This is a genomic window from Diaminobutyricibacter sp. McL0608 (assembly GCF_039613825.1).
In the GTDB taxonomy this organism is placed as follows: Bacteria; Actinomycetota; Actinomycetes; order Actinomycetales; family Microbacteriaceae; genus Diaminobutyricibacter.
Genome location: NZ_CP154826.1, coordinates 2,952,185 through 3,178,087 on the forward strand (window position 1 = coordinate 2,952,185; position 225,903 = coordinate 3,178,087).

At 67.1% G+C, this 225,903-nt stretch carries 224 protein-coding genes, 2 pseudogenes and 1 riboswitch (2 of these 227 only partly in view); of the genes and pseudogenes, 64 read left to right on the forward strand and 162 right to left on the reverse strand.

Annotation, left to right across the window (positions count from 1 at the left end):
- Nucleotides 1–801, reverse strand: partial view of a CDP-alcohol phosphatidyltransferase family protein gene (locus tag AAYO93_RS14105; RefSeq protein ID WP_345761806.1) — the 5' portion only. Its footprint begins 27 nt before the window's first position; the window shows 801 of its 828 coding nt (coding positions 1–801); the start codon lies at nucleotides 799–801; its stop codon lies beyond the left edge, outside the window.
- 81 nt (nucleotides 802–882) lie between these two features.
- Here AAYO93_RS14105 and AAYO93_RS14110 point away from each other — a divergent pair, with 81 nt between their 5' ends.
- Genes AAYO93_RS14110 through AAYO93_RS14140 form a run of 7 tightly spaced genes read left to right on the forward strand, consistent with a single transcriptional unit; the run spans nucleotide 883 to nucleotide 7,450 of the window.
- Nucleotides 883–1,860 (forward strand): zinc-dependent alcohol dehydrogenase, encoded by a 978-nt coding sequence (locus tag AAYO93_RS14110; RefSeq protein ID WP_345761807.1) that lies wholly within the window; start codon nucleotides 883–885, stop codon nucleotides 1,858–1,860.
- Nucleotides 1,860–2,258, forward strand: coding sequence for a 6-pyruvoyl trahydropterin synthase family protein (locus tag AAYO93_RS14115; protein ID WP_345761808.1), 399 nt, complete (start codon nucleotides 1,860–1,862; stop codon nucleotides 2,256–2,258). Before AAYO93_RS14110 ends, AAYO93_RS14115 begins: the two co-directional genes overlap by 1 nt.
- A complete protein-coding gene (locus AAYO93_RS14120) occupies nucleotides 2,255–3,313 on the forward strand; it encodes a glycosyltransferase family 4 protein (protein ID WP_345761809.1) in 1,059 nt (352 codons plus the stop codon). The genes AAYO93_RS14115 and AAYO93_RS14120 overlap by 4 nt, the downstream gene beginning before the upstream one ends.
- A gap of 3 nt (nucleotides 3,314–3,316) precedes the next feature.
- Nucleotides 3,317–4,135: an SAM-dependent methyltransferase gene (locus AAYO93_RS14125; RefSeq protein WP_345761810.1), complete on the forward strand. Its 819-nt coding sequence runs from the start codon at nucleotides 3,317–3,319 to the stop codon at nucleotides 4,133–4,135.
- Nucleotides 4,132–5,085, forward strand: a complete 954-nt coding sequence (locus tag AAYO93_RS14130; protein WP_345761811.1) for a lysylphosphatidylglycerol synthase transmembrane domain-containing protein — start codon at nucleotides 4,132–4,134, stop codon at nucleotides 5,083–5,085. Before AAYO93_RS14125 ends, AAYO93_RS14130 begins: the two co-directional genes overlap by 4 nt.
- Nucleotides 5,082–5,828 (forward strand): RibD family protein, encoded by a 747-nt coding sequence (locus tag AAYO93_RS14135; protein ID WP_345761812.1) that lies wholly within the window; start codon nucleotides 5,082–5,084, stop codon nucleotides 5,826–5,828. The genes AAYO93_RS14130 and AAYO93_RS14135 overlap by 4 nt, the downstream gene beginning before the upstream one ends.
- Nucleotides 5,825–7,450 carry a CDP-alcohol phosphatidyltransferase gene (locus AAYO93_RS14140; RefSeq protein ID WP_345761813.1) on the forward strand — a complete coding sequence of 542 codons (1,626 nt, stop codon included), beginning with the start codon at nucleotides 5,825–5,827 and terminating at the stop codon, nucleotides 7,448–7,450. The genes AAYO93_RS14135 and AAYO93_RS14140 overlap by 4 nt, the downstream gene beginning before the upstream one ends.
- Before the next feature lie 134 nt (nucleotides 7,451–7,584).
- On the opposite strand, the gene AAYO93_RS14145 is transcribed toward AAYO93_RS14140, so the two are convergent.
- Nucleotides 7,585–8,514 (reverse strand): hypothetical protein, encoded by a 930-nt coding sequence (locus AAYO93_RS14145; RefSeq protein WP_345761814.1) that lies wholly within the window; start codon nucleotides 8,512–8,514, stop codon nucleotides 7,585–7,587.
- Nucleotides 8,514–9,164: a M23 family metallopeptidase gene (locus AAYO93_RS14150; RefSeq protein ID WP_345761815.1), complete on the reverse strand. Its 651-nt coding sequence runs from the start codon at nucleotides 9,162–9,164 to the stop codon at nucleotides 8,514–8,516. Before AAYO93_RS14150 ends, AAYO93_RS14145 begins: the two co-directional genes overlap by 1 nt.
- A 269-nt stretch (nucleotides 9,165–9,433) precedes the next feature.
- Here AAYO93_RS14150 and AAYO93_RS14155 point away from each other — a divergent pair, with 269 nt between their 5' ends.
- Complete coding sequence (locus AAYO93_RS14155; protein ID WP_345761816.1) at nucleotides 9,434–10,465, forward strand: SDR family oxidoreductase; 1,032 nt, start codon at nucleotides 9,434–9,436, stop codon at nucleotides 10,463–10,465.
- Here AAYO93_RS14155 and AAYO93_RS14160 read toward each other — a convergent pair.
- Entirely contained in the window at nucleotides 10,462–11,364 is a 903-nt protein-coding gene (locus tag AAYO93_RS14160) for an arginase family protein (RefSeq protein WP_345761817.1), read from the reverse strand. The two genes, AAYO93_RS14155 and AAYO93_RS14160, sit on opposite strands and share 4 nt — an antisense overlap.
- Nucleotides 11,365–11,486: 122 nt before the next feature.
- Here AAYO93_RS14160 and AAYO93_RS14165 point away from each other — a divergent pair, with 122 nt between their 5' ends.
- Nucleotides 11,487–11,633, forward strand: coding sequence for a hypothetical protein (locus AAYO93_RS14165; RefSeq protein WP_345761818.1), 147 nt, complete (start codon nucleotides 11,487–11,489; stop codon nucleotides 11,631–11,633).
- Between the two features lie 103 nt (nucleotides 11,634–11,736).
- Here AAYO93_RS14165 and AAYO93_RS14170 read toward each other — a convergent pair whose 3' ends face one another.
- The 6 genes from AAYO93_RS14170 to AAYO93_RS14195 all read right to left on the reverse strand — a co-directional run bounded on the left by AAYO93_RS14170 (nucleotide 11,737) and on the right by AAYO93_RS14195 (nucleotide 21,288).
- Nucleotides 11,737–12,480 carry an ABC transporter ATP-binding protein gene (locus tag AAYO93_RS14170; RefSeq protein WP_345761819.1) on the reverse strand — a complete coding sequence of 248 codons (744 nt, stop codon included), beginning with the start codon at nucleotides 12,478–12,480 and terminating at the stop codon, nucleotides 11,737–11,739.
- Nucleotides 12,477–13,484: an ABC transporter ATP-binding protein gene (locus tag AAYO93_RS14175; RefSeq protein ID WP_345761820.1), complete on the reverse strand. Its 1,008-nt coding sequence runs from the start codon at nucleotides 13,482–13,484 to the stop codon at nucleotides 12,477–12,479. Before AAYO93_RS14175 ends, AAYO93_RS14170 begins: the two co-directional genes overlap by 4 nt.
- Nucleotides 13,484–16,183, reverse strand: a complete 2,700-nt coding sequence (locus AAYO93_RS14180; protein WP_345761821.1) for an ABC transporter permease — start codon at nucleotides 16,181–16,183, stop codon at nucleotides 13,484–13,486. The genes AAYO93_RS14175 and AAYO93_RS14180 overlap by 1 nt, the downstream gene beginning before the upstream one ends.
- Nucleotides 16,180–19,350, reverse strand: coding sequence for an FtsX-like permease family protein (locus AAYO93_RS14185; RefSeq protein WP_345761822.1), 3,171 nt, complete (start codon nucleotides 19,348–19,350; stop codon nucleotides 16,180–16,182). The genes AAYO93_RS14180 and AAYO93_RS14185 overlap by 4 nt, the downstream gene beginning before the upstream one ends.
- A gap of 202 nt (nucleotides 19,351–19,552) precedes the next feature.
- Nucleotides 19,553–20,479, reverse strand: coding sequence for an aldose 1-epimerase family protein (locus AAYO93_RS14190; protein WP_345761823.1), 927 nt, complete (start codon nucleotides 20,477–20,479; stop codon nucleotides 19,553–19,555).
- A gap of 5 nt (nucleotides 20,480–20,484) precedes the next feature.
- Nucleotides 20,485–21,288, reverse strand: coding sequence for a DeoR/GlpR family DNA-binding transcription regulator (locus tag AAYO93_RS14195; RefSeq protein WP_345761824.1), 804 nt, complete (start codon nucleotides 21,286–21,288; stop codon nucleotides 20,485–20,487).
- Between the two features lie 113 nt (nucleotides 21,289–21,401).
- On the opposite strand from AAYO93_RS14195, the gene galT reads away from it, so the two are divergent.
- The 4 genes from galT to AAYO93_RS14215 are packed head-to-tail and all read left to right on the forward strand — an operon-like array spanning nucleotide 21,402 to nucleotide 25,057.
- Nucleotides 21,402–22,550 carry a galactose-1-phosphate uridylyltransferase gene (gene galT, locus AAYO93_RS14200; protein WP_345761825.1) on the forward strand — a complete coding sequence of 383 codons (1,149 nt, stop codon included), beginning with the start codon at nucleotides 21,402–21,404 and terminating at the stop codon, nucleotides 22,548–22,550.
- Nucleotides 22,547–23,707 (forward strand): galactokinase, encoded by a 1,161-nt coding sequence (gene galK / locus AAYO93_RS14205; protein WP_345761826.1) that lies wholly within the window; start codon nucleotides 22,547–22,549, stop codon nucleotides 23,705–23,707. The genes galT and galK overlap by 4 nt, the downstream gene beginning before the upstream one ends.
- A gap of 19 nt (nucleotides 23,708–23,726) precedes the next feature.
- Nucleotides 23,727–24,509 carry an MBL fold metallo-hydrolase gene (locus AAYO93_RS14210; protein ID WP_345764891.1) on the forward strand — a complete coding sequence of 261 codons (783 nt, stop codon included), beginning with the start codon at nucleotides 23,727–23,729 and terminating at the stop codon, nucleotides 24,507–24,509.
- A 20-nt stretch (nucleotides 24,510–24,529) separates the two neighbouring features.
- Nucleotides 24,530–25,057 (forward strand): gamma carbonic anhydrase family protein, encoded by a 528-nt coding sequence (locus AAYO93_RS14215; protein WP_345761827.1) that lies wholly within the window; start codon nucleotides 24,530–24,532, stop codon nucleotides 25,055–25,057.
- A gap of 107 nt (nucleotides 25,058–25,164) precedes the next feature.
- On the opposite strand, the gene AAYO93_RS14220 is transcribed toward AAYO93_RS14215, so the two are convergent.
- The 4 genes from AAYO93_RS14220 to glyA form a co-directional block, all read right to left on the reverse strand.
- Nucleotides 25,165–25,662, reverse strand: coding sequence for a GNAT family N-acetyltransferase (locus tag AAYO93_RS14220; RefSeq protein WP_345761828.1), 498 nt, complete (start codon nucleotides 25,660–25,662; stop codon nucleotides 25,165–25,167).
- An 89-nt stretch (nucleotides 25,663–25,751) separates the two neighbouring features.
- Nucleotides 25,752–26,231 carry a YbaK/EbsC family protein gene (locus AAYO93_RS14225; protein ID WP_434056642.1) on the reverse strand — a complete coding sequence of 160 codons (480 nt, stop codon included), beginning with the start codon at nucleotides 26,229–26,231 and terminating at the stop codon, nucleotides 25,752–25,754.
- Nucleotides 26,228–27,118 carry a bifunctional methylenetetrahydrofolate dehydrogenase/methenyltetrahydrofolate cyclohydrolase gene (locus AAYO93_RS14230; RefSeq protein WP_345761829.1) on the reverse strand — a complete coding sequence of 297 codons (891 nt, stop codon included), beginning with the start codon at nucleotides 27,116–27,118 and terminating at the stop codon, nucleotides 26,228–26,230. The genes AAYO93_RS14225 and AAYO93_RS14230 overlap by 4 nt, the downstream gene beginning before the upstream one ends.
- A gap of 99 nt (nucleotides 27,119–27,217) precedes the next feature.
- A complete protein-coding gene (gene glyA, locus AAYO93_RS14235; RefSeq protein WP_345761830.1) occupies nucleotides 27,218–28,558 on the reverse strand; it encodes a serine hydroxymethyltransferase in 1,341 nt (446 codons plus the stop codon).
- 24 nt (nucleotides 28,559–28,582) lie between these two features.
- Nucleotides 28,583–28,679: riboswitch (ZMP/ZTP riboswitch) on the reverse strand.
- 106 nt (nucleotides 28,680–28,785) lie between these two features.
- On the opposite strand from glyA, the pseudogene AAYO93_RS14240 reads away from it, so the two are divergent.
- Nucleotides 28,786–30,123 (forward strand): annotated as a pseudogene (locus tag AAYO93_RS14240) (family 20 glycosylhydrolase); the annotation flags it as partial.
- Nucleotides 30,124–30,315: 192 nt separating this feature from the next.
- Here the strand turns inward: AAYO93_RS14240 and AAYO93_RS20215 are convergent.
- The 4 genes from AAYO93_RS20215 to AAYO93_RS14255 all read right to left on the reverse strand — a co-directional run bounded on the left by AAYO93_RS20215 (nucleotide 30,316) and on the right by AAYO93_RS14255 (nucleotide 34,802).
- Entirely contained in the window at nucleotides 30,316–31,554 is a 1,239-nt protein-coding gene (locus tag AAYO93_RS20215) for a hypothetical protein (protein WP_434056643.1), read from the reverse strand.
- A gap of 110 nt (nucleotides 31,555–31,664) precedes the next feature.
- The gene (locus AAYO93_RS14245) at nucleotides 31,665–32,567 is read right to left on the reverse strand and encodes a carbohydrate ABC transporter permease (RefSeq protein WP_345761832.1); all 903 of its coding nucleotides are present in this window, start codon (nucleotides 32,565–32,567) and stop codon (nucleotides 31,665–31,667) included.
- Entirely contained in the window at nucleotides 32,564–33,550 is a 987-nt protein-coding gene (locus tag AAYO93_RS14250) for a carbohydrate ABC transporter permease (RefSeq protein WP_345761833.1), read from the reverse strand. Before AAYO93_RS14250 ends, AAYO93_RS14245 begins: the two co-directional genes overlap by 4 nt.
- Nucleotides 33,551–33,560: 10 nt before the next feature.
- A complete protein-coding gene (locus AAYO93_RS14255) occupies nucleotides 33,561–34,802 on the reverse strand; it encodes an extracellular solute-binding protein (RefSeq protein ID WP_345761834.1) in 1,242 nt (413 codons plus the stop codon).
- A gap of 331 nt (nucleotides 34,803–35,133) precedes the next feature.
- Between AAYO93_RS14255 and AAYO93_RS14260 the strand changes: the two genes are divergently transcribed.
- From AAYO93_RS14260 to nagA (AAYO93_RS14285), 6 genes are all read left to right on the forward strand, one after another.
- Nucleotides 35,134–36,051 (forward strand): SIS domain-containing protein, encoded by a 918-nt coding sequence (locus AAYO93_RS14260; protein ID WP_345761835.1) that lies wholly within the window; start codon nucleotides 35,134–35,136, stop codon nucleotides 36,049–36,051.
- A gap of 89 nt (nucleotides 36,052–36,140) precedes the next feature.
- Nucleotides 36,141–37,025 (forward strand): ROK family protein, encoded by an 885-nt coding sequence (locus AAYO93_RS14265; RefSeq protein ID WP_345764893.1) that lies wholly within the window; start codon nucleotides 36,141–36,143, stop codon nucleotides 37,023–37,025.
- Complete coding sequence (locus AAYO93_RS14270; protein WP_345761836.1) at nucleotides 37,022–37,945, forward strand: 1-phosphofructokinase family hexose kinase; 924 nt, start codon at nucleotides 37,022–37,024, stop codon at nucleotides 37,943–37,945. Before AAYO93_RS14265 ends, AAYO93_RS14270 begins: the two co-directional genes overlap by 4 nt.
- A gap of 23 nt (nucleotides 37,946–37,968) precedes the next feature.
- Nucleotides 37,969–38,838, forward strand: a complete 870-nt coding sequence (locus AAYO93_RS14275; protein ID WP_345761837.1) for a class II fructose-bisphosphate aldolase — start codon at nucleotides 37,969–37,971, stop codon at nucleotides 38,836–38,838.
- On the forward strand, nucleotides 38,835–39,620 hold the full coding sequence (locus AAYO93_RS14280) for a DeoR/GlpR family DNA-binding transcription regulator (RefSeq protein WP_345761838.1): 786 nt from the start codon (nucleotides 38,835–38,837) through the stop codon (nucleotides 39,618–39,620). The genes AAYO93_RS14275 and AAYO93_RS14280 overlap by 4 nt, the downstream gene beginning before the upstream one ends.
- The gene (nagA, locus tag AAYO93_RS14285; protein WP_345761839.1) at nucleotides 39,620–40,822 is read left to right on the forward strand and encodes an N-acetylglucosamine-6-phosphate deacetylase; all 1,203 of its coding nucleotides are present in this window, start codon (nucleotides 39,620–39,622) and stop codon (nucleotides 40,820–40,822) included. Before AAYO93_RS14280 ends, nagA (AAYO93_RS14285) begins: the two co-directional genes overlap by 1 nt.
- On the opposite strand, the pseudogene AAYO93_RS14290 reads toward nagA (AAYO93_RS14285), so the two are convergent.
- From AAYO93_RS14290 to AAYO93_RS14310, 5 genes and pseudogenes are all read right to left on the reverse strand, one after another.
- A pseudogene (locus AAYO93_RS14290) lies at nucleotides 40,798–41,958 on the reverse strand (MFS transporter); the annotation flags it as partial. The gene nagA (AAYO93_RS14285) and the pseudogene AAYO93_RS14290 overlap by 25 nt on opposite strands.
- 124 nt (nucleotides 41,959–42,082) lie before the next feature.
- Nucleotides 42,083–43,036, reverse strand: a complete 954-nt coding sequence (locus tag AAYO93_RS14295) for a PfkB family carbohydrate kinase (RefSeq protein WP_345761840.1) — start codon at nucleotides 43,034–43,036, stop codon at nucleotides 42,083–42,085.
- 5 nt (nucleotides 43,037–43,041) lie between these two features.
- A complete protein-coding gene (locus tag AAYO93_RS14300) occupies nucleotides 43,042–44,043 on the reverse strand; it encodes an ADP-ribosylglycohydrolase family protein (RefSeq protein ID WP_345761841.1) in 1,002 nt (333 codons plus the stop codon).
- Nucleotides 44,040–44,618: a cysteine hydrolase family protein gene (locus tag AAYO93_RS14305; protein ID WP_345761842.1), complete on the reverse strand. Its 579-nt coding sequence runs from the start codon at nucleotides 44,616–44,618 to the stop codon at nucleotides 44,040–44,042. Before AAYO93_RS14305 ends, AAYO93_RS14300 begins: the two co-directional genes overlap by 4 nt.
- Nucleotides 44,615–46,156, reverse strand: coding sequence for a purine-cytosine permease family protein (locus AAYO93_RS14310; RefSeq protein WP_345761843.1), 1,542 nt, complete (start codon nucleotides 46,154–46,156; stop codon nucleotides 44,615–44,617). Before AAYO93_RS14310 ends, AAYO93_RS14305 begins: the two co-directional genes overlap by 4 nt.
- Before the next feature lie 114 nt (nucleotides 46,157–46,270).
- On the opposite strand from AAYO93_RS14310, the gene purU reads away from it, so the two are divergent.
- The 3 genes from purU to nagA (AAYO93_RS14325) are packed head-to-tail and all read left to right on the forward strand — an operon-like array spanning nucleotide 46,271 to nucleotide 48,688.
- Nucleotides 46,271–47,143: a formyltetrahydrofolate deformylase gene (gene purU / locus AAYO93_RS14315; protein ID WP_345761844.1), complete on the forward strand. Its 873-nt coding sequence runs from the start codon at nucleotides 46,271–46,273 to the stop codon at nucleotides 47,141–47,143.
- 34 nt (nucleotides 47,144–47,177) lie between these two features.
- Nucleotides 47,178–47,531, forward strand: a complete 354-nt coding sequence (locus AAYO93_RS14320) for a YrdB family protein (protein WP_345761845.1) — start codon at nucleotides 47,178–47,180, stop codon at nucleotides 47,529–47,531.
- Nucleotides 47,528–48,688, forward strand: coding sequence for an N-acetylglucosamine-6-phosphate deacetylase (gene nagA / locus AAYO93_RS14325; protein ID WP_345761846.1), 1,161 nt, complete (start codon nucleotides 47,528–47,530; stop codon nucleotides 48,686–48,688). The genes AAYO93_RS14320 and nagA (AAYO93_RS14325) overlap by 4 nt, the downstream gene beginning before the upstream one ends.
- Nucleotides 48,689–48,774: 86 nt before the next feature.
- On the opposite strand, the gene AAYO93_RS14330 is transcribed toward nagA (AAYO93_RS14325), so the two are convergent.
- The 7 genes from AAYO93_RS14330 to AAYO93_RS14360 all read right to left on the reverse strand — a co-directional run bounded on the left by AAYO93_RS14330 (nucleotide 48,775) and on the right by AAYO93_RS14360 (nucleotide 56,596).
- Complete coding sequence (locus AAYO93_RS14330) at nucleotides 48,775–49,560, reverse strand: glucosamine-6-phosphate deaminase (protein WP_345761847.1); 786 nt, start codon at nucleotides 49,558–49,560, stop codon at nucleotides 48,775–48,777.
- Nucleotides 49,561–50,457, reverse strand: a complete 897-nt coding sequence (locus AAYO93_RS14335) for an ROK family protein (RefSeq protein ID WP_345761848.1) — start codon at nucleotides 50,455–50,457, stop codon at nucleotides 49,561–49,563. It abuts the gene before it with no gap.
- Nucleotides 50,454–52,010 (reverse strand): beta-N-acetylhexosaminidase, encoded by a 1,557-nt coding sequence (gene nagZ / locus AAYO93_RS14340; RefSeq protein ID WP_345761849.1) that lies wholly within the window; start codon nucleotides 52,008–52,010, stop codon nucleotides 50,454–50,456. The genes AAYO93_RS14335 and nagZ overlap by 4 nt, the downstream gene beginning before the upstream one ends.
- Entirely contained in the window at nucleotides 52,007–52,927 is a 921-nt protein-coding gene (locus tag AAYO93_RS14345; protein WP_345761850.1) for a carbohydrate ABC transporter permease, read from the reverse strand. Before AAYO93_RS14345 ends, nagZ begins: the two co-directional genes overlap by 4 nt.
- Nucleotides 52,924–53,871, reverse strand: a complete 948-nt coding sequence (locus tag AAYO93_RS14350) for a carbohydrate ABC transporter permease (protein ID WP_345761851.1) — start codon at nucleotides 53,869–53,871, stop codon at nucleotides 52,924–52,926. Before AAYO93_RS14350 ends, AAYO93_RS14345 begins: the two co-directional genes overlap by 4 nt.
- Before the next feature lie 95 nt (nucleotides 53,872–53,966).
- Nucleotides 53,967–55,307, reverse strand: a complete 1,341-nt coding sequence (locus tag AAYO93_RS14355) for an extracellular solute-binding protein (protein ID WP_345761852.1) — start codon at nucleotides 55,305–55,307, stop codon at nucleotides 53,967–53,969.
- Between the two features lie 95 nt (nucleotides 55,308–55,402).
- Nucleotides 55,403–56,596: an ROK family transcriptional regulator gene (locus AAYO93_RS14360; protein ID WP_434056644.1), complete on the reverse strand. Its 1,194-nt coding sequence runs from the start codon at nucleotides 56,594–56,596 to the stop codon at nucleotides 55,403–55,405.
- A gap of 165 nt (nucleotides 56,597–56,761) precedes the next feature.
- Here AAYO93_RS14360 and AAYO93_RS14365 point away from each other — a divergent pair, with 165 nt between their 5' ends.
- The gene (locus AAYO93_RS14365) at nucleotides 56,762–57,235 is read left to right on the forward strand and encodes a hypothetical protein (protein ID WP_345761853.1); all 474 of its coding nucleotides are present in this window, start codon (nucleotides 56,762–56,764) and stop codon (nucleotides 57,233–57,235) included.
- Between the two features lie 98 nt (nucleotides 57,236–57,333).
- Here the strand turns inward: AAYO93_RS14365 and AAYO93_RS14370 are convergent, their stop codons facing one another.
- Nucleotides 57,334–58,548: an NADP-dependent isocitrate dehydrogenase gene (locus tag AAYO93_RS14370; RefSeq protein WP_345761854.1), complete on the reverse strand. Its 1,215-nt coding sequence runs from the start codon at nucleotides 58,546–58,548 to the stop codon at nucleotides 57,334–57,336.
- Nucleotides 58,549–58,728: 180 nt separating this feature from the next.
- Between AAYO93_RS14370 and AAYO93_RS14375 the strand changes: the two genes are divergently transcribed.
- The 3 genes from AAYO93_RS14375 to AAYO93_RS14385 all read left to right on the forward strand — a co-directional run bounded on the left by AAYO93_RS14375 (nucleotide 58,729) and on the right by AAYO93_RS14385 (nucleotide 60,037).
- On the forward strand, nucleotides 58,729–59,181 hold the full coding sequence (locus tag AAYO93_RS14375) for a GNAT family N-acetyltransferase (RefSeq protein ID WP_345761855.1): 453 nt from the start codon (nucleotides 58,729–58,731) through the stop codon (nucleotides 59,179–59,181).
- 23 nt (nucleotides 59,182–59,204) lie between these two features.
- A complete protein-coding gene (locus tag AAYO93_RS14380) occupies nucleotides 59,205–59,516 on the forward strand; it encodes an MGMT family protein (protein ID WP_345761856.1) in 312 nt (103 codons plus the stop codon).
- A 98-nt stretch (nucleotides 59,517–59,614) separates the two neighbouring features.
- Nucleotides 59,615–60,037, forward strand: coding sequence for a hypothetical protein (locus AAYO93_RS14385; protein ID WP_345761857.1), 423 nt, complete (start codon nucleotides 59,615–59,617; stop codon nucleotides 60,035–60,037).
- Between the two features lie 12 nt (nucleotides 60,038–60,049).
- Here the strand turns inward: AAYO93_RS14385 and AAYO93_RS14390 are convergent, their stop codons facing one another.
- Genes AAYO93_RS14390 through AAYO93_RS14400 form a run of 3 tightly spaced genes read right to left on the reverse strand, consistent with a single transcriptional unit; the run spans nucleotide 60,050 to nucleotide 62,887 of the window.
- Entirely contained in the window at nucleotides 60,050–61,837 is a 1,788-nt protein-coding gene (locus AAYO93_RS14390) for a sensor histidine kinase (RefSeq protein ID WP_345761858.1), read from the reverse strand.
- A 10-nt stretch (nucleotides 61,838–61,847) separates the two neighbouring features.
- Nucleotides 61,848–62,510 carry a response regulator transcription factor gene (locus AAYO93_RS14395; protein WP_345761859.1) on the reverse strand — a complete coding sequence of 221 codons (663 nt, stop codon included), beginning with the start codon at nucleotides 62,508–62,510 and terminating at the stop codon, nucleotides 61,848–61,850.
- A gap of 29 nt (nucleotides 62,511–62,539) precedes the next feature.
- Entirely contained in the window at nucleotides 62,540–62,887 is a 348-nt protein-coding gene (locus AAYO93_RS14400; protein ID WP_345761860.1) for a response regulator, read from the reverse strand.
- Between the two features lie 192 nt (nucleotides 62,888–63,079).
- Here AAYO93_RS14400 and AAYO93_RS14405 point away from each other — a divergent pair, with 192 nt between their 5' ends.
- The 3 genes from AAYO93_RS14405 to AAYO93_RS14415 all read left to right on the forward strand — a co-directional run bounded on the left by AAYO93_RS14405 (nucleotide 63,080) and on the right by AAYO93_RS14415 (nucleotide 66,080).
- The gene (locus AAYO93_RS14405; RefSeq protein WP_345761861.1) at nucleotides 63,080–64,102 is read left to right on the forward strand and encodes a hypothetical protein; all 1,023 of its coding nucleotides are present in this window, start codon (nucleotides 63,080–63,082) and stop codon (nucleotides 64,100–64,102) included.
- Between the two features lie 403 nt (nucleotides 64,103–64,505).
- Nucleotides 64,506–64,820 (forward strand): hypothetical protein, encoded by a 315-nt coding sequence (locus AAYO93_RS14410; protein ID WP_345761862.1) that lies wholly within the window; start codon nucleotides 64,506–64,508, stop codon nucleotides 64,818–64,820.
- Between the two features lie 33 nt (nucleotides 64,821–64,853).
- On the forward strand, nucleotides 64,854–66,080 hold the full coding sequence (locus tag AAYO93_RS14415) for a lipid II flippase MurJ (RefSeq protein ID WP_345764895.1): 1,227 nt from the start codon (nucleotides 64,854–64,856) through the stop codon (nucleotides 66,078–66,080).
- A gap of 56 nt (nucleotides 66,081–66,136) precedes the next feature.
- Here AAYO93_RS14415 and AAYO93_RS14420 read toward each other — a convergent pair whose 3' ends face one another.
- The 10 genes from AAYO93_RS14420 to sucC form a co-directional block, all read right to left on the reverse strand.
- Nucleotides 66,137–67,945 carry an ABC transporter ATP-binding protein gene (locus AAYO93_RS14420; RefSeq protein WP_345761863.1) on the reverse strand — a complete coding sequence of 603 codons (1,809 nt, stop codon included), beginning with the start codon at nucleotides 67,943–67,945 and terminating at the stop codon, nucleotides 66,137–66,139.
- The gene (locus AAYO93_RS14425) at nucleotides 67,942–69,732 is read right to left on the reverse strand and encodes an ABC transporter ATP-binding protein (protein WP_345761864.1); all 1,791 of its coding nucleotides are present in this window, start codon (nucleotides 69,730–69,732) and stop codon (nucleotides 67,942–67,944) included. Before AAYO93_RS14425 ends, AAYO93_RS14420 begins: the two co-directional genes overlap by 4 nt.
- 470 nt (nucleotides 69,733–70,202) lie before the next feature.
- Entirely contained in the window at nucleotides 70,203–71,429 is a 1,227-nt protein-coding gene (ddaH, locus tag AAYO93_RS14430; RefSeq protein WP_345761865.1) for a dimethylargininase, read from the reverse strand.
- Between the two features lie 25 nt (nucleotides 71,430–71,454).
- Entirely contained in the window at nucleotides 71,455–72,534 is a 1,080-nt protein-coding gene (locus AAYO93_RS14435; protein WP_345761866.1) for a Glu/Leu/Phe/Val dehydrogenase family protein, read from the reverse strand.
- Nucleotides 72,535–72,626: 92 nt separating this feature from the next.
- Nucleotides 72,627–74,207 carry a bifunctional phosphoribosylaminoimidazolecarboxamide formyltransferase/IMP cyclohydrolase gene (gene purH, locus AAYO93_RS14440; RefSeq protein ID WP_345761867.1) on the reverse strand — a complete coding sequence of 527 codons (1,581 nt, stop codon included), beginning with the start codon at nucleotides 74,205–74,207 and terminating at the stop codon, nucleotides 72,627–72,629.
- Nucleotides 74,204–74,797, reverse strand: coding sequence for a phosphoribosylglycinamide formyltransferase (gene purN / locus AAYO93_RS14445; protein ID WP_345761868.1), 594 nt, complete (start codon nucleotides 74,795–74,797; stop codon nucleotides 74,204–74,206). Before purN ends, purH begins: the two co-directional genes overlap by 4 nt.
- Nucleotides 74,798–74,886: 89 nt before the next feature.
- Complete coding sequence (locus tag AAYO93_RS14450) at nucleotides 74,887–76,140, reverse strand: cell division protein PerM (RefSeq protein WP_345761869.1); 1,254 nt, start codon at nucleotides 76,138–76,140, stop codon at nucleotides 74,887–74,889.
- A gap of 94 nt (nucleotides 76,141–76,234) precedes the next feature.
- Complete coding sequence (locus AAYO93_RS14455) at nucleotides 76,235–77,617, reverse strand: hypothetical protein (protein WP_345761870.1); 1,383 nt, start codon at nucleotides 77,615–77,617, stop codon at nucleotides 76,235–76,237.
- Nucleotides 77,618–77,723: 106 nt separating this feature from the next.
- Nucleotides 77,724–78,611 (reverse strand): succinate--CoA ligase subunit alpha, encoded by an 888-nt coding sequence (gene sucD / locus AAYO93_RS14460; protein WP_345761871.1) that lies wholly within the window; start codon nucleotides 78,609–78,611, stop codon nucleotides 77,724–77,726.
- Between the two features lie 11 nt (nucleotides 78,612–78,622).
- Nucleotides 78,623–79,786, reverse strand: a complete 1,164-nt coding sequence (sucC, locus tag AAYO93_RS14465; RefSeq protein WP_345761872.1) for an ADP-forming succinate--CoA ligase subunit beta — start codon at nucleotides 79,784–79,786, stop codon at nucleotides 78,623–78,625.
- Between the two features lie 247 nt (nucleotides 79,787–80,033).
- On the opposite strand from sucC, the gene AAYO93_RS14470 reads away from it, so the two are divergent.
- Nucleotides 80,034–81,479, forward strand: coding sequence for a hypothetical protein (locus tag AAYO93_RS14470; RefSeq protein WP_345761873.1), 1,446 nt, complete (start codon nucleotides 80,034–80,036; stop codon nucleotides 81,477–81,479).
- A 43-nt stretch (nucleotides 81,480–81,522) separates the two neighbouring features.
- Complete coding sequence (locus AAYO93_RS14475; RefSeq protein ID WP_345761874.1) at nucleotides 81,523–82,320, forward strand: oxygenase MpaB family protein; 798 nt, start codon at nucleotides 81,523–81,525, stop codon at nucleotides 82,318–82,320.
- A gap of 27 nt (nucleotides 82,321–82,347) precedes the next feature.
- Here AAYO93_RS14475 and AAYO93_RS14480 read toward each other — a convergent pair whose 3' ends face one another.
- Nucleotides 82,348–84,792, reverse strand: a complete 2,445-nt coding sequence (locus tag AAYO93_RS14480; protein WP_345761875.1) for an ATP-dependent helicase — start codon at nucleotides 84,790–84,792, stop codon at nucleotides 82,348–82,350.
- A 66-nt stretch (nucleotides 84,793–84,858) separates the two neighbouring features.
- Nucleotides 84,859–85,890, reverse strand: a complete 1,032-nt coding sequence (locus AAYO93_RS14485; RefSeq protein ID WP_345761876.1) for a glycerophosphodiester phosphodiesterase family protein — start codon at nucleotides 85,888–85,890, stop codon at nucleotides 84,859–84,861.
- A gap of 62 nt (nucleotides 85,891–85,952) precedes the next feature.
- On the opposite strand from AAYO93_RS14485, the gene AAYO93_RS14490 reads away from it, so the two are divergent.
- Together AAYO93_RS14490 and AAYO93_RS14495 are read left to right on the forward strand one after the other, a co-directional pair.
- The gene (locus tag AAYO93_RS14490) at nucleotides 85,953–86,513 is read left to right on the forward strand and encodes a hypothetical protein (RefSeq protein ID WP_345761877.1); all 561 of its coding nucleotides are present in this window, start codon (nucleotides 85,953–85,955) and stop codon (nucleotides 86,511–86,513) included.
- A 57-nt stretch (nucleotides 86,514–86,570) separates the two neighbouring features.
- A complete protein-coding gene (locus AAYO93_RS14495; protein WP_345761878.1) occupies nucleotides 86,571–87,371 on the forward strand; it encodes a Bax inhibitor-1/YccA family protein in 801 nt (266 codons plus the stop codon).
- A 58-nt stretch (nucleotides 87,372–87,429) separates the two neighbouring features.
- On the opposite strand, the gene guaA is transcribed toward AAYO93_RS14495, so the two are convergent.
- The 7 genes from guaA to AAYO93_RS14530 form a co-directional block, all read right to left on the reverse strand.
- Nucleotides 87,430–89,016 (reverse strand): glutamine-hydrolyzing GMP synthase, encoded by a 1,587-nt coding sequence (gene guaA / locus AAYO93_RS14500; protein ID WP_345761879.1) that lies wholly within the window; start codon nucleotides 89,014–89,016, stop codon nucleotides 87,430–87,432.
- A gap of 22 nt (nucleotides 89,017–89,038) precedes the next feature.
- Nucleotides 89,039–89,497 carry a DUF3817 domain-containing protein gene (locus tag AAYO93_RS14505; protein ID WP_345761880.1) on the reverse strand — a complete coding sequence of 153 codons (459 nt, stop codon included), beginning with the start codon at nucleotides 89,495–89,497 and terminating at the stop codon, nucleotides 89,039–89,041.
- A gap of 4 nt (nucleotides 89,498–89,501) precedes the next feature.
- A complete protein-coding gene (locus AAYO93_RS14510; protein ID WP_345761881.1) occupies nucleotides 89,502–90,362 on the reverse strand; it encodes an SURF1 family cytochrome oxidase biogenesis protein in 861 nt (286 codons plus the stop codon).
- Entirely contained in the window at nucleotides 90,359–91,711 is a 1,353-nt protein-coding gene (locus tag AAYO93_RS14515; protein WP_345761882.1) for a cation:proton antiporter, read from the reverse strand. The genes AAYO93_RS14510 and AAYO93_RS14515 overlap by 4 nt, the downstream gene beginning before the upstream one ends.
- A gap of 3 nt (nucleotides 91,712–91,714) precedes the next feature.
- Nucleotides 91,715–92,251 (reverse strand): cation:proton antiporter regulatory subunit, encoded by a 537-nt coding sequence (locus AAYO93_RS14520; protein ID WP_345761883.1) that lies wholly within the window; start codon nucleotides 92,249–92,251, stop codon nucleotides 91,715–91,717.
- Nucleotides 92,252–92,374: 123 nt separating this feature from the next.
- Nucleotides 92,375–94,114 carry a glycerol-3-phosphate dehydrogenase/oxidase gene (locus AAYO93_RS14525; RefSeq protein WP_345761884.1) on the reverse strand — a complete coding sequence of 580 codons (1,740 nt, stop codon included), beginning with the start codon at nucleotides 94,112–94,114 and terminating at the stop codon, nucleotides 92,375–92,377.
- Nucleotides 94,115–94,147: 33 nt separating this feature from the next.
- Entirely contained in the window at nucleotides 94,148–95,266 is a 1,119-nt protein-coding gene (locus AAYO93_RS14530; RefSeq protein WP_345764896.1) for a GuaB3 family IMP dehydrogenase-related protein, read from the reverse strand.
- 121 nt (nucleotides 95,267–95,387) lie between these two features.
- On the opposite strand from AAYO93_RS14530, the gene AAYO93_RS14535 reads away from it, so the two are divergent.
- Nucleotides 95,388–96,539: a MalY/PatB family protein gene (locus tag AAYO93_RS14535; protein WP_345761885.1), complete on the forward strand. Its 1,152-nt coding sequence runs from the start codon at nucleotides 95,388–95,390 to the stop codon at nucleotides 96,537–96,539.
- Between the two features lie 13 nt (nucleotides 96,540–96,552).
- Here AAYO93_RS14535 and AAYO93_RS14540 read toward each other — a convergent pair whose 3' ends face one another.
- From AAYO93_RS14540 to groES, 4 genes are all read right to left on the reverse strand, one after another.
- Nucleotides 96,553–98,241, reverse strand: a complete 1,689-nt coding sequence (locus AAYO93_RS14540) for an ABC-F family ATP-binding cassette domain-containing protein (protein WP_345761886.1) — start codon at nucleotides 98,239–98,241, stop codon at nucleotides 96,553–96,555.
- A gap of 85 nt (nucleotides 98,242–98,326) precedes the next feature.
- Nucleotides 98,327–99,829 (reverse strand): IMP dehydrogenase, encoded by a 1,503-nt coding sequence (gene guaB / locus AAYO93_RS14545; protein ID WP_345761887.1) that lies wholly within the window; start codon nucleotides 99,827–99,829, stop codon nucleotides 98,327–98,329.
- A 62-nt stretch (nucleotides 99,830–99,891) separates the two neighbouring features.
- Nucleotides 99,892–100,800 (reverse strand): EamA family transporter RarD, encoded by a 909-nt coding sequence (gene rarD, locus AAYO93_RS14550; RefSeq protein ID WP_345764897.1) that lies wholly within the window; start codon nucleotides 100,798–100,800, stop codon nucleotides 99,892–99,894.
- 137 nt (nucleotides 100,801–100,937) lie between these two features.
- On the reverse strand, nucleotides 100,938–101,234 hold the full coding sequence (gene groES / locus AAYO93_RS14555; RefSeq protein WP_345761888.1) for a co-chaperone GroES: 297 nt from the start codon (nucleotides 101,232–101,234) through the stop codon (nucleotides 100,938–100,940).
- A gap of 130 nt (nucleotides 101,235–101,364) precedes the next feature.
- Between groES and AAYO93_RS14560 the strand changes: the two genes are divergently transcribed.
- Nucleotides 101,365–102,555 (forward strand): class I SAM-dependent methyltransferase, encoded by a 1,191-nt coding sequence (locus tag AAYO93_RS14560; RefSeq protein ID WP_345761889.1) that lies wholly within the window; start codon nucleotides 101,365–101,367, stop codon nucleotides 102,553–102,555.
- Between the two features lie 74 nt (nucleotides 102,556–102,629).
- Here the strand turns inward: AAYO93_RS14560 and AAYO93_RS14565 are convergent, their stop codons facing one another.
- The 9 genes from AAYO93_RS14565 to glmS all read right to left on the reverse strand — a co-directional run bounded on the left by AAYO93_RS14565 (nucleotide 102,630) and on the right by glmS (nucleotide 109,838).
- Nucleotides 102,630–103,211 carry a DUF4190 domain-containing protein gene (locus AAYO93_RS14565; RefSeq protein ID WP_345761890.1) on the reverse strand — a complete coding sequence of 194 codons (582 nt, stop codon included), beginning with the start codon at nucleotides 103,209–103,211 and terminating at the stop codon, nucleotides 102,630–102,632.
- Nucleotides 103,212–103,262: 51 nt separating this feature from the next.
- Nucleotides 103,263–103,610, reverse strand: coding sequence for a DUF4190 domain-containing protein (locus AAYO93_RS14570; RefSeq protein WP_345761891.1), 348 nt, complete (start codon nucleotides 103,608–103,610; stop codon nucleotides 103,263–103,265).
- Nucleotides 103,611–103,690: 80 nt separating this feature from the next.
- Entirely contained in the window at nucleotides 103,691–104,761 is a 1,071-nt protein-coding gene (gene tsaD / locus AAYO93_RS14575) for a tRNA (adenosine(37)-N6)-threonylcarbamoyltransferase complex transferase subunit TsaD (RefSeq protein ID WP_345761892.1), read from the reverse strand.
- Complete coding sequence (gene rimI, locus AAYO93_RS14580) at nucleotides 104,758–105,276, reverse strand: ribosomal protein S18-alanine N-acetyltransferase (RefSeq protein ID WP_345761893.1); 519 nt, start codon at nucleotides 105,274–105,276, stop codon at nucleotides 104,758–104,760. The genes tsaD and rimI overlap by 4 nt, the downstream gene beginning before the upstream one ends.
- Nucleotides 105,276–105,896 carry a tRNA (adenosine(37)-N6)-threonylcarbamoyltransferase complex dimerization subunit type 1 TsaB gene (gene tsaB / locus AAYO93_RS14585; RefSeq protein WP_345761894.1) on the reverse strand — a complete coding sequence of 207 codons (621 nt, stop codon included), beginning with the start codon at nucleotides 105,894–105,896 and terminating at the stop codon, nucleotides 105,276–105,278. Before tsaB ends, rimI begins: the two co-directional genes overlap by 1 nt.
- Before the next feature lie 9 nt (nucleotides 105,897–105,905).
- Entirely contained in the window at nucleotides 105,906–106,421 is a 516-nt protein-coding gene (tsaE, locus tag AAYO93_RS14590; RefSeq protein WP_345764898.1) for a tRNA (adenosine(37)-N6)-threonylcarbamoyltransferase complex ATPase subunit type 1 TsaE, read from the reverse strand.
- Between the two features lie 37 nt (nucleotides 106,422–106,458).
- The gene (gene alr, locus AAYO93_RS14595) at nucleotides 106,459–107,601 is read right to left on the reverse strand and encodes an alanine racemase (protein ID WP_345761895.1); all 1,143 of its coding nucleotides are present in this window, start codon (nucleotides 107,599–107,601) and stop codon (nucleotides 106,459–106,461) included.
- Entirely contained in the window at nucleotides 107,598–107,954 is a 357-nt protein-coding gene (locus AAYO93_RS14600; RefSeq protein ID WP_345761896.1) for a holo-ACP synthase, read from the reverse strand. The genes alr and AAYO93_RS14600 overlap by 4 nt, the downstream gene beginning before the upstream one ends.
- A 33-nt stretch (nucleotides 107,955–107,987) precedes the next feature.
- Nucleotides 107,988–109,838: a glutamine--fructose-6-phosphate transaminase (isomerizing) gene (glmS, locus tag AAYO93_RS14605; protein ID WP_345761897.1), complete on the reverse strand. Its 1,851-nt coding sequence runs from the start codon at nucleotides 109,836–109,838 to the stop codon at nucleotides 107,988–107,990.
- A gap of 43 nt (nucleotides 109,839–109,881) precedes the next feature.
- Between glmS and coaA the strand changes: the two genes are divergently transcribed.
- On the forward strand, nucleotides 109,882–110,835 hold the full coding sequence (gene coaA, locus AAYO93_RS14610) for a type I pantothenate kinase (RefSeq protein WP_345761898.1): 954 nt from the start codon (nucleotides 109,882–109,884) through the stop codon (nucleotides 110,833–110,835).
- An 8-nt stretch (nucleotides 110,836–110,843) separates the two neighbouring features.
- Here the strand turns inward: coaA and AAYO93_RS14615 are convergent, their stop codons facing one another.
- From AAYO93_RS14615 to truA, 9 genes are all read right to left on the reverse strand, one after another.
- The gene (locus AAYO93_RS14615; protein WP_345761899.1) at nucleotides 110,844–111,476 is read right to left on the reverse strand and encodes a hypothetical protein; all 633 of its coding nucleotides are present in this window, start codon (nucleotides 111,474–111,476) and stop codon (nucleotides 110,844–110,846) included.
- 24 nt (nucleotides 111,477–111,500) lie between these two features.
- A complete protein-coding gene (locus AAYO93_RS14620) occupies nucleotides 111,501–111,872 on the reverse strand; it encodes a hypothetical protein (protein ID WP_345761900.1) in 372 nt (123 codons plus the stop codon).
- Nucleotides 111,873–111,944: 72 nt separating this feature from the next.
- Complete coding sequence (locus AAYO93_RS14625; protein WP_345761901.1) at nucleotides 111,945–112,982, reverse strand: peptidoglycan-binding domain-containing protein; 1,038 nt, start codon at nucleotides 112,980–112,982, stop codon at nucleotides 111,945–111,947.
- Between the two features lie 64 nt (nucleotides 112,983–113,046).
- Entirely contained in the window at nucleotides 113,047–113,589 is a 543-nt protein-coding gene (locus AAYO93_RS14630) for a hypothetical protein (RefSeq protein WP_345761902.1), read from the reverse strand.
- A 29-nt stretch (nucleotides 113,590–113,618) separates the two neighbouring features.
- Nucleotides 113,619–113,933, reverse strand: a complete 315-nt coding sequence (locus AAYO93_RS14635) for a lactococcin 972 family bacteriocin (RefSeq protein ID WP_345761903.1) — start codon at nucleotides 113,931–113,933, stop codon at nucleotides 113,619–113,621.
- Between the two features lie 616 nt (nucleotides 113,934–114,549).
- On the reverse strand, nucleotides 114,550–115,914 hold the full coding sequence (gene glmM, locus AAYO93_RS14640) for a phosphoglucosamine mutase (RefSeq protein ID WP_345761904.1): 1,365 nt from the start codon (nucleotides 115,912–115,914) through the stop codon (nucleotides 114,550–114,552).
- A 27-nt stretch (nucleotides 115,915–115,941) separates the two neighbouring features.
- Entirely contained in the window at nucleotides 115,942–116,439 is a 498-nt protein-coding gene (gene rpsI, locus AAYO93_RS14645; protein WP_345761905.1) for a 30S ribosomal protein S9, read from the reverse strand.
- Nucleotides 116,440–116,489: 50 nt separating this feature from the next.
- Entirely contained in the window at nucleotides 116,490–116,936 is a 447-nt protein-coding gene (rplM, locus tag AAYO93_RS14650; RefSeq protein WP_345761906.1) for a 50S ribosomal protein L13, read from the reverse strand.
- A 264-nt stretch (nucleotides 116,937–117,200) separates the two neighbouring features.
- Complete coding sequence (truA, locus tag AAYO93_RS14655) at nucleotides 117,201–118,106, reverse strand: tRNA pseudouridine(38-40) synthase TruA (RefSeq protein WP_345761907.1); 906 nt, start codon at nucleotides 118,104–118,106, stop codon at nucleotides 117,201–117,203.
- A 66-nt stretch (nucleotides 118,107–118,172) separates the two neighbouring features.
- On the opposite strand from truA, the gene AAYO93_RS14660 reads away from it, so the two are divergent.
- Nucleotides 118,173–120,122, forward strand: a complete 1,950-nt coding sequence (locus tag AAYO93_RS14660) for an acyltransferase family protein (protein WP_345761908.1) — start codon at nucleotides 118,173–118,175, stop codon at nucleotides 120,120–120,122.
- Between the two features lie 13 nt (nucleotides 120,123–120,135).
- On the opposite strand, the gene AAYO93_RS14665 is transcribed toward AAYO93_RS14660, so the two are convergent.
- The 32 genes from AAYO93_RS14665 to AAYO93_RS14820 form a co-directional block, all read right to left on the reverse strand.
- On the reverse strand, nucleotides 120,136–121,209 hold the full coding sequence (locus AAYO93_RS14665) for a GNAT family N-acetyltransferase (protein WP_345761909.1): 1,074 nt from the start codon (nucleotides 121,207–121,209) through the stop codon (nucleotides 120,136–120,138).
- A 101-nt stretch (nucleotides 121,210–121,310) separates the two neighbouring features.
- Entirely contained in the window at nucleotides 121,311–121,880 is a 570-nt protein-coding gene (rplQ, locus tag AAYO93_RS14670; RefSeq protein ID WP_345761910.1) for a 50S ribosomal protein L17, read from the reverse strand.
- A 53-nt stretch (nucleotides 121,881–121,933) separates the two neighbouring features.
- On the reverse strand, nucleotides 121,934–122,926 hold the full coding sequence (locus AAYO93_RS14675) for a DNA-directed RNA polymerase subunit alpha (RefSeq protein WP_163287584.1): 993 nt from the start codon (nucleotides 122,924–122,926) through the stop codon (nucleotides 121,934–121,936).
- 108 nt (nucleotides 122,927–123,034) lie between these two features.
- Nucleotides 123,035–123,433 (reverse strand): 30S ribosomal protein S11, encoded by a 399-nt coding sequence (rpsK, locus tag AAYO93_RS14680; protein ID WP_055821293.1) that lies wholly within the window; start codon nucleotides 123,431–123,433, stop codon nucleotides 123,035–123,037.
- Nucleotides 123,434–123,477: 44 nt separating this feature from the next.
- Nucleotides 123,478–123,852 carry a 30S ribosomal protein S13 gene (rpsM, locus tag AAYO93_RS14685; protein WP_163287586.1) on the reverse strand — a complete coding sequence of 125 codons (375 nt, stop codon included), beginning with the start codon at nucleotides 123,850–123,852 and terminating at the stop codon, nucleotides 123,478–123,480.
- A 143-nt stretch (nucleotides 123,853–123,995) separates the two neighbouring features.
- The gene (rpmJ, locus tag AAYO93_RS14690) at nucleotides 123,996–124,109 is read right to left on the reverse strand and encodes a 50S ribosomal protein L36 (protein ID WP_021759549.1); all 114 of its coding nucleotides are present in this window, start codon (nucleotides 124,107–124,109) and stop codon (nucleotides 123,996–123,998) included.
- A gap of 81 nt (nucleotides 124,110–124,190) precedes the next feature.
- Nucleotides 124,191–124,412: a translation initiation factor IF-1 gene (gene infA / locus AAYO93_RS14695; protein ID WP_021759551.1), complete on the reverse strand. Its 222-nt coding sequence runs from the start codon at nucleotides 124,410–124,412 to the stop codon at nucleotides 124,191–124,193.
- A gap of 183 nt (nucleotides 124,413–124,595) precedes the next feature.
- Nucleotides 124,596–125,426, reverse strand: a complete 831-nt coding sequence (map, locus tag AAYO93_RS14700; protein WP_345761911.1) for a type I methionyl aminopeptidase — start codon at nucleotides 125,424–125,426, stop codon at nucleotides 124,596–124,598.
- Nucleotides 125,427–125,438: 12 nt separating this feature from the next.
- Nucleotides 125,439–126,086, reverse strand: a complete 648-nt coding sequence (locus tag AAYO93_RS14705; protein ID WP_345761912.1) for an adenylate kinase — start codon at nucleotides 126,084–126,086, stop codon at nucleotides 125,439–125,441.
- On the reverse strand, nucleotides 126,083–127,405 hold the full coding sequence (gene secY / locus AAYO93_RS14710) for a preprotein translocase subunit SecY (protein ID WP_345761913.1): 1,323 nt from the start codon (nucleotides 127,403–127,405) through the stop codon (nucleotides 126,083–126,085). Before secY ends, AAYO93_RS14705 begins: the two co-directional genes overlap by 4 nt.
- Before the next feature lie 113 nt (nucleotides 127,406–127,518).
- Nucleotides 127,519–128,238 (reverse strand): 50S ribosomal protein L15, encoded by a 720-nt coding sequence (gene rplO, locus AAYO93_RS14715; protein ID WP_345761914.1) that lies wholly within the window; start codon nucleotides 128,236–128,238, stop codon nucleotides 127,519–127,521.
- Entirely contained in the window at nucleotides 128,238–128,423 is a 186-nt protein-coding gene (gene rpmD, locus AAYO93_RS14720) for a 50S ribosomal protein L30 (RefSeq protein ID WP_345764899.1), read from the reverse strand. The genes rplO and rpmD overlap by 1 nt, the downstream gene beginning before the upstream one ends.
- Nucleotides 128,423–129,091: a 30S ribosomal protein S5 gene (gene rpsE, locus AAYO93_RS14725; protein ID WP_345764900.1), complete on the reverse strand. Its 669-nt coding sequence runs from the start codon at nucleotides 129,089–129,091 to the stop codon at nucleotides 128,423–128,425. Before rpsE ends, rpmD begins: the two co-directional genes overlap by 1 nt.
- Before the next feature lie 29 nt (nucleotides 129,092–129,120).
- Nucleotides 129,121–129,492, reverse strand: coding sequence for a 50S ribosomal protein L18 (rplR, locus tag AAYO93_RS14730; RefSeq protein WP_345761915.1), 372 nt, complete (start codon nucleotides 129,490–129,492; stop codon nucleotides 129,121–129,123).
- 2 nt (nucleotides 129,493–129,494) lie between these two features.
- Nucleotides 129,495–130,031, reverse strand: coding sequence for a 50S ribosomal protein L6 (rplF, locus tag AAYO93_RS14735; RefSeq protein ID WP_345761916.1), 537 nt, complete (start codon nucleotides 130,029–130,031; stop codon nucleotides 129,495–129,497).
- A gap of 6 nt (nucleotides 130,032–130,037) precedes the next feature.
- Nucleotides 130,038–130,436, reverse strand: coding sequence for a 30S ribosomal protein S8 (gene rpsH / locus AAYO93_RS14740; RefSeq protein WP_345761917.1), 399 nt, complete (start codon nucleotides 130,434–130,436; stop codon nucleotides 130,038–130,040).
- 101 nt (nucleotides 130,437–130,537) lie between these two features.
- Nucleotides 130,538–131,125: a 50S ribosomal protein L5 gene (rplE, locus tag AAYO93_RS14745; protein ID WP_345761918.1), complete on the reverse strand. Its 588-nt coding sequence runs from the start codon at nucleotides 131,123–131,125 to the stop codon at nucleotides 130,538–130,540.
- Nucleotides 131,125–131,487 carry a 50S ribosomal protein L24 gene (rplX, locus tag AAYO93_RS14750; protein WP_345761919.1) on the reverse strand — a complete coding sequence of 121 codons (363 nt, stop codon included), beginning with the start codon at nucleotides 131,485–131,487 and terminating at the stop codon, nucleotides 131,125–131,127. Before rplX ends, rplE begins: the two co-directional genes overlap by 1 nt.
- A 3-nt stretch (nucleotides 131,488–131,490) precedes the next feature.
- Nucleotides 131,491–131,859, reverse strand: coding sequence for a 50S ribosomal protein L14 (gene rplN / locus AAYO93_RS14755; RefSeq protein ID WP_163287596.1), 369 nt, complete (start codon nucleotides 131,857–131,859; stop codon nucleotides 131,491–131,493).
- Complete coding sequence (rpsQ, locus tag AAYO93_RS14760; protein ID WP_345761920.1) at nucleotides 131,856–132,161, reverse strand: 30S ribosomal protein S17; 306 nt, start codon at nucleotides 132,159–132,161, stop codon at nucleotides 131,856–131,858. The genes rplN and rpsQ overlap by 4 nt, the downstream gene beginning before the upstream one ends.
- Nucleotides 132,161–132,487, reverse strand: coding sequence for a 50S ribosomal protein L29 (rpmC, locus tag AAYO93_RS14765; RefSeq protein WP_345761921.1), 327 nt, complete (start codon nucleotides 132,485–132,487; stop codon nucleotides 132,161–132,163). Before rpmC ends, rpsQ begins: the two co-directional genes overlap by 1 nt.
- On the reverse strand, nucleotides 132,487–132,906 hold the full coding sequence (gene rplP / locus AAYO93_RS14770) for a 50S ribosomal protein L16 (protein ID WP_163287599.1): 420 nt from the start codon (nucleotides 132,904–132,906) through the stop codon (nucleotides 132,487–132,489). The genes rpmC and rplP overlap by 1 nt, the downstream gene beginning before the upstream one ends.
- Nucleotides 132,907–132,908: 2 nt before the next feature.
- Nucleotides 132,909–133,676, reverse strand: a complete 768-nt coding sequence (rpsC, locus tag AAYO93_RS14775) for a 30S ribosomal protein S3 (protein ID WP_345761922.1) — start codon at nucleotides 133,674–133,676, stop codon at nucleotides 132,909–132,911.
- Complete coding sequence (gene rplV / locus AAYO93_RS14780; RefSeq protein WP_345761923.1) at nucleotides 133,676–134,086, reverse strand: 50S ribosomal protein L22; 411 nt, start codon at nucleotides 134,084–134,086, stop codon at nucleotides 133,676–133,678. Before rplV ends, rpsC begins: the two co-directional genes overlap by 1 nt.
- 24 nt (nucleotides 134,087–134,110) lie before the next feature.
- On the reverse strand, nucleotides 134,111–134,392 hold the full coding sequence (gene rpsS, locus AAYO93_RS14785) for a 30S ribosomal protein S19 (RefSeq protein ID WP_163287602.1): 282 nt from the start codon (nucleotides 134,390–134,392) through the stop codon (nucleotides 134,111–134,113).
- Nucleotides 134,393–134,404: 12 nt separating this feature from the next.
- Nucleotides 134,405–135,244: a 50S ribosomal protein L2 gene (gene rplB, locus AAYO93_RS14790; RefSeq protein WP_345761924.1), complete on the reverse strand. Its 840-nt coding sequence runs from the start codon at nucleotides 135,242–135,244 to the stop codon at nucleotides 134,405–134,407.
- Nucleotides 135,245–135,270: 26 nt separating this feature from the next.
- Complete coding sequence (gene rplW, locus AAYO93_RS14795) at nucleotides 135,271–135,570, reverse strand: 50S ribosomal protein L23 (protein ID WP_163287604.1); 300 nt, start codon at nucleotides 135,568–135,570, stop codon at nucleotides 135,271–135,273.
- Entirely contained in the window at nucleotides 135,567–136,253 is a 687-nt protein-coding gene (rplD, locus tag AAYO93_RS14800; protein ID WP_345761925.1) for a 50S ribosomal protein L4, read from the reverse strand. Before rplD ends, rplW begins: the two co-directional genes overlap by 4 nt.
- A 4-nt stretch (nucleotides 136,254–136,257) precedes the next feature.
- Nucleotides 136,258–136,917 carry a 50S ribosomal protein L3 gene (rplC, locus tag AAYO93_RS14805; RefSeq protein WP_345761926.1) on the reverse strand — a complete coding sequence of 220 codons (660 nt, stop codon included), beginning with the start codon at nucleotides 136,915–136,917 and terminating at the stop codon, nucleotides 136,258–136,260.
- Between the two features lie 23 nt (nucleotides 136,918–136,940).
- On the reverse strand, nucleotides 136,941–137,249 hold the full coding sequence (rpsJ, locus tag AAYO93_RS14810) for a 30S ribosomal protein S10 (protein WP_005050520.1): 309 nt from the start codon (nucleotides 137,247–137,249) through the stop codon (nucleotides 136,941–136,943).
- Between the two features lie 495 nt (nucleotides 137,250–137,744).
- Nucleotides 137,745–138,740, reverse strand: coding sequence for a hypothetical protein (locus AAYO93_RS14815; RefSeq protein ID WP_345761927.1), 996 nt, complete (start codon nucleotides 138,738–138,740; stop codon nucleotides 137,745–137,747).
- Between the two features lie 560 nt (nucleotides 138,741–139,300).
- Nucleotides 139,301–141,469 (reverse strand): DUF11 domain-containing protein, encoded by a 2,169-nt coding sequence (locus AAYO93_RS14820; RefSeq protein ID WP_345761928.1) that lies wholly within the window; start codon nucleotides 141,467–141,469, stop codon nucleotides 139,301–139,303.
- On the opposite strand from AAYO93_RS14820, the gene AAYO93_RS14825 reads away from it, so the two are divergent.
- Entirely contained in the window at nucleotides 141,450–142,010 is a 561-nt protein-coding gene (locus AAYO93_RS14825) for a hypothetical protein (protein WP_345761929.1), read from the forward strand. The two genes, AAYO93_RS14820 and AAYO93_RS14825, sit on opposite strands and share 20 nt — an antisense overlap.
- A gap of 220 nt (nucleotides 142,011–142,230) precedes the next feature.
- On the opposite strand, the gene tuf is transcribed toward AAYO93_RS14825, so the two are convergent.
- From tuf to AAYO93_RS14970, 29 genes are all read right to left on the reverse strand, one after another.
- A complete protein-coding gene (gene tuf, locus AAYO93_RS14830; protein WP_345761930.1) occupies nucleotides 142,231–143,424 on the reverse strand; it encodes an elongation factor Tu in 1,194 nt (397 codons plus the stop codon).
- A 146-nt stretch (nucleotides 143,425–143,570) separates the two neighbouring features.
- Complete coding sequence (gene fusA, locus AAYO93_RS14835; protein WP_345761931.1) at nucleotides 143,571–145,685, reverse strand: elongation factor G; 2,115 nt, start codon at nucleotides 145,683–145,685, stop codon at nucleotides 143,571–143,573.
- 87 nt (nucleotides 145,686–145,772) lie between these two features.
- Entirely contained in the window at nucleotides 145,773–146,243 is a 471-nt protein-coding gene (gene rpsG, locus AAYO93_RS14840; protein WP_163287610.1) for a 30S ribosomal protein S7, read from the reverse strand.
- On the reverse strand, nucleotides 146,243–146,617 hold the full coding sequence (rpsL, locus tag AAYO93_RS14845) for a 30S ribosomal protein S12 (RefSeq protein WP_055811472.1): 375 nt from the start codon (nucleotides 146,615–146,617) through the stop codon (nucleotides 146,243–146,245). The genes rpsG and rpsL overlap by 1 nt, the downstream gene beginning before the upstream one ends.
- A 385-nt stretch (nucleotides 146,618–147,002) precedes the next feature.
- The gene (locus tag AAYO93_RS14850; RefSeq protein ID WP_345761932.1) at nucleotides 147,003–147,494 is read right to left on the reverse strand and encodes a DUF6121 family protein; all 492 of its coding nucleotides are present in this window, start codon (nucleotides 147,492–147,494) and stop codon (nucleotides 147,003–147,005) included.
- Between the two features lie 21 nt (nucleotides 147,495–147,515).
- On the reverse strand, nucleotides 147,516–148,604 hold the full coding sequence (locus AAYO93_RS14855) for a hypothetical protein (protein WP_345761933.1): 1,089 nt from the start codon (nucleotides 148,602–148,604) through the stop codon (nucleotides 147,516–147,518).
- Nucleotides 148,605–148,706: 102 nt separating this feature from the next.
- The gene (locus tag AAYO93_RS14860) at nucleotides 148,707–149,417 is read right to left on the reverse strand and encodes a hypothetical protein (protein WP_345761934.1); all 711 of its coding nucleotides are present in this window, start codon (nucleotides 149,415–149,417) and stop codon (nucleotides 148,707–148,709) included.
- A gap of 2 nt (nucleotides 149,418–149,419) precedes the next feature.
- On the reverse strand, nucleotides 149,420–150,217 hold the full coding sequence (locus tag AAYO93_RS14865) for a hypothetical protein (RefSeq protein ID WP_345761935.1): 798 nt from the start codon (nucleotides 150,215–150,217) through the stop codon (nucleotides 149,420–149,422).
- 130 nt (nucleotides 150,218–150,347) lie between these two features.
- Nucleotides 150,348–151,262 carry a type IV pilus assembly protein PilM gene (gene pilM / locus AAYO93_RS14870; protein WP_345761936.1) on the reverse strand — a complete coding sequence of 305 codons (915 nt, stop codon included), beginning with the start codon at nucleotides 151,260–151,262 and terminating at the stop codon, nucleotides 150,348–150,350.
- A gap of 32 nt (nucleotides 151,263–151,294) precedes the next feature.
- A complete protein-coding gene (locus tag AAYO93_RS14875) occupies nucleotides 151,295–152,143 on the reverse strand; it encodes a prepilin peptidase (RefSeq protein ID WP_345761937.1) in 849 nt (282 codons plus the stop codon).
- On the reverse strand, nucleotides 152,140–154,032 hold the full coding sequence (locus AAYO93_RS14880) for a hypothetical protein (protein WP_345761938.1): 1,893 nt from the start codon (nucleotides 154,030–154,032) through the stop codon (nucleotides 152,140–152,142). The genes AAYO93_RS14875 and AAYO93_RS14880 overlap by 4 nt, the downstream gene beginning before the upstream one ends.
- Nucleotides 154,029–154,697, reverse strand: coding sequence for a PulJ/GspJ family protein (locus tag AAYO93_RS14885; RefSeq protein ID WP_345761939.1), 669 nt, complete (start codon nucleotides 154,695–154,697; stop codon nucleotides 154,029–154,031). Before AAYO93_RS14885 ends, AAYO93_RS14880 begins: the two co-directional genes overlap by 4 nt.
- Entirely contained in the window at nucleotides 154,694–156,115 is a 1,422-nt protein-coding gene (locus AAYO93_RS14890; protein WP_345761940.1) for a prepilin-type N-terminal cleavage/methylation domain-containing protein, read from the reverse strand. Before AAYO93_RS14890 ends, AAYO93_RS14885 begins: the two co-directional genes overlap by 4 nt.
- A 144-nt stretch (nucleotides 156,116–156,259) precedes the next feature.
- Entirely contained in the window at nucleotides 156,260–156,709 is a 450-nt protein-coding gene (locus AAYO93_RS14895) for a type IV pilin protein (protein WP_345761941.1), read from the reverse strand.
- Nucleotides 156,710–156,891: 182 nt separating this feature from the next.
- On the reverse strand, nucleotides 156,892–158,118 hold the full coding sequence (locus AAYO93_RS14900; RefSeq protein ID WP_345761942.1) for a type II secretion system F family protein: 1,227 nt from the start codon (nucleotides 158,116–158,118) through the stop codon (nucleotides 156,892–156,894).
- Nucleotides 158,118–160,106, reverse strand: coding sequence for a PilT/PilU family type 4a pilus ATPase (locus tag AAYO93_RS14905; protein WP_345761943.1), 1,989 nt, complete (start codon nucleotides 160,104–160,106; stop codon nucleotides 158,118–158,120). The genes AAYO93_RS14900 and AAYO93_RS14905 overlap by 1 nt, the downstream gene beginning before the upstream one ends.
- Nucleotides 160,107–160,155: 49 nt before the next feature.
- Nucleotides 160,156–161,826, reverse strand: coding sequence for a GspE/PulE family protein (locus AAYO93_RS14910; protein WP_345761944.1), 1,671 nt, complete (start codon nucleotides 161,824–161,826; stop codon nucleotides 160,156–160,158).
- A 220-nt stretch (nucleotides 161,827–162,046) separates the two neighbouring features.
- Nucleotides 162,047–162,277: a hypothetical protein gene (locus AAYO93_RS14915; protein ID WP_345761945.1), complete on the reverse strand. Its 231-nt coding sequence runs from the start codon at nucleotides 162,275–162,277 to the stop codon at nucleotides 162,047–162,049.
- A gap of 44 nt (nucleotides 162,278–162,321) precedes the next feature.
- Complete coding sequence (locus AAYO93_RS14920; RefSeq protein WP_345761946.1) at nucleotides 162,322–164,226, reverse strand: ABC transporter ATP-binding protein/permease; 1,905 nt, start codon at nucleotides 164,224–164,226, stop codon at nucleotides 162,322–162,324.
- 2 nt (nucleotides 164,227–164,228) lie between these two features.
- Nucleotides 164,229–165,440 (reverse strand): peptidoglycan-binding domain-containing protein, encoded by a 1,212-nt coding sequence (locus tag AAYO93_RS14925; protein WP_345761947.1) that lies wholly within the window; start codon nucleotides 165,438–165,440, stop codon nucleotides 164,229–164,231.
- Between the two features lie 6 nt (nucleotides 165,441–165,446).
- On the reverse strand, nucleotides 165,447–166,244 hold the full coding sequence (locus tag AAYO93_RS14930) for a hypothetical protein (protein WP_345761948.1): 798 nt from the start codon (nucleotides 166,242–166,244) through the stop codon (nucleotides 165,447–165,449).
- Between the two features lie 101 nt (nucleotides 166,245–166,345).
- Nucleotides 166,346–166,792, reverse strand: a complete 447-nt coding sequence (locus AAYO93_RS14935) for a peptidase inhibitor family I36 protein (RefSeq protein WP_345761949.1) — start codon at nucleotides 166,790–166,792, stop codon at nucleotides 166,346–166,348.
- A 165-nt stretch (nucleotides 166,793–166,957) separates the two neighbouring features.
- A complete protein-coding gene (locus tag AAYO93_RS14940) occupies nucleotides 166,958–167,821 on the reverse strand; it encodes a hypothetical protein (RefSeq protein ID WP_345761950.1) in 864 nt (287 codons plus the stop codon).
- A 23-nt stretch (nucleotides 167,822–167,844) separates the two neighbouring features.
- Entirely contained in the window at nucleotides 167,845–168,291 is a 447-nt protein-coding gene (locus AAYO93_RS14945; RefSeq protein WP_345761951.1) for a peptidase inhibitor family I36 protein, read from the reverse strand.
- Nucleotides 168,292–168,436: 145 nt separating this feature from the next.
- The gene (locus AAYO93_RS14950) at nucleotides 168,437–172,312 is read right to left on the reverse strand and encodes a DNA-directed RNA polymerase subunit beta' (protein ID WP_345761952.1); all 3,876 of its coding nucleotides are present in this window, start codon (nucleotides 172,310–172,312) and stop codon (nucleotides 168,437–168,439) included.
- A gap of 52 nt (nucleotides 172,313–172,364) precedes the next feature.
- Nucleotides 172,365–175,862, reverse strand: coding sequence for a DNA-directed RNA polymerase subunit beta (gene rpoB / locus AAYO93_RS14955; RefSeq protein ID WP_345761953.1), 3,498 nt, complete (start codon nucleotides 175,860–175,862; stop codon nucleotides 172,365–172,367).
- A gap of 324 nt (nucleotides 175,863–176,186) precedes the next feature.
- Complete coding sequence (locus AAYO93_RS14960) at nucleotides 176,187–176,882, reverse strand: response regulator transcription factor (protein WP_345761954.1); 696 nt, start codon at nucleotides 176,880–176,882, stop codon at nucleotides 176,187–176,189.
- Nucleotides 176,879–178,087: a sensor histidine kinase gene (locus AAYO93_RS14965; RefSeq protein WP_345761955.1), complete on the reverse strand. Its 1,209-nt coding sequence runs from the start codon at nucleotides 178,085–178,087 to the stop codon at nucleotides 176,879–176,881. The genes AAYO93_RS14960 and AAYO93_RS14965 overlap by 4 nt, the downstream gene beginning before the upstream one ends.
- Before the next feature lie 7 nt (nucleotides 178,088–178,094).
- A complete protein-coding gene (locus AAYO93_RS14970) occupies nucleotides 178,095–178,604 on the reverse strand; it encodes a hypothetical protein (protein WP_345761956.1) in 510 nt (169 codons plus the stop codon).
- A gap of 89 nt (nucleotides 178,605–178,693) precedes the next feature.
- Between AAYO93_RS14970 and AAYO93_RS14975 the strand changes: the two genes are divergently transcribed.
- Nucleotides 178,694–179,560 (forward strand): spermidine synthase, encoded by an 867-nt coding sequence (locus tag AAYO93_RS14975; RefSeq protein ID WP_345761957.1) that lies wholly within the window; start codon nucleotides 178,694–178,696, stop codon nucleotides 179,558–179,560.
- Nucleotides 179,561–179,644: 84 nt separating this feature from the next.
- On the opposite strand, the gene AAYO93_RS14980 is transcribed toward AAYO93_RS14975, so the two are convergent.
- From AAYO93_RS14980 to AAYO93_RS14990, 3 genes are read right to left on the reverse strand one after another with little or no spacing between them, the layout of a single operon-like run.
- Complete coding sequence (locus tag AAYO93_RS14980) at nucleotides 179,645–180,553, reverse strand: biotin-dependent carboxyltransferase family protein (protein ID WP_345761958.1); 909 nt, start codon at nucleotides 180,551–180,553, stop codon at nucleotides 179,645–179,647.
- Nucleotides 180,550–181,164, reverse strand: coding sequence for a 5-oxoprolinase subunit PxpB (gene pxpB, locus AAYO93_RS14985; RefSeq protein ID WP_345761959.1), 615 nt, complete (start codon nucleotides 181,162–181,164; stop codon nucleotides 180,550–180,552). The genes AAYO93_RS14980 and pxpB overlap by 4 nt, the downstream gene beginning before the upstream one ends.
- Complete coding sequence (locus AAYO93_RS14990; RefSeq protein WP_345764901.1) at nucleotides 181,161–181,961, reverse strand: LamB/YcsF family protein; 801 nt, start codon at nucleotides 181,959–181,961, stop codon at nucleotides 181,161–181,163. The genes pxpB and AAYO93_RS14990 overlap by 4 nt, the downstream gene beginning before the upstream one ends.
- Before the next feature lie 292 nt (nucleotides 181,962–182,253).
- Here AAYO93_RS14990 and AAYO93_RS14995 point away from each other — a divergent pair, with 292 nt between their 5' ends.
- The 4 genes from AAYO93_RS14995 to AAYO93_RS15010 all read left to right on the forward strand — a co-directional run bounded on the left by AAYO93_RS14995 (nucleotide 182,254) and on the right by AAYO93_RS15010 (nucleotide 185,253).
- Nucleotides 182,254–183,243 carry a PQQ-dependent sugar dehydrogenase gene (locus tag AAYO93_RS14995; protein ID WP_345761960.1) on the forward strand — a complete coding sequence of 330 codons (990 nt, stop codon included), beginning with the start codon at nucleotides 182,254–182,256 and terminating at the stop codon, nucleotides 183,241–183,243.
- A 155-nt stretch (nucleotides 183,244–183,398) separates the two neighbouring features.
- Complete coding sequence (locus tag AAYO93_RS15000) at nucleotides 183,399–183,818, forward strand: hypothetical protein (RefSeq protein ID WP_345761961.1); 420 nt, start codon at nucleotides 183,399–183,401, stop codon at nucleotides 183,816–183,818.
- A gap of 143 nt (nucleotides 183,819–183,961) precedes the next feature.
- Nucleotides 183,962–184,468 (forward strand): SprT-like domain-containing protein, encoded by a 507-nt coding sequence (locus tag AAYO93_RS15005; RefSeq protein ID WP_345761962.1) that lies wholly within the window; start codon nucleotides 183,962–183,964, stop codon nucleotides 184,466–184,468.
- 149 nt (nucleotides 184,469–184,617) lie between these two features.
- Nucleotides 184,618–185,253, forward strand: coding sequence for a CGNR zinc finger domain-containing protein (locus AAYO93_RS15010; RefSeq protein WP_345761963.1), 636 nt, complete (start codon nucleotides 184,618–184,620; stop codon nucleotides 185,251–185,253).
- Nucleotides 185,254–185,309: 56 nt separating this feature from the next.
- Here the strand turns inward: AAYO93_RS15010 and AAYO93_RS15015 are convergent, their stop codons facing one another.
- The 4 genes from AAYO93_RS15015 to AAYO93_RS15030 are packed head-to-tail and all read right to left on the reverse strand — an operon-like array spanning nucleotide 185,310 to nucleotide 187,366.
- The gene (locus AAYO93_RS15015; RefSeq protein WP_345761964.1) at nucleotides 185,310–185,780 is read right to left on the reverse strand and encodes a hypothetical protein; all 471 of its coding nucleotides are present in this window, start codon (nucleotides 185,778–185,780) and stop codon (nucleotides 185,310–185,312) included.
- Nucleotides 185,781–185,840: 60 nt separating this feature from the next.
- On the reverse strand, nucleotides 185,841–186,146 hold the full coding sequence (locus AAYO93_RS15020) for a DUF427 domain-containing protein (RefSeq protein WP_345761965.1): 306 nt from the start codon (nucleotides 186,144–186,146) through the stop codon (nucleotides 185,841–185,843).
- Between the two features lie 42 nt (nucleotides 186,147–186,188).
- Entirely contained in the window at nucleotides 186,189–186,815 is a 627-nt protein-coding gene (locus AAYO93_RS15025; RefSeq protein WP_345761966.1) for a 2-phosphosulfolactate phosphatase, read from the reverse strand.
- The gene (locus AAYO93_RS15030; protein WP_345761967.1) at nucleotides 186,812–187,366 is read right to left on the reverse strand and encodes an EVE domain-containing protein; all 555 of its coding nucleotides are present in this window, start codon (nucleotides 187,364–187,366) and stop codon (nucleotides 186,812–186,814) included. The genes AAYO93_RS15025 and AAYO93_RS15030 overlap by 4 nt, the downstream gene beginning before the upstream one ends.
- Nucleotides 187,367–187,443: 77 nt before the next feature.
- Between AAYO93_RS15030 and AAYO93_RS15035 the strand changes: the two genes are divergently transcribed.
- The 4 genes from AAYO93_RS15035 to AAYO93_RS15050 all read left to right on the forward strand — a co-directional run bounded on the left by AAYO93_RS15035 (nucleotide 187,444) and on the right by AAYO93_RS15050 (nucleotide 190,430).
- Nucleotides 187,444–187,860, forward strand: coding sequence for a YciI family protein (locus tag AAYO93_RS15035; protein WP_345761968.1), 417 nt, complete (start codon nucleotides 187,444–187,446; stop codon nucleotides 187,858–187,860).
- A 10-nt stretch (nucleotides 187,861–187,870) separates the two neighbouring features.
- Entirely contained in the window at nucleotides 187,871–189,139 is a 1,269-nt protein-coding gene (locus AAYO93_RS15040) for an RNA polymerase sigma factor (RefSeq protein ID WP_345761969.1), read from the forward strand.
- A 98-nt stretch (nucleotides 189,140–189,237) separates the two neighbouring features.
- Entirely contained in the window at nucleotides 189,238–189,747 is a 510-nt protein-coding gene (locus AAYO93_RS15045) for a hypothetical protein (RefSeq protein ID WP_345761970.1), read from the forward strand.
- Entirely contained in the window at nucleotides 189,744–190,430 is a 687-nt protein-coding gene (locus AAYO93_RS15050; protein ID WP_345761971.1) for a DUF1684 domain-containing protein, read from the forward strand. The genes AAYO93_RS15045 and AAYO93_RS15050 overlap by 4 nt, the downstream gene beginning before the upstream one ends.
- A 17-nt stretch (nucleotides 190,431–190,447) precedes the next feature.
- On the opposite strand, the gene AAYO93_RS15055 is transcribed toward AAYO93_RS15050, so the two are convergent.
- Nucleotides 190,448–192,727 carry a HelD family protein gene (locus AAYO93_RS15055; protein WP_434056645.1) on the reverse strand — a complete coding sequence of 760 codons (2,280 nt, stop codon included), beginning with the start codon at nucleotides 192,725–192,727 and terminating at the stop codon, nucleotides 190,448–190,450.
- Between the two features lie 121 nt (nucleotides 192,728–192,848).
- Here AAYO93_RS15055 and AAYO93_RS15060 point away from each other — a divergent pair, with 121 nt between their 5' ends.
- Together AAYO93_RS15060 and AAYO93_RS15065 are read left to right on the forward strand one after the other, a co-directional pair.
- A complete protein-coding gene (locus tag AAYO93_RS15060; protein ID WP_345761972.1) occupies nucleotides 192,849–193,691 on the forward strand; it encodes an SDR family oxidoreductase in 843 nt (280 codons plus the stop codon).
- 232 nt (nucleotides 193,692–193,923) lie between these two features.
- Nucleotides 193,924–195,621 carry a DEAD/DEAH box helicase gene (locus AAYO93_RS15065; RefSeq protein ID WP_345761973.1) on the forward strand — a complete coding sequence of 566 codons (1,698 nt, stop codon included), beginning with the start codon at nucleotides 193,924–193,926 and terminating at the stop codon, nucleotides 195,619–195,621.
- 7 nt (nucleotides 195,622–195,628) lie between these two features.
- On the opposite strand, the gene AAYO93_RS15070 is transcribed toward AAYO93_RS15065, so the two are convergent.
- A complete protein-coding gene (locus AAYO93_RS15070; protein ID WP_345761974.1) occupies nucleotides 195,629–196,288 on the reverse strand; it encodes a TetR/AcrR family transcriptional regulator in 660 nt (219 codons plus the stop codon).
- The gene (locus tag AAYO93_RS15075) at nucleotides 196,281–197,216 is read right to left on the reverse strand and encodes an alpha/beta fold hydrolase (protein ID WP_345761975.1); all 936 of its coding nucleotides are present in this window, start codon (nucleotides 197,214–197,216) and stop codon (nucleotides 196,281–196,283) included. Before AAYO93_RS15075 ends, AAYO93_RS15070 begins: the two co-directional genes overlap by 8 nt.
- Before the next feature lie 101 nt (nucleotides 197,217–197,317).
- Between AAYO93_RS15075 and AAYO93_RS15080 the strand changes: the two genes are divergently transcribed.
- Nucleotides 197,318–198,109 (forward strand): virulence RhuM family protein, encoded by a 792-nt coding sequence (locus AAYO93_RS15080; RefSeq protein ID WP_345761976.1) that lies wholly within the window; start codon nucleotides 197,318–197,320, stop codon nucleotides 198,107–198,109.
- 49 nt (nucleotides 198,110–198,158) lie between these two features.
- Here the strand turns inward: AAYO93_RS15080 and AAYO93_RS15085 are convergent, their stop codons facing one another.
- Together AAYO93_RS15085 and AAYO93_RS15090 are read right to left on the reverse strand one after the other, a co-directional pair.
- Nucleotides 198,159–198,773: a dihydrofolate reductase family protein gene (locus AAYO93_RS15085; protein ID WP_345761977.1), complete on the reverse strand. Its 615-nt coding sequence runs from the start codon at nucleotides 198,771–198,773 to the stop codon at nucleotides 198,159–198,161.
- Nucleotides 198,774–198,783: 10 nt separating this feature from the next.
- Nucleotides 198,784–199,608 carry an alpha/beta fold hydrolase gene (locus tag AAYO93_RS15090; protein WP_345761978.1) on the reverse strand — a complete coding sequence of 275 codons (825 nt, stop codon included), beginning with the start codon at nucleotides 199,606–199,608 and terminating at the stop codon, nucleotides 198,784–198,786.
- Between the two features lie 213 nt (nucleotides 199,609–199,821).
- Between AAYO93_RS15090 and AAYO93_RS15095 the strand changes: the two genes are divergently transcribed.
- Entirely contained in the window at nucleotides 199,822–200,823 is a 1,002-nt protein-coding gene (locus AAYO93_RS15095) for an acyl-CoA thioesterase (RefSeq protein ID WP_345761979.1), read from the forward strand.
- Between the two features lie 48 nt (nucleotides 200,824–200,871).
- Here AAYO93_RS15095 and AAYO93_RS15100 read toward each other — a convergent pair whose 3' ends face one another.
- Together AAYO93_RS15100 and AAYO93_RS15105 are read right to left on the reverse strand one after the other, a co-directional pair.
- A complete protein-coding gene (locus AAYO93_RS15100) occupies nucleotides 200,872–201,363 on the reverse strand; it encodes a hypothetical protein (RefSeq protein ID WP_345761980.1) in 492 nt (163 codons plus the stop codon).
- A gap of 56 nt (nucleotides 201,364–201,419) precedes the next feature.
- Nucleotides 201,420–201,992: an NUDIX hydrolase family protein gene (locus AAYO93_RS15105; protein WP_345761981.1), complete on the reverse strand. Its 573-nt coding sequence runs from the start codon at nucleotides 201,990–201,992 to the stop codon at nucleotides 201,420–201,422.
- Between the two features lie 138 nt (nucleotides 201,993–202,130).
- Here AAYO93_RS15105 and AAYO93_RS15110 point away from each other — a divergent pair, with 138 nt between their 5' ends.
- From AAYO93_RS15110 to AAYO93_RS15120, 3 genes are all read left to right on the forward strand, one after another.
- Nucleotides 202,131–202,778: an alpha/beta hydrolase gene (locus tag AAYO93_RS15110; protein ID WP_345761982.1), complete on the forward strand. Its 648-nt coding sequence runs from the start codon at nucleotides 202,131–202,133 to the stop codon at nucleotides 202,776–202,778.
- 65 nt (nucleotides 202,779–202,843) lie between these two features.
- Nucleotides 202,844–207,553 carry an ATP-dependent helicase gene (locus AAYO93_RS15115; RefSeq protein WP_345761983.1) on the forward strand — a complete coding sequence of 1,570 codons (4,710 nt, stop codon included), beginning with the start codon at nucleotides 202,844–202,846 and terminating at the stop codon, nucleotides 207,551–207,553.
- A gap of 57 nt (nucleotides 207,554–207,610) precedes the next feature.
- Nucleotides 207,611–208,387 (forward strand): DNA-formamidopyrimidine glycosylase family protein, encoded by a 777-nt coding sequence (locus AAYO93_RS15120; protein WP_345761984.1) that lies wholly within the window; start codon nucleotides 207,611–207,613, stop codon nucleotides 208,385–208,387.
- A 44-nt stretch (nucleotides 208,388–208,431) separates the two neighbouring features.
- On the opposite strand, the gene AAYO93_RS15125 is transcribed toward AAYO93_RS15120, so the two are convergent.
- The 10 genes from AAYO93_RS15125 to AAYO93_RS15170 all read right to left on the reverse strand — a co-directional run bounded on the left by AAYO93_RS15125 (nucleotide 208,432) and on the right by AAYO93_RS15170 (nucleotide 216,372).
- Nucleotides 208,432–208,623 (reverse strand): hypothetical protein, encoded by a 192-nt coding sequence (locus AAYO93_RS15125; RefSeq protein WP_345761985.1) that lies wholly within the window; start codon nucleotides 208,621–208,623, stop codon nucleotides 208,432–208,434.
- A gap of 9 nt (nucleotides 208,624–208,632) precedes the next feature.
- The gene (locus AAYO93_RS15130; protein WP_345761986.1) at nucleotides 208,633–210,318 is read right to left on the reverse strand and encodes a DUF222 domain-containing protein; all 1,686 of its coding nucleotides are present in this window, start codon (nucleotides 210,316–210,318) and stop codon (nucleotides 208,633–208,635) included.
- A 133-nt stretch (nucleotides 210,319–210,451) separates the two neighbouring features.
- On the reverse strand, nucleotides 210,452–211,267 hold the full coding sequence (locus AAYO93_RS15135) for an SDR family oxidoreductase (protein WP_345761987.1): 816 nt from the start codon (nucleotides 211,265–211,267) through the stop codon (nucleotides 210,452–210,454).
- A 20-nt stretch (nucleotides 211,268–211,287) separates the two neighbouring features.
- A complete protein-coding gene (locus tag AAYO93_RS15140; RefSeq protein ID WP_345761988.1) occupies nucleotides 211,288–212,235 on the reverse strand; it encodes a sigma factor-like helix-turn-helix DNA-binding protein in 948 nt (315 codons plus the stop codon).
- Between the two features lie 147 nt (nucleotides 212,236–212,382).
- Nucleotides 212,383–212,679 carry a hypothetical protein gene (locus AAYO93_RS15145; RefSeq protein ID WP_345761989.1) on the reverse strand — a complete coding sequence of 99 codons (297 nt, stop codon included), beginning with the start codon at nucleotides 212,677–212,679 and terminating at the stop codon, nucleotides 212,383–212,385.
- A 129-nt stretch (nucleotides 212,680–212,808) separates the two neighbouring features.
- Complete coding sequence (locus AAYO93_RS15150) at nucleotides 212,809–213,990, reverse strand: cation:proton antiporter (protein ID WP_345761990.1); 1,182 nt, start codon at nucleotides 213,988–213,990, stop codon at nucleotides 212,809–212,811.
- Nucleotides 213,991–214,004: 14 nt separating this feature from the next.
- Nucleotides 214,005–214,499, reverse strand: coding sequence for a cation:proton antiporter regulatory subunit (locus AAYO93_RS15155; RefSeq protein WP_345761991.1), 495 nt, complete (start codon nucleotides 214,497–214,499; stop codon nucleotides 214,005–214,007).
- Between the two features lie 93 nt (nucleotides 214,500–214,592).
- A complete protein-coding gene (gene msrA / locus AAYO93_RS15160) occupies nucleotides 214,593–215,114 on the reverse strand; it encodes a peptide-methionine (S)-S-oxide reductase MsrA (RefSeq protein ID WP_345761992.1) in 522 nt (173 codons plus the stop codon).
- On the reverse strand, nucleotides 215,111–215,593 hold the full coding sequence (gene msrB, locus AAYO93_RS15165) for a peptide-methionine (R)-S-oxide reductase MsrB (protein ID WP_345761993.1): 483 nt from the start codon (nucleotides 215,591–215,593) through the stop codon (nucleotides 215,111–215,113). Before msrB ends, msrA begins: the two co-directional genes overlap by 4 nt.
- Before the next feature lie 110 nt (nucleotides 215,594–215,703).
- Complete coding sequence (locus tag AAYO93_RS15170) at nucleotides 215,704–216,372, reverse strand: DNA-3-methyladenine glycosylase family protein (protein ID WP_345761994.1); 669 nt, start codon at nucleotides 216,370–216,372, stop codon at nucleotides 215,704–215,706.
- A gap of 63 nt (nucleotides 216,373–216,435) precedes the next feature.
- Between AAYO93_RS15170 and AAYO93_RS15175 the strand changes: the two genes are divergently transcribed.
- Complete coding sequence (locus tag AAYO93_RS15175) at nucleotides 216,436–216,828, forward strand: DUF1801 domain-containing protein (RefSeq protein WP_345761995.1); 393 nt, start codon at nucleotides 216,436–216,438, stop codon at nucleotides 216,826–216,828.
- Between the two features lie 40 nt (nucleotides 216,829–216,868).
- On the opposite strand, the gene cysC is transcribed toward AAYO93_RS15175, so the two are convergent.
- On the reverse strand, nucleotides 216,869–218,101 hold the full coding sequence (gene cysC, locus AAYO93_RS15180) for an adenylyl-sulfate kinase (RefSeq protein WP_345761996.1): 1,233 nt from the start codon (nucleotides 218,099–218,101) through the stop codon (nucleotides 216,869–216,871).
- Nucleotides 218,085–219,077 carry a sulfite exporter TauE/SafE family protein gene (locus AAYO93_RS15185; protein WP_345761997.1) on the reverse strand — a complete coding sequence of 331 codons (993 nt, stop codon included), beginning with the start codon at nucleotides 219,075–219,077 and terminating at the stop codon, nucleotides 218,085–218,087. The genes cysC and AAYO93_RS15185 overlap by 17 nt, the downstream gene beginning before the upstream one ends.
- Before the next feature lie 205 nt (nucleotides 219,078–219,282).
- On the opposite strand from AAYO93_RS15185, the gene AAYO93_RS15190 reads away from it, so the two are divergent.
- From AAYO93_RS15190 to AAYO93_RS15225, 8 genes are all read left to right on the forward strand, one after another.
- Nucleotides 219,283–220,341: an ABC transporter substrate-binding protein gene (locus AAYO93_RS15190; protein WP_345761998.1), complete on the forward strand. Its 1,059-nt coding sequence runs from the start codon at nucleotides 219,283–219,285 to the stop codon at nucleotides 220,339–220,341.
- Nucleotides 220,338–221,123 carry an ABC transporter ATP-binding protein gene (locus AAYO93_RS15195; RefSeq protein ID WP_345761999.1) on the forward strand — a complete coding sequence of 262 codons (786 nt, stop codon included), beginning with the start codon at nucleotides 220,338–220,340 and terminating at the stop codon, nucleotides 221,121–221,123. The genes AAYO93_RS15190 and AAYO93_RS15195 overlap by 4 nt, the downstream gene beginning before the upstream one ends.
- The gene (locus tag AAYO93_RS15200) at nucleotides 221,116–221,982 is read left to right on the forward strand and encodes an ABC transporter permease (RefSeq protein ID WP_345762000.1); all 867 of its coding nucleotides are present in this window, start codon (nucleotides 221,116–221,118) and stop codon (nucleotides 221,980–221,982) included. Before AAYO93_RS15195 ends, AAYO93_RS15200 begins: the two co-directional genes overlap by 8 nt.
- Before the next feature lie 43 nt (nucleotides 221,983–222,025).
- Nucleotides 222,026–222,487, forward strand: coding sequence for an RrF2 family transcriptional regulator (locus AAYO93_RS15205; protein ID WP_345762001.1), 462 nt, complete (start codon nucleotides 222,026–222,028; stop codon nucleotides 222,485–222,487).
- A gap of 96 nt (nucleotides 222,488–222,583) precedes the next feature.
- Complete coding sequence (locus AAYO93_RS15210; protein ID WP_345762002.1) at nucleotides 222,584–223,354, forward strand: 3'(2'),5'-bisphosphate nucleotidase CysQ; 771 nt, start codon at nucleotides 222,584–222,586, stop codon at nucleotides 223,352–223,354.
- Nucleotides 223,351–224,271, forward strand: coding sequence for a sulfate adenylyltransferase subunit CysD (gene cysD, locus AAYO93_RS15215; protein ID WP_345762003.1), 921 nt, complete (start codon nucleotides 223,351–223,353; stop codon nucleotides 224,269–224,271). The genes AAYO93_RS15210 and cysD overlap by 4 nt, the downstream gene beginning before the upstream one ends.
- Entirely contained in the window at nucleotides 224,271–225,515 is a 1,245-nt protein-coding gene (gene cysN / locus AAYO93_RS15220) for a sulfate adenylyltransferase subunit CysN (RefSeq protein WP_345762004.1), read from the forward strand. The genes cysD and cysN overlap by 1 nt, the downstream gene beginning before the upstream one ends.
- 39 nt (nucleotides 225,516–225,554) lie before the next feature.
- A protein-coding gene (locus tag AAYO93_RS15225) for a sulfotransferase domain-containing protein (RefSeq protein ID WP_345762005.1) crosses the window boundary here: on the forward strand, nucleotides 225,555–225,903 show its 5' portion. It continues 569 nt past the right edge of the window; only the first 349 of its 918 coding nucleotides appear in the window; it begins with the start codon at nucleotides 225,555–225,557; its stop codon lies beyond the right edge, outside the window.

Here is a 225,903-nt window from a genome sequence, read left to right on the forward strand (position 1 = left end):
GATGCTGCCCGGTTCTACCGGGCTTTCGGGTTCGAGCCGATGCCTCCGGCGGCGAAACGCCCGATGTTCCTCCTCTTGAAAGACGCCGAAGGCACGATCGCTGCCCTCGCGCGATAGTCCGTCCCCGCGCCTGCGCACCAACCAGACCACATCGCGTCCGAACGACTCGACGAGCATCCCCAGCGCGACCACGACGAGGGCGACGTCGATCCCCGGTAACAGACCTGCCGCCGCGACCGTCAGGGCGATCCCCTGGACGGCCGTCACCACCTTGCGCCAGTAGCGAGGGGGAAGCCTCCGGTTGAACCAGGGAAGAATCCATCCGACCGCTACGAAGGCGTAGCGCATGAGCCCGATCGCGAGAACCCAGCCACCCATGGTCTGCGCGACGTAGGCGCTCAGCACCAACAGCAGGAACGCATCCACCTCCATGTCGAACCGAGCACCAAGTTCGGACGAGGTTCCCGTACGGCGGGCGGCCCACCCGTCGACTGCGTCCAGCGCGAGAGCAGGCACCGTCAAGGCGATCAGCAGCGCGCCAGGGACCTGCGCCGTGAATGACACCACGACCGCGCCGGTGATCATCCCGACGAGCGTCGACCGAACCAGCGTGACGACATTCGCAGCGCCGAAGCGGGTCGCCTGCCTGCGCTGAAGGCCCCGGATGAGCAGCGCGGCGGAGACCAGCAGGTAGCCGATCCCGGCCAGCCAGCCCCAGGTGGGCTCGAACACCCACAGCAGGGCGATGGCCGCCGACCCTGCGACTGCGGCCACGATCGGTGCGCTTTGAACTCTTTTCATGTCCGTCTCGTGTTTGTCATACGGAACCTATTTCTGTTAACACGCCGAACGTGTGCCAATGGTTCACGAAGAGGAGGGGACGTGCGCGAGGCAACCGCCTTCTGGGTAGACGAACCGGGTGTCGGTGTGCTGCGCGCAGAGCAGCTTCCGGATCCCGGGGAGTGTGATGTGCTGGTGCGAACCCTGCACTCCGGGGTGAGCCGCGGCACGGAGCTGTCGGTCTTCACCGGCCGCGTTCCGGAAGGCGAGCGGGACCGGATGCGGGCACCATTCCAGTCAGGCGACTTTCCGGGGCCCGTCAAATACGGCTACCTCAATGTCGGCGTCGTCGAACAGGGACCGCGATCACTCGTCGGACGGACCGTCTTCACACTCTTTCCGCACCAGTCGGCGTTCGTCGTACCCGCCGACGCGGTCGTTCCGGTTCCGGAGGGGGTGCCGGCCCGTCGTGCCGTACTCGGCGGCGCAGTCGAGACTGCGGTCAACGTTCTCTGGGATGCGGCGCCGCTCGTCGGGGACAGGGTGACGGTGGTCGGCGCCGGGATGATCGGATGCTGCATCGCGCGGCTGCTCCACGGCATCCCGGGAGTCGAGGTCGTGCTGGTCGACATCGAACCGTCTCGACGTGACGTGGCCGAGCGTCTCGGCGTCGCCTTCGCGCTCAGCTCGGACGCACCGGACGGGCGTGACCTGGTCATCAACACGAGCGGTTCGGATGCGGGACTCCAGTTGGCGCTGGCAACCGTCGTGACCGAGGGTGAAGTGATCGAGGCCAGCTGGTACGCGGATCGGCCGGTGACCCTGATGCTCGGGTCGGACTTCCATTCGCGCAGGCTCACCATCCGGTCGAGCCAGGTGGGTGTCGTGCCGCCCCGGCGGCGCGGGAGCAGGTCGACAGGCGATCGCCTCGCACTCGCGCTGCGCTTCCTGCGCGACCCCGCTTTCGATGCTCTGCTGACGGCCGAGTCCTCGTGGCGCGACCTGCCCGAGGTCATGGCGAGGCTCGCTGACGGATCGAACACCGATCTCTGCCACACAGTCGACTGGGGGGATGCGTAATGCCGTTTACCGTCACGGTCCGCGATCACATGATGGTCGCGCACAGTTTCACCGGCGAGGGTTTCGGTCCGGCGCAGCGACTGCACGGCGCGACGTTCGTCGTCGACGCCACCTTCGGCGCCGATGAGCTCGACGAGGATGGCGTGGTCGTCGACATCGGTCGAGCCGCCACCGCGCTTTCCGAGATCACGGAGTCGATCACCTATCGGAACCTGGACGACGAGCCCGCGTTCGCCGGGATGAATACGACGACGGAGCGCCTCTGCCAGGTCATCGCCGACCGTCTCGCCGATCGTGCTGCAGAAGGGGCTCTCGGCGACAGCAACCGAGTGACGACCATCACGGTCACCCTCCACGAGTCCCACATCGCCTGGGCGAGTTACACGAGGTCGCTGTGAACGACAACCCGACGGCTCCGCTTTTCTTCCTGGTACCCGAGGCGATCGACGACCCTGCCCGGGTGAGCGGAGGAAACGTGTACGACCAGCACCTCGGCGACCATCTGGCTGCCGGCGGCCGCGAAGTACGAATGATCCCGATCTCCGACGGAACACCGGGCCAGACGTCGGAGGTCTTGTCCCACCTGCCCGACGGCGCGCTCGTGCTGCTGGACGGCCTGATCGTCGCGCGCGATCCCGGTGCGCTGTTCGAGCATCCGACCCGGCTCCGCCTGCTCGTTCTTGCGCACATGGCCGATTTCGAGGAAGGGTCGCTCCGAACTGCAGAGCGGGTGATCGCGACCAGCCTTTGGACGCGCGCCGAACTCATCGAACGCGACATCGCGGAACCGCACCGGATCGTCGTGGCCCAGCCCGGAACGGATCGTGCCCCTGCGGCAGCCGTCTCGGCGACCGGAGGACGCTTGCTCTGCGTCGGGGTGGTCGCCCCGCATAAAGGCCAGGATCTGCTCGTCCGCGCGCTGGAAGTCCTTGCCGCCGTCGACGGCTGGACCTGCACATTCGTCGGCTCGCTCGCCGACGCACCCGATTTCGTGGCCGAGCTGCGGGGCGCCATCGCATCCGCGGGCCTCACGGATCGAATCAGCTTCACCGGCGTACTCACCGGGCGGGCTCTCGCTGCTGCGCACGGCCATGCAGATCTTATCGTCGTGCCGTCGCGGGCCGAGAGCTTCGGCATGGTCGTGACCGAAGCGCTGGCGCGGGGCATCCCGGTCCTGGCGACGGGAACGGGCGGGCTCCCCGAGGCGATCGGAGACAGCGCGGCCGGCATCATCGTCCCACCGGACGATCCGTGGGCATTGAGTGTCGTGCTCCGTCAATGGTGGTCGAGCCCGGCCAGACGCGAGGCGCTGAGGGCCGACGCACTGAGGACCCGCAGAGGGTTGCGCTCGTGGAGCACCACCGCGGCTGTCGTCGCGACGGTGCTCGACGAGCTCGTACTGCCGGGATCGGTACCACCGATGCCGACACCGTTCGGAGTAAGGGATGCGTGACGCATGACCGGGATCGTGGATGTCAGCTCGGACTGGCTCGCACTTCGGGAGGGGGAGGATGCACGCGCGCGTTCGCAGGAGCTCGCCCTGGCCGCGGCGAAACTGCTCCCGCCCGGCCCGGTCGTGGTGCACGATTTGGGCAGCGGCACCGGTTCGATGATGCGGTGGCTGGCCCCGCTGCTTCCCGGTCCCCAGCGGTGGGTGCTCCACGACTGGAACGTGCGCCTCACCGAACGCGCGCTCGACGACGCTCCCCCGGTCGATCGCGCGGGTCTACCCGTGGCCGTCGAGACCCGCAGCGGCGCGCTGGCCCAGCTCACAGCATCCGATCTCGACGGCGCTTCGCTCGTCACCGCATCCGCTCTGCTCGACGTACTGACGGCGCGCGAGCTGCACGCGATCGTGGATGCGTGCGTCGACGTCGGCTCGCCCGCCCTCTTCGCCCTCAGTGTCACCGGCGATGCCGAGCTCAGCCCGTACGATCCTCGCGACGCGATCGTCGGGCGCGCCTTCAATGCACACCAGCGGCGGCTTGCCGACGGTCGCAGTCTCCTCGGCCGATACGGCGCCCCGATCGCGCGCGGGCTGTTCGCCCTGGCCGGGTGGCGTGTCCGTGAGACGACGACGCAGTGGCATCTCGACGACCGCGAACCGGGCCTCCTCGCCGAATGGTTCGACGGATGGGTCGACGCTGCCGTCGAGCAGACCCCCGAACTGCGCGACGAGAGCGCAGCCTACCGCCGGTTGCGGGCGGCCCAGCTGGCTCGAGGCGAGTTGTCCGCCGTCATCCGCCACCGAGATCTGCTGGCGTGGCCGCGATGAGCACGATCTTCGCAGAGAGCCGGACGGCCGAGGTGGTGCGATCGCGGTCGTTCCGTCTCGTCGTTCAGCTGGCGCTGGGCGGCGCGGTGCTCGTCGCCGTCGCCCTGCATGTCGGCGCGGGTCCGTTCCTCCACGCCCTGGCGAGTCTGGATGGCCGGTCGATCGGAGCGGCCGTGCTCCTCGGCGCGGTCGGCACCTCGGCCGCCGCCTGGCGCTGGCAGCTCATCGCCGGCCGTCTCGGGATCGGCCTGCGCTGGTCGACGGCGGTGGCCATGTACTACCGGTCCCAGTTCCTCAACAGCGTGCTCCCGGGAGGCGTGATCGGGGATGCGCACCGGGCGGTCGTCCACGGGCGCAGCGCCGACAGCGTCAGCCGCGCATCCCGAGCGATCGTCATGGAGCGCAGCGCCGGACAGGCGGTGCAGATCGCGGTGGCGCTCGTGGTCCTGGCGCTCTTCGGCGCCGAGTTCGAAGGCTTCGTCTTCGCGGGCCTCGCCATCGGGGTGGGCGTGCTCGTCGTCGCGGTCATCGCGGCAGCAGCCGCCAGTGCCCGCGTCCGCAGGGCGCTGCGCCACGAGAGGGATGAACTCCGCGCCGGCGTGGGCAACCCCGCAGCCTTCGCGAGCGTGTCCGTCGCGTCGCTGATCGTCGTCGCATGCCAGGTTGCGACCTTCGTCGTCGCGACGGCCGCTGTGGGAGCCGACGTGGCGCCGCTGCGGTTGCTGGCCATCGCCCTCGTCATCCTGCTCGCCGCATCCATCCCGCTCAACATCGGCGGATGGGGTCCTCGCGAGGGCATCGCGGGCTGGGCTTTCGCACTCGCCGGATTCGGCGCCGCAGCCGGTGTCGCGGCGTCGACCCTCTTCGGAGTACTCAGCCTCATCTCGGTCGCACCCGGCGCGATCGTGACGCTGATGTCCACCACGCACCGTCAGAAGGAGTCATCGTGATCGACGGCCCGTACGTCACCCTCAGCAGCGCCATCTCGCTGGATGGTTATCTCGACACGGCGAACCCGCCGCGGCTTGCGCTCTCGAACGCGGCGGATTTCGATCGGGTCGACGAGGTGCGCGCGGGCAGCGACGCGATCCTCGTGGGGGCACGCACCGTGCGACGCGACAATCCGAGACTTCTGGTCCGGAGCGCCGATCGGCAGAGTCGACGTGAAGCTGCGGGCCGCTCGCGGTCACCGTGGAAAGTGACGGTGACCGCCTCGGGCGACCTCGATCCGAAGGCAGCGTTCTTCGCCGACGACGACACGACCAAGATCGTCTACTGCCCGTCCTCGAAGGCAAAACGCATCCGGCGACGGCTGGGTCGGGCAGCGGTGGTCGTCGGGCTGGGCGAAGAGGTGACGATGGCCGGGCTCGTCGCCGATCTCGGCGATCGCGGCGTTCGCCGGCTCATGGTCGAAGGCGGCGGCACGATCCTCACCCAGTTCCTCTCGTCGGATCTCGTCGACGAACTCCACCTGGCGGTCGCGCCGATCTTCGTCGGCGACCGGAAGGCGCCGCGCTTCGTCGGCGACGCTGCTTTTCCGTGGATGAACGGCAGGCGAGCGACACCCGTGGATGTGCGGATGGTCGGCGATGTCGTGCTCGTGCGTTACGCGCTCTCCGAACGGTTCGTGCAGGATGCGGTCGAGCAGTCGGATGCGACGGCTGTGCAGTCGATGGTGCTGGGAAGGTCGTGAACGACCGCAGCATCCGCACCGTCGGACGGAACCTCGCGACAGCCTTTTCGGTCGTCGTGCTCTTCGTCGCGTCGCTCGCGCCCGGGCTCATCGACTCCGGATCGGCTCTGGCCCTCGTTCGTGTTCCGCTGGAGGCGATGATCGCTCTGCTCGTACTGGCGATCCTGCCGTGGCGCGCCGCCCGTCGCGTCATCGCCGTGTTGTTCGGTGTGCTGTTCGTCTCGGCGACGGTCGGCGCCGCCCTCGACCGCGCCTTCACCGTGACCGTCGGCCAGCCGTTCAACGTGGTGACCGGATGGCCGGAACTGGTTGACGGGTACGGTGTGGTGCGCGATTCCCTCGGCTCGTTCGCAGCGGGCGCCATCCTCGTGCTACTGGGCCTCGTGACGCTGGCGAGCATCCTCCTGATCGCGTGGTCGCTCCTTCACCTGGACCGCATTGTTCGCCTGCATCGCCGCGCAGCGGCCATCGGGACCGCTGCGATCACAGCGAGCTGGGTCGTTCTCGCCCTCGTCGCCGTCCAGCTGGTGCCCGGCGAGCCTGTCGCCGCGTCGGATGCGATCAGCTCTGTCGAGAGCCGGGTCGCGCAGGCGAACGCCGCGGCGCGCGACCAGGCGGCGTTCGACCGGCAACGCGCGATCGATCCGTACAGCGTTGTGCCCGCATCCCAGCTTTTGACCGGACTGAAAGGCAAAGACGTCATCCTCGTCTTCGTCGAGAGCTACGGCCAGGTGGCCGTGCAGAACACATCGTTCTCACCCGGCGTCGACCAGGTCCTCCGCCAGGGGAACGCGCAACTGGCGGCGAGCGGCTACAGCGAGCGCAGCGCCTTCCTCACCTCGTCGACCTACGGCGGGATCAGCTGGCTGGCGCACTCGACGCTGCAGACGGGACTGTGGATCGACTCGCAGCAGACGTACGACAAGGTCACGAGCGGCAACCGGTTGACGCTCAGCGACGCCTTCCGGAACGCCGGCTGGCGGACGATGAGCGACGTTCCGTCGGACACGCGTCCGTGGGCCATCGGCAGTAAGTTCTACCATTTCGGCACTGAGCTCAACTCGCTGAACGTCGGGTACCAGGGACCGAAGTTCAGCTACGCGCGCGTCCCCGACCAGTACACCTTGGCGTACTTCCAGCAGCACGAGCTGTCGCAGCCACACAAACCCCTCATGGCCGAGATCGACCTCGTCTCGTCGCACAACCCGTGGACGCCGCTGCCGCATCTCGTGCCGTGGACGTCCATCGGCGACGGGTCGGTCTTCGACCCCCAGCCGGCGCAGGGACAATCGCCCGCTGTCGTCTGGCAGGACCCGACCCAGGTGCAGAAGGTCTACGGCGAGTCGATCCAGTACACGATGGGCGCCCTTTTCTCGTTCCTGACCACGTTCGACGACCCGAACCTCGTGATGGTCGTTCTCGGCGACCATCAGCCTGCCGCCGTGGTCAGCGGTACGGGTTCCAACCATGATGTGCCGATCAGCATCATCTCGAAGGACACCGGGGTCATCGACCGGATCTCGGGCTGGAACTGGCAGCCCGGCATGCTCCCGTCGCCGTCGGCTCCGATCTGGCGGATGGATGCGTTCAGAAACCGATTCCTGTCGGCGTACAGCCGATAGGGTCGCCTCCCGCCGTTCATAAAACAGGAGTTCGTGTGACGGAAGTGACGGGAGCGCATCCGGATGCGCGGATCGGGGCGCTTTCTGTCGCATCCGTCACACGAACTCCTGTTTTGTGAACACGAAGGCGCGCCTCAGGCGCGATACCACTCGAGGACGCGGAGCGCCCTGAGCGTGTTCCATCTGCTCGGCCGGCCGTCGCCGTCGTCGAGCTCGAAGTGGACGGCTCCCTGGTGCGTGTGGTCGAGCAGCCAGGTGCCGTCCGCCTGGCGTTTGGACTCGACCAGGTCGATGGCCTCGGCGAGCCGATCATCCGGCGTCACGCCCGCCGCCCGCAGGTAGTCGAGGCTTCTCAGCACGTCGTAGTGCCAGCGAACCGGGAACGAGAACCGCAGCCAGCGATCGTCCACGATCTCGCCTGTCGAGAGCCGGCGCATGAGGTGGCGATCGAGCAGGTACGCGTGGGCGCGCTCGCGCGCGGTCGTGATCTCCGGGGATGCGCCCATCCGGGTCTCGTATTCGAGCAGGCCTTCGAGCACCGAGATCGTACTGTTGAACGAGCTGCGGGTCGAGCCGAACTCCGCTTCGCAGTTCCAGCCTCCGTCGTCGAGAGTCTCCGTCAACAGGCGTTCGACTATCCCGGTCACGTCCTCGCCGAAGTACGCCCCGATCGCCACGGTCATGCCGTTGATGCAGGGCTCGACCTCACCGTCGAAGAATCGTGAACCGTCGTACTCCCAGCGGCTGTTCTCACGTACCAGCGCGACCGCCCGGCGCACTCGCTCGTCGCCCGGGTCGATGCCGAACTGGCGGAGCAGCTGCAGCGTGAAGGCAGTTGCGGTCCACGGCTGGTCCTCCGGCTCTCGGGACACCGGCGGAAAATAGGTTCCGCCTGCCCACTGACCATCCGCATCCTGGAGCGCGAGCAGCCGCGCGCCCCAGCCTTCGTCTGCGATCCGCGCCCGCTCGGCGGCGACCGCTTCGTCGTCCGACCCGAGGAGGTCGCGCATCACCTGCCAGCGGATCGCAGGATCCGAATCCATCAGCCAATCGACGACCGCCATCACCCGTGCCCTATGCGGGACGAGATCGACTCGAGCTTGGTCCAGATCAGCGTGTCGTGAAGCTGGATCATCTCATCGATCTTCGCCAGTCCGACCGCTTCGATCGACCGCACCTCATCCATGTCGTTCAGCCGGGTGAGGCGCCCGTCGGGGCCGACGTAACCGATCGTGCCGCTGGGGAGCCGAATGAACTTGCCCATTTCTTCCTCCTCCTCCTCGAGAAGCATCGCGAGCATCGCGGCGCTCGCGTGCAGCATGAAATCGGAGTTGACCCCTCCGAGGTACAGCGAGACATGGCAGTGCGGTGGCACTCCGTGATCGTCATCGTCGGCCGACCCGCCGGAGAGCGCGATCTGCTGCCGCGTCGCGACCTTCTGACCTGCGACGACATCGACCCGCGACAGGTGCAGGTACTGGGTCTGGCTTCCGTCATCGTGGTCGATGTAGACGACTCGGCCGCCGCTCCCGGACGAGCTCGGGTCGGCGGTGTTCACCGTCCCCGCTTTCGCCGCGACCACGATCGAGCCGTACGCGCATCCGAAGTCGACTCCCGGATTGACGCTCGGCGGGTGCCGGTCCCGGTGTCCCTGCCACGAGCCGTCCTGGTCGACAGGCTCGTGCTTGTTGGTGGGAAAGATGAACTCTGCCATCGCGGGCTCGCATTCGGCACGTCGACTGGATGGCTGGATGCTCCAGCCGTGGTGGCCTCAGTGTAGAACGCGGTAGGACACCCGGTCTAGGGAATAGTGAGCTATCCTCCGCTCAGACCGCGGAGACGATGCTGAGCGACCTGCTGTGGTGGGCGAACGCCCTCGCTCCGGCGCGCGCAGAAGACGAAGAACTCGCCGGCTGAGCCTCGCCCGCGCGCCCCTTCTGGCGCATGATGGACCCAGAGTCCCGCGAACCAAGGAGGACGCCCGTGAGCGGTGAACTGGTGCTCGTGACCGGCGGGTCCGGCTTCGTCGGCGCCCACTGCATCCTGAAACTCCTCGACGCCGGATACCGGGTCCGCACGACCGTGCGTTCGCTCGATCGCGAAGCGGATGTGCGGGCGATGCTGAAGGTCGGCGGCGCCGAACCCGGCTCGTCGTTGTCGTTCGCTGCGGTGGACCTGCTGGCGGACGACGGCTGGGCCGATGCGGCCGCTGGCTGCGATTTCGTGCTCCATGTGGCCTCGCCGTTCCCGGTGATGATGCCCCGCGACGAGGATGAGCTGATCCGGCCCGCGCGGGAGGGCGCCCTTCGTGCGCTGCGGGCGGCGCGGGACGCGGGCGTGAAGCGGGTCGTGCTGACGTCGTCGTTCGCCGCGATCGGCTACGGGCCACCGCATCCGGACGGAAGCCCGTTCACCGAAGAGGACTGGACGGACCCCGACGGCCAGGTGTCGGCGTACGTGAAGTCGAAGACGTTCGCCGAACGGGCCGCGTGGGATTTCATCGAGCGCGAAGGCGGCGGACTCGAACTCGCGGTAGTGAACCCAGTGGGAATTTTCGGGCCCGTACTCGGCCCGGATGTGTCGAGTTCGATCGAACTGGTGCGCCGGATGATGAACGGCAGCCTCCCGGCGGTGCCCCGGATGTTCTTCGGCATCGTCGATGTGCGCGACGTGGCCGACCTGCACGTGCGGGCCATGACCGATCCCGCCGCAGCCGGCAACCGGTTCCTCGCCATCGCGGGCGATGCGCTCACGCTGCCCGAGATGGCGGCGGTCCTGCGGAAGCGCCTGGGAACGGCGGCACGACGCGTACCGAAACGCGTCATGCCCGACGGCCTCCTGAAGTCGATCGCCGTCTTCGCCCCGTCACTGCGCCAGATCGTGCCCGAGCTGGGCCGCGCGAAGCCGGCGACGAACGCGAAGGCGCGGAGGGTCCTCGGCTGGGAGCCGCGTACGAACGAGGATGCGCTCACGGCCACCGGCGAAAGCCTGGTGCGCCTCGGCATAGTGAACTAGACGACTGAGAAGGCCTGCGCGAGTGTCCGGATGAACCGGTCGAGCACGATCGGCTCACCGGCCGACCGTGAGGGGTTCAGCTCCCCGACGGTGAGGACGCGGACGCTCGGGTCGTGGCACGCGGTGTCGAGAGCCTCGGCCAGCGCATCCAGTGACGGGCCGGAGTTCCGTCCGCCGGTGTCCTCGGCGAGCGGAGCGTCCGTGAAATCGAGCACGTCCACATCCAGGTGCACGGCGATCGGGCCGGGCGCGAGTCTCGCCAGTGCCCGCTGCGTCTCGCTGACCGGATGCTGGGCCAGCTCGTCGCCCGTCCGCCACACCAGCTGCAAATCGGAGCCCGCCCGACGCTCGCCCTCTGTCGTCGCATCGGGGTCGACGCCGAGAAGGTGCAGCCGCGCAGGGGTGAGCAGGGGGATGCGGGCGAGGGCCGCCTGGAGTTCCGGGATCGACCCGGGCACCGCTAGCGCGTGTGCCAGCCCCATCCAGTCGAGTGCTCCGTCGGACGTCGTCGAGGGCGTGTTCAGGTCGAAATGGCGATCGAGGTAGAGCAGGCCGGGATCGGCGAACCGGGATGACAGCGCGCTGACCGCACCGAGCGCGATGGTGCAGTTGCCGCCGATGACCAGGGCGTCGCACCCCGCGTCGATCGCCGCTCCGACCTGGCGGGTGACAGCCTCGATCGACGCGATCACCTGGCCCAGATTCTGGGATCGGGGATGCTCGCGGTCCGGTTTCCAGACCTGGAACGGGCCATCGCCGTCGTCGACGACGTCGCGGCCGGCGGCCCGGAGCTTGTCGATCAGTCCGCGCTCGCGCAGGACCCGCGGCGCCGACTCCTGCCCCGCCGCGTAACTTCCGGCACTCGAGGGAGCGCCGATCACCACCAGTCGCCTGGCCACGATGACATTCTCGCCTGCCTGGGCCGAGCGCGCTACAGCACGCGAATCGCCGTTGCCCGCTCGCCGCGATCGGACGAGACTGGATGAAGCGTCGCGTCAGGCGACGAGATCGGGGAGCGGACATGAGCGAGCAGTCCGAGAACGCCCAGCACAGGGCGGGCGATTACGAGTATCCGGACGAGGCCGGGTATCCCGACGGCACGGGAACCCTTGACGAGGGAACGGCCGGGGTGCCGGATCTGAAGGACGAGGACGACGAGGGCGTCTGACCGCGGGACCTTCGGCCCCACATCCGCGAGCACAGGGAAAAGCGGCTTATGAATCGAATATTCGCCGCTTTTCCCTGTGCTGGCGGAGCGCTGACTGAGCAGCTCAGGCGGAGTGGCGGCCTCGACGCGGCTGATCCGCGAGCTGGCCGTCGTGGAGTTCGAGCACCCGGTCTGCGCGAGCCATCAGAAGCGGGTCGTGAGTCGTCACGACGGCCGCCACCCCTTTGCTGTGCACGAGGCCGACGAGCAGCTCCATCATCGCCGCACCGGTGACGCTGTCGAGCTGACCGGTGGGTTCATCGGCGAACAGCACCTTCGGGTCGCAGGCGAGGGCTCGCGCAATCCCGACGCGCTGCTGTTGTCCACCCGAGAGCTCGGCGGGCCGCTGGCGGGCGTGACCGGCCAGGCCGACCAGCGCGAGGAGTTCGGCGACGCGGGCTTCGCGTTCCTCCGGTGCGACGCCGAGGAGGCGCAGGGGCACCTCCACGTTCTCGGCGGCCGACAGCACCGGGATGAGCCCGAACGCCTGGAAGACGAAGCCGATCTGCGAGCGCCGGATGTCGACGAGCTCCGACTCGGCGGCTCCCGTCAGCTGCACAGCACCGAGCCGGACCTGCCCGCTCGTCGGCTGGTCGAGACCGCCGAGCATGTTCAGCAGTGTGGTCTTTCCACTGCCCGAGCGGCCCCGGATGACGACCAGCTCCCCCGGATGAACGACGAGTGAGACGTCGGAGACCGCGGTGACTTTTCCGCCGGCCGTCTCGAAGACGCGGGTGAGCCCATCCGCACGCAGGATCGGTTCCACGGCGCTGATCTCGTCGTCGTACGACGGCTCGACGACACTCATCGCCCGGCCTCCTCTTCGTGATCGTCATGATCGCCCGGCTCGCCCGATTGCTGCCCGTGCGGCCAGACCCCGACGTGGTCGGCCTCGAGTGCGAGCCGCACGCGGTCGCGCATCCGGAGACTGGTCAGATATTCGGGCGGCAGCTGGAGCCGGCCGACACGGTCGAGCACGGCGAACTCCTCCGCGATGGTGTGTTCGTCGCCGCCCTCGGTGATGCCGGTGCGCCGGATCACCTCCGTCGATGTCCGCCCGTCGCGGATCTGGACCGTGCGCAGCACGTGCTCCGACACAGTCGGGTCGTGCGTGACGATGAGGGTGGTGACGCCGAGCTCACGGTTGACGCCGCGCATCGCCTCGAGCACATCCACCGACGTCGCTTCGTCGAGTTCACCCGTCGGCTCGTCCGCGAGGAGCACCCGCGGATCATTGGCGAGCGCCACCGCGATGGCGGTGCGCTGCTGTTCGCCACCCGACATCTCGGTCGGCCTGCGGTCGGCGCAATGGCCCACCTCGAGGAGGTCGAGAAGCTCGAGCGAGCGCGGCTCACGACCGGGGGTGCCCGCCAGTGACATGGCGAGCACGATGTTCTCGCGCGCGGTCAGGTAGGGCAGCAGGTTGCGCGATGTCTGCTGCCAGACGAAACCCACCGTGTGACGCCGGTAGTCGACCCGCTGCCTGCCCGTCATCGAGAGCAAGTCGCGCCCGGCCACCTTTGCAGAGCCGGCCGTCGGTTTGTCCAGCCCGGAGAGAATCCCGAGGAGTGTCGACTTGCCCGACCCCGACGCGCCCACGATGGCCACGAGCTCACCGCTCTTCACTGTCAGGTTGAGGCCCTGGAGCGCCTGTACTTCGACGCCCTCGGCCGTGAAGATCCTGACGAGGTCGGAGCAGGCGATGCCGGCGTCGATCGGTGCCGACCGGGCGGATGCGGTTCCGGATGCCGGTGCGACTTCGGATGCGGCAGCCACCGCATCCCCTGTCGCGTCCGTGATCGAGGTGGTCATCATTCTCCTCCGGCTCTGAGTACCGTCGCGGGTGAGCGAAGTCGCGCCCCGACGAGCGCGACGAGTGTGGCGACGACGGTGATCGCGACGAAGCCGGCGACTCCGAGCGCGAGCAGGACCGGGTCGATCGTGACCGCCGGTGCTGTAGGACCCCCGGTGAAGCCGCTGAGGTCGATCGGAGCCAGGACGATCGCGGGCAGCGCCAGCCCGACAGCGAGGCCGGCGATCAGTCCGGCGACGACGATCGGCCCGAGCTCCCAGCCGATCAGCCCGCCGGCCTGGCGTGACGTGAACCCGATGGTGCGCAGCGTAGCGACGAGCCGGGTCCGCGCTGCGGCGTTCATCACCAGGGTGAGGAGGAGCGCTCCGACGCACATCAGAGCGGAGAGGACGATCGAGGCGAGCGCGATCAGTTCGAGCCCGGAGATGAGCGGGGCGGCGCGCAGCACCTTCGCTTCTGAGGCGGCGTCGCCGATCGTCGCGCCCTTGCCTCCGATGCTGACGAGCGCCGCGTGCACGGCCGCGCTGTCTGCGCCGGGTTTCAGCGCGATGAGCACGGTCGACGGAGTGCCCGTGATCCCAGCCCGCGGAGTGAGTGCGGTCTTGTCGAGGAAGATCCACTGCGCGTCCCAGAGGTAGACGCCGGGTTTGTAGTCGAACGATCTGACGTCCAGGTGCAGGTTGGTGCCGGCGACGAGCACCGCGCTCGTCACCGGGACCGTGCTGGTCCAGCCGCCCACGACTGCGGCCGTGCGCCCGAACGGCGGATGCTCGAGCGCCGCGGAGATACGGGCGGAAGCCGGGAGCGACGCTTCGACGGGGGCGAGCTCGTGGGGGTCGACAAGGTAGCCGGAGATCAGATCGGATTGGCCGGAGTGGTTGACGATGACGCCGCCCGCCCAGTAAACGACCGCTGTGTGCGCAACACCGGGGATCGCCTTTACCCGTGCAATCTGGGCGGCGGAGAGGCTGCCCGCGGTCACGCTCAGGTCGGCACCGACCCGGGATCGCGCGCCCTCCATGATCCCGCCGCGTTCGGTCGAGAGCACGCTCACCGAGAAGACAGTGATACTGACACCCACGACCACTGCGAAGACAGGCCAGAGACCGCCGGCACGCGAGCGCATGGAGCTCGTCACCCCGATGTAGGCGACGGCTCCCCGGCGGCGGCGGAGGGCGCCTGCGAGCCACGCGAGAGGGATCGGATAGAGGCGAAGCACGACGATGCAGGCGGCGAGCGCGACGAGGATGGGGGTGACGGCGAGGAGCGGGTCGACGCTGAGACCGGCGTTCGGCGGTGTCAGGCCGCGCTGGAACAGTGCGACGACGGCGAGCGCGGCGAGCCCGACGACGATCACCTCGACGACCCAGCCCCAGCGCCTGCGGGCGGAACGTTCGGCGCCGACGTCGTCGCGGGGTCCGAGTGCCCCGGCGACGATGGCGAGGATGACCGGTGGCGCGAGGGCGCAGAGGGCTCCGAAAGCGAGCGGCGGTCCGACGAGCTCACTCCCCGGCGTGAGGGCGAACGCGACCACGATGCCGAACGCGGCCGCGGGGACGGACACGATCGCCCCTTCGACCGCCAGTCCGGAGCGGAGCCTGAGGGGCGAGGCCCCGCGCGACGCCATCAGGGCGAGCGCTTCACGCCGGCGCCCGAGCGCGAGCCGGACCCCCAGAACCAGGACGGCGAGCGCAACGCCGATCGGGCCGGCCACCAGGATCGCGAACAGGGTGTTCGCGGGCTCGGCCCTCGCAAGGAAGGCGTCGAGCGCTGCATTGAGACTGGTCGCGAAGCGCAGCGACACGGGGTCACCCGCCTGGGCCCGGATCGGATTGGCAAGGAAGTGGTCCAGCTGCGCCTGGACCGCGGCCAGGCTGCCGGCGGCGAAAGCGTTCGGCTTCATCCCGAACCAGCCGACCGTGGTGACCGGCAGGAAGGACGAGGTCATCGCGGGCCAGCTGTCCGGGTCGACCCAGACGACCGCGGCATACTCCTTGCCCTGGTCTCCGCGGTCGGCGAAGAGACCGTCGCCCCGCAGCCGATCGAGCTGCCAGAAGTCGTCGCTCGCGTCACGAGGATGCACCGTGCCGACGAGAATGATCGGCTGCTCTGTTTCGCCGAGCGCGACGCTCCGAACCTGGCCGACCTTCCAATCGAACAGCGCGGCGACCGGAGTCGACATCACGATCTGGATCGGGGCGGCGGATGCGACCGTCGATGCGGCAGGCCAGGTCCCGGAGTCGAGATCGGCCGTTTCACGCAGACGCTCGTAGCCCTCGAGCTGCACGGCGTACCGGCTGAGTGGTTCGGCGTCCGCCGGCGGGCCGAGGGACAGACGTGAGCCGCGCGACGTGAAGTCGCCCGCGGTCGTGACCGAGCGCAGGTCGGGCTTCATCGCCGCACGAGCGGCCGCGAGCGTCCCGGGCATCGCGCGCCACAGGCTCGCCGCGCGATCGGGCCCATAAGCGTAGAAGTCGGTCACTCCGACCGACGTGATCAGGTCGGTGTTGACCGGGCCGGCCTGTTCGACGCGGTAGTGGAGGTCCGAGGTGAGCAGGGCATCCGCGAACCGTGGCCACGCTGTCACGGCGGCCGACGCGACGAACACGATCACTCCGAGCATCACGAGTCCGCCCCGGAAGGCGAAGATCGCACGCGCAGCGAGACCTGGACCGGAGAGCGACGACCCGCGGCTCATCGGATCTCCTCCCGGTATGCCGTGTCGCCGGCCTGCCGACGTACTCCGCGACCGTACGCCCACACGACGGCGCCGACCACGATCACGACCGCCCCGAGCGCCGCACCGAGCGAGAGCGCATCGACGCTTCCGTGAACCGACAGGGTGCTCGGCGCGGTCACCACGGACAGCCGCGCCAGCGCATTCCCGGCGAGGAGGACGATCAGGATGCCCCCGGCCAATCCGAAGATGAACGACGCGGTGACGACGCCCACCACTTCGGCGCGCCGGCTTCGAGCCTGCTCGCGACCGCTCATCCCGACCGCGCGCAGAACGACGACCTCCGCGCGCCGGCGTCGCAGGAGAGCTGAGGCAGCCGCGCCGACCGCGACGAGGGCGAGCAGTGCGCATCCGGCGCACCCGAGCCAGAGGCTCTGGACAGCGCTCGCCATGAAGCGCGACACGAACGTTCCGGATGCGGTTGTGACCACGGCATCCGGGCCCGTCTCGTGCGCGACCTCGGCCGCGACGGTCTCAGGATCGTCTGCCGACAGCCAGACCTGGTTGAGGCGGGGTGCCTCCGGGGCCGTGCGCAGCACCTGGCTGGCGAAGGTCCGGAGGTCGACGATTCCGGCCTGTTCGTCGGTCACGCCGGGGACCGCCGGAACGATTCCGGCGATGACTCCGTTGAGGTTCGACCAGGCGCCGTCGAGCGTCACCTGGTCGCCGACCTGGAAATCGCTCTGGGCGGCGGCGGCCGCGGTGATCACGATTGGCGCGCGCGTGCTTCCGGCCGGGAGGAACCGCACGGACGAGTCGTGCGTCGGCGGAAGCAGGGGTGCATCGAACCCGAAGAAGGGACCGTCCACGGCACGGAGGGTCAGGGATGAGCCGAACGGCTTCGTGGTCGGCGCCCAGTGCTGGCCGGCAGGGATCGCAAGGGCGACGCTGCTCGTACCGGACCGGGCGTCGAGCGCGACCACGCTGACCGCGAGCGGAGCGGCGACGTCCCGGGCGTTGATGGTCGCGTCGACGGCGACGAGCGCCCACGGGCCACCCGACGGCACGGCTGCGGTGTAGACGTGCGCGGTGCCCTCACCGGCGTCCGCGCCCCGGACGGGCACCAGCTCGCCGTGGCGATCCGCGAGCCAGACGGTGACGGCAAGCGTGGGGTTCGCGCTGGTGGGGCTGACGCCGTCGACGATCGAGGCCGACATTCGCGTCCCGATCACAACGCTGTCGGCCTTCGGCGGAACGCTGATCCCGGGCAGCGGGTCGCCTCCGGGAATGAGATCGTGCTCGAGACGGGTCGTGTCGAGCATGTAGTCCCCGACGGACACGAGCGCCGGCAGGGAACGCGCGTCGACAGCGACGAACGACGTCGCCGTCTGACCGGCGTTGTACGCCGACCCGAGCGCCGGCACACTCGCGCCGGCGCCGGGCAGCCGCGCGAACCGCCCGGCATCGATCGCGTCGCTCGCCCCGCGCGTGGTGCCCTCCACGCCGAGATCGGCCCGCACATCCGCGCCGTTCACGAGCTGGGAGGAGTCGCGGAGGAACGCGTTCCAGGTGCCGACGTACCCCGCCGAGAACGTCGCCGCTCCCACCGTCAGCACGATGAGCGCGACCGGAGCGGCGAACAGGCCGAGGCCCCGCCCCACCTGACGGGCGGGCAGGACGGCGGTCAGTCCCCGGTCGCGACCGGCGAGGCGTTCCACTGCAGCGGCCGCCGGACCGAAGGCCAGCAGGCCGAGCATGGCTACGGCACAGAGCACCGCTGCGGGCGCGACGACACCGACCGGGTCGACGGCGCCGCCGGCTCCGATCGGCGAACCGTAGGCGAGAAAGCGCCAGAGCGTGACGGCTGCGGCGACGAGCGCGAGAACCGCGAGGCCGAAAGAGACGACCGTGCGGCCGCGGCCCGCATCCATCGCCACGGGCGCGTCGATCGCAGAGCGAGCCGACTGCGCCGTCACCACACACACCACGACAAGGGAGGCCACCAGCACGACCAGCGGCGGCAGCACGACTTCGAGCGGGCCCGTCGGCGTCCCCACCTGCACCGCGAGCCAGACCTGCGCGAGCACTGCGCCGACGACGGCGGCCACCAGCGACGCCGTTCCGCTCTCGGCGGCGCCGGCCCGGACCAGCTCACCGACGGTCGCCCCACGCGCACGCAGCAAACGGGTCTCGGGCCGGCGGGCGCCCATGAGGAGTTGCGCGAGCAGGACCAAGGCGATCACGGAACACACCGCCAGCACGGCCAGCGGCACAGGAACAACCGCTCCGAGCGCCCCGATCGACTGCTGCATGGCGACGATGGACTGCGCGGCGCGCCCGAGGGGAGCGAACGGCGATGCGCTCGCTGTCGAGTCTGCCGTCAGGTCATCGGCGATCCGCGTGAAACCGCGATGGAGCGCCGTCAGCTGCTGCGGTCCGGTATGTGCCGGGTCGGGCGCAACGACCCACTGCACGGCGGGGGTCGACGAGATGAGGCGGATGGTCGCATCCGATGCCGCGATTCGTCCGTCGGTGCCACCGCTGCCGGATGCGAGACCCAGCCAGGCGGGATCGCCGGCGTCCGCGGGCCGCCACAGCCCGACGACGCGGACGGCCACGGGGCCGTTCTCGCCGGCGATCGTGAAGGCGTCGCCGACAGCTACGCTCAGCGCAGTCGCGGTCGGGCCGTCGAGGGCGACCGGTGCCGGAGCGGAGGCGGATGCGGCCGAGTCTGGCCAGGAGCCGTCGGTCAGCCTCGCTCGGGCTCGCAGGTCCGTGTCGTCGGCGAGCGCGAGCACCGAGCGCGCAGGTGCGCCATTCGCGTGCAGGACGGGTGCGCTCGGGATGTACGCGGTGCGCGCAACCGTCACTCGGGCGCGGGCGAACGTGCGATCCACGACGGAACGCACCGCTCTGTCCTGCGCTGGGGCGTCATCCGACAGGGAGGTCTGCAGGGCGAGCGAATAGTCTGCGGCAGGGCCGGCGGAGATGCTCTCGCGCACGGCGACCGCGGGAGACCGGGCAGCCAGCCCGACCATCACGCTCGCGAGAAAGCTCACGACCAGCACCGTGGCCGCGCCTGCGAGCAGCACGCCCGCCTGCGCTCGGGCCCGGTTCAGCCAGAACGGACGGATGCGACTGGGAGCCTCCCCGCCGCTCGTACTCGCGGCGTGTCCTGACGCACGCATTCACTCACCGTATCGCCGCGAACAGCATGACCCCTGCACCCGCCCTCGTGACGCGCCGCCCCGGCTGCCCGCCCAGGCACGCGCATCCGTCTCCCCGCTCACGCGGCCGCGCACGCGCATCCGCCGAGCACAGGAAAAGACCGGCTTGAATCTGAATGAGCCCAGCTTTTTCCTGTGCTCGCCGCCCCGCCCGACGGACGGGTCAGAAGCCGGACGGGCGGATGCCCCAGGATGCGGACCACGATTCGCCGGGGGCGAGCCAGCGCAGGCCGCGGCCGGTGTTCAGGGCGTTCGCGGGAGCCGTCATCGGCTCGACGGCGATAGCGACGTCCGAGGTGGTCGAGGTGGCGAAGCTCCTCGAGGTGTACACCTGCACGTAGCCGAAGTTCTCGTCGGCCCACAGGGTGACCGTGCGACCGTCGGGCGCCGACACGGTGTGCGCGACGTGGCCATCCTGCATCGCGACGTCGGCGAACCCGTCGTCCAGCTCGAGGTCGGCGACCCTGCGTCCGGCGCGCAGGTCGAAGCGCGTTCCGTCGACCGCGGACTCGCCGATCACGTTGAGCCTCTCGTCGACGTCGAGGTGCGTCGCTGCATCGACCGTCACGGTCAGGTCGCCGGTGGGGACCCCGCCGATCTTCGGATACGGATGCGCGCCGATCGCGACCGGCGCAGGGGCCTTCCCCGTATTCGTGATCGTATGTGTCACGTGAAGCCCGTCTGCGGCCAGTTCGTGGCGCACGGAGGTCTCGAGCTGGAAGGGATACCCGAGCTCGGGAAAGATGTCGGCAGACTGGGTCACGCTCGCGGCGTCCCGTTGCGTCACGACGTAGGGACGGTATCGCAGGAGCCCATGGATGGCGTTGTCGAGCGCGGGCTCGGTCAGGGCGAGCCTGCGGGCCTGCCCGTCGTGCTCCCACACACCGTCCTTGACGCGGTTCGGCCAGGGCACGAGCACGATCCCGCAGCCGGACGGCGGGGTCGCATCGAGCGGGTACGGCTCCGTGAGGTCGACGCCGTCGATTCGCAGCTCGCGGATGCCCGCCGCGACCTGCGTGATCGTTGCGGTCAGCTCGTGGCCGCCTGCGGTGAACGAGAGTTCGTACTGGTCACCGGTGGGTGCGCGCATGCCGACTAGTCAACCACTTTCACGTCCAGTCCGGCCCCGCGCAGCTCGGCGACCGTTCCGGCGTCGGCCGACTCGCCGGTGATCAGCTCGTCGACCTCAGCGATCGAGGCGACCCGCCCGAGATGCGTGCGTCCGACCTTCGAACCGTCTGCCACGACGATCGAGCGCTCGGCGGCTTCGACCATCACGCGCTTGAGGTCGGCCTCGGGAAGGTTGATGTTGGTGATGCCGTTCGCGGGATGCACTCCGTTGCAGCCGATGAAGGCGAGATCGGCGTGAAGCTCCCGCAGCACCGTCGTCGCCAGCGGTTCTACCAGCGAATGCTGGAGCGGCCGAAGGGTGCCGCCGGTCACGATCACCTGGAAGCGCGGGATCGCCTTCTCGAGCTCGAGCGCGATGGTGAGGCCGTTCGTGATCACGGTCACGTCGGCGAGGTCCTCGCGCGCGACGAGGGCTGAGGCGATCGCGGCGGTCGTGCTGCCGACGTCGAGGATCAGGCTGCTTCCCGGCTGTACGATCGCGGCCGCCGCCCGGGCGATACTCCTCTTCTCGGCGGCGGAGGCGCCGACCGATTCCTCGAAGGACGCTTCGCGCGGTTCGCCCGCCCCGCGCAGCACCGCGCCGCCGTGCACGCGCCGGATGGCCCGCTGCTCGTCGAGCAGGTCGAGGTCGCTGCGGATGGTCACCTCGGAGACCCGGAACGCCTCGCCGAGATCGGTGACGCGGGCGAAGCCTTCGCGACCGATCAGTTCGAGCATCCGCTGCCGCCGCATGGACGCGGTGAGCGATTCTCCGGGTGTGGTGGCCATACGGTTCATCGTGCTTCACCCACGGACGCTTGTCAATGCGAAACACGGATGGCGTAATGCCTGCGATTTCGATACCCTGACTTTCGTAATCGAAACCCATTCGAAAGGCGCCCATGCCCTCGATCACCAAACGCGTGCACACGCTCGCCGACGGTCGCGAGTTGATCTACTTCGACGACGCGGACACGGCCCTCGCACCGGACCGCGCGCCCGACCTGCGTCATCCTGAAGCCCGCCCGGCGACCGCGACCATGCGACAGGACCCGCTGACCGGCGAGTGGGTCTCGATCGCCGCCGCACGGCAGAACCGCGTCTTCCTGCCGCCGGCCGAGCTCGACCCGCTGGCGCCGGCCACGCCGTCGAACCCGTCCGAGGTGCCGAGCAACTACGACGTCGCGGTGTTCGAGAACAAGTCGCCGTCGTTCGGCCCGGCAATCACAGATGCGGATGCCCCCCAGAGCCTCGAGGACCTCGCCGCGATCGGAATCGGCCGGGCGCGCACCTCCGTCGGGCGCTGCGAAGTGGTCTGCTTCAGTCCGGAGCACGAGGGATCCTTCGGCAGCCTCACCCCGTCGAGGGCCCGCACCGTCATCGAAGCCTGGGCGGATCGCACCGCCGCGCTTTCTGCGCTCCCCAACGTGCAGCAAGTGTTCCCGTTCGAGAACCGCGGCGAGGCGATCGGCGTGACCCTCCGGCACCCGCACGGGCAGATCTACGCCTACCCGTACATCACCCCGCGGACCACCCGGCTGATCGCATCCGTCGAGCAGTACGGGCCGACGCTCTTCACAGACATCCTCAAGAGCGAGCGATCGTCGGAGCGCGTCGTGCTCACGGGCGAGCACTGGACCGCCTTCGTGCCGTTCGCGGCGCGCTGGCCCATCGAGGTCCACATGCTCCCCCATCGCCAGGTCGCCGACTTCGCGGAGACCTCCGACGCCGAGCGCGGCGAACTCGCGACGCTCTACCTGCGCCTGCTGCGCGGAGTCGACGCGCTCTACGAGACGCAGACTCCGTACATCGCCGCCTGGCACCAGGCTCCGGTTGCGGTGCATCGAAGCGACATTCGTCTCATGCTGCAGCTGACCTCACCGCGACGGGCGGCGGATAAGCTGAAATACCTCGCGGGCTCGGAGTCCGCAATGGGCGCGTGGATCGGCGACGTCCCGCCGGAACGTGCCGCACAACTCGTGCGCGAGGCAATCGCCCGCGCCGACCGCGACAGCCCCGTACACCCCACCGATGGAGAGGCAGCACGATGACAGACTTGCGCGAGGGCGTCCTCGACACGTTCGCCGAGGTGTTCGGCCGGCCGGCCGACGGCCTGTGGTCGGCTCCTGGCCGGGTCAACCTGATCGGCGAGCACACGGACTACAACGAGGGATTCGTGCTTCCGCTCGCGATCAACCGCCGCACGATCGCCGCCGTGGGCGTCCGCGACGACACGCGGGCACGGGTCGGCAGCTCCTTCGCCGACGAGCTCGTCGAGATCGACCTCGCCGAGCTGGGTCCGGATGCTCTGGGCGGCTGGGCCGCGTATCCGCTGGGCGTCGCGTGGGCGCTCGGTCGATCGGGCGCAGACCTCGCAGCGGTGCCCGGCTTCGACATCCTCCTCGATTCGACGGTGCCCGTGGGCGCCGGGCTGTCGTCATCGGCCGCCATCGAAGGCTCTGTCGCACTTGCACTGAACGACATCTGGCACCTCGGGCTCGACCGTGGCGAACTCGCCAGGGTCGGCCAGCTGGCCGAGAACGTCGCGGTCGGTGCACCCACGGGCATCATGGACCAGTCCGCGTCGCTGCTGGGTCGCCGCGACTCGGCGGTGTTCCTCGACTGCCGTTCGCTCGAGGCCGAGATCGTCCCGCTTGGATTCGAGGCGGCCGGGCTCGAACTTCTCGTCATCGACACCGGGGTGAGTCACTCGCACGCGACCGGAGGATACGCCGCGCGCCGCGCATCCTGCGAGGCCGGTGCAAAAGCACTCGGCGTGACCTCCCTGCGCGATCTCACAGTCGACGACCTGTCCCGCGCACGCGAGACACTCGACGACGAGACGTTCCGGCGCGTACGCCACGTGATCACCGAGAACCAGCGCGTGCTCGACACGGTCCGCACGCTGCGCGAGCAGGGCCCGACGGCGATCGGCGACCTGCTGGATGCGTCGCACCGCTCGATGCGCGACGATTTCGAGATCTCGGTGCCCGAGCTCGACCTCGCCGTCGAGACCGCCCAGAATTTCGGGGCCATCGGGGCCAGGATGACCGGAGGCGGCTTCGGAGGTTCGGCGATCGCGCTCGTGCCGACAGAGTTGGTGTCGCGGGTCCGGGTCGCCGTCGACGGAGCGTTCGCCGAGCACGGCTACGCCTCGCCGGACATGTTCACCGTGACGGCGGCCGACGGCGCGCTCCGCGAACAGTGAGCTGAGGATTGAAGACGTGATGAGCATCCCGCTCGAGGTGACCCGCCTCAGCGATTCGACCATCCAGCTCCGGCAGCCGAAGGCCGCGCACTGGGAGGCGCCTTTCCTCTTCCTGCTGTTCGGAACCGAACGAGCGCTCCTGCTCGACACGGGGGCGAGCGCCGACGCCGAGCACCTGCCGCTCCGCGAGACCGTCGACGCCCTCATCGACGAGTGGCTCCGCACCCATCCGCGGCCCGACTACGAGCTCGTCGTGGCCCACACCCACGCACACGGTGACCACATCGCTGCGGACGGCCAGTTCGCCGGGCGACCGCGCACGACCGTCGTGGGGACCACGATCGACGAGGTGATCGCCTTCTTCGGATTCGACGGATGGCCGGCGCATCCGGTTCAGCTGCAGCTCGGGGACCGCGACATCGACGCGATCCCGGGGCCCGGACACGAACCGTCGGCTGTCGTCTTCTTCGACCGTGAGACCGGGATCCTCTTCACCGGCGACACGATCTGCCCGGGGCGTCTCTACATCCGCGACCGCGCCGCCTTCCGGGCGACCATCGACCGCCTGGTCGCGTTCCGCGACACGGGCGCCCCGCGCGTGACCGTTCTGCTCGGCAGCCACGTCGAGATGTCCACGACGCCGGGAGCCGACTACCCGGCGGGAACCGTCGATCAGCCCGACGAGCTTCCCCTCGACCTGCCGCCGACCGTTCTCGACGAGGTGCGGCAGGCGCTCGACGACGAGATCGACCCGTCGGGCAACGTCGTGCGGGACCGCTTCATCCTCAGCTACAAGGACTGAATCGCGTCTACCCTGAGGGGATGACGGTTGACGACGGCGCACGACTCATCCCCCTTTCCGACGGTCGCATGCCGCGCGTAGCGGACGGGGCCTGGGTCGCCCCGGGCGCTGTGCTGGCCGGTGCGGTCACCCTCCTCGACGGTGCGAGCGTCTGGTACAACGCGGTGCTGCGGGCAGAGGCCGAGCCGATCGTCATCGGAGCGGGCTCGAACCTGCAGGACGGAGTCGTCTGCCATGTCGACCACGGCTTCCCGCTCACGGTCGGGTCAGGGGTCTCCGTCGGACACGGGGCGGTGCTGCACGGCTGCACGATCGGAGACGACGTGCTGGTAGGGATGAGCGCCACGGTGCTGAACGGTGCCGTCGTCGGCGACGGCTCACTCCTCGCCGCCGGCACCGTCGTGCTCGAGGGAGCCGTCATCCCGCCGGGCTCACTCGTCGCGGGCGTACCGGGGAAGGTCCGACGCGCGCTGACCGACGACGAGCTGGCGGGCATCCGGGCGAACGCCGACGCGTACCTGCACCATGTCACGGAGCACCGCGGGTGAGGCGCCCCGCTCAGCGAGGGTGACAGTTCCGGTCGAGACCGGCCGGCAGAGCGGGCACGCTCGGGTGCGCCTGCCGCACGCGGCGCCCGAAGCCGGGCCGTGCCGGGTCAGGCTGGCGTGAGAGCGAGCTCGTAGCGCCAGGTGTCGCCCGCCGACCCGGTGCGGGGCATCCCCACATTGCGGAGCGTGCGCTGCGAGGCGATGTTCGTCGACCCGGTCTCGGCGATCACGCGCAGGGCGCCGTTGGCGCGCGCGACGGCGATGATCCCGCGCAGCGACTCCGCGGCGTAGCCCTTGCCGCGGGCGTCGGGGATGAGGCCGTAGCCGACCTCGACTGTTCCGGATGCGTCGGGCGGCCCCCCGAATCCGATCCCGCCGATCGCCAGGCCGTCTTCGCGACGGCGCACCTGGTAGTACCCCCACGGTCGCTGGTCGCCGCCCGCGACAGTCGAAGCCAGGAAGCCGCCGACGGCTTCGAGGTCGCCCTCGAACGGGTAACCGGGCGCCCAGGCGTCGAGCGACGTGGGCACGCCTCCGAGGATGCGCTCCGCTTCGATCTCGTCGATCGCGTGCAGCACCAGTCGATTCGTCATCGTGTCGGCCACGTACCGCATGCTACGCCAGTGGATGGACGACACGCGTGCATCCGTCGGGTAAGCACGTCGGTCGGCTCGGTGCGACCGTCAGGCCGCCGTCACTCGGGGGCGACCGGCCCCGGCTCGCCTCCGGTGATGCGCACGAGTTCGTCGAACGTCGTCGCGAACACGGTGTGCGCGTGGCCCGCGGCCGCCCAGACCTCCGGGTAGTCGGCCAGGGCGGTGTCGACAATGGTCCGTATCGGCTCCGGATGGCCGACGGGGGCGACACCGCCGATGGTCTGCCCGGTTGCGGCCTTCACGGTTTCGGCCTCGGCCCGGCGGATCGTCCCGCCCAGGCGTTCGCCGAGCCAGGCCGTGTCCACGCGGTGGGCGCCGGAGGTCATCACCAGCAGGGGTTCGCCATCGATCGTGAAGACGAGCGAGTTGGCGATCGCGCCCACCTCGACGCCGAGCTCGGCGGCCGCAGAGACCGCCGTCGGCGTCGCCGACTCGAACCATTTCGTGCGCGGTTCGACCCCGCTGGCCTTCAGCGCATCCTCGACCCGGTCGACAGCCGGGTGTGTGTGATCGCTCACGGTGCGACCACCAGCGATCGTTCCGCGCTCTCCACGACGTTCTGCAGGAGCAGGGCGCGAGTCATCGGGCCCACTCCCCCCGGGTTCGGCGAGATCCAGGACGCAACGTCGGCCACATCCGCCGCCACGTCGCCCGCGACCCGGCTCTTGCCGGTCTCGGGGTCGGTCACGCGGCTCACACCCACGTCGAGCACGACAGCGCCGGGCTTCACGTTCGCCGCCGTCACGAGGTCGGGGACACCCGCTGCGGAGACGATGACGTCCGCGCTCCGCAGGTGCTGGTCGAGGTCGACGGTGCCGGTGTGGGTGAGGGTGACCGTCGCGTTGACATCGCGGCGGGTGAGCAGCGATCCGATGGCCCGGCCGACCGTCACTCCACGACCGATCACGACGACATGCTTGCCTTCGAGGTCGACACCGTGTCGCCTGATCAGCTCGATGACCCCGCGCGGCGTGCACGGCAGCGGCGTCGAGATCGGGCGGCTGACGTTCAGGACCAGCCGGCCGAGGTTCGTCGGGTGCAGTCCGTCGGCATCCTTCGCCGGATCGACCAGCTCGAGGATCGCATCCGTGTCGATGTGCGACGGCAGCGGGAGCTGCACGATGAACCCGGTGCAGGCCGGGTCGTCGTTGAGCTCCTCGATCACGGCCTCGAGTTCGGCCTGCGAGATCGTCGCGGGCAGGTCGCGGCGGATGGACGCGATGCCGACTTCGGCGCAGTCGCGGTGCTTGCCGGCGACGTACCACTGAGATCCGGGGTCGTCGCCGACGAGGATGGTGCCGAGCCCCGGCACGACACCCTTCTCGCGCAGCACTGCGACGCGACCTGTCAGTTCCGCTTTGATCTCGGAGGCCGTGGCCTTGCCGTCAAGTATCTGGGCAGTCATGCCGTTCCTTTCTCCAACGCCGAGAACAGGGTTCTTCCCGTTATGAGAGTCCGATAACCGGAACAACCCTGTGCTCGACGGGCGATGAGGTGAGTTGGATCAGATAGAGGAAGGAAGCTCTACTGCGATCGACTCCTGGCCGGAGGCGCCGAGGCCCGGGTAGAGCGGGAACTCGTCGGTCAGCTTGCGCACACGGGTGCGCAACGAAGCGACGTCGGCCTGCGGCTTGAGCGCTGCGGCGATGATGTCGGCGACCTCGGTGAACTCGGCATCGCCGAAACCGCGGGTGGCGAGTGCGGGCGTGCCGATGCGCAGACCGCTCGTGACCATCGGCGGGCGCGGGTCGAACGGCACCGCGTTGCGGTTGACCGTGATCCCGACCTCGTGGAGTACGTCTTCGGCCTGCTGGCCGTCGAGCGGCGAGTTGCGCAGGTCGGCGAGGACCAGGTGCACGTCAGTCCCGCCGGTGAGCACGTCGACGCCGCCCGCCTTCGAGTCGTCGGCGGTGAGACGGTCGGCAAGGATCTGCGCGCCTCGGATGGTGCGCTCCTGACGGTCGCGGAACTCGTCCGTCGCCGCGAGCTTGAAAGCGGTCGCCTTCGCCGCGATCACATGCATGAGCGGTCCGCCCTGCTGGCCCGGGAACACGTTCGAGTTCAGCTTCTTCGCGAGCTCGGTGTCGCGGCTGACGATGAAGCCGGAGCGCGGGCCGCCGATAGTCTTGTGCACGGTGGAGCTGACGACGTCGGCGTGGGGAACCGGCGACGGGTGCAGGCCGGCGGCGACGAGCCCGGCGAAGTGCGCCATGTCGACCCAGAGCTTCGCACCCACCTCGTCGGCGATCTCGCGGAACGCCGCGAAGTCGAGGTGACGGGGGTACGCGGACCAGCCCGCGATGATGACGGTCGGCTTGTGCTCGATCGCCTTGTCGCGAACGACGTTCATGTCGACGAGGAACGACTCGGGGTCGACACCGTACGAGACCGCGTTGTACAGCTTGCCCGAGAAGTTGAGCTTCATGCCGTGCGTCAGGTGGCCGCCGTGCGCCAGCTCCAGCCCGAGGATGGTGTCGCCCGGGGTCGCGATCGCGGCGAGAACTGCGGCGTTCGCGGTCGCACCCGAGTGCGGCTGCACGTTGGCGTATTCGGCGCCGAACAGGCTCTTCGCCCGGTCGATCGCCAGCTGCTCGGCGATGTCGACGAACTCGCAGCCGCCGTAGTAGCGGCGGCCCGGGTAGCCCTCGGCGTACTTGTTGGTGAGCACGGACCCCTGTGATTCGAGGACGGCCCGCGGAACGAAGTTCTCGCTGGCGATCATCTCGAGGTAATCGCGTTGGCGGCCGAGCTCCTGCTCGAGGACGGCGGCGATCTCGGGGTCGACCTCGGAGAGGGGTGCGGTGAAAGTGGAAGATACTGCGTCGGACAAAGCTGGCTCCTTCATGACAGGGTTTGGACAGGTGTCATCCGTATCGACCCAGGCGCGCGGCCGAATCCGCCCATGTAATCAAGGCACATGTCGCTTCCCAATGGTGACCATTTGAACGCCAGTTGCGACGAGAGCAGCATAGCAGGGCCGCGACGGCGCCCACGTGCTCTTGCCCTTATGTAAGGACCCCTGCGATACTCGCGGAGGTGTCGGCTTTCCGGGGTGGGGCGAATCGACCGCCGATGAAGGGAAATCCTGTGCCCCAGACCCCCGCCGTCCCGGTGATTCCACGCCCGGTGTCCGTAGAGCCGATCGAGGCCGCCCCGTTCACCCTCGCGCCGGATGCGCGCATCAGCGTCGCAGGCTGCGGTGCGGATGCGGTGGCCCGCTCCCTCGCGGCCGCGCTGGCCGGCGACTGCGGCCGGCATCCCGCGATCGTGGACGAGCCGCCCGCCTACGGCGACTTCGCCATCATCATCGCCGAGGGCGAGGCGCCGGATGGCCACAGCGCGGAGGGCTACTCCGTCACCGTCACCTCCGAGGGTGTCCGGATCGGCGCCGACACCGAGGCCGGCGCCTTCCTCGGAGTGCAGACGGTACGCCAGCTCATCCCGGTCAGCTGCGGAGCCGACCCGCTGACGATCCCCGCTGTGAGCATCCGCGACCATCCCCGGTACGCCTACCGCGGTGCGATGCTCGACGTCGCCCGCCACTTCTTCACGGTCGAGGAGATCGAACGGTTCATCGACGCGATCGTGCCCCTCAAACTCAACCACCTGCATCTTCACCTCAGCGACGACCAGGGCTGGCGGATCGACATCGTGAGCTGGCCGAACCTGGCCCGGCACGGCGGATCGACCGGCAGCGACGGGTCGCGCGGCGGCTACTACACCCAGGACGACTACCGCAGGCTCGTCGCCTATGCGGGCGAACATCACATCACGATCGTGCCCGAGATCGACATGCCGGGGCACACGAACGCCGCGCTCGCCTCGTATCCGCAACTGAACCCATCCGGGATCGCACCCGCTCTCTACACCGGCTCGAAGGTCGGCTTCAGCACTCTCGACGCCGACAGCATGACCACGTACGAATTCATCGACGACGTGATCCGCGAAGTGAGTTCGCTCACGCCGGGTCCGTACCTGCACATCGGCGGCGACGAATGCCTGAGCACGCCGCCGGAGCAGTTCCTGCGTTTCATCGGCCGCGCATCCCAGGTCGCCGCCTCGCACGGCAAGACGCTCATCGGCTGGCACGAGATGGGGGCGAGCGATCGGCTGCCGGCAGGCACCATCGGCCAGTACTGGGACTACCTGGCCCCGCGCGGCGACGCAGCCGAGGACACGCTCTCCTTTGTGCGGCAGGGCGGTTCGGTGATCATGTCGCCCGCCGACGTCTCCTACATGGACATCGTGTACGAGGACGGCGACCGGCTCGGTCAGGACTGGGCGGACGGGCCGACGACCATCCGGGACTCCTACGTGTGGGATCCCGCACGCATCGTGCCCGGGCTCGGGGATGCGCACATCCTCGGTGTCGAGGCTCCGGTGTGGACCGAGACGCTGGCGACCATCGACGAGGTCGAATCGATGGCGTTCCCGCGCATCGCAGCGGTTGCGGAGGTCGCCTGGTCGGCGCCGCCCGCCGACACGGCCGAGATCGACTCGGTCCGTGACTTCGCGGAGTTCGCTCCCCGTCTCGCCGCCCTCGGCGAGCGCTGGGACCAGGCCGGCACCGTCTTCCGGCGCGTGCCCGGTGTGCCCTGGGTGTCAGGGGTAGCCGAGGAACCAGAGCAGGATGATCGCGACGGGCTGCAGGGCGACTCCGACGCCGAGCACGACGCTGCGGGCCCGGCGCGAGTGGGTGAGCCCCTGCGCGCCGAGCAGCGGTGACAGCGGGAGCAGCAGCCGGAACAGGCTCTGCTGCGGCAGGAACACCGCGAACAGGTAGAGGCCGAAGCTGGCGGCGTAGGCGACCACCTCGGTGCCGAGGGCGCGCACGGATGGGCGGGTCAGCATCCACACGAATCCGACGATCACGGCGAACACCAGGAGCGCTCCGAAGACGCTCGCGTATTTCACGGTCAACATGAACCACGGGGTGAGCGGAATGAACGCCACCCGCCCCACGAATCCGGTCCACCAGGACAGCTCGGTCTGAAGGTAGGCTCCCGGAAAACCGGTGACAGCGGATGCGATGAGCGGCCACGCGAGACCGGCGACTGCCGTCGTCACCCCGGCCGCCACCATCGCAACGCGCTCCCGTCTGGCGAACGGGTGGACCTGGGCGTCCCTGCGGCGCTGCAGCAGCCGCACAACGAAGACGACGGCGAGCATGAGCGGGATGGCGAGGGCGCCGGGTTTCGTGAACGCCGCCAGGACCCCGAACGGGATCACCAGCCAGTACCGCCGCACCATCGCCGCCCACAGGCTCGCGAACAGCAGCGCGAAGAACAGGCTCTCGGCGTAGGCGATCTGAAGCACGAACGAGAGCGGGCCGAAGCAGAACAGGATGGTCGCCCACAGTCCGGAGGTCGCTCCTGCCCTCGAAGCCACGAGCCGATAGAGGACGAGCGCGGCCACGGCGCCGAAGACGACCGCCACGATCACGCCCGCCGGGTAGAACCCGAGGCCGGTGACCGCCATCACGAAGCGGGCGATCAGCGGGAAGAGCGGGAGGAACGCCCACGCGTTCTGCTCGACGTTGCCATCGGTGTCCGTCGGGATGGACGTCGGGTAGCCCTGTGTCGCGATCTGCTTGTAGTACGACGCGTCCCAGGAGCCCGAGAACGTGAAGAAGTCAGGGTTGGCGCGCGGGCTGGCGAACGTCCAGTGCTCGGTCGTCGCGACGATGAACAGCGCGAGCATGAACGTCGTCGTCACGATGCGCGAGACGACATAGACGCCGAGCACCACCACCCACCACGGGTAGGAGCGACCGGCGATGCCGATCCGCGTCGTCGCAGCGGTGTCCGTGCGCTCCGGTACGAACACGTCCCGAAGTCCCATGCCTTCCAGTATTCACGAGCGCGGGGCCACGCGCGCGCCGAGCACAGGAAAAAGCATCCTCAGCGCGCCTCTGAGGATGCTTTTTCCTGTGCTCGGCGGCTACTTGACGGCTACTTGACGCTTCCGGCGGTGAGGCCGCCGACCAGACGCTTCTCGATGAGCATGAACAGGACGACCACGGGGATCACCGCGACGATCGACACGGCGAAGACGTACTGCCACGCCGCGTCGTACTGGCCGACGAACTTGGTGAGGGCGACCGACAGCGGCTGGTTCGCATCCGTCGACAGGATCACCAGGCTCGCCGCGAATTCGTTCCACGAGGCCACGAACGTGTAGATGATCGCCGTGACGATGCCCGGCCACACGAGCGGCAGCTGGACCCGGAAGAGCACGGTCCACTTGCCTGCTCCGTCGAGCTGCGCCGCCTCGTCGATCTCCACCGGCACGCCGGCGAAGAAGTTGTGCATGATCCAGATCGCGAAGGCGAGGTTGAAGGCCGCATTGACGAGGATCATCGCGAGCCAGGTGTCGGCCAGCCCGATCGCCACCATCTCTTTGAAGAGGCCGGTCGCCAGCACCGTCGGCTGCAACATCTGGGTCACGATGACGAGGAAGAGGAAGATCCCCCGCCCCGGGAACTTGAACCGGGCCGTGTAGTAGGCGGCCGGCACGCAGACGACGAGCACGAGCACCGTCGCGAACACCGAGATCACGATCGTGGAGATCAGGTTCTGGGGCAGCGGGGTCTCCGGTGTCGACCACATCGTGATGTAGTTCTCCGGGTGCCAGGTCGTCGGCAGGTAGGTGGGCGGCACGGCCAGGATGTTGAACCGGCTCTTGAACGAGCCGATCAGCATGATCAGGTACGGCGCGATGAACACCAGCACGATGACGAGCCCGGCGATCATCCGGCCGACGATGCGGCCCGAGAAGCGGCGTTCGCTCGAGCGCCGGCGCGGTGCCGCAGTGCGCGGTTCTCCGGCCAGCATGGCGGGGGCGGGGGCGGTCATTTCACGTCCTTCATCGGCTTCACGATCCACAGGTACAGGGCGACGATCACCAGCACGATGCCGAAGTTGATGACGCTGAGGGCGCTCGACAGGTCGATCCGCTGCTCACCCTGCAGCAGCTTGAACACATACGTGGTCGTCGTGTCCGCTTTGTAGCCCGGTATCGACCCGGTCATCAGCTTCAGGATCGGCAACGAGTTGAACACGTTGATGATGTTGATGAGGCTGGCGAGCGCGATCGCATTCCGCAGGTTGGGGAGGATGACGCCGAAGTAGGTGCGCGTTGCGCCCGCGCCGTCCATCTTGGCCGCCTCGAGCATGTCGCCGGGGATGCCCGCGAGACCCGCGAGGATCGTGTACGTCGTGAACGGCAGCGAGACGAAGACGGCGATGCAGATCGACGAGAGGAACGCGGGAAGCGGCTGCTGGGTGAAGCCGAACGGCGCGTTCAGCACGTGGATGTCGACCAGGAACTTGTTGATGATGCCGTAGTACGGGTCGAGCCCGTAGACGAAGACGGTGGTCGTCATGACCACGCTGGCAGCCCACGGGATGAGGATCGCCATCCTCACCCACTGGCGGCCCGGGAAGTTCTTGTTGAGGAACTGGGCGAGCACCAGCGAGATGACGACGGTCAGCGCGACGACCACCACCACCCACACGAAGGTGTTCACGAGGATGCCGGGCAGTTCGGGACGGCTGAGCACGGTGGCGTAGTTCTGCAGGCCGACCGAACCGTGGTCGACGCCCGAGACCGAGATCTTGCGCGTCGAGTTGTAGATCATGAAGCCGGCGGGGAACAGCACGACGCCGAAGATCAGGATGAGCGCCGGAAGCGTCCAGGGCACCGCGTGCCACAGGTCGGAGACGCCCGAGGTCGAGCGGCCGGGCGGGCGCGTGGTCGCGCCGCCCGCCCCGCGGCGGGGACGACCGGATCCGGCCGCCCCCGTCGGGGTCGATGTTTCATCGATGGACTGACTCATGCGACCGGTTCTACTGCCCGACTGCCTTGGCCTGGATTGCCTTCAGCAGGTCCGCGGGCTTGGCACCCTGGGCGAGCTGACCGATCTGGCTCTGCATGGCGCCCTGTGCCGCCGTCCAGTTGGGGTTGGTCGACGGGTAGAACTGGGCGTTCGGGAGCAGATCGAGGAACGGCTTGATGGTCTCGTTCGAGGCCATCTCGGTTGCGCCGGACTTCGTGGTCGGCAGGAAGCCTTCCGTGCTGACCCACTTCGTGTAGACCGGTGCCGTGTAGAAGTAGTCGAGGAACTTCTTGATCGACTCCGTCTTGTCCGTCTTGTTCTTGAACGCCATCAGGTGGTCCGCGACGCCGAGCGTGAACGGCGAGCCGTCCTTCGTCGGGATCGGGGCGATTCCGTAGTTGAGGCTGGCGTTCTTGTCCTTGATCTGGCCGACGGTCGGCGGGAGGCCGACCTGCATGCCGATCTTGCCCTGGATGAAGACGTTGAGCAGCGGCGTGCGGTCGGTCGAGCCGGCGTTCGGCTCGGTGACCCCGGCGTTGATCAGCTTCTGCATCTCGGTCGCGCCCGTGACGTTCTCGGGCGAGTCGATGGTCAGCGTCTTGGAGTCGCCGTACCCGCCGCCTGCTCCGTAGAACCAGATGGCCGACTCGGCCTGCGCCTCTTCGCTTCCGAGCGGCATACCGTAGCCGATGCTGCCCGCGGCCTTGATCTTCGCGGCGTCAGCCTCGAGGTCGGCCCAGGTCGTCGGCGGTGCGGTGATGCCTGCCTTCTGGAAGATGTCCTTGTTGTAGAACAGGGCACGGGCGGATGCGATGAAGGGAAGGCCCCACTGCGTTCCGTCGATGCTCGCGTTCTTGACGAACGAGGGCTGGAAGTCGTCGAGGGTCTTCGCCGAGACGATGTCCTTCGCCGGGTAGAGCAGGTTGTCGGAGGCGAACCCCGCGAACGCGTCGATGTTCAGGATGTCGGGCTGCTTGCCCGCCTGGATCTTGGTCTTGATCACATCGTTGATCGCGGTCCACGACTGAACGTCGAGATTGACCTTGATATCGGTGTTCTTGGCCTCGAAATCCTTGATGATCTGCTGCCACTCCGCCTTGGTGCCGTCGGAGTAGCTGGCGACCATCAGGTTGAGCGTTTTCGCGTCGCCGGATGAGGAGCTTGAGCCGCCCCCGAATCCGCAGGACGCCAGCGTCAGGGTGGCGACTGTCGCTGTGGCGACGATCGCTCCCAGTCGCAGAGACTTCTTCATTGACTTCCTCACTCTCGAATGGACGTGCCGTCGCCGGAAGAGCCTGCGCAACGGTGCGTGTGTGATCCGGGTCACCACCGCAGGACGTGTGCTGTGATGATTTATGAATCATTCACTGATAAAACAATCACTTTCATTCAATCAGTGCTCAGATTCTTGCGCGGATCGTTCGCGAGGTCAAGAAGCGCACCGCACATCGTTACACACCGTTTACACAGGTTCATCCGGCTCCGCCCTGCGGCGGCTATTCCGACTGAATATGATTACTAGACAGACGTAACGATCATTTGCAATCATTGATGCACCATCGCGATCGAAAGAGAGCCTCGCAATGACCGAAGCACGGCACACCGCCGGGGGAAGCGCGCCGGGCACCCATATGGAAGCCGAGCTGAACTCCCAGCCCGACACCTGGGCACGCGCCGCCGACCTCCGGGCCGAGCAGGCGCTCCTGCCTGCGCGGGGCGAGCGGATCGCGGTGGTGGGTTGCGGAACCTCGTGGTTCATGGCCCAGTCCTACGCGACGCTGCGTGAGACCGCGGGACACGGAGTCACCGACGCCTTCGCCGCATCCGAAGCCTTCATCGATCGCGACTACGACGCGATCGTCGCGATCACCCGCTCCGGGACCACGACGGAGGTCCTCGAACTCCTCGACGGTCTCCGGGGCACGACCCGCACGATCGGAGTGCTCGGCGCACCGGACACCCCACTCGTCGACCTGGTCGACGACGTCATCGTGCTCCCCTTCGCCGACGAAGTGTCCGTCGTGCAGACGCGGTTCGCCACCACCGCCCTCGCCCTGCTGCGCGCATCTCTCGGCGAGAGCCTCGACGCGGCGATCGTCGATGCCGCCTACGCCCTCTCCGCCGACCTCGACGAGCTGCTCCTCACAGCCGACCAGTACTCGTTCCTCGGCACCGGCTGGACCGTCGGAATCGCGCACGAGGCCGCCCTCAAGATGCGCGAAGCGAGCCAGTCGTGGACCGAATCGTATCCGGCCAAGGAATACCGGCACGGGCCGATCGCGATCGCCGCACCCGGGCGCGTGACCTGGATGTTCGGTGCAGCACCGGACGGCCTGTACGACGACGTCGCGGCGACCGGCGCCCACTTCGAGCACCGCGCGATCGATGCGATGGCCGACCTGATCCGCGCCCAGCGCGTCGCACTCGAACGCGCCCGATCCTTCGGACTCGACCCCGACGCCCCCCGCAACCTCACCCGCTCCGTCATACTCGACTCGTGACCGATCCGTCGCCTGCAGCTGTGAGGTCCAGCGGTGTCGCGCTCGGGTCGGGCAGCGCCGTGCTCGCCTTCGACGTCGGCGGCACCGACATGAAGGCCGCCCTCGTCGACAGCGCGGGCGTCATCCGGGCGCTGGAGCGCATTCCGACGCCCCACGACGGCGAGCGGACCGCGGATGCGGTGCTCGCGAGGCTGGCCGAGGTGGCCGCACGATTCGGGGCGGCGTATCCCGATGTCGTCCCGCTCGCGGCCGGACTCCTCGTCCCCGGGCACGTCGACGACGAAGCCGGCGTCGGCATCCTCTCGGAGAACCTCCACTGGCATGACGTACCGTTCCGCGATCGGTTCGAAGCGCTCATCGGCATTCCCGTCACGTTCAGCCATGACGTGCGCGGTGCCGGCGAAGCAGAGCACCGCCTCGGGGCGGCGGCACCGTTCTCGGATGTCGTCGTCATGGTGATCGGAACGGGCATCGCCGGGGCGATCTTCATCGGCGGCGCACTCCACACCGGCGGCGGGATGGCGGGCGAGATGGGCCACTCCCGGGTCGCCGACGGCCCCGCGTGCGCCTGCGGCGGAACCGGATGCCTCGAAGCCGTCGCCTCGGCAGGGGCGATCGCCCGTCGCTACAACGCGCGCACCGGGGCCGAGGTCGCAGGCGCGAAAGAAGTGATCGATCGTGCCCGCAACGGCGACGCGGATGCGGCGTGGGTGTGGGAGACCGCACTCGACGCCCTGGCGCTCGACCTCTCGCACACCGTCGCACTGCTCGCACCACAGGCCATCGTGATCGGCGGCGGCCTGTCGCAGGCGGGTCCGGTGCTGTTCGAACCGCTCGCCGAGCGCCTCGACGCGATCCTGACCTTCCACCGGCGGCCCCTGCTGCTGCAGGCGAGCATCGGCGAGGATGCGGGCGTGATCGGTGCCGCTCTGCGGGCACGCGACCGCATCGCGGCGAGGGAGCTGACCGCGTGATCCTCACCGTCACCCCGAATCCCGCGCTCGACGTGACCTACCGGGTGCGCGCGCTCGAACCGGGAGAGAGCCATCGCGTCGAGGCTCCGGTCGTGCGCGCCGGCGGCAAGGGCATCAACGTCGCCCGCGTCATCGCCCAGACCGGTGGCCACGCCCTGGCACTCGCGACAGCGGGCGGTGTCACGGGATCCCGGCTCTCCGCCGACCTTCTCGCTAGCGGACTCCCCCATGAGCTCGTCCCCGTAGCGGCCGAGACGCGAACCAGCATTGCGATCGTCGACGAGACCGAATCGCACGCCACCCTGCTCAACGAGGCCGGCCATCCGCTGAGCGTCACGGAGTGGGAGCACCTCGGCGAGGCCGCGGACCGGCTGAGCATCCCGGCGCAGTGTCTCGTCGCCTCCGGCAGCCTCCCTGCCGACGCACCGGAAGGGTTCTTCGCTTCGCTCGTCGCCATCGCCCGCGACCGAGGCATCCCGAGCGTCGTCGACACCACCGGGCCCGGCCTCGTGCTCGCGGCGCGGGCCGGTGCCAACGTGCTCAAACCGAACCGGCGCGAGCTCGCAGAGACCACCGGCGAGAGCGATCCGCTCGACGGCGCCGCCCAGCTCATCGGCCTCGGCGCGGGACTCGTCTTCGTCTCGCTCGGCGAGAAAGGGATGCTGGCACTCAGCGCATCCGACCCGTCGCGCCCGATCCGCGCCCGGCTGGACACCCCGCTCCGCGGCAACGCCACCGGTGCGGGCGACGCCGCCGTCGCCGCGATCGCGAGCTGCCTGGTGGAGGGCGTGCGCGATCCGTCCGCCATCCTGTCCCGCGCGATCGCTTGGTCGGCCGCGGCCGTGCTCGCTCCGGTTGCCGGCGAACTCGCTCCGGGCTTCGCTCAGCTCGAGCGCAGGCTCGTCGTCACCCCGGCCTGACCCGCCCGCACCCCAGGAGTCCCATGCCACTCGTTCCGACCAGGGAGCTCGTCCTCGCAGCCGCCGCGCGACGGACGGGCATCGGCGCCTTCAATGTGATCCATCTGGAAACGGCGGAGGCGCTCGTCAGCGGTGCCGAGCAGGCGCATGCACCGGTCATCCTCCAGATCTCGCAGAACTGCGTGGCCTATCACGGTGGTCTCGAGCCGATCGCGCGAGCTGTGCTGTCCGCGGCGCATCGCTCGTCGGCCCACGTCGCTGTCCATCTCGACCACGCCGAGGACGAAGACCTGGCCCGCCAGGCCATCGACCTCGGCTTCGGTTCGGTCATGTTCGACGGATCGACCCTCGACTACGAGGCGAACGTGGAGGCGACCGTCGGGGTCGTCGAATACGCGCACGCGAACGACGCGTTCGTCGAAGCCGAGCTCGGCGCGATCGGCGGCAAGGGCACCGCACATGCTCCCGGCGTGCGCACGGACCCGCGCGAGGCCCGAAGGTTCGTGGACGAGACCGGGGTCGACGCACTGGCCGTCGCTGTCGGCTCGTCGCACGCGATGACGCGGCGCACAGCTGCACTCGACCTCGACCTGATCGCCGCGATCCATGCCGCCGCGCATGTTCCCCTCGTGTTGCACGGCTCGTCCGGCGTTCCGGATGAGACGATCGTCGAGGCGATCCGTGCCGGTATGACCAAGATCAACGTCTCCACCCACCTCAACGGGTTCTTCACCAACGCGGTACGCGCTTACCTGGCCGCGCATCCCGAAGCGGTCGACTCGCGCCGTTACGTCGGCGCGGGCCGCGAGGCGCTGGCGGCCGAAGCGGCGCGCCTGATCACTGTGTTCTCCTCCGGTCCCCGTGCCGGAGCACCCGAGGGAGTCACCGCATGAACAGGGCCGAGCGGCTGAACGCCGTGCTCGATCTTCTCGCCGAGACCGGACAGGTCGAGGTCGACGACATCATCACCAAGCTCGACGTCTCGGCCGCGACCGCTCGACGCGACCTGGACACGCTGGCGAGCCAGCAGCTCCTCACCCGCACCCGAGGCGGTGCGATCGGCCAGTCGGTCGCCTACGATCTCCCCATCCGGTACAAACGGGAACAGCACGCCCCGGAGAAGCTGCGGATCGCGCTGGCCGCCAGCGCTCTGGTGCCGCGCGGGGCTGTGGTGGGCCTGTGCGGCGGGACGACGAGCACGGCGGTCGCGAGCGTCCTCGCCGCGCGGGCCGACCTCATGGAGCCGTCGCCGCATCCGAACCTCACCGTGGTCACCAACGCGATCAACATCGCCGCACAGCTCGTCATGCGGCCCCAGATCAAGACCGTCGTCACCGGCGGGGTGGTGCATGCACGGTCGTACGAGCTGGTCGGACCGTACAGCGACGTCGTGCTCGAGAAGATCACGATGGACATCGCGTTCATCGGGGTCAACGGCATCGACCCGATCGTCGGCGCCACCGTGCACGACGAAGGCGAAGCGAGCGTGAACTCGCTGATGGCCAAGCGCGCGACCCGCGCGGTCATCGTCGCGGACTCGAGCAAGATCGGGCGTACCGCCTTCGCCACGCTGAGTGGCCCGCGTGTCCTGAGCACGCTCATCACCGACAGCGGGATCACCGACGAGCAGCGCGCCGCGTTCGCCGAGCACGGCATCGAAGTCATCGTCGCCTGATGGGAGATCCGATCCTCATCCATTCGGCGCGCATCGTCACCGACGGTGTCGTCACCGACGACGGCTGGGTGCATTTCGACGGTTCGACGATCTCCGCGACCGGTTCCGGAGATTCGTGGCGCTCAGCGCTCGGCGGCCACACGGCCGACATCGTCGACGCCCGCGGCGCCTGGCTGACGCCCGGGTTCATCGACATCCACAACCATGGCGGGGCGGGAGTGTCGTTCGATGACGGCGACGAAGCGATCCGCGCGGCCATGGCGATGCACAGCGGTCACGGCACCACGCGATTCGTGGTGTCCCTCGTCACCGCGCCTCTTGCGGCGCTGGAACGCAGGCTCGCGACGGTCGCCGAACTGGCCCGCACAAATCCTCTCGTCCTCGGCAGCCACCTGGAAGGGCCTTTCCTCGATCACGGGCACAAGGGCGCCCACGACCCGGCACTGCTCGTCCACGCGGACCCCGATTCCCTCGAGCGCGTGCTGGCCGCGGCAGCCGGTACATTGCGCCAGATCACCCTCGCCCCCGAGCTCGACGGCGGAATGGCCGCGGTCCGCCGCTTCACGGATGCCGGCGTGGCCGTCGCCGTCGGACACACCGGAGCCGACTTCGCTCAGACCCTGGCAGCGTTCGACGCCGGTGCGAGCATCCTGACGCATGCCTTCAACGGCATGGACGGCATCCACCACCGCGCGCCCGGCCCGGTCGCCGCAGCGACGCGCACCCCGGGCGTCACGATCGAGATCATCAACGACGGCATCCACGTGCATCCGGAGGTCGTGCGTCTCACCTTCGCCGGGGCGCCCGGACGCGTCGCTCTCGTGTCGGATGCGATGGCCGCAGCAGGGTCGGGTGACGGTGACTACGTGCTCGGCTCCCTGGCCGTCACGGTTCGCGACGGCGTCGCACGTCTCGCCGTCGGCGACTCGATCGCAGGCTCCACCCTCACCCTCGACGCCGCGCTGCGCCGTGCGGTCGCCGAGGTCGGCATCCCTGTCGGCGAGGCCGTGGATGCGCTGACCCGGATACCTGCGCGCGCCGTGGGGCGCAGCCACGATCTCGGCAGGCTGGCCGCCGGTTACGCGGCGGACGCGGTGCTTCTCGACGACGCCTTCGGAGTGCTCGCGGTGTGGGCGGACGGGCGGGTCATCCGTCCGACCACCAGCACGAGCACGAACGACACGACCAGGATGCCGATGTAGACCAGCGGCAGCTCCGTCACGCCGCCCAGGTCGAAGATCCAGGCTCCCACGAGGGCGCCGCCGCCGATGCCGATGTTGAACGCCGTCGTGTAGAGGGCGCTCGCGGTGTCACGGAAACCGGCAGACGAGGTGTGGAGCAGCCGGGTCTGGAGCAGCGGAGGAAGCGTTCCGAAGGCCAGCCCCCAGAGCACGAACGCCCCGATGGCGACGATCGGCTGCCCGGCGAAGACCGAGAGGACCGAGACGGAGACCGCCGTGACCACGATGGCCAGGATGAGGCCCGCCTGCGGGCGTGGGCCGAGCACCGAGCCCGCGAGGACCAGCCCCACGGCGCCCGCGATGCCGTAGGCGAAGAGCAGGGCGCTGACGTTGCCGGCCGGGACACCCATGACGTCGGTCATGAACGGCACGACGAAGGTGTAGAAGCTGTAGTGGCCGATCATTGTCACCGCGGCGATGGAACAGACCATTATGACTGCAGGAACCGTGCGGTCGCGCGGTCTGCGCGGCGCACCGCGCTCCCGCCTGGGCGGTGCTTCGTCGCGTTCGACCGCGGGAAGGAAACGCCAGACCAGCAGTGCGCCGACGACCATGAGGCCGGCGAGGATTCCGAACGACAACCGCCACCCGAAGGCATGGCCGGCGAACGTCCCGAGCGGAACACCGAAGACGAAGGCGAGAGTCCCGCCGCCGAGCGTGATCGAGACGGCGCGGCCGATCTGGTCCTTGGGCACGAGGTGACCGGCGTAGGCACCGACGATCGCCCAGAACATGCCGTGCGCGACGCCGCCGAGCACACGGGAGCCGACGACGAACCCGTAGGTGGGCGCGATCGCCGTGAGCGCGTTGCTCAGCGCGAGCACGAGAATGATCCCCACGATCATCCCGTGGCGCGGCAGTCTACGGGTCAGGGCGGTGAGGGGCGTGCTGGTCAGGACTACCGTGAAGGCGAAGACGGTGACGAGGAGCCCGATCTGGGCCTCGGAGACGCCGAGCGACGCGCTCATGTCGGGGAGCAGACCGGTCGGCATCATCTCGCTGCTGACCGACAGGAAGACGGCCCCGGCGAGCACGATGAGACCGACCCAGGGGAAGGGGGTCGAGGTTCTGGACGGTGATTTTTCGGTGACAGACATGACGTTACTGGCTCACGAATGGCGTTCCCCGCACGATGCGGCGCTGCCGCTGCAGATCGCCGATGCGGGTCGACTGCGCGCCGATGTGCGCGCCCAGGGCCGGACAGGAACCGCCGACCGTTCCCTAGTTTAGCGGATGGGCCGCCAGGAACCCTTCGAGATTCATCGCAGTCGGCGAGGTGGCCGGGCCCCTGGCTCCTACGGCGAGCGCGGCGGCGGCGTTCGCACGGCGTGCTGCCGCGGTGGGCGCAGTGCCGGAAGCGAGGGACGCGAGGAACGCTCCGATGTGCGCATCCCCTGCGCCGTTGGTGTCGACGGCGTCCACCTCGAATCCCGGGATCTCCTGCACGGCTACGGCCTGGCCGGATGCCTCGCGCAGCGCCACGAGACAGCCTCGCGCGCCCAGCCGCACCACGACGCCCACCGCTCGGTCCGCGGCGCCGGCCGTGAGCATCCTGGCCGCTTCGAGCGCATCCACCGCGCTTGTCGCCGCACGCGCTTCGGCCTCGTTGCCGCTCCACCAGTCGGCCCGCGCCAGTACGGCTTCGCGGATGCCGGGGTCGATCCGGTCGCCGAGCGGTCCCGGGTCGAACAGCACGATACATGACGCGGGCAGACCGGCGAGCCAGCCGGCGATCGCGCCCCGGTTCGGCTCCCTCAGCAGTCCGTAGCCCGACACGTGCACCGCATCCGACGGCCGCACCCGGATCGACTCGAGCATCTCCCGGGTGAGCCGTGCCTCGGCGCCGACGGCGGTGATGAACGTGCGTTCGCCGTCCGCGTCGGTGAGTGCCACATCCCAACCCGTGTCCTCGTCGTCGACCGGCGGCAGCAGTACGTCGACACCCTCAGCGGCGAGGGATGCGCGCACCAACGCGCCGAACGGCCCGGATCCGTGCGCACCCGCGTACGCGCTCGCCAGTCCCAGCCGTCGCGCGGCGGCCAGCACGTTGAAGCTTCCTCCCGCGCTGAGCCCCGGGCCGGTCGCGACCACGTCGCCCCCGGGAGCCGGCAGAGCGGGAACGGTCGCGAGGATGTCGACGACCACGTTCCCGACGCTGATAAGGCGCGTGAACACCTCCCTCACCGCAGTTCGAGCAGCGCGGCGGCAAGGTCGCGGAACTCGGTCGCGCCGAAACTGTTGACCTCGAGAACGGTGCGGCGGGCCTGGTGGGGAAACCCGTCGACCCCGCGCAATGCGCCTCCGATCGCTCCCGCCATCGCGCCGATCGTGTCCGAATCCCCGCCGAGCGATGCCGCCGCCAGGCAGGCGAGCCACGGGTCGCCGTCATGGAGCGCAAGCAGGCCGAATGCCGCGGGCACCGACTCCTGGGTGGCGAGCGATGTGCCGATCAGTTCATAGATGTCGCGCTCACCGCGAGCGATGTCGTCGGTGGAGCCCAAAGCCACGGCGACGCCGATCCTCCGCGCGACGTCACCGGCGGCGACCCAGTGGCCACGCGACGAGCCTTCCCGCGCGGCGTCGCCGGCGACCGCGGCCGCCTGCTCGAAGGTGGCGCCCTCGATACCCGCGCTGACGGCAGCCGCGACGGCCGCCGCGCCCGAGAGGGCCACCCCTGTGTTGTGGGTGACCGCGCTCGCTGCGACCACGGCGTCGACCAGTCGCGGGATGCTGTCGAAGTCGTTCGCGATCCCCACCGCTGCGATCCGCATCGCGGCACCGTTCGTCGCGCCGAACCTCCCGGACTCCGTCACGGGTGTGCCCGATGCGACGGCCTCGACCGCTGCCTTCGTCGACGGTCCGAGCAGGTCGTGGGATCCGCGGGCCCGCATCCCGTCCTCCCACTCGACCAGTTCGGCGGCGAGATGCCGGGCGTCGATCGCGCCGCGACGTGCGACCAGGTGGCGGGCGAGCATGAGGGCGAGCTCGGTGTCGTCGGTCACGGAGCCTGCGCGCAATCCGTGGGCGAGCGGATGCGCAGGGTCGGGCGCCTCGAACGTCGTGATGGCGCCCCACCGCTGGGCGACCGCCTGTCTCGACAGCTGCTGGGTCGGCATCCCCAGCGCGTCACCGATCGCCAGCCCGATCAGCGCACCCTCGGCCCGCTCGAGGATGCTGGTCACGCGGAAGACCCGGTCACAGCATCCACGACCGCAGCCACGGCCGTGATCTCGATCAGCGGAGCGTAGAGGGCCATCGCATCCAGCGCCCGCTGGTGGTCGAGATCGGAGAGGCCCGCGCACGCGTCGGCCGCCACCCGCACGTGCACACCGGCGTCCGCTGCCGCCAGGGCGGTGGACAGGACGCAGCAATCCGTCGACACACCGGCCAGCACGATCTCGCGGCTCCCCTCGATCGCACGGTCGAGCTCAGGTCCCCACTTGCCGAACGTCGTCGCCGATACCACGGGGTTGCCCACGATGCCGGCCGATGGCACCAGGTCGTACAGCGGATCGTCCGTCGGGACGAGCGCGAACGGCCAGAGGTCGTAGTACGGCACCCACGCATCCTCCGGAGTCTCCGGCGCCACGAAGCGTGTGCGCACGATGCGGCGCCCGAAAGCAGGGGCGAGCCGCTCGATACCGGCGGCCGCCTCCGCGAAGCGCGGCGTGAACCATGCGCTCTCCGGCTGGCCGAAGATGCGCTGCATGTCGATGACGACCAGCCAGGGCCCCGCCGGCCCTCGGGTCTCGCTCATGCGCCGTCGGCCGCCGTCGCCTGAGCGCTGTCGGCCGCTGCGATCGAGCCGGGATCGGTGTTCGTCGGAAGCTCCTCCTGGCGGCGGATGGTGCGGCGGCCGAAGATGATCACGCCCAGGTAGCCGACCACCAGCGCGACCAGGACGCCGAGATTGGCGAACGCCCAGTCGCCCTCTTTGCCGCCCAGCCCGAGCGGCCCGAGCAGGTAACCCTGCCAGCCCAGCCAGCTCGCGTACGTGTTGGTGACGAGGCCCCAGCCGAGGACCGTTCCGATGAGGATGAGCGAGATGGACAGCCACCGGACGCTCCCGTATCGTCCCCGGCTGTCGTACAACTCCTTCTCGGCGTAGTCGCGCTTGCGCAGGCTGATGTCGGCGATGAATGCACCGCACCAGGCCGCGATCGGAACGCCGAGGGTGATGAGGAAGCCCTGGAACGGGCCGATGAAGTCGCTCGCGACGAACACGACGTAGATCGCGCCCAGGGTCATCAGGATCCCGTCGATCCCCGCCGCCACGAACCGCGGCACCCGGACACCCGCGCTGAGCATGGCGAGCCCCGACGAGTAGATGTCGAGCACGGCGCCGCCGACCAGGCCCAGCACTGCGACGATGACGAAGGGGACCAGGAACCAGATCGGGAGGATGGACGCCAGCGCGCCGATCGGGTCCATGCCGATCGCGGTGCTCAGCTTCTCCGACGATCCGGCGAGCAGGATTCCGAAGATGAGGAGGATGACCGGGGCCAGCGACGATCCGAAGGTGGTCCACCCGACGACCCCGGAGCTCTTGGCGCTGCGTGGGAGGTAGCGGGAATAGTCGGCGGCCGCATTCACCCAGCCGAGTCCGAAACCGGTCAGCATGAACACGAAGCCGCCGATGACGTGAGGCGCCGTGCCTGCGGGAAGCGCTGCGACCGCGCCGAGGTCGATGTGCCCGAGGACCAGGATGATGTAGACCACGGTCAGGACGCCTGTGACGATCGTGATCACCCTCTGCATGCGCATGATCAGGTTGAAGCCGATCACGCCTCCCGCGATGATCAGGGCCGCGACGACGATGAGCGCGACGACCTTGGTCGCCACTCCCCCCTCCCAGCCCAGCTGGGTGAAGACCGTCGCGGTCGCCAGCACGGCGAGCGCCGTCAGCACCGTCTCCCAGCCGACCGTGAGGAGCCAGGAGAGCACGGAGACCAGGCGGTTTCCGTTGACGCCGAACACCGCGCGGCTCAGTACCATCGTCGGCGCGGATCCCCGCTTGCCAGCAAGGGCGATGAACCCGCAGAGCAGGAACGAGATGACGATGCCGACGACGCCGACGATCGTCGCCTGCCAGAACGAGATCCCGAACCCGAGCAGGAACGAGCCGTAGCTGAGGCCGAAAACCGAGACGTTCGCGCCGAACCACGGCCAGAACAGATCGCGGGGGCGCCCCTTGCGCTCGCTCTCGTGGATCGTGTTCAGCCCGTTCAGCTCGACGCCGAAGCTCTGGGCTGCGCCGCCGACCACGTCGGGGCGATCCTCGTCCAGTGCGGTCATGATCGCATCACCTCTCCCACTGTGCCGGGACAGCCGTGTGTCCCGATGAACGCGATCATATTGCCGTCCGCGCCCGGGATCGAGGGTGGAGCGTAAAGCCGATACCCTGAGCGGGTGAGTTCTGCGACCTCCTTCACGCTGCCCAACCACTGGGTGCTGACGCTGATCTGCGCCGATCGCCCCGGCATCGTGCACGCGATCAGCGGCGCGATCGTCGCCGCGAGGGGCAACATCACCGAGAGCCAGCAGTTCGCGAGCCTCGACACCGGCCGGTTCTTCATGCGCCTGCAGGTGGAGTCCGATGCGACGCGGGAGGAGTTCGAGCGCGCACTCGACCCGGTCATCGACAGTTATGGGATGGTCGCCCGCCTCGACAACGTGGGGCGCCCCCTGCGCACCCTGGTCCTGGTCTCGACCGCCGCACACTGCCTCAACGACCTGCTCTTCCGCCAGCGCGCCGGCCAGCTGCCCGTCGAGATCCCGCTCGTGCTCTCGAACCACGGCACTCTGCGCGACCTGGCCGGGTTCTACGGCACCCCGTTCGAGTCCCTTCCGGTGACGGATGCTGCGGGCCGGGACGAATTCGAGGCACGCGTCCTCGAAGCGGTCGAGGAGCACGACATCGAACTCGTCGTCCTCGCGCGGTATATGCAGATCCTCTCGCCGGGTCTCTGCGAGAAGCTCGCCGGCCGGGCCATCAACATCCATCACTCGTTCCTCCCCGGTTTCAAGGGTGCGAACCCATACCGGCAGGCGCACGCCCGCGGCGTGAAACTGATCGGCGCGACGGCGCACTTCGTGACGAGCGACCTCGACGAAGGTCCGATCATCGAACAGAACGTCGTGCGTGTCGACCATTCCCGGAGCGTCGCCGAGCTCGTCGCGATCGGGCAGGACGAGGAGAGCCGCACCCTCACTCAGGCCGTCAAATGGTTCGCAGAGGCTCGGGTTCTCCTCGATGGAGCGCGCACGATCATCTTCCGCTGATCTGCCGGATACATGCTCGCCGTAGAATTGGCGCGTGACTGATGTGCGCCCTGAAGTGAAGATCGGCCCCAACGACGTCCTGAGGTTCCTCCTCGAACTGTTCGCCGTGTTCTCGCTCGCGTTCTGGGGCTTCGTCGCGTGGCCCTTCCCCTGGAACCTCGTCGTGGGCATTCTGGCGCCGGCGATCGCGATCGTGTTGTGGGCGTTGTTCCGTTCTCCGAAGGCCGTCTTCGCGATCGACCCGTTCGGGCGCGCGGTCGTCGAGATCGTCGTCATGGCGAGCGCAGCCCTCGCGTGGCTGGGGCTCGGCCAGCCGATCGTGGCCGGTGTCTTCGCCGTCGTCGCGACGGTCAGTGGCGTCATCAACGGTCGTAAGGAGTTCACATGAGCCCATCGGATGCACGGCCGCAACTGATCCACAGCGCCCGCAAGCTCGACACCGACGGTCTCGTCGACGACTTCTGGATGCTCACCGAGGGCGACAGCATCGCCCTCACCGGCAAAGGAACCGGCTGGCGCCCGTACGTGGACGGGGTGGAGGTCGTCGACGCGGGCGGCCACTGGCTGACCCCCGGGTTCATCGACCTGCATTGCCACGGCGGTGGAGGGCACCCCTTCGACGACGGCCCCGAGGAGATGCTCGAAGGCCTCGCAACCCATCGCGCGCACGGCACCACCCGGTCACTGGTCAGTCATGTCGCCAACCCGCTCGCCCAGCTTCGCGAGAGCCTGTCGATCGTCGCAGACCTCGCCGCGGTGGACCCTCTTGTGCTCGGCTCGCACCTGGAGGGACCGTTCCTCGCCGTAGAGCGCCGCGGCGCCCATGACGCGGCGTTCCTCCGCGATCCCGGCCCCGAGATGCTCGAAGAGCTTGTCGGTGCTGCGCGCGGGACGCTCCGCCAGTTCACGATCGCACCCGAGCTTCCCAACGCCCTCGAATCGATCGGCGTCCTGCTCGAAGCCGGCGTTGTGGTCTCGATCGGTCACACCGCGGCCGATTACGACCAGGCCAAGCGCGCGTTCGATATCGGGGCGCGCATCCTGACCCACACTTTCAATGCCATGAACGGCATCCACCACCGCGACCCTGGTCCGATCATCGCTGCATTCGAAGACGACAGCATCACGCTCGAGCTCATCCTCGACGGGCTCCACGTGCATCCGCGGGTCGCCGACCTCGTGTTCACGGCCGCTCCGGGCCGGGTCGCCCTCATCACGGATGCGATGGCGGCCGCCGGCGCCGCAGACGGGAACTACCGCCTCGGCTCGCTCAACGTGACCGTCAACCACGGGCTCGCGGTGCTGTCGGGCACGTCGACCATCGCCGGTTCGACGCTCACGCTCGACGTCGCCCTGCGCAACGCCGTCACCCTCGTCGGACTCGACCCGCGCATCGCCGTCGAAGCGCTCACGCTCACGCCGGCACGTGCCCTCGGGGTCGAACACCGGTTCGGGCGCCTGCACGCCGGCTATGCCGCCGACGCCGTGCTCCTCGACCACGACTGGACCGTCCGCCGCGTCTGGGCCGCCGGCCTCCCCCTCTGACGACCCCCTTCGCCGAGCACAGGAAAAAGCACCTCAAAACTCGATCTTTAGCGAGCCTTTTCCTGTGCTCGCGACGGATGCCCGGGTCAGAGGTGCTGCCAGGCGGGTTTGTTCAGCCAGGCGTAGCGGTAGTAGTCGAGGTTGCGCAGACCACTCGCCGCGGGTGCGTCGACCAGTACGGTGGCGTGCGGGTGCAGCTGGATGGCCGAGCCCGGGTTGCTGGTGGAGACGGGGCCTTCGACGGCGCCGGCCACCGCATCCGCCTTGCCCGCGCCGAAGGCGAGCAGGATGAGGTGGCGCGCCCGCAGGATCGTCCCGAGGCCCTGCGTGATGCAGTGCACCGGCACATCCGCTTCGGACGAGAAGAACCGTGCGTTGTCGCGCCGCGTCTGCTCGGTCAGCGTCTTCACGCGGGTCAGCGACGCGAACGACGACCCCGGCTCGTTGAAACCGAGGTGGCCGTCGGTGCCGATTCCGAGGATCTGCACATCCACACCGCCGGCGGCCACGATCGCGCTCTCGTAGTCCGTGCCGGCGTGCTCGATCCCGTCGAGCGCCCCATTCGGGACGTGGATGCGCGACGGGTCGAGACCGAGCGGCTCGACGACCTCGCGGGTGATCACCGAACGGTAGCTCTCGGGATGCCCTGCCGGAAGTCCGACGTACTCGTCGAGTGCGAACCCGCGGACCTGCGAGACGTCGACAGCTTCCGAAGCGACCTTCGCGGCGAGCGCGCGGTACAGGGCGAGCGGGGTCGACCCGGTCGCGAGTCCGAGGACGGCGTCAGGAGTCGACCGGATGAGCTTCACGATGGACTGCGCGGCGAGGTCGCCAGCCGCATCCTGGTCTTCGACGACGACGACTTCAGCCACTCACACCACTCCCACCAGGGCCGCGCCGACGGCAGCGGCCGGAAAACCTTCCGGGACCAGACGGACCCGGCCGGGGAGCTCGAGCGACGCCAGGAACGGCGACGATCCACCCCACGACTCGAGAACGCTGTGCACCTCGTAGAGCAGCCGGTCGCCGAGATGGCTGAGGCCGCCCCCGATGACGACCGACTCGACGTCGGCCGTGAGCACCAGGACCCGCACCGCGGATGCGATGCCTGAGGCCAGCCTAGCCTTGATGGCTTTCGCTTCGGGGTCGCCCTCGGCCGCCGCGGTGAACAGTGCGCGAACGGGTAGCGGATCGTCGGTGCGCCACTGTCGTGCGACACCCGAACCCGATGCGACGGTCTCGAGGCAGCCCCGCTGACCGCACGCGCAGATCGCTCCGTTCGGGTCGACGGGGATGTGCCCGATCTCGCCGGCGATCCCCCGGGATCCGCGCCACAGCTCGCCGTCCACGACGATGCCCGCAGCGAGGCCCGTCCCGAGGTTGAGGTACGCCATCGAACCGGTGAGGCCCATCAGGTGGTAAGCGCCGAGTGCCGCCGCTTTCACGTCGTTCTCGACGCGTACTCCGACGCCGAGCCTTCCGGCGAGCTCCCCACCGAGCTCGAGACCGTCGAACCCGAGGTTCACCGCGTGCCGGACACGACCGGACGCGCTGTCGACCAGTCCGGGGATCCCGATGCCGATCGAATCGAATCCCCCGGCAGTCAGGCCGGTCAGCTCCGCGATCCGCGCGACGGCGTTCACCGCTGTCTCTACGACCGCGGTCGAGCCGAAACCGGTGGCGAGGCGGATGCGCTGGGTCAGCAGGCCGCCCTCATCGATGGCAACCGCATCCGTCTTCGTCCCACCGATGTCGATCCCGAGTCTCACGACCCTGATCCGGACAAGTAGTGCATGAGCGCCCGGCCGATCAGGCGCGAGGCGCCGAAGGTCGCGATGTCGGCGTACTGCCGGTCGTCCGACGGCCACCCCATGTCGATGACGAGTACCGACCGGCGTTCGGCACGCAGCCGGTCGATCGCTTCGCGCGCGAAGGCGTGACGATGGTTGTCCTTGCCGATCACCAGGACGGGCGACCGGGCTGCGAGGACGAGATCGGGGTCGTCGCCCTCGGTGAAGACGACGAGCGGGTTGGCCGCGAATTCCTTGGCGGCGGGCGACCCCGGGTCGGTGAGGAGTTCGGCGAACGGACCCCACGGAGCGATCCCGACGGCGATGTTCGCGATTGTGTCGATGCGGACCACCGAGCACGGTCCGCTGAGACCACCCACCCATTCCCTCGCCGCATCCGACACGTCGAAAGCAGCGATCGCGCGGGCGAGCTCCAGCTGCGGCTCGTCTTCGGCGGTCACGAAGTCGGGGATCGCGATCTCCGCGCGATCGACCGCGAGCTGCGCGGCCAGTTCGAGCACGCGACCGGAGGCCTGGCTCACGCGCGCAGGATCGAGCCGCCGCGAGCTGATCGCGTCGAGGATCCGCGTCTCGATCGCCGCGAGTTGCGCATCCGTGTTCTCGGTTCCGATGCACAGCAGGTCGCAGCCGGCAGCCAGCGCGAGCACGGCCGCCTCAGGGATGCCGACGTCGCCGCTGGCGCCCTTCATGTCGAGCGCGTCGCTGATGATCACGCCGTCGAATCCGAGCTCGTCGCGGAGGAGGCCCTGGAGGACGGCGGCGCTCAGCGTCGCCGGGTTCTCCGGATCGATCTGCGGCAGCAGGATGTGCGAGGTCATGATCGTGCGCGCGCCCGCCGCGATGACGGCCGCGAACGGCTTCAGCTCGCGCTCACGCAGCTCGTCGAGGCTCACGTCGACGACAGGCAGCGCCAGGTGCGAGTCCTGCGCGGTGTCGCCGTGGCCGGGGAAGTGCTTGGCGCTGACCGCGATCCCCGCCGACTGCAGGCCACGGGTCCAAGCCGCACTGTGCTCTGCCACGATCTCCGGGGTCGATCCGAAGCTGCGGACGCCGATGACCGGGTTGTCCGCGTTCGAGTTGATGTCCACATCCGGGGCGAAGTTCAGATTGCAGCCGGCGAGGCGCAGTTCCCAGCCCACGAGGCGGCCCACGAACTCGGTGTACGAGAGGTCGCCGAGGCGGCCGAGCACAGCGTTGCCCGGGTAGGGTGACCCCGTGTCGTAGTAGAGGCGGGTGACGTCCCCGCCCTCCTCGTCGATCGCGATGATGGCGTTCGGGTTGGCCTCGTAGATCGAATCGGTGAGCTCGCGCAGCTGCGCCCGGGAGACGATATTCGGCCCGAAGATGCAGACCCCGCCCAGACCGTCACGGAGCCGCTCGTCCAGCCACTCGGGCAACGTCGTTCCGACGAAACCGGGCAGGAGCGTCGCCGCGACCTGGCTGCGGAGCCGGTCCGTTCGTTCGGGGGAGTCAGGGGTCTGGGTCAGTTCGGCGACGGGCGACCCGCTCACCCCTTCACCGCCCCACTGACGAGCCCGCTGGTCATCCGGCCCTGGACGAACAGGAAGAAGATGATGACCGGCACGGCGACGAGGGTGGATGCGGCCATGACCTGGCCCCAGTCGATGGCGTGACTCGAGCTCTGCTGGATGAACCCGCGCAACCAGAGCGGAAGCGTCTGGCTGGCATTGTCCGGCAGAATGACGAGCGCGACAGTGAACTCGTTCCACGCCTGGAGGAAGGCGTAGACACCGGAGGCGACGAGCCCGGGTGCGAGGAGCGGGAAGGTGATCCGCATGAACGCCTGGGTGCGGCTGAGCCCGTCGACCATCGCCGCCTCCTCGAGGTCGGCGGGGATGCCGGCGACGAAGCCGCGCAGCATCCAGATCGTGAACGGGACCACGGCGGCGATATAGAGGACGCTCACCCCGACGATCGTGTTCAGGAGGTTCAGGCTGCTCATCATCTTGTACTGGGCGATGAAGAGCCCTTCTGCGGGGAGCATCTGGATGAGAAGCACCGCGAGCACGAACGACGTGCGACCGCGGAACTTGAACCGGCTGATCGCAAGTGCCGCGAGGAAGGCGAAGATCAGGCAGAACACGACCGTGAGCACAGCGATCGCCAGGCTCATGCCCAGCGCCGGAAGGAAGGTTCCGCCCTGGAACACCGCGGCGAAGTTGTCGAAGGTTCCGCCGAACGGGAGGAACTGCGGTGTCGTGTTCTGCAGCACCACGTTCGACAGCAGAGACGAGTTCACCATCCAGTAGACCGGGAAGATCCAGATGAGCGAGAGCACGACACCGAGGATGCCGAGCAGCACACGTGAGGGCTTGAATTTACGTGATCCGGAACGCCTGTGTGTGCTACCGACTTCCACGATCGGGGCGCTGGGCGCCTCGATCGTCGTCGATGTCGCTGATGTCATGACTGGTCCTCCTTGAGCATGTTCCGCACGTAGAACCAGCTGAGGGCGATCGTGAGCGCGAGTACGAAGATCGAGACGGCGCTCGCCATCGCGAAGTCGCTCGAGCCGACGCCGAGCTGGTAGATGTACGTTCCGAGCAGGTTGGTCTCGCTGGCGATCGAACCCTTGTCCTGGAGGAGCTTGATCTGAGTGAACACCCGCAGGTCCCAGATGATCTGGAGCAGCATCACGATGCCGAGTACCGGCCGGATCATGGGAAGGATGATGAACCGGAGCCGCTGGAATCCGCGCGCCCCATCCATCTGCGCGGCCTCGAGCACCTCGCTGGACACCTGTGTCAGGCCGGCGAACACGGAGAAGGCGACGAACGGGACGCTCATCCAGACGACGATGACCATCGCCACGAAGAAGAACGACAGCGGTTCCTGAAGCCAGTTGTGGTTGGTGTAATCGAACCCGGCGGCGGTGAGTAGCCAGTTGATGACTCCGCGGCGCCAGTCGAACAGCCAGTTCCAGACGGTCATGGCGGCGACGACGGGCATGGCCCAGGCGAGCAGCAGGCTGATCTGGACGATGATGCGTACGACAGCGTTGACGGCGTTCATCAGGAGGGCGAACAGCACACCGACGACCACGGTGACGGATGCGGTCACCAGGCAGAATGCGATCGAACGGGCGACGACGATCCAGGTATAGGGGTCCGAGAACAGTGTGATGTAGTTCTGGAACCAGACGAAGGGAGCCGGTCGGCCGAACTGCTGGGCCAGACCGAAGCTCTGGGTCGAGGTGACGAGCTGCCATACGAGTGGGTAGCCGAGGGCGAGCACGAGGATCGCGACGGAAGGGACCAGCAGCCAGTAGGCGGTGAGGCTGCGCCTGCGGCGCGGGGGCTTCGTCTGCGGCCGTGCGACTTTGCCCGTCACGGCGTTCTGTGTGGTTGTCACGTCTGTCCTCCTTCCAGGTGTTTCTTGTGGAGCAGGGTTTGGGAGCGCGGGGACGCCGCGCTCCCAAACCTACTGAGGGGGTCGATGCAGAACGACTACTTCTTGTTCAGCATCGGGGTGATCTTCGCGTCGTACTGCTGGGCCAGGGCCTTCAGGTCGGACGCGTCACGGATCTTCGAGAAGAACTCCTCCATGACGTTGCCGGCCTCGACCGACGCCCATCCGGGAGCGGCCGGGGTCAGCTTGGAGTTCGACGACGAAGCGATCAGGGCCTTAGCGAACTGGTCGTCGCCGAGCGAGTCGACGTACTTGCTGTTCGCCGGTCCCAGGCCGTTCTTGCCGAGCATCTCCTGGTAGGTCTTCGAGAACATGATCTTCAGGAGGGTCTTGGACAGGCCGGGGTTCTTGCTCTTGGCCGAGATTCCGATGTTGGAGCCACCGGCGAAGACCGGGGCCGGCTTGCCGTCGTTGCCCGGGAGCACGAAGGTTCCGAAGGTGTTGTCGTTCCACGTGCGAACGGTCTTGCCGTCCTTGGTGGATGCGTCACCGAGGGACCAGTGCGCCCAGCCCGGAGCCATGATGGTGGCCGCGGAGAGCGAGGTCGGCGTGGTGCTGTTGTCGGCGTTGGTGCTCACGTCGCTGTCGTTCAGGTAGATGTACTGGTTGCTGTCCTTGGCGTCGTTCGGCGCCTTGGATGCGTTCTTGTACAGGTCCTGCAGCTGCTGGAGACCCTTCAGCGACTTGTCGGACTCGAGCGTGGCGGTCCACTTGCCGCCCTTCTCGGTCGCGATGTCACCACCGTTGGCGAAGATCCACGAGATGCCGTCGCGCCAGTCCTGGCCGCCGAGGTAGAAGCCCGAGAAGTCCTTGATGGCCTTCGGGTTCTTCTGCGCGATGGTGGCGACGTCCTGGTTGAACTCGTCGAGCGTGGTCGGGACGGTGACGCCCGCAGCGGACCAGACGTCCTTGCGGTAGAACATGTAGCGCGAACCGAAGTAGTACGGCAGCGTGTAGTTCTTGCCGCCGACCTTGCCGGCGTCGACGAACGACTGCAGCAGGTCGGATCCACCCAGCTCCTTGTACATGTCGGAGATGTCGAGGAACGCGCCGACGTTGGTGAACGTCGGGGACTGCGTGTTGCCCATCTCGGTCACGTCGGGAGTGTTGTTCGCATCGGGCAGGGCGGTCGTCAGCTTGGTGACGATGTCGCTCCAGTCCTGCTGCTCGATCTTGAGGGTGGCGCCGGTCTCCTTCTTGAACTCGTCCTTCAGGTAGGTGCGAAGGGGGTCGGGAGTGTCTGCGCCGACGAGCCACAGGGTGACCGTCTTGCCCTTTCCGTCCGTGCTCGGTGCGCCTCCGGGAGCGGCGGAGCAACCTACGAGCACGAGAGCGGAAGCTGTTGCCACAGCGGCGAGGCCAACGAGCTTTCTCTTCATTGCTTTTCCTTTCTTGGGTGGTCGATGTGTGCGTTTGCCACATCGTTGGTGCGAGGGGTCGGTCCTGGCTGGTTCCGGTTCTGGGCGTTGCTGTGTTACGAGACCCCGAGTTGTCCTGAGAGGACGAGAACGGCCGCGCCGCGCAGGAGGATGTCCTGCCCCTGCGTGGTCATCCGCAGCGTGAGATTGCCGTGGAATTCGGCCATCGTCCTGTTGCGGAGCGTTTCGATGGTCGCCTGGGCGAGCGGGCCATCAAGCAGTTCGGTCGGGCCGCTCAGGACGATCTCGGAGAGATTGAGCGCGCCGACGACGGGGGCGAGGGCGATGCCGAGGCGCTGCCCCGCCTCCCGCAGAATGGGTCCGGCCGAGCCGCCCGCGGCTTCCGCTTCATGGATGCGCTGCTCGAGCAGCGGCACGGCGAGCCAGTGTTCGAGCACCTGGTCGCGGTTGTAGGTGACTTCGAGTCCGAGGTCGGTTCCGACCATGACCTGGCCGATCTCGCCCGCGGCGAAACGGCTTCCGTAGACGAGGGCTCCGGCGACGAGGAGCCCGGCACCGACGCCGTGCCCGATGGTCACGAGCATCATGTCGCCGGCGGCGTCACCGTAACCGTGCTCGGCGAGGACGGCTACGTTCGCGTCGTTGGCCACGACCACCGGCAGTCCGGTCCGGGCATGGAGGGTGTCCTGCAGGCGCTCGTCGACCCAGCCGAGGTTGGGGGCGGTGAGCACGGTTCCGGAGAGGTCCACGACACCGGGCGACCCGACGCCGATGCCGAGGATGGGAGCGGTGGCGAGTGCGACGAGCTGGTCAGTGAGGGCGACGACCTTTGCCGTGGCCTCGGCGCCCGTGCTGGCCGCCAGCGGGATCTCTGCGCGTTCGAGGATCTGGCCGTCGAGGTCGAGCACGGCGCCGCGGAAGGTCGTGTGCTCGCTGAGGTCGATGCCGATGATCTGGTACGCACTGCGGTTGATGTCGAGCAGAACGGCCGGCTTGCCCGGCCGGGCCGATTCGCGCTGACCCAGTTCGACGACGAGTCCCTCGTTGAGGAGTTCCGCAACCAGGTCGGATATCGTGACGCGCGTGAGGCCGGTTTCGCGGGCGATATCCGCTCGGCTTCGTTCACCTGCGCGGTAGAGCGTCTGCAGTACGAGCGAGCGGTTGTGGCTCCGTGCATGCTCGGGGAGGACCTTCGCCTTCGGACGCAGCGCCCGGCCCGGCGCCATGCCGGTGGCCAGTTGCGCGTGGGAGGTCTCCAGTGTTGAAGTCCCTCGCTCCGATGCGGTCATGTTTGTTAGTAAAGCTTACGAACAAAATATTCGCAAGCTGTCGACGCCGATTTTCCCTGTGTTTACCAACTCGTAACAAACACGTCTTCCGGTCCATTCGATTCGCCGGTCCGGCCCTCTAGAGTCGAACGGCTGCCATCGCGGCAGCGACGTGAAAGGACTCGGATGCCAACCCCACAACTCCGCATCACCGCGGCAATCGCTGCCGCCGCCGGACTCGCCCTGCTGCTCGCCGGATGCGGCGGGACAGCGCAGGCGGCACCCAAGACTCCCAAGGCCACCCATTCGGCCGTAGCTTCCGCGCAGACCAAAGGAGAGGCCTGTGACATCCTGGCGACCGCGTACAAGACGCTCAGCGATCTCAACTCGCCCGCGAACGTCGCGGCCATGAAGGCCGACCCGGCGAAGGCGCTCGCAAACCTCAAGACGCTGAAGTCGACCGTCTCCGACGCGGCGGACAAGGTCAGCGAGCCGACGGTCAAGAAGTCCGCAGACTCGGTCACGAAGACGGTGACGGTCTACGTGAACGACATCGTCGCGATCGCCTCGCACCCCGTGGGCGCCGACACGTCGAAGCTCGGCAAGGAGATCGGCGACCTGTCGACGTCGCTCATCGCCGTCGGCAAGACCTGCAGCTGACGCGAACGCCTAGGGCGATCGGCGCACCAGCTGTGTCCCAGCGCACTGGGTCTACCACGTGCGGCGGGACACAGCTGGTGCGGTGACCAAGAACGGGACTAGCCCAGGCGCGCCTGCAGGTTCTCCGCCAGCGACGCGAGGAACTCCTCGGTCGTCTGGTACGGCTGCTCGGGTCCGACGAGCAGTGCCAGGTCCTTCGTCATCTTGCCGGACTCGACCGTCTTGATCACGACGTCCTCGAGGGTGTGCGTGAAGTCGATCAGGTCCTGGTTGCCGTCGAGGTGTCCACGGTGCGCCAGCCCACGGGTCCACGCGTAGATCGAGGCGATCGGGTTGGTCGAGGTCGGCTTGCCGGCCTGGTGCTGACGGTAGTGACGCGTCACGGTCCCGTGCGCGGCCTCCGCCTCGACGACCTTGCCGTCGGGGGTGGTGAGCACGCTCGTCATGAGGCCGAGCGAGCCGAAGCCCTGCGCGACGGTGTCGGACTGCACGTCGCCGTCGTAGTTCTTGCAAGCCCAGACGTAGCCGCCCTCCCACTTGAGGCTGGAGGCGACCATGTCGTCGATGAGGCGGTGCTCGTAGGTGAGTCCTGCATCCGCGAACTTCGCCGCGTACTCGGCGTCGAAGACCTCCTGGAACAGGTCCTTGAAGCGGCCGTCGTAGGCCTTCAGGATCGTGTTCTTGGTCGACAGGTACACCGGGTAGTTGCGGTCGAGGCCGTAGTTGAACGACGCGCGCGCGAAGTCGCGGATCGACGCATCCTGGTTGTACATGGCGAGGGCGACACCGGCGCCGGGCGCCTGGTAGACCTCGAACGACTTGGCCTCGCCGCCGTCGGACGGCTGGAAGCTGATCGAGAGGGTGCCGGGGCCGTCGAAGGTGAAGTCGGTCGCACGGTACTGGTCGCCGAAGGCGTGACGGCCGATGACGATGGGCTTGTTCCAGCCCGGGACCAGACGCGGGATGTTCGAGATGATGATCGGCTCGCGGAAGACGACGCCGCCGAGGATGTTACGGATCGTCCCGTTCGGGCTCTTCCACATCTTCTTCAGGCCGAACTCTTCGACGCGCGCCTCATCGGGCGTGATCGTCGCGCACTTCACGCCGACACCGTGGCGCTGGATGGCGTGCGCCGCGTCGATCGTGATCTGGTCGTCGGTCTCGTCGCGCTTCTGGATCGACAGGTCGTAGTACTCGAGGTTCACATCGAGGTACGGGTGGATGAGCGAATCTTTGATGGACTGCCAGATGATGCGAGTCATCTCGTCGCCGTCGAGCTCGACGACGGTGCCTTCAACCTTGATCTTTGCCAATGGGTCTCCTCAAGTCTGTGCCGTGTTTTGGCCACGAACAGCTTACCCGAGCCAGGCAACTATCTTGACGTCGAGACAAATCTGCTGCCCGCTTTGTGTTCGCCCTGAGTGAGGAATGCATCCGCTGTCAGCGGAATTGCCGACTATGCCGGGATCGGCCGCGCACGTTACCCTTTCGTTATGGCTGAGTTGAGACTTGAAGAGCTGAACGCGTCGAACATCGTCGCGGCGAACGCATTGAGCCTGAAGCCCGGTCAGGAGCAGTTCATCACCCCTGTCTCCTACTCGGCCGCGGCCGCGGTGAACGATCCGGCGACCACCTGGCAGCGCGTGGTGAGCGACGGCGACGACGTCGTGGGCTTCGTCATGGGCAGTTTCGACGCGAACGCGGAGCACGAGGAGTTCACCTCGATCCTCTGGCGCATCAACGTCGACGCCGACGACCAGGGCCGGGGTATCGGCACCTTCGCGGTGGAGGCTCTCGCCGGTGAAGCGCGCGCCCGCGGCAAGGATCGTCTCTTCGTCATCTGGGAACAGGGCGAACTCGGCCCCGAGGCGTTCTTCGTCCGAAGCGGTTTCAAGCCGATCGGTGAGACCCAGTACGGCGAGACCATCGGCGCGCTCGACCTCTGACCGGCCGCGACCGGCCCGAAACGGTGCAACCCGACCAGACGTTCGCCGAGCACGTGCTCTCGATCGTCGAGACCATCCCGCCCGGCCACGTCATGACCTACGGCGATATCGCTGCGACCCTCGGATCGCGGGGGGCGCGCGTCGTAGGGCAGGTGATGGCCTATTACGGAGCGGATGTGCCCTGGTGGCGCGTCATCCGCGCGAGCGGGCATCCGCCGATGGGACACGAGCAGATCGCACTCGAGTACTATCGCGCAGAGTCGACACCGCTTCTCGGGGTCGGCTCCGACGCCGGCTACCGCGTCGACCTCCGCGTCGCGCGCTGGCGCCCGTGAGCGATGTCATCCCCTAGGTTGGGAACATCGATACCGCAGGCTGATGATTCCCACAGCCGCGACCACGAGACTGGAGTACCGACCTTTCAGGAGCCTCAGTGAAATCAGCCAGGATCGCCATCGCATCCGTCGCGAGCGCGCTGCTCGTCGCCACGCTCGGCGGATGCTCGGCCCTCCAGTCGCTCTCCCCCAGCGTGTCGAGCGACATCTTCGCTTCGAAGAGCGATTTCACCACCGCGGCCACAGCCGCGTTCGGTTCACCGGGCTGGCTTCCGGACGACGCCACGACCATCCGGGTGGACTTCCAGACCAATGGGAGCGACGCCATCCTCACGTACACGTCGAAGAAGCACTTCGCACCCGGCACCTGCACGGCGAGCGCGCCGGTTCCGAAACCGCCCATCCAGGACTCCTGGTGGCCGGTCGACACTGTCGCCAAGACGGCCGTCTCGTGCACCGGCGGCTGGCGCGCGTTCGTGATCGGCGATCAGGTCTACGCGGCCAAGGGCCAACCGTCCTGAGTCCGTCCGCGGCTACGAATCCGTGACCGGCACAGGCGCGGCGTGCACCGGAATGGTGAGTTCGATGATCGTGCCGAGGCCGGAGACACTCTTCGTGTCGAAGTGACCGTCGACGGCTTCGACCCGGTCACGCACGCCGCCCAGTCCGCCGCCCGGGGTGACCACCGCTCCGCCGTGGCCGTCGTCCTTCACGACGACGGACACGGTCCCACCCGACCGCGTCACGGTCACGCTGCAGTTGCGTGCTTCGGCGTGCTTCGCCGCGTTGGTGAGGCATTCGGCGACGACGAAGTAGATCGTCTCCTCGACCACGTCCGGCAGTCTCTCATCGAACGCCACCGTCACCTCGACGGGAACGTGGCTGCGCAGCGCCAGCTCGGACAGTGCCGATCGCAGGTCGCCATCGGTCAGGACGGTGGGATGGATGCCGCGGGCGAGTTCACGCAGCTCGCGCAGTGCCTCCGCCAGCTGGGCTGAGGACCGCTCGAGGTCTCCCGCCACCTCCGCGTTACCGGCCTCCTGCGCCTTGGACGTGGCGATCCGGAGCCCGATCGCCAGCGAGACCAGGAGCTGTTGCGACCCGTCGTGCAGATCACGCTCCAGCCGTCGCCGGGCGTTGTAGCCTTCCTCGACGATGCGCAGGCGGGACTCGCGGACCTCCTGGAGCGTGCGTTCCAGCCTGGCGCGAAGCCGGTCGTTGTCGACCGACAGCAGCAGGGCCGATGACACGGCGTCGAGAAGCCGGGTGTCCTCGCTGAGCGCCACGTCGTGCTCGATCAGCGCGATCGGGTCGTCTTCCGCACCGATCGCCAGGGTCGACCGTCCCGGGCGCACCGCCGGCAGGTCGTGCGGCATCGGCTCGCCGTCGGAGGTCTCGTAGCCGCGGCTGTGCTCATCCCACCAGTAGACGCGCAGCGACGTGTCCCGCAGCGAGTCGGCGAGGCTCTTCTCCCAGAGCCCGCGATCGACTTTGTCGCGGGCGACGATGACCAGGTCCGCGACGCGCGAACGGAGACCGCGGGTGTACATGACGCCGGCGATGAAGCTGATCGGCACGAGCGCGATCGCGAATGGCGGGACGAACTCGAACGGCTCGGGGACCTGCAGGCCGAAGATGTAGCCGATGGCGTCCTGCACCGACGCATACGCCCACAGCAACAGGGCGACCGGCATGATGAACGCGACCCGACGGGCGGGCAGCGTGCTCCCGAACCAGCGGATCGCCAGGCGCACGGCCACCGTCACGATCAGCGACACGCCGATCACGCGCCAGGCGGCGCCGAGCACGCGGTCGACATCGGCGTTGGGGAAGACGGCGAAGAAGTTGGGCACACATCCGCAGTCGTTCGCCGCCGGAGCATAGACCAGGAGGATTCCGACGAACCGGATGGTGAACAGCCCGAGCGCCGCGATCACGAGCCCGCGGTCGAAGCGGGAGACGAGGCGGCCCGACGGGTAGCAGAGGGCGAGGATGCCGACCAGCACGGCCCAGAGGTCGGTAACCCCGGACACGACCGGCCACACCCATCCGACCGAGCGCGCGATCGGGCCCCAGGACCCTGCCGACCAGAAGATCGAGGCGCCGACCATCAGCCAGCCGGGCGACGGGCGCGGAACGATACGCCAGGCGATGGGCGCGCAGACCGCGTAGACAAGGCCGACGACGACGAACGTGGTGTCCCAGCCGACGCCGTGCGGGCGATCGCCGTAGTCGTTGGCGATCAGACCGGCGAGCTGGCCGCCCGCGTTGCCCGCGACAGCGATCGCAACCGCGATCCCGCGGACCCAGTGGCGCGCCATCCGCTCCCCCTCAGGCCCCGCGGCCGAGGTAGCGCAGCACGGCGAGGACCCGCCGGTGTCCCTCCGCAGAATCCTCGACGTCGAGTTTCGACATGATGTGCCCGATGTGGGTCTCGACGGTGCGCAGACTCAGGTGGAGTGCGGATGCGATGCCCTGGTTCGACCGGCCCTCGGCCATCAGGGTGAGAACGTCTCGCTCGCGTTCCGAGAGCGAGCCGAGGGCGTCGCCGGACACGCGGCCGGCGACCAGTGCGGCGACGACCTCGCTATCGACGACCGAGCCGCCCGAAGCGACGGTGCGCACAGCGCGCACGAGGGTGTCGGCGTCGGCGACACGGTCCTTGAGCAGGTAGCCGGTACCGCTTCCGGCGCTCATCGCCCGGATCGCGTACGTCGCGGTCGTGTACATCGACAGGAGGAGCACGCCGACAGTCGAACCGCGGTGCCGGAGTTCCTCGAGCGCGCGGAGACCCTCGTCGGTGTGCGTGGGCGGCATCTTGATGTCGAGCACGACCGCATCCAGTGAGTCGTCCACCTCGGTGAGTGCGAGCAGTTCCTCGGCCGACCCGACGGAGGCGACGACCTCGATGCCGCCGGAGCGCAGGATCTGGCCGATCCCTTCACGGAGCAGGACGGCGTCGTCCGCGATCGCCACCCTCACGACGTCGGTCACCCGGCCCCCCTTCGTGGCACCACCATCGGTCACCCCAGAACGTTGCGTATCGCGTCGCCGGTGAGTTCGCCTTTGTTGATGAACCCTTCGGCGCCGCTGTCCTCCACCCGTGTGCCGTAGTCGCGCAACGCCCGGCTCGAGGTGAGCACGACGGCGGCGCCCGACTCGTGGAGCGCAGGAACGAGGTCGAATCCGATCGTATCGGGAAGTCCGATGTCGAGGAGCACGAAATCCGGGTTCAGCTGCCGGGCGAGTTCGAGACCCCCGACTCCCGTGGCTGCTGCCCCGACGACGGTGAACTTCTCGAGCTGAAGCAGCTCCCTGGCCTGCTCACGGAATCGCGCGTGGTCGTCGACGATCACAACGCGCAGGTTCATGCATCGATTCTTCGCCACCGGCACCGACCCGCGCATCCGAGCTAGCACGCATCTGCAATGGGGTGATCGCTCCGATGCCCGGCAGCCCGGACAGGAGCAACATCGATTGTGCGCCGACCAGAACCCGAGGGATCACCTGCGTGGCCCGACACGCAGGATCCCCTGGTCGCACGACGAGGAGGACGAGTCCAGATGTACGCCGAGGCACGACGAACCAGCAGGTCCGGCGCGCACACGCCCACCGAGTTCGACCGCATGGACGAACTGGCAGGCCGTTTCGGCACCCCGCTCCTCGTGCTCGACCCGAACCGGGCGCGCATCCGATATCGCGAACTACAAGCGGCGTTCCCGTTCGTGCGGTTCCACTACGACGCGAGCGCGCTCGCCCATCCCGCTGTGATCACAGCGATCGCCGAGTGCGATGGGTTCTTCGAGGTCTCCGAAGAGGGCGCGCTCGCGGCGGTCCTGGCCTCCGGGGTCGATCCGGTGCGGGTGGTCCACACCCATCCGGTGAAGCATCCGCAGGACCTGCTGGCCGCCTACAACGCCGGCGTGCGCATGTTCGTGGTCGATTCGCAGACCGAGCTGGAGAAGTTCGTCGGCTACCCGGATGATGTCGCACTGATCCTGCGTGTGCGTTTCCCTGATGCGCGCGAACGCCGCGTGCCGACGATCGTCCACGGCATCGCGATCGACGAGGCCGCGAGCGCGGTGCGGTTCGCTGACAGTCTCGGCGTGCGCGTCGACGGGTTCAGTCTCCATCTCGGCGGTCACCGAGGCGCGCAGCCGTACGCCGCGGCCATCGCGCGAGCGCTCGGCCTGATGGTCGAACTCGAGAACGCTCTCGCGCGCCGGTTCGACATTCTCGACCTCGGCTCCGACTTCCCCGCGGCCGCGCACGGTTCGGCGGTCGAACTCGCAGAGGTCGCCCGCGCCGTCCGCACCCTTCTGCTGCCGATGAAGGACCGGCTCACGGTACTGGCCGAACCCGGGCGCCTCGTCGCATCCCGATGCCTGACCCTGGTGACCGACACCTCGCACAGCACCGTCGATTCAGCAGAGGCCAGCGAGTCGATCGATGCCGGCGCAAGCCTCGTCGTGGTCGACGGTCGCCGGGATGAGTCCGGCGCCTTCTTCCGCGTCCTCACCGACACGCGTCACCGAATCTTCCACTCCGGACGGCAGTCCCTCGAGACCCGGGCGGCGGCGGGCTGACTCAACCCCACCCTCCGCAGCCTCGGTGGCGGGAGCACCTGGTCCCATCGCTCCCCGCCTTGCACGACGGAACGCCCTTCCCCGGCTTCGGGAAGGGCGTTCTGCTCTGTCGTGTGGCAAATGCGGACCCTGGTCCCAGGTGAGCACCTCACCAATATTCGTGATTTTCTTCGCCGTCGCGTGATCATCGCCGGTCGCGCGCGTGCCCCTTTATGAGCACTCAGTTGGGTGCTTCGTCTCGTTCGGTCCCCGACCGATCGTAGGCGAAAACCAAAGGGACGGAATCCTCTCGGCGTGCAATTCAGCGCAAACGGCGAAAGCCCTTCAGGGTTACGCGATCACCCGCAAGAAGGAGCGGGAACTGAGCCGTCAAATTACCAGTAGCCGTCGACATATTTCGAGCATGGCTGTGGCGACCTTGTTTTCGGGATCGACGGGATTCCTTCGGAGCATTGTCGTCGTGCTGCTCATCGGCGGTACCAGCGTCGCTGTCGGCGGTCAGGCTTTCGCGGTAGCGAATGAGCTGCCTACCAACGTGTACGACCTGGTTGCCGGCGGTCTACTCGGAGCGATTCTTGTGCCAGAGATCGTTCGATCAACCAAGGCCCCCGGCGGTGGAGATCTCGATCGCCTCCTCACGCTTACGATCGTCGGGGCATTGCTCCTGACGCTCGCGTTGACCTGGCTCGCGCCCGCCCTGGTACGTGGTTTTGCCTAAGGGTGGCCCGAGCGTTGGATCTCGTTGGCGACAATGATGGCCTACTGGTGCATCCCGCAAGTCTTCTTCTTCGTGGTATTTTCGGTGCTCGGACAGATCCTGAACGCTCATCGCGTCTTCGGGCCATACGCATGGGCACCGATCGCCCTCAATGTCGTCTCGGTTCTCGGCCTCGGTCTCTTTGCCCTCATCTTTCCGAGAGAAAACGCCGCGGTTGGGCAGTGGACACCCACCATGGTGGCACTTCTCTGCGGGACAGCGACTCTCGGAGTTGCCGTCCAGTCAGCGATTCTCCTTCCGGCGCTTCGTCGCATCGGCTTCCAGTTCGGCTTTCGAGGGCTGAAAACAACCGGTCGCACCGCCGGGCTCGCATTCGTTGGGGTCCTAGCGGGACAGGCGGCCTACCTCGTCGTAAGCAATGTCGCGAACCTCAGCGGCGCGCGCCTACACGATGCCGGCACTGTTGGAGCAAGTCTCAATTCGCTGAACAACGCCTACCTCGTGTCCCTACTCCCACACGGCGTTCTCGTGGTCGCGATCAGCACTTCTCTGTTCACCCAGGTGAGCCACAGCGCCGCCTCACGAGATTTCGACACTGTAGCTGCCGACACTGTCAACTCGACCAGCCAGATTGCATTCGTCTCAGCGTTGTTCACAACGATTTTCATCACGAGCGGAACACTCATCGGGAGCGTGCTGTGGAACTCTCCCGTCATCGGAAGCGTTCTCGTTCTCTTATCGATAGGGATGACCGGGTTCAGTCAGACGTATGCAATGAACCGCTCCGCACTTGCCCTCCGGTCGGGTTCCAGCGTGTTGGTGACACAGACCACAGTCGCTCTCATTACCGCCCTGAGCGCGGGCGCAGCCCTCCTCGTGCCGGTGGCGATGGCCGTCCCGGTCATCGCCACCGGAATTTCTGTCGCCAATCTCGTCGGCGGACTTGTCAGCACCGCGCTGGTTACCCGCACCCTCAGAAAACTAGGTGTTCAGATCACCACCGCATCGCTCCTCCGCCCACAACTCTCGATGACGCTCAGCTCGATTGTCGTGTCGTCTCTCGGTTTCGCTGTGGTCAATACGGGAATCGGAATCCCAGAGAATTGGTGGGTACGTGCCGGACTCCTGGTCACCGTTGTGATTCTCACACTTCTCGCAGTACTCACGTCCGCCTGGTTGACCAACGGCGGCCTGGCGCGAAACTGGAGCAGAGCGATCTGGAAATCGATGGTCCGATTCGTTCAGCGAGAAACGCAGTAGTTCAACTTCGTCGGAGCAGCCCACCCGCCTCCGGGGTCGGGCGGGCTGCTCTCGGATCAGACCAGCGAGTCGCGCCACGCGGCGTGGAGCTGCGCGAAGCGTCCCGTGCCGCCGATCAGGTCGTCCGGCGTGCCGTCTTCGACGATCCGTCCGTGCTCCATGACCAGTACGCGATCGGCGATGGCGACCGTCGACAACCGGTGCGCGATGATCACCGCCGTCCGGTCGGCGAGCAGAGTCTGGAGCGCCTGCTGCACCAGCCGCTCGCTCGGGATGTCGAGCGAACTGGTCGCCTCGTCGAGGATCAGCACCGACGGGTTGGCGAGGAACGCGCGCGCGAACGAGATGAGCTGGCGCTGCCCGGCCGAGACACGACCTCCTCGCTTGTTCACGTCGGTGTCGTAGCCGTTCGGGAGCCCGCGGATGAAATCATCCGCGCCGACTGCTGCGGCCGCCTCGATGATCTCCTCGCGCGTCGCGTCCGGCTTGCCGAGAGCGATGTTGTCCGCGACCGAGCCGCTGAACAGGTACGCCTCTTGGGTCACCATCACGATCGCGCGACGGAGGTCCTTCGGATGCAGGTCGCGCAGGTCGACGTCGTCGAGGCGCACCGTACCGCTCGACGGGTCGTAGAACCGCGAGATGAGCTTCGCGAGCGTCGACTTGCCGGCGCCCGTCGACCCGACGAGTGCGATCGTCTGCCCGGCGGGGATGTCGAGCGTGAAGTCAGGCAGGATGACCCGGTCCTTCTTGTACGCGAACCGAACGTCGTCGAAGAACACGTGGCCGCGCGACTCCCAGAGGTCGACCGGTCGCGAGGGATCGGGAACCGTCGGCTCCTCCTCGAGCACGCCCGAGATCTTCTCGAGTGCCGCTGCCGCCGACTGGTAGGAGTTGTAGAACATCGCCATCTCCTCCATCGGGTCGAAGAAGCGCCTGGTGTACAGCAGCGCCGCGAGCAGCGCACCGATCGCCAGCTGGCCGTCGGCCACCCGGAACCCGCCGACGAGCAGGACGATCCCGACGGTCACATTGCCGATCATCACGAGTCCGGGGTCGAAGATCCCGAACAGCTGGATGACCCGCGCGTTCACATCGCGATAGTCCTCGACGAGGCCGCCGAACTCCTTCTCGTTGCGCTTTTCTTTGCGGAACGCCTTGACGGCGCGGATCCCCGTCATCGTCTCGACGAAGTGGACGATCAGCTTCGCCGAGGCGACCCGCGAGATGCGGAACAGCTTCTGCGAGCGCACCTGGAACCAGCGCGTCAGGAGGTACAGCGGCAGCAGCGAGCACACCAGGACCACGCCGCTCACCCAGTCGAGGGTGAACATCGCGATCGCGATGAACAGCATGTACAGGAAGCCCTGGACGAGCTGGTTGATACCCGAGTCCAGCAGCTCGCGGATCGAATCGAGGTCGCTCGTCTGGCGGGAGATGATCCTGCCGGACGTGTACGACTCGTGGAACTCGAGGCTCAGCTTCTGGGTGTGCAGGAAGACGCGCTTGCGCAGGTCGATCAGGATCGCCTGGCTGATGCGCGCACTCAGCACGGTGTACCAGGCGATGAGCCCAGCCCCGATCACACCCGTGATCATGTAGGCCAGACCGGCCGCCGCAACCGGGAACCAGTTGTTGTCGATCAGCGCGGGCAGGCCGTTGTCGATCCCGAACGCAATGATCGCCGGGCCCGCGACCTGCGCGGCAGTGCTGACGACGACGACGATCATCGTCAGCACCAGTCGCATGCGCAGCGGATGCAGCAATGAGCCGAGCAGACGCAGCGAGCGCTGTCGGATCTGGCGGCTCTCGGACTTCGTGAAGTCGTTGCGTTCTTCGCCCTCGACTCCAACTACGGTCGTCACAGGTTCGCCTCCTGAAGGATGTCTTCGGTTTCTTCGTCCTCGAGGCTCGAGATGACGAAACGGTAGTGCTCGCTGGTCATGAGCAGATCGTGGTGGGTGCCGACGGCGGTGATGCGTCCGCCCTCGAGGAGCGCGACCCGGTCGGCGAGCATGACGGTCGACGGACGGTGGGCCACGACGAGCGCAGTGGTGGCCGCCAGGACCCGCCGCAAAGCAGCCTCGACGAGTGCCTCCGTGTCGACGTCCAGCGCGGAGAGCGGGTCGTCGAGCACGAGCACGGACGGCTTGGCCGCGACCGCGCGCGCGAGCGCCAGCCGCTGCCGCTGCCCACCGGACAGGCTCAGCCCCTCTTCACCGACTTTCGTCTCGGTGCCGTCCGGAAGGTCGTAGACGAACCCGGCCTGCGCGATCTCGAGCGCCTCGGTCAGCTGCGCATCCGCCTCAGCCGAGTTCACGTCGAGGTCGTCGCGCCCCAGCAGGACGTTCTCACGCACGGATGCCGAGAAGAGCGTTGCGTCCTCGAACGCCATGGCGAGGTACCTGCGGAGGTCGTACCGGGTGAGGTCACGCACATCCACACCATCGATCCGGATGCTCCCACCGGTCACGTCGTAGAGGCGCGTGGTGAGCGCGGTCAGGGTCGACTTGCCGGAACCGGTCAGTCCGACGAGCGCCATGGTCTCCCCGGGCTCGACTGTGAGATCGATCCCATCGAGCAGGTCCGGGAAGCGCTCGGGCGAGTCCTGGTAGCGGAAGTGGACGTTGTCGAAGACGAGCTCACCGCGAGGTTCCGCGATCGTCTTCGGGTTCTCGGGATCGGTGATCGAGTTGACGGTGTCCATCACATCGAAGAACCGGTCCGCAGCGGTCCGGGTGTCGAAGGTCATCGACAGCAGGAAGCCGATGGACTCCACCGGGAACCGCAGCACGGTCGCGGTCGCGAAGAACGCGACGAGCTCACCGACGGTCAGCTGGCCTTGTGCCGCGAGCCAGACGCCGACCACCAGGCACAGGCCGAACGCGACGTCGGGCACGAGCAGCAGCCACAGCCAGATGCCCGCGATCGCTTTCGCCTTCTCGATCTCGGTTCCGCGAAGCTGCTCGGCCTGCGTCTCGAAGTTCTTGAGGGCGTGCTTGCCGCGGCCGAACGCCTTCAGGACGCGGATGCCGTGGACCGACTCCTCGACCGCGGTCGCGAGATCGCCGGCCTGGTCCTGGCTGCGACGTGCGATCGTCGAATATTTACCCTCGAAGATGAACCCGTAGATCCACACCGGGATGGAGCAGACCAGGAAGATCAGCCCCAGCAGCCAGTTCCAGACGATCAGGATGCCGAAGCCGACGACGATCGTGATCACGTTCACGACGATCAGCACCAGGCCGAACGAGATCCAGCGGCGGATCAGGTTCAGATCGCTCACGGCGCGCGAGAGCAACTGGCCGCTCGGCCAGCGGTCGTGGAAGCCGACGGGCAGGTCCTGGAGCTGCGCGTAGAGGCCGTTGCGCATCTTGGCTTCGACGTGGGTTCCTGGCGTGAGCACGAACCAGCGACGGAGCGAGATGAAGACCGCTTCGGCGGCCCCGAGGCCGACGACGAGCAGCGCGGCCGGCCAGACCTGCGAGGCGTCGCCGGTGGCGAGCGGGCCGTCGACCAGCCAGCGGAGCACCTGGGGGATGCTCAGTGCGACGAGGCTCGCGAGAAGCGCGGCGACCATGCCGAGCATGATGCGCGGCAGGGCCGTCTTCGCGAACGGGAAGATGCGCATCAGTGTGCGGAACGTGCCCATGGCGGGCGCGGATTCTCGGGGTGGGTGCTGGTGTCCAGCTGGTGCAGACATAGGAGACCGGTTTCTTGTGAGATGTGGCGGTGGAGCTGTGTGGAGTGATTCGGGTCGGCGAAGCGCCGGAGAGCGCGCTGAGGCGCCGGACGAAGGGTCGGTATGGCAGGTCCGTCGCGGACCCGGATCGAATGCCGGCCGGAGGCCGGAAGAGCGCTGGCCTCGGGGACTTACCGGGCTGCTTCGAGTGCCGGGGACGCAATCGGACGCTGCCGGAGGGCGCCCGTGACAGCACCCTCGAACACGACCGCGGTCGGTGTGGTGGTTTCTGTCTTCATGGCGTCCTCCTGAGCCCGTATGTTGATCACGTCGGTGGCCGCCGTGGGCTGTTTTCAACCCGAAGCAGCCTTACAGCTTATAACTGCAAGACCGCTGAGTGCAAGATCAATTTCGGGTGTGCGGAGCACGCCCCGACTCGTTCAGCCGCGGATGCGGATGGAGAGGCAGGTCACGCAGCCTTCGAGCTTCTCGAATTCGCTGATGTCGACCGTGATGACGGAGTAGCCGAGGTCTGCGATGAGGGCTGCCGACTGCGGCGCCGAAGCCGACATGAGAACAGTGTCGTCGGACAGCACCACGACGGCAGTCCCGTGCGCCTCGGGCACAGCGAGGAACCGGCCGAAGACAGACGGGTCGTCGACGAGTGGTTCGTAGCCGATGACCGTGCCGTCCGGCAACGCGGTGACGGCAGTCTTGAGGTGCAGCGCCTTCGTCACCGGCACGGCGACCACGGTGTATCCGAGCGGCGTGACGAGCGCCCGCAGCTGACGGATACCGTCGGCGTTCGTGCGGCCACCGCGGCCGACGAATACGGTCGAGCCGACCTTCAGGACGTCGCCGCCATCCAGGGTTCCGGGCTCCTGGATGCGCTCGATCGCAAGACCCTGCGCCTGGAGCACAGCCTCGGTGCCGGTGGTCTCGTCACGACGCGAATCGGCGCCCGGGCGGGTGATCACGGCCGTGTCGCCGAAGACGACCGCCGTGTCCTCGACGAAGACGGAGTCGGCGAGTGCGTCCGCGGGTGAGACCTCGACGGTCTCCCAGCCGGCCGCGGCAAGCGCAGCGACGTAGCCGTCCCACTGCTGGTCGGCACGCTCCGCGTCGACCGGCTCGCGTTCGATGTGCGTGGTGAGTCCGTCGACCAGGTTCGATGCCGGGATGCGGACGAGCGCGATCCGGGAGCCGGAACGAGCGCGACCCGAGTAGTCCACGAACCGCTTGAAGAGCCACCGGCCGAAGGTCGGCGTGAGCGACGTGACCAGGACGGCGAACAGCAGGTTGACCCCGACGAGGGATGCGATCACGAAGCCGAGGAGAGCGCCGGAGATCGCGTTGCCTGCGTTCAGTGCCAGGATCAGCGTGTTCAGGAACGGCGCGATGACCGCGACCAGGAAGCCGGCGATCAGTGCAGTCCACCAACGGGCGAACGCACCGATCACACCGGCGACCAGGAGCAGGATGAACGCGAAGACGCTCGCCAGCGAGAAGTAATCGCTGACCTGGACGATCGTCGACCAGGACGGACCAGTCGTGCTCGCGAGGTTGCTGACCGTGAACGCCAGGACCATCGAGACGTGCACGATGAACGCGATGACGAAGGCGGACAGAGCGGAAGCAACGAGCCTGCGGCCCAGCGAGTTGGTCATGAGGATCAACCCTAGCGGAGCGTTTCTATGCGTTGGCTGGTTCGCGCAGGCGAGCGAGCGCGATGTCGTCAGCGGCCTCGAGGGTCGTGATACCGCGCTCGCGGGCGACCGCGAAGATGTGCGAGACGATGTCGCCGATACCGTCCACCCGCTCGCGCGTGGCCTCGGCCGACGGCTGGTCCTCGTTCATCATCGAGAGGAAGATCACGCCGCCGGCGTTGACCACGAAGTCGGGTGCCCAGATGATTCCGCGCGCGCGGAGGCGCTCTGCCCCACTGCGAGCAGCGAGCTGGTTGTTGGCGGGGCCTACGACGGCCTTCACGCGAAGTTCATCGATCACCTGGTCGGTGAGGACTCCGCCGACACCGGCCGGCACGAAGAGGTCGCCTTCGACGCGGTGCGCCGACTCCGGCTCCACCCAGGTCGCACCCAGCGTATCCGCCAGCGCACGCTTCACCGGGTTGACGTCGGTGACGGTCAGCACGGCTCCTTCTGCTGCGAGACGCATCGCGAGGATCGAGCCGACGTGACCGAGACCCAGCACGGTGATGCGCCGGCCGGCCACCTCACGGCTGCCGAATACCTCCTCGAGCGTGGCGAGCAGCCCGGCGTAGACGCCGGCAGCGGTCGCATCGCTCGGCTCCCCGACGCCGCCTTCCGAAGACGGAAGTCCGCAGACGTGGCTGGTGCGCGTCGCGACCACGGCCATGTCCTCGGCGGACGTGCCGACATCCTCTGCCGTCATGTAGGTGCCGCCCAGGCTCTCGATCGCGTCTCCCAGGTCGAGCATCGCCGCGCGGCGCTCCTCAGCCGTCAGCACAGTTCCGCGAGGAACATAGATCACCGTCTTGCCGCCGCCACGGTTGAGCCCGGCGGCAGCGTTCTTCATCGTCATTCCCTCGGCGAGGCGCAGCGAATCGTTGAACGCCTCGACCCAGTTGTCGTACGTCCAGACGCGGCATCCGCCGAGCGCCTGCCCGAGAACAGTCGAATGCACCGCAATGCTGATGGTCAGACCGCTCCTTTCCCCTCTGACGACGAGCACTCGCTCGTGGGGAAGGTCTGCGCCGGTCGTGGCGGTCAGGTCGATGGGCATGGCGGACATCGTTGTCTCCTCGTGGGATCGTGACAGTAGTTAGTGGCCTGGTGGGCCGATGCTATTGTGCCATCTTCCGGTCGGAGTTTCGCCCACAATGATCAGTGGAAGAAGTGGCGCTCCCCGGTGAAGTACATCGTCACTCCGGCCTCCTTCGCCGCAGCGATGACCTCCTCGTCACGGATCGACCCGCCCGGCTGCACGATCGCCGCGACACCCGCCTCGATGAGGATGGTCGGGCCGTCGGCGAACGGGAAGAACGCATCGGAGGCTGCGACCGACCCTGTGGCCCGGTCGCCGGCGCGAGCCACGGCCAGGTTGCACGAGTCGACGCGGTTCACCTGTCCCATGCCGACTCCGACCGAAGCACCGTCGTGGGCGAGGAGGATCGCGTTCGACTTGACGGCGCGGCACGCTTTCCACGCGAACTCGAGGTCGGCGCGGGTCGCGGCATCGGCTTCCGCCCCGGCGACGAGCTGCCAGGCGTCGGACGAGAACTCGTCGAACCGATCCGAGTCCTGCACCAGCACGCCTCCCGAGATCTGACGGAACTCGGTGAGCGGCCGCGCGTAGCCTGCGGGCAGCTGAAGCAGGCGAAGGTTCTTCTTGGTCTGCAGCAGCTCGAGCGCTTCGGGCTCGAAGTCGGGCGCGATCAGCACCTCGGTGAAGATGTCCTTGACGGCTCGCGCCATCGCGAGGCTCACGGTACGGTTCGCGGCGATGACACCGCCGTAGGCCGATACCGGATCGCAGGCGTGGGCCTTGGCGTGCGCATCCGCCACATCCGCACCGACTGCGATGCCGCACGGGTTGGCGTGCTTGATGATCGCGACAGCCGGCTCCGCGAAGTCGTATGCGCTGCGCAGGGCGGCGTCGGCATCGACGTAGTTGTTGTACGACATCTCCTTGCCGCCGAGCTGCGTGGCCTGCGCGATACCGCGACCCGCAGGGTCGACGTAGAGGGCTGCCGACTGGTGAGAGTTCTCTCCGTAACGCAGCGTCGCCTTCAGTTCGGCCTCGACCTCGAAGCGCTCGTGCCAGTCGTCGGTCGACGGGGTCTCACCGGCGAACCAGGCCGCCACAGCCGCGTCGTAGGCGGCCGTGTGGGCGAACGCCTTGACCGCGAGCTCGCGACGCAGTTCGAAGGTGGTGCCTCCGGTCGTGATCGCCTGGAGAATGCGCGGATAGTCGGCCGGCGAGACGACGATCGCGACGTTCGCGTGGTTCTTCGCAGACGCCCGCACCATCGCAGGTCCCCCGATGTCGATCTGCTCGACGACGTCGTCGCCGACGGCTCCCGAGGCGACCGTCTCGACGAACGGGTAGAGGTTGGAGACGACGAGCTCGAAAGGCTTGATGCCCAGTTCGGCGAGCTCTGCTTCGTGCGAAGCGAGCCGCAGGTCGGCGAGGAGCCCCGAGTGGATGCCGGGATGCAGCGTGCGCACACGACCGTCGAGGTGTTCGGGGAAACCGGTCACGCTCGCGACATCGGTCACCGGATGACCGGCCTCGCGAATCCGGATCGCGGTCGTGCCGGTTGCGACGATCTCGACGCCGGCCTCGACGAGGGACGCGGCGAGCTCGATGAGCCCGGTCTTGTCACTGACCGACACGAGAGCACGGCGCACCGGCACGAGGTCGCGTTCTCGGTAGAGGCTCGGGTCGTGACGGGGTCCGCTCATGCTCGTGCAAGCTCCTTGAGGTCGATGTATCCGTTGGCGATGTCGAGTACGGCCTGGACCAGCAGGCGGCGCTCGACGGGTTTGATGCGTTCGTGCAGGCTCGTCTCGGTATCACCGGGAAGTACCGCCACGCGCTCCTGACTGATGATCGGACCCGCATCGACGCCGTTGTCGACGACGATGAGGCTCGCACCCGTCTCCGTCGCCCCGGCTGCGAGGGCGTCGCGCACGCCGTGCGCGCCCGGAAACTCTGGGAGGAACGCTGGATGCGTGTTGATCAGCCGCGGTGAGAGGGCAGCGACCACACGGGGTGGCAGAAGCCGCATGAACCCGGAGAGGATCACCAGGTCGGGACCCCACTGCAGGATCTGCTCGAGAAGCGCATCCCCCCACTCCTCGCGACCGCCGAACGACGAGAACGGAACGGTGAACGACGGGATGCCGAACTCCTCGGCGAATGCGAGGCCCTCGGCGTCGCGATCGGCTCCGATGGCGACGACGCGAGCCGGGAATTCGGCGTCTTCAGACGCTTCGAGCAGTGCGCGCAGGTTCGACCCGCCGCCGGAGATCAGGACCACGAGCGAAAGCACGCTCCCAGCCTACCGGTCGCCGTCGGGCCGCAGAGACGTGGCCGAACCGCGTCCGGCGAGCGTACCGGTCCGCGATCGCGGACACGGGCTCAACGCCGTATCCGGCCTACAGCCAGCATTCCGATACCCGCGGCGACCGCGATCTCCGCCGCTGCGATCAGCCCGACCATCCACGGATTCGGGCCGACGTCGTGGAGGCGACCGGGACCCAGCGAACCCGAGGACCACCATGCGAGCAGGCCGAGTTCGATGCCCGCGACGATACCGACGCCGACCGCGGTCAGGAAGACCCAGCCCGTGCCGTGGACGGCTGCGGAGCGGTTCACATGCGACCGGAGCAGTATCGCCGCGAGGAACCCGGCCAGCAGCGGAACCAGCAGGCCGAGGAATCCGAACGCGAGGCCGCCCGTCGGCAGTACGCCGAAAAGCGGGACGGTCGGGATGGGACCCAGCTGCGTCGCCACGGGCCCGACCGACGATCCGGTTCCGATCGCGAAACCGGGACCGATCAGCCAGGCCGCCGTCCAGATGACGAAATTGGGGATGAACGCCGCCTGGGCGACCGTCAGCGCTGCGCCCCCGAGCGCGCCGCTCTGCAGACGTTCGTACAGGCCGACGACCGAGCCGAAGTCGACGATGACGAGGACGGTGAGCACGAGTGCCGCGCCCGCGATGACGAGAGCTGCGGCCGCGGTACCGCCACGTGCTGCGGCCGCGGCTCCGGAGCGGAACGCCGGAGGAAGCGCATCCATCCGCATCCGCAGTGATGAAGCGAGGCGACCCGCCCGCGGGACCGGCGAGGTCTCGGACAGCGTAGCCCGACGCATCCGCTCGCGCCGCGCCAGCCCTGCGCCGATGCCGATCGCGATACCGATCGCATAGACGAACGGCGGAAGCGCGATGCCCTGCCACAGTGACGGGTGGACCAGAGCGCTCGCCGAGGTGAGCGTCACGATCGCGGAAAGCGCCGCGAACACCGCCAGCGCAGTGACGACACCGGTCACACGGTAGGCGGTCTCGGATGCGCGGAGCCCTGTGCGTACGCCGAACGCGGCAGTGAACAGGGCGAAGCCGAGGGCGGCGATGGTGATCTGGAACGGCACCGCTGCAGCGGGCAGTCCCAGCGTGGCCGCCGTCACCGGGTCGAGGGCGATCGTGAGGTTGACACCGTGCCCGACCAGCCAGATGTCACCCGCTGCACGCCAGAAGATGAACCAGTCGACAGCGAGGTGATACTGCGCGGCCCAGAGGATCGTCAGTGGAACCAGGGCAATGCCGAGGCCGACCGCTGCGACGATGACCGCCTCGAGGGCTGCGAGCAGGGCGACGGTTGTGCGATTCATCTCCGCTGGAGCCTACCCGCCGAACGGCGGAGCGCTCGGCAGACACTTCGTGCGGTCGGCGAGCTCCCGGCAAGCCCTCCGCCGCAGCGCCGACTCAGCCTGTCGTGACGACCGGAGTGTCTTCGTCGGCAGCCTTCGGCACGGTCGCAACGGGGCGCTCGACGAGTTCCAGGATGGCGATCACCAGCACGGCGATCACCAGCGTCCAGATCGTGAGAGCCGGAGTGATCGGCCGCACGAAGAGCACGATGGCGGAGGCGATCACGGCCACGATCACGCGCAGGAGCACCCTCTGCGTGTAGAGCCACTCCCCCACGCGGCCGGTAGTGATCCCGTGCTCCTCGGCGACGGTGCGCAGGCGTGTGGCCCCGGACGCGTAGAAACCCCGGAGCTTTCGCGGTACCTCGAAGGGTCCGGCGAACCAGCTGACGACGGCGACGACGATCGCGAGCACGAGCACTGCCACGGTCGTCTCCTGCATCATCGCCACGACGGTGTTGAACAGGGTGCGAGCGACGCCCGACGGCAGCAGTGCGGGGGACGCGGACGCGATGAAGATGACGCGACCGATCGCGAAGCCTGCCGCGACGATGATCATCGACAAGGCGAGCGCGATGGCCGCCCAGATGAGGGCGACCGACCTGCGGCGCGCGACGAGAACACCTGCGGCGAGGAATGCGATGGCCACCCAGGGCAGCCAGGCACCAGCGACAAGCGCGACGTTGTAGGCGAGCTGAACGGTGGGAATCGCATCGGACTGGGCGACCGTGATAGTCCGGTCGATGGTCGGGATCTGCGACGCGAAGGTGATTCCCTGACTGACGAGTGTGGACTTCACCTGCTCGATGATCGGTTTGAGCTGGATGCCGATCGAGCCGTCGGATCCGATCGCGATCGCCGCCTTGGGATCGTTCTGCATCGTCGCGACGAGTTGCGCGTGGCTCAGTTTGAGCGCAGCCGTCCAGACGTCAGCGAAGGCGTTCGATGTCACGAAATTGTTGACAGCGGTATGGATCAGCCCCTGGATGCCCTGAGCGGCCGGGCCCTTCAGAGCTTCGAGCGCCCGCGTGGCAGCGGGACCGGTGCCCAGAGAGGTGATGCCGTCGATCACGTCACTCGTGAGCTGCTCGACGTTGACCTGCTGGTTGATGATGTCGACGACCTGGTCGGTGATGTATGCCTGGACCGCGGGATCCTTCGCGAGCGGCCCATAGGTCGCGACGAAGGTGTTGGTGTCGGTCAGCTGGACTTTCGCCCATGAGGCGACCACCGCGACCGGTGCGAGGATGGCGCCGATCAGAATGAGGACGGTCGCGAGCAGGGTCCAGCCCCAGCCCCGTTTCTTCTTCAGCGGCGGCAGGGGAACGGGTTCGAGCACGACCTCAGGGCCGCCGGCTTCGTGCAACCGGAGGGCTGCGTTCTCGGCCTCGAGGTCCTCGATGCGCTTCATCAGGTCTGCGTTGGTCGGTCGAGCCATGTCGATTCCCCTTCACCCGGTGATGCTCACTGTAGCGCTGAGGTATGCTCCGGGGCACGAAAAAAGGCCCTGCGGAATTCCGCAGGGCCCTATTCGAATCGAGACGTCAGAGCGACGCGTACACCTCGCGGAGAAGTGCGGCGGTCTCGCTCGGCGTCTTGCCGACCTTGACTCCGGCGGCCTCGAGGGCCTCCTTCTTCGCCTGGGCGGTTCCGGCCGAACCGGAGACGATGGCGCCGGCGTGGCCCATCGTCTTGCCCTCGGGAGCGGTGAAGCCGGCGACGTAGCCGACGACCGGCTTGGTCACGTTGGCCTTGATGAAGTCGGCCGCTCGCTCTTCGGCGTCGCCGCCGATCTCGCCGATCATGACGATCGCCTTGGTCTCAGGGTCGGCCTCGAACGCGGCGAGGGCGTCGATGTGGGTGGTGCCGATGATGGGGTCGCCGCCGATGCCGATCGCGGTCGAGAAACCGAGGTCGCGCAGCTCGTACATCATCTGGTAAGTCAGGGTGCCGGACTTCGAGACGAGGCCGATCGGACCCTTGCCCGTGATGTTCGCGGGGGTGATGCCGACCAGCGACTCACCGGGGGTGATGATGCCGGGGCAGTTCGGACCGATGATGCGGGTCTTGTTGCCCTTGACCTTGGCGTAGGCCCAGAACTCGGCCGAGTCCTGCACCGGGATGCCCTCGGTGATGACGACGACGAGCGGGATCTCGGCGTCGATCGCTTCTACGACGGCGTCTTTGGCGAACGCCGGCGGGACGAAGACGATCGACACGTCGGCGCCGGTCTTCTCGATGGCCTCGACGACCGTGCCGAACACGGGGAGCTCGACAGCACCATGGGTGACGGTGGTGCCGGCCTTGCGGGCGTTGACGCCGCCGACGACCTGGGTGCCCGACTTCAGCATGAGGGCGGTGTGCTTGGTGCCCTCACCGCCGGTGATGCCCTGGACGATGACCTTGGAATCCTTGTTGAGGAAGATAGACATTGTTGTCGTCCTTACTTTGCAGCCAGTTCGGCGGCCATGTCGGCGCCTTCGTCCATGGTGAGTGCGAGGGTGACCAGCGGGTGGGCGGCCTCGGTGAGGATGCGTCGGCCCTCGTCGACGTTGTTGCCGTCGAGACGGACGACCAGCGGCTTGTTCGCCTCGTCGCCGAGGATCTCCAGCGCCTTCACGATGCCGTTCGCGACGGCGTCGCAGGCGGTGATGCCGCCGAAGACGTTCACGAACACGCTCTTGACCTGAGGGTCGTTGAGGATCACGTCGAGCCCGGCCGCCATGACCTCAGCGGATGCGCCGCCGCCGATGTCGAGGAAGTTCGCCGGCTTCACGCCGCCGTGGTTCTCACCGGCGTAGGCGACGACGTCGAGGGTGCTCATCACGAGCCCCGCCCCGTTGCCGATGATGCCGACCTCGCCGTCGAGCTTCACGTAGTTCAGGTCGCTGGCCTTCGCCTTCGCCTCCAGCGGGTCCGCAGCAGCCTTGTCTTCGAGCGCACCGTGGTACAGGTGGCGGAACCCGGCGTTCTCGTCGAGAGTGACCTTGCCGTCGAGCGCGATGATGTCGCCCTCCTCGGTCAAAACGAGCGGGTTCACCTCGACCAGCGTCGCGTCCTCGCCCTTGTACACGTCGTAGAGCTTCACGAACACATTCGCGACCTTCTCCACCAGTTCATCCGGGAAGCCGGCGGCAGTCGCGATCGCGACAGCCTTGTCGTAGTCGACGCCCACGATCGGGTCGACCTCGATGCGAGCGAGAGCCTCGGGCTTCTCCACCGCGAGCTGTTCGATCTCCATGCCGCCTTCGACGCTCGTCAGCGACAGGTAGGAGCGGTTGGCCCGGTCGAGGAGAACGGAGAAGTAGAACTCCTGCGCGATGCGGGCACCGCCGGCGACCATCACCCGACGGACCACGTGCCCCTTGATGTCGAGACCGAGGATCGCCTTCGCGGCCGCCTCCGCCTCGTCCGGGTTCTTCGCGACCTTCACACCGCCGGCCTTGCCGCGGCCTCCGACCTTGACCTGGGCTTTGACGACCACCACACCACCGAGCTTCTCGGCTGCTGCGCGCACCTCCTCCGGAGTATCCGCGACGATGCCCGGAAGAACCGGAACCCCGTACTGTTCGAACAGGTCTCTGGCCTGGTACTCGTAAAGATCCACGGTTATCCAATCCGCTGGTGCCGGCGCGCGCTCGTGGCGCCATCAATGTCCGTATTTTCGGCGAATTCCGGCCGAGATAGCTCGACGCCGAGACAAATTCGCCACTGAGAACTCTATCCTCTCCGACTGGACGCCGGCGCACCGGCCTGTGGATGCCGTCTCCTCCACAAGACGGCCGGCAGCCACCCTGTCCACATTTCGCCTCCGGGCAGCGCCGACAGCTTTCGCGACGTCGGACGCTGGGACCATGTCACAACGAATCTCAGTCCTCGTCACCGCGGTCGCGGTGGCCGGTTTCATGCTCTTCTCCATCCTCGTCAGCTCGCTGGGCGCGCTGGCCCTCTCTGCGACCGGACCCGCCGTCGGCTTCCGATCGTCTGACGGATACTGGCTGGGCTCGTACCAGCTCGACGACGGCACCCGTGGGTTCTGCCTCGAAGCGGGCAAGACGTGGCCCGTCGGCCGGAGCACCGAACTTGTCGAGGGAGCGAGCCTCGGCTGGTTCACCAGTGCCGACGCCGCCCGCCTTGCCTACATTTCACGCACCTGGGCGATGTCAGACGACCGGGTCACGGCTGCCGGCGGCCAGCTCGCGACCTGGATCATCGCGGGACTGGGAGGTCACACCGAGCAGGAGCTCGCGTCCCGTGCCGGAGCCGACAGGGATGCCGTTCTCGCCCGGGCGCGTGCGATGGTGGGCGAGGCGACGAGCGAAGCGACGGCGTCCGTTGCAGCGAGTGCGGTGCTCGAACTCTCCGAGAGCGGGCCCGGCCGGCTCAGGGCCGAACTGAGGACCGAGTTGCTCGACGGGACCCTGGCGAACGTTCCGGGGGGACGGCACCGCGGGGCCGTAGAGCTCGTCGGCGCCACTTTCACCGACGGCTCGACCTCGTCTGAGATTGTGAACGGCACTGACGTCGAGGTCTTCCCGGTCTCGTCGGAGCCGACGATCGAGGTCGAGGCCACGGTTCGGTTCACGGAGCTTCCGTTCGGCGACCGCCTTCTCGTCGGCAGGTCCGGTGAGGAAGTGCAGGCACTCCTGATCTCCACACCCGCCTCCGCCGCAGCGTCGACCTCGGTCACCGGGGTCGGCGTCTCGCCGCGACCGATGCAGCCGGTCGTCACCACCCGCACCAGTCATCCGACGGCCGCACCGGGGGCGAGGGTCAGCGATCTCCTGCAAGTGGATGTCCTCGCCGGCGACGGCCTGCTTCCATCGTGGGGAGTGTTCGACGACGACAGCGGGATGTCCCCCATCATTGTGACCGTGGAGAGTTCGCTCCTCGGGCCGTTCGACTCGCCAGTCGAGCGATCGACGGCGATCCCGGCAGGCGCTCCTACCGTGTGCACCGTTTCGACGCAGGTATCGGGTCCGGGTGAATACCGAACGCCTGAGTGTGCGCTCGAAGACGCGGGCTACTACGTCTGGGTCGAGCGCATCGATCCCGGATCGGTGCCTGCCGAACAGGGCGGATCCCGAATTCGTCCCTGGCAGTCGGATTTCGGAGTGGCCTCCGAAGTGACTCTCGTCGAGGGCCCCGCGATGGCCACCGCGATGCTCGCCCAGACCGGCACACGCAACGAATACCTGGCACCCCTAGTCGCCGGCCTGACGATCGCCCTCGGTGTCGATCTGCTCGTTCTCGGCGTCGTCCGCGGCCGTCGGCGGTCGACTCGCAGCGTCCTCGGATGAATCCGCTGGCATGATTGACCGCACCACCGGAGGGAGGCGGGACATGGGCAGACCACTTGGGGCACGCGATGTCGGCGCCGAGGCTGTACTGGTCGCGGGTGGCGGGCGCGCGATCCTCCTCCAGATCGCCCACCCTGCGGTCGGTCGCGGTGTCGTCGACCACAGCGATTTCGCTGCGGATCCGCTCCGTCGCCTGCGCGCCACTCTCACCTTCGCGTACGCGGCGGTCTATGGCTCGCCAGACGAGGTGCTCGCGGTCCAGCGCGCGGTCAATCATGCTCATGCACCGGTTCACGCCGCGGACGCCGCACCGGACGGCCCGGCGTACAACGCGTTCGATCCGCACCTCCAGCTGTGGGTCGCCGCGACTCTCTACGACTCGGCCGTCACCGTGTACGAACGTACCTTCGGCCCGATCGACGCCGAATCGGCCGACCGAATCTTCCAGGAGTATTCGGTCCTCGGCACAGCCCTCCAGGTTCCACCACATCTCTGGCCCAAAGACCGGCACGAGTTCGCCGCCTACTGGGCTGAGACGCTCCCGACACTCAGAGTCACCCCGGCAACGCGGGCGGTGGCGTACCAGCTCCTGCACTCCCGGAACCTTCCGCTGTGGCTGCGAGTGGTGATGCCGGTGGCCCGGCTGGTCACTGCGGGCCTCCTGCCGACCCGGGTGCGGGTCGAATTCGGCCTGCCGTGGAACGCCCGCCGGCAGCGTCGATTCGATCGGCTCATGCGACTGACCGCCTCCGTCTACCCGTACCTGCCGGGCTGGCTCCGACACCGTCCGCGCAACATTCTGCTCGGCCGGCTCCGCCGCTCCATCCGGGCGGCAGCCTGAGGCATCGGTTCAGGGGTGCGGCGAACCTCAGAGTTTCTCGATCGGTGCGATCTTGATCAGCAGCTTTTTCGTGCCGGCCTTCTCGAACTGGACGTGCGCGACACGCTTCGTGCCCTCGCCCGTCACGGCCGTGACGCGACCGTCGCCGAAGTCGGTGTGACGGATCCGGTCCCCGGCGCTCAGTTCGAGGTCGCCGTTGTCGCGCACGGTCGCCGTGATCCGGTTGGGCCACTCGACCTTGGGTCGATCCAGCGCCGGCGTCGAGAATCCACGCTGGCCCGTCTCCTCGCCCCATCGGGAACCGGGCCGGCGGGCGTTCAGCGCACGCGGCTGCGTGCCACCCCGGCTCGTCGCGGTGCCGGGAGACTGTTTCCAGTCGATCAGGTCGGCCGGGATCTCCTGGAGGTACCGGCTCGGCATGGCCACCGCCGTCTCGCCGAACTGGGCCCGCGTCATCGCCAGCGAAAGGAAGAGACGCTTCTTCGCGCGCGTGATCCCCACATAGAAGAGCCTCCGCTCCTCAGCGGGTCCACCCGGTTCGCCGGCCGACATCCGGTGCGGGAGAAGGTCTTCTTCGACACCGGTCAGGAACACCGCGTCGTACTCGAGCCCCTTGGCCGTGTGCAGCGTCATCAGCGAGACCGTGCCACTCGAGTCGTCGATCTCGTCGGCCGCCGCGACCAGCGAGACCTCGGTGAGGAAGTCGATCAGCCCGCCGTCCGGGTTGTTGCGTACGAACTCCTTCGTGACGGCGACGAGTTCTTCGACGTTCTCGGCCCGCGCCTCGTCCTGCGGATCGCGGCTCGACCGCAGAGCCTCGAGGTACCCGCTCTCGTCGAGCAGAAACGAGAGCACGTCCGCCACCGGTGAAGCTCCGGCCGGCGCGTTCGGGTCGGCCTTCACCGCTGCCTCGTCGAGAAGTGCCGACAGCTTCAGGATCGCGTTCGTGACCTTCGGGCCCAGCCCGAGCGAGGCCGCGTCGCGCATGGCGTCGCGGAACGTGATGCCGTTGTCGCCCGCATAGCTGGCCAGCTGGGTCTCCGTCGCCGGGCCGATCCCCCGCTTCGGCGTGTTCAGGATGCGCCTCAGCGCGAGCATGTCGTCAGGGTTCGCCACCGCGATGAGGTAGGCCATCGAATCTTTGATCTCGGCCCGCTCGTAGAACTTCGTGCCACCCATGATTCGGTACGGCAGCGCCGATCGGATGAAGATCTCTTCGAGCGCCCGTGTCTGAGCGTTCGTGCGGTAGAACACGGCGATATCGCGATATGCCATGCCGTTCGAGTGCAGCTTCTCGATCTCGTCGGCGACGAACTGCGCCTCGTCGTGGCCGGAGTACCCGGTGAACCCGACGATCTTCTCGCCGTCGCCGACGGCGGTCCAGAGTTTCTTGTCTTTGCGGTCGAAGTTGTTCGCGATGACCGCATTGGCCGCGCTGAGGATGTTCTGGGTCGATCGGTAATTCTGTTCGAGGAGGATGACATTCGCACCGGGGAAGTCCCGCTCGAACTCGACGATGTTGCGGATGTCCGCGCCGCGGAAGGCGTAGATGGACTGGTCGGAATCGCCGACGACAGTCAGCGAGGCTCCCGGGATGACGCCCACCGCATCCTGCAGAGACTTCACGTGAAGTCCCTGCTGTTCCAGATCGTCGGCGATCGCCGGAGCGATCGGCATCGTGAGCTCGCGGATCAGGGAGTACTGCGCGTGGTTGGTGTCCTGGTATTCGTCGACCAGGATGTGGCGGAAGCGCCGCTGATAGAGGGCGGCCACCCGCGGGAAGGCACGGAACAGAAAGACGGTCTCGCTGATCAGGTCGTCGAAATCGAAGGCGTTCGCCGAACGGAGTGCGCGGGTGTACTGACGGAAGATCTCGAGGAACATCACCTCCTGCGGATCGCTGAGGTTCGCCGAACGGGCGTAACTCTCGATGTCGGAGAGCTCGTTCTTCAGTTTGGAGATCTTGCCCGCCACTCCGGCGACCGTGAAGCCGAGCGTGTCCGCGTCGAGCTCCTTGACGATGCGCTTGATGAGGGCGCGGGTGTCGCCGGAGTCGTAGATCGTGAAGTTGGCAGTCTTGCCGAGTGACTCGGCCTCGCGGCGGAGGATGCGCACGCACGCCGAGTGGAACGTCGAGATCCACATGCCGTCGGCGGTGCCCCCGAGCAGCGCCTGGACGCGCTCACGCATTTCGGACGCAGCCTTGTTCGTGAAGGTGATCGCGAGGATCTGGCTCGGCCACGCCTCGCGCCGGTCGATGAGGCTGGCGATGCGGCGGGTGAGCACACTCGTCTTGCCCGAGCCCGCGCCGGCGACGATCAGAAGGGCCGGCCCGCGATATTCGACGGCCTGCCGCTGCTGCGGGTTCAGACCGTTCAGGAGCGCGTCATCTGCCGAAGGTGCTGACCGCCCGTCGAGGATGATGGGGGTTGCGGACGGGGCGGAAGGGTCCGAATCGAAAAGGCTCGTCATGTCTTCAACGATTTTAGTCGCCACCACTGTCAGCGGCGTCCGGCCGTCCACCGATCCTTGCGGGGTTCAGCCGCCGTCCCTGACCGCCACGGCGAGGTCGGGCTGGTCGGCGAAGACGCCGTCGACTCCCGACCGCATGATCAGAGAGAATTCCGTGCGCCAGTCCCCCCAGGCCGAATCGGCCTCGCCGCGACGGAAAGCCTGGGGAAGGAAGTGGTTCTCCGGCCTGAGCGTCCAGCAGAACACCCGGAGACCCGCGGCGTGAGCGGTGTCGACGAGCTCCGAGGTCGGGTCGCCGTCCTCGTCCACCTGCTCCGGAGTGAGCACCATCGAGAGGTCGACACTGACGCCTTCCACCCGATGCGCCGCTTCCGCCGCACCGAGGGCGTAGAGTCCGACAGCCGTGAGGTCCTGGTCGTAGCCTGCGGCGTCGGAGCCCTGCGCGGCGATCCGATCGGCCGGCGCACCGGAGGACTCGACGAGGTAGAACCTGCGCCCCCGGTACCCGCGATGGTAGAGCTTCGAAAGCACCGTCTTCTCGAAGCTCTCGACGATCAGTTCCGGATTGTCGCCCCACCCCGTGTCCGACAGTTCGGCGTCGACGAGCTCGTCGAGGGGAAGCCCGATCGATTCGAAGTATGTCGCGTGCTTGAGTTCCGCGACGATACCGAGCAGCCTGGCCGCATCATCCGACGCCCGATCGACGATATCGATGAGATCCCGGAACCGCAGCAGCGGGTAGTGGCGGTCGAAACTGGCGCTCGCCTGCCGCAGGAACGGCACCCGCTCCCTGGCGCGAAGCGTCGCCAGCTCCGCCCAGGTGAAATCCTCCGTGAACCACCCCGTGATCACGACCCCGTCGATCTCCTTCGTGGAGCGACGGCCGGCGAATTCGGGATGCGCGGCCACGTCGGTCGTTTCGGAGATGTCGTTCTCGTGCCGGATCACCAGCACCCCATCGCGGGTCGCGACCAGGTCGGGCTCCACTGCATCCGCCCCCAGAGCGAAGGCAAGCTCATAGGCGGCCCTCGTGTGCTCGGGTCGATAGCCGGGCGCACCCCTGTGCCCGACCACGAGCGGATATGAATGCGCACGCATGGACAGATAATAGCTGCGGGATCCTGACGGTCACCTGCTCATCCGAGTGCCAGAATCGTTTCGTGTCCGAGTCCGATCCCCAACCGCGATGGCGGGAGCCGGCATCCCTGCTCCCCCTCCACTGGGGCGCCTATCGCCCGCGACTGGTCTCGGGGCTCGCCGCAATCATGATCGGCACCGCGTGCATCCAGCTGACGAGCGCGTACAGCCTGCTCTTCCTGCTCGCGGGGTCTCTCATCCAGCCTGCAGGGTGGGCCGTCCTCCCCGCCCCCATCGGCCGCCGGGTGGCGGTCGTCCTCCCCGCGCTCGGGTTCACCTGGCTCATGCTCGGAGGGGCATCCTTCGCCTGGTGCTTCGTCGTACCGCTCGCCGCATGGCTCCTCGTTCGGCTCCGTCCGGCGATCTGTTACGTCGTGCTCGTCCTGCCGATCGCCTGCGGCATCGTTCTCTCGGGCGTGATCGCCGACTACAGCGGCTCCTGGATCTCATTCACGATCGGCAGCCTGGTCACCGTGGCAGCTGCGTGGGCGGCCCGCGGAATCGCGGTCTGGTGGTCGACGCACGCACCGCGGAGCGTCAGATCACGGCAATCTGTCAGCCCCCGCGACGGCGGACTCGACTAGATTTGAGGCAAAGCCGTTCAGCGGCCTTCCCGGTCCCACAAGGTGAGCAGAGGAACCATGGCACTCGACAACCCCGCATTCTCGCGGAACAAGGCGTTCGCTTCCGAGGCGAAGACGACGACCGCCACCGCCGCTCCGAGCGCTGAGGCGCTCCAGCAGCTGTATGAATCGCCCGCCGCGTCGTCGCACGACACGGGTCGGATGACGGTCGAAGACACGATCGTCAAGACGGCGATCAGCTTCGTGCTGCTCGTCGCAGGCGGTGCGGTCGGCTGGGCCTTCCCGGCCCTCTGGGTCCCTGCCGCGTTGGTCGGATTCGCTCTCGCTCTCGTCAACATCTTCAAGAAGAAGCCGTCGGCCCCGCTGGTTCTCCTCTATGCCGCAATCGAGGGCGTGTTCGTCGGCGCCGTCTCCGGTGTCTTCGAAGCCAAGTGGGAGGGCATCGTCGTCCAGGCCGTCCTGGCGACGGTCGCCGTGATCGCGGTGACCCTGGCACTCTTCGCGAGCGGCAAGATCCGCGCATCCGCGCGAGCCACGAAGGTCTTCCTCATCGCCATGGTGGGATACCTCGTCTTCTCGGTCATCAACCTGGTGCTCATGTGGACGGGCGCGAACACCAACCCGTTCGGCCTGCGCGGTTCCGTCGAGATCTTCGGCATCCCGCTCGGGCTGGTGCTGGGCGTCCTCGTCGTCATCATGGGCGCCTACTCGCTGGTGCTCGACTTCGACTACATCCAGCGCGGAGTCGCCAACCGGGCACCACGTGAGTACGGCTGGAGCGGCGCCTTCGGCATCATGGTCACCGTCGTCTGGCTGTACCTCGAGATCCTCCGCATGTTCGCGATCGCGCGAAACTAGCGACCTGATCGATGAAGAAGGCCGGTGCGGATTCGTTCCGCACCGGCCTCCTTTTCGCCTACTCCCACTCGATGGTGCCCGGCGGCTTCGACGTGACGTCGAGCACGACCCGGTTGACCCCGGCGACTTCGTTCGTGATGCGGTTGGAGATCTTCGCGAGCACGTCGTACGGCAGACGTGTCCAGTCGGCGGTCATCGCGTCTTCGCTGGAGACCGGACGCAGGACGATCGGGTGCCCGTAGGTGCGACCATCGCCCTGGACGCCCACTGATCGCACATCGGCCAGCAGCACGACCGGGCACTGCCAGATCTCGGTGTCGAGGCCTGCCGCCGTGAGTTCGGCACGCACGATGGCGTCGGCATCACGAAGCAGGTCGAGACGCTCCGACGTGACCTCGCCGACGATACGGATTCCGAGGCCCGGGCCGGGGAACGGCTGGCGCCCGACGATGGCCTCGGGAAGCCCGAGCTCGCGGCCGATGGCGCGCACCTCGTCTTTGAAGAGCGTGCGCAGCGGCTCCACCAGGTCGAACTGGAGGTCTTCCGGCAGCCCGCCCACGTTGTGGTGGCTCTTGATGTTCGCCGTGCCCGTTCCGCCACCCGATTCGACGACGTCGGGGTAGAGCGTACCCTGCACCAGGAACCGGATGGGGTCGCCGTCTGCAGCCGCTTCGGCGACGAGATCGGCCTGCGCCTTCTCGAACGTGCGGATGAACTCGCGCCCGATGATCTTGCGCTTCGTCTCCGGGTCGCTGACACCGCCCAGCGCGGTGAGGAACTGCTCCTCGGCGTCGATGGTCACGAGCCGCACGCCCGTCGCCGCGACATAGTCCTCTTCGACCTGTCGGCGCTCGTCTTTGCGCAGCAGCCCGTGATCGACGAACACGCAGACGAGCTGGTCGCCGACCGCTTTGTGCACGAGGGCTGCAGCGACCGCGGAGTCGACGCCTCCGCTCAGCGCGCAGATGACTTTGCCTCCGCCCACCTGGGCGCGGATGGCCGCGACCTGATCGGCGATGACATTGCCGCTGTTCCAGTCGGCCGGGATTCCAGCCGCGCGGTGAAGGAAGTTCTCGAGCACACGCTGGCCGTAGGCCGAGTGTTTGACCTCGGGGTGCCACTGCACGCCGTACAGCTTGCGCTCGTCGCTCGCGAAGGCGGCCACGGGAGTCGATGCTGTGGAGGCGAGCACGGCGAAGCCCTCCGGCGCCTTGGAGACCGAGTCGCCGTGGCTCATCCACGCCGTCTGTTCTTCTGGCTGACCGTCGAGCAGGATGCCCGCATCGCTCACGGTGACATCGGTCGATCCGTACTCGCGCTGGCCGGTGTGGGCGACTTCGCCGCCGAGGGTCGTCGCCATGACCTGGAAGCCGTAGCAGATGCCGAGCACCGGCACGCCGAGTTCGAGGATCTCGCTGTCGAGCTGCGGTGCGCCCTCTTCGTAGACGCTCGAGGGTCCGCCCGAGAGCACGATTCCCGACGGGTGCTTCGCGGCCACTTCGGCGGCAGTGATCGTGTGAGGAACGATCTCGGAGTAGACGCTCGCCTCACGCACGCGTCGTGCGATCAGCTGCGCATACTGGGCGCCGAAATCGACGACGAGTACAGGACCGGTCGGATTCGCACTGTCGGCGCCGGTGAGCATGTGGGAGAACGCGGAATCGGTGCTAATGGGATGCCTCCACGAGGTTAGCTTCTTCGGCCTCGCGGCCGGCCAGATAGGTTCGCACCTGCTTCGTGATGATCGCCTCGACGAAGAAGGACAGGAACGGGATGACGCCGCCGAGAGCGATCTGCACGAACTTGGCGAAGTTCCAGCGCATCAGGCTCCACAGGCGGAAGTCGGAGAAGAGGTAGACGACATACAGCCAGCCGTGGGCGATGAGGATGCCCGTGCTGAGGTTGATGCCGGTGGCGACCGGCAGGGTTCCGCTCGGATCCCACGGGACGAACGCGAGCACACCGTGGTCGCCGAACGCGTAGAGCTCGTAGTGGAAGCCGTATTTGACGATCATTTCGCTCACCAGGAGGAGCAGCATGATTCCGGTGATGTAAGCGAAGACCTGATAGAACTTCAGGGCCCCGCGGATCTTCGGAAAGTCCTGGGGTTTGGGTGCGAGGGCCATGCGACTAGTTTACGTTCCTGCTGCCTGCGCTCTCGCCGAGAGCGGCCCGCTCGGCGAGCAGCTGCTCGCGTTCCTCGTCTTCTTTCTCCTTGGCGTCTTTCACGAGCCGATACCAGAAGAAGATGGCGAAGCCGGCGAAGATGATCCACTCGGCTGCGTAGAAGATGTTGAGCCAGTTGAGCGTCTGCTGCTGGATGGGAGGCGGCGAGTCGATCTTGTCCAGCCCCGCAGGCGGCGTGCGCTCCACCACGTAGGCCTCGTATACAGCAACGCCGTCGACGCCTGTCCACAGGTTGTAAAGGGCGGCCGAGGACATCGTCGTCATCACGGTCGGGTCGCCCTTGGGATCGGGCACTTCGGGCGCCTCGGTGGGCAGAAGACGGCCGACGACCTCCTGCTGCGCCGCAGGTTCGTTGGCGAGGCGGGCAGCCACTGATTCCGCGGTCACCTTGTCGGGGGCCCATCCGCGTGCGATCGCCAGGGCCACCGGCGCTCCCCCCGGGTCCTTCGGGGCGAGGGTGAAGTGGCCGACCACCCACCAGCCGGCGGTTCCGTGGTTGAGGCGCCCCTGGAGCAACTGGTAGTCCGTCGGGACGAACGACCCGGTGAACCGGACGAGCTGACCGGTCGCGACGTCGGTGATCGGGCCGCCGGGCTTCGCCACCGTGTCGAGCGGGAGCACCGTCTCGCTGGGCGAATCGATGACCTTGCCGGAATCGATGGCCCGCTCGAGCTGCCACTGGCCGAGCCAGGCGAACCCTGCTGCGAGCGCGAGGGCGAGCACGAGTGCCCCGATCCAGCGCGGGCGCAGCATCATCTGGAACAGCGTCGTCTCGCCGCTGCCTGTCGTGTCGCTAATGGTCAATCCCGCTTCCGGTCCCCGCTGGTGTCCTGTTGCTGCATCGCCTGCTCGATCACGCGATCGACCGCCTGCCTGGTGCCCGTATCCGTGGTCGCTGCCGAGTCGAGGTCGGCGGTCGCCGCTTCGACGAGCGCGATCTCCTCATCGAGCATGGGATCGCGTTTCGGCCGTGACCTCTTCTTCGATGAGCCGGTCCGCAAAATCATCGCACCGATCTTCTCGGAGTTTGCTGCGAGCAGCGGCCCGATCACGGCCATGATGAGCACGTAGAGGCCGGCGAACGGCTGGATGCGCGGATCGAGTCCGGCGCTGACCGACAGGGTCGCGAGAATCAGCGCGAACTCGCCCCTGTTCTGGAGGATCACTGTGGTGTTGATGCCGGCCTGCGGTCCGAGCCCGTTGATCCAGGCGACGAACTGGCCGGCGGCGATGTTCAGTACCAGGGTCATACCCACCGCAGCGACGACCGGAACGATCACGGAGGGGAACTGCGCGGGGTTGAGGGCCAGCCCGAAATTGAGGAAGAAGAACGCCGCGAATACGTCTCGGAGCGGGATCGCAATGTGCTCGATCTTGTTTCGATACTTCGTCGCGCCGAGGACGAGTCCGATGAGGAAGGCGCCGATCGCGTCGGTCACGCCCAGGATCTCGCCGATGCCGGCGAAGAGGACCGCGAGACCGAAGAACAGGATCGTGAAGAGCTCGTCGTCTTTCGTTCGGAAGAAGCGAGAGACCACGCGCCCGCCCCAGCGGGCGAGAGAGAACATCACGACCAGGAAGGTGAAGGCGATCGCAAGCTTCGCCACGATCGGCCAGAAGTCGGTCTCCCCGCTCAGCACGACCGAGACGATGGCGAGGTAGATGGCGATGAAGATGTCCTCGACGACGGTGACACCCAGGATCATCGGGGTCTCCCGATTGGCCAACCGGTTGAGCTCGATGAGCAGCTTCGTGACGATCGCACTCGACGACGTGGCCGTCATCCCCGCGATGATCAGCGCCTCGCGGGTGCCCCACCCCACCATGAACCCGAAGATGAGTCCGACGCCCATATTGATGACGACGTAGGAGCCACCCGAGATGATCAGCTTGCCGAAATTGCCGAAGAACTCGTCCTGGTCGAACTCGAGACCCAGGTTGAACAACAGCAGGATCAGCCCGAAGATGGCGATCAGCTCGATGTAGTGCGAGTCGAAGTTGAGGGGGAACCACCCGGTGTGCGGGCTGGCCAGCAGCCCGACGATCATGTAGATCGGTATCGCGGGGAGACCCACCAGCTTGCCGAGACGCCCCAGCACGTACGCCACGAGCAGGAGCAGGCCGAGAACGATGAGGTCTTCGCCGAGATGCATCGACTACCCCCCGGGCGGAGCGTCGGCGGCGTCGGCACCGCGGGTGGGCAGCGCACCGGACCGGAAGAACGCGAAAGCCTTCGCAACCTTCTCCGGTGACCCGGCGACGACCAGTGTGTCGCCGGGGAAGACCTTGAAGTCGGGAGCCGGGGCCGGGTTGGCGGACTCGCCACGGACGACCGCCACGACGGTCAGTCCCACGATTCCGCGCTCGCCGGGCCTGCCGAGCTGCTGCCCCGCGATGTGGTCCTCGTAGTCGACCGTGAACCAGTCGATGCTGAGCCCGGGGATCTGGTCGAGCGCCGTGAGCGACTCGGTGATCTGCGTGCCGCCGAGGAGTTCCGCGAGCGTGTGTGCTTCGTCTTCGTTGAGGCGCAGCGAGACCTTCGTCACATCTGCGCCGTCCTCGTGATCCGAGAACGTGATCAGGTCGCTGTGGCCGGAACGGTGGGCGATGACGCCGACCTTGCCACCGTCGTCTGTAACGAAGGTGTGGAGCACACCGACCCCGGGGAGCTTGACCCGTCGAACGTCAACCATGGTTACGTCTCCAGAAACTTGTGGGGGCAGTACCTCGATCTTACCGGAGGCGCCACAAGCGCTTGCCCGGCCCGGCGGTCTCCCGCCCGGTCCTGGTCCCTCATCCGGAGCTGCGCCGGAGGCTCAGGTGTTGACGATGTCGGGGGCCTCCAGCCGGATCGCTTCCGCGGACTCGTCGTCGGGCTGGAGCTGGCTCGCGCGCTCGGCGGCGACCCGTTGCAGGTAGACCTGCACCTCGTGCTCCTCGCGCTTCGCATCCCACCCGAGGACGGCCGCCATGAGCTTCGCGGCGACCGGTGCAGCCGACACTCCGCGGTCCCAGGCCTCGATCGAGATGCGGGTGCGTCGCGCGAGCACGTCCTCCAGGTGCAGCGCGCCTTCGTTCGACGCCGCATACACGACCTCTGCGCCGATGTAGTCGTCAGCACCGGGCAGGGGCTCACCGAGCGATGGGTCCGACTTCACAAGTTCGAGGAGGTCTTCGGCCATCGTTCCGTAGCGGTTGAGCAGGTGTTCGATCCGGGCGATGTGGAGACCGGTCGTGGCTGCGATCCGTCCGCGGGCGTTCCAGGCGGCCTGGTATCCCTCCGCACCGACGAGCGCGATCTCCTGCGTCGTGCTCTGCGGAATCTTGCCGTCGAGGGCGTCGACGGCTGCGTCGATGGCATCCTTCGCCATGATGCGGTACGTCGTCCACTTGCCGCCCGCGATCACGACGAGCCCCGGCACCGAGTGGGCCACGAGATGTTCCCTCGAGAGCTTGGACGTCTGCTCCGACTCTCCTGCGAGAAGCGGGCGCAGCCCCGCGTAGACGCCTTCGACGTCTTCGCGCGTCAGCGGAACGCCCACCACCGCATTGACGTGCTCGAGCAGGTAGTCGATGTCGGCAGCTGTCGCGGCCGGATGCGCCTTGTCGAGGTGCCAGTCGGTGTCGGTGGTGCCGATCAGCCAGTGCCGGCCCCAGGGGATCACGAACAGCACGCTCTTCTCGGTGCGCAGCAAGAGCCCCATCTTCGACTGGAACCGGTCGCGCGGGACCACGAGGTGGATGCCCTTCGAAGCGCGCACTTTGAACTGCCCGCGTTCGCCGACCATGGCCTGGGTATCGTCGGTCCACACGCCGGTCGCATTGACGACCTGCTTGGCGCGGATGTCGAAACGCTCGTCGTTCTCGAGGTCGTGCGCGCGCACTCCCACGACCCGCTCGCCGACCTTGATGAACCCCTCGACGCGAACACGGCTGGCCACATGGGCGCCGTAATGCGCAGCCGTCCGCGCGAGGTTCGCCACGTAGCGGGCGTCGTCGACCTGGGCGTCGTAATAGGTGATGCCGCCGACCAGTGCGTCGCTGGCAAGGCTCGGGATCGCGCGCATCACCTGACGCTTGGACAGGTGACGGTGATGGGGGACGCCCGGCGGCCGGAGGCCGGTGTACGAGAAGATGTCGTACAGCATCATGCCCGCACCCACATAGGCGCGTTCGATCACGCGCTTCTTGAGGGGGTAGAGGAATCGCACCGGCTTGACCAGGTGCGGTGCGATGCGCTGGAGGAGGAGGCCGCGCTCGATGAGCGCCTCACGTACCAGGCGGAAGTCGAGTTGCTCGAGGTACCGGATGCCACCGTGGACGAGCTTGGACGACCTGCTGGAGGTACCGGATGCGAAGTCGCGCGCCTCGACGAGCCCGACGGTGAGGCCGCGTGTCACCGCATCCACCGCGCTGCCGGTTCCGACGATTCCGCCGCCGACGACGAGGATGTCGAGTTCGGTGTCCTTCAGGGCCTGGATCGCCTCCGCCCGCTCGGCCGGGCCGAGCTTCGACGGGCTGGACAGTGTCTGGCCGGACTGATCCTCCTTGACCATGTCATTCCCTTCCCCGGCCGGACGGCCGTGTATCTAGTGCGCGTGATACGGCGCGACGACGACTTCGACGCGCTGGAACTCCTTCAGGTCTGAATACCCGGTGGTCGCCATGGACCGTCGGAGTGCTCCGACCAGGTTTGCCGTGCCCTCCGCGACGGGTGCCGGGCCGTAGAGGATCTCCTCCAGCGGTGCGACCTGGCCGACTTCGACCCGATTGCCACGCGGAAGCTGTGAATGGTACGCCTCGGTACCCCAGTGCAGGCCGCCGCCGGGCGCATCCGTGGCCCGTGCCAGCGCAGTGCCCAGCATGACCGCATCGGCGCCGCATGCGATCGCCTTCACGATGTCTCCCGAGGTGCCGAGCCCGCCGTCGGCGATGACATGCACGTAACGGCCGCCCGACTCGTCCATGTAGTCACGGCGCGCGCCCGCGACGTCGGCGACGGCCGTCGCCATCGGAGCGTGGATGCCGAGCGTCGCTCGGGTCGTGGAGGCGGCTCCTCCGCCGAAGCCGACGAGTACGCCCGCGGCGCCGGTGCGCATGAGGTGGAGTGCCGCCGTGTAGGTCGCCGCTCCGCCCACGACGACGGGGACGTCGAGCTCGTAGATGAACTTCTTCAGGTTGAGCGGCTCGACGTTCTTCGAGACATGTTCGGCCGACACGGTCGTGCCGCGGATCACGAAGAGGTCGACGCCCGCCTCGACGACCGTCTTGTAGAGCTCCTGCGTGCGCTGCGGCGACAGGGCGCCGGCGACGGTCACCCCACCCGCGCGGATCTCGGCGAGCCGCTGTGTCACGAGGCCGGGATCGATCGGCGCGGAGTAGATCTCCTGCATCCGCGCGGTCGCTCTGTCGGCGGGCAGCTGCCGGATCTCCGCGAGCAGCGGTTCAGGGTCGTCGTAGCGCGTCCAGACACCTTCGAGATCGAGTACGCCGAGGCCGCCGAGCTGCCCCATCATGATCGCCGTCGTCGGCGAGACGACGGAGTCCATCGGAGCGGCCAGGAAGGGGATCGCGAACTGGTACGCGTCGATCGACCAGGAGACCGAGACATCTTCAGGATCTCGGGTGCGACGGCTGGGCACCACCGCGACGTCGTCGAAGGCGTATACGCGGCGGGCACGCTTGGCGCGCCCGATCTCAATCTCCATGCTCACGGATTCAGTCTATGGCGCGGCCGGGATCGAGGGCTCAGAATCCACAGGTGGCCGGACTTGCACAGGTCGTGTGTCCCGGATGCGCGCCCGCGGGCCGGCACGGCAGAGTGGAGGCATGCAGGTTGTCGCCGATCCACTGGCCGAACTCCGGGACCGCACGAGCGAGAAGTGGCCCGCGTTCCCGCCCGATGTGCTCCCCCTCTTCGTGGCCGAGATGGACTATCCACTCGCCGAGCCGATCGCCGAGGCGCTCATCGCCGCAGTGAGACGCTCGGACACGGGGTACATCGGGCCCGACGACGACGTGCAGCGCGCCTTCTGCGCATTCGCGCATCGGCACTGGGACTGGACGGTGCAGCCCGACCGGGTCACGACGACGACCGACGTCAGCGTCGTTATCGTCGAGGCACTGCGCCTGGTGATCCGGCCCGGTGACGGCGTCGTGATCAACCCCCCGGTCTATCCGCCGTTCTTCGACCTGATCCCCAAGGCAAGCGGGCGAGTCGTCGAGGTGCCACTGGCCGACGAGGACGATCGTGGTCTTCGACTCGATCTCGAGGGGATCGAACGAGCCTTTGCGGCTGGTGCGAAGGCCTTCCTGCTGTGCAACCCGCACAATCCCCTCGGCCTCGTCCACAGCGCCGCCGAGCTCCGCGCTGTCGCCGAGCTCGCCGATCGCTACGGCGTCGCCGTGGTGAGCGATGAGATCCATGCGCCGCTGACCCATTCCGACGCAACGTTCACGCCGTACCTCACCGTCTCTGAGGCAGCGCGCCGGCACGGCATCGCAGCGCACTCGGCGAGCAAGGCCTGGAACCTGGCAGGTCTCAAATGCGCCCTCATCGTGACGGCCCACGACGCGATGGCCGCCCGAACGGCGACGCCCCCCAAGGAGGTCGAGGTGCGCACGAGCCTGTTCGGTCGCATCGCGACAGCCGCAGCGCTCTCGTCCGGCGACGAGTGGCGCGCAGGAATGCTGTCCTCGGTCGAGGCGAGTCGTCACCTGCTCGGCGATCTTCTTCGGGAACAGCTGCCCGACGTCGTATTCCGCCAGCCGCATGCAAGTTTTCTCGCCTGGCTCGACTTCCGGCAGCTCGGGTGGGGCGATGACCCGAGTGCGCGCGCCCTCGCCGCCAAAGTCGCCCTGGTACCCGGGACGGAGTTCGGAACGCAGGGCCGCGGCTTCGTGCGCCTGAACTTCGCCTGCTCACCCGAGGTCCTCACCGAAGCGATCGAGCGCCTCGCTACCGCGGCCCGGACCGCGTGAGCAGCGGGTTTCGTCAGCGCTGGCGCTCGACCCGTCGCTCATCCCACACTGGCTCGTCGGACTCGTAGACGCGCCCGTCGTCGCCGAACACGAGGAAGCGGTCCAGGCTCCGTGCGAACCAGCGGTCGTGCGTGACGGCGATGACCGTACCCTCGAAGCGGTCCAGCCCCTCCTCCAGCGCTTCGGCGGAGACCAGATCCAGATTGTCCGTGGGCTCGTCGAGCAGCAGAAGGGTGGCACCCGAGAGCTCGAGCAGGAGGATCTGCAGTCGCGCCTGCTGGCCGCCCGACAGCGTCTCGAAGCGCTGCTCGCTCGACGAGGCGAGCCCGTAGCGGTCGAGCGCACGGCTGGCCGCATCGCGGGCCATCCCGTCGCGTCCCCCGTCCCCACGGTGCAGGATGTCGAGCAGCGTCCGGCCCACGAGTTCGGGATGCTCGTGAGTCTGGGCGAAATACCCGGGAACCACCCGTGCCCCCAGCTTCGCCGTACCCGTGTGGGCCACCGGCGACCCGAGCTGGGCGGCTGAAGCGAGATGTCCCGCTGCCGGGTCCGGATCCGTCCCTCCCGCTGCGAGGAGCCGGAGGAAATGCGACTTGCCCGAGCCGTTCGAGCCCAGCACGCCGATCCGTTCGCCGAACCAGATCTCGGTGTCGAACGGCTTCATCAATCCGGTCAGCTCGAGCTCGACACAGTCGACCACATGGCGGCCGGTGCGCGATCCGGTGAGCCGCATCGACAGGTTCTGCTCCCGTGGGCGCAACTGCGGGGGACCCGCCTCGACGAACTTGGCGAGACGGGTCTGGGCAGCCCGGTACTGCGAGGCGACGTCGTCGTTGTACTTCGCCTTCTCCTTGAGGCGCAGCACCAGCGCCTTCAGTTTGGCGTGCTGCTCGTCCCAGCGGCGACGAAGCTCGTCGAGGCGGTCCATCCTGTCCTCGCGGGCGCGGTGATAGGTGGCGAACCCTCCTCCGTGCGTCCAGACGGTGTTGCCGGCGGCGCCCAGCTCGAGCGTGATGATCCGTCCCACCGCGTTGGCGAGAAGCTCCCGATCGTGCGACACGAGCAGGACCGTCTTCTGGGTCGCCCGAAGTTCCTGCTCAAGCCAGCGTTTTGCAGGTACATCGAGATAGTTGTCCGGCTCATCGAGGAGGAGAACCTGCTCCGGCCCCCGAAGCAGACACTCGAGCACGAGACGTTTCTGCTCGCCCCCCGACAGCGTCTTCAGTTCCCGGTATTGAGCGCGCTCATACGGAACTCCGAGGGCGCTCATCGTGCAGTGGTCCCAGACCGTCTCTTCGTCGTACCCGCCCGCATCCGCGTATTCCGCAAGCGCCGCAGCGTACGCGAGCTGTGTTTCCAGCTCATCGCGTTCGATGATCGCGAGTTCCGCGGCGTCGAGCGCCAGGGCAGCAGAGCGAACGGAAGCCGGCGCCACCGAGACCAGCAGGTCACGAACCGTGCGGTCGTCCCGAGTGTGCCCGACGAACTGGTCCATGACACCGAGACCGCCGTCGATCCCGATCGTTCCCGCATCCGGCCGGAGCTCGCCGCGAACGATGCGCAACAGCGTCGACTTGCCCGCACCGTTCGCCCCGATGAGAGCGGATACGCTGCCCTCGCCGACCCGGAACGATACGTCGTCGAGCAAGGGACGCCCATCCGCCAGCGTATACGAGGCCCCGGACACGTCGATGTAACCCATGGAATTCCTCAGTCGATACGAGCCCCGAAGGGCGCCCGCGTCGAACGAGCCTTCCAGATTACGTCACCTGCCGCGAACGCGCGACCTACCGGCGGTAGTTGGGCGCTTCGACGACCATCTGGATGTCGTGGGGGTGCGATTCCTTGAGTCCGGCTGCCGTGATGCGCACGAACTTGCCGCGCTCCCTGAGCTCCGGGATCGTGCGGCCACCGACGTAGAACATCGACTGGCGCAGACCGCCGAGAAGCTGGTACACGACGGACGACACCGGGCCGCGGTACGGGACCTGACCTTCGATGCCTTCGGCGATCAGCTGCTCATCGCTCGGAACGTCGGCCTGGAAATACCGGTCGCGCGAGTACGAGGTCTTCTTGCCGCGCGTCTGCAGCGCGCCGAGCGAACCCATGCCGCGGTAGTTCTTGAACTGCTTGCCGTTGACGAAGACGAGGTCGCCCGGGCTCTCATCGGTACCGGCGAGCAAGGAGCCGAGCATCACCGTCTCGGCTCCCGCGACGAGTGCTTTGGCGATGTCGCCCGAGTACTGGAGGCCCCCGTCGGCGATGACCGGAACACCGGCGATGCGGGCGGCGAGGGACGCTTCGTAGACGGCGGTGACCTGGGGAACGCCGACTCCTGCGACGACGCGGGTCGTGCAGATCGAGCCGGGACCGACCCCGACCTTGATCGCATCCGCGCCCGCGTCGATGAGCGCCTGAGCACCGCTGCGGGTGGCTACGTTGCCGCCGATGATGTCGACGTGCGACGCGGCGCGCTCGCTCTTCAGGCGTCGGACGATGTCGAGCACACCTGCGCTGTCGCCGTTCGCGGTGTCGACGACGATTACGTCGACGCCGGCGTCGATGAGTGTCATCGCCCGCTCCCACGCGTCGCCGAAGAAGCCGATCGCGGCGCCGACCCGCAGGCGGCCTTCGTCGTCCTTGGTGGCGTTCGGGTATTTCTCGCTCTTGTCGAAGTCCTTGACGGTGATGAGGCCGCGGAGCCGACCGGCCGGGTCGACGAGGGGAAGCTTCTCGATCTTGTGCTGCGCGAAGATCGCCACGGCGGAGTCGGGGTCGATGCCCTCGGGCGCTGTGATCAGCGGCTGGCGGGTCATCACGTCGCGCACCAGCGTCGTGCTCTTCTCGAACGGAGAGACGAAACGCATGTCGCGGTTCGTGATGATGCCGACGAGGGTCCCGTCACCCTCGACGACGGGAAGCCCACTGACGCGGAACTGGCCGCAGAGCGCATCCACCTCGGCAACGGTCGCGTCGGGTGTCGTGGTCACAGGGTTGGTGATCATGCCCGATTCGGACCGCTTGACCTTGTCGACGTGCGCCGCCTGGTCTTCGATCGAGAGGTTGCGGTGCAGGATGCCGATGCCACCCTGGCGTGCCATGGCGACGGCCATGCGGGACTCGGTGACAGTATCCATCGCCGACGACAGCAGGGGCGCGGACACGGTGATGCGTTTGGTGAGACGAGACGACGTATCCGCCTCGCTCGGAATGACGTCGGTGTGCCCCGGAAGGAGCATCACGTCGTCGTAGGTCAGTCCGATGAAACCGAAAGGATCCGTCTGATCCATTTCACCCCTTATTGTCGTCGCTGGTAATCCATGTTAACGGCTCGAGGCTGGGGAAATTCCGACTACGTCAACTCCGCAACCGTGCGCGACTGACGACCGGCCACCACCGCATCCACGGTGAGGATGAGAAGTGCGAGCCAGACGATTCCGAAGCCGATCCAGCGCTCCGGCGGCATCGCCTCGTGCAGGATCACCACACCGACGAGGAACTGGATGAACGGCGCGAAGTACTGGATGAACCCCATGTAGACGAGGGGGAGTCGGCGGGACGCGGCCGCGAAGAACAGCAGCGGGATCGCGGTGATGACGCCCAGGCCGACCAGCAGGACCGTGTGCCATGCGCTGACCGTGCCGAAGGTCAGGCCCGCCATGGCTGCGACGACAATCAACTGGATGATGGCCACCGGCGTCAGCCACATCGTCTCGAGAGTGAGACCGCCGACCGCATCGACCTGGCCGCCGACCCGCTTCTTGATCAGTCCGTAGAGGCCGAATGAGAAGGCCAGGATGAGTGCGATCCACGGAAGCGAACCATAGCCGATGGCGAGCACGATCACTGCGACGATGCTGACGCCGACCGCGACCCACTGAGCGGGACGCAGTCGCTCGCGCTGCACGACGACACCGAGGAACACGGTCACGATCGGGTTGATGAAGTACCCGAGCGCCGCTTCGACGACGTGACCGTTGATGGTGGCGAGCACGTAGGTCTGCCAGTTGACATAGATCAGTGCGCCGGCAAGCCCCATGGTGAGGACGACGCGGCGATTGCGCAGAAGTGCTCCGAACAGCCGCCAGGCGCGGGTCGCCGTCAGCAGGATGGCGCAGAACCCGAGTGAGAAGATCACCCGCCAGGCGACGATCTCGAACGCGTTCGCCGGTGCCAGCGCGAGGAAGTAGATGGGGAGGAAGCCCCACAGCACGTACGCCGAGATCGCATAGACGAGGCCGGAGCGACGGTGACTCGTCAGCGGCTTCCGCGAGTCGTCCTGGCCTGCCTCGGCGCTGGAGGTCGACTCGAGTTCAGGGCTGGACACTCCAGCGATATTACGCCGAAACGGAGAGGGCCCGGATGCTCGCGCATCCGGGCCCCCTCGACGTGGGATCGTCAGCGGACGACCACTGCGAGAACGTCGCGTGCGGAGAGGACGAGGTAGTCCTCACCGGCGAACTTGACCTCGGTGCCGCCGTACTTCGAGTAGATCACCTTGTCGCCGACGGCGACGTCGAGCGGGATGCGGTTGCCGTTGTCGTCGATGCGGCCGGGGCCCACTGCGACGACCTCGCCCTCCTGCGGCTTCTCCTTGGCGGTGTCGGGAATGACGAGACCCGAAGCAGTCATCTGCTCAGCCTCGACCTGCTTGATAACGATGCGATCCTCGAGCGGCTTGATGGAGACCGACACGGTTGACCTCTTTCTTGAACTAAGACTGGAGTTAGCACACTCACACCGAGAGTGCTAAACCGAGTCTAGATGCTGGGTTAGCAGTCCCGCAACGTGAGTGCCAAGACGAGGACGTGCGTACGCTGGGTTCATGGACAGGTCCGAACTCGTCGAACTGCTGTCGCCCGAGGGGCTGCGGCTGCTCGATTCCCTGCCTCCTTACCATTCCAACAGCGACGTCGTGCGCATGGTCAGCGATCTCCGCAAGGCCGGTCATCCACCTGCCCTCGTCGCCGCCGTGCTCACCCAGGCGCGCCTCAGGTCGAAGGCCGCAGGCAAGTTCGGCCCGTTCGCCGGCCGGATGCTCTTCACCGAGGCGGGACTCGAGCAGGCTACCCGACTCTCCGTCGCCGCCCTCCATGCCGGGCGATACGCCGCGGCAGGCCTGTCGCGCGTGGTCGACCTGGGCTGCGGCATCGGCGGGGACGCGATGGCGATGGCTGCCATCGACCTCGAGGTGACGGCAGTCGACGCCGACGAGATCACCGCGGCGATCGCGAGCTACAACCTCGCGCCGTTCGCGAACGCGTCGGTCGTGAACGAGAACGCCGAAGACGTCGAGCTGCGCGGGTTCGACGGTGTCTATCTCGACCCGGCCAGGCGTACGGCCGGCCACGGGCAGACGACCCGTCTCACCGACCCTGACGACTATTCGCCGTCGCTGAACTTCGCGTTCGAGCTCGCGACCGGACGGTCGGTCGGAGTGAAGCTCGGCCCCGGGCTCGACCGCGACCTCATCCCCACCACCGCCGAGGCGCAGTGGATCTCGGTCGACGGCCACCTGGTCGAGATGGGGCTCTGGTTCGGCGCTCTGGCCCGCCCACGCATCCGCCGTTCCGCGCTCGTGGTCGACGCGACGGGCTCACACGAGCTCACGGCGCCGGAGGACAGCGAGGACGTCGAAGCCGGCGAACTCGGCGACTACCTCTACGAACCGGACGGCGCCGTCATCCGTGCCCGCCTGATCGGCGACCTCGCGCGATCGCTCGGTGCTCGCATGCTCAGCGACGGCATCGCCTACCTCACCTCGAGCACCCTCGTTCCGACGCCGTTCGCGTCGGCCTTCCGCGTTCTCGAAACCCTCCCCTTCGCCGAACGCGACCTCAAACGGGCTCTGCGCGAACGCGGCATCGGGACGCTCGAGATCAAGAAGCGCGGGGTGGATGTGGACCCCTCGGCCCTGCGGAAGCGCCTGTCGCTGAGCGGTCGGGAGAGCGCCACCCTCGTACTCACGCGTATCGCCGGCCGCCACACGGCGCTGCTCGTCGACCGGCTCGGCTGAACTGTGAGGCGCGGGGAGCGGAACGGCGAAGGGCCGGACCGCGCGAAGCGTTCCGGCCCTTCAGGCGCTGCGGGTCAGTAGTTCAGATTCGGACTGTTCATCACGCTGAACACGCCGACGGCGAGGATGATGCCGCCGATGATCGTGATCGCGATCCCGACGAACCCGGTGATCAGGCCGGTCAGCCAGAAACCCCTCGCGGCCGGTTCCTTGTTCCGGCCGAGGAAGCCGAGCACGATCGCCGCGATCGAGAAGACGAAGCCCCAGCCGAAGCTGACGATTCCGAGGATGCCGGCGACCATCGAGATGATGCTCAGGACCGGCGATTTCGCGGCCGGCGCCGGGGCTCCGTACGGCTGCGCGTACGGCTGAGCAGGCTGGCCGTACGCCGGCTGACCGTAACCAGGCTGACCGTAGCCGGGCTGGCCATAGCCGGGAGCGGGCTGGCCGTACGCGGGCGGCGCGGGCGGTGGAACCGCTCCCGGCTGCACCGGAGGAGCGGGCTGATACGCCGGGGGAACAGGTGCCGCCGGTGCCGCAGGGGGGACAGGGGGCACCGGGGGCACAGGAGGGTTGCCCTCAGGCGCGGCCGGTGGAACGGCGGGAGGCGGAACGTTCGGTTCTGCCGGTTCGTTCGGGGTGTTCGGATCGGACATGAGCCGATCTCCTTTCGATTGGGGCGGAACGCCTCGGCGGTCCGCCGGCGCTCAGGATGTCTGGGTGGTGATGCCCACGTTGGCGAGGACGACAATGAAGACGATGGCGATGATGATGCCGAGCACGATCGAGATCGCACCGATCCAGATACCGGCAAGAGCGAGACCACGGCCCTTCTCTCCGGTTCTCTTGATCTGGCTGAGACCGATGGCGCCGAGGATGATCGCGATGACGTTGAATCCGAGGATCGAGATCACGAGCGAGATGATGGCGAGAACATTGGTCCCCGGCTGGACGGGCTGCCCGTAGCCCACGGGAGGGATGGGCTGGCCGTACCCGACGGGTGTGACGGGCTGGCTGCTGGGCACTGCGGGCGGTGGCGGTGGTGCGTCACTCATGGACCTGGCTCCTCGATAGCTGAACAAACCCTGTATGCAGCCATCGTGACAGCCCTCGGAGGAGGGTGTCAACGGATGGGTCAGCCAGCGACCTGGATCTCCGTCACCGGAAGCGTGGAATCCGCGCCGAACGACAGGGTGGACGGCTCGTGGCCGGCCATGATGAGCTGGGCTCCGAGCGCCGCGATCATCGCCCCGTTGTCGGTGCACAGCGACAACGCCGGGATGCGCAGTGCAACACCCGCTCGCGACGCCCGCTCGGCTGCGACCTCGCGCACCCGGGCATTCGCGACGACCCCGCCTCCGAGCAGAAGGCGAGGCACACCGAAGTCGGCACAGGCGGCGATGGCTTTCGTGATCAGTACGTCGACGACGGCCTCGCGGAAGCTGGCCGCGACATCCGCAACCGGCACCTCTTCACCGGCGTCCTGACGTTGCTCGACCCACCGCGCCACGGCTGTCTTCAGCCCGGAGAACGAGAAATCGTAGCGGTGCTTCTCCATGTCTTTCGGCTGGCTCAGGCCGCGGGGGAAGCGGATGGCCTTCGGGTCACCGAACGCGGCAACCCGGTCGATCTGCGGGCCCCCCGGATAGGGAAGGCCGAGCACCCTGGCCACTTTGTCGAACGCCTCACCGGCGGCGTCGTCGATCGTCTCCCCCAGGAGTTCGACGTCGGAGACCAGGTCGCGGACGAGCAGCAGCGAGGTGTGGCCGCCGGAGACCAGCAGAGCGATCGTGGGAAGTTCGACGGCATGTCCCGGGCCTCCCGTCGCGTCGAGCAGATCGGCGCCGACGTGTCCAACCAGGTGGTTGACGGCAAAGATCGGCTTGCCGAGCGACACGGCGAGCGCTTTGGCCGCGCCGACACCGACCATCAGTGCCCCGGCGAGTCCCGGTCCGCTCGTCACCGCGATCGCATCCAGCTCGTCGAGGCGGATGCCGGCGTCGGCCACGGCGGCCCGAAGCGCGGGGATCAGGGCCTCGAGGTGGGCACGGGCCGCCACCTCGGGAACGACTCCCCCGTAGCGCGCGTGCTCGTCCATGGACGACGCGATCGTGTTCGAGAGCAGGCGCGTACCGCGAACGATTCCGATGCCCGTCTCATCGCACGACGTCTCGATGCCCAGCACGAGCGGCTCCGCGCGGTTCACTGCTCGCCTCCTTCGGTGAGCGCCGGGTTCTCGGCCCACGCGGTTCGCGGGGCCACGACCTCGACGCGCATCACGATCGCATCCACGTCGTCGGGCTGGTAATAGTGGGGCCGCACACCGATCTCCTCGAAGCCGAGCATCCGATAGAGGGCCTGCGCGCCGGGGTTGTCGGCCCGCACCTCAAGAAAGACGGCTGTGACACCGCGCCGCTGCGCCTCGCCCAGCAGGGTCAGCATCAGCGCACGGCCGAGTCCCTGGCGGCGGGCACCGGGTGCGACAGCGATGGTCTGGATGTCGCCGTCGGTCGACCCGGTCGGCGCGAGCAGTCCGGCATAGCCTTCGATCTCATCCGGACTCTCGGGCCGAAACGCCACGAGGTAGAAGCAGTGCTCGCTGGTGACCTCGTGGCGCATCGAGCGCTCCGACCAGGCGTCGTTCACGAACGTGGCGCGTTCGAGCACCATGATCGCCGGAACATCGGCCGCGGCTGCCCGTCGGAACTGCCACGCCTCCATCAGGCGCTCACCCGCTTGGGTCCGTTGGAGAGCGTCACGTCGGGCGACCGCAGGTACAGGGGCTCGTCGGCCGCGAAGGGACGCCGGTGAAAATAGAGGAGCTCGGCGAACATCCCCAGTGCACCCGCCGACACCGAGGCGGCGTCGAAGCGCGCCAGAGCAGGATGCGGAACCTCGTCGGGCTTGCAGAGTCCCGGGCCGTCCTCACGGATGGGTAGTCCCACCTCGTCCACACCGACGAAGGCGGACCAGTAGAGTTCGCGGCGCCGCGCATCCGTCACGACCAGGAGTCCACCGGTGTGGCCCTCCCGGTAGCGTTCGAACGCTATCGCATCGTGGCTGACCACGGGAACGACGGGCTTTCCGGCACCGAAGGCGAACGCGCGAGCTGCGGCGATACCGACACGCAGCCCGGTGAACGGACCCGGACCCATCCCGACCGCGACCGCCGAGAGTGCGTCGACAGGAATGGCCGCCTCGGCGAGGACCGCGGCGATCTGGTCGCCGACCACTTCCGCGTGGCGCACGGTGTCGAGTTCACTGCGCTCGGCGAGGATGCCTCCGTCACGGTCGACGACAGCGACGGACGTGCCCGCAGAGGTGTCGATCGCAAGGAGCATGAGTCCAGCCTAGGCGGATCCGGCGGCACCCCACCGCGGGCCGAACCCTCGCACCGTCACGACGCGGGGTTCGTCGCGGTCCAGCTCCGACCCGGTTTCGACGTCGGACCCGTCGAGGGCTGCCCCATGGCCGATATCGGCCGCGGATGCGCCGGTCGGACGAGCGATGTCGACCTCGAGCCAGGACTCCGCGACTCCATCGAGCATCCCGCTCCCCCACTCGACCACAACGACCGAGCGATCGAAATCGATGTCGAGATCGTCGAGTTCCAGCGCGCTCGACAGGCGATACGCATCCACATGGACGAGCGGGGAACCACCGACCAGACTCGGATGCGTTCGAGCGAGCACGAAGGTCGGGCTCGTGACGGGGCCCCGCACCTCGAGGCCCTCACCCAGCCCACGCGTCAACGTAGTCTTGCCCGCGCCGAGCGGTCCCGCCAGCACGATCAGGTCGCCCGGCCCGACGATGCTCGCGAGGTCCACGCCCAGTGCGTGCATGTCCGCCGCGGTCTCGATCACCATTTCGGAGGGAACTGCGATGCTGCTCACCGGCGGACGTTCACTTCCGACCGACGAACGTGCGCTGCACGCGCGGACCGATGCGTGTGACGATCTCGTAGTTGATGGTGCCGGCCGCATCCGCCCAGTCGTCGGCACTCGGGAAACCAGCTGCCGGATCGCCGAACAGGACGACCTCGTCGCCCACATCGACCGTCTGGTCGTCGACATCGACGACGAACTGGTCCATCGCCACACGGCCACTCACGGGGAAGACGCGGCCGCCGATGCTCACCGTCGCCCTGTTCGACGCGTGCCGGGGAATGCCCTCCGCATAGCCGAGCGGCACGAGAGCCAGCGTCGTCTCGTGCGGGGTGCGATAGGTGTAGTCGTACGAGACGCCCTTGCCCGCGGGCACCCGGCGCACGGCGGCGACGCGACCGCGCAGCGTCATGACCGGCGAGAGGCCGAGCTCGGCACTCGACTGGCCCTCGAAGGGAGACAGACCGTAGATGCTGATGCCGAGGCGCACCAGGTTGAACCGCGCATCCGGAATTCGGAGTGCCGCCGCCGACGCGGCGATGTGCCGCAACTCCGGACGGAGACCAGCCACCTCCGCCCGCTCGAGCCCGCGGCGATAGAACGCGATCGCGTCGGCGTCATCCTCGGGCGAGGCATTCGACACATGGCTGAACACGCCGCGGACGACGATGTCGCCTTCCTGCTCCAGTTCGCGGGCGCGGCCGAACGTCTCGTCCCACTCGTGCTCTGCGATGCCGTTGCGGCTCAGCCCCGTTTCCAGTTTCAGCTGAACGAGGGCTTGTCCGTGGAGGCGACCCTGCGCGACAAGGGCGCGACGGGCTGAGGCCACCGCCTCGAGCTGCGCCTTCGACGAGAGCCCCAGGTCGATGCCCGCTTCGATCGCGGGGGCGAAGTCGGTGTCCGGATCGTGCAGCCACGCGAGGATGGGGGCCGCGATCCCGGCATCCCGGAGCTCGACGGCCTCGGTCAGATCGGCGACACCCAGCCAGTCGGCGCCGCCGTCGAGGGCCGCGCGGGCGCACTCGACGGAACCGTGACCGTACGCGTTCGCCTTGACGACGGCCATCACATGCTCGGTGCCGATCACCGTGCGCAAGTGGGCGACATTGCGGGAGAGTGCGCCCAGGTCGATCACGGCCTCGCGGAAGACGGCCTCGCTCATGCGCCGCGCTCCGCGACCACGAACGCGCACGCCACACCGGCATCGTGGGTCATGGAAAGGTGCAGCGAACCGATCCCGCGACCGGCCGCGATCCTGGCGGCGACACCGCTCAGCACGAACTCCGGGTTCCCTTCCGCGTCGGAGACGATCTCCATGTCATGCCAGCGCACGCCTTCCGTGTCACCGAGCGCCTTCATGAGAGCTTCCTTCGCGGCGAACCGCGCCGCGAGCGAGTGCACGGGCAGATCGCGTTCGGCCGGCGTGAATAAGCGGTCCACGAGGCGCGGCGTGCGTCCGACCGCCCGGGTGAACCGGGCCAGGTCGACGACGTCGACTCCGATTCCGACGATCACGGCGTGCCGTCTTCGATCCTCATCGCTACCGCGTCACTCGACAGTGACGGATTTGGCCAGGTTGCGCGGCTGGTCGACGTCGAGACCCTTCGCGCTCGACAGCTCCATCGCGAAGATCTGCAACGGGATGACCGCAAGCAGCGGCTCGAACAACGGAGCGGCGAGCGGGATGGGGATGACCTCGTCGGCGAACGGGAGCACCGCCGCGTCGCCCTGCTCGGCGATCGCGATGACGCGGGCGCCCCTGGCACGGATCTCCTGAATGTTCGACACGACCTTCTTGTGCATCTCGTCGGAGCCGCGAGGGCTGGGCACGACGACGAAGACAGGCTGGCCGGGCTCGATGAGCGCGATCGGACCGTGCTTGAGCTCACCGGCGGCGAAGCCTTCGGCGTGGATGTACGCGAGCTCTTTCAGCTTGAGAGCGCCCTCGAGCGCGATCGGGTAGCCGACGTTGCGGCCGAGGAAGAGAACGGCGCGTGTGTCCGCCATCCACTTCGCGAGCTGCGCGATGCTGTCGTGCGACTCGAGCACCTTGGCGAGCTTCGCCGGGATCGCCTCCAGTTCTGCGAGCTGGTGGGCCTGCTCAGCCGGCGTGAGCGACCCGCGGACCCGGGAGAGGTGAAGGCCGAAGAGGTAGAGCGCTGTGATCTGGGCGACGAACGCCTTGGTCGACGCCACGGCGACCTCAGGGCCAGCGTGGGTATAGATCACGGCGTCTGATTCGCGTGGGATGGTCGCACCCTGCGTATTGCAGACCGAGATCACGGTGGCGCCGGCCTCGCGGGCGAACTTGACCGCCATCAGCGTGTCCATCGTCTCGCCCGACTGGCTGATCGAGATGACGAGCGTCTTCGAGGTGATCACCGGGTCGCGGTAACGGAACTCGTGGCTCAGCTCCACCTCGACAGGGACGCGGGCCCACTTCTCGATGGCGTAGCTGCCGACCTGGCCGGCGTAGGACGCGGTTCCGCAGGCGATGATCGTGATGCGGTCGATGTCGGCGAGTACCTCGTCGCCGAGCGCCTCGAGCTCCGGGATGACGACCTGACCGTCGTGGTGACGCCCACGAATCGTGTTGGCGACAGCATCCGGTTCTTCGCTGATCTCCTTGGCCATGAAGCTCGACCAGCCGCCCTTTTCGGACGCGGACGCATCCCACGCGACCTCGAAGGGCTCGACCTCGACCCGCTCGCCGTGGAAATCGGTGACGGAGACCGAATCCGGCGTGATCGTCACGATCTGGTCCTGGCCGATCGCGACGGCGTTGCGGGTGTGCTCGACGAAGGCGGCGACGTCGGAGCCGAGGAAGTTCTCGCCTTCGCCGAGACCGATGACGAGCGGCGAGTTGCGGCGGGCGCCGACGACGACCCCCGGCTCGTCCTGGTGCAGCGCGAGCAGTGTGAAGGCACCCTCGAGACGGCTCACGACGACGCGGAACGCCTCCTGCAGGCTGCCCGTGGCGCGGTACTCGCGGCCGAGGAGCACGGCTGCGACCTCGGTGTCCGTCTCGCTGCTGAAGGCGAAGCCCTCAGCGAGGAGTTCATCTTTCAGAACCGCGAAGTTCTCGATGATGCCGTTGTGGATGACGGCCAGGCGCCCGTCGTCTCCGAGGTGCGGATGCGCGTTGCGGTCGGTCGGTCCACCGTGCGTCGCCCAGCGCGTGTGGCCGATGCCGGTGCGCCCGTTGCCGATGGGGTGAGCCTTGAGGTCGTCGGTGAGCACAGACAGCTTGCCCGCCCGCTTCGCCATGTGCAGATCACCGTTGTCGTCGATGATCGCGACGCCCGCGGAGTCGTAACCACGGTATTCCAGTCGTTTCAAACCACCGAGGAGTACCTCGAGACTCTTGTCAGTACCGACGTACCCCACGATTCCACACATGCACCCGATTTTAGCCTGACGCAAACCTCTAAACTGGTCGCCTATGGCTGAAACAGGCGCAGGCACAGGTAACGGCCAGACATCCCCCTTTGTCGAACTCGACCGCGCCGACTGGGCAGAACTCGCCGAGTCGACGACTCTTCCGCTGAAAGAGACCGAGATCGTGCAGCTGCGAGGGCTGGGTGATCCTCTCGACATGCGCGAAGTCGAAGAGGTCTATCTTCCGCTCAGTCGACTGCTCAACCTGTACGTCGCCGGCACCAAGCAGCTCCATCGCGTGACGAACGAGTTCCTGGGTGAGCGGGCGCAGAGCACCCCGTTCGTGATCGGCGTCGCGGGCTCCGTAGCCGTGGGGAAGTCGACCATCGCGCGTCTCCTGAGGGAGCTGCTCTCGCGCTGGTCGGACACTCCGCGCGTCGAACTCGTCACGACGGACGGCTTCCTGCTGCCCAATGCTGAGCTCGAGCGTCGTGGGCTCATGGAACGCAAAGGCTTCCCGGAGTCCTACGACCGACGAGCCCTGCTCCGTTTCGTGACCGAGGTGAAGAGCGGCGCCGCCGAGGTGCGCGCACCGTTCTATTCGCACCTCAGCTACGACATCGTGCCGGGTGCCCAGATCGTCGTTCGCCAGCCGGATGTCCTGATCGTGGAGGGCCTGAACGTTCTCCAGCCGGCCGGCGGCGGCAACCGACTCGCGGTCAGCGACCTCTTCGACTTCAGTGTCTACGTCGACGCCCGGACGCGCGACATAGCGAACTGGTACCAGGAGCGGTTCCTGAAGCTCCAGCGCGGAGCGTTCGCGAACCCCCAGTCCTACTTCCACCGGTATTCGTCGCTGTCCGAAGAGGAGGCGCGAGCGCGCTCCAGCATGATCTGGGCCAGCATCAACGAGCCGAACCTCGTGCAGAACATCCGCCCGACGCGTTCGCGCGCGAAGCTGGTGCTGCGCAAAGATGCCGACCATACCGTGAGCTCGGTGCTGCTGCGCAAGCTCTGAGCGCGCTCTCAGCGGATCTTGAAGTACCGGAAGAGCTGGTTCTCCCTGATTGCCGCGAACGCCAGGCATGTTCCAGCCAGTCCGCCCAGGACAACGGCGACAACTATCTGAATCGATGAAAGCGCAAGGGTTGTTCTGAGCTCGTCGCCCAGATTCCTGGCCGCCAGGACTCCGACAGCGAGGCTGACGATGCCGGCTAGTGTGAGCCAGACTCCCGACTCGATCAACAACATGTGCGTGAGTGCTCGCCGGGAGACTCCCGAGTGGAGGGCGGATGACATCTCGAGTCGTCGGGTGAATGCACCGCAGGAGCCGATGATGATCCCGAGCCCGGCCCCGGCGAGCGCCGAGAATCGTGTCGCTCGCGAGCGCACCGCTTCGGAAGGGTCGAGGGAGGTACCCATCGTCGTGTTGAGCTGGGACAGTTCCGTCTGGCTGGACGGATGCCGGGCAGGCAGCGCGGTCGTGAAAAGGAGCTGCGTGAGGTCAGTGTCTGCGGGCCAGATATCGGCCCAGCATTCGTCGAAATCGCCGGCCGCAGGCACCGGGACCACCAGGGCATAGCGCAGGCCCCCGCGCCGCCCGTCGTCCGGATAGTCATACGTGCCCCCTACTGGAACCGGGCCGTTTGCTGTCTGCAATTCGGTTCCCGCCGTCAGGCCCAACTAGCCCACCACCTCAGGACCGGCCAGGACACCCGCACCCCGCAGCGTTCCGCCGAGGAGCTTGACGAGTCCGGGGGAACCTCCCGCAGTCGGAATCGGAGTCCCGGGCAGGACCGAGGGGAACACTTTGTCATCGGAGTTTCGCAAGGCTCCAGCCCCACGAACTCCGGGGAGTTTCGCCAGGTCGTCACACGCGGCCCCGTCGATTCTCTCGTCGGCAGCAAGCACGTGGATCGAAGCCCCGCCGCGGTGAAATGCTTCGGCGCGCTGCACGATCTGTTCGATGGACAGGAGTTCGGCAAGTATCAATCCGGATGCAACGAAAACGAGAGCGAGCGCCAGAAGGGTGGCGTGTGTTGTTCCGGAGGCCACGTTCCGTGCGGCTTCCCGAAGAACGGAACTAGGCCTCATGCCCGCCCTCCGCCAGACCTGGACACCTGAGCGTCAGGGACATGGGCGGTGCGAGGGGTGCAGCCGGATCTTCTGCGGCGCCTTCCCCTTATGGAATTGCACGAACGTCTGGCCCAGTTGCGATCCGACGACATGAACGGGAATCATGTCGCCATTGCTCTCGACGCATCCATGCGATCGGTCGAGGTCGACGATCGTCGACGGAGGCACGCTGCTCACCTCGGTCGGTTCGGCGAGCGAAAGCGTTGCGGCGATGGGTTTCACTGTGGACGACTCCTCCGTCGAAGTCGGATCCTGGGCTTGGGGCGCCAGGTCGAGGGAGATCGGGCCAGACTTTCCCGCGGCGTCGACGGGAACTGTGGTGGCTCCGATCGTCACGACCCGCGGGCCTGTGACGAGATCGTTCGGCAGTTCGTCAACCGCTATCGATTGTTGTCCGAAGCTGAAAGTTGCAATCGGATCGCCGTCCGCGACACGCGCGCCCAACGCCGTATCGCAGGATCGGACCGAGACTTTCGGCGTCGGCAGCCATACGGTCCGAGAAACGGGAAACGTCGGCCCCTCCCACTCGATTCCCACTGCAGTCAGCGATTGGAAGGCGGCTCTGAGTGTCGCTCGACCCACAGTGCCGTCGACCGTGAGGTTGTACCCCAAGCGATTGAGTTCGGCTTGAAGGGAACGCACATCCGCGCCGGTGTCTCCGATCGCGAGGTCACGCCAGAGCGGCACCTCTGTCGCGAGTGCAAGGACGGGCCCTTCATCGACAGCGAAGAACGAGCTGCCGGAAGCGATTCCCGCACCAACCTCGCAGTCGTACCTCGTTATCAGACCGGACGCGGGCGTTGTCACGGTAGCCGAGCTGCTTCGACTGACGGTGATCTCCACCGGGCGCTCATCGTAGAAGGCGTGGGCCGAGATCGGGATCTCTTGCGCGGTCGGTACAGTCTGAAGCGATTTCGGTAGGAGCAGTGGCGCAAGTGAGACCGCGACCGCGCCAAGCGCGGCGGCCCCCGCAAGGGCCAGGGCGCCGAGCCCGAATTGGCTTCGCCCGATGCGTTTCCGGTTCATCATTCTTCGCTTCTGCATTGGGCAGGGGTGCTGGCGCCGGCTGGTTTCGGCCCCAACACCCCTGCGCCTACTTGCTCAGTCCGTAGTGCAATGGGTCGGCATTGCATTTGTCGAACTGAGTGCTGTTGATGAATTTGTCGATGTTGGTGCCATTCGCCAACATCGACGGCGTGTAGCCAGGATCGACAGCCTTGACCCGCTTCAGGCAATTGACGAGAATCGTGTTCTCGTCCAACTGCTGAGGGTTTCGATCCATGGCGTCGCGAAGGACGATCAGGTCCAATCCGTTTTCCTGGTTGCATTTGTTCACCGCGGAATTGGAAACGCTGTCCGGTCGCGTGTAGTCGAGCGAGTGGTCGCTCGACCAGGTCGCCGCGACACCGATCTTCTTCAGGCACGTCACGATGAGCTGTTGAAAATAGGCATACTCGGTGTCCGAGATCTTGCCGTCTGCGAGTGCTTCGCGTTCAGCAGGGGTTCGGGCGTCGTCGTAGGTGGATTTGATCAGCTCGGCCCATGGTTTCGCGGACGCTGCGGCGGCATCTCCCGTGGCCGAGGCGCCGGCCTTCCATGACGCGCATCCCGCAAGGCACAACGCCAAGAGGACCAACGCAACTACGCCGAGCGATCGATTCGCGCTCAGAGCGTGTTCCAGAACGCAGTGTTCCCACCGTTCGACTTGTTGGTCGACGCCTTGGCCCAGGCACCCTTGATCGCAGCTGCCTGCTTGCAGGTGTGCGCCAGCGAACCATCGCAGGCGGTAGCGGTGTGGTTCTTCGTCGCGTGGTGGTAGTTGGAGAAGACCTTGCCCACGAGCCCGCTGTCGACGCCATACTGCCAAAGTCCGCCACCCGCATTGGTTGAGGTGGTACTGGCGTTCGCCGCCGTGACCGGCAGCGAGACCATGGCAGCGGCAGCTACGAGAACCGCGGCGAATCTGATTTTTGTACGCAAGTCAATTTCCTTTGTTCGTGTTGTGGATCTCTCACAGCTCGTGCTCCTCCCGATCGCCATCATCGGCGGCTCGCGACCATCCAAACCGGTCGCGTAGTCGCCGAACAACGGGTGCGACAAGTGCGAAAACAGCCCAGCCCCCGAGAAGGAGCGGCAGCAGTATCAAAGCGCCGAGAATGGTGCCGGTGACGTCCAACTGAGCATCCTTTGCGGGGTCGGGCTCTAGCGTTTTTGTTCAGCTGACAGGAGCGCGCCCTGCCTTGTTCGCCGTCTTCTTCACAGTCACCGAATCTTCTTCACATCGAATGACCGCCTGATATCAGACGTCATTACATATGAGAATCTACAGGATCAGACATATATACCTCAAGTCGGCATGCAAGATCTGTGGATAGTTTGCGGAAGGCCGAGTTCGACGGGAACCGATGGGGGCGCTCAAACGTCAAATGGCGCACGCGAAAGCGCAGCGGGGCGCGAGCAAAGTCGAGGACGGCGTTCAGGAAGTGCGTATGAAACGACCGGCGAGCCGCGTCAATCCGGCCGTTCGCACTAGTTGAGACTCCACGCACTAGGTCCTACTAGTGCGCCAAGGCGAAGCTAGTGCGCGAAGTACGAACTAGAGGCTGAGCCGCTCGCGCACGACATCGGCAAGCGAGTGCGCCAGCCGGTCGGCGGTGTGCTGATCGGCCGCTTCGACCATGACACGGACCAGCGGCTCGGTGCCCGAGGGACGCAGGAGCACGCGGCCGGTTGAGCCGAGCTCTTCTTCGGCCGAGCGAACTGCATCCGCGAGGATCTCGTCGGTGTGCACCCCGTGGTGGTCGACGTTCTTCACGTTGACCATGATCTGCGGGTACACCGTCATCGCCTGGGCCAGCTCGGCCAAGGACTTGTGCTGACGAGCCATCTCGCTCAGCAGGTGGAGTCCGGTCAGGATGCCGTCACCGGTCGTCGCGTAATCGCTCATGATGACATGGCCTGACTGTTCGCCACCCAGGGAGAACTTGTGCTCGTTCATCTCCTCGAGCACATACCGGTCACCGACGCGGGTCTCCACGACGGTGATGCCGGCCTCGCGCATCGCGATCTTGAGACCGAGGTTGCTCATCACGGTGGCGACGAGCGTGTGCTCGCGCAGTTTGTTCCGGTCAGCCATTCCGAGGGCGAGGATCGCCATGATCTGGTCGCCGTCGACGATCTTGCCGTTGGCGTCGACCGCGAGGCAGCGGTCGGCGTCGCCGTCGTGGGCGATGCCGACGTCGGCGCCCGCCGCGACCACGGCTTTGGCGAGCTGGTCGAGATGGGTCGAACCGACACCGTCGTTGATGTTGATGCCGTCGGGCTCGTCCCCGATGACCGTGACACGGGCGCCCGCGTCGTGGAATACCTCCGGCGAGACGCCTGCCGCTGCACCGTTGGCGCAGTCGAGCACGACGTGGATGCCGTCGAGACGGTGCGGGAGGCTGGCCAGGAGGTGGACGACGTACCGGTCTTCCGCATCCGCGAACCGGCGGATGCGGCCAACGCCGGCACCGGTCGGCGCGAGCTTCGGGCCCTTCGTCATCGCGGCTTCGATGCGATCCTCGACGACGTCGGGAAGTTTCGTGCCGCCGCGGGCGAAGATCTTGATGCCGTTGTCGGGGGCAGGGTTGTGGGACGCCGACACCATGACCCCGAAGTCGGAGTCGCTGTCAGCGATCAGGAAGGCGAGCGCAGGTGTCGGGATGACACCGGCGTCGAGCACGTCGATGCCGGAGCTCGCGAGCCCGGCCATGACCGCCGCAGCGATGAACTCGCCCGAGACGCGAGGATCGCGCGCAACGATCGCGACGGGTCGCTTGCCGGCGGCACGCCGGGCCTCGGCGCTGCGGCCTTGCGTCAGGACTGCAGCAGCAGCCTGAGCAAGACCGAGCGCGAGGTCGGCAGTGAGGTCACCGTTCGCGAGGCCGCGAACACCGTCGGTTCCGAAAAGGCGTGGCATGAACCGCAGCCTAAGCGTTCGCGACGATTAGCGCTTGGAGAACTGCGGAGCCTTGCGAGCCTTCTTGAGACCAGCCTTCTTGCGCTCCTTGACACGGGCGTCGCGGCTCAGGAAGCCGGCCTTCTTGAGGGTCGGCCGGTTGTTCTCCTGGTCGATCTCGTTCAGGGCACGTGCGATACCGAGGCGCAGGGCGCCGGCCTGGCCCGAGGGGCCACCGCCGGTGATGCGGGCGATCACGTCGTAGCTGCCCAGAAGGTCGAGGACCTTGAACGGGTCGTTGACGAGCTGCTGGTGAAGCTTGTTCGGGAAGTAGTCCGCGAACTCACGGCCGTTGACCGTGATGGTGCCGGAGCCGGGAATGAGGCGCACGCGGGCGATGGCCTGCTTGCGACGGCCCACAGCCGCGCCGGGAACGTTCAGGACGGCGCGGGGTGCCTTGGGGGCCGACTCCGCGGGAGTCTCGGTCGAGTAGGTCTCGACGTTCTCGGCAGCTGCCGAGTCGATGGTGTCTGCGATCTTCGCCACGATGGTGTGAATCCTTTGTCTTTAGAGTCGAAAAGTCTGTCGCCGGGCGCTTACTGCGCGACCTGGCTGAGGGTGTACGGCTTCGGCTGCTGCGCAGCGTGCGGGTGCTCGCTGCCCGTGTAGACCTTCAGCTTGCGGAGCTGGGCGCGACCGATCGAGTTCTTCGGAAGCATTCCACGGATCGCCTTCTCGACGGCGCGGACGGGGTTCTTCTCGAGCAGCTCGGCGTACGTGACCGCCGAGAGACCGCCCGGGTAGCCCGAGTGGCGGTATGCCTTCTTCTGCGCAGCCTTGGCGCCGGTGAGGGCGACCTTGTCTGCGTTGACGATGATGACGAAGTCGCCGCTGTCGATATGCGGGGCGAACGTCGGCTTGTGCTTGCCGCGCAGAAGCGTGGCAGCGTGGCTGGCAAGGCGGCCGAGCACGACGTCGGTCGCGTCGATGACGACCCAGTCGCGCTGGATCTCATTGGCCTTCGGGGTGTAAGTGCGCGTCACAGTAGTGGCTGCTTTCTTGTCGGAGTTGGGTGTTCGTGAATCCCGCTCCGTTGGGAGTTCCGATCGGAACGCCGCAGGTGGAGGGCTCAACTTCGGATGCCGTGCTCAGGGGCGCGGACACCAAACATCAACTCTATTTCATCGGGCCTGCCCCGTCAAACCGAACCCGATCATGTCGGTGAGGGTCGTGCGCAGGGCGGGCGGCGGATGCTCGGCTCGCGACCGATCAGGACGCGCCTGGTGCCCCGGGCGAGGCAACCGCGACTACTCCTGCCCCTGCTCCTGCCCCGACTGCAGGTCCAGTGACCTGAGCGCCCGCGTCTGCTCCGCGCGCAACGCTAGCTCCTCGTCGCCGGGATAGCCGACCTCGAGCAGCGTCAGGCCACGTGCGGGCATGACCTTGAACGCGCTCGACCGGGTGCCGAGGTCGCGCAGCAGCACCGCATCCGTCACCGCCAGCTTGCCCTCTCCGACTCCGACGCACGCGCCGACGAGTGCGCGCACCATGCTGTGGCAGAACGCGTCGGCCTGGACGTCGCCGACGAGCACGCCGTCGTCGTCGCGCGTCCAGCCGAATCGCTGGAGAGTGCGGATGGTCGTCGCGCCCTCGCGCGGGCGGCAGTAGGTGGCGAAATCGTGCAGGCCGACCAGGCTCGCTGCGGCTGCGTCCATCGCGTCGGCGTCGAGCGTGACCGGCACCCAGGAGGTGCGATGGCGCTGCAGCGGATCGCGCGATGAGAGCTGGTCGGCGATGCGGTAGCGGTAGCGGCGCCAGATCGCCGAGAACCGGGCATCGAATCCGGTCGGGGCGAGTACGCAGCGCGACACGACGATGTCGGGGACGGGACCAAGGATGCCGTTGACGCGGCGAGCGAGTGCCGCCCCTGCGTCAGCGGTGCGCGGCGTCTTCCCGCGTGCGCGGAGCAGGCTCGCGATCTGATCCGCGGAGAGGTCCAGATGGGCCACCTGGCCCGAGGCGTGCACCCCCGCGTCGGTGCGGCCGGCCACGGTGAGCGTCGGCGCCGGGCCGTGCCGCCGGAAGATCGTCGCGAGCGCGGACTCCAGCTCCCCCTGCACGGTACGCAGCTGCGGTTGTCGCGTCCAGCCGTTGAAATCCGTGCCCTGGTAGGCGATGTCGAGCCGGAACCGGGTCGTCGCCTCGTCTTCCACGACCGCCAGTCTAGAGTCAGCGGAGCTTGTTATCGTTAAGGCCGCTTCGCGCGACCCGACTTCTTCATGACTTCCACCATCAACGCTCCAGCACGGGGCACAGCCCTGCCCGAAAGCGGCAGCGAGCGCAACGGCACGCCCGGTGCGAAGCGTTTCGGCGGACTCGACGGGCTTCGCGCCCTCGCCGTTCTGGGCGTGGTCGTCTACCACCTCTTCCCCGGTTTCCTGCCCGGCGGGTTCATCGGGGTCGACGTGTTCTTTGTCATCAGCGGCTTCCTCATCACGAGTCTGCTGATGCGCGAGCGTTCCGCAACCGGGCGGATCGATCTGCGCACGTTCTGGGTCCGGCGGGGTCGCCGACTGCTTCCGGCGCTCGTCGCCGTGATGCTCGCCTGCGCGACAGCCGCGGCCCTGATCGGCGGCTCCGTACTCACGGCCATCGGGCGGCAACTCCTCGGAGCAGCGACGTTCAGCAGCAACTGGCTCGACATCGCCTCCGACAGCAGCTATTTCGCCAGGGACACGCCTGAGCTCTTCCGCAACCTGTGGTCACTCGCGGTCGAGGAGCAGTTCTATGTGGTCTGGCCGGCCCTCCTGCTCGCGATCGTCCTGATCCGCCACTGGGGCGTCCGCGTCGCGATCGTCTCGGCGATCGCCATCGCGTCGGCGGTCGAGATGGCATTTCTTTACGCGCCCGGCAGCGACGCGACGCGGGTCTACTTCGGCTCGGACACGCACAGCTTCGGACTCGCGCTGGGTGCGGTGCTCGCGCTCGTCATCAGCCGGATCAAGCCACTGAACCTCGATGCCGGCGAGTCCGGGCTGCAGTGGTTCATCCGCCGGATGCTCCCCGGAGTCGGTGTCGCCGCCCTGGTCGCACTCGGCGCAGCGGCGTGGCTGATGCACGACGACAGCGGCTTCACCTACCAGGGCGGTCTCGCGCTCGTCAGTGTCCTGGCTGCGCTCGTCATCTGGGCAGCCGTGTCTTCGCAGTCCCGGCTGGGCCGCTCGCTCGACGCCGCGCCGCTGCGGTTCGTCGGCACACGCTCGTACGGCATCTACCTCTGGCACTGGCCCGTGTTCGTGCTCGTGACCGCGGTCGTCGCGCGCGAGGCCTCCCCCGCGCCCGCCTGGCAGGTCGGTCTCATCGCGCTTGGAATCACCGCAGTCGCCGCGCTGGTCTCATTCCGGTTCATCGAGACCCCGATCAGGCGACTTGGAGTCCGCGGCACGGTGCGGCACGTCGTGCACCGGGCGCGAGACTCAAGAGCGGCTCGAATCGCTGCGATCGCGACGCTTGCCGCAGCAACCCTTCTGACGGCCGGGACCGTCACCGCGGTCGTCATCGCCCCGCAGCACACGGATGCGCAGGACTTCATCGAACGCGGACAGCAGGCGCTCACGAAACCGGGACACGCGGTCCCGGGCGAGTCCGCTCATCCGCCCACTCCACGCGGTGCGCCCGACCCCCACCCGGTGGCCACCGGCGACCAGATCATGGCGATCGGTGACTCGGTCATGCTCGCATCGGCGCCGTCGCTGCAGGAGACGTTCCCGGGCATCCGGATCGACGCCGTAGTCTCGCGACAGATGCGCGCCGCGCCGAGCATCCTGCAAGCGGCGAAGGATGCGGGAACACTCCGCAAGGTCGTGCTCATCGGGCTCGGAACGAACGGGTCGATCTCGGAGTCCACACTCGACGAGTTGCAACAGATCGCCGGGACCGACCATCAGTTCGTCTTCGTCACCGTGCAGGCCCCCCGAGGCTGGACCGACGGGGTGAACGCCGAACTCGACACCTTCGCCGGGACGCACCAGAAGACGGTCGCCCTCGCGGAATGGAAGAGCGCGATCACACCGCACCTCGACCTTCTCGCCGAAGACCACATCCACCCGGGCAGCCGGGGCGGGCGCATCTACGCGGCAGCCATTGACGATGCGCTCCATCGCCTGGCCGAACGGTCACCGGTCAGGCCGTACACCGTGTGGGGCGACGACGGGCCGCGCCCGCAGTAGTGCCCGCCTGAGTTCAGTAGACCCGGACCAGCGAGGTCTCCGAATTCGTCTGCACGAAACCCATGCGCGTGTACAGGCCAAGCGCACCCGTCGGACTCGCCGAATCGACGTCGAGGGTGACGCGCTGCCAGCCCTGCGCAGCGCAGGCCGCCAGGGTTCGCGAGAGGAGCGCGGGAGCGATCCGGCGACCGCGATGCGCCCGTGTCGTCCCGACCATCCCGATGTAGGCGCCGGAGAAGCCCTGCGTCTCCCAGTCGTCCTCGTTCACCTGGCACAGCACGAAGCCGACAACCTCTTCGCCCGCGCTGCCCTCGCGTTCGCCCCCCTCGTCTGCGTTGCCGTCGACGACCGCGAGAAAGGAGATGTCGGCACGGAAGGTGCCGTCGAGCCACGCCTGCCACTGTTCGTCGCTCATGGGCTGGCTGCCCCAGTGGTCTCGGAACGAGTCCGTTCGGGCGATCAGCGCCTTGCCGGAAAGAGCGTCAGTGAACGGGACGATCCTGACGTTCTCGCTCGGATCGACCAGCTCGATCGGATCGGCCAGGTCGCGCTCGAGCCCGGCGAAGTACCGCACGGCCTCGAAACCCGCATGCCGCAGCAGGCGTTCGCTCTGCGGTGCGCGCGCATCGGCCGAGGCCATCGTCCATGCCGGAAGCCTCTTGTCAGAGGCAGCGAATCGCTGCTCGGCGCGCGTCCGCTGCCAGACGAGCAGTTCGCGGCCGATGCCGCGGCCCCGGTGATTTGGATGCACGCCGCCATAGAGAAAACACCTCACCAAGGTCTCCTGAAGCGGCGGCATCACCACCAGCCCGAGCGCGACGGGGACCCCATCGGCGGTGAAGCCGATGAGGGAGTCGGTGGCGAGGTCGACGAACGAATAGCCGAACTCCTCCTCGAGTTCCTCCCGGGTGAGCACGTAGTTCGGGTGATCGGCGGAATCGATCGCCTGCATCAGCGGCAACACGGAATCGACGTCGTCGAAGGTCGCCGGGCGCCACCGGGTGATCAGCGGATGCGACGGCTGGAAGGTCGGCGGCGCCGTCACGCGGTCGCGAACGGGCTTCATGTCGTCGATCGTGCCGGCCATCCATCCACCCTAGTGAGTCGGATGAGACGTCGGTGCGTCCGGTGAAACGACGAAGGTCCCCACCGCGGAACGGAGGGGACCTTCGAGAGCGTCAGAGGACGTCAGGCCTTCTCGGCCTCCGCCTCAGCGGTGGTCTCTTCTGCCTCGGCAGCCTCAGCGTCGCCAGTGGCCTCTTCGACGACCTCGGCCTCGGCGACCTCGGTCTCCTCGGCGGCGGTCTCAGCGGCGGTCTCCTCGACCGGAGCCTCCTCCACCTTGGCGGCCTTCGGAGCAGCCTTGGAGGACGACTTGGTCGACTTCACCTTCGGGGTGACGGGCTCGAGAACGAGCTCGATCTGCGCCATGGGGGCGTTGTCGCCCTTGCGGAAGCCGAGCTTCGTGATGCGGGTGTAGCCGCCCTCGCGCTCGGCGACGAGCGGTGCGATCTCCGTGAAGAGCTCGTGGACGACGGCCTTGTCACCGATCACGCCGAGCACGCGACGGCGCGCGTGCAGGTCGCCACGCTTGGCGAACGTGATCAGGCGCTCAGCGAGCGGACGAAGGCGCTTGGCCTTGGTCTCGGTCGTCTTGATGCTCTTGTGGGTGAACAGGGCAGCAGCCAGGTTGGCGAGCAGCAGGCGCTCGTGAGCCGGTCCGCCTCCGAGGCGGGGGCCCTTGGTTGGCTTAGGCATTATCGGTTATCTCCAGTGTTGAAAGTCGAAAGGCGTAGTCGAGACGACAGGCCTTAGATGTTCTCGTCGTCTTCGTAGCCGCTGTAGAAGTGGGCGCCGTCGAACCCGGGAACCGAGTCCTTCAGCGAAAGCCCCATCTCAACGAGCTTGTCCTTGACCTCATCCACCGACTTCTGTCCGAAGTTGCGGATGTTCATGAGCTGGGTCTCCGACAGCGAAACGAGCTCGCTGACGGTGTTGATGCCCTCACGCTTGAGGCAGTTGTACGAGCGGACCGACAGGTCGAGGTCCTCGATCGGCATCGACAGCTCGGAGCTGAGCACCTGGTCGACCGGCGCGGGGCCGATCTCGATGCCCTCGGCCGCGCTGTTGAGCTCGCGGGCGAGACCGAACAGCTCGGTGAGCGTGCGACCGGCGGATGCGATCGCGTCGCGCGGGCTGATCGCAGGCTTGGTCTCCACGTCGACCACGAGGCGGTCGAAGTCGGTGCGCTCACCGGCACGCGTCGCCTCGACGCGGTAGGTGACCTTGAGCACGGGCGAGTAGATCGAGTCGATCGGGATCTGACCCGCTTCGCTGTACTCGTTGCGGTTCTGGGTCGCCGAGACGTAGCCGCGGCCGCGCTCGATGGTCAGCTCGACCTCGAACTTCGCCTTGTCATTGAGGGTCGCGATGACGAGCTCGGGGTTGTGGATCTCCACGCCCGCGGGTGCCGAGATGTCGGCAGCGGTGACCTGACCGGCGCCGGTCTTGCGCAGGTAGGCCGTGATGGGCTCATCGTGCTCGCTCGAGACGACGAGGCCCTTGATGTTGAGGATGATCTCGGTGACGTCTTCTTTCACACCGGGAACGGTGCTGAACTCGTGGAGAACGCCGTCGATGCGGATGCTGGTGACAGCAGCGCCGGGGATGGAAGAGAGGAGCGTGCGGCGAAGCGAGTTCCCGAGGGTGTAACCGAAGCCCGGCTCGAGGGGCTCGATGACGAACCGCGAGCGGAACTCCGAGATGTTTTCTTCGGCGAGCGTGGGACGCTGTGCAATGAGCACTGTTGTTTCCTTTCGGCTAAGTGTCCGCTATATGACACTTGCATCGCGCGCGGGACGGCGACGAAGTCACCGTCCCGCTTACGCGAAAATGGATTCTGGTACAGCTACTTAGACGCGGCGGCGCTTGGGCGGACGGCAACCGTTGTGCGCCTGCGGCGTCACATCGTTGATCGACCCGACCTCGAGGCCTGCGGCCTGCAGGGAACGGATCGCAGTTTCGCGGCCCGAACCCGGTCCCTTGACGAAGACGTCAACCTTCTTCATGCCGTGCTCCTGCGCCTGGCGCGCAGCCGACTCGGCGGCGAGCTGAGCGGCGAACGGGGTCGACTTGCGCGAACCCTTGAAGCCGACGCCACCCGAGGATGCCCAGCTGATGACCGCACCGGTGGTGTCGGTGATCGAGACGATGGTGTTGTTGAACGTGCTCTTGATGTGGGCCTGGCCCACGGCGATGTTCTTCTTTTCTTTCTTGCGCGGCTTCCGTACGGCCGACTTGGGTGCTGCCATGATTTCTCCTGAATCCTTAAGGCGCGTGACTCGCGGGCCGAGGCCTAGCGAGCCTTCTTCTTGCCGGCGACGGTGCGCTTCGGACCCTTACGGGTGCGCGCATTGGTCTTGGTACGCTGACCGCGGACCGGGAGGCCCTTGCGGTGGCGGATGCCCTCGTAGCTGCCGATCTCGACCTTGCGTCGGATGTCGGCGGCGACCTCACGACGAAGGTCACCTTCAACCTTGTAGTTGCCTTCGATGTAGTCGCGGAGGGCGACGAGCTGGTCGTCGGTCAGATCCTTGACGCGGATGTTCCCGTCGATTTCGGTGTCGGCGAGGGTCTTGAGCGCCCTCGTACGGCCAACACCGTAGATGTAAGTCAGTGCTACTTCCACGCGCTTTTCGCGCGGAATGTCAACGCCGGCTAGACGTGCCATTGTGGCTTCTCCTGTGAGTGAGTGGAGGTCTGAAACAGCTCCGGTGCCCCGGCCTCCAACCGAGGGTGTCCCCTGCTCGCGCAGGTTCTGGTGCTGCCTTTATCGTTGTTGAGTTTTCAGTCGTGCGAGTCGCGCCCGGGACTTTAGCCCTGGCGTTGCTTGTGACGCGGGTTCTCGCAGATGACCATGACCCGGCCGTTACGACGGATGACCTTGCACTTATCGCAGATCTTCTTGACGGAGGGCTTGACCTTCATAGTTCTTGTACCTTTATTGTTCGCTGTCCTCGTACCTCACCCGGGGCTACCCGTGGGTGGGGCCGTTACTTACAGCAGCCGTTACTTGTAGCGGTAGACGATACGGCCGCGGGTCAGGTCATAAGGACTCAGCTCCACGATCACGCGGTCCTCCGGGAGGATGCGGATGTAGTGCTGACGCATCTTGCCCGAGATGTGGGCAAGCACCTTGTGCCCGTTCGTCAGCTCAACGCGGAACATCGCGTTGGGCAGAGCTTCGACCACAGATCCTTCGATCTCGATGACGCCGTCTTTTTTGGCCATAGCCTCACTGTCGCTAAAAGTATTGTTTGCTGGTCGTGCGTTGGATTGTGGTGCTCCGCGACCCGGCGAACGGATGCAGCGGGCACACGAAAACGTGTGCAAAACACCAAGGATCAATCTTATGCGATTCCCGCGCGTTTCGCGAATCGAGGGGTATTATCCGCGTTCGCTCGTGGAGATCGACTATGGAATGGGAACGGGAGTGATCCCGAATGGGGCGAGGCCGGCCGCCCCGCCATCCGCGGCCGTCAGTACCCAGATGCCATCCGCGTGGACCGCGACGCTGTGCTCCCAGTGCGCCGCAGCAGAGCCGTCCTCTGTCGCGACCGTCCATCCGTCATCCCGGACATACGTCTCCGGGTCGCCCAGGACGACCATCGGCTCGATCGCGACGACGAGTCCGGGCTTCACCTCCGGACCCTTGGCGCTGACCCGATAGTTGAAGACCGGTGGCGCCTCATGCATGCTTCGCCCGATGCCGTGGCCGACGTAGTCGGTGAGGATGCCGTAATCGCCTTGCGAGACGATGTAGTCCTCGATCGCCTCGCCGACCTCGTTCAGGTGGCGAGCGGTGACCAGGCGTGCAATGCCTCGCCACAGGGACTGCTCGGTGACCTCGGAGAGCGTGAGTCGCTCGTCGAAGACGTCCCGCCGTGCCGGGTCGGGCAGCACGAAGGTGCGTGCCGCATCCCCGTTCCACCCGTTCAGGATGGCGCCGCTGTCGATCGAGACGATGTCGCCGGGCACGAGGAGGCGGTCACCGGGGATCCCGTGGACCACGTCGTCGTTCACCGAAGCGCAAATGGTGTGGTCGTAGCCCTGTTCCAATGTGAAGTTGGGACGGGCACCCCGCTCGACGATCGCCCGCTCCGCGAGCGCGTCGAGGGTGAGAGTGCTGACGCCCGGTTCGATCGCGGCAGCCACCGCGTCGAGCGACGCGGCGGTCGCGAGACCGGGCTCCACCATCAGCCGAAGCTGGGCGGGCGACTTGTAGATCGACCGTCGGAAGACCATCGGACGCGCTGGCTACGCGACCGACTCGGAGTCGCGCTCCGCTGTCGGCAGGATTCCGCGGTCGGAGAGCGCACGGGTGATCCGCGAGGCGACCTCGTCGATGTCACCGAGCCCGTCGACCTCGATCAAGAGGCCGCGGCCGCGGTAGACCTCGATCAGTGGCGACGTCTCACGAAGATAGACCTCCTGGCGATGGCGGATCGCCTCCTCGGAGTCGTCGACCCGGCCCTGCTCCTGCGCGCGCTTGGTCAGTCGAGCCACGACCTCGTCGCGATCGGCCACGAGCTGGATCACTCCGACGAGGCTCTGACCCTTGCCGGCGAGCAGCCGGTCGAGGTAGTTCACCTGTTCGAGCGTGCGCGGGTAGCCGTCGAGGAGGAATCCGTTGCGGGCGTCGTCCTCTTCGAGCCGTTCGGTCACCAGCGCGTTGGTCAGGCTGTCGGGAACGTAGTCGCCCGCGTCGACGATCTCCTTGACCTGCATCCCGAGCGCCGTGCCGTTCTTGATGTTGAAGCGGAAGATGTCACCCGTGGACACGTCGGGGATGCCGTAGACCGAGCTGATCCGTGCCGCCTGGGTTCCCTTGCCGGAGCCGGGCGGGCCCACGATCAGCAGGCGCGCCCCCTTCTGCGCAGAGGAGTCGTCAGCGACACGGGTCATCGAAGCAGCCCTTCGTAATGGCGCTGCTGGAGTTGGGAGTCGATCTGCTTGACCGTCTCCAGGCCGACGCCGACGATGATCAGGATGGAGGTTCCGCCGAACATGAAGTTCTGACTCGCCCCCAGCACCGAGAACGCTATGAGCGGGATCAGCGCGATCAAGCCGAGGTAGATCGAGCCCGGCAGGGTCACTCGGGTCAGCACGTAGTCGAGGTATTCGGCTGTGGGCCGCCCGGCACGGATACCGGGGATGAACCCGCCGTACTTCTTCATGTTGTCGGCGACTTCTTCAGGGTTGAAGGTGATCGCGACATAGAAGTACGTGAACCCGACGATGAGCAGGAAGTACAGCAGCATGTAGAGCGGGTGGTCGCCCTTGGTGAGGTAGTTGGTGATCCACGTCACCCAGGCCGCAGGCGCCTGGCCGGCCTTGGGTTGGTTGAACTGCGCGATGAGCGCGGGCAGGTACAACAGTGACGACGCGAAGATGACGGGCACGACACCGGCCATGTTCACCTTGATCGGGATGTACGTGTTGTTGCCGCCATAGGTGCGACGGCCGACCATCCGCTTCGCATACTGCACGGGGATGCGCCGCTGCGATTGCTCGACGAACACCACGGCCGCGACGATCAGCAACCCGATCGCGAGGACCACGATCAGGGTCTCGACGTTCTGCGTCTGCGCGATCGCGATCAGCGACGGCGGGAACTGTGCCGCGATCGACGTGAAGATGAGCAGCGACATGCCGTTGCCGATGCCGCGCTCGGTGACGAGCTCGCCCATCCACATGATGAGGCCCGTACCGGCGGTCATGGTCAGGACCATGAGGAGTATCGCGTACCACGAGTCGTCGGTGATCAGCTGCGTGCACTGGGAGACGCTGGTGGTGCCGAAGAGGGCGCCGCTTCGCGCGACCGTGATCAGCGTCGTCGACTGGAGCACGCCGAGTGCGATCGTCAGGTAACGCGTGTACTGCGTGAGCTTGCTCTGGCCGGCCTGGCCCTCTTTGTACAGCGTTTCGAAGTGAGGGATGACCACGCGCAGGAGCTGCACGATGATCGACGCGGTGATGTACGGCATGATGCCGAGCGCGAAGATCGAGAGTTTGAGGAGCGCGCCACCACTGAAGAGGTTGACGAGCGAGTAGAGACCGGACGTGTCCTGGTTGGCCGCGAGACAGGTCTGCACGTTGCCGAAGTCCACGAAGGGCGCGGGTATGAACGAGCCCAGCCGGAAGAGGGCGATGATGCCCAGGGTGAAGGCGATCTTCTTGCGAAGGTCTGGCGTGCGGAAGATCCGCGCGACGGCGCTAAACAAAGTGCGTCCTGCTTTCCTGTAAGGAGTCAGCCGGGTGATCAGGAAAACTGATCACCCGACTGCACTACTTTACGGGGTCGACCGGAACACTGTGGTCCGATCGATCCGAGTGACTACTTGACAGAGCCACCAGCGGCGAGGATCTTCTGCTCGGCAGAGCCGGAGACCTTGTCGACCGCAACGTTCAGCTTAACCGCAATGTCACCATTGCCGAGAACCTTGACCTTCTCGTTCTTGCGAACGGCGCCCTTGGCCACGAGGTCGGTGATGGTCACATCGCCGCCCGACGGGTAGAGCTCGGCGAGCTTCTCCAGGTTCACGACCTGGTACTCGACGCGGAACGGGTTCTTGAAGCCGCGAAGCTTCGGAGCCCGCATGTGGAACGGGAGCTGGCCACCCTGGAAGCCGGGGCGGACCTGGTAGCGAGCCTTCGTACCCTTGGTACCACGGCCGGCCGTCTTACCCTTCGAACCCTCACCGCGTCCAACGCGGGTCCGGTCCTTCTTGGAACCGGCGGCGGGACGCAGGTGGTGCACCTTGAGCACGTGCTCGCGGTTCTCCGTCTGCGCAGCCTTGGCAGCAGGCTTGTCGGCCTTCGCAGCAGGCTTCTCGGCCTTCGCGGCGGTCGTGCCGTCGGAGGCTGCAGCAGCCTTCGACGACGAAGCCTTGGCGGGCGCCTTCTTCTCGGCGGCCGGCTTCTCAGCCGAGGTCGAGGCAGCCTTCGCAGGCGCCTTCTTCGCCGCTGCCTTGGGGGCGGCGGCCTTCTTCTCAGCGGCGGGCTTGTCAGCAGCCTTGACGGCCTTGGCCGTGGTTGCTTCCTTCTCGTCAGCCATTAGTCAATCTCCTCGACCTTCACCAGGTGAGCGACGGTGTTGACGTATCCGCGGTTCTGCGAATTGTCCTCACGGACGACGACGTCACCGATGCGCTTCAGACCCAGGCTGCGAAGCGTGTCGCGCTGGTTCTGTTTTTCACTTACTTTGGACTTGATCTGGGTAACTTTCAGACGCGCGGCCATCATGCACCTGCCTTGGCGGTTGCAGCAGCCTCGGCGAGCGCTGCCTCGGTGCGAAGCAGGCGAGCCGGAGCCACCTGGTCGTAGTCGAGCCCACGACGGGCTGCGACGGCGCGCGGCTCCTCGAGCTGCTTCAGCGCCACGACGGTCGCGTGCACGATGTTGATCGTGTTCGACGAACCGAGCGACTTGCTGAGCACATCGTGGATACCGGCGCACTCGAGGACGGCGCGGACCGGGCCACCGGCGATAACACCGGTACCGGCGGACGCCGGGCGCAGCATGACGACGCCTGCGGCCGCCTCACCCTGGACGGGGTGCGGGATCGTGTTGCCGACGCGGGGGACGCGGAAGAAGTTCTTCTTCGCCTCCTCGACGCCCTTTGAGATCGCCAGCGGCACCTCGCGGGCCTTGCCGTAGCCGACACCGACGAGACCGTTGCCGTCTCCGACCACGACGAGCGCGGTGAAGCTGAAGCGACGTCCGCCCTTGACGACCTTCGAGACGCGGTTGATCGTCACAACGCGCTCGAGGAACTGGCTCTTCTCGGAGTCGCGGCTGCCGCGATCACGGTTGGGGTTGCGCTCACGACCACCACGACGGGCCTCGCGAGGCTCGTTCTGCGTGGAGATCGTGGATGCGGCGGTTTCCACCGGCGCCTCTGCGGCCACGGTCTGCTCCTTGTTGTTCTCTGCTTCGCTCACAGGTTCAATCCACCCTCTCGAGCTCCCTCGGCGACAGCTGCGACGCGTCCCGCGTACTTGCTGCCACCACGGTCGAATACGACGGCGTCGACGCCGGCGGTCTTTGCACGCTCGGCGACGAGTTCGCCGACCTTGCGGGCCTTCGCGGTCTTGTCGCCGTCGAAGGTGCGCAGGTCAGCCTCGAGGGTCGATGCCGACGCAAGGGTGTGACCCTTGCTGTCGTCGACGACCTGGACGAAGACGTGACGTGCGGAACGGGTGACCACCAGGCGCGGACGAACCGCGGTTCCCTCGATCTTCTTGCGAAGACGGGTGTGGCGGCGGTCACGCGCTGCGGACTTGCTCTTTCCTCTGGTTCCGAGAGCCATGGTTACTTACCAGCCTTTCCGGCCTTGCGGCGGACAACCTCGCCGGCGTAACGCACACCCTTGCCCTTGTAGGGCTCGGGCTTGCGAATCTTGCGGATGTTGGCGGCGACCTCGCCGACGGCCTGCTTGTCGATGCCGCTGACCGTGAGCTTGTTGTTGCCCTCGACCGTCAGGCTGATGCCCGCCGGCGGCTCGACCGTGACCGGGTGCGAGAAGCCGAGCGCGAACTCGACCGCGCTGCCCTTCTGCGCGACGCGGTAACCGGTGCCGACGATCTCGAGTCCCTTGGTGTAACCCTGGGTGACGCCGATGATCTGGTTGTTGATCAGGGTGCGGGTCAGGCCGTGGAGCGAACGCGAGCTGCGCTCGTCGTCCGGACGGGTGACGAGCACCTGGCCCTCTTCGAGCTTGACCTCGATGGGGTTCGCGACGGTGAGCGAGAGCTCACCCTTCGGGCCCTTGACCGTGACGGCCTGGCCGTCGATCTTCACATCGACCCCGGTAGGGATGTCGATGGGCAGTCTTCCAATACGCGACATGACGAACTACCACACGTAGGCGAGGACTTCCCCACCCACGCCCTTCTTCTCAGCCTGGCGGTCAGTCAGCAGACCGGAGGAGGTGGACAGGATGGCGACGCCGAGCCCTCCGAGAACCTTGGGGATCTCCGTGGACTTCGCGTAGACGCGAAGACCGGGCTTCGAGACGCGCTTGATGCCGGCGATGGAACGCTCACGGTTCGGTCCGAACTTGAGGCTCAGCGTCAGCGTCTGGCCGACCCGCGCATCCGTGACCTCCCAGCCGGAGATGTATCCCTCGGCCTTGAGAATGTCGGCGATGTGCGCCTTGAGCTTCGAGTGCGGCATCGACACGGTGTCGTGGTGTGCCGAGTTCGCGTTGCGCAGTCTGGTCAGCATGTCTGCGACCGGATCTGTCATTGTCATTTCGGTGTTTCCTTTGTTCACCAGGTTTCGTTCAGCCGTTACACGACTGACGACCTGTGGTGGTCGTGGTCTCTCCAGATCGGAGGGACCATCGGGTGGAGCTAGTTCGTGGCCTCGTTGGAACGGAACGGGAAGCCGAGCTGCTTGAGCAGCGCGCGGCCTTCGTCGTCGTTCTTCGCGGTGGTCACCACAGTGATGTCCATGCCGCGGACGCGGTCGATCTTGTCCTGGTCGATCTCGTGGAACATCGACTGCTCCGTGAGACCGAACGTGTAGTTGCCGGTGCCGTCGAACTGCTTGTCCGAAAGGCCACGGAAGTCGCGGATGCGGGGAAGTGCGAGCGAGAGCAGGCGGTCGAGGAACTCCCACATGCGGTCGCCACGAAGCGTGACGTGTGCGCCGATGGGCTGGCCCTCACGCAGCTTGAACTGCGCGATGGACTTGCGTGCCTTGGTGACCTGCGGCTTCTGACCGGTGATCTTGGTCAGGTCGGCGACAGCGCCGTCGATGATCTTGCCATCGCGTGCTGCTTCGCCGACGCCCATGTTGACGACGATCTTCACGAGACCCGGCACCTGGTGCGGGTTGGTGAAGCCGAGGTCCTTGCTCAGCGTCGCAGAGATCTCGTTCTTGTACTTCTCTTTGAGACGCGGCTGGATTTTGCCAGCCACCGCTGTGGTGTCGCTCATTACAGGTCCTTACCTGACTTCTTGGCGTAACGAACACGGACCGTCTTGGAGACGCCGTCCTTCGTCACGGTTTCGCTGCGGAAGCCGACGCGCGTCGGCTTCTTGGTCTCTGGGTCGACGAGTGCCACGTTCGAAACGTGGATCGGAGCCTCGTGCGTTTCGATGCCGCCGGTCTTCGTGCCACGCTGCGTCTGTCCGACACGCACGTGCTTGGTGACGAAGTTGACGCCCTCGACGATGACGCGGTCCTTCTCGACCTGCACCTCGATGACGCGACCCTGCTTGCCTTTGTCGCCTCCACGAGCCTGGCTCGCGCCGGAGATGACCTCGACCAGGTCGCCCTTCTTGATGTTCTTCGCCATGACTTAGATAACCTCCGGTGCCAGCGAGATGATCTTCATGAACTTCTTGTCGCGGAGTTCGCGACCGACCGGTCCGAAGATACGGGTGCCGCGGGGGTCACCGTCGTTCTTCAGGATCACTGCAGCGTTCTCATCGAACTTGATGTACGAGCCGTCGGCACGGCGTGTCTGCTTGACCACGCGCACGATGACAGCCTTGACGACGTCGCCCTTCTTGACGTTGCCGCCGGGAATCGCGTCCTTGACCGTGGCGACGATGACGTCACCCAGGCCCGCGTAACGACGACCCGAACCACCCAGCACGCGGATGGTCAGCAGCTCCTTGGCGCCCGTGTTATCGGCGACCTTGAGCCGGGACTCCTGCTGAATCACTTGGCCTTCTCCAAAATCTCAACGAGGCGCCAACGCTTCGAGGCGCTCAGGGGACGGGTCTCGCTGATGAGGACGAGGTCGCCGATGCCGGCGCTGTTCGCCTCATCGTGTGCCTTCACCTTCGAGGTGCGGCGGATGACCTTGCCGTACAGCGGGTGCTTCACGCGGTCTTCGACCTCGACGACGATGGTCTTGTCCATCTTGTCGCTGACGACGTAACCGCGACGGGCCTTGCGGTAGCCGCGGACGAGAGCCTCGGCGGCCACCGTCTCTTCGGCCGTGGCCTTGGTGGTCTGTGCCATTAGTTGGCCTCCTCGGTTTCAGCGGCCTCGGCAGCCGCCGGAGCAGCTTCCTTCTTGGCCTTGGGCTTCTTGTCGGCCTTCGCGACGACCTCGACCGGGGCCGGGGTCGCGCGGATGCCGAGCTCACGCTCACGAATGACCGTGTAGATGCGAGCGATGTCGCGCTTGACGGCACGAAGTCGGCCGTGGCTCTCGAGCTGGCCGGTAGCCGACTGGAAGCGCAGGTTGAACAGCTCTTCCTTGGCCTTCTTCAGCTCGTCGACGAGTCGCTCGTCTTCAAAGGTGTCGAGCTCGGTGGGTGCGAGCTCCTTGGATCCGATCGCCATTATGCGTCGCCCTCCTCGCGCTTGATGATGCGTGCCTTGAGGGGCAGCTTGTGGATTGCACGGGTCATGGCCTCACGGGCGATGGTCTCGTTGACACCGCTCAGCTCGAAGAGCACGCGACCCGGCTTGACGTTTGCGACCCACCACTCCGGCGAACCCTTACCGGAACCCATGCGGGTTTCGGCCGGCTTCTTCGTGAGCGGACGGTCGGGGTAGATGTTGATCCACACCTTTCCACCACGCTTGATGTGACGCGTCATGGCGATACGAGCGGACTCGATCTGACGGTTGGTCACGTACGCGGGAGTAAGGGCCTGGATGCCGTACTCGCCGAAGGAGACCTTCGTGCCACCGGTCGCCTGGCCACTACGGCCGGGGTGGTGCTGCTTGCGGTGCTTGACTCTGCGTGGGATCAACATGGTTATGCCTCAACTCCTGCTGCGACGGGCGCGGCCTCGGGCGCGTTGGTACGCGCGCCGCGACGCGGACGGTCGCTGTTCCGCTCGGGGCGGACCGACTTGGTGTTGGCCTGCTCGCGAGCGAGTTCCTTGTTCGTGATGTCGCCCTTGTAGATCCACACCTTCACGCCGATACGACCGAAGGTGGTCTTCGCCTCGTAGAAGCCGTAGTCGATGTTCGCGCGGAGCGTGTGCAGCGGCACGCGACCCTCGCGGTAGAACTCTGAGCGGCTCATCTCGGCGCCGCCGAGGCGGCCGGAGACCTGGATGCGGACACCCTTGGCGCCGGCACGCTGTGCACCCTGCAGGCCCTTGCGCATCGCGCGACGGAATGCCACACGTGCGGAGAGCTGCTCGGCGATGCCCTGGGCGACCAGCTGTGCGTCGGCCTCCGGGTTCTTCACCTCGAGGATGTTCAGCTGGATCTGCTTGCTCGTGAGCTTCTCGAGGTCGGCACGGATGCGCTCGGCCTCGGCGCCACGACGACCGATCACGATGCCCGGGCGGGCGGTGTGGATGTCGACGCGGACGCGGTCACGGGTGCGCTCGATCTCGATGCGCGAGACACCCGCGCGGTCGAGCGACGTCTGCAGCAGACGACGGATCTTGACGTCTTCAGCGACGAAGTCGCTGTAACGCTGACCCGGCTTGGTGCTGTCCGAGAACCAACGCGACACGTGGTCGGTGGTGATTCCCAGACGGAAGCCGTATGGATTGACTTTCTGACCCATTACTTGCTCGCCTTCTTCGCTGTGCTGGCGGTCTTGGCCGGCTTGGCGGCTTCAACCTCGTCCGGCGTCGCAAGGACGACCGTGATGTGGCTGGTGCGCTTGTTGATACGGAAGGCCCGGCCCTGAGCACGCGGCTGGAAGCGCTTGAGGGTCGTGCCCTCATCCACGAATGCGCGGCTCACGTACAGGTCCTGCTCGTCCAGGTAGGTGTTCGAAGCATCGGCCTTGACACGCGCGTTGGCGATCGCCGAGGCGACGAGCTTGTACACCGGCTCGCTCGCACCCTGGGGTGCGAACTTCAGGATGGCCAGGGCCTCCTGTGCCTGCTTGCCGCGGATCAGGTTGACGACGCGACGAGCCTTCTGGGGGGTCACGCGGATGTGACGCACGCGTGCGATCGACTCCACCATTTCTCTCCTCCTTTACGCCCCCGCTTAGCGGCGGCGACCCTTCTTGTCGTCCTTCACGTGTCCACGGAAGGTGCGGGTGGGTGCAAACTCGCCGAGCTTGTGCCCGACCATGGTCTCGGTGACGAACACCGGGATGTGCTTGCGACCGTCGTGCACCGCGATGGTGTGACCCAGCATGGCCGGGATGATCATCGAACGGCGCGACCAGGTCTTGATGACGTTCTTGCTGTTGGCTTCATTCGCCGAGACAACCTTGCGGAGCAGGTGGTCGTCAACGAAGGGGCCCTTCTTGAGACTGCGTGGCATCTTCTACAACTCCTACTTACGCTTCTTGCCGGCGGTACGGCGACGAACGATGAGCTTGTCGCTTTCCTTGTTGGGATGACGCGTGCGGCCTTCTTTCTGGCCCCACGGGCTGACCGGGTGACGTCCACCGGAGGTCTTGCCCTCACCACCACCGTGCGGGTGGTCGATCGGGTTCATTGCGACACCACGCACGGTCGGGCGGACGCCCTTCCAGCGCATACGGCCGGCCTTGCCCCAGTTGATGTTGGACTGCTCGGCGTTACCGACCTCGCCCACCGTGGCGCGGCAGCGCGCGTCGACGTTGCGGATCTCGCCCGAGGGGAGACGCAGCTGGGCGTAGGGGCCGTCCTTGGCGACGAGTCGGACCGAAACTCCGGCAGAACGGGCCATCTTGGCTCCGCCGCCCGGCTTCAGCTCGATCGCGTGGATGACGGTACCGGTCGGGATGTTACGCAGCGGCAGGTTGTTGCCCGGCTTGATGTCCGCGCCGGCACCCGACTCGACGATGTCACCCTGCGACAGCTTGTTCGGCGCCAGAATGTAGCGCTTCGTGCCGTCGACGTAGTGCAGGAGCGCGATGCGCGCCGTGCGGTTGGGGTCGTACTCGATGTGGGCGACCTTGGCGTTGACGCCATCCTTGTCGTTGCGACGGAAGTCGATCACGCGGTACTGGCGCTTGTGGCCACCACCGATGTGACGGGTCGTGATGCGACCCTGGTTGTTGCGGCCGCCGGTCTTGGAGAGCGGACGGAGCAGCGACTTCTCAGGAGTCGAGCGCGTGATCTCCGCGAAGTCCGCGACGCTCGATCCACGACGACCAGGGGTCGTGGGCTTGTACTTACGAATAGCCATTGTCTGTTTTCCTCTAGATCCCGGCCTTAGCCAACTGCCGTGAAGATGTCGATGGAACCGGACTTCAGCGTGACGATCGCACGCTTCGTGTCCTTGCGCTTACCGAGTCCGAACTTGGTGCGGCGCGTCTTGCCCGTACGGTTCAGGGTGTTGATCGAAGCGACCTCGACCTTGAAGATCTTCTCGATGGCGAGCTTGATCTCGGTCTTGTTCGAGCGGGGGTCGACGATGAAGGTGTATTTGCCTTCGTCGATCAGGCCGTAGCTCTTCTCGGATACGACCGGGGCGATGATGATGTCGCGCGGGTCCTTGTTGATAGCGGTCATGCGCTGACCTCCTCAGCTTCCTTCTGGCTGGCGACGGCCTTGACCGACTTGCCCTTGGCGGGCCCGGCGACGAACGAGTCGAATGCGCCCTTGGTGAAGACGATGTCGTCGGAGACGAGCACGTCGTAGGCGTTCAGCTGGTCGTAGGGCAGAACGTGAACGGTCGGGATGTTGCGGACGCTCTTGAGGCTGACCTCGTCGTTGCGCTCGAGAACCACCAGGACGTGCTTCGATGACGCGATGCCCGAGAGCAGCTCGACGACAGCCTTGGTCGAGGGAGCCTCGCCCAGGGCGAGCGACTCGACGACGTGCAGGCGGTCACCGCGAGCGCGGTCGGAGAGTGCCCCGAGGAGCGCCGCGGCGATCATCTTCTTGGGGGTGCGCTGAGCGTAGCTGCGCGGCGTCGGTCCGTGGACGATGCCACCACCGGTCATCTGAGGGGCGCGGATCGAGCCCTGACGAGCGCGACCGGTTCCCTTCTGCTTGAACGGCTTGCGGCCTGCGCCGGAAACCTCGCCACGACCCTTGGTCTTGTGCGTGCCCTGGCGCGCTGCTGCGAGCTGGGCGACGACGACCTGGTGGATCAGCGGGATGTTGGTCTGGACGTCGAACAGGTCGGCGGGCAGCTCCACGGAGCCGGCCTTCTTACCCTTCACGTCGACGACGTCAATCGAGGTAGCCATACGACTAGGCCCCCTTCACTGCGTTGCGAACGAATACGATGCGGCCGCGCGCGCCGGGAACGGCGCCCTTGACCAGCAGCAGGCCCTTCTCGGCGTCGACGGCCTGGACCTTGAGGTTCAGGACGGTCACGCGCTCGCCACCCATGCGACCGGCCATGCGCATGCCCTTGAAGACACGGCTCGGGGTCGAGGAGGCGCCGATGGAACCCGGCTTGCGGTGGTTGCGGTGCGAACCGTGCGAAGACGAGACACCCTTGAAGTTGTGGCGCTTCATGACACCCGCGAAGCCCTTGCCCTTCGAGGTTCCCACGACGTCGACCAGCTGGCCGGCCTCGAAGGTGCCCTCGACGGTGAGCTCCTGGCCGGCGCTGAAGTCAGCGGCATCGGCGGTGCGGACTTCGGTGAGGTGACGACGGGGCGTGACGCCTGCCTTGTCGAAGTGGCCGGTGGCCGGCTTGTTCACCTTGCGCGGATCGATCTGGCCGTACGCGATCTGCACGGCGTTGTAGCCGTCGACCTCGGGCGTACGGATCTGCGTCACGACGTTGGGCGTGATCTCGATGACGGTGACGGGGATGAGCTTGTTGTTCTCGTCCCACACCTGGGTCATGCCGAGCTTCTTGCCCAGCAGTCCCTTCACGGTCTTGGTCTCAGTGTTAGACATGGATTTCTTCGTCCCTATCCAGCTCAGAGCTTGATCTCGATGTTGACGTCCGCCGGCAGGTCGAGACGCATGAGCGAGTCGACGGCCTTGGGCGTCGGGTCGATGATGTCGATCAGACGCTTGTGGGTGCGCATTTCGAAGTGCTCCCGGCTGTCCTTGTACTTGTGGGGAGAACGGATGACACACACCACGTTCTTCTCGGTCGGAAGCGGCACGGGGCCGACGACGGTCGCGCCCGCACGGGTCACGGTGTCGACGATCTTGCGCGCCGAGGTGTCGATGACCTCGTGGTCATACGACTTAAGTCGAATGCGGATCTTCTGTCCCGCCATGTCTGACTCACTCTCTTTCAAGGCGTCTTACGACCTTTCGGTCGCATTGGACGCGGTTGCGTACGAAAACGCTGGGCACTACTGCTGCGGCACCACTGTTCTTCTGTCAATTCCCCCGGGGCGGCGTGGAACCTTGCGGTTTCGCGTCTCTCCGGGAGACCGACCTCCACGCTCGGGCATCTCGCCGAACCGAAGACATGGATCATCCATGTTTTCGTTGGAGGTCGATTAAGCTTTGTCCTGCTGCCCGCGGCCTAACCTTCTCCCGCCGATCGAATGAACGACCTTGCGAGGGGCTATGCACTGCCTGGCAGTGATCCGTTCGGGGCACACATTGGCACACCCGTCACGAAATGTTGAACTAGACGAGTTTGCCACAGTATCGCCCTGCTTGCAACCCGGGCGTGTCGCGCCCGGCGTGTCGCTCCGCGCATCCCGCTTTTGCGTGCTTCTGCGGCTCTTCGACACGTCTGCACCCCGCTCGAACAGCAGCAATCACGCCGAACTGCCGCCGATGCTCCACGGGATGCGTGCAACCATCGGGAGGGCCGCGGCGGCGAGCCGGGAGCGCAGCGCACGCGCATCCACAGCAGTCTCCCAGCGCCACCGGATGACGCGCAGGCCGAGCGCGCGAAGCCGGTCTTCGCGGATCTTCTCATCGAGCACGACCTGTTCGGCGGAGCGGCCGGACCGGAACTTCCGATCGAGATACTTCAGATCGCCGTCCGCCTCACCCACGACCCCGAACACCGGCCAGGAGAAGTCAACGATCCCGATGAGCCCGTCGCCATCGGAGAAGGGCACCTGAAGTTCCGGCTGTGGGCATCCGATCGCGTGCATGTTCGCACGACTGACGGATTCGAGCGGCGAGCCGGACAGCTCATCCGCGAAATCGATGACCTCTCGCGCACGTCGATGACCGCGGATGGGGAGACCCCTCTCCCAGGCGGCAAGCAGCTCGTCCCGGGCCGTCGCCGTCCCCGGACTCCCCCCGTGCCCCGCGCCGTCGGTACGGAGGACGTGGTCGACGACAGCGACTGCTGCCGGGGTCGGTGCTGTGGCCGCGAGATCGACGGCCGTCCGCAAGAGGGAGGTGACCCGCATGTCCTCTGACGCGATCACGTCCTCGGAAGGCACCTCGAGCGAATGGGCCACGACCCCACTCGACGACCGGCCCCCAGTGGTGCGCCCGACGACGAGGTGGAGATGGCCGCCGTGGGCGCCGACCATCGGCAGCCCGTGCCAGGCGGCCGCCGACCAGTGCGAGAACGTCGGCGGCTGCCTTCGCGTGCGTGAGAAGGCGAGCATCCGGACGACGTGCTGGGACCGGCGATCGAGGGCGTCCCAGCGATCACTCGGGAGGTACGCGCCGCGGCCCACCCGTACCTCGACACCCGCGCGCGCCGCTCTCGCGTGCCGTTGCCGGGTGTCGGAGCGGGTCCGGAGGTCGCGCACGAGAACAAGGTCGCCCACGCTGTCGTCTATGGTCATCTGTCCACAGTGACCGGATACCTGTGCCCGTCGCGCCCAGCCACCGCATCCTGTGGAGGGCCCGCCGCAGCAGCATCCTGTGCACGAGAGGTGTGTGCGGTGCTGCGTAACGTCTGCGGCCGCGCGCGCAGCAGGCAGACGTAACAAATGGGGGCAGTCGCTGGATGCGGGGCGCGGCAATCGCGCAGCGGCGGCGAACGGCGCGCCGGGCACGGAGAACGGGGCCGGGCTCAGTGCCCGACCCCGTCAGCTCCAGCGACCCCTCGCGTGGCCGCGAGCATTTGAATGGTTGCCGACAGACTCACGAACCTTCGTGTGCGCAATCGAACAAGGGTCTTCGAACAGTTGCCGAGAGACCTGGTTTCAAGCGCCTGACGCGGCGTCGAGAGATTTACCGCTCGTACTCTCCGCGTTCTCGCTCATGAAGTCCTTGGCCTGGTTTGCGAGGTTATGGATACCCATACGCACTCCTCTCGTCGGCGGTACCGTTCGAATGAGACGGTCCTTTCAGTGTGACCCCATCGACCCTCCTGGTAAAGGCTTCCGACGAAGTCTCAGGTTCACTCTGCGCGTCCGGGACGGCGACGGCGCACCAGCATCAGCATCGCAGCGCCGAGGCTGAGCAGCAGTCCTCCGGTGATCAGCGGGCCTGTGATGTCCGTTCCGGTCGAGGCGAGCTCGTTGCCGGCCGTCGAGGTCGGAGGCGTCGGGTTCGTCGGAGTGCAGTGCGTCGAGGGCGGCGGGTACGCGACCGTGGATGCCGTGGTCGGGTTGATCCTCACTTCGACGACCGCGTCGTTCCGGATGTCGTAGAACGGGGCAGCAGGGTCGAGGACCCAGGTTCCGTCAGGAAGCTGCCGCCATCCCGGCCACGCGTTCCCGCGTCCCGATGCGTCCACGCCGGCCCCCGGCCACAGCTGCGTTCCCGAGATCGTCTGGCCGTTCACCCAGCCTGCGGGAACGGGGATGTAGTCGACCTGGGACGCCCCGTCGGCGAGCAGCGCCGCCTGGTCGGCCGCCGGGATGGACGGATCACGACCCGCGTACGCTGACGGGGTCCACCAGATCAGTGCGATCGTCGGCGTCGCGCTCACGTGGTTCGGAGTGACCGAATACGAGACGAGCGGCGCGTCGTTCACGCAGAGGGACTGGACGTTGACCGCGATGGACTTCACGTGTGTCTTGTCCGTGGAGCAGTTGTTCGTCGAGTCGGAGTCGTGCTCGGTTCCAGTGACGCACGTCGAGTTCACGATGTCAGGGAACGGCACGGTCGGACCCGAGCGATCGAGCGTGCCGACCGTCGCCTGGAACGTGATCACCGCGGTGGTTCCCGAGGGGAACGTCGCTGGATGGTGCGCCGTCACGACACCGTTGGTGACGTCGACCGTCCAGCCGGCGGGCATGACCGCCGAACCGGAGACGTAGGTCAGTCCAGTAGGGATGGTGTCAGTGACGACGACGCCTGTTGCAGCATCCGGACCCGCGTTGTGCACGGTGAGGGTGTACGTGATGATCTCGCCTTTGCCGGAGTCGACGACTCCGCCTTGATCAGTGGTGTGCGTCTTGACGATGCTCAGGTCGATTTCCGGCACGTGGTGCGTGGTCGTGCACGATGCGCTGTTCTCGCCGTCCGGATAGGGGCAGCTTCCTCCGCTGCCCGGGATGGCGACGTTGTCGATCGAGACATTGGCCGCATCCGCATCCACCTTCACGGTGAAGGTGACGGATGCTGACGCCCCCGGCGCGAGCGTCGGGATGGTCCAGGTCAGCGACGTTCCGGATGCGGTGAGCACGAGGCCGGCAGGTAGCGCTCCGGTGAGCGCTGCGTGGGTCAGCACGTTCGTGAGGTCGTCACTCGCGGTAGCTCCCGCGACCGTCGCGGCGGAGTCGTTCGTCGCGGTGAGGGTGTACGCGATCGTCTGGCCGGGCTCGACCACCGATCCGCTCGCCGGGTCCGACGTCTTGACGAGGATCCAGTGCGGGACGGCACGACTCTGGTTCACCTTCAGCGTCGTCGTGCACGTCGGCGGCGTTCCGCCCGACCCCGTGTTGCCGTAGGAGTCGTACGGGCAGGTGCCGCCGGGTCCCGGCTTGACCACATTCGTCAGCGTCAGGCCGGCCGAGCTCGCGCCCACGACGACGGAGTAGGTCACGGTGGCCGTGGCTCCCGGCGCCAGGTCGGGGATGGTCCACGTCAGCTTCTGCGTGCCTGAATCGAACGTGACGCCCGCCGGAAGCGGAGTCACCAGAGACGCAGCGCCCAGCACGCCCGAGAGGCTGTCGACCGCTGTGCCACCGGTGAGGGTCGCCTGCGAGTCGTTGTGCGCGGACAGGGTGTAGTTGACCGTCTGGCCCGGGTCAACCGTCGATCCGCTCGCAGGGTCAGAAGACTTCTGCAGGGTGAAGTGCGGCGTGAAGTTGTCCGTCGTGCACGTAGAGACGCAGGTTCCGCCAGAGGGTACGACGAGGACGTTGTGGATGTCCACGTTGAAGGCGTTCTTGTCGACGATCAGTGAGTACTTGAGCGTCTGCGGGCCGCTGAACGAGGTCAAGGTCCAGATCAGATCGGTGCTCTGGAACGCGGCCGTGCCGGAGGATGCATCGAGCGTGCCCGTGAAGGCAGCGTTGGTGAACGCCTTGTTCAGGTGGTCGGTGATCGTGAGCGACGCCGGCAGGGTTCCGCCGGTGTTGGTGACCGTGATCACATAGTTGATCTTCTGGCCCGGCATCACAGCCGACCCGGTCGGCGGGTCACTGGTCTTCGATACGTCCCAGGTCGGCGGGGTCGCCGGCACTGACGAGGTGGTCAGGGCGGCGCGAGCCGCGGGTGCCGGTGGCGTCACCGGCGGAGCAGGCGGCGTTGGCGGCGTGGACGAATCGGTCGAGGTCTGCGGCGCGGGGCTCGGGCTCGGCGGCGTGGGCGCGGTGTCGGTGGCAGGCGGCGTCGGTGCGGGCGGCGTCACGGCCGGCGGATCCGCGGGCGGCGTCGGATCAGCGGGCGCGGGTGCGGGCGGTGTGCTGGAATCCGTCGGCGGCGTGCCGGAGTCGGTGGGCGGCGTCGCTGCCGGCGCACTCGTCGCGGCAGGGTCCGTGGCTGGCGCTGCGTCCTCTGCGTTGGCCGGCGAGGAGACCCCGGCGAACACGAGTGCGACGACGACGAGCGGGACGCCGAGACGGGCGGTCCAGGATGTGAACGGACTGGTGCCGGCGAACAGCCGGCTACGAGCACGCTTGTTCGACGATTCTGATGGCGCGGTTGTATTGCGCTGACTTCGCATGGTCGAGACCCCCTTGGCGGTACGCGAACGTCATACCCCAAAATGTTGAGGTTTTTTCAGTTTACGCCTCGTTTTCGCGAATGTCGCACTTTATTGAGAGTATTTCATCTTTCTGTCCAGTCCCAGTCTGAGTGATCCCCAACCGGGTGGCGCCGGGACACGAAAGAGGGGCCGAGCCTTTCGGCTCGACCCCTCCGGATCAGTAAGCGGACTTACTTGACGATCTTCGTAACCGTGCCGGCGCCGACCGTGCGGCCACCCTCGCGGATCGCGAAGCCGAGACCCTCTTCGAGGGCGATCGGCTGGATGAGCGCCACAGTCATGTCCGTGGTGTCGCCGGGCATGACCATCTCGGTGCCCTCAGGCAGGGTGATGACGCCGGTGACGTCCGTGGTACGGAAGTAGAACTGCGGACGGTAGTTCGCGTAGAACGGGTTGTGACGGCCACCCTCATCCTTGGACAGGATGTAGGCGGTGCCCTCGAAGTCGGTGTGCGGCGTGACCGAACCCGGCTTCACGACAACCTGGCCGCGCTCGACGTCTTCGCGCTTGGTGCCACGAAGGAGCAGACCACAGTTCTCGCCGGCCCATGCCTCGTCGAGCTGCTTGTGGAACATCTCGATACCCGTGACCGTGGTCTTCTGCGTCGGGCGGATGCCGACGATCTCGACCTCGGAGTTGATGGCGAGGGTTCCACGCTCGGCGCGGCCCGTGACGACGGTTCCACGACCGGTGATCGTGAAGACGTCTTCGATCGGCATGAGGAACGGCTTGTCCTTGTCGCGGATCGGGTCCGGGATGGACTCGTCGACGGCCGCCATGAGGTCGAGGATGCTCTGCGTCCACTTCTCGTCGCCCTCGAGAGCCTTGAGGCCCGAGACGCGCACGACAGGAGCGTTGTCGCCATCGAAGTTCTGGCTGGAGAGCAGCTCGCGGACCTCGAGCTCGACGAGCTCCAGGATCTCCTCGTCGTCGACCATGTCGGCCTTGTTCAGCGCGACGAGCAGGTAGGGAACGCCGACCTGCTTGGCGAGCAGAACGTGCTCACGGGTCTGTGCCATCGGGCCGTCGGTGGCGGCGACCACGAGGATCGCGCCGTCCATCTGAGCGGCACCGGTGATCATGTTCTTGATGTAGTCGGCGTGCCCAGGGGCGTCAACGTGCGCGTAGTGGCGCTTCGGGGTCTCGTACTCGACGTGCGAGATGTTGATCGTGATACCGCGCTGGCGCTCTTCGGGAGCCGAGTCGATCGACGCGAAGTCGCGCTGCACGTTGGTCGCCGACGGGTACTTGTCAGCAAGCACCTTCGAGATTGCCGCGGTGAGCGTGGTCTTGCCGTGGTCGACGTGACCGATCGTTCCGATGTTGACGTGCGGCTTGGTCCGCTCGAACTTGGCCTTAGCCACTGGGTCCTCCTCAGGACTCTCATGTAGAAACCCCGGTCGACGGTTTTCGACCGGATGCTCTACGGGATTGTTTACCTATGTTACTTGGTTGGTTTGAGGTTTCGGTACGCGGGACGAACCCGCGCACCGGGCCTCAGGTCGGCGAGTTACTCGCCCTTGTTCTTCTGGACGATCTCGTCGGCGACAGCCTTCGGGACCTCCGCGTAGCTCTCGAACGTCATCGAGTACACCGCGCGTCCCGAGGTCTTGGACCTCAGGTCGCCGATGTAGCCGAACATCTCCGACAGCGGGACGTGAGCGCGGATCACCTTGACACCGCTCGCATCCTCCATGGACTGGATCTGACCGCGACGCGAGTTCAGGTCGCCGATGACATCACCCATGTATTCCTCAGGGGTGCGGACTTCGACAGCCATGAGCGGCTCGAGCAGAACCGGGTTCGCCTTGCGAGCGGCTTCTTTGAAGCCCATCGATCCAGCGATCTTGAACGCCATCTCCGAGGAGTCGACGTCGTGCGAGGCGCCATCGAGCAGTGAAGCCCGGACACCCACCATCGGGTAGCCCGCAAGCACACCGACCTGCAGAGCATCCTGGATACCGGCGTCGACCGAAGGGATGTACTCCCTGGGGATACGGCCACCGGTGACCTTGTTGACGAACTCGTAGCTCTTGTCCGGCGTGATCTCGAGGGGCTCGATCGCGATCTGGATCTTCGCGAACTGGCCGGAACCACCGGTCTGCTTCTTGTGCGTGTAGTCGTGACGTTCGACGGCGCGCTTGATGGTCTCGCGGTACGCGACCTGCGGCTTGCCGACATTCGCCTCGACGTTGAACTCGCGCTTCATGCGGTCGACGAGGATGTCGAGGTGGAGCTCGCCCATTCCCTTGATGACCGTCTGGCCGGTCTCCTGGTTCTGCTCGGTGCGGAACGTCGGGTCCTCTTCGGCCAGCTTCTGGATCGCGACGCCCAGCTTCTCCTGGTCGGCCTTCGTCTTCGGCTCGATCGCGACCTCGATCACGGGCTCCGGGAAGGTCATCGACTCGAGTACGACCTGGTTGTTCGGGTCGCACAGAGTGTCACCCGTGGTCGTGTCCTTCAGGCCGATGACGGCGTAGATGTGACCGGCGGTCACGGACTCGACGGGGTTCTCCTTGTTGGCGTGCATCTGGAAGATCTTGCCGATGCGCTCCTTCTTGCCCTTGGTCGAGTTGATGACCTGGGCACCCGAGTCGATGTGACCCGAGTAGACGCGCACGTAGGTGAGGCGACCGAAGAACGGGTGCACAGCGACCTTGAACGCGAGGGCCGCGAACGGCTCGGTGGCGTCGGCGTGACGGAGGATGATCTTCTCCTCGTCGCGAACGTCGTGCGCCTCGATGGCGGGGACGTCGAGCGGCGACGGCAGGTAGTCGATGACCGCGTCGAGCATCGGCTGGACGCCGCGGTTCTTGAACGCGGAACCGCAGAGCACCGGGTAGAGCTCGCTGTTGACGGTCAGCTTGCGGATCGCACCCTTGATCTCGGCGACCGTGAGCTCCTCGCCCGAGAAGTACTTCTCGAGAAGCACGTCGTCGGACTCGGCGACCGTCTCGAGCAGCTTGTGGCGGTACTCCTCAGCCTTTTCGAGCATGTCGGCGGGGATCTCTTCGATGGCGTACTTGGCGCCCATCTCGACGTCACCCTTCGAGTCGCCGCGCCACGTGAGCGCGCGCATCTCGACCAGGTCGACGACACCCTCGAACGACGACTCGGCGCCGATCGGGAGCTGGATGACGAGCGGCTTCGCGCCCAGGCGGTTGACGATCGTGTCGACGGTGAAGTAGAAGTCGGCGCCCAGCTTGTCCATCTTGTTGACGAAGCAGATGCGGGGAACGTCGTACTTGTCGGCCTGGCGCCAGACGGTCTCGGACTGGGGCTCGACGCCCTCCTTGCCGTCGAAGACGGCGACGGCACCGTCGAGCACGCGGAGCGAACGCTCCACCTCGACCGTGAAGTCGACGTGACCCGGGGTGTCGATGATGTTGATCTGGTTCTTGTTCCAGAAGCAGGTCGTCGCGGCAGACGTGATCGTGATGCCGCGCTCCTGCTCCTGCGCCATCCAGTCCATGGTCGCAGCGCCGTCGTGGACCTCACCGATCTTGTGGGTGATACCCGTGTAGAACAGGATGCGCTCTGTCGTGGTGGTCTTGCCGGCATCGATGTGCGCCATGATGCCGATGTTGCGGACCTTGTTCAGGTCGGTGAGCACGTCCTGTGCCACAGGTTTCCTCCGAAATATAGATGTTGGTACATGGCCGGCCGGATGGTGCGGAGCGACTGCTCCACACCATCCGATCGGTACGTGCTGTTACCAGCGGTAGTGCGCGAAGGCCTTGTTCGACTCGGCCATCTTGTGCGTGTCTTCACGACGCTTGACGGCCGCACCGAGACCGTTGGACGCGTCCAGGATCTCGTTGGTGAGGCGCTCGGTCATCGTCTTCTCGCGACGACCCTTGGCGTAGCTGGTCAGCCAGCGGAGTGCGAGGGTGTTGGCGCGGTGAGGCTTGACCTCGACCGGCACCTGGTAGGTCGAACCGCCGACGCGGCGGCTGCGGACCTCGAGCGTGGGGCGCACGTTGTCGAGCGCCTTCTTGAGCGTGGCGACAGCATCCTGGCCGTTCTTGGCGGCGACGCCTTCGAGCGCGTCGTAGACGATGCGCTCAGCGAGGCCCTTCTTGCCGTCGAGCAGGATCTTGTTGACGAGCTGGCTGACGATCGGTGCACCGTAGACGGGGTCGGCGACAACGGGACGCTTCGGGGCTGGACCCTTGCGAGGCATTACTTCTTCTCCATCTTCGCGCCGTAACGGCTGCGAGCCTGCTTGCGGTTCTTGACGGCCTGGGTGTCCAGCGCGCCACGGACGATCTTGTAACGAACACCCGGGAGGTCCTTAACACGACCGCCGCGGACGAGCACCATCGAGTGCTCCTGCAGGTTGTGGCCCTCGCCCGGGATGTAGGCGGTGACCTCGGTGCCGTTGGACAGCTTCACACGAGCGACCTTGCGCAGAGCCGAGTTCGGCTTCTTGGGGGTGGTCGTGTAGACGCGGGTGCACACGCCGCGCTGCTGGGGGTTGGACTTCAGGGCGGGAGCCTTGGTCTTCGTGACCTTGGGGCTGCGGCCCTTCCGAACCAACTGCTGAATGGTTGGCACTAACTTCTCCTTGTAAATGAACTGCACGGTGACAGCTGTTGCATTCTGCTTCGAACGACTTCACGCCGATGTTCTGGCGTGTCGGGGTTCTGGGCTGACCAACCGGCGGCACAGAATGAATTCTGGTTCGTGGTTGATATGCCGTGGGGGCTTGATGTGGCCCAACATGGATGAGTACGAGCCAACCGCTCGGGGTTTCCGCCTCAGCAGGTTCAGGACCGGCTGTTTTCGGGCACCACACGAGCGCGTGACAAAGCACACACCCGAAAAATACTAGCTTGTGGGCGGTTCCCGGTCAAATGGGGACGCACCTCTCACAACAACGCACAGGGGTCTCCCGGCATTCCCTCGACCGGCATCCGGGCGCGCATCCACAAGCTTGTTCCTATTCTTTGTCTTCGCGCTCCCAGGGCCAGCGGGGGCGGCCCTTCTGCTGGAACCGGCCGACCAGGACCAACTGGTAGACGAACGCGACGAGAGCGGCGGCGATTCCGGTGGCGACCGAGAACCACGAGGCGAACATATCAAAGGAGAAGGTGAGGAATCCGAGGGGTTCTCCCCCGCCGACCGCGTAGGCGATTCCCCCGCTCAGCACGAAGACCACATAGGCGATCACACCGACGAGGAGCGCCGTCAGGGGCGCGATGCGCTGCTCGTCCGCCGCCACGCCGCGACCGCGGACGACGAGGCAGATGAGCACGGCGATGGTCGCGCATCCGACCATCACGGGACCGACGAGGGGCCCCGCATCCGGAACGTCGATGACCTCGATGTTCCAGTACAGGCTGATCAGGCCGAACGCAGCGACCAGGATGGCGAGGTACAGGAACGCTGCGAAGAAGGCGACGACGGTCGCGTAGTTCTTGTCCTCACGCATGGCGCGCCGACATCGGGGTGCCTAGGCGCCCGGTGCGTAGCCGTTCTGGGTCGCGCGAGGGCCTGCCGCGATGGCGCGGTCGTATTCGGCCTGGGCTTCGGCGTTCTTCGCCTTCAGCCTGCGTCCGCGGACAGCCAGCCACAGTCCCGTCCAGATCGAGACCTCGCGGGCGACGATGCCGGCCCAGATCGCGGGAGCGGTGAACCAGATCGCGTTCAGCAGGCGACCGACCTCCTGCGGTGTGTGCTGCCAGGCTTGCACCTGCAGGAGGACGGCACCCGCGTAGGAGAAGTAGGTGATGACCGCGACGACGAACCCGCCGATGATGTAGGCCCACCAGCCGGCGCGATTGAGGATCTGGACCAGCACGACCATCGCGACGAAGAAGAAGATCACGGGGATCCAGAAAAGCCAGGCACCGATGAACGACTTCAGGAACTCATCGAGGAAGCGCGAGGGCGGATAGCCGATGGCGGCGATGATGGCGACGACGGCTGCGTAGACGAGCGCGAACACGACGGTTCCGGCGAGGGCGATCAGGACGCCGAAGCCGCGGTTGCTCTTCTTCTTCGGCGGCACCGGGGCGGTGACATAGATGGGCGTGGCGGCCGGGACGTACGTCGGAGGAGCCGCGTCGCCTGCCACCGCTGCGCCCGCGACTGCGGCTCCGGCGACGGCGGGCGGCTCGGGCGCCCAGGTGGGTTCGGCCGCGGGGGCCGCGGCATAGGCCGCGGTGGCGGCAGTGTCGTAGGCGGCGACGTTCTCGTCGGCGACGCCGCCGGTCTCGGCGGTCGATCGGGCGACGGCGGCGGCGACGTCTTCGTCGCTTGCGGCGGATGCGGGTTCGGGTGCGGCGACCGGGGCGGGGGCGGATGCGGTGGCCGGCGCGGCTGCAGCGGGCTCTGCTGCGGGCTCTGCTGCGGGCTCGCTCTCGTCAGCCTTGGCCGCCGCGGTTTCCGCCGCCGTCTCGGGGGCGTTCACGTGACCGCGCGCCGACACGGGACCCGACGGCGGGTTCGCGATGTCGGCGTCATTCGCGGACGCACCGGTGTCGATGTCGTCGCCGGTCGGTTCGGCAGGGTTCGGTGGCTCAGGGGTCGTGTTGCTCATGGTGTCACTCCTCGATCAGCCCACCCGGGCATCCGTCACTCTGGTGCAACCATAGCAACGGGGTACCCGGATGGGCCGGAGGGCGTACCGAGGAGTGGTGGGCTACTTCGAAGCTGTTGCCGCCGTGCCGGTCGCCGGCTGGAGCAGCACGTAGACAAGTCCTCCGAGCTTGCCGTCGACCCCGCTCCCGTCTGAGCTCGCCGTCGTCGACAGCGAAGTCACCAGGAAGAGACGACCGGAACTCTGCGCGCCCTTGACGAAGTTGAGCACATTCGCATACGGACCGAGCACATCGACCGTGACCGGAATCGCCGCGAAATTGGCAGGCGTGATCAGCGGGCTCGTCACCGGGGGCACGCCGGCGACCGGAGCGGCCGGTGCGGGCGTCGACGAGGGGCTGGGGGACGGAGTCGGTGTCGATGACGACGACGTGTCCGTCGATGCGGCGGCCACCGGAGGCGCGACCGGCTTGTAGGCCAGAGCATCCGAAACGGTGATCCCGCTCACCGTGACCCCATTCGCCGCGGCGAGGGCGTTCAGTTCATCAACAAAAGCCGGGATGGCGGCTTCAGTCGGAACGGACTTACTGAGGTCGGCGACCTTCGCCTTCACCTGGTCGATGTTCTTGAAGTCCGCCTGCAGCTTCACGAGGGCCGCCCGACTGGCCGCGTTCGTCTGGTCGACACTCTGGCGCTGCGTGTCCGCCGCCGCAACTGCGTCCAGCTGGGGCTGAACAGCGACCACCCAGCCGACCGCGACGATCGCGACGATGACGATGGCTGCGCCGATTATCCACAGTCTGTTCTTGTCCACGGCTACTTCTCCTTCGGGCTGAAGCGCTGATCGAACGCGGCATCATTGACGTGCATCGTGATGTTCACCGAGTACACCTTCGAGGTCTGGTCGAGGGTGACGGTGCCGGGCGTCGCATCTGCGAATCCCGGCAGCTTCGCCAGTGCGGTGAGCCATGCGGGCACTTCGGGCAGCGTCGAACTCTTCGCGTCGAAGGTAACGGTCGCAACGCGAGCTCCCTGAAGGGGTGCCGTCGACTGCGAATACTGGGCCAGAGGGGAGGCCGAGTCTACGGTGACCGTGTCGATGACGACATTCGCCGGTAGGGTCGCCTGCACCTTGTTGAGGTAGGTCTTCCAGTCGATCTCCGTCGAAGCGCCCACCTGCTGTGCCGCAGTGGCGAGCGCGACCTGGTCCTGAAGCTTCCGAACGGATATGTACTTGCTCTGCTGTGCGAGAAGGCTACTGGTCTGCTGCTGTGACTCGGTCAGGCTGGCCTGGGCGCTGAACGCCAGAAAGGCCGATCCGCCGGCCGCGAGACCGACGAGCAGGACAGATGCGAGAACTGCGAAACCGAGCCCTCGACGGGTCGAGGCCGCCTTGCGCTGAGCTCGCACCTCAGGCGGAAGGAGATCAACGCGCGGTTCGGCGCCCACCTCGTAGCTCACTCCAGGGCGGCCACCCTTCGACGGCGCCGGCTTGCTCGACGGACCGGATTTCGCCGCCTTCTGCTTGGTCGGCTTCGGTTCCCCCTTCTTCGGCTTCGTCACCTTCTGAACTTCGTCCGGCTCGTCGGTCGGACGCTTGAGCGTGAGACTCATGCTGCACTTCCCAATGCCAGGCCCAGCGCGACGGCGAGCGCTGAGCGGTTCTGCCGCAGGTTGTCTGCGTTGAGTGTGCGCGAGAGCGCAATGGTTGTGAAGGGATCACCGGCGACTGCGGGTAGCCGCGTCATCTCCCCCAGCGCGTCGAGGAGACCAGGCAACTGCGACCCCCGCCGGTGACGACGAGTTGCCGTACCGGATCCTGCGGACGGGTGTTGATGAAGTAGCTCACGGTGTTGCGGAGGCTGGTGAGCAGATCGCTGGTTACCTGGTAGATGATCTCCACCGCCCTGTGCTCCTCGAGAGTGTTGACCTGCTTCGCAAGGCCGATGGAGCGCTTCAGCATTTCGGCTTCGCCCGTCTCGATCTCGAGCCCGCTCCGTAGCGCCTCGGTGAGGTCGGCGCCCCCGGTCGGGATGATGCGGACGAACTGCGGAACGCCGCCGTTCGCAATGACGACGCTCGTGGTGTTGGCGCCGATGTCGATGAGGGCGATGGTGCCGCTCATGCGCGGACGGGTCAGGAGCACCCGGCACAGCGCGAAAGGAATGAGGTCGACGTCGACCGTGGTGAGACCCGCGAGCTGGGTCGCTTTGACATTGCCGAGGACTGCATCCTTGACCGCTGCGACGAGGAGTCCGTTGAGCTGAGGCCCGTTCTCCCCCATCGACTCCGACACCGGGTAGAAGTCGAGCAACGCCTCGGCGACCGGCACCGGCAGCATGTCCTGAACCTGGAAGGGCAGCGTCTCGCGAATGCGCTCGCGCGACATCCGCGGAACACTCAGGTCGCGCGCCAGCACGCGCTGATTGCCCATCCCGAGCACGACGCTCTTGCTCTTGAAGCCGGCCTGCGTCCAGAGATGCTTGAGCGAAGCGGCAACCGTGTTCGGCTCCAGCACCTCGCCGCGACTGACCGCACCGACAGGGAGCGGAACCTCGTGGTGCCGCAGCAGGGTCGGTTTCGACTTGTCAGCATCAGCCACCTCGACCGCGCGCAGCGACGAACTGCCGATATCGATTCCTACGACGCTCTTGGCCATGTCTGTCTCCTTCTTACTTGCGTTGCGTTCCGTCAGACCAGACCGAAGAGCGCGAGGTACGCGCCACCCAGCCAGGTTCCGAAGAAGATTCCTACCCAGGCGCCCGCGAGCATCCAGGGACCGAATGGGATACCGGTTCCACGGCGGGCCCGCCGAAGAGCAAACAGGGCGACACCGAACAGTCCGCCGAGGACGAACGCCGCGAACGCCCCGACGATGAGCGGACCCCAGCCGAGAAAGCCGAGGAACAGGCCGAGCACACCGGCGAGTTTCACGTCGCCGAATCCCATTCCGCCCGGATAGACGAGAGCGGCCACGAGGTAGAACGCGAAGAGCGCAGCCATCCCGACCCCCGCGCTGACGAGCGTGCTGAGATCTCCGGCGATGAACGCGGAAATCCCGAGAAGGGCTGCGCCGACGAGATAGCTCGGCAGCACGATCGCATTGGGCAGCCGTCGAGTGTCGAGGTCGATAAGCGCGAGGACCACACTGATCGCCGCGAGATAGAGGAACGCGACCAGCTCGAGAATGCGCGCTACAATCGGCACGCTGCTTGCGGCGGGGCCGGCCCAGAACCACCAGGCGACGACGGCGAAGAACACTCCGGTCAGTGCTTCGACGATCGGATAGCGGGCGGAGATCGGCTCCGTGCAGTTGCGGCACTTGCCGCGGAGGACCAGCCACGACAGCACGGGGATGTTGTCGATCGCGGTGATCTCGTGCCCGCAGTTCGGGCACGCACTCGGCGGGAAGACGATCGACCTCCCCGCAGGCACCCGGTAGGCGACGACGTTGAGGAACGACCCGATCAGCAACCCGAAGACACCGACGGCGGCGATGCCGAAAACGACGAGAGCCGAGGTGGAGGCGAGGCCGGTCATGATGTCGGCGTCCCGTCTGCCAGGAACGCGCGTCCGACCTCGATCTGCGTGGTCAGGTTGTAGGAGGTTGTGCGCGGGGTCGGGAATTTCGGCGGAGGCGTGTTGAGCAGACGCGTATCGTACGAGTACGTCTTCGTGAAGCCGGCGCTCTGGTCGGCCAGACCCACCGGGCCACGGAATTCCTGTGCGATGGAGCCGGTCACACAGAGCTTTCCGATGAACGATCCCTTGTCGTAGTTCTGCACCTCGAAACTGTGCAGGTTCGACAGGATGGCGGCAGTGATCGTGCGGGCGCAGTTGGTGCTCGTCGAGGTCGCTTCGAACGTGAGAAGGTTCTTCGTCGCGGTGCAGTTTCCGTTACTGGTCGCGGTGCACTGCACGGGGTTCCAGACGAACACTGATCCGGCGCCGACCAGCCCGAGGATGTCGTGGGCCGGGTCAGCGTACGACGTCTTGCCTGTCACGTACAGGTAGTGGTCGGCATTGATCGTCAGCGCCGAGTGCATGGTGCCCTGGACGAACGCATCGCCCGCACGGCAGCCGTAGCCGCCCGTCGAGGTCGGGACCAGTTCGTTCGTCATCGGGAAGCCGAGGCCGTTGCCCGTCGACGTGCCGTCCTGGCCCTTGCACGAGTACGCGTTGTTATACGGTGACGCGCTCGACGCCCAGTAGTTCGGGTCGGTCGACGACGTCGGCACGCTCTGGACGTAGATCAGGTTGTTGTAGAGCTGGCTCGAGGAGTCGATGGGGATGTTCTGACCGCCGGCTGCGGCGAGGGTGTTTGCGGTCTGCTGTGATTGCGCCTTTGCCGGGTTCCCGGGTGTGCCGCAGAAGGCCGGTGGCGTCGCGGGGCTCCCCGTCGGAGGATTTCCGATGATCTCCGTCTTCTTCGTGTACGGCGAGATCACGTTCATCATCGCCTGCGAGGTCGGATCGCTCGGGTTCGAGAGATAAAAGGTGATCTTCGTGGGCCCCGTGTACAGGCATCCCGGCAGCGGCACCTTCGTCGGGATGTCCGTCCGCGTCTGGTCGAGCTGCTGCGTGGGCGGTGGCATCGTGATGAGGGCGGAGTTCTTCGGTGCACCGAGCGAGAAGTTCGGGGTCTTCGCCGCCGAGCAGTTGTTCTGGGTATAGAGGTTGCCCGCGCTGTCGGCCTTGGGGTTCGAGGTCGTGACGGCCTGCTTGAACGTCCCGTCGCAGATGTTCAGGGTGTCGTTCGAGTGCACCTGTCCGTCCAGGGAGTCCTTCGCGATGAAGCTGATCGTGCAAGCCGAGCTCTTCGTCGTGCTCGACTGCCAGGCGTACGCGATCGTGCACGTCGTCGAGTTCACCGCGGGGTCGAGGATCTCGTAGTCGGTGAAGTAGACGTAGTTCGTGAACCCCGTCTGCTTGATGTTCGCCACGACGCTGCGGGTCGTGGTGCCGACCTTGCCGGTAGCGCGCACACGCAGGACGCCGCTGTTGGCGTACTTGGAGTTGTCGACCTCGTACCGGAACCATGCCGGCGTGCTGGCACCAGTGATCGCGGCGGGCACCGGCGCCCAGGACGCCCCCTTGGCGATGTTGAAGGCGGGGTTCGCGAGCGTGCCGGTCGGCAACGTCACCGAGTTCTGCGATCCGTTGGCTTTGGTGAATGAGGCGGCCGGATTCCCCCACTGCGAATAGCTGGAGTCGTTGGTGACGCGTCCCTGGTAGTCGGCGACGCCGGCATATGCGGCCGAGATCGCTGCGTTCCAGTCCTGGTCGTGCTGAGAGCGCACAAGCCCGGAAACCGAATAAGTGACGCCGACGGTGACCATCAGCATGAGCACGGCGCCGATTCCGATGACCATCGCCAGCGCGACACCGCGATCCTGAGCTGCACGCCGTCTGAGCTTCGCAAACATCATGACCCCGTTCCTGTCGTGACGAACCCGAGGTTGGGCATTCCGACGGTGTTGGTGAGCGTCACAGCGTTCGCCTTACCGGTCGGCTGGATGGTCAGGGACACCTTGATCGCCCGAATAGTGGGGAGCAGGGTGGCATCGGTGCCCGGCGGCGAGATCTCGACGCCGCCCGCCGTCAAGTAGTGGAAGAGCTGCCCTGTCGTGGGCAGCGAGTTGCAGAGGTAGCGTGTGACGCACGCGGTGCCGGTCACGAAATCCCAGTGGCCGTTGACTCCCGCTGTCGTCGTCGTCGCTTTGCACTGTGTCTCCGCGAGACGGCCCTGAGCGTTGACGGTGTAGGTCACCTTGACGGGGCTCTCGCCCGATGCTGTCAGGTTCACGTAGGCGTAGAAGGTCACCGAGTTCGCTGAAGCGGAAGTGAGCGCCGGCTCGTTGAGCGGTGTTCCCGGAGCTGGGTTCGAATAGGGGTTCGGCGTCGCGGCGCGGATCATGCGGGCGAGCTCGTTCATTCCGTTCGATGCCTGGCGAGTACCGCCGTCGATCGACTGCGCGACGTTCGCGGACTTCGTCGTGCTCACGAACAGTGAGACCGTCACGACCAGCACGATGCTCGTCAGGAACATCGCCACGATCAGTTCGATCAGGCTGAGACCACGGTCGTCTTTCACGGCGCCCTCGCATCCAGTGTGAAAACCGTCGTGCCGGTCAGCGCGCTCCCCGACGGCAGGTTCAGGGTCGAGACTGCGATCGTCTGGCTGAGCGGTGGTGTGGTGGTGCTCGTCGTCGCCCAGTAGAGCGTCCAGCTCCCGTAGGGCAGCGCGAGGTTCATGTCGGCGCCGGTCGTCTTGGTCGTGAAGGTGTATGCCATCGGTGTCGCGCATCCCGGATCGCCGACCGTCGCGCCCGCCGTGGCGGAGATCGCTGTCAGGAAACGGCCCGTGGTCGGCGCCTTCACGGTGAAGACACCCATCGGTACGCTGGCGGTGCCCGCCGGGCCGCCGGGCTTGGTCGCGGAGAAGTTCCCGCGTGCACCGACATGACCGGAGGCGTTCGGTGTTGTCCACGCTCCTGGGTCGACTGAGAGACAGGTGGGAGCAGTGCCGGGTGTGCCGGCCACATACGTGCCGGCGAAGACCTGGTAGCCGGACGGGAAGGGGAAGAGCGATGTCGTCGCCTTCTTCGATGCGACGGTCACCGGTGCGCTGTACGGGTCCCCGCCGGTCGAGACGAACGACGCGTACATGTTCGAGGGAAACAGGATTCCCGATGTTCCCGAGTTCGACGCGAAGGTCGACGTGATGCTCCCGGCTTTGTCGTAGGTGAAGCTCTGCAGCACCGAGTTGCCCGCCGCGATCGGTACCGTCTTCGACGGCGTCGTCTGCTGCTTCTCGTTGATCATGCCGTCGCCGGAGGTGCCGATGGTGATCTTGTAGCTGCCCGGGACGACCTTGAGGATGTAGCTGCAGCCATCCGAGTCGGTGGCGGTAGGGGCGGGGTTCACCGCAGTGGCCGTGTTGCCGGGGACCGACGAGTCCGGACCCGCCGCAACGGCGATGCTGGGCTGGCTGATGTTCGTGGAGCCGGAGACACGCACCAAGATGGTTCCGGACGATTGATCGTTCAGAGGCCCGGACGGTGCGAGGAGGGTGTTCGCCTGGACGGCGGGAGTCGCCACATCCATGCCGCTCCACTTGACGCTGACGTTCACCAGCTTGTTCTGGAGGAGGCTGCCGGTCGATCCGCAGGTCGCGACGGTGCCGGTGTTGGAGACCCAATCGGTGGTCTGTGTGACGGTGTAGGTGATGCCGTCGACGGTCTGCGTGGTCGAGCCGTTGTTGACGGAGAAGACATTCTGGAGCGATCGAACGACGTCGATCTGCTGGGCGGCCAGGTTGGCTGCGACCTCGCGAGCACGGGAGTCGCGTGTCATGACGAGGGTGAGGGTCAGGGAGTACGCCACAGCCATCGCGATGATCGCGAAGACCATCATGGCGACAAGTACTTCGATGAGGGTCATGCCGGTGTCACCAGCGGCGCCCCGTTGGAGTCGCTGCCTGATGGTGCGGATGGTGGTGCGAGCGTTCACGGTTTCACCTCCCCGACGGCCGGGTATGGGATGGCGTTGTGGTTCCTGGTGGCGCGAGGCCCGGGCGGGAGATCCTGCCCCTGACGACCGTTGGGGGCGGTACGACGCCTTCGGCGTCGTCCGCCCCCTCGGATCAACTACCTATTAGGGGCAAGCACCGTCGGTGACACCGACGTTGTCCGTCACGTGGAAGAACTTGGTCGCGTCGCTGGCCTTCTGCGCCTGGATGCAGAAGCTCGTCGTGGTCGGCGAACCGGTGCCGTACTTGAGGCCGGAGGTGTTGCTGCTGAGGGTGAATCCGTACTTGCCGAGGTCAGTGGTGCTGAATGCCTGACCGGCAGTCGTGCCGTCGGGGAAGGAGCCGTTGTCCGTCTGGTAGGCGATGACAGCGGTCTTGGCGTTCGTCAGGTCGGACTTCACAGCGCTGTCCTTCGCGCTGTTCTGGATGCCGAGGTAGACGGGGATGGCGATCGCGGCGAGGATGCCGATGATGATGACCACGACGAGGAGCTCGATCAGGGTGAAGCCCTTTTCGTCCTCTTCGAGGAGGCCCTGGCGGCGAGCGTTCAGCTTGCCCATGAGTCGGAAGTACATTGCAGTGTCCATTCGGTCGGGTGGAGCGGTCGGTTCGAACGGGTGCGAGATTCCGTCCGGTGGGATGATGCTATTTGCCAGCTGATTCTCGGGAGAATCCCACGAGTGGGGGGTTTTTCGTCCAGTTACTACCCCAGTAAAGGGGAGGCAACTATCGACATACCCCCAGCTTTGGGGACTGTCTATTTGATGAGGGTGGAGATCTGGAAGATCGGCATGTAGAGCGCGACGACCATGCCGCCGACGACGACCCCGAGGAACGCGATCATGAGCGGCTCGATCATCGCGGTGAGCTGCTCGGTTGCCGCTTCGACCTCGGCTTCGTAGAAGTCGGCGATCTTGTTCAGCATCGTCTCCAGCGAGCCGGAGTCCTCGCCGACGGCGATCATCTGGACGACCATGGCCGGGAAAACGGGCTGATTGGTAAGCGGCTTGGCGATGGACTCGCCCTGGCGCACTGACTCCGCAACGTCGACAAGGGCCTGCTCTATGACCCAGTTGCCGCTCGTCTCCCCCACGATGCGCAGCGCCTGGAGGATCGGGACGCCGGCTCCGATCATGTTCGAGAAGTTGCGTGCGAATCGCGCCACGGCGATCTTCTTGAGCAACTGACCGAAGACCGGCAGCTTCAACTTGATCGGATCGACCTTCTTGCGCACCGCTTCGGTGTTCTTGTTCTTCGACCACCAGAAGGCGAACGCGATGACGCCGACGATGAGCAACGGCGCTATCCACACCATCGCGTGCGAGAGGACGACAAGGATCTCGGTCGGAAGGGGCAGCTGGCCGCCCAGACCGTTGAACATCTTCTCGAAGATCGGAACGATGAACAGCAGCATGGCGATGACAGCGACAAGCGACATGATCAGGACGATCACCGGGTAGGTCAGCGCAGACTTGATGGTTCCTCGGAGCTTGACCTCCTTCTCGAAGTTCATCGCGATCGACTCGAGCGAGCTGTCGAGGAAGCCGCCGGTCTCACCTGCTCGCACCATGTTGATCATCAGGGGCGGGAAGACGTCGGCATATTTGCGCATCGAATCCGAGATGGACACACCGGTCTCCACCTCGTCGCGCACGTTCGCCATGATCTTCGCAAGCTTCTTGTTCTCGGTCTGCTCGGCGAGGATGTTCAAAGTGCGCAGCAGCGAAAGGCCCGAGCCGATCATCGTCGCCATCTGACGGCTCATGATGGCGAGATCTTTGAGCTTGACGCCGCTGCCGAAGCTGAGGTTCAGCTCGCGGTTCAGACCCGTGCCCTCGGGCGCCTCCTCGATCGCGATCGGCGAGAGACCCATGGTTCGAAGCCGCGCCGCGACCTGCGACTCCCCGGTGGCGTCTACGCGCCCCTTGACGATCTTGCCCTCTGCGTCGCGCCCCTTGTAGGCGTACGCGGTCGTGGAGGCCATCAGCTCACCACCCCGGAGTAGCTGTCACCGAAGTCGGGCCCACTCGCGGCGATTGCTCGCGCCGACGCCTCCGTCGGTGACTCCACACGCTGGATGAGGCGGTTGATGCTCTCGACGTCATGCGCCTTCTCGAGAGCCGCCTTCCGCGTGATCTGGCCCGCGTTGACCAGGTCGGCGAGGTGCTGGTCCATGGTGTGCATCCCGGACTCACGGCCGGCCTGCATCATGGAGGCGATCTGGTAGGTCTTGCCCTCGCGGATGAGGTTCGCGATGGCCGGGGTCATCATGAGCACCTCGGTGGCGACGACACGGCCTCGGCCGTTGGCGCGTTTGACGAGCGTCTGGCAGACGACGCCCTGGAGGGTGGCGGCGAGCTGCGCGCGCACCTGGTCCTGAGCATGCGGCGGGAAGACGTCGATGACACGGTCGATGGTCTGGGGCGCATCCTGGGTGTGCAGGGTGGCGAAGACGAGGTGACCGGTTTCCGCAGCGGTCAGCGCGACCGAGATGGTCTCCAGGTCTCGAAGCTCACCGATGAGGATGACGTCGGGGTCCTGGCGCAGAACGTGCTTCAGCGCGGCCCCGAAGCTGTGCGTGTCGTGGCCGACCTCGCGCTGGTTGACGATCGACTTCTTGTGCTTGTGCATGAACTCGATCGGGTCCTCGACCGTCACGATGTGGTCGGCACGCGTGCTGTTGACCAGGTCGATCATGGCGGCGAGGGTTGTCGACTTTCCCGAACCGGTCGGTCCGGTGACGAGCACCAGACCACGCGGGAGCTGCGAAAATCCGCCGACGCTCTCGGGGACGCCGAGCTCCTTCAGCTGCTTGATCTCGGTTGGGATGAGACGGAAGGCAGCGCCGACCGATCCGCGCTGCTGGTACAGGTTCACACGGAAACGGGAGTTCGCCGAGATCGTGAACGCGAAGTCGAGCTCGAGTTCGCGGTCGAAGATTTCCTGCTGGTGCGGCGTCAGGAGGCTGGACAGAGCGGCGCGGGTGCGTTCACTGTCCCAGACGTCCTCGCTGCCCACCGGGCGGAGAGCACCGTCGACACGCACCATCGGAGCGGATCCCACGGTGACGTGCAGGTCGGATGCTCGCTGGAACACGACCTCGTGGAGGGCTGCGACGAGCTCAGGGTCGGCCTGTTTCAGTGCGTCCCGCTCGACCTCGGTGAGTGTTTCGTCGATCTCGACGATCTTCGGGCGCGGAGCCTGAAGTTCGGTGGGGGCGTCGACGGTGGGCTGTTCGGCCGCGCGACGACCCTCGGGGACGAGGCGGTGCTCTGTCGACGGCTGCGCCGGGGTGGCGACCGGTGCTGTCGCGGGGGGCGGCAACTCTGCAAGGGGCGCCGTCGCCGGCGGCGCAGCATCCAGCGGTGCGGTGGGTGGCGGCGCGAACTCGAGAATGCTCGTCGGCGGCAGCGCATCGACGGGCGCAGCCACGGGCGGCGGCGCATCGATGACCGACGCGAACGGCGGCGGCGCATCGATGACGGGCGCGGCCTGCGGGGGCGGCGCGAGCAGTGGCGTCGTCGGAGGCGCCGCGAAGATCCCTTCTGCTGCGGCGAACACATCGGCGGCAGTCGTCGGCGGCCCGGGCTGGAACATCGCGTCCGTAACCCCACCCGACGCGGGAACCGCGTCGAACCCGGGGTGCGACGCGGGCGTGGGCACCGGGAACACCGGAGGCTCCACCGGCGGGACCGCGTGAAGAAGGGATGAGATGAGTGGGCGCTCCTGAACCGGCGGCGCGGCCTGAAGCGGCGGCGCGAGCGGCGGAGCAGCCTGCACCGGCGGAACCGCCGAGACGGGCGAGCCGGTCGGCGCCGGCGGCGGTGTGAGCAACGAATCGAACGACGGCGCTGCTGCGACGGGCGCAGGCGACAGCCCGGGTTCGGTCACCGGCACGGGAGTGCCGGGCTTCCATCCGTCGGCGTCCGAGCCCGGTGGCGTCACCGGGATCTCGTAGATCGGCTGGCTCATACGATCTCCCTACTCTGGTTGCGGTTGGACTCAGTCCTCAGCGTGGTCATCAGGCGACGACACGCAGGATCTCTTCGACGGAGGTGAGGCCGAGCTTGGCCTTCTCCCATCCGTCCTGGCGCAGTGTGAGCATCCCCTGCTCCTGGGCGACCCGGCCGATCTCGGCGCTCGACGACCGCGCGACCGCGAGTCGTTCGATCTCCTCGGTGACGGTCATGACCTCGTGGATCGCGATGCGGCCGCGGTAGCCGGTGTTCGAGCAGCTGGCGCAGCCGATGGGCTGGTAGATGAGCGGCACACCCTGCTCGGGATCGAAACTGAGACGAAGTCGCAGAAGGTCGTCCGGCGTGTGGTTCGACGGCTGCTTGCACCGGTCGCAGAGACGGCGGGCAAGACGTTGGGCGACCACACAGTCGAGAGCCGAACCGACCAGGAACGGCTCGATGTCCATCTCGGTCAGGCGGGTCACGGCACTCGGAGCATCGTTGGTGTGCAGGGTCGACAGCACGAGGTGGCCGGTGAGGGACGCTTCGATGGCGATCTGCGCGGTCTCGTGGTCGCGGATCTCACCGAGCAGCACCACATCCGGGTCGCTTCGCAGAATGGAACGCAGTGCGCTTGCGAAGGTGAGGCCCGCCTTCGGGTTCACCTGAACCTGGTTGATGCCGGGCATCCGGTACTCGACCGGGTCCTCGACCGTGATCACGTTGATCTCGGGGCGCGCCACGGCGCCGAGTGTCGTGTAGAGGGTGGTCGACTTGCCCGAGCCGGTCGGGCCGGTGACGAGGATCATCCCGTACGGCTTCGAATATGACGTCTTGTAGGCCTCGAAGTTGTAGTCGAGCAGCGCGAGATCGCGGACGTTCAGGCTCGTGTTCGAGTTGTCGAGGATACGCATGACGACCTTCTCGCCCCACACCGTAGGAAGGGTCGCGACACGGAGGTCGATCTGCCGGCCACCGTGGTTGACCGACATGCGGCCGTCCTGAGGCTTGCGACGCTCGGCGATGTCGATGTCGCTCATGATCTTGAGGCGCGAGATGACACCGTTCTGGATGCTCTTGGGTGCGCTCTGCATGGCATGGAGCACGCCGTCGATGCGGTACCGCACCCGAACGTCGTGCTCGGCCGGCTCGATGTGGATGTCAGACGCGTGGTCCTGGATGGCCTGGCTGACCAGCAGGTTCACGAACCGCACGATGGGTGCGTCGTCGTCGCCCGACTCCCCGATGCTGAGGGTGCCCGTGTCTTCGGGCTGGTTCTCCTCCTCGAGCGTGGTGGTGAGGTCGCTCAGTTCGTCGTCGGCGCGGATGTAGCGGTCGATGGCCACGAGCAGGTCGTTGCGTTCGGCGACCGCCGGCTGCACCTGCATGTGGGCGGCGGCGCGCACGTCGTCGATGGCGAACACGTTGCCCGGGTCGGCCATCGCGAGGATGACGGCGCCGTTCTCGATGCCGATCGGCAGGACGGAGTGCCGGCGGCAGATCGCTCCGCTGACGAGCGAGACGGCTGTGCGGTCGACCGGGTAGTCGAGGAGTTCTACGAACGGCGCATTCGCTGCGGCCGCGCGGGCACGCGCGAGCTGAACTTCGCTGATCGCTCCGCGCGCGAGCAGGTCCTGCACGGCGATCTCGTCGGCAGCGGGCTCGGAGGTCACACTGTCGAGGTACTCGATGGGCAGATGGCCGTGAAGGATCAGGATCTCTGTCATGGACGCCACGTGTACCTCCTTAAGAAGGACGATGCCGAGTGGGTCGGGCTCTCGGCAGGGTGTGGGCGGGTTCGCGAGGGTAGAGCTTTGTCACCCTATTCGGCGCGCCGACACGCACAACAGCCCCGCGATATGGGGGTAGTGATACGCGTGTGACTCGAGAGACGAGTGGGATGGCGGATGTGGGCGGTGCGCGGATGCGCTCATCGCCCCGAACTGGGGGCGGGCCTCAGCGGTGCTTCTGGTCGGCGCGGCGGCTTGCGCCGTACACGAGGACGCCGGCGAGCACGGCGCAGACCATCGTGGTGATCCAGAACGGGAGGGTCGTGGAGGCGAAACCGGTGGATGCGCGGATCACCCCGTAGATGAACGACACCACCGCGACCGCGAGCAGGGTTCCGGCGATGGCGACCATGGTGCGGCCGAGCTGGTCGGTGTGTTCGAGGAGTTGGCGCCACATGCCTACCATCTTCGCGCATGCGCATCCCGTCGCAGTCATCGCCGTCATTGGCGTAAGGCCTCACCCGGCTGAATGCGCGCCGCACGGCCGGCCGCGAAGAGCCCGCCCGCTATGCCGACGATGATGCCCCCCGCGAGTGCTACTGGCGCGAGCGCGACGTCGAAGACCGGCGACCAGTGCTGCGCGATCGTGACACCGAGCACGCCACACAGACCGACAGCGAGCCCGAGCACACCGCCCAGCAGACCGATGATCGCGGATTCGGTGAGCACCAGGCCGAAGATGTGGCGTGCCCGTGCTCCGAGCGAACGGCGGAGTCCGATCTCCTGGCGTCGTTCGATGACCGCCAGAATCATCGCATTCGCCAGGCCGACGACCGAGGCCAGAAGGGCGACGCCGGTGAGGGCCAGGAGGGTCGACCTCACGTCATCCTCGATCTCGGCCCGTAGCGTGCGTGGATCGATCGGCGCTGAGACGCGCAGACGTCCGGGGGCGCTCGGATCGATGACCAGCGGGACCTGGGCCGCAACCTGCTGGGCTGCGCCGGGGGTGGTCAACAGGATGGCGGTCGTGGTCGCCGGAGCGGGCATCCGGGCGTCATCCGCGGTCGACACGACGACCGCTCCTCCGAGCTCCTTCACCCGGGTGGAAGGACTCACCAGCCCTGCTACTACGTAGGAACCCGAGTCGACCTCGACGACGGGACGATACCGGAGCGGGGCGAGAGCGATGCGTTTCGCAAGCGTCTCACCGAGCAGGATCTCTCCCGCATCGAGACGATCGCCATGCCCGGGTGCCCAGGTGACGCCGAGTTGCGCTGCCCGTGGCAGGTCACGCGTCGCCGAATATCCGTTGGCATCGAACGACGGGCGCGATGGCGCGAGTGAGAGGGAGACCCGGCCGTGTCCCCTGATCAGGCCGGCAGCATCCACCCCGCGAAGCTCGGCGAGACGCTCAGACAGGGCGGCGCTCTCGGCTGTCGTCGCTTCCGCATTCGCGGAATCGCTCCCCCACTCGACGGTCACGGTGCGGTTTGCGTGCGCGTCGAAAGTGGCAGCGACCTGAGCTTTCGACGATTCGGAGATGCCGAGGCTCGCGACAGCGAGGGCGACAGCGAGCGCAACGGAGCCGATGAGGCCCGCCGCCCGACCCATCCGGGATGTCACCGACGCCAACGCGTCGGCCACCAGGTCGCGGGCGCGCACGGTCGACGGTGACCCGTGCGGGGCGCGAGGCGCCTCCGCGTCTTCGGATGCGCGACCGGGCACCACGCGTGATCCGCTGTCTTCGACGATGACCCCGTCGCGCACCCTCAGGCGCCTGGTCGCGTGGGAGGCGACCTCAGGTGAATGGGTCACGAGGATGACGGTCGCGCCACGTTCGTTGAGCGTGCGCAGACTGCTCACCACCGTGTCGCTGTTGGCCGAGTCGAGATTGCCGGTCGGTTCGTCGGCGACGATCACCGGAGCGCGGGATGCGAGCGCGCGGGCGATCGCGACCCGCTGCCGTTCGCCGCCGGAGAGCAGGTTCGCAGGGGTGGACGCGAGCCGTTCGATTCCCAGCAGCGCCAGGGCTTCGACAGCGCGTTCGCGGCGGATCCGCGCCGGCACAGCCTGATAGAGGAGGCCCAGTTCGACACTGTCCGCGACCGGCCTGCGGTCGAGCAGGTGGAAACTCTGGAAGATGAACCCGAAACATTCGGCACGCAGTCGTGCGATCGTCCGTTCGTCGTGCGGATCGACGACGGTACCGCCGATCGCGTAGATGCCGCTGGTCGGGGCGTCGAGGAGACCGATCAGGTTGAGCAGAGTGGACTTGCCGCCACCAGAGGCCCCTTCGATGGCGACGAACTCCCCGGCCTTGATCTCCACGGTCACACCGCGGAGAGCCTCAACCGGAAGCGCCCCGGGGTAGGTCCGGCCGAGTCCTAGCAGCTCGAGGGTCGGCACCGTCACTCCACGGCTACACGGTCGCCGCGGGCGATCGCGCCCGTGGTAACCGGTTCGATCGCACTGCGGCCGTCGAGTTGCGCCTTCTCGACGACGGAAACAACTGTGAAAGTGCCGTCGGTGTCACGCTTGCGTACGCTCGCCCGGCCCTTCGGCTCCGTTACGACTGCGATGGAGGGCACGATCAGGCTGTCCGCGGCGGCGAGTTCGACGGTGACCTGTGCGACGACCGTTCCGCGCAACCACTCCGCTGGGAAGGTGTCGCCGGTCGCGACGAACACTACTCGGCTGGTGTCACGCAGTGCATCCGCCGACTTGTCCGAGTCGTCGTCCGTCACCGCCATGACGGACTCGACCAGCGCATCCACACCCGGACTCCCACCCTTGCGCACGACAACCCGTTGCCCTGGTTCGAGCTGGCCGGCGGCGGATGCGGGCACCTCGCCTGCGGCGACGATGTCGCCCTGTTCGAGTCCGACCGCGTCGCCCTCCGCGATCTCCCGGCCGATCGTGGGGACGGAAACGAGTGACGCCGGCATCGAGGAGGCGACCAGCAGGTGCTCGGGCCGGATGACAAGGACCGGCGGAAGCGGCTTTCGATCCTGCGAGTCGGCGTCGGCCGGCAGTAGCGACGCCGCCGCGGCTTCTTCCTCCGCTGTCGGAGCCCGCGTCTCCGGGTCATAGCCCGCCCTCTTGTAAAGCTGGCGGACGGCACGTTCGGTCGCGGCGCCGAACACGCCGTCTGCGGCGACACGGATGCCCGAGTCGGCGATGCCCTGCTGAAGCTGGCGGACATCCGGACCACGGTCACCTGCAGACAGCGCCCTGTAAAACGGAAAGGCTCCAGGGAGGAGGAAGACGGGATGCCCGCTGACCTCGAGCACGACCGCGCCGGCCGCCGCGACCGATCCGATGGAGAGCGGCCGGCCCGTGACGACGGACCGCCCCTCCCCCGGCACAAGCGCGACCTGCTCAGCGGCCCTGCGCCCGACCTCGGCGGAAACGCTGACCGTTCGGGAGAGCTCGCCCGAGACGACCTCGGCCGTGACGGGAACCCGCTCGGGCGCGCGGGCGGATGCTTCGCGCTGCGCCGGCGACTCGAACGCGACGGCCAGAACCCAGCCTCCGCCGACCGCGAGAAGGAGCGCGACAGCGGACGCGCCCGTGAGAAGCGCCAGCCGGCGGCGCCCCGGCGCGCGCATCCACTTGATCACAGAGCCTCAGCCTGCCGGGCGGGAAGGTGCGTATTCATCGATGACCTTCATGGACCTGGCCCAGTAGTCGTTGCTCGCTGCTTTGTCGGCGACCAGTTCGTCGGCATGCTCGTTGAGCAGTTTGACCTGTTCCTCCCACTCGGCATCGTACGCAGTCTTCGAGTAGCCGCTGGAGTCGCGGCAGTTCGCGTCCATCACAGCCAAGGCGATCTCCTCTTCGCTCGGGTCGTGCCGCTGCGCAACATCGATGTCGTACTTGTCGGAGATCGACTGCGACGGCATGCCGTAGGGCCATTCAGGCAAGTCGGGCACCCCGGCAGGCTGCATGCATTTACGCCAGGCAGCGGCTGCAGCCTTCACGTCACCCCGCTGCCGCGCGGCTTCCCCCGCATCCGAGTAGAGCACGTTCGCAGTCTGGGTGTTGCGAGACAGTGGCAAGACCTTCCGCGCCGCTTTCAGGCACTTGTCCCATGGCTCCTGCCACGCAGGCGTCCACAACTCTTTGACCTTCGCTACCGCCTCCCGGAAGTCCACTGTCGTCCAATCCTGCGATGGCGCGGCGCCGTAGCCCCATTCCTGCGCGAGGGTCAGGTTGAAGACCCAGATCCCGTTCTCATTCGTGGAGGGACTCCCTTCCGCTTCAAGATCCCGCCAGACGGCGGGCCACTCGAGTCCTTCCGCCCTCATGCACGGCTGCATGATGAGGTCTTCGGCATACGTGCTCGCGGCCGTCAACTTATCGGGTGCGAAGTAGTCGTCGAGCGGCATGACCCACCGGTCGACATTCTTTTCGGGAAGGAGCAAGGCGGACTCTGACCCGCCAACCTTGGGGGAGCATCCCGCTAGAAGGAGTGTGAGGATGCCGCCAATGGCGAAAGCGTTCGGCACCCCAAGAGGTCGCGCCATCACCAAGCAATCCCCCAAAAGCTCTGAAAGTACCCGGAAGAAATACGGTCATGGAAGACCTTGTTAACCTCGCCGATCGCATCGTGGATGTTGCCATCCGATGCCCCGCGGGGTAGCTGAATCACGGAACCGCCCTTCTTGGCGTGCTCGTAGAACCGCACAGCCTCGCTGTTCCCGTTGTTCTTGACGGACGAAGCAGTGTCATTGCCGCCGATGGTGGTGCCGACATATTTGTGCGACACCTCGGAATAATCGGGGATGTACCGCTGGAAGGAGATGAGAGCACCATCCTTGCCCGAGGTCTTCCACAACGTGTCCCCCCAGATGCAGGCGGCGCCCGACGGGCAGTTGGCGGCCGCGGCGTTGGCAGGGGCGACGCCCGTCGCAATGAGACCGAGCGAAAGGGCGGCCCCGACGGCAGCAGTGAGTGCAAGGCGTTTGGGCATACGAGATTCCGTCCGTTTCGTTTTGATGATCAGGACAAATATACCTTGGGCACAAACGCACTGCAATTCGGGAACGGGGGTGTAGTCGTCCGAGCTGAAGCTGTCGAAGTCGACGAAGCTCAGGTCGTTCTCGCTGAACGCCGAGTCGTCGGCGAAGATAGAGCCTCAGCCTGCCGGGCGGGAAGGTGCGTATTCATCGATGACCTTCATGGACCTGGCCCAGTAGTCGTTGCTCGCCGCTTTGTCGGCGACCAGTTCGTCGGCATGCTCGTTGAGCAGTTTGACCTGTTCCTCCCACTCGGCATCGTACGCAGTCTTCGAGTAGCCGCTGGAGTCGCGGCAGTTCGCGTCCATCACAGCCAAGGCGATCTCCTCTTCGCTCGGGTCGTGCCGCTGCGCAACATCGATGTCGTACTTGTCGGAGATCGACTGCGACGGCATGCCGTAGGGCCATTCAGGCAAGTCGGGCACCCCGGCAGGCTGCATGCATTTACGCCAGGCAGCGGCTGCAGCCTTCACGTCACCCCGCTGCCGCGCGGCTTCCCCCGCATCCGAGTAGAGCACGTTCGCAGTCTGGGTGTTGCGAGACAGTGGCAAGACCTTCCGCGCCGCTTTCAGGCATTTCTCCCATGGCTCCTGCCACGCAGGCGTCCACAACTCTTTTGCCCTCGCAACCCACGCTCGCTGGTCGATGGTCGTCCAATCCTGCGATGGGCCAAACCCGTAGCCGAACTGTTCCGCGAGCGAAAGGTTGAAGATGCTGATTCCGATCTCCTTCACCGATGGGCTCCCCTTCGCCTGAAGGTCACGCCACGGCGGTTCCCACTCGAAACCTGCGTCGTTCATGCACGGCTTCATGAGAAGGTTCTCGGCGTAGTCGCCAGCAAGGGATTGCCTGTCTGTCTCGAAGAATTGATCTAACGGCATTACCCAGCCTTCGAGGTTCTTCTCAGGAAGTGGGACCTTCCGATGGTTTTCGCCCGTTCCGCCGGCACACCCGGTAAGAGCGAGCACGATGGCCGAGCACACGACCATCACTGTCGAATCGCGTCTCACCAGGCGAGTCCCCAGAAACTCTCGAAGTACCCGGACGAAATTCGATCGTAGAAGACTTTGGTGACGTCACCGATGGCATCATGCATGTTCCCGTCGGACTGCCCCGGTTTCAGCTGGATATAGGCCCCTCCGTGTCGAGCGTGTTCATGAAACCTCACCCGCTCCCAGTTGCCGTTGTTCTTGACGGACGAAGCGGTGTCGTTACCCCTGATGGTGGTGCCGACATATTTGTGCGACACCTCGGAATAATCGGGGATGTACCGCTGGAAGGAGATGAGAGCACCATCCTTGCCCGAGGTCTTCCACAACGTGTCCCCCCAGATGCAGGCGGCGCCTGACGGGCAGTTGGCGGCCGCGGCGCTGGCAGGGGCGACGCCCGTCGCAATGAGACCGAGCGATAGGGCGGCCCCGATGGCAGCAGTGAGTGCAAGGCGTTTGGGCATACCAGATTCCGTCCGTTTCGTTTTGATGATCAGGACAAATATACCTTGGGCACAAACGCACGACAATTCGGGCGGTTGCTCTCGTCGCCGTGAAACGGGGAAGGGCCCCGGCGCGATGCGCCGAGGCCCTTCCTGGTACGGAACCTTAGTTGTAGGTGCCGGGGGTGTAGTCGTCCGAGCTGAAGCTGTCGAAGTCGACGAAGCTCAGGTCGTTCTCGCTGAACGCCGAGTCGTCGGCGAAGATGCGGTTCGGGTAACGCTCCGCCTTCGCCTCCTCGGTGGCCTCGACCGTGACGTTGCGGTAGCGAGCCAGGCCGGTACCGGCCGGGATCAGCTTTCCGATGATCACGTTCTCCTTGAGGCCGATCAGCGGGTCGGACTTGCCTTCCATGGCCGCCTGGGTCAGAACCCGGGTGGTCTCCTGGAACGACGCGGCCGACAGCCACGACTCGGTTGCGAGCGAGGCCTTGGTGATACCCATGACCTCCTGGCGAGCGGACGCCGTCTTCTTGCCGGCAGTGAGCGCGGCACGGTTCAGCTCGTTGTACTTCGACCGGTCGACCAGTTCACCGGGCAGCAGGTCGGTGTCGCCGTGCTCGACGACGGTGACCTTGCGCAGCATCTGCCGCACGATGACCTCGATGTGCTTGTCGTGGATCGGAACACCCTGCGAGCGGTAGACGCCCTGCACGCCACCGACGAGGTGCTTCTGCACCTCACGGACACCCTTGACGCGAAGAACTTCCTTCGGGTCGACGGTGCCGACGATGATCTGCTGGCCGAGCTCGACGTGCTGACCGTCCTCGACGAGGAGGGTCGAACGCTTGAGCACGGGGTAGATGTGCGCCTCGTCACCGCTGTCCGGGGTCAGGATGACCTTGCGGCTGCGGTCCGTGTCCTCGATGGTGATGCGTCCGGCAGCCTCGGCGATCGGGGACGCACCCTTGGGGGTACGGGCCTCGAACAGCTCCTGCACGCGGGGAAGACCCTGCGTGATGTCGTCTGCGGATGCGGAACCACCGGTGTGGAAGGTACGCATGGTCAGCTGGGTTCCCGGCTCACCGATCGACTGGGCCGCGATGATGCCGACGGCCTCGCCGATGTCGACGAGCTTTCCGGTCGCGAGCGAGCGGCCGTAGCAGGCTGCACACACACCGACCGCGGACTCACACGTGAGCACGGAGCGGACCTTGATGTCGGTGACGCCGGCAGCGACCAGGCGGTCGATGAGCACGTCTCCGACGTCGTCGCCTGCCTTGGCCACCACGGTGCCGTCAGCGGACACAGCGTCGGCGGCGAGCGTACGGGCGAACACCGAGTTCTCGACGTTGGCGTCGCGAACCAGCACTCCGTCTGCACCGGCGGCAGCGATCGGCAGATCGAGGCCCTTGGTGGTGCCACAGTCGTCTTCACGGATGATGACGTCCTGCGACACGTCGACGAGACGACGGGTCAGGTAGCCCGAGTCGGCCGTACGGAGAGCCGTGTCGGCCAGACCCTTGCGGGCACCGTGCGTCGCGATGAAGTACTCCGCCACCGACAGCCCCTCGCGGTACGAGGAGATGATCGGACGAGGGATGATCTCACCCTTCGGGTTGTTCACCAGACCACGCATACCCGCGATGTTGCGGACCTGCAGCCAGTTACCACGGGCGCCCGACGTGACCATGCGGTTGATGGTGTTGTCGGCCGGGAAGTTGGCGCGCATGGCCTCGGCGACCTCGTTGGTCGCTTCGGTCCAGATCTTGACCAGTTCCTGACGACGCTCGAGGTCGGTCGTGAGACCCTTCTCGAACTCGGCGGTGACCTTGGCGGCCTTCTTCTCGTAGCCGGCCACGATCTGCGGCTTGTTCGGCGGGGTGAGGATGTCGCTCAGCGCCACCGTCACACCGGAACGCGTCGCCCAGTAGAAGCCGGCGTCCTTGATGTTGTCGAGTGCTGCTGCGACCTCCACCTTCGGGTACCGCTCCGCCAGGGCGTTGACGATGCCCGAGATGACACCCTTGTCGGCGACTTCTTCCACGTAGGGGTAGTCGGCCGGCAGGGTCTCGTTGAACAGCGCGCGACCCAGGGTGGTCTCGACGATGGCCGTCACTCCGACGACGCCCTTGTCTGCAGCGTCACTCGGAACGTAGTCGTTGAGACGGATGCGGACCTTGGCGTTCAGGTCGAGCGAGTGCTGGTCCTTCGCGAGGATCGCCTCGGCGACGGACGAGAACGCGCGGCCTTCGCCGACAGCGCCTTCCTTGAGCGTGGTCAGGTGGTGCAGACCGATGATCATGTCCTGCGAGGGCAGGGTCACCGGGCGGCCGTCCGACGGCTTCAGGATGTTGTTCGACGCGAGCATCAGGATGCGGGCCTCGGCCTGGGCCTCGACCGACAGCGGCAGGTGCACAGCCATCTGGTCACCGTCGAAGTCGGCGTTGAACGCCGCACACACGAGCGGGTGGAGCTGGATGGCCTTGCCCTCGACGAGCTGCGGCTCGAAGGCCTGGATGCCGAGGCGGTGAAGCGTCGGTGCACGGTTCAGCAGCACGGGGCGCTCGCGGATGATCTCCTCGAGCACGTCCCAGACCTGCGGACGGCTGCGCTCGACCATTCGCTTCGCGGCCTTGATGTTCTGAGCGTGGCTCAGGTCGATCAGGCGCTTGATGACGAACGGCTTGAACAGCTCCAGCGCCATCTGCTTGGGCAGACCACACTGGTGCAGCTTCAGCTGCGGACCGACGATGATGACCGAACGGCCCGAGTAGTCGACGCGCTTTCCGAGCAGGTTCTGGCGGAAACGACCCTGCTTTCCCTTGAGCATGTCGCTCAGGGACTTCAGGGCGCGGTTGCCGGTACCCGTGACGGGACGACCGCGGCGACCGTTGTCGAACAGTGCGTCGACGGCCTCCTGCAGCATGCGCTTCTCGTTGTTCACGATGATCTCGGGAGCACCGAGGTCGAGCAGGCGACGCAGGCGGTTGTTGCGGTTGATGACGCGGCGGTACAGGTCGTTCAGGTCGCTGGTGGCGAAACGGCCACCGTCGAGCTGGACCATCGGGCGCAGCTCCGGCGGGATCACCGGGACGACGTCGAGGACCATCGCAGCCGGCGAGTTGCCGGTCGCGAGGAACGAGCTGACCACGCGCAGGCGCTTGATCGCACGGATCTTCTTCTGGCCCTTGCCGTTGGCGATCTGGTCGCGCAGCAGCTCGGCTTCTGCAGCCAGGTCGAACGCCAGCAGGCGACGCTTGATCGCCTCGGCGCCCATGTAGGCCTCGAAGTACAGACCGAAGCGGTCCATGAGCTCGTTGAAGTCGGCGTCCTCAGGCTTGAGGTCTCCGACCTTGAGGTTGCGGAAGCTGTCCCACACGCGCTCCAGACGAGCGATGTCCTCGTCGTAGCCCTTGCGGATCTGCCCCATCTCCTTCTCGGCAGTGTCCTTGACGCGACGCTTCTGGTCGGCCTTGGCACCCTCCTCCTCCAGCGCTGCGAGGTCGACCTCGAGGCGCTGCAGGCGGTCGGCGATACGTGAGTCGCGCTGGTCGGACAGGGTCTTGATCTCGAGGCGGAGCTCGTTCTCAAGGCCGGGCATGTCGGCGTGACGGCCCTCTTCGTCGACCTCGATCACCATGTAGGCGGCGAAGTAGATGACCTTCTCGAGGTCCTTCGGAGCCATGTCGAGCAGGTAGCCGAGACGGCTCGGGACACCCTTGAAGTACCAGATGTGCGTGACGGGAGCGGCGAGCTCGATGTGGCCCATGCGCTCACGGCGCACGGACGACTTCGTGACCTCGACACCACAGCGCTCACAGACGATGCCCTTGAAGCGGACACGCTTGTACTTACCGCAGGAACATTCCCAGTCACGGCTCGGGCCGAAGATCTGCTCACCGAACAGACCGTCCTTCTCGGGCTTCAGGGTGCGGTAGTTGATGGTTTCGGGCTTCTTGACCTCACCATGCGACCAGCGACGGATGTCGTCGGCGGTGGCCAGGCCAATGCGCAGCTCGTCAAAAGTTGTTACGTCGAGCAATTTTCCTTCTCTCCTGGAAAAAGTGTTTCGTCAGTTGGGTCTTGGCCGGCTTCTAGATCTCGTCGATCGACGAAGATTCGAAGCGGGAGGAAATGTTGATGCCGAGCTCTTCGGCGGCACGGAACGCTTCGTCGTCCGTGTCGCGCAGGCTGACCGCCGTGCCGTCTGCCGAGAGCACCTCGACGTTCAGGCAGAGCGACTGCATTTCCTTGATGAGGACCTTGAAGGACTCCGGGATTCCCGGCTCCTGGATGTTCTCACCCTTGACGATGGCCTCGTAGACCTTGACACGGCCGAGGATGTCATCCGACTTGATGGTCAGGAGCTCCTGCAGGGCGTACGCAGCACCGTATGCCTCGAGCGCCCACACCTCCATCTCACCGAAACGCTGTCCACCGAACTGCGCCTTACCACCAAGCGGCTGCTGGGTGATCATCGAGTACGGACCGGTCGAACGGGCGTGGATCTTGTCGTCGACCAGGTGGTGGAGCTTCAGGATGTACATGTAACCGACCGACACGGGCTCCGGGTACGGCTCGCCGGAGCGGCCGTCGAAGAGCTGCGTCTTGCCCGACGAACCGATCAGTCGGTCGCCGTCGCGCGTCGGAGTCGTCGAGTCGAGCAGACCCGCGATCTCCTCCTCCGCGGCACCGTCGAACACCGGGGTCGCGACCTTGGTGTTCGGGGCGGCGCTGTGCGCTGCCTCGGGAAGGCGTGCGGCCCACTTCGGCTTGCCCTTGACCTCCCAGCCCTGCTTGGCGATCCACCCGAGGTGGGTCTCCAGGACCTGGCCGAAGTTCATTCGACCGGGGATGCCGAGCGGGTTCAGGATGATGTCGACAGGAGTTCCGTCGGCGAGGAACGGCATGTCCTCGACCGGCAGGATCTTCGAGATGACGCCCTTGTTGCCGTGACGGCCGGCGAGCTTGTCACCTTCGGTGATCTTACGGCGCTGGGCGATGAAGACCACGACACGCTGGTTGACGCCCGAGCCGAGCTCGTCGTCGCCGTCCTGCGAGTCGAAGACCTTGACACCGATGATGGTGCCCTCTTCACCGTGAGGAACCTTGAGGCTGGTGTCGCGCACCTCGCGGCTCTTCTCGTTGAAGATCGCGCGGAGCAGGCGCTCCTCGGCCGAGAGCTCGGTCTCGCCCTTCGGCGTGACCTTTCCGACGAGGATGTCGCCGGGGCGCACCTCGGCGCCGATGCGGATGATGCCGCGCTCGTCGAGGTCGGCCAGGAGGTCCGGGCTGACGTTCGGCAGATCGCGGGTGATCTCCTCTTTACCGAGCTTGGTGTCGCGGGCGTCGACCTCGTACTCCTCGATGTGGATCGAGGAGAGCACGTCGTCCTTCACCAGGTTCTGGCTCAGGATGATCGCGTCTTCGAAGTTGTGGCCCTCCCACGGCATGAACGCGACGAGCAGGTTCTTACCGAGCGCGAGCTCGCCGTTCTCGGTGGCGGGGCCGTCGGCGATGACCTCGCCGGCTTCGATCCGCTCGCCCTCGTTGACGATGACGCGGTGGTTGTACGACGTGCCCTGGTTGGAGCGGTCGAACTTGCGCAGGTAGTAGGTCTTCGTTCCGCCCTCGTCGAGCTGGATGGTCACGGCGTCAGCCGAGACCTCGGAGACCACACCGGCCGCGTCGTTGATGAGCACGTCGCCGGCGTCGATGGCTGCGTAGCCCTCCATACCGGTTCCGACGAGCGGGCTCTCGCTGCGGACGAGCGGCACCGCCTGGCGCTGCATGTTCGCCCCCATGAGCGCGCGGTTCGCGTCGTCGTGCTCGAGGAACGGGATGAGCGACGTCGCAACCGACACCATCTGGCGCGGGGAGACATCCATGTAGCCGATCTCTTCGGCGGGGATCAGGTCGACCTCGCCACCCTTCTTACGCGCGAGGACACGGTCTTCTGCGAAGTGGGAGTCGGCGGTCAGCGGAGCGTTCGCCTGGGCGACGATGAAGTCGTCCTCTTCGCTCGCGGTGAGGTAGTCGATCGTCGCCGTGACCTTGCCGTTGACGACGCGACGGTACGGGGTCTCGATGAAACCGAACGAGTTGATCCGCGCGAACGATGCGAGCGAACCGATCAGGCCGATGTTCGGGCCTTCCGGGGTCTCGATCGGGCACATGCGGCCGTAGTGCGACGGGTGGACGTCACGGACCTCGACGCCTGCGCGCTCACGCGACAGACCACCGGGGCCGAGGGCGGACAGGCGGCGCTTGTGGGTCAGGCCCGCGAGCGGGTTGTTCTGGTCCATGAACTGCGACAGCTGGCTCGTTCCGAAGAACTCCTTGATCGCGGCGACGACGGGGCGCACGTTGATCAGGGTCTGCGGCGTGATCGCCTCGATGTCCTGCGTGGTCATGCGCTCGCGGACGACGCGCTCCATGCGGGACAGACCGGTGCGGACCTGGTTCTGGATGAGCTCACCGACAGCGCGGATACGACGGTTGCCGAAGTGGTCGATGTCGTCGACGTCGAGACGGATCTCGACGGCCTTGCCGTCGCGCACACCGTTGAACGTGGTCTGGTTGTCGTGGAGGGCGACCAGGTACTTGATCGTGGCGATGATGTCCTGGACGGTGAGCACCGAGTCGGACAGCGGAGCGTCGATACCGAGCTTGCGGTTGATCTTGTAACGACCGACCTTCGCCAGGTCATAGCGCTTCGGGTTGAAGTAGAAGTTGTCGAGGAGCGCACGCGCTGCCTCGGCGGCGACCTGCTCGCCCGGACGGAGCTTGCGGTAGATGTCCTTGAGGGCCTCCTCCTTGGTGAGGATGGCGTCCTTCTCGAGGGTCAGCTCGATGGACTGGTACCCCTTGAACTCCGAGAGGATCTCTTCGCTGCTGAGGCCGAGGGCCTTGAGGAAGACCGTGACCGACTGCTTGCGCTTACGGTCGATGCGGACACCGACCTGGTCGCGCTTGTCGATCTCGAACTCGAGCCATGCACCACGGCTCGGGATGATGCGTGCGGAGTAGATGTCCTTGTCGGACGTCTTCTCCTGGGCACGCTCGAAGTACACGCCGGGAGAGCGCACGAGCTGCGACACGACGACACGCTCGGTGCCGTTGATGACGAAGGTGCCCTTCTCGGTCATGAGGGGGAAGTCGCCCATGAAGACGGTCTGCGTCTTGATCTCACCGGTAAGGTGGTTCATGAACTCAGCCTCGACGTAGAGAGGAGCGGAGTAGGTCTTGCCCTTCTCCTTGCACTCGTCGATCGAGTACTTCTTCTCTTCGAGGAAGGGGTTCGTGAACGAGAGCTGCATGGTCTCGCCGAGGTCTTCGATCGGGGAGATCTCTTCGAAGATCTCCTCGAGACCGGTGTGGCTGGGCAGATCCTGTCGACCCTGCGCCTCAGCTTCTGCGACGCGCGCCTTCCACGCGTCGTTTCCGACGAGCCAGTCGAAGCTCTCGGTCTGCAGTGCCAGCAGGTCCGGGACCGTCAGGGTGTCTGTGATCTTTGCGAACGAGAGACGAGATGCGTTTCGTCCGTTCTTGGGTGATGAATTCGTGGTGGTTGCGTTGCGCGCAGCAGCCAAGGAAATAACCTCCGTGGGCCCCGTCGGGCCTCAGTTACTGTCGGTCAGGTGTGTGGTGTTGTGGACGAGAACTCCCAGGACGTCTGTATGCTGGTGCCGATATCTGACCTGTGGTCACAGGCCCGGGCACACTCAGAAAATGCAGAGCCGACCGCAATATGAAGGCAGATTTCTGTCTGGGAGCGCAAAGAACAACTATATGTCAATTTGACGCGCCGTGTCCACTTAAATTCTTGACCGGGTGTCGATTCTCCGGTATAACCCCAGGCGCGTACTAGGTGTAACGCCCCGCGCATCCCTGTATTCCCGCGGATCTGCCGGGTTTCAGGAGCGCACGAGCGCGATCGCCTGGGAGCGGTCACGCACCGCGACTTTGGCGAAAATCGCGTTGATGTGCGTCTTCACGGTCGCGACGCTGACGAACAGGCGGGCTGCGATCTCGCCGTTGCTGAGTCCGTCGGCGATCAGCGCGAGGACCTCCGCCTCACGTCTCGTGAGGGTCGGGAACCGGCCGAGCAGAGCATCCGCCGACACCGGACCGCCGCTCACCTGCGCGGACGGGGGCGTCGCCGCGCCGGTCAGTGTGCTGACCAGCAGAGCGCCCACTTCGGGCGCGAACGTGGACTGGCCGCGTGCCACGGCACGGATGGCCGCCGCGACCTCCGCGCGGCCGGCGTCCTTGGTCAGGTAGCCCTTCGCTCCCGCGCGCAGGGCAGCGAGGATCGAGTCGTCGTCGGCGAACGTCGTCAGCACGAGGATCGCCGACCCTGGCGCCTCCCGCACGATCCGCTCGGTCGCGCCGACGCCGTCGAGCACGGGCATCCGGAGATCCATGAGCACGACGTCCGGGCGTGCCTCGACAGCGAGCCGGACAGCCTCCTCCCCGTCGGCCGCCTCTCCGACGACCTCGACGTCGGGCAGGAGCGACAGCACGGTCACCAGTCCGTCGCGGATGATCGCCTGGTCGTCGGCGACGAGCACGCGGATGCTGTCCGGTGCGGACACTGACGCGTCGGTCACGAGAGGCTCGCTTCCGCCGTGACGACGAATCGCCCGGAGTCGACCCCGGCGGACGCCCGACCACCGGCGGGAAGCGCGGCGAACCTCTCGCGCATCCCTTCGAGTCCGTGGCTTCCGCCCGACCGGGCGAGCACGCGCGCGCCGGCGCCCCGGCCGCCGGCGGTGTCCGGATCGTCGACCAGCGGGTTCGAGACCGTGAGCCGCACCCCGTCCGCCGACCATGCGAGCAGCGCCTGGACCGGCTCCCCCGGCGCGTGCTTGCGGGCGTTGCTCAGTGACTCCTGGAGGGCGCGCTCGAGGGCGATCGCCTGGTCCGTATCCAGTTCTCGGGGCGAACCTGTCGTGGTCAACTCCACCGCACCTCCGAGCGAGCGGTGCGCGGCCAGCAGGCCGGCGATCGCGGTGTCGAAGGAGCCCGCCTGGTCGGACGGACCAGGGTCGGCGCGGCGCGCATCCGGATCCCGCAGCGCATCGACGGCACGGCGTGCCTCGCCCAGACCGGAGGCCGCGAGCGCCCGGGCGTCGGCGACGCGCGACCGAGCGGCATCGACCTCTCCCGACTCCAGCAGCGCCTCGACGGCATCGAGCTGGATCACGAGGCCGCCCAGGCTGTGGGCGAGAACGTCGTGGATGTCGCGGGCGGCACTCTGACGCTGGCCGAGCAGCTCGATCTGCGCCTTCTCCTCACGCACGGTCAGCTCCCGCTCCCGCAGCAGCTCGGCCTGCGCCTCCGCTTCGCGGAACTGGCGGCGGCTGATGCCGACCAGCACGGCGACCGCGATGCCGCCGATCAGGGCGAGCACGGTGAGGAGTGGCGTTCCGAACGGGACTGCGCCGACAGCGACGAGCACAACGCTGATGAACGCGACGCCCAGACCGACCAGGACGGGCCGCGCCGGGTCTGCGACCACCATCAGCACTCCGACGACGACCGGCACGATGCCGATGCCGTTCGTGGAGGCGGCCACTATGGATCCCGCGAAAGCCATGACCATCGCGAGGACGAGACCGACAGCGGACGGAACGCCGCGGAACGCGAGGATGAGCCGCAGCAGCCAGGCGGCCAGGGCAGCCATGCCGAGGACGAGGACCCACACCGGCCTGCTCGCGGTGTGCGTGGTCAGAATCGAATAGGTGACCACGAGGATGCCGAACAGGTTGAGCCCGAAGCTCAGCCAGCTCGGCTGCCTCAACGTATCCGTCACGAGACCATCATGCTGCGACAGCGGGCATCCGATCGAGACGGTAGGCGAACACGGCGGTTCGCGCGGCGCGGTTCGCGGCCACGAGCAGGACGAGGATGCCGGTCGAGGCGGCCAGGTGGGAACCCGCCTGGGCGGCCAGCACGTCGATGCCGACGCGGATGACGATGACCAGCACCCAGAGGGCGAGACCCCACCAGCCGGTGCGACTCTCCACGCTGGCCGGACGTTGCGGGTCGGTGATCGGGCTCGCAAGCGGGCGGAACACCGCTATCGATCCCATCCACGCGCCGATGCCGAGAGAGATGGCGATCTCGACGAGGAGAACGGCGATGTCCAGGGCGGTCAGGTGTGTTGCGTCCGTCGTCTGCACCAGCAGGACCACGCCGACGACCGCCATGATCGCGGGAAGCCGCCACATGCTGGAGATCGAAACGGGACGCCAGGTCAGCTGGCGGAAACCGATCCAGCCGATGATGACGACGATGAGCAGTGCGTTTCCGATGGTCTGGAGTGTCATGGATCCAGACTCGCTTCGGGCATCGAAACGGAACACCACCCCAGGGTTGAGGTTCGGGTGGAGAAAGCCGCCCGACGTAAGGTGGACTCGTGCCCGAGAACCCGTCCGTGACCCTGAAGGAGAGCGGCTACCGGGCGGTCATCGAAGCCGACCGGTTCGTGCCCGGCTCCTACCAGCTCGTCGTCGACGGCACGCCCCAGTCGCACGTGAACCTCGACGACCCCAGCCAGCTGTTCTTCGAATACATCCAGCGGATGGGCAACGTCATCGACCTGATCGGCGAACCGGGCCAGCCCATCACCGCTGTGCACCTCGGTGCCGGCGCGCTGACCCTCCCCCGGTACATCGCCTACACGCGTCCGGGTTCCCGCCAGCAGGTCGTCGAACTCGAGAGCAACCTGGTCGACCTCGTGCGCGAGCACCTTCCCCTTCCCCGCTACGCCCAGATCCGGGTGCGCCACGGCGACGCCCGGGAGGTCGTGGCGAAACTGCCCGCAGGACTTCGCGGTTCCGTCGACCTTCTCGTGATCGACATCTTCAGCGGCGCACGCACTCCCGCCCATGTCACGAGCCTCGAGTTCTACACGTCGGCGGTCGAACTCCTCGCACCCGACGGCATCGTGCTCGTGAACGTCGCCGACGGGCCACCGCTCGCTTTCGCCCGCAGCCAGGTCGCGACCCTGGGAGCCGCGATCGCGAATGTCGCCGCGCTGGCGGAGACCCAGGTGCTCAAGAGCCGCCGGTTCGGCAACGTCGTGCTCGTGGGCTCGAACGCGCCGCTGCCGATGGACTGGCTGCCGCGCCTGCTCGCGGGCGGTCCGCATCCTGCGAAAGCGGTGGCCGGTGCCGAGCTGGCGGCGTTCGCCGCGGGTGCGTCCGTGGTCACCGACGCGACGAGCGTGCCGTCCCCGCCGCCGGCGCGCAGCATCTTCCAGACGGGCACGCGCCGCGACTGAGGATCGTTCGCGATCGGGCAACGTGCGTAGCATCGCGCCGACCGGGCCGACGGAAGTCGTGAGGTCGCGGGGCGATCGCGCGGGTCAGGCGTGGCGGAACAGTACGTGCTGGCCGGGGCGGAACTGGGCGAACGCGTCGAGGGAGGCATCGGCGACCACGGCGATCACCGGGTAGCCGCCGGTGACCGGATGGTCCGCCAGCAGCACCGTCGGCGTGCCGTCCGGAGACACCTGCACGGCGCCCGCCACCATCGGTTCGCTGGGCAGTTCCCGCGTCACGGCCCGCTCGAGCACGATCTCCGGCTCGGGTGCGCGGCCGGCGACGTGCGCTGGACCGCGAACCGTCTCGAGCCGCGTTCCGACCCGGTTCGACGCCACGGACACCGACCACGGACGCTCGAAGAAGACGTCGACGGCGGCGGGGGTGAACCAGTCGGCACGCGGTCCGCGGCCGGCGCGCACGGTCACGACCTCGTCGTCGGGCGCCGGCACGGGCACGAAATCGAGCAATGGAACGGCGGTGTGGGGTTCTGCGCCGATCGGCAGCACGCTCCCCTGCGTGACCTGATCGGGCCCGAGCCCGGCGAGGATGTCCCGCGACCGCGACCCGAGAACCGCGGGCGCGTCGAACCCTCCGCGCACTGCGAGGACGAACCGGATGCCGTGCTCGGCGGACCCGATGTGCAGTTCACTCCCGTCAGGCGCGAACGTCGCGACATTCGCATCCACGCCCACACCGTCGAGGGTGACCGTTCCCCACGCCCCGCCGACCGCGAACCAGCACGGTCCGCTGAAACGGGCGACGAACCCGCCGAACAGGATCTCCAGCCCCGCCGCGCCCTCCTCGTTGCCGACCAGGCGGTTCACCAGGCGCAGCGCCCCGCGATCGAGCGCCCCCGAACCCGTGACGCCGATGGCGGCATGGCCCGGACGGCCGAGATCCTCCAGCAGCGTGAGCGGTCCAGGAGCCGCGACGTGGAGGGCGCCGGTCACGATTCCTCCACGAACCGCACGCGGGTGCCGGGGGTGAGCAGCGCCGGAGCGTCGGCGGCAGGATCCCAGAGGACCGCATCCGTCGACCCGATCAGCTGCCAGCCGCCCGGGCTGGAGCGCGGGTAGATGCCGCTGAACTCACCGGCGAGTCCGACCGCGCCAGCGGGAACCGCTGGCCGGGCCACCGCCCGCCTCGGGACGTGGAGCAGATCGGTGTCGGTGACCAGGTAGGCGAATCCGGGCGCGAACCCGCCGAAGGCGACCCGCCACTCGGATGCTGTGTGCCGCTCGACGACGTCGGCCCGGGTGCACCCGAGCAGACTCGCGACCTCAGCCAGGTCGTCGCCGTCGTAGCGGACGGGGATGTCGACGGTGCGCGAGGCCACGTCGGCGAGGCCGAGCGGTTCGGCCCCGAGCGCCCACGCCGAGGCGACGCTGAGAGGAAGGCGCAGGGGATCGACGATCACGCCGATCGTGCGCGCCGCCGGGACGAGCTCGATCACGCCCTCCGGACGGGTGCGATCGAGTGCTGCGAACAGGCCGAGCACCTCGTCGAGCGAGTCCAGTTCGACGAGGATGCCGCGGTCGCCGAGAGGCAGCACGTGCCTCATCGGGCGAACGCCTCGATCCGGATGCCCGCCGCCGTCAGCGCCGACCGTACGGCCCGCGCCATGCCGACCGCCCCTGGCGTGTCCCCGTGCACGCACAGGGAGTCGACCGGCACGTCGATCACGGTGCCGTCCGCCGCAGCGACCCGGCCGTCCACGACAAGCTCCACGGCACGGGCGGCGATGGCCTCGTCGCCGGAAAGCAGATCCCCGGGCTGTCCACGCGGGACGAGCGAGCCGTCGGGGAGATAGCCCCGGTCGACGAAAGCCTCGTTCACGAAGGCGAGGCCGCGTTCGCGTGCCCGGCGGGAGATCGACGAACCCGCGAGACCGAGAAGCGGAAGTCGGGCGTCGAAGTCGGCGACGGCGCCGGCCACAGCATCCGCCTGGGTGTCGTCGGAGACGATCCTGTTGTAGAGCGCGCCGTGCGGCTTGACGTAGGCGACGCGGGTTCCTGCGACCCGGGCGATGCCGTCGAGCGCCGCCAGCTGGTACAGGACGTCGGCGTACAGCTCGTTCGCTGGAACATCCATGGCCCGTCGCCCGAAGCCCGCGAGGTCGCGATAGGAGACGTGCGCCCCGACCGAGACGCCGTTGCCGGCGGCGGTCGCACAGGCCGCGAGCATGACCGATGCGTCCCCCGCGTGGAAGCCGCAGGCGATGTTGGCGCTCGACACGACGCCGAGCATCGCGTCGTCGTCCCCCAGACGCCATGCCCCGAAGGACTCCCCGAGGTCGCTGTTGAGGTCGATCGCGCGATTCACGTTCCCTATTGTCCCGGTCGAATAGTCGCCGGGCATAGCGCCGCGGCCGGGGAAGCTGCACACTGAAAGGGATATGGGGGTTGGAGCGGTGACGCCGGCAGGGCGCGACCGGTCGCCGACGATGGCGAGACGGCGGCGCGCCCGATTCGTCGTGGTCGCCGCAGCCGTCTCGGTCGCGGTGCTCCTGGCCGGATGCACGCTCATCGCACCACAGCGACCGAGCAGCAGTCCACCGGGCAGCGGATCGCGGACGCCAGGACCCTCGGGCACACCAACCGGCGCGCCGGCGCCCGCCGTCACCATCCCTTGGCAGCCGAACACAACATCCGTGCTCGAGACCGGGCTCAGCGTGCCGTGGTCGGTCGTTCCGCTCCCCGGCGGGTCCGCCCTCATCAGCGAACGCGATAGCGCGAAAGTCCTCGAACGGCTGCCGCAGGGCGGCCTCCGCACGGTCGGCACGGTGCCGGGGGTCGCGCCCACCGGAGAAGGCGGGCTCCTCGGGCTCGCTGTGCCGGAGCACGCGGCGACCGCCTTCAGCTGGCTGTACGTCTACCTGACCACCAGCACAGACAACCGGGTCATCCGGATGCCGCTCAACGGGGTCAGCGGGCGCTACAGTCTCGGCGAACCGCAGAACGTGATCGTCGGCATCCCCAAAGCCTCGAACCACGATGGGGGTCGTATCGCGTTCGGACCCGACGGGATGCTGTACATCACCACTGGCGACGCCAGGGACGGCGCCAACGCACAGAGCCTCACGTCGCTCGGCGGCAAGATCCTGCGGGTGACGGCCGACGGCGACATCCCCGCCGACAACCCGTTCGCGGGCTCCCCCGTCTGGTCGTACGGGCATCGCAACGTGCAAGGCCTCGCCTGGGACTCGCACGGCACGATGTGGGCGAGCGAGTTCGGCGAGAACACCTGGGACGAACTCAACATCATCAAGCCCGGCGCGAACTACGGCTGGCCGGTCGTCGAAGGGATCGCGCACGACTCGCGATTCACCGACCCCGTCTACCAGTGGCACACCGACCAGGCGAGCCCCAGCGGTATCGCCATCGTCGGCGACACCATCTTCATGGCGAGCCTGCGCGGTGAGCGGTTGTGGACCATCTGGTCGACCGACGGGCACGCGCCCGTCTCTGTCGCGCCCTACTTCGCCGGGATGTTCGGCAGGCTGCGCGCGGTCGTCGCCGTGGCCGACGGACTGTGGATGCTCACCAACAACACCGACGGACGCGGCAGCCCTCAGGCAGGCGACGACAAGCTCATCGCGGTCACCCTCGTGCCTGCCGTCGGAAACAAGCGACCCGGCTAGTCTGGAATCGACACACGGTCTGGAGCAGCATCCTGAGCATCATCCTCGGTTACGACCCTTCCACCCTTCGCGAGCGCGTCGACCTGCTCGCGGCGGGAACGCGTCTCGACGAACTCGGCGAACTGCGCAGTCTCAGCGCGCTCAACGAGAAGGCGGTGCTGCTGCGACTCGTCGGCCGGCTCGACGAGGCCTGGCAGGTCGCCAACGAGGCGCTGCGACAGGCGCGCTTCACCGGTGACCGGGAGCAGGTGCTCGGGGCGCGCATCCGGCGGGCGCAGGTGCTGCAGTACCAGGGCAAGCTCGACGAGGCCGTGACCGAACTGTCCGGCTGCGTCGACGAGGCGAGGACCCACGACTGGACCGCCCTCGAAGCGTTCGCCGTGCAGAACCGCGGCAAGACCCACTTCGACCAGAAGGACTACACCGCCGCGCTCGCCGATTTCACGGCGGCGGTGTTCCTGCGCGAGAAGCTCGGTGCGTCCAAAGCCGACCTCGAAAGCTCGCTGATCGCGGTCGCTGTAGCCGAATCGTTCCTCGACGAGCAGCGCGGTGGGCCCGGAAATCCTGTGGATTGATCTGGATGCGCGTCAGCGGCACCGCGTAGGATTCGGGTCATGAAAGTGCGGGCTGGCCATACACCGCGGTGCCGCACGGTTTCGGGGCCGACCGCTGATCGCCGGCGCGCACACGCGCACCACCAGCCGCCCGGGCGCCGCTGATGGCCGATCTCGACCGTGTGCGCCGCTGGGCCAACGCCCTCATCGTGCTCCACCTCGACCCTGCGGTGTGGTCGTTCGACTTCGACAATGCGAAGACCAGGGCCGGGCTGTGCAACTACACGGCCAAACGGATCACCGTGTCTCGCTACCTCGCCTCACGGTACGACGACGATGAGATCCACCAGATCCTGCTGCACGAAGTCGCGCACGCGATCGCCGGGTCGCGGGCAGGGCACGGTCCCCGCTGGCGGGGCATCGCCGTCGGACTCGGCTACGAAGGCAAGCGGCTGCACGGCGGCGCCATCGCCGACGACCTCGCACCCTGGGTGGGCACGTGCCCCAAGGGGCACACGCATTACCGGTACCGCAAGCCGTCCCGCGCTCTGGCGTGCGGCGCCTGCTCGCGACGGTTCGATGCGGCCAACCTGATCAGTTGGCAGCACCGCGAGGTGACGACGGCGCAGCGGCGCATGGCCGCGTCGGCCGCGAGCGAGATCGCGGACTGAGCGGGGCGCGTGGCGCTCGGGTGCGTGTGCACACGTTCTGAACTGCTGCATAGGTTCTAACGTGTGCAGCAGCTCAGAAGGCACGGGCTGGGGAGGGCTCGGCGCGAGACGTGTCGGCGCGCGGTGGCGTAACCGGATACTTTGGTTACGTGGCAACGCAGGCGATACTCCCCCAGTCGACCGGGCAATGGATGGACTCCGCGGACGGGCCGCGCTGGTGGTTCGACTCGGGATCCCTGGCGCTCGACTTCGCCTACACGGGCGAGCTCGGGACCGCTGAGCTTGGCGCTGACGTGAGCGCCGCGCCGGCCCGCGAGGGACTGGCCACCGCGGGCGACCTCTCGGCGTGGCTCGTCGGCCGGTTCCCGGAGGTCGCGCCGAGCGCAGGGTCCCGCGAGCTGGAGGATGCGCGTGCCCTGCGCGGCGCGATCAGCCGGCTCGCTCGGGCGGCCAGCGACGAAGCAAGCCTTCCCGCGGACGACATCGACACGGTGAACCTGTTCGCGGCGACGCCCGACATCCCGCCGGCGCTCGACGGCGGGGCGCGGCAGGCCGGGCGCAGCAACGCACGCCCGACTCAGGCGCTCTCGACGATCGCGCGCGACGCCGTGCGGCTGTTCGGGCCCGAAGCGGGAGGCCGCATCCGAGAATGCTTCGCCGACGACTGCTCCTACGTCTACCTCGACACCTCCCGCAGCGGCAACCGCCGGTGGTGTTCGATGCAGCGCTGCGGGAACCGGGCGAAGGTGCGCGCGCATCGTGCGCGGGCGTCCCTGCAGCTGTAGCCCCTCGGCCCCGCGCATCCCGCAGCTGTAGCCGTACGGCTGCGCGCATCCGCGGCTCAGTGCACGAAGGCCTTGAGCAGGATGAGCGCCCCGCCGAGCGCGCCGGTCGCGACGGCTCCGAGCATCCGGGCCCAGAAGCGGGTGCTCCGCTCGCCGACGGCGAGGTAGCCGAGCACCGCCAGGGTGAGGACTGCGGCCCAGAGGGCCAGGTTCACCGCGAGGTCGTCCGGAATGAGACCGAATACCCCGAGCAGCAGGAGCGCCAGCGGCAGGATCATCGCCCAGAGCAGGCCGACAGAGCGGTGCAGCGCCTCGCCGACGGCGTGGCCGGCACCCGAGATGTTGTTGGCGACGATCTCCGCGTAGACGTGGGCGATCCAGAACACGACGACGGTTCCGAGCGTCGTGTAGAAGATCGGCCACGCGTCGGACTTGTAGTTCGAGAAGGCGTAGATCAGGCCCGCGACGAGCACCGTGCCGTAGACGGCTTCGCCGGTGATCACCGCGGAGATGTTGAGACGCTTCATGCCTCCATCCTGCCGGGAACCGCGCGGGCCCCGGCAGGATCGAGACGGTGCGTCAACAGGTCAGTCGTCGACGACCTGGACGTCCTTCCAGAACGCGACGTAGTTGCTGTAGTCCTTGCCGACCCGGTCGAACGAGCTCGGGTACGGAGTGGGATAGCTCCACGCGCGATCCTGCAGCACGCCGTCGCCGTTCTTGACGCTGAAGTACTGGCAGTCGCCCTTCCAGGGACACGTGTACGGGGTGTCGCTCGCCACCAGGTGCTCACTGTTCACGCTCGCCGGCGGAAAATACCAGTTGCCTTCGATGCGGATGAGGTCGGCCTCGTTGGCCTGGGCGATGACGGTGCCGTTCAGAACTGCTTTCACGATAAATCCTCCTGCACGGGGGCAACGTTGCAGCAGTGCAGATCATTCCTGGGCGGCGGCCACCCTGAGAACAGTCACGGTTTCGACGGTGTCGAGCCGGCCGGCCGCGGCGATCGTGGCACGATCGGAGCCCGCTGCCAGCACGGCCTGTCCGGATGCGGATGCGGTGAGAAGGTGAGCGACCGCTCCGCGCAGTCCGGTGAACGACGCGCAGGCCGCCGCGGCTTCGGGCGACGTGTAGTCGATGCCCAGGACTCCCAGCGCGTCGATGACGGCACCGGCGGCGAGCAGGTCTTCGACCGCGAAACGGGTCCCGCCGCCAGACCGCGGCTCACCCGCGGCGATGATCGACACCATCGCCCGGCGGCCGAGACGGACCTGCTCGTCGAGGATCCAGCGGGCGGTCGCGGTCGCGTTCGTCAGGCCGCCCTCGATGATGGCGGCGCCCACGGCGACGGATGCGGCGAGCGCGGTGGCGACGGACGGCTGGTCCTCGGCGGGAGCCGAGAGCGGCCCCACGGCGTCCACCCAGACCACGATGTCGGCGTCGGAGGCGACCGCACGAGCGCCCGCGAAACCCCACTCGAAGCGGAGCTGGTACTTGGCCTGGCCGAACGGATCGGCGGTCGGCTCGGATGCGGTCGGCTCGGATGCGGTCGGCTCGGTCACCGGGATATCGTAGCCCGCGCCCGGTGCGGCTCGTCCGGCGACGGCCGGCGCATCTGGGCACGGATCACCTCGAAGTCGTGCCGCGACAGCTCGATCAGTCCGCGTCGCAGCTGGTAACCCCAGTTCGGGTCCTGCCGGGTGAACTCGAGCACCGGCAGGAGCGGTCGGATGGGCGCCGCCACGGCCGCATGGTCGAAGTCGACACGCCGTCGCCAGGGCCGGAAGTCGCCGTTCTGGCCGGTCATCATCGGGCCGTCCGCCGCTTGGTAGACGTCACCGTCGGCGATGCGCCCGATCGCAGTGAACTCCTTGAGCGGCTCGCCGTCGGGGTACGACGCCTTCGGCGAGTAGTAGACGAACCCGTCGGCCTCGTTCATCCGCAACAAGGGTGCCTTCACACCGTGATTGACCTGTGCGATGCCCTGGGCCACGCCCTGCAGCACGTGGTCGCGCTGCACGACACCAAGCCAGAAGCGGATCGCCATGCTCCAGTTGTAGCGCATCCGTGCGACAGGAGCGGCAGACTGGAGACGACGGGATTTCGCGTCCATGTCGATTCGGGGCCTCGCCGTTCGACGTGTTGGTGAAGGGCATTCCGGCCCCAGCCACGACAAGGAGACGAACGACCATGAAGTACATGATGATCCTGAACTCGGACCCGGAGACGGAATCGTCCTCGGTCGCCAACGAAGAAGACCTGAACAGCATGGGTCGGTACAACGAGGAACTGATCAAGGCCGGCGTCATGCTCGCAGGCGAGGGGCTGCACCCGAGCTCCGACGGCGCACGCGTCGAATACGACGGAGACGAGCGCATGGTCACCGACGGGCCGTTCACCGAGACGAAGGAACTCATCGCGGGTTTCTGGATCATCCAGGCCGCGAACAAGGCGGAGGCGCTCGAATGGGCTCGCCGCATTCCGCTGAAGAAGGGCCGCGTCGAGGTGCGGCAGGTGTTCGACGTGTCGGAGTTCCCCCAGGACAACGAGTACGTGAAGAAGGAAGTGCAGTGGCGCGAAGAGACCGGCCAGTCCCGCACGGCCTGAGGCGAGCGCGATGACCGACGCCGATGTCCGCCGAGTCGACGACGCCCGGCGCGCCGTCGAGGCGGTCTGGCGCATCGAGTCGGCGAAACTCATCGCTGTGCTCGCCCGGATGGTGGGCGACGTCGGCGTGGCCGAGGAGCTCGCTCAGGATGCTCTGGTCGCGGCGCTCGAGCAGTGGCCGTCGAGCGGCATCCCGCGCAATCCGGCCGCCTGGCTCACCTCGGTGGCGAAACGTCGTGCGATCGACGGCTGGCGTCGGCAGGAGCGGCTCGGCGACAAGTACGCGCAGCTCGCCCGCGACCTCGAAACCGAGGGCGGCGCCGACGACCCTGCGCAGCTCGCGGAGGAGGTCATCGAGGACGACCTGCTCCGGCTCGTCTTCATCACCTGTCACCCGGTGCTGACCAAGCCATCCCGGGTCGCACTGACCCTCAAACTGCTCGGGGGCCTCTCGACGGATGAGATCGCGCGCGCGTTCCTGGCGCCGGGTTCGACGATCGCCCAGCGGATCGTGCGGGCGAAACGCACCCTGACCGCAGCGCGGGTGCCGTTCGAGGTGCCCGACCTGAGCGAGTTCCCGCAGCGGCTCGGATCCGTGCTCGAGGTCATCTACCTGATCTTCAACGAGGGCTATTCGGCGACGGTCGGCGACGACTGGATGCGTCCGGCCCTCTGCTACGAGGCATTGCGACTCGGCCGGGTGCTCGCCGAGCTCACGTCGCGCGAGCCCGAGGTCCACGGGCTCGTCGCGCTGATGGAGTTCCAGGCGTCGCGGCTCGGCGCCCGCACCACCGCCGCGGGCGACCCTGTCCTGCTGCAGGACCAGGACCGCGCGCGCTGGGACCGCATCCTGATCAGCCGCGGAGTGGACGCGCTTGACCGCGCCGAGAAGCTCGCGCGCGGTCGGGGACCGTATGCCCTGCAGGCCGCGATCGCCGCCTGCCATGCGACCGCTCCCTCTGCCGCCGACACGGACTGGGAGGAGATCGTCGCCCTCTACGACGCGTTGGCGGAGCTCACCCCGTCCGCGGTAATCGAGCTCAACCGGGCCGTCGCGGTCTCGATGGCCTATGGCCCCGAGGCCGCACTGGAGGTCGTCGACCGCCTCGCCCTCGAAGGCTCACTGTCGTCGTATCACCTGCTGCCCAGTGTGCGCGCGGACCTGCTGGCGCGGCTCGGGCGCACGAGTGAGGCCCGGCACGAGTTCGAGCGCGCCGCCGCACTGACCGGCAACGAGCGCGAACGAGCGCTGCTGCTGGAGCGGGCTTCGCAGCCGTAGCGGGCTCGCGGCACTCGCCACACGGCGACGCTCGGGCGCCACCTGCCGGTGCGCTGCGAATCGTGCACAACGCTCGAATGTCGGGCGACACTGGATGGATGCGCGTGCTGTTGAAGTTCCTCCTCGACTGCGACCCCGACGCTGCGTGGCGCGCCCTGCAGAGTCCGACGTCGTTCCGTGAGGTCTCGTTCCCGTGGGCGGACTTCTCGTCGCTCGAGCCGGGCGGTTTCCCGACAGTGTGGAGCGCAGGTGCGCATCCGGTGCAGGTCCGGGCGCTGCGCGCGGTCAGCGTCGGCGAGCAGGAGATCGACATCAGCTTCCCCGGGGCTCCCGTCGCCGGCGTGCGCATCCTCCGCGATTCGGGAGGAGGACGCAGCGGGATCCTCGGGCTCGTGCCGAAGCTCGACCATCGGATGGCCATCTCTGCCGACCCCGCCGGCCCCGATGCCGAGGGACGCATCCGCACGCTCTACCGTGACCAGCTGATCGTCAGGGCCGGGCTCCTCACACCGGCCGCGTGGTACTCGCTGTGGGCGTTCTGGCAGTGGCGTGGGCTGCGCCTGCGCCAACTTGCTCCGACGTGGGCGTACGATCCGGAAGCATCATGAGCGAATCAGCGATCGCACCCAGCGGAATAGGCGAGCCGGACCCGCATCCGTCCAGCCGGGCCGTCTCGGCCGTTCAGATCGCGGACTGGCGCAGCCGCGTGTTCGCGATGTACGCCTCGGTGAGGCGCATCGCGGCCACCGACCCGGCCGCCGCGCACGCCTACTGGCGGTCGACCCGCGACGACCTGTTCGGCTCGCATCCGGCCACACCGCTGCTGCCGGAGGACCGAGCCGACTTCACTGGACTGCCGATCACGGGTTACGACCCGGAGTGGCGTTTCGAGCTGGAGATCCATCCTGCGCCCGAGGCACGGCGGATGGATGTGGAGACCGGCACCGACGGGATCGTCCCGTTCGAGCTGCTCGGCACTGTTCGCGTGCCGTTCGCGGGCTCACTCGATGTGTGGCGTCTCGCGTCGTACGGCGGCGGGCTGTTCGTCCCGGTGAAGGATGCGCTCGCCGGGCGCCAGGGGGGCACCTACGGCGGCGGTCGCTACCTGATCGACACGATCAAGGGCGCGGACCTGGGTTCGGACGCGTCGGATGGCGACGCCAGCCTGGTGCTCGACTTCAATTTCGCCTACAACCCGAGCTGCGCGTACGACCCCGCGTGGGCATGCCCGCTCGCACAGGCCGGCAACACTCTGGCGGCCGAGGTCCCGGTCGGCGAACGGTACTCGTAGGCGGCGCGTCGCGAGCGCTAGCCGGGGACCGGCGCGGGTCGCACCATCGTCAGCCGCTGCGTCGGACGCGTCATCGCGACGTACAGCGCTGCCGCGCCGCGCGGTGACTCGGCGACCAGCCCGTCCGGATCGGCGAGCACGACCGCATCGAACTCCAGGCCTTTCGCCTCGAACGCGGTGAGGACGGTGATCGGCTTGAGCAGCCCGGCGGCTCCGCGCCCGGCGAACCCGTCGAAACGGCTCGTCAGTTCCGCGGAGACCTCCTCGACGATCGCGGTCGGGGCGATGACCGCCAGCGTTCCGGACGCGAGGACTTCCCGATCCCGGGCGACCGCATCCGCGACCGCCTGTGCCAGCGCGCGCACCGCATCCGAGGGTCCGCCCGCAGCCTCGAGGGTGAGGATCGGCCAGTCGCCTTCGCGCACGGCACGGGCCGGCGTGATCGGGAGGCCGTGGGCGACGGCGAAGCGTTCCGCCTCGCGGGCGATCTGGGCGGGCGTTCGGTAATTGACGGTGAGCTCCTCCAGCCGCCAGTTCTCGCGGAAGTACGGGGTGAGTGCCGACTCCCAGCTGGTCGCGCCCGCCGCAGAGCCGACCTGGGCGATGTCGCCCACGATCGTGAACGAGCGCATCGGGCAGCGCCGCACCAGCAGGCGCCATTGCATCGGCGACAGTTCCTGCGCCTCGTCGACGACGACATGGCCGTAGACCCAGGTGCGGTCGGAGGCGGCTCGCTCAGCGGTGGATCCGCGGTCCTCCTGTTCGGCGAACCCGTCGGCGAGCTGCTCTGCAGTGACGAGACCCTCCACGCCCATGTTCCGGATCGCGGCGCGCGCGTTCTCGAGGTCGCGCTTGCGCTGGCGGTCCCGTTCGCGGGCGCCCGCGTCCGGCTTCCCCGGGAAGGCTCCGAGCAGCTCGGCGGCCTCGTCGAGCAGGGGGACGTCGCTGACGGTGAACGGCGCCGTGCGTTCCCGCTGCAGCAGTGCACGCTGCGTCGCCGTCCAGCGCATCGTCAGTTCGGCGAGCCACGCGGGGCGCGCGAACAGATCCTGCAGGAGCTTTTCCGGGGTGAGCGGAAGCCAGGCTGTGTTGAGCAGTACGCGCACGTCGTAGGACGTGCGGAGGTCCTCCCGGAGGGACTTCACGTCGTCGTCGTCGATCGTCGCGCCGCCCGCCCGGAGCTGGGCGACCAGACTCTCGGTGAGTTCGGCGAGCGCGTGCTTGACGAACGTCACGCGCGCGACGTTGTGGGGTTTGCCGCCCCGCTGGGCGCGACCGATGGCGCGGGCGATCAGTTCGGGCTGCACCTCGAGCTTCACCCCGTCGACGTCGACGGTCTGCGCCGACTCGGGAACGCGCTGGCGGGAACGCACCGCCCGCGACAGCAGCCGGGCCATCTGCGCCGAGCCCTTCAGCCGGGCGACGTCCGGGACATCGTCGTCTGTCGCCTCCACGCCCGGATAGAGCTCGCCGAGACTCTGCATCACGACGCCGGTCTCGCCGAGCGACGGGAGCACCGCCTCGATGTAGCGCAGGAACGCCGTCGACGGTCCAACCACGAGGACACCCGCAGAACTGAGGCGCTGCCGGTTCGTGTACAGCAGATAGGCGGCACGGTGCAGCGCGACCGCCGTCTTGCCCGTACCCGGGCCGCCCTGCACGACGAGGGCCCCGCGGAGATCCGAGCGGATGATGCGGTCCTGTTCCGCCTGGATGGTCGCGACGATGTCGTGCATCCGTCCGGTGCGCTGGGCCGTCAGGGCGGCGAGAAGCGCTCCCTCGCCCTGGACGACCTCGCCGTCGGCCACCGCGGCGCCCCCGGCGGACGGGCTCGCCTCCAGGAGGGTCTCGTCGAACACCTCGTCGTCGATGCGCAGCACCTCGCGCTGCTTCATGGTCAGGTGCCTGCGTGCGCGCACCCCGAGCGGCTCCGCGGCCGTCGCCTGGTAGAAGGCACTCGCCTGCGGGGCCCGCCAGTCGACCAGGAGGGAACGCTGGTCGTCGTCGCGCAGCCCGATCCTGCCGATGTACCGGTGCGTGGGATCATCCACCGAGTCCGAGCCGTGCAGGAGCAGCCTGCCGAAGACGAGTCGCGCATCCACTTCGCGCAGCTGGGCGAGCTGGTCTTCGTAGAGCGCAGCGAAGGCATCCCGCTCACTGCGCGCCTGGTGGTTGCCACCGACGCTCTCGCGGCGGACATCCGCAAGCCTCTGCCCCGTTTCCGCACGGAGCGCGTCGAGTCGTTCGTAGAGCGCCGTCACGACTGCACGCTCACGTTCGAGTTCCGATTCCTGCACGCACACCCCTATCGATACGGGCCGATAGTCTACGTCCTCCAGCCGTGGCTGAACCGTGAGCCGCGCGGCGTAGGATGCTGCGATCGTGCTCCATCGCGGAGCGTTCGAGGGGAGCTCACGCATGGTCCAGCCGATTCTGCTCGTCACAGGCACGTCGACCGGGATCGGCCTCGCGACCGCCGTCGCCGCGGCACGCGCGGGCTTCCGCGTCGTCGCGACGATGCGCGACACGGCGAAAGGCGGGCTCCTGCATGCCGCAGCGCGCGAGGCGGAGGTCGAGTTGGACATCCGCACCCTCGATGTGACCGACGCCGGCTCCGTCACGTCCTGCATCGACGCCGTGATGACGCAGTACGGGCGGCTGGATGCTGTGGTCAACAACGCGGGCGCGGGCCACCTCGGCACCATTGAAGGCGAAACGCTCGACGACGTACGCGCGGTGATGGAGGTCAATTTCTTCGGCGTCGTCACCGTGACCAAGGCCACGCTGCCTCACCTGCGTGAGACAGGCGGCCGGCTCGTCACGATCAGCAGCGTCGGTGGGGTCGTCGGGCAGCCGTTCAACGAGGCGTACTGCGCCGCGAAATTCGCCGTCGAAGGGTTCATGGAATCGCTCACCCCGCTCGCGGCAACCCTCGGGGTGCCCGTGAGCATCGTGGAGCCCGGCGCCGTCAGCACCGAATTCGTGGCGAATGTCGGAGTGGATGTTCCCGCGATGCTGGAGGCGATCGGACCGTACGGTCCCGCGCTCGAGGCCTACCTGGCGCGAACGGCCGCGGCGTTCGACCCGTCGAGGGCGCAGACCCCGGATGCGGTGGCCACTGCGATCGTGGATCTGCTGCTGTCCGAGCACCCGCCGGCGCGGCTCCAGACCTCTGAAACGGCGCGCCAATTCGTCGGCGCGAAGCTCGCCGACCTCGACGGATCGGCCGTTCAAGGCATGACCTCAGGCTGGGTCCGCTAGACTGTTACCACTTGCGAGTCCACAGTTGGGCTCCCTGCGTCGTAGAACGCACCTCTTCACGCTGGCGCTGGGCCGAAAAATCGGATCCCGCCGGCCGCTGTCGAAACTTTCTCACGGCGAACGATCGTGCCGCCGGCACCTTCGCCATTCATCCCCTCCGAGACGACGGCCAGCGCTGTTCGCAGCCGTGACGTGCGCCTCCGTGGGGTTCGATGCCTGAAAGGCACCAACTTTGTCTGAACCCACTTTTGCTTCACTGGGCGTTCCCGCGCCCCTCGTCGCCGCGCTCACCGCCGACGGCAAGACCGAGCCGTTCCCCATCCAGGTCGACACGCTCCCCGACACCCTCGCAGGACGCGACGTGCTCGGACGCGGAAAGACCGGCTCGGGCAAGACCCTCGCCTTCGCACTGCCGATGGTCGCGCGCCTCGGCGGCGCACTCGCCGGCGGTCGTCGCCGCCCCGGTCGCCCGCTCGGCCTGGTGCTCGCACCGACCCGTGAGCTCGCCACCCAGATCTCCGCGACCCTGGCCCCCCTCGCCGAGGCCTACGGCCTCAAGACGACCACCATCTTCGGCGGCGTCTCGCAGCAGCGCCAGGTCGCAGCCCTCAAAGACGGCGTCGACATCGTCGTCGCCTGCCCCGGCCGCCTCGAAGACCTGATGAAGCAGGGCTTCGTCACGCTCGACGCGGTCGAGATCACCGTGCTCGACGAGGCCGACCACATGGCCGACCTCGGCTTCCTGCCTGTCGTCACGCGCATCCTCGACAAGACGCCGAACAGCGGCCAGCGCCTGCTGTTCTCGGCGACCCTCGACAACGGCGTGGACAAGATCGTCAAGCGGTTCCTCCACAACGAGGTCCTGCACTCCGTCGACGAGGTCACCAGCCACGTCGAAGCCATGACCCACCACGTGTTCGAGGTCGACGGTGTCGAAGCCAAGCGCGTCCTCGTGCAGAAGCTCGCCTCCGGAACCGGGCGTCGCATCCTGTTCATGCGCACCAAGCACCACGCGAAGAAGCTCGCCAAGCAGCTGACGGATGCCGGCATCCCCTCGGTCGACCTGCACGGCAACCTCTCGCAGGTCGCGCGTGACCGCAACCTCGCCGCGTTCGGCGCGGGCGATGTGCGCGTGCTCGTCGCCACCGACGTCGCCGCTCGCGGAGTCCACGTCGACAACGTCGAACTCGTCGTGCACGTCGACCCGCCCATGGAGCACAAGGCGTACCTGCACCGTTCGGGTCGCACCGCCCGCGCGGGCAGCGCCGGCGACGTCGTCACCGTTGTGCTGCCGACCCAGCGCTCCGATGTGAAGACGCTTCTGCGCAAGGCCGCGATCAGCGCCGCACCGCAGGTCGTCGACGCCGACTCGGCTGCGGTGAACGCACTCGTCGGCGACGTCGCCGCCTACGTCAAGCCGATTCCTCGGGAAGCTCAGCCCCAGCGCGGACAGTCCCAGGGCGGACGCTCGCAGGGCGCGAACGCTCAGCGCAAGCGCGCGGCACGCGATGGGCGTGACGGCCAGAGCCGTGACGGGCGCGGTCGTGACGGCCAGAGCCGTGACGGTCAGAGCCGTGACGGTCAGAGCCGTGACGGTCAGGGTCGTGACGGTCAGGGTCGTGACGGTCAGGGTCGTGACGGTCAGGGTCGCGGGCAGGCCCGCGACGGCCAGGGACGCGGCCAGCAGTCGCGCGGCGGCTCGTCGGATGCGGTGAACGGCAACGCGCGTCGCGACCGTTCTGGTCGTCCGGCGTCGCACGGCGGCGGAGCCGGAGCCGGGTCGCAGCGTTCGGCTGCGTCGGCCGGTGGGGCTTCGCACGGCAACGCGCAGGGCGGCTCACGTTCCGGCGCGCGCCAGGGTCTGAAGGTCGGCAGCCTCGTCGGCGGAAGCACCGGCCGCGGCCAGGGTTCCCGCCGCGCGCGCGGCTAGCGCAGACTCAGTCGAGCACAGGAAAAGTGGCCCCATCCTTCGCGGATCGGGCCACTTTTCCTGTGTTCGGGGTCCCTGCGGCCAACGGCGTGAGACGGGCGATCCCGGTGATCAGCGCGTCGACCAGGAGAGCGAAACTCCGGTCGAGGTCGTCGGGCAGGCCGAAACCGCCGCCCAGTTCCAGGATGACGAAACCGTGGATGCCGCTGCGCAGCACCCGGATCGCATCCGTCGTCAGGTCCTCGGGGAGGTCGAACCCGCGGAGCGCACCGGCGAGCACGGCGATCGTCTCGCCGCCCCGGGCGGCCAGTTCCGCATCCGCCGGGTCGGAGAGGTCGGCCGCGACCTGCGCGGCCGCGTAGCGACCCGGATGCGTGTGCGCGAAGCCGCGCAGAGCATCCGCCGCTGCGCGCAGTGCCTCCGCACCCGCACGACCGATCGTCGCTGCCGTGAGCACCCGGGTCAGTTCGCTGACCGATTCGGTCGCGACCAGGCGACGGAGGTCCGCAAGCGAGCCGACATGCTTGTACAGGCTCGGGACGGCGACCCCCGATTTCGCCGCGACGGCCGCCAGCGTGAGGGTCTCGAACCCGGCCGGGCCGCCCGCATCCACGAGTTCGAGAGCGACGTCGGTGACAGCGGCCCGGCTGAGGCCCGCTCTAGGCACGAGCTGCCCACGCTTCCACGACGGATGCCACGGCCGAGACATTCGCGGTGCCGGCATTCACGAGACCGCCGGTCGCGCCGCCGGTCGCGTCCGCTCCACCGTGGCGGAGCTTCTCGATGAAGGCGATCGTTCCGGGAACCGTGATGTCCGGACGCTGCGCCTGCGTGTAATGGCCCGCCTCGGGCACGAGGACCGTCTCGGCACCGAGGCCGGCGATCCACTGGCGCTCGGCCTCCGGGTCCTTGAAGTCGGGGTCCTGATCGCCGACGAATGCCAGCATCGGTGTGTGGACTTCGGGCAGGCGTGCCTCGACGGGAGCATGGGTCAGCTGGATCGTCAGGTGACGGAACGAACGCAGCCGGCCCGGCTCCGCGAGGTTCGCACGGATGGCTGCGGCGTGCTCGTCGAGCCACGGTGCTTTCGTCGCCTTGTTGAGGCCCTTGTAGTACGACGCCCACAGCCCGGTGCCCCACGGCTTGACGAAAAGGAGTCGGTAGAGGCCGTGGAGGGATGCGGTGGCGAATGCCGACGCTTTCGGGTTGCGCAGGAAGCCGCCGTAGAGAACGAGCCCGGCGATCGCGTCGGGACGCTCTGCCGCAGCCCAGGCCGCGGCGCCTCCGCCCATCGAGTTGCCGAGGACCACGGCCGGCCCGCCGAGCTCGTCGATGAGAGCGAGGAGGTCCTGGCCGGTCACCACGTCGCCATGGGTGCGGAACGTCGTGTCGCTGTCTCCGTGACCGCGCAGGTCCATGAGGGCCACTCGGTAACCCGCGTCGACGAGGGGTGCGACCATCTCGCGGAACGTCGTGCGCAGGTCGCCCATCCCGGGAACGGCGACGACGAGAGGTCCGGAACCCTGGACCGTGTAGGCGATGCGTCCTTCGGGGCGCTGGATGAAGCGGACATCCTGAGCAATGGAAGTATTCATAGCCCTAAAGCTAATACCATTAGCTAAATAGCGCAAGAGTCATTTCACCGAGCTGTGGACAGGGATACGACCATCCTGTGAGCGTCGACCAGAATGGGAACGTGGACGAAGTCGAGATCTACCAGTCGGACGACGGCACCGTGAGGCTCGACGTGAAAACCGATGGGGACACCGTCTGGCTGACCCAGGCGCAGATGGGAGACCTGTTCGGCCGCGAACGCAGTGTTATCGTCCGGCACATTGCGAACGCTGAACGCGAGGAACTCGACGGCATCAGAACTCGTGCAAAATTTGCACAAGTTCAAATCGAGGGCGGTCGCACTGTCGAACGCGATATCGAGCACTACAGTCTCGACGTCGTCATCTCGGTCGGCTACCGGGTGAAGTCGCAGCAGGGCGTCCGGTTCCGCCGTTGGGCGAACGATGTCCTCCGGCGTTACGTCGTGCAAGGCGTCGCGACCAACGAGGCACGTCTGCGTGAGATCGGAGCGATGGTCCAGTTGCTCGAGCGGTCCTCCGACGAAACAGTGGCGGGTATCGCCGAGGTGCTCAGAAAGTACACGCCAGGGCTCACGCTTCTCGACGAATGCGATCGCGGCGCGGTGCCTCCGATCTCCGGTGACGCACCGACATTCCAACTCGACTACGCGTCCGCTCGCCAGGTCGTCGACCAGCTCGCGCGGCAGTTCCCGAACGACCGGTTGCTCGACAAGCGTTCCGCAGCTGCACTGTTCACCTGGTACCTCGAGCAGAACAAGGCGCTCACCGACGAGCTCGGCCGCGAGCTGGTGAATCCGAAGATGCTCGCGGCCGTCTCGCTGATGACCGCGATGTCCAGGCCCGACGAGAAGGACTCGATGATCCGGCTGATCGGAAACCTGATCGCGCGGTGATCCAGGTCGGGCAGCAGCCGAGCCGGTCGAGCCGGTCAGTCGATCCGGGTCAGTCGAGCGTGTAGATCAGGTGCGTCGTGTTGGACGTGACGAGTGCCGACTGCTGCTTCAGCGTGCGAGGCGCCGCGCCCGTGAAGAGGGGCGTCCCGGAGCCCAGGAGGATGGGCGCAAGATGAAGCACCAGGGTGTCGACCAGTCCGGCCGACACCGCTGAGCCGACGACGGCACCACCGCCCATCAGCACGGCATCGAGATCCCTGTCCTTCGCGATCGAGGCCGCCTGCGCCCGCTCGCGTGCGACGGCCACAGCGTCGCGCAGACCTGTCGTGACGAATGTCCAGTCGAGTTCGCTGAGTCGGACGGACTCGGGCGCAGTGCTGGTCACGACGATGAAGGACGGCTTTCCGACCTCCGCTGCACCGTAGCCGATCTCGTCGTTCCAGCCGCCGGGACCGTCGACGACATCGAACAGCGTGCGCCCGAGAACGACTGCTCCCGAGCGGTCGGTCGCCTCGTGCAGCATCCGCTGATCGTCCGGGTCGTCCGAGAACACCCACGTGTGCAGGCCCTCGCCCCCGTCGCCCAGGCCGTTGTCGGGGCCGGCATTCGGCCCCGTGACGAAGCCGTCGAGGGAGACGGAGATGTCGGCGATGACGCGGGTCATGACCGGTCCCTCACGACCGCAGCCACTCGAGAAGGTCGGTGTTGATCGTGTCCGCCTGCGTCGTCGGCATGCCGTGCGGGAAGCCCGCGTAGGTCTTGAGCGTGCCGTTCTGGACGAGCTTCGCAGACAACGGCCCGGAGTCGGCATACGGGACGATCTGGTCGTCGTCTCCGTGCATCACGAGCACCGGCACGGTGATCTTCTTCAGATCGTCCGTGAAGTCGGTCTGCGAGAAGGCGACGATCCCGTCGTAGTGGGCTTTCGCGCCGCCCATCATCCCTTGCCGCCACCAGTTCTGGATGATCGCCTCCGACGATTCGACGCCCGGACGGTTGAAGCCGTAGAACGGCCCAGACGGAAGCGCACGGTAGAACTCCGACCGGTTCGCTGCCAATTGGGCCTGGAGGTCGGCGAAAACGCTCTTCGGGAGACCGCCCGGGTTGTTCTCCGTCTGCACCATGATCGGCGGAACCGCGCTGATGAGGACTGCCCGCGCGACGCGGTCTTCGCCGTACTGCCCGATGTAGTGGGCGACTTCGCCGCCCCCGGTCGAGTGGCCGACATGGATGGCGTCGTGCAGGTCCAGATGCTCTGTCAGTGCGGCGAGGTCGGCCGCATAGTGGTCCATATCGTGACCGTCGGAGGTCTGAGTCGACCGACCATGCCCGCGCCGGTCATGTGCGATCACTCGGAAGCCGTGATTCAGGAAGAACAGCAGCTGTGTGTCCCAGTCGTCCGCGGACAGCGGCCAGCCATGACTGAACACGATCGGCTGCCCTGTGCCCCAGTCCTTGTAGAAGATCTCAGTACCGTCTGATGTGGTTATCGTGCCCATGTCGCTCCCCAGTCGATGCTGTGAGTGGTTTTGGATCGATCGGTGGACACCCGGATGCACGGCTACCGTACCGCGAGCGATCCGATCGGGCCAGAGCGCGATCACCCTGACCGGCGATCTCATTGGGGCACATCTTTCCGGCGCGGAAAGAATCGGAATTCTTGCGGCCCGAATCCGACGCAGCGGCAGTCGAACGTCCCCCATCGTGGAAGCATGACGATTTCTGCGCCCGATCCGATTCTCCGGACGAGAGACGACTCCTCCGATCGGGTGACACTCCGGTTCCTCGTGGCGCCCTCGGACATGGATGCGTCGGGCGAATCCGTGCAGGCCGGCCGGGTACTCGAGTGGATCGACAAAGCCGGGTACGCGTGCGCCGTCGGCTGGAGCGCCGCCTACTGCGTGACCGCGTACGTCGGCGACGTCCACTTCAGTCGACCGATCGCCGCCGGGTCGATCGTGCAGGCGCACGCACGCATCATCCACACCGGCCGCACGAGCATGCAGGTTTTCGTGTCGATCGAGACGTCGGATGCCCGCGACCGCACTTTCGTGAACGCGACCCATTGCATCCTGGTGTTCGTCGCGGTCGACGATTCCGGCAGACCCCGCGACGTTCCCGGCTGGGAGCCCTGGGGCGACGGCGAGCACACGCTGCAGGTGCGGGCGGCGGCGCGGATCGAACCGCGTAAACGCATCCAGACCGCGATGCTCGCCCAGTCGTACACGGATGCGGGAACCACGCCGCGCACCGTCTTCCGGTTCCTGGCGAGCCCGGGCGACACGAACTGGGGCGGCAACGCGCACGGCGGCACGGTCATGCGGTGGATCGACGAAACGGCGTTCGCGTGTGCTGCGAGCTGGACTTCGACGTCGGCTGTCTCCGTGTATTCGGGTGGAATCCACTTCTACCGTCCTATCCCGATCGGCAACCTGGTCGAGGTGGATGCCCGACTGATCCACACCGGCGACCACAGCATGCACATCAGTGTGCGTGTCCGTACTGGAAGGCCGACCGCGCCGCGCGACCTCGAACTGGCGACCCAGTGCCTCACCGTGTTCGTGGAACGGGCCGTCGACGGTCGTGCCGCCGGGATGCGGGCACTCGACCTGATCACGGAGGAGGACCGGCGTCTCGACGCTCACGCGGTCGAACTGACCAGGCTCCGGGACGACATGGCGGTCATTCCGCACGGCCTCGCGCGTTTCGGCTGACCGGTTCGGCGGCTGGTGGACCGACCGCGCACCTCGGCTCTCAGTCGCTCAGCCCGCGCGCGGAACCTGCCCGAACCGCGCGAGCGCCGCGGCCCGTGCCGCGCGGGTTCGCCAGGTCAGCGGCCACCAGAAGTGGGCGAGACCGAACGCGAGGATGAACCAGCCGACCAGGAAGATCGTCGAATCCGGTACGAACACGGTGAACGCGCGAGTGTCCGCCGTCGCCGGTTCGTTCAGGTAACCGGCCGATCCGACCATGTAGGACGCGGCGATGACCGCCAGGCCGAGTACGCAGAGTGTCACGAACCAGCCGCCGTGGGTCATCCACCACCGGCGAAGCGGTCGGGCGATCCGCAGCGGCAGCCCGATGACGACCACGATCGGAACCGTGATCCCGGCGCCGATCGCAGGGATCAGGAGGTAGCCGAACCAGCTCGTGAACCCGTCGTAGAGGGATCCAGTGAAGACGTAGGCGAAACCCACAACGAAAAGCACCGCGCCCGCGAGAACGACCTGCGCGGGAAGCACCAGCCAGCCCATCCCCGTCGGAGAGAGGACGGGAGATCTCGAACTGCCGTCGTCACGACGAAGCGCCGTTATGGCAGCCGCCCCACCGACGCGAGAGCCGCACGGATCAATGTGCCCCGGCCGCCCTCCATCTCTTCGGACACCGTGACGGATGCCGCCTCCTCCGGCGTCATCCAGGTCAGTTCGAGAGCGTCTTGGCGCGGTTCGCAGGTACCGGTGACAGGCACGACATAGGCCAGCGACACGGCGTGCTGCCGATCGTCGGTGAACGGTGTGACTCCGGGCATCGGGAAGTACTCGGCGACCTGGAACGGCACCGGACTCGCCGGAAGCTGCGGAAACGCCATCGGTCCGAGGTCTTTCTCGAGGTGACGGAACAGCGCCTCGCGCAGCGTCTCCCCGTACATCACCCGACCCGAAACGAGGGTTCGGGTGATCTCGCCCACCGCGTTCGCACGCAGGAGCACGCCGACCTCGATTACCTGGCCGATTCCATCCACCCGCACCGGCACCGCCTCGACGTAGAGCAGAGGCAGCCGCCGACGGATCTGCTCGAGTTCGATGTCGGACAGCCATGCCGGCCCGCCCGACGGATCATCGGGCAACGGCTCTGGAGTCGGATCCGGGGTTCTGACGCTCATGACATGATCCTACGGACCCCTCCATCCGCCGGACGCGCGGCGACGCTTTCTGTGGACACGAATTTCGGTCCAGCGGATGTGGAGGGAATTTCCACCGTTCTCGCGAGAAGATGATGGTTCGTCATACAGGAGGAACCCGTGCCCACATCGCCGCCCGCCCTCACGATCGATCGCGAGGCCGTGCTCTGGTCCGCCTCCGAGCGCGATCGCGTCGACCGGCCGCTGCTGATGCTCCTGCACGGCTACGGCTCGGACGAGGCCGACCTCTTCGGCATCTCGGCCTACCTCCCTCTCGAACCGGTCATCGCATCCGTTCGCGCGCCGATCCCCGAGGGACCCGGATTCGCGTGGTTCTCCCGGTTCTCCAACTCCGAGTCCAACCCCTCGCAGGCCAACGCCAACGCCGCCGCAACTGCTGTGCTGGACTGGCTCGACGACCAGCCCGCCCCGCCATCGATCGGTCTCCTCGGGTTCTCCCAGGGCGGCGCGCTCGCGCTCCAGCTCATGCGCCTCGCACCGGAGCGGTTCAGCTACGCCGTGCAGCTGTCCGGGTTCGCGATCGCCGGGGAACTGCCAGGGGATGTGCACCTCGCCATGCACCGGCCGCCCGTCTTCTGGGGTCGGGGCAGCATCGACGACTCGATCCCGTCGGCGGCCATCGACCGCACGACGGACTGGCTGCCGTCGCATTCCACCCTCGATTCCCGTGTGTACGAAGGACTGAACCACGCCATCTCGCCGCGCGAACTCACCGACGTCTCCGGGTTCATCCGTCACGTCCTCTAGATCCGTCTCGGTCGCTCCGAGCATCCGCCCACCACACTGTCGGTCGTGTGCGTAAGGATGGACGGATGAGCAACGTGCTCGACCGGTTCTCCCCCGCCACGCGCGAGTGGTTCAGCGGGGCGTTTCCTGAGCCCACGACCGCGCAGTCCGGGGCCTGGGATGCGATCAGCCGCGGCTCGCACGCGCTCGTCGTCGCGCCCACCGGATCAGGCAAGACCCTGGCCGCGTTCCTGTGGGCGATCGACCGGCTCGCCGCGGAGGATCGCGACCACGAACGCCCTGCAGGCACCCGCGTCCTCTACATCTCTCCGCTGAAGGCGCTCGGCGTCGACGTCGAGCGCAACCTCCGCGCGCCGCTCGTCGGCATCACCCAGACTGCGAAAAGGCTCGGGGCGGAGCCTCCGCACGTGAGCGTCGGCGTCCGCTCGGGCGACACCACATCGAGTGATCGTCGGGCGCTGGTGACGAATCCGCCCGACATCCTCATCACGACACCCGAGTCGCTGTTCCTGATGCTCACCTCGGCCGCCCGCGAGACGCTCGCATCCGTGGAGACGGTCATCGTCGACGAAGTGCATGCCGTCGCCGCCACCAAGCGCGGGGCGCACCTCGCACTCTCCCTCGAACGTCTCGACGCCATGCTGGCGAAGCCGGCGCAACGGATCGGTCTCTCTGCGACAGTGCGTCCCGCCGACGAGGTGGCCCGCTTCCTCGGTGGTCGCGCGCCCGTCGAGATCGTGTCGCCGGCATCGGGCAAGCGATTCGACCTTCGCGTCGTCGTTCCCGTCGCCGACATGAGCGAACTGGGCACGAGCACGTGGAACGACGAAGGGGATACGCGCGCCCCGCAGACCGGGTCGATCTGGCCGCACGTCGAAGAGGCCATCGTCGATCGTGTGCTCGAGCACCGCTCGTCGATTGTGTTCGCCAACTCGCGCAGGCTGGCCGAACGGCTGACCGCACGACTGAACGAGATCTACGAGGAGCGGCTGCTCGGCGGCGCTCCCGACCTCGTACCGTCGGGCGGCGCGGTGCCGGGAGCGGGCAGTGCCGGCGGTGCTCGGGTGCCTGCAGAGCTGATGGGCGCATCCGGGCAGACGAAAGGTTCGGCGCTCGCCGGCGCGGACCCGGACTCGCTCGTGCTGGCACGCGCCCACCACGGTTCGGTGAGCAAAGAGCAGCGAGCCATCATCGAGGACGACCTCAAGTCCGGCCGCCTGCGCTGCGTCGTGGCGACATCGAGCCTCGAGCTCGGCATCGACATGGGAGCCGTCGACCTGGTCGTCCAGGTCGAGTCGCCGCCCTCGGTGGCGAGCGGACTCCAGCGGGTCGGGCGTGCCGGCCACCAGGTGGGCGAGGTGTCGCGGGGCATCCTGTTCCCGAAGCACCGGGCCGACCTCATCCATTCGGCTGTCGCCGCGGAACGGATGATCTCGGGGCTGATCGAAGCTCTGCGCGTCCCGACAAACCCGCTCGACATCCTCGCGCAGCAGACCGTCGCGGCCGTCGCTCTCGAACCCATCGATGTCGACGAGTGGTTCGACACCGTGCGGCGCAGTGCCCCGTTCGCAACGCTCCCCCGGAGCGCATACGACGCGACACTCGACCTGCTCGCCGGTCGCTACCCGTCCGACGAATTCGCCGAACTGCGTCCACGCATCATCTGGGACCGCGACTCGGGGGCCCTGACCGGGCGACCCGGTGCCCAGCGCCTGGCCGTGACCAGCGGAGGGACCATTCCCGACCGCGGACTCTTCGGCGTCTACATGGTCGGCGAGAAAGCCAGCAGGGTCGGCGAACTCGACGAGGAGATGGTCTACGAGTCGCGGGTCGGCGATGTCTTCGCGCTCGGCTCGACCAGCTGGCGCATCCAGGAGATCACGCACGACCGGGTTCTCGTCACACCCGCCTTCGGCGAACCGGGCAGGCTGCCGTTCTGGAAGGGCGACGGTCTGGGGAGGCCCGCCGAGCTCGGGCGGGCGGTCGGAGCATTCGTGCGGGAGGTGAGCGGAGCATCCGAGACCGATGCCGAGCTGCGCTGCGTCGAAGCCGGACTCGACCAGTGGGCGACCAGCAACCTTCTGTCGTTCCTGAAAGAGCAGCGCACCGCGACCGGACACGTCCCGACCGACCGGACGCTCGTCGTCGAGCGGTTCCGCGACGAGCTCGGGGACTGGCGGGTCGTGATGCATTCCCCGTACGGCATGCAGGTGCACGCTCCCTGGGCCCTGGCCGTCGGGGCGCGAGTCCGTGAACGCTTCGGCATCGAAGGGGCCTGCATGGCGGCCGACGACGGAATCATCGTGCGCATCCCCGACACCGAATCCCAGCCGCCCGGTGCCGAACTGTTCGTCTTCGACCCCGCAGAGCTCGACGAGCTCGTGACGACCGAGGTCGGTGGATCGGCGCTATTCGCCGCGCGTTTCCGCGAATGCGCTGCGCGAGCCCTGCTGCTGCCGAAATACAATCCGGGCAAGCGTTCACCGCTCTGGCAGCAACGTCAGAAGGCGTCGCAGCTCCTCGATGTCGCACGCAAGTATCCGACGTTCCCGATCATCCTCGAGACCGTGCGCGAATGCCTGCAGGATGTCTACGACCTGCTTGCGCTCGATGCCCTGGCGAGGCAGCTGGGCGAGCGCACCGTTCGTATCGTCGAGACCACGACCGAATCCGCATCCCCGTTCGCTCGGGCGCTCCTGTTCGGCTACGTCGCCGCCTTCATGTACGAAGGCGACAGCCCGCTCGCCGAGCGTCGCGCGGCCGCTCTGTCACTGGATGCCGGACTCCTCGCCGAGCTTCTGGGCCGTGCGGAGCTTCGTGAACTGCTGGATCCCGCCGTCATCGAACGCGTCGAACGGGAGGTGCAGCGTCTCGCACCCGACCGTCGTGCACGTGGGCTCGAGGGCGCGGCAGACCTCATCCGGATGCTCGGGCCTCTGACCGTCGACGAAGCCGGCGCCCGTCTGGAAGGCGAAGGCGACGACCCGGCGGGTCCGGAGGTCGCGCTCGGCTGGCTCACCGAGCTGGTCGACGCGAAACGCGCTCTCACAGTCGGGATCGCCGGCTCGGAACGATTCGTCGCCATCGAGGATGCGAGCCGCCTGCGTGACGCACTCGGTGTCCCGCTGCCGATCGGCGTACCGATTGCTTTCATCGAGCCTGTCGAGGACCCGCTCGGTGACCTCGTCAGCCGATACGCGCGCACGCACGGTCCCTTCACCACTGCGGATGTCGCCGCTCACCTGGGGCTCGGAAGCGCCATCGTCCACGACGCGCTGCGGAGGCTCGCGCACGATCGTCGGGTCGTCGAGGGAGAATTCCGGCCCCACGCCTTCGGCAGCGAATGGTGCGATGCGGAGATCCTTCGGCGCCTGCGTCGCCTGTCGCTGGCCGCACTGCGACACGAAGTCGAGCCCGTCGAACCGCAGACGTTCGCCCGCTTCCTCCCGGACTGGCAGCACGTCGGCGGTGTCCTGCGCGGGGTGGATGCGGTCGCCTCCGTCATCGAGCAGCTCGCCGGAGCCCGCATTCCCGCCTCGGCATGGGAATCTCTCATCCTGCCCTCGCGGGTCTCGGACTACAGTCCCGCCATGCTCGACGAGTTGACTGCAACCGGAGAAGTCGTCTGGGCCGGCGGTGGGTCGCTGCCCGGCAACGACGGCTGGGTGAGCCTGCACCTTGCCGAGGCCGCGCCGGTGACGTTGTCACTGCCGATCGACTACGAACCGGATGTGCTGCAGCGCGACATCCTGAACGCGCTCGGTCGCGGTGGCGGGTTCTTCTTCCGCCAGTTGTCGGATGCGATCAACAGCGACCGTGTCGGCCGTGGCCACGGTGCGTCTGCCGGACCTGGTGAGTCTGGTACGTCTGGTGAGTCTGTCGAGTCTCTGGGGTCCATCGAGTCTGTCGACGATGGAACACTGGTGACCGCCATCTGGGATCTCGTCTGGGCCGGCTTGCTCACCAATGACACCCTGGCTCCGTTGCGTACGCTGACCGGCGGTTCCGGTGCCCACAAGCGACCCAAGGCCGCTCCGCGATCTCGGTTGTACCGCGGTCGGTCGATGGGTCGGTCTGCACTCGTGACACGGGTCGGGCCTCCCATCGCGGGTGGACGATGGTCGGTGCTTCCGCTACCCGACGAGGATGCGACGCTGCGAGCACACGCTCTCGCCGAGACCCTCCTCGACCGTTACGGTGTCGTCACGCGCGGGTCCGTCATGAACGAGGGTGCGCCCGGCGGATTCGCGCTCGCGTACAAAGTGCTCAGCGGTTTCGAGGAATCCGGTCGGGCACGTCGGGGCTACTTCGTCGAAACTCTCGGTGCTGCGCAATTCGCCACCGGAGCCACCGTCGACCGGTTGCGTTCGTTCACCCTCGACCACACACAGGAGCCGTCCCGGAATGCTGTCGCTCTGGCGGCGACCGATCCGGCCAACCCGTATGGGGCCGCACTGCCGTGGCCGACGACCCCCGAAGATGCCGGCACCGGTCACCGGCCCGGTCGCAAAGCCGGCGCTCTCGTCGTGCTCGTGGATGGCGCACTCACGCTCTACGTCGAACGCGGCGGCAAGAGCCTGCTCTCGTTCAGTGATGACTCGCGTGTGCTCGACGTAACCGCTCGCGCTCTCGCAACCCTGATCACCCGAGGTCGCGTGGACAAACTGGCAATCGAAACCGTCAACGGTGGTTTCGTGCTCGGAACGCCCCTCGGTGACGCACTGGCCGCCGCAGGATTCCTGGCCACTCCGCGCGGGCTGCGGTTGCGATCGTGAGCTCTCGTGTTGTGTGTGTCTGCCGTCTGCAGCGTTCGCGGATTGTGACGGACCCGCGTGCCTGAGGGCGACACCGTCTACCGCACCGCGCGGCTGTTGCGTGACGCGCTCGAAGGTGAAGTGCTCACTCGGAGCGACTTTCGGGTACCGGCGTTCGCCACCGTCGATCTGGCCGGCGAACGGGTGGATTCCGTCGCCAGTCGGGGAAAGCACCTGCTGATACGCGTCGGTGACGTGAGCATCCACAGCCACCTCAAGATGGAGGGTTCGTGGGAGGTGTATCCCGTCGGAGCGCGGTGGCGGCATCCCGGATTCCAGGCTCGGGTCGTTCTGGCGACTGCCACCGTTGCTGCTGTCGGATTCCAGCTCGGGATCCTCGAGGTCGTGCCGCGGAGCGACGAGGAACGGATCGTCGGCTACCTCGGTCCCGACCTGCTCGGAGCGGATTGGGATGCGGACGAAGCCGTGCGCCGTCTCGCTGAGCATCCCGATCAACCGGTCGCTGTGGCTCTGCTCGACCAGAGGAATCTCGCCGGACTCGGGAACGCGTACGCCAACGAGATCTGTTTTGTGCGGGGGATGCTTCCCACACGGCCGACGAAAGACGCAGACCTCCCGGCGACGGTTGCCCTCGCCCACCGGATGATCGTCGCGAACCGCGATCGGGCGCAGCGCGTGACCACGGGAAGCACTCGTCGCGGTGAGAGCACCTGGGTGTACGGACGGGACGGTAGACCGTGTCTTCGCTGCGGGACGCTCATCGAACGATCGGAACTCGGACGGACCGAGCTCGAGCAGCGGGTGACGTACTTCTGTCCGCGTTGCCAGACCTAGGCGGAGTATCAACTTTGGAGGCTGGTTCGGGCGGACTGCCAGACCTAGCCGGGTGCCGGTTCGGGCTGGCTGACCGGTCTGTTGGGCTGCCAGTTCCAGACGGCCGGCCAGACCAATCGGGCGAGCGGGTGGGCTGCCAGACCGAGCGGGCGGCCAGGTCGGGCGGGGCTGACCGGCCTGTTGGGCTGCCAGGCCAACCGGGCGAGCGGGCGCGCGTTCTCAGATGCGTGGAGCATTCGAGAGGCTCATGGTGGTGCGCTTTCGGGGAGGCGGATGCGTCCGCCTCGGCGCGGTGTGCGGGTGGGGTCGTGATGTGCGGGTGGGGTGAACCAGGGGGTGTTGTCCCGGATGTGAATGTCCCACCCGTCGTCGTGCACCCGATGATGATGCTGGGAACACAACAGGATCCCGTTGTCCAGATCGGTCGGGCCGGTGTCGCGGTCCCACCAGTGGATGTGGTGGGCTTGCGTGTAGGAGGGTGGGTGGGGGCAGCCGGTCCAGGCGCAGCCGTCGTCGCGTTCGGCGAGAGCGTGCTTCTGGGCCGGGGTGAACAGCCGTTTGCTGCGGCCCAGGTCGAGGACTTCACTGTTTCCGCCGAGGACCATCGGGATCAGCTGGGCGTCGGCGGCGAGCCGCCGGGCGGTGCCGGCGCTGACCGGGGTGGGGACTTCGTCGATCTGCGCGGTGCCGTCCCCGCTGCGCAGGTCATCCAACCCGATCCGGACGATCATCGTCACCGGCGGCCGTGACCCGGGGGTGCTACAGCCGGCCAGGTGCCGGAACGCGTCGACCGCCCCATCCGACCGCACCTGAGCGAGAGTGCGCGACTCGGGCATGATCGGCGACGGGTCGGCCGATCCGTCGGTGGCTGGCCCGCCCGCGCTGGCTCCGCCCGCCGCTGATCCGCCCCAGGCCGCTCTGCCTTCGGCTGATCCGCCCTCGACAGTTTCGGTAGTGCCGGTGAGTTGGAACCGGAGCCCGCCGGCGTGGTCAGCAGCTGTCGGGGCGGTGCCGGACCCTTCAGACTGAGAATGACTGGCCCGGTAGTCCTGGCTGACATAGGCGGTGAGCTGTGGAACCACGTGCCCGGCAGACTCGGCGTCGAGGTACCAGTTGATGTGGGTCATCCCGTCCCGAGTGATGCTGATCGTCAACGACCGGCGGCGGCGCTGCATCTGTTCGCGCGGTTCGGTGCCGTCCTGATCGAGCCGCTCACGCACCTGCACCGCCAGTTTGCGCAGCTGCTCGACCGTCAACCCGGGCGCATGCTCGATCAGGACCCGTTCGCCCATCGCCCGCTCGTCCAGGCTGCAGCCGGGCCCGGTCTTGACCAGTTCCCGGATGATCGCTCCCGCTTGCTCGACCGACACCCGCGGACGCAGTCCATCGGCAACGTCCCTGGCGTCATCGCCAAGGTTCGCGGCGTCACCGCTGACCGGGTCGTCTCCGTGCTCCGAGCCAGCACCATTGCCGAGCAGCGCCTGGGCGAGGTCCGGGAACTCCGCAGGCAGCTCCTCACCCTGCAGGGTGTGCCGGGGTGCTGTCGCGCGGGCTACCGCGCATAGCTGCCTCGCGGCGGGCAGGGGTGTCTTCCACAGTTCGGCCAGCAACGACTCGACATTCGGATGCCCGGCCGCCTGCACCGGATCCGACTCCGAATCGAACCCACGCTCCCGTTCGAGCGCGGCGATCCTGTGCAGGGCCACAGCGTCCACCGCCGCCCGTATCGCACCCAGGGCAGCCAGCGAGCGCACCAGCTTCTGCGCATTGGTCAGTCCGAGTGCATCCACCCCAGCACGCGCACCCGGCCCTGCGCACGCATCCGCGCCGGCCCCGCCATCCGCCTCGGTGCCCGCCGCGCCCTCGAGCGCACGCAGCGCCTCGACGGCAGCGGCGAGCCGGTCGAGGTCAGCGCGTGCGGGGAAGGTCATGACTCAACTCAACCAGCAGCCACCGACATTCGAAGCCGCCACTAAACAACTCCTGACCAGCATTTTACCTGTGGATAACTTCCGAACACCGACAAATGTGGAGGAGAGGATGAATGCCCCGGTCAGCGAAAGATCAGCGCGACCTCGACGCAAGAAACTCTGTGAACGTTCGCACACCGTACGGCTCGCCATCGACGAGGTTGGCCCCCGCAGCCAGCGCACGAAAGGCAGCTCCCGGAACCTTCAGCGGCCACACTTCACGGCGTGAGCCTCTGTAGCGTTTCCACTCATCGGCGAGCTGTCGCCCGGTCAGGCGCTCCGGTCCCCCGATGTCGGGCACACGTCCAGCCGGTCGACCCTCCACGAGCTCGACCAGTCGCGCTCCGACCTCTTCGACCGCGATCGGCTGGATCCGGATCGACGGAGCGAACAGCACGGGTGAGAACCGCTGCGCTGCGAACAGGGTTGCGACGAGGTTGTGGACCTGGGTCGCCCGAAGGATCGTGTGCGGGATCGCCGAAACGGTGACCAGCCGTTCGCACTCGAGTTTCTCCTTGTAATACCCCAGGGTGATCTTGTCGATGCCGACGATCGAGACGTAGACGACATGGACGACACCTGCCGCCTGAGCAGCGTCGAGGAGATTCTGCGTCATCCGCGAATCGCCTCCGCCGAACGAGGTCGCAAGGTGTACGACGGTCGTCACGCCAGAGAGGGCGTCTGCCAGCCCGGCGCCGGTCTTGAGGTCGCCGACGAACAGGCCGGGGCCCGCATGGCGGCTGAGCACACGCACCTCACGATCGCCCGCGCCATCACCGCCCGCATCGCCGCCAACACTCCCGCCCGAATCACCGCCGCCAACACCGCCCGAACCACCGCCGTCACCCCGGCTCCGCCGCCGAAGCAGTTGCACGGTCGGCTTCCCCAGCGTTCCGGTCCCACCGGTCACGAGAATCCCTGCCGCGCCCATCACAACCTCGCCGGATCCGCAACGCGCGACAACTGCCCCTGGGCGAACGCGAGCTTCTGCGGGTTGACCACCATGTCGAGGCCGGTCACATGTTCGCGGTCGGTGTGGACGAACCACACGGCCGCGATCTCGTCGCCGGCGAGCGCGACGACCGCCTGTTCGCCGTTGACTTGTGCGGTGAACGGATCGATCCCTGCGCCGAACCTCTGTACGGCACCGATGAGGTAACGCGCGACGGAGGCCCTGCCGACGATCGGCTTCCGCGCGGCACTGACGATGCCACCACTGTCGACCCGGGCGACAGAGTCTTCCCTCAACATCCGTTCCAGGGACTCGACCTCACCCCCGTGGGCGGCCGCGAACAGCTGGTCGACGAGTCCCTGCCACCGCTCAGGCTCGATCGGGGCGGTGTGCGGCCATTCGACGTTCCGTCGGGCGCGGGCATGCAGCTCTCGAGCGTTGGCTTCGGTCGTTCCGAGAAGCTCGGCGACCTCGCGATGGCTGTACTCGAATGCATCCCTCAGCACACACGAGGCGCGCTCGGGCGGTGTCAGCCGCTCCAACAGGTGGAGCACGGGAAACGACACACTCTGCCGCTGTGCTGCGATGTCGAGCGGACCGAGGACCCCGGTGACCCCTTCCGGCCCGTCGAATGCGGATGCGGTGAGCACCGGCTCCGGCAGCCACGGCCCGTCGTAGACGTCACGCTGGGCGCGCGCGGACTCGAGTCTGGCCAGGCACAAGGTGGTGACGATACGGGCGAGTTCGCCGCCGACGTCGACCCCCGACGCATCGCCTCCACCGCTGCTCCAGCTGAGCCACGCGTCCTGCACGATGTCTTCGGCGTCGGAGGCCGTGCCGAGCATCCGATACGCGATCGCGAACATGCGCCACCGCTGGGCCGGGAAATGGTCCAGTGGCTCAGAGCCGCCGGTCGCGCCTGTCACGCCCTCATTCTGTCAAGGGAGCGGATGCGCGGGAAGCAGTCCGCACGTATTCGCAGACGGTACCGGCGCGCCGCCCGCGGTCCCGCGACGGCATCACGCGGACGAGGGGCCGAGCCACACGTGCGCGACCCGGCCCCTCGTCGGCCATTACATGTCGACGGTCTCGTGGATCTCGATCCGGCCGCCCGATGCGATGTGCGGGTGACCTTTGAGCAGTCCCTCCACGTCGCCCGACGACGCGGCCTGGACGACCGTGTAGCCGTTGACGCCGCTCGCGGGAAGGTCCGCACCGTCAGCGGTGGATGCTCCGAAAGCGTTGCCCGGGTCGAGGATGGCGTCACCGGCTGAACCGAACCACTCCATCCACGCTTTGGTCAGCTTCTCGCCCTCTTCGGGTGTCTGGGGTGCTGCGCCGCCCTGGTACAGCAGAACGTATTTCGCCATTTCCGTACTCCTCGTGTCGTGCTGCCGGTCGGCAGCGGTGGTGTTCATCCCTACGACGTGCGCAGGGCCACGGAATCGACAGGTCGGCGACAGGGATTTCGTCGGGCAGGAATTTCGTCAGGCGGAGCCTCACCCGTCGATGGCGGCACGACGCGGCCGGGTGGCCGCTTTGAACCATCCCGAGTCGGGGATGCGCGCCAGCAGCGGCCCGACGATCACGGTGATGAGCACATAACCGGTCGCAAGGGGTGCGAGCCCGGGTTCGATCCCGCTGCCGACGGCGAGCCCGGCGATGACGATCGAGAATTCGCCGCGCGGAGTGAGCGCGAGCCCGGCACGCCACCGCCCGGGCACGCCGATCCGCGCACGTCGGGCTGCGACATAGCCGGTGGCGATCTTCGTGCCCATGGTGACGACCGAGAGCGCAACGGCGGGCCCGAGCATGACGACCAGTTCGGCGGCGTCGGTTGCGAGTCCGAAGAACACGAAGAACACGGCCGCGAAGAGGTCGCGGAGCGGCGTCAGCACCTGGCTCGCCTGCTGCGCCACCCTCCCTGACAGTGCGATGCCGACCAGGAACGCGCCGACGGCGGTCGAGACGTTGACCTGCTGCGCCACTCCGGCGACCAGCATGGTGAGCCCGAGCACACCGAGGAGGAGGGGCTCCGGATGCTCGGGCGAGAAGATCCGGGAGATGAACGATCCGTACCGCAGGGCGATGAACAGGATGATCGACACGACACCCACGGAGATGGCGACGGCCACGGCCCCCTCGAGGATGCTGACCCCGACGAGGAGTGCCGCGAGCACAGGCAGGTAGAAGGCCATGGCGAGGTCCTCCATCACGAGGATCGCGAGAACTGTGGGCGTCTCGCGGTTGCCGAGGCGCCCGAGATCGCGGAGCATCTTCGCGACGACACCCGACGACGACACCCAGGTGATGCCGGCGAGGGCTACAGCGGCGACCGGCCCCCAGCCCAGGACGAGCGCGAGCACAGCGCCGGGGACGGCGCTCATCACGCCGTCGATCGCGCCGTTCGCCGGGGAACGCCGCAGGGTGGTGAGCAGTTCGCTCGCGGTGTACTCCAGCCCGAGCAGGGCGAGGAGAAGGATCACGCCGATCTCGGCGCCGACCTGGAAGAAGGCTTCGCTCGCGTCGAGCGGGAGGAAGCCGCCTTCTCCGAACAGCAGGCCGAGGACCAGATAGAACGGGATCGGGGAGATGCCGATCCGGATGGCGAGCCGTCCGAGAAGGCTCATCGCGAGCAGCAGCGCGCCGATCTCGATCAGAATCAGCGTCGTCTCCTGCATGGGCGCGACCGGTGTCAGTCGGACCCGTCGGCGATCAGCCTGCCGAGGGCGTCGAGACCTTCCCGCGTCCCGACGGCGATGAGGATGTCGCCGGCCCGGAACGTCTCGGCGGGCGTGGGCGACGGGACGACGTCGTGTCCGCGCACGATGGCGACGATGGAGACGCGCGTGCGGGTCCTGGCCTTCGTGTCGCCGAGCGGATGGTTGAGATACGGGGAGTCGGTCGGCAGCTGCAGCTGCTCGGTGAAGAGCCCGGCGGTGTCGCCGGCCAGGCTGGTCAGGCGGCTGAGCGTCACGGAACTGCCGAGCAGGTCGGCGAGCGCGGCGGCCTCCTCGTCGTTCAGCGGAATCGACTCGCTGCTCGCATCCGGGTCGTCGAGGCTGAACAGGGCGAGGTCGCGGTCGCCGTCGCGATGCGAGACGACGCTCAGCCGCCGCCCGCTTTCAGTGACCAGGTCGTGTCGGACCCCGATGCCCGGCAGGTCGAATTTCTCGATTCGTACGCCCACAGGCCCACGGTAGCAGGGCATCCGATTCGACAGCCGGAAAGGAAAGGAGGGGAGCCGAGCTCCCCTCCCCTGTGGTGCGTGATCCGTGCGCGACTACTGCGCGACCGCCTGCTCGCGCCGCGGCAGCTTCCAGTCCGGGCGCACGTAGTGGCAGGTGTAGCCCCACGGAATGCGCTCGAGGTAGTCCTGGTGCTCGGGCTCGGCCTCCCAGAACGGGCCGGCCGCTGTGACCTCGGTCACGACCTTTCCGGGCCAGAGACCGGAGGCGTCCACATCCGCGATGGTGTCCTCCGCGACGCGCTTCTGCTCATCGCTGGTGTAGAAGATCGCCGAACGGTAGCTGGCACCGACGTCGTTGCCCTGACGGTTCTTCGTCGACGGGTCGTGGATCTGGAAGAAGAACTCGAGCAGGTCGCGGTAGCTGATCTTCTCGGGGTCGAAGATGATCTCGATCGCCTCGGCGTGGTTCCCGTGGTTGCGGTAGGTGGCGTTCGCAACGTCACCGCCGCTGTAGCCGACGCGGGTGGAGATGACTCCGGGGCGCTTGCGGATCAGGTCCTGGACTCCCCAGAAACATCCTCCGGCGAGGATGGCCTTCTCAGTGGTTCCGGTCATCGTGCGGTCTCCTCTGTGGTTGTGGCTGTGCTGACTGAGCTGAACAGGCTGCGGTAGTCGCCGTAGCCCTCGGACTCCAGGTTCGCCAGGGAGACGAATCGGAGTGCTGCCGAATTGATGCAGTATCGCAGGCCGCCCTGGTCGACGGGTCCGTCGTCGAAGACGTGACCGAGGTGGCTGTCGCCGTGTGCGGAGCGGACCTCGGTGCGCACCATCCCATAGGTGCGGTCCTGCTTCACGACCACGTTGGCCGGGTCGATGGGCACGGTGAAGCTCGGCCAGCCGGAGCGGCTGTCGTACTTGTTGACGGATGCGAACAACGGCTCTCCGGAGACGATGTCCACGTAGATGCCCTCATCGTGGTTGTCCCAGAACTCGTTGCGGAAGGCAGGCTCCGTCGCTGCTTCCTGGGTGACGCGATACTGCTCGGCGGTGAGCCGGGAAACGGCCTCCGGGTCCTTGCGGTACTCGTGTGACACTGTGCTCTCTCCTTCGCTTCGGGTCACTGCTGGCTGCAGCGCCTCAGTAGGTAGAACGGGGTACGGTCACAGGCTGTTCCTCCGAAGCTGTGTGTCAGCTGTGGGTTTTTTCATGCCTCGGGCGGCTCGGCGGCAGCGGTCGTGACGGCGCTGGCGACGGCGCCCGCGTACAGCTCGGTCGCGCGCCAGCAGTACCACGCGACGATGCTGCGGTATGGATGGTACGGCTCGCCGAGCAGGTCCAGTTGCTTCACCGTCGGGGTATCGATCCGCCACGCGAGGCCGAAACCCTTGCGTACCCCCAGGTCGCCGGTGGGCCAGATGTCGAGCCGCCGGAGCTGGAACATGAGGAACATCTCGGCCGACCATTTGCCGATCCCGCGGACTTCGGTGAGGCGGGCGACCACTTCTTCGTCGCTCTGATGCCCGAGTCGTCGCGAGTCGAGTACGACGGTGCCATCCAGCACCTTCGACGACAGGTCGAGCAGAGAGGCGAGCTTGTTCCCGGAGAGCCCGGCGGCACGCAGCGTCTCCGGCGGAGTCGCGAGTACGCGTTCGGGCGTGACCTCGCCCAGCAGTGCCGCGACGAGCCGTCCGTGGATGGCACGCGCAGCGGCGCCCGCGAGCTGCTGGTAGGTGATCGCCTCCACGAGCTGCGCGAAATGACTCTGCGTCGGGGCGGGGAACCGGGGAAGTCCGCCCTCGGCCACGAGGCGCGCGAGCACAGGATCCTGTTCGGCCAGGATGCGCGCCGCCTGCCGATGCGTGACCGCCGCCATGCCCACAGCTTTCCACAGCACCGTGTCTTCCGCAGCACCACGGTGGATCGTAGAGTATGCGGCATGGCAACACGGGACCCGCGCGTCGACGCCTACATCGACGGTCTGGCCGACTGGCAGCAGGAGATCTGCCATGCGTTACGGGAGATCGTGCACGCGGCGGAACCCGACATCGAGGAGACGATCAAGCGCACGAACCGGCCGTACTTCGTGCTCGACGGCAACGTGTGTGCGTTGCTCGCCGCGAAAGACCACGTCAACCTCTTCGTCTACGACGGAGCGATCGTGCCCGACCCGGATGGGATCATCACGGCCGGCCACGACAATTCGACGGCGCGGACCGTCGGCATCAAGCGTGGCGGGACGATCAACGCCGACGCGCTCACGGTCATGATCCGACGCATCGCCGACAACAACCGTGCAGGCGGCTGGCGCGCCATCAAGGCGAAAGGCTGAGGCCGGCACACCCACCCGGCTCCAGCCGGTCGCACGCCGGTCAGCCTGCGATCGACTCGATGATCGCTCGGACCCCGTCGTCGATGGCGGTGACGCTCGTGTCGATGACGATGTCCGCATCCACGGGCTCCTCATACGGGGAGTCGACGCCAGTGAAGTCGGTCAGCTCACCGGCGCGCGCACGCGCATAGAGTCCCTTGCGGTCGCGCTGCTCGCAGACCTCGATCGGCGTCGATACATACACGAGGACGAATCGCCCCACCTCCTCGGCCATGCTGCGGATGCGTTCCCGGGAGCTCGCGAACGGCGCGATCGGAGCACACACGGCGACTCCACCACCCTCGGCGACGCGGGCGGCGACCCAGCCGATCCGGTAGAGGTTTTCCTCGCGATCGGCCGCTGAGAACCCGAGCCCGGCGGAGACGACCCGGCGCACCGCATCCCCGTCCAGCAGGACGCCCCGTCGTCCGACGGACGGGAGCCGCTCGGCGAGTGCCCGCGCGAGCGTCGATTTGCCGGAACCGGAGAGTCCGCTGAAGAGCACGACGAGCCCGTCTGCCGCCGCAGCTTCGGACGCCCGCTCACTACCCGGCCTCGTGAAGTCGAGAACGTCATCCGCCCTCAGCGTCGACAGGACCGCGTCGACGATCCCGCGATCGTCCGTCGAGGTCCCGGATGCAGGAGCCGGCAGATACCGGACTGTGGCCCCTTCGATTTCCCCTGCGCAGCGCCGAAGCAGGTCGACCAGGGCGGTCATCCGGGTCGCACCGGATGCCGACCCGCCAATGCCGAGCAGCACGATCGGACGGCCGCCCGAGTCGCGGGCGAGGTGGAGCAGGCTGGCAGGGTCAGGGACGTCATCGAACAGGGCGATGCGCGAACCCGAAAGGTCATCGGATGCGCTCAGCCGCAGGTCGCGGGCCGGCCCGTGTTCGGGAGGCCTCAGACCACGCAGGCCACCAGCCACGTGCGCACGTCCGTCGCCGCGTGATCGAACGGCGGTGACGAGCAGTTCGGCGAGCGGGGTGCCGTCGGGGTCAGTCAGCTCGACGGACTCGCCCACGCGCATGCGGTCGGCGAACGACCCGCCGACGACGAGCTGCGCCTCGAACGGCCAGCCCGCGGGCGCAGCGCCGGGAAGGCAGTAGCCGTCGATCGGACCCAGGAGTCCGCCGATGATCAGTTCGAGAAGCTCGAGTTCGTGGCGATCGAGGGCGAGAGCGGCGGTGCCGGCGCGGCTCCCGGCCGCAGGAACGTCATTCGTCACGGGCATGCTCCGGAGGATCGTGGGTCTGGAGGGCCGCAGCCGCTGCAGCTTCTTTCGACCGTTTGTATTCGCGGACTTCGACGGATGCGAGAGCGGGGAGTCCTTTGCTGCGGCGGATGAGCATCCACGCGATCGGGGCACCGATCAGCATGACCACGAGGATGATGCCGGTGAGTTCGTTGCTGACGCCGAGGAGTTTGAGCGCGGACGCGAGCAGCACGAACGCGAGCGCCCGACGGATGAAGCCGCCGTTGAGGCGCGACGACAACTGGGCGCCGATGAAGGTGCCGGGAATGCTTCCGATGAGCAGCGGCAGGGTCACGCCGAGGTCGAGGTCGCCGAACATGGCATGGCCGATGGCGGCGGATGCGACGAGCGGCACGGCCTGGACGAGGTCGGTTCCGACGAGCTGGCTGGCCCGGAGACCGGGATACAGCATCATCAGGCCGATGATGATGAGCGATCCGGATCCGACGGAGGTCAGACCGACCACCAGGCCGCCGAGCGCACCGAGAAGGATCGTGGGAACCACCCTGACCACGACATCGGGGCGGTCCTGCGGGAGTTTGTCCCCCTGCCCGTCACGGGACTTCGCTCGTTCCACGAGCCGCAGATAGGCGCGGACGCTGAGCAGGATGGCGGTGAGCAGGATGGCGCTGCCGAGCGCGTACTGGAGGAACACCTGCACGTCGGCCCTGTTGCCGAGGGCTTTCAGGATGAGAACTCCGCAGAACGCGGCTGGAACCGACCCGATGCAGAGAAAGCCGACGAGGCGGAGGTTCACGGTCTTACGTCGCAGGTGGACGATCGAGCCGACGGGTTTCATGACGGCGCTGGCGACGAGGTCGCTGGACACGGCGGTGAGCGGGGGCACGCCGAAGAACAGCACGAGCATCGGCGTCATCAGCGCCCCGCCGCCCATTCCCGTGAGGCCGACGACGATGCCCACGACGAACGAACCGGCCAGCAAGCCCCAGTCCATGACCTGATTCTGGCACAGCGATTTCACCGCTGACCCTTGATTTCTTCACAACTCTGGTAAATATCGAGAATTTCTCATAAACTGCTGGGATACTCGATCAAATACGTCGGATATGTCGGAAATACCGGATAAGTCGAAAATAGCGCACCCGGGCCTGCACCTGGAGGGCCAGGAACCAGGAATCACAGCCAAGAGGAGAGTGACCATGATTCGTCGCATCATCGCCGTCGCCGGCGTTCTCGCCGTCGCCGTTACGCTCGGGGGTTGCAGCACCGCCGCCGGCACCGGCACCAACGCCGAGCCGGCCTCGCAGAACCTGCCGACCGAACTGCGGTTCGGCTACTTCCCCAACTTCACCCACGCTCCGGCGATCATCGCCCTCGAGAAGGGCTACCTGCAGAAGGAGCTCGGCAAGGGAGTGAAGGTGACCCCCGTCACCTTCAACGCCGGCCCGGCCGCCATCGAGGCACTCTTCGGCAACGCCGTCGACATTACCCTCGCCGGCCCCAACCCGACGATCACCGGGTACACCAAGAGCCACGGCGAGGCCCTCAAGGTCGTCGCAGGGGCAGCATCCGGAGGCGCCGGCCTGGTCGTCCGCCAGGGGATCAACTCCCCGGCCGATCTGAAAGGCAAGACCATCGCGACCCCGTCACTCGGCAACACCCAGGATGTCGCTCTCCGCTACTGGCTGAAGCAGCAGGGGTTCAACACGACGACCGAGGGCGGCGGCGACGTCCACATCATGCCCGAGGACAACGCGACCGCACTGCAGGCCTTCATCCAGGGCAAGCTCGACGGCGCGTGGGTTCCCCAGCCGTGGGTGACCCAGATGGTCGAACAGGGTCACGGCACCGAACTGGTCAACGAGGCCAGCCTCTGGCCGAGCGGAAAGTTCGTGGTGACGAACACGGTCGCCTCGACGGCGTTCCTGAAGAAGTATCCGGATGCGGTGAAAGCGGTGATCGCGGCCGAACTGGACGCCATCGACTTCATCAAGGCGCACCCGAAGGACGCAGCCACGATCGTGAACGACCAGATCAAGGCGATCACCGGCAGCCAGACCGACCCCAAGGTGCTCGAGACGGCGTGGAACGACGTGACATTCACCATCGATCCCCTTCCGGCGACGCTCCTCGCCTCGGCCGCGCACGCGCACTCGGTCGGCCTTCTCGACACCGTGAAGCTCGACGGCCTGTACGACCTGAAGCCGCTCAACTCCCTGCTCGAGAAGCGTGGGGAGAAGGCGATCCCCACACCATGACACTCATCGACCGGCCGGTCTCATCCGGCACGACGGGGGCCGTCGACGCGATCAGGATCGATGGCCTCACGAAACGCTTCGGCCGCCGTGGCCACGAGACCACGGCACTCCAGGACATCTCGATCTCGGTCAGGGAGCACGAATTCCTCTGCGTGGTCGGGCGCTCAGGATGCGGGAAGAGCACACTGCTCAACCTCATAGCCGGCCTCGACGCGGCGGATGCGGGGACGATCGAGCTGGGGGCCCGCCGCGTCGGGGTCATGTTCCAGGAGTCGAGCCTGTTCCCGTGGCTGACGGTCGGAGGGAACATCCAGCTCGCGCTGAGGCTCTCGGGGGTTCCTCGGTCCGACCGTCGGGCGAGGACCGAGGAACTGCTCGAGGCCGTCCAGCTGGGCGGGACCATGAAGAAGCGTCCGCACGAGCTCTCAGGCGGGATGCGGCAGCGCGTCGCACTGGCCAGGACCCTGGCACAGGAGTGCCAGATCCTCCTGATGGACGAACCGTTCGCAGCACTCGACGCGATCACCCGGGATGCGATGCACGAGCTGACCGAGCGGATCTGGGCCGAACGCGGTCTCACCGTGGTCTTCGTCACGCACAACGTGCGGGAAGCCGCACGCCTGGCCGACCGGGTGATCGTCATGAAGCCGTCGCCTGGTCGCATCGGAGGCGAGGAGAGGATCGACATCCCCCGTCCCCGCCGCATGGAGGACCTCCTCACCGCAGAGGCCGCCGCCGAACTCCACGACCTGCTCCACAGCCAGGAGGTGTCTGATGAGTGATCGAGCCCTGCGCGCGTCGACCGTCGGCCTTGCGCCCGCCACATTCCACGAGGGCGGCGACGGGTTGTCGCGCTGGAGCAGGCGCATCTGGCGCCGCGTCTGGCCGCCGCTCCTCGCCGTGCTCATCGTCCTCCTCGTGTGGGAGCTGGTCGTGCTCAGCGGCTGGCGTCCCGATTACGTGCTCCCCGGCCCGCTGACGGTCGGCCAGACGTTCGTCGGCGAACTCGTCGACCCGAAGTTCTGGAGCGCTCTCGGCACGACGCTCAACCGGGCGATGATCGGCTTCGCGGTCGCCATCGTGATCGGGACGGCCCTCGGGCTCGCCGTGTCCCGCTCCCGAATCCTCCGTTCCGCGATCGGATCGCTGATCACCGGCCTCCAGACCATGCCGTCGATCGCCTGGTTCCCGCTGGCGATCCTGTTGTTCGGCCTCACCGAGCAGGCGATCCTGTTCGTGGTCGTCATCGGCGCGGCTCCGTCGATCGCGAACGGCTTCGTCTCCGGCGTGGACGACGTCCCGCCACAGCTGGTGCGGGTCGCGAAAGTTCTCGGTGCGCGTGGCCTCGGGCTGTACCGTTCTGTGATGATCCCGTCCGCGATGCCGCAGTACGTCTCGGGCCTCAAGCAGGGCTGGGCATTCGCCTGGCGCAGCCTGATGGCGGGCGAACTGCTGGTGATCATCGCATCCCGGCCTTCGCTCGGAGTCCAGCTCCAGTTCTTCCGCGAATTCGCCAACGCACCGGGGCTGATCGCGATCATGATCGTGATCCTGCTCGTCGGCGTCATCGTCGACGGCGTCTTCAGCGCGATCGCGAACGGAGTCCGCTCTCGCCGTGGCATGGGGGTCGTGCGAATATAGTTCAAACGAACGCAAGTCCCAGGACTGTGGAGGGGGGCGCACCGTGCAGGTCAACGCTCGCGTGGACTACGCCCTCAGGGCTGTCGTCCAGATCGCGAGCGCGGGCACGGACGGCGGCGTGACCACGAAGCGCGAGTTGTCGACGTCCCAGCACATCCCGGCCCGCTTCCTCGAGAACATCCTTCTCCAGTTGGTGCGCTCCGGCATCCTCATCGCGACGCGTGGGTCGCAGGGAGGCTACTCCCTCGGCCGACCCGCGGCCGAGATCAGTGTGGCGGATGTCGTGCGCGCGATCGACGGTCCGCTGGCCGGTGTTCGCGGCGCACCGCCGGAACAGATCGACTACCCGGAGACATCCCGCAGTGTGCAGGCGATCTGGATCGCGTTGCGGGCCAGCATGCGAACGGTGCTCGAGGGCACGTCGGTCGAAGCGCTGGTCACCGGCGACCTGCCTGACGTCGCAGAAGAACTGCTCGGTCGTCCGGGCGCCTGGGAACGCCGGTGAGGCCCGCCCCCATCCGGTCACCCAGATGGGGGTCTATGTCCGCTGCGCGCCCTGTGACAGAGTCAACGGCACACCTTGTCCGCAGGAGGGCACCTCTTGCCGAGAGCTGACGTGATTGCCGATACCCGATACGCTGCCGACCTCGCTCAGGGGGCCGGCGCGGCCATCGTGCGCCTGCGCGCCGAGCCCGATCACGGCTCGCTGACCGACGTCGAACGCAAAGCGCTCGGGGATGCGACCGGGCAGGCCTACCTCAACGACCGTCTGCGTGCTGAACGCCCCGACGACGCGATCCTCTCCGAGGAGGCCGCGGATTCCGCAGCGCGGCTCGACTCCCACCGGGTCTGGATCATCGATCCGCTGGACGGTACGCGAGAGTTCGCCGAAGGCCGCGACGACTGGGCCGTGCACGTCGCCCTCTGGAACGACGGTGAACTCGTCGCCGGCGCCGTCGCACTACCAGGGATCGGGACTGTGCTCGCGAGCGACGACCCGCCCGTATCATTCGCGCAGCCTGAGCGCATCCGCCTCGCCGTGTCGCGGAGCCGGCCTCCGGCGCTCGTCGACTACCTCGCCGAGGCGCTCGACGCGGAACTCGTACCGATGGGCTCCGCGGGCTACAAGGTCTCGGCGGTGGTTCGGGGCGCGGCCGACGCCTACGTGCACGCCGGCGGCCAGTACGAATGGGACTCGGCGGCCCCGGTCGCCGTCGCGCGCAATGCGGGTCTCTTCACCAGCCGCATCGACGGAGCACCGCTCGAATACAACCAGGCGAACCCCTACCTTCCCGATCTCGTGGTGTGCAACCCGGGCATCGCAGACCTGATCCTGTCCACCATCCGCAGATACGAGGAGGAGAACGCGTGAAGGAGCCCGACGACATCCCGCGGTACGGCCTCAGCCAGCTCGATTACCTCGAGTCCGAGGCGATCTTCATCATCCGTGAAGTGGCCGCCGAGAACGAGCATCCCGCACTGCTCTTCTCCGGCGGCAAAGACTCGATAGTGATGCTGCACCTGGCGGTGAAGGCGTTCGCGCCGGGGCCGATCCCCTTCCCGGTGGTGCACATCGACACGGGGCACAACTTCGTCGAGGTGCTCGACTTCCGCGACCAGCTCGTCGAAGAACTGGGCGTCGAACTCGTGATCGGCTCGGTCCAGGACGCGATCGACACCGGTCTCATCAAGGAGCCCGCCGGGCGTTCCCGCAACCGCGCCCAGACGCCGGTCCTGCTTCACACGGCCGAGACCCACGGGTTCACCGCCCTCCTCGGAGGTGCGCGACGCGACGAGGAGAAGGCCAGGGCGAAGGAGCGGGTCTTCTCGTTCCGCGACGAGTTCGGTCAGTGGGACCCGAAGGATCAGCGGCCCGAGCTGTGGTCGCTGTACAACGCGCGGATCAACCCCGGTGAGAGCATCCGGGTGTTCCCCGTCTCCAACTGGACCGAGCTCGACATCTGGGAGTACATCGCGCGCGAAGGGATCGAAGTTCCGTCGATCTACTACGCGCACGAACGCGAGGTGTTCGTGCGCAATTCGATGATCTTCGCCGTAGACCAGCACCTGCAGCCGGGCGAAGGAGAAGAAGTCTTCACCGCCCGTGTGCGGTACCGCACGGTCGGCGACGCGACACTGACTGCCGCGGTCGAATCGGATGCGGACACGGCTGAGAAGGTCGCCGTCGAGGTCGCAGCCTCCCGCATCACCGAACGCGGGGCGACCCGCGGCGACGACAAGGTCAGCGAAGCGGCCATGGAGGATCGCAAGAAGGAGGGGTACTTCTAGTGGACATCCTGCGATTTGCCACGGCCGGGTCGGTGGACGACGGCAAGAGCACCCTCATCGGGCGCCTGCTGTACGACTCGAAGTCGATCTTCTCCGACCAGCTCGACGCGGTCGAGCGCACCAGCCGCCAGCGCGGCGACCAGTACACAGACCTCGCCCTGCTCACCGACGGCCTGCGCGCCGAGCGGGAACAGGGGATCACGATCGACGTCGCGTACCGCTACTTCGCAACCCGGCGACGCAAGTTCATCATCGCCGACACCCCCGGGCACATTCAGTACACCCGCAACATGGTGACCGGGGCATCGACGGCCGACCTGGCGATCATCCTCGTGGACGCGCGCAAGGGCATCCTCGAGCAGAGCCGCAGGCACGCGACCATCGTGTCGCTGCTGCGGGTGCCGCACGTCGTGCTCGCCATCAACAAGATGGACCTGGTCGACTGGTCGGAAGACGTCTACGAGTCGATCCGCAAAGAGTTCCTCGAATTCTCGGCGCGGCTCGACTTCACCGACGTCACGGTCATCCCGCTGTCCGCACTGGAAGGCGACAACGTGGTGCACCGCTCCGAGAACATGCGGTGGTACGAGGGCCCGTCGCTCCTCCACCACCTGGAGCACGTGTACATCGCGGCCGACCGGAACCTCGTGGACGTCCGTTTCCCGGTGCAGTACGTCATCCGGCCCCAGAACGGGCGCGGCGACTACCGCGCGTTCGCCGGCCAGGTGGTCGGCGGCGTCCTGAAGCCCGGCGACGACGTCGTGGTGCTCCCCAGCGGTCTGCCCACACGCATCCAGGGCATCGACACGGCTGACGGCGAGGTCTCCGAGGCGTTCGCCCCGATGTCGGTCACGATCAGGCTCGAAGACGAAGTCGACGTCTCGCGCGGCGACATGATCTGTCGCCCCCGCAACCAGCCGACCGTCACGCAGGACATCGACGCGATGATCTGCTGGATGGACGACGCAGCGCTCCGGCCCGGCCAGAAGTATGCGATCAAGCACACGACGAGGGTGGTTCGTGCGCTCGTCAAGGAGATCCAGTACGAGCTCAACATCAACACCCTGCACCGCACACAGGACGTGACGAGCCTGGGGCTCAACGCGATCGGACGCGTGAGACTGCGCGCCATGCAGCCCCTCCTCGTCGACCCCTACCGGCGCAACCGCCAGACCGGCGGATTCATCATCATCGACGAGGTCACCAACCGCACTGTCGGCGCCGGAGTGATCACCGAGAACTGACCCGACGACCCCACCACGACGCGACGAGGAAGGTCCAGCATGTACGCTCCGGCACCACCCGGCTCGAACACCCGCGGCATCCGCGAGACCGTGAAGCGCGCGGGGAGCGGAGCATTCCGCGTTTACGGCTCACTCACCGCCTCGGGCAGGCCGGACCCCGAATTCCTGCTGATCGGCACCAAACGCGGGGGCACGACCTCGCTCTACTACGACATCCTCAAGCAGCCGCAGGTCATTCCACTGTTCCCGTCGGCGCGTTACCTGCCCAAGGCGAACGACACCAAGGGCATCCACTTCTTCGACACGAACTATCAGCGCGGCGAACGCTGGTACCGCTCCAACCTGCCGACCAGGGCCGCACGACGCCGGGCGGAGAACCGGCTCGGTA

Excerpts from the sequence above, each read along its gene's own strand:
- AAYO93_RS14115 (WP_345761808.1), top strand. The coding sequence starts at position 1,860 with ATGCCGTTTACCGTCACGGTCCGCGATCACATGATGGTCGCGCACAGT.
- AAYO93_RS14125 (WP_345761810.1), top strand. The coding sequence starts at position 3,317 with ATGACCGGGATCGTGGATGTCAGCTCGGACTGGCTCGCACTTCGGGAG.
- AAYO93_RS14130 (WP_345761811.1), top strand. The coding sequence starts at position 4,132 with ATGAGCACGATCTTCGCAGAGAGCCGGACGGCCGAGGTGGTGCGATCG.
- AAYO93_RS14145 (WP_345761814.1), bottom strand. The coding sequence starts at position 8,514 with ATGGCGGTCGTCGATTGGCTGATGGATTCGGATCCTGCGATCCGCTGG.
- AAYO93_RS14150 (WP_345761815.1), bottom strand. The coding sequence starts at position 9,164 with ATGGCAGAGTTCATCTTTCCCACCAACAAGCACGAGCCTGTCGACCAG.
- AAYO93_RS14165 (WP_345761818.1), top strand. The coding sequence starts at position 11,487 with ATGAGCGAGCAGTCCGAGAACGCCCAGCACAGGGCGGGCGATTACGAG.
- AAYO93_RS14170 (WP_345761819.1), bottom strand. The coding sequence starts at position 12,480 with ATGAGTGTCGTCGAGCCGTCGTACGACGACGAGATCAGCGCCGTGGAA.
- AAYO93_RS14175 (WP_345761820.1), bottom strand. The coding sequence starts at position 13,484 with ATGACCACCTCGATCACGGACGCGACAGGGGATGCGGTGGCTGCCGCA.
- AAYO93_RS14180 (WP_345761821.1), bottom strand. The coding sequence starts at position 16,183 with ATGAGCCGCGGGTCGTCGCTCTCCGGTCCAGGTCTCGCTGCGCGTGCG.
- AAYO93_RS14185 (WP_345761822.1), bottom strand. The coding sequence starts at position 19,350 with ATGCGTGCGTCAGGACACGCCGCGAGTACGAGCGGCGGGGAGGCTCCC.
- AAYO93_RS14190 (WP_345761823.1), bottom strand. The coding sequence starts at position 20,479 with ATGCGCGCACCCACCGGTGACCAGTACGAACTCTCGTTCACCGCAGGC.
- AAYO93_RS14195 (WP_345761824.1), bottom strand. The coding sequence starts at position 21,288 with ATGGCCACCACACCCGGAGAATCGCTCACCGCGTCCATGCGGCGGCAG.
- galT (WP_345761825.1), top strand. The coding sequence starts at position 21,402 with ATGCCCTCGATCACCAAACGCGTGCACACGCTCGCCGACGGTCGCGAG.
- galK (WP_345761826.1), top strand. The coding sequence starts at position 22,547 with ATGACAGACTTGCGCGAGGGCGTCCTCGACACGTTCGCCGAGGTGTTC.
- AAYO93_RS14210 (WP_345764891.1), top strand. The coding sequence starts at position 23,727 with ATGAGCATCCCGCTCGAGGTGACCCGCCTCAGCGATTCGACCATCCAG.
- AAYO93_RS14215 (WP_345761827.1), top strand. The coding sequence starts at position 24,530 with ATGACGGTTGACGACGGCGCACGACTCATCCCCCTTTCCGACGGTCGC.
- AAYO93_RS14230 (WP_345761829.1), bottom strand. The coding sequence starts at position 27,118 with ATGACTGCCCAGATACTTGACGGCAAGGCCACGGCCTCCGAGATCAAA.
- glyA (WP_345761830.1), bottom strand. The coding sequence starts at position 28,558 with ATGAAGGAGCCAGCTTTGTCCGACGCAGTATCTTCCACTTTCACCGCA.
- AAYO93_RS20215 (WP_434056643.1), bottom strand. The coding sequence starts at position 31,554 with ATGGGACTTCGGGACGTGTTCGTACCGGAGCGCACGGACACCGCTGCG.
- AAYO93_RS14245 (WP_345761832.1), bottom strand. The coding sequence starts at position 32,567 with ATGACCGCCCCCGCCCCCGCCATGCTGGCCGGAGAACCGCGCACTGCG.
- AAYO93_RS14250 (WP_345761833.1), bottom strand. The coding sequence starts at position 33,550 with ATGAGTCAGTCCATCGATGAAACATCGACCCCGACGGGGGCGGCCGGA.
- AAYO93_RS14255 (WP_345761834.1), bottom strand. The coding sequence starts at position 34,802 with ATGAAGAAGTCTCTGCGACTGGGAGCGATCGTCGCCACAGCGACAGTC.
- AAYO93_RS14260 (WP_345761835.1), top strand. The coding sequence starts at position 35,134 with ATGACCGAAGCACGGCACACCGCCGGGGGAAGCGCGCCGGGCACCCAT.
- AAYO93_RS14265 (WP_345764893.1), top strand. The coding sequence starts at position 36,141 with ATGAAGGCCGCCCTCGTCGACAGCGCGGGCGTCATCCGGGCGCTGGAG.
- AAYO93_RS14275 (WP_345761837.1), top strand. The coding sequence starts at position 37,969 with ATGCCACTCGTTCCGACCAGGGAGCTCGTCCTCGCAGCCGCCGCGCGA.
- AAYO93_RS14280 (WP_345761838.1), top strand. The coding sequence starts at position 38,835 with ATGAACAGGGCCGAGCGGCTGAACGCCGTGCTCGATCTTCTCGCCGAG.
- nagA (WP_345761839.1), top strand. The coding sequence starts at position 39,620 with ATGGGAGATCCGATCCTCATCCATTCGGCGCGCATCGTCACCGACGGT.
- AAYO93_RS14305 (WP_345761842.1), bottom strand. The coding sequence starts at position 44,618 with ATGAGCGAGACCCGAGGGCCGGCGGGGCCCTGGCTGGTCGTCATCGAC.
- AAYO93_RS14310 (WP_345761843.1), bottom strand. The coding sequence starts at position 46,156 with ATGACCGCACTGGACGAGGATCGCCCCGACGTGGTCGGCGGCGCAGCC.
- nagA (WP_345761846.1), top strand. The coding sequence starts at position 47,528 with ATGAGCCCATCGGATGCACGGCCGCAACTGATCCACAGCGCCCGCAAG.
- AAYO93_RS14345 (WP_345761850.1), bottom strand. The coding sequence starts at position 52,927 with ATGACATCAGCGACATCGACGACGATCGAGGCGCCCAGCGCCCCGATC.
- AAYO93_RS14355 (WP_345761852.1), bottom strand. The coding sequence starts at position 55,307 with ATGAAGAGAAAGCTCGTTGGCCTCGCCGCTGTGGCAACAGCTTCCGCT.
- AAYO93_RS14360 (WP_434056644.1), bottom strand. The coding sequence starts at position 56,596 with ATGACCGCATCGGAGCGAGGGACTTCAACACTGGAGACCTCCCACGCG.
- AAYO93_RS14365 (WP_345761853.1), top strand. The coding sequence starts at position 56,762 with ATGCCAACCCCACAACTCCGCATCACCGCGGCAATCGCTGCCGCCGCC.
- AAYO93_RS14375 (WP_345761855.1), top strand. The coding sequence starts at position 58,729 with ATGGCTGAGTTGAGACTTGAAGAGCTGAACGCGTCGAACATCGTCGCG.
- AAYO93_RS14390 (WP_345761858.1), bottom strand. The coding sequence starts at position 61,837 with ATGGCGCGCCACTGGGTCCGCGGGATCGCGGTTGCGATCGCTGTCGCG.
- AAYO93_RS14400 (WP_345761860.1), bottom strand. The coding sequence starts at position 62,887 with ATGAACCTGCGCGTTGTGATCGTCGACGACCACGCGCGATTCCGTGAG.
- AAYO93_RS14405 (WP_345761861.1), top strand. The coding sequence starts at position 63,080 with ATGTACGCCGAGGCACGACGAACCAGCAGGTCCGGCGCGCACACGCCC.
- AAYO93_RS14410 (WP_345761862.1), top strand. The coding sequence starts at position 64,506 with ATGGCTGTGGCGACCTTGTTTTCGGGATCGACGGGATTCCTTCGGAGC.
- AAYO93_RS14415 (WP_345764895.1), top strand. The coding sequence starts at position 64,854 with ATGATGGCCTACTGGTGCATCCCGCAAGTCTTCTTCTTCGTGGTATTT.
- AAYO93_RS14425 (WP_345761864.1), bottom strand. The coding sequence starts at position 69,732 with ATGGGCACGTTCCGCACACTGATGCGCATCTTCCCGTTCGCGAAGACG.
- ddaH (WP_345761865.1), bottom strand. The coding sequence starts at position 71,429 with ATGACCAACTCGCTGGGCCGCAGGCTCGTTGCTTCCGCTCTGTCCGCC.
- AAYO93_RS14435 (WP_345761866.1), bottom strand. The coding sequence starts at position 72,534 with ATGTCCGCCATGCCCATCGACCTGACCGCCACGACCGGCGCAGACCTT.
- purH (WP_345761867.1), bottom strand. The coding sequence starts at position 74,207 with ATGAGCGGACCCCGTCACGACCCGAGCCTCTACCGAGAACGCGACCTC.
- AAYO93_RS14450 (WP_345761869.1), bottom strand. The coding sequence starts at position 76,140 with ATGAATCGCACAACCGTCGCCCTGCTCGCAGCCCTCGAGGCGGTCATC.
- AAYO93_RS14455 (WP_345761870.1), bottom strand. The coding sequence starts at position 77,617 with ATGGCTCGACCGACCAACGCAGACCTGATGAAGCGCATCGAGGACCTC.
- sucD (WP_345761871.1), bottom strand. The coding sequence starts at position 78,611 with ATGTCTATCTTCCTCAACAAGGATTCCAAGGTCATCGTCCAGGGCATC.
- AAYO93_RS14470 (WP_345761873.1), top strand. The coding sequence starts at position 80,034 with ATGTCACAACGAATCTCAGTCCTCGTCACCGCGGTCGCGGTGGCCGGT.
- AAYO93_RS14475 (WP_345761874.1), top strand. The coding sequence starts at position 81,523 with ATGGGCAGACCACTTGGGGCACGCGATGTCGGCGCCGAGGCTGTACTG.
- AAYO93_RS14480 (WP_345761875.1), bottom strand. The coding sequence starts at position 84,792 with ATGACGAGCCTTTTCGATTCGGACCCTTCCGCCCCGTCCGCAACCCCC.
- AAYO93_RS14485 (WP_345761876.1), bottom strand. The coding sequence starts at position 85,890 with ATGCGTGCGCATTCATATCCGCTCGTGGTCGGGCACAGGGGTGCGCCC.
- AAYO93_RS14495 (WP_345761878.1), top strand. The coding sequence starts at position 86,571 with ATGGCACTCGACAACCCCGCATTCTCGCGGAACAAGGCGTTCGCTTCC.
- guaA (WP_345761879.1), bottom strand. The coding sequence starts at position 89,016 with ATGCTCACCGGCGCCGACAGTGCGAATCCGACCGGTCCTGTACTCGTC.
- AAYO93_RS14505 (WP_345761880.1), bottom strand. The coding sequence starts at position 89,497 with ATGGCCCTCGCACCCAAACCCCAGGACTTTCCGAAGATCCGCGGGGCC.
- AAYO93_RS14515 (WP_345761882.1), bottom strand. The coding sequence starts at position 91,711 with ATGCATCTCGGCGAAGACCTCATCGTTCTCGGCCTGCTCCTGCTCGTG.
- AAYO93_RS14520 (WP_345761883.1), bottom strand. The coding sequence starts at position 92,251 with ATGGTTGACGTTCGACGGGTCAAGCTCCCCGGGGTCGGTGTGCTCCAC.
- AAYO93_RS14525 (WP_345761884.1), bottom strand. The coding sequence starts at position 94,114 with ATGGTCAAGGAGGATCAGTCCGGCCAGACACTGTCCAGCCCGTCGAAG.
- AAYO93_RS14530 (WP_345764896.1), bottom strand. The coding sequence starts at position 95,266 with ATGGAGATTGAGATCGGGCGCGCCAAGCGTGCCCGCCGCGTATACGCC.
- AAYO93_RS14535 (WP_345761885.1), top strand. The coding sequence starts at position 95,388 with ATGCAGGTTGTCGCCGATCCACTGGCCGAACTCCGGGACCGCACGAGC.
- AAYO93_RS14540 (WP_345761886.1), bottom strand. The coding sequence starts at position 98,241 with ATGGGTTACATCGACGTGTCCGGGGCCTCGTATACGCTGGCGGATGGG.
- guaB (WP_345761887.1), bottom strand. The coding sequence starts at position 99,829 with ATGGATCAGACGGATCCTTTCGGTTTCATCGGACTGACCTACGACGAC.
- AAYO93_RS14560 (WP_345761889.1), top strand. The coding sequence starts at position 101,365 with ATGGACAGGTCCGAACTCGTCGAACTGCTGTCGCCCGAGGGGCTGCGG.
- AAYO93_RS14565 (WP_345761890.1), bottom strand. The coding sequence starts at position 103,211 with ATGTCCGATCCGAACACCCCGAACGAACCGGCAGAACCGAACGTTCCG.
- AAYO93_RS14570 (WP_345761891.1), bottom strand. The coding sequence starts at position 103,610 with ATGAGTGACGCACCACCGCCACCGCCCGCAGTGCCCAGCAGCCAGCCC.
- rimI (WP_345761893.1), bottom strand. The coding sequence starts at position 105,276 with ATGGAGGCGTGGCAGTTCCGACGGGCAGCCGCGGCCGATGTTCCGGCG.
- tsaB (WP_345761894.1), bottom strand. The coding sequence starts at position 105,896 with ATGCTCCTTGCGATCGACACCTCTGCGGGCACGTCCGTCGCTGTCGTC.
- tsaE (WP_345764898.1), bottom strand. The coding sequence starts at position 106,421 with ATGGTGATCGAGACCGCGGCGGACATGCACGCACTGGGCGTGGACCTC.
- alr (WP_345761895.1), bottom strand. The coding sequence starts at position 107,601 with ATGAGCGAGGCCGTCTTCCGCGAGGCCGTGATCGACCTGGGCGCACTC.
- glmS (WP_345761897.1), bottom strand. The coding sequence starts at position 109,838 with ATGTGTGGAATCGTGGGGTACGTCGGTACTGACAAGAGTCTCGAGGTA.
- coaA (WP_345761898.1), top strand. The coding sequence starts at position 109,882 with ATGGCTGAAACAGGCGCAGGCACAGGTAACGGCCAGACATCCCCCTTT.
- AAYO93_RS14625 (WP_345761901.1), bottom strand. The coding sequence starts at position 112,982 with ATGATGAACCGGAAACGCATCGGGCGAAGCCAATTCGGGCTCGGCGCC.
- glmM (WP_345761904.1), bottom strand. The coding sequence starts at position 115,914 with ATGCCACGCCTTTTCGGAACCGACGGTGTTCGCGGCCTCGCGAACGGT.
- AAYO93_RS14660 (WP_345761908.1), top strand. The coding sequence starts at position 118,173 with ATGACTTCCACCATCAACGCTCCAGCACGGGGCACAGCCCTGCCCGAA.
- AAYO93_RS14665 (WP_345761909.1), bottom strand. The coding sequence starts at position 121,209 with ATGGCCGGCACGATCGACGACATGAAGCCCGTTCGCGACCGCGTGACG.
- rplQ (WP_345761910.1), bottom strand. The coding sequence starts at position 121,880 with ATGCCTAAGCCAACCAAGGGCCCCCGCCTCGGAGGCGGACCGGCTCAC.
- rpsK (WP_055821293.1), bottom strand. The coding sequence starts at position 123,433 with ATGGCAGCACCCAAGTCGGCCGTACGGAAGCCGCGCAAGAAAGAAAAG.
- rpsM (WP_163287586.1), bottom strand. The coding sequence starts at position 123,852 with ATGGCACGTCTAGCCGGCGTTGACATTCCGCGCGAAAAGCGCGTGGAA.
- rpmJ (WP_021759549.1), bottom strand. The coding sequence starts at position 124,109 with ATGAAGGTCAAGCCCTCCGTCAAGAAGATCTGCGATAAGTGCAAGGTC.
- infA (WP_021759551.1), bottom strand. The coding sequence starts at position 124,412 with ATGGCCAAAAAAGACGGCGTCATCGAGATCGAAGGATCTGTGGTCGAA.
- map (WP_345761911.1), bottom strand. The coding sequence starts at position 125,426 with ATGGTCTTCCGACGGTCGATCTACAAGTCGCCCGCCCAGCTTCGGCTG.
- AAYO93_RS14705 (WP_345761912.1), bottom strand. The coding sequence starts at position 126,086 with ATGACCCGTGTCGCTGACGACTCCTCTGCGCAGAAGGGGGCGCGCCTG.
- rplO (WP_345761914.1), bottom strand. The coding sequence starts at position 128,238 with ATGGCTGACGAGAAGGAAGCAACCACGGCCAAGGCCGTCAAGGCTGCT.
- rpmD (WP_345764899.1), bottom strand. The coding sequence starts at position 128,423 with ATGGCCGCGCGTCTGAAAGTTACCCAGATCAAGTCCAAAGTAAGTGAA.
- rplR (WP_345761915.1), bottom strand. The coding sequence starts at position 129,492 with ATGGCTCTCGGAACCAGAGGAAAGAGCAAGTCCGCAGCGCGTGACCGC.
- rplF (WP_345761916.1), bottom strand. The coding sequence starts at position 130,031 with ATGTCGCGTATTGGAAGACTGCCCATCGACATCCCTACCGGGGTCGAT.
- rpsH (WP_345761917.1), bottom strand. The coding sequence starts at position 130,436 with ATGACAATGACAGATCCGGTCGCAGACATGCTGACCAGACTGCGCAAC.
- rplE (WP_345761918.1), bottom strand. The coding sequence starts at position 131,125 with ATGAGCGACACCACAGCGGTGGCTGGCAAAATCCAGCCGCGTCTCAAA.
- rplX (WP_345761919.1), bottom strand. The coding sequence starts at position 131,487 with ATGGCGAAGAACATCAAGAAGGGCGACCTGGTCGAGGTCATCTCCGGC.
- rpsQ (WP_345761920.1), bottom strand. The coding sequence starts at position 132,161 with ATGGCACAGACCACCAAGGCCACGGCCGAAGAGACGGTGGCCGCCGAG.
- rpmC (WP_345761921.1), bottom strand. The coding sequence starts at position 132,487 with ATGGCGATCGGATCCAAGGAGCTCGCACCCACCGAGCTCGACACCTTT.
- rplP (WP_163287599.1), bottom strand. The coding sequence starts at position 132,906 with ATGTTGATCCCACGCAGAGTCAAGCACCGCAAGCAGCACCACCCCGGC.
- rpsC (WP_345761922.1), bottom strand. The coding sequence starts at position 133,676 with ATGGGTCAGAAAGTCAATCCATACGGCTTCCGTCTGGGAATCACCACC.
- rplV (WP_345761923.1), bottom strand. The coding sequence starts at position 134,086 with ATGGTGGAGTCGATCGCACGCGTGCGTCACATCCGCGTGACCCCCCAG.
- rpsS (WP_163287602.1), bottom strand. The coding sequence starts at position 134,392 with ATGCCACGCAGTCTCAAGAAGGGCCCCTTCGTTGACGACCACCTGCTC.
- rplB (WP_345761924.1), bottom strand. The coding sequence starts at position 135,244 with ATGGCTATTCGTAAGTACAAGCCCACGACCCCTGGTCGTCGTGGATCG.
- rplW (WP_163287604.1), bottom strand. The coding sequence starts at position 135,570 with ATGACCGCTATCAACAAGGACCCGCGCGACATCATCATCGCCCCGGTC.
- rplD (WP_345761925.1), bottom strand. The coding sequence starts at position 136,253 with ATGGCTACCTCGATTGACGTCGTCGACGTGAAGGGTAAGAAGGCCGGC.
- rplC (WP_345761926.1), bottom strand. The coding sequence starts at position 136,917 with ATGTCTAACACTGAGACCAAGACCGTGAAGGGACTGCTGGGCAAGAAG.
- rpsJ (WP_005050520.1), bottom strand. The coding sequence starts at position 137,249 with ATGGCGGGACAGAAGATCCGCATTCGACTTAAGTCGTATGACCACGAG.
- AAYO93_RS14815 (WP_345761927.1), bottom strand. The coding sequence starts at position 138,740 with ATGACCATAGACGACAGCGTGGGCGACCTTGTTCTCGTGCGCGACCTC.
- AAYO93_RS14820 (WP_345761928.1), bottom strand. The coding sequence starts at position 141,469 with ATGCCGGGCCAGAAGATCAACTATGTGATCACGGTCACCAACACCGGC.
- rpsG (WP_163287610.1), bottom strand. The coding sequence starts at position 146,243 with ATGCCTCGCAAGGGTCCAGCCCCGAAGCGTCCCGTTGTCGCCGACCCC.
- AAYO93_RS14850 (WP_345761932.1), bottom strand. The coding sequence starts at position 147,494 with ATGCGTGAGGACAAGAACTACGCGACCGTCGTCGCCTTCTTCGCAGCG.
- AAYO93_RS14855 (WP_345761933.1), bottom strand. The coding sequence starts at position 148,604 with ATGAGCAACACGACCCCTGAGCCACCGAACCCTGCCGAACCGACCGGC.
- AAYO93_RS14865 (WP_345761935.1), bottom strand. The coding sequence starts at position 150,217 with ATGAGTCTCACGCTCAAGCGTCCGACCGACGAGCCGGACGAAGTTCAG.
- pilM (WP_345761936.1), bottom strand. The coding sequence starts at position 151,262 with ATGGCCAAGAGCGTCGTAGGAATCGATATCGGCAGTTCGTCGCTGCGC.
- AAYO93_RS14875 (WP_345761937.1), bottom strand. The coding sequence starts at position 152,143 with ATGACCGGCCTCGCCTCCACCTCGGCTCTCGTCGTTTTCGGCATCGCC.
- AAYO93_RS14880 (WP_345761938.1), bottom strand. The coding sequence starts at position 154,032 with ATGATGTTTGCGAAGCTCAGACGGCGTGCAGCTCAGGATCGCGGTGTC.
- AAYO93_RS14895 (WP_345761941.1), bottom strand. The coding sequence starts at position 156,709 with ATGTACTTCCGACTCATGGGCAAGCTGAACGCTCGCCGCCAGGGCCTC.
- AAYO93_RS14900 (WP_345761942.1), bottom strand. The coding sequence starts at position 158,118 with ATGGCCTCCACGACCGCGTACGCCTACAAGGGGCGCGACGCAGAGGGC.
- AAYO93_RS14905 (WP_345761943.1), bottom strand. The coding sequence starts at position 160,106 with ATGAGCCAGCCGATCTACGAGATCCCGGTGACGCCACCGGGCTCGGAC.
- AAYO93_RS14915 (WP_345761945.1), bottom strand. The coding sequence starts at position 162,277 with ATGTGGCGCCAACTCCTCGAACACACCGACCAGCTCGGCCGCACCATG.
- AAYO93_RS14935 (WP_345761949.1), bottom strand. The coding sequence starts at position 166,792 with ATGCCCAAACGCCTTGCACTCACTGCTGCCGTCGGGGCCGCCCTTTCG.
- AAYO93_RS14945 (WP_345761951.1), bottom strand. The coding sequence starts at position 168,291 with ATGCCCAAACGCCTTGCACTCACTGCTGCCATCGGGGCCGCCCTATCG.
- AAYO93_RS14970 (WP_345761956.1), bottom strand. The coding sequence starts at position 178,604 with ATGACACTCCAGACCATCGGAAACGCACTGCTCATCGTCGTCATCATC.
- pxpB (WP_345761959.1), bottom strand. The coding sequence starts at position 181,164 with ATGAGGCACGTGCTGCCTCTCGGCGACCGCGGCATCCTCGTCGAACTG.
- AAYO93_RS14990 (WP_345764901.1), bottom strand. The coding sequence starts at position 181,961 with ATGCCCGGCGACTATTCGACCGGGACAATAGGGAACGTGAATCGCGCG.
- AAYO93_RS15005 (WP_345761962.1), top strand. The coding sequence starts at position 183,962 with ATGGCCGATCTCGACCGTGTGCGCCGCTGGGCCAACGCCCTCATCGTG.
- AAYO93_RS15015 (WP_345761964.1), bottom strand. The coding sequence starts at position 185,780 with ATGAAGCGTCTCAACATCTCCGCGGTGATCACCGGCGAAGCCGTCTAC.
- AAYO93_RS15030 (WP_345761967.1), bottom strand. The coding sequence starts at position 187,366 with ATGGACGCGAAATCCCGTCGTCTCCAGTCTGCCGCTCCTGTCGCACGG.
- AAYO93_RS15035 (WP_345761968.1), top strand. The coding sequence starts at position 187,444 with ATGAAGTACATGATGATCCTGAACTCGGACCCGGAGACGGAATCGTCC.
- AAYO93_RS15040 (WP_345761969.1), top strand. The coding sequence starts at position 187,871 with ATGACCGACGCCGATGTCCGCCGAGTCGACGACGCCCGGCGCGCCGTC.
- AAYO93_RS15045 (WP_345761970.1), top strand. The coding sequence starts at position 189,238 with ATGCGCGTGCTGTTGAAGTTCCTCCTCGACTGCGACCCCGACGCTGCG.
- AAYO93_RS15050 (WP_345761971.1), top strand. The coding sequence starts at position 189,744 with ATGAGCGAATCAGCGATCGCACCCAGCGGAATAGGCGAGCCGGACCCG.
- AAYO93_RS15060 (WP_345761972.1), top strand. The coding sequence starts at position 192,849 with ATGGTCCAGCCGATTCTGCTCGTCACAGGCACGTCGACCGGGATCGGC.
- AAYO93_RS15075 (WP_345761975.1), bottom strand. The coding sequence starts at position 197,216 with ATGAATACTTCCATTGCTCAGGATGTCCGCTTCATCCAGCGCCCCGAA.
- AAYO93_RS15085 (WP_345761977.1), bottom strand. The coding sequence starts at position 198,773 with ATGACCCGCGTCATCGCCGACATCTCCGTCTCCCTCGACGGCTTCGTC.
- AAYO93_RS15090 (WP_345761978.1), bottom strand. The coding sequence starts at position 199,608 with ATGGGCACGATAACCACATCAGACGGTACTGAGATCTTCTACAAGGAC.
- AAYO93_RS15095 (WP_345761979.1), top strand. The coding sequence starts at position 199,822 with ATGACGATTTCTGCGCCCGATCCGATTCTCCGGACGAGAGACGACTCC.
- AAYO93_RS15100 (WP_345761980.1), bottom strand. The coding sequence starts at position 201,363 with ATGGGCTGGCTGGTGCTTCCCGCGCAGGTCGTTCTCGCGGGCGCGGTG.
- AAYO93_RS15105 (WP_345761981.1), bottom strand. The coding sequence starts at position 201,992 with ATGAGCGTCAGAACCCCGGATCCGACTCCAGAGCCGTTGCCCGATGAT.
- AAYO93_RS15115 (WP_345761983.1), top strand. The coding sequence starts at position 202,844 with ATGAGCAACGTGCTCGACCGGTTCTCCCCCGCCACGCGCGAGTGGTTC.
- AAYO93_RS15125 (WP_345761985.1), bottom strand. The coding sequence starts at position 208,623 with ATGCTCCACGCATCTGAGAACGCGCGCCCGCTCGCCCGGTTGGCCTGG.
- AAYO93_RS15130 (WP_345761986.1), bottom strand. The coding sequence starts at position 210,318 with ATGACCTTCCCCGCACGCGCTGACCTCGACCGGCTCGCCGCTGCCGTC.
- AAYO93_RS15145 (WP_345761989.1), bottom strand. The coding sequence starts at position 212,679 with ATGGCGAAATACGTTCTGCTGTACCAGGGCGGCGCAGCACCCCAGACA.
- AAYO93_RS15150 (WP_345761990.1), bottom strand. The coding sequence starts at position 213,990 with ATGCAGGAGACGACGCTGATTCTGATCGAGATCGGCGCGCTGCTGCTC.
- msrA (WP_345761992.1), bottom strand. The coding sequence starts at position 215,114 with ATGACCGGAACCACTGAGAAGGCCATCCTCGCCGGAGGATGTTTCTGG.
- AAYO93_RS15170 (WP_345761994.1), bottom strand. The coding sequence starts at position 216,372 with ATGGCGGCGGTCACGCATCGGCAGGCGGCGCGCATCCTGGCCGAACAG.
- AAYO93_RS15175 (WP_345761995.1), top strand. The coding sequence starts at position 216,436 with ATGGCAACACGGGACCCGCGCGTCGACGCCTACATCGACGGTCTGGCC.
- cysC (WP_345761996.1), bottom strand. The coding sequence starts at position 218,101 with ATGCCCGTGACGAATGACGTTCCTGCGGCCGGGAGCCGCGCCGGCACC.
- AAYO93_RS15185 (WP_345761997.1), bottom strand. The coding sequence starts at position 219,077 with ATGGACTGGGGCTTGCTGGCCGGTTCGTTCGTCGTGGGCATCGTCGTC.
- AAYO93_RS15190 (WP_345761998.1), top strand. The coding sequence starts at position 219,283 with ATGATTCGTCGCATCATCGCCGTCGCCGGCGTTCTCGCCGTCGCCGTT.
- AAYO93_RS15195 (WP_345761999.1), top strand. The coding sequence starts at position 220,338 with ATGACACTCATCGACCGGCCGGTCTCATCCGGCACGACGGGGGCCGTC.
- AAYO93_RS15200 (WP_345762000.1), top strand. The coding sequence starts at position 221,116 with ATGAGTGATCGAGCCCTGCGCGCGTCGACCGTCGGCCTTGCGCCCGCC.